The following is a 225,159-nucleotide window of genomic DNA, read 5'->3' as shown; positions in this document are numbered from 1 at the left end:
CCTGGTGGCGGCAGGCACTTCGCTGCCCGAGGTCGTGACCTCGATCGTTGCGGCCCTGCGCGGCCAGCGCGACATCGCCGTGGGTAACGTGGTGGGCAGCAACATCTTCAACCTGCTCGGCGTGCTGGGCATCACCGCCCTGATCGCCCCTGCCGGCATCGCCGTCACCCAGGCCATGCTCAGCCTCGACCTGCCGGTGATGGTCGCGGTAGCCGTCGCCTGTCTGCCGATCTGCTTCACCGCCAGCGCCATCGATCGCTGGGAAGGGGCCGTGCTGCTGGGTTACTACGTGGCCTATACCGCCTATCTGGTACTGGCCGCCACCCACCACGACGCGCTGGCCGGTTTCAGTGCCCTGATGCTCTATTTCGTGCTGCCGATCACCGCTCTGACCCTGGCCGTGCTGGTCGTGCCCGAGCTGCGCCGAAGAGCCAACGAGTAACGCCTGACACTCAGCCCAGCATGTCCATGGCCGGTTTGGGGGAGACGCCCTGGGCCAGGGCCGCCTCACGCTCGACGGCCTTGGCCCGCTGGAAGGCCTCCCGTGCCTGCAGGCGCTGCCAATAGGCCGCCACGGCGGGTTTGAAGCGCTCGTCCAGGCCGATGTAGCTGGCCAGCAGCAGCGCATAACCCACCGACACGTCGGCCGCGGTGAAGCGCCCGGCGCAGACGAACGCCTCACGCTCCAGGCGCGACTCCAGGGTACGCAGGCGGGAGAGGAACCAGCGTGAGTAGTCCTCCACCACCTGGGGCGAACGGCGCTCCTCGGGCTCGAACCGGCCATAGCGCAGCATCAGGGTCTGGGGAAAGGTCAGCGTCGCTTCGCCGAAGTGCAGGAAGTTGAGGTAGTCGCCGTAGGCTGGGTCGTCCGGCGTTACCGCGAGGCCCGCCTGGGGATGGCGACCGGCGAGATACTGGCAGATGGCCGCCGATTCGGTCATCGCCACCCTGTCGTCGAACAGCGCCGGCACCGTTCCCAGCGGATTGATTTCGAGAAAGGCTTCGTCGCGTACCCGGGGCGGGAAATCGTGCATCACCAGTTCATAGGGCACTCCGATCTCCTCGAGCAACCAAAGGGGACGAAACGAACGAGCGCTGACGCAGTGATGGAGTGTGATCATGGCGGCCTCCGGTCTGTCCTTGAACGTATTGGCTTTACAGGCACGAAGCGGCTGCGCGATGCTGAGCCGCCACTGCCAGGGAGCCCTTCAGATTGACACGCCAGACGCTCGAGAAGTATCAGGTCTTGGTCTATCTGGCGTTCATCGCCATGGGCCTGGCGCTGGGTAGCGCTTTGCCGCAGCGGGTCGGCGTGCTGGAAGCGTTGCTGTGGCCGTTGCTGGGGGCGCTGCTCTACGTGACCTTCACCCAGGTGCCGCTCACGCAGCTGCGCGCCGCCTGGCGCGATACGCGCTTTCTGGCCGCGGCGGTGGTCGGCAATTTCGTCCTGCTGCCGCTCATCGCCTGGGGGTTGGCGAACCTGTTCGTCACCGAGCCGGCGGTACGCCTGGGCCTGCTGCTGGTGCTGTTGGTGCCATGTACCGACTGGTTCATCACTTTCTCTCACTTGGGTGGCGGCAAGGCGCAGTACGCCATCGCCTTCGCCCCGGTGAGCCTGCTGTTGCAGCTTGCCCTGCTACCCCTCTACCTCTGGCTGTTCCTGGACGAAAGCCTGCGCCTCGCCCTGGTTCAGCGTGAGCTGTTGCTGGCCTTTGCCGGGCTGATTCTGCTGCCCTTGCTGCTGGCCTTCATCACCGAGAAGTGGGCCCAGGGACACCTCAAGCGCGCAGCCGGCATCGAGCGACTGGGATGGCTGCCGGTACCGCTGCTGGCCCTGGTGGTGTTCAGCATTGCCGCCACCCAGGTGAATGTCGTCGCCGGTTCCTTGCCGCTGCTCGGCGGGCTGTTGCTGGCCTTCATCGGCTTTCTGTTGCTGGCAGCTGGCTTGGCCCGGCTGCTGGCATCCATGTGGAAACTCCCCACCGCCCAGGGGCGGGTACTCGCCTTCAGCCTGGGCACACGCAACTCCTTCGTTGTGCTTCCCTTGGCCCTTTCCTTGCCCACCTCCTACGAGCTGGCCGTGGTCGTCATCGTGTTCCAGTCGCTGGTTGAGCTGATCGGCATGGCATTCTTCCTGTGGTGGGTGCCACGCCGCCTGTTCCCTGCCGTAGGATGAAAACCATGCGGTGGCGTCGGGGGGGGCAGTACATCCGGACCGCTATACTCGTTACGTAATCTCTTCACTTCGCGAACCACAACGACACGACAAAGGTTCCGCCATGCGCCTTCCGCTGCTGGCCGGCTGGCTTTTCCTGGGGCTGCCCATTGCAACCGTGCTGGCCGACACTGCGGTGCAGGCAGAAGAAGCCGTACGCAAGGCCGAGGTGCTGGAGCAGGTCGTGGCGCCGGATATTGAGGTCCGCGAGCCGGTGGAACCGCTCGAGGAGCAGGAGGCGCAGGTCATCGATCCGGAGGGCAGCGACCCGCTGGAAGAGCCACTTACCTGCCTGGCCCGCAGCATCTATTGGGAAGCCAAGGGAGTACAGGGCCGCGACATGGAGTCGGTCGCCAACGTGGTGATCAACCGCCTTGCCAGCGAGGAGTTTCCCAACACAGTCTGCGAGGTGGTAAAGCAGGGCTCGGAGCAGAGCCCGTGCCAGTTCTCATGGTGGTGCGATGGGCGCCCCGATGAGGTGGTAGAGGGCGATGCCTATGAAGTGGCCAGGGAGGTGGCGCGCCAGGCGCTGAACCGGGAGCTGCCCGACCACACCGACGGCGCGCTCTATTTTCACGACCGCACGGTGCGGCCCCACTCGGCCAACGAGTTTCTGCTAACCATCGAAACCGAGGCGTTTTTCTTCTATCGCCCCAACGACATGGCGCAGTGAACCGCGCCGCTCAGAGCTTCTGAAAAGCCGCCATGACCTGCCCTGCCAGTGTTTCGCATGCCTGATCGGCGCCGGGCCGTCTTACCATCGCCAGCTGATATTCACCCAGTGGCGGCAACAGGCCGGGATCGATACGCTTCAGTGGCGGTCGCACCAGGCTCAGCGGGAAAGGTGCCACCGCCAGGTCGGCGAGCATGGCCGCCTCCTGGCCGGCACAGTGCTCGCAGGAGTAGGCGATGCGGTAACTCAAGCCGGCCCGGTCCAGGGCTTCGAGGGCCATGCCCCGCCAGGCGCAGCCGGCGTGCGCCAGCGCTACCGGCAACGGCGAGCGCTGTGCGGCAAGCCCGCCTTCCCGTCCCGCCCACACCAGCGGTTCGCTGTGAACGATCTCGCCGCGTATCTCCTGCCCCGGGTTGCCGGCGGTCACCAGAATCAGATCGAGCTCTCCGGCTTCCAGTCGAGCCAGCATCTCGCGGCTGCTGCCCACCACCACGTCGACCTGAACCGCCGGGTGCGAGCGGGCAAATTGCGCCAGCACACCGGGCAGGATGCGCGTGCCCACGTCATCGGTGGTACCGAAGCCCAGCCGCCCCGACACGCTGGGTGCCAGGAACTGCGTCACCGCCTCCTCGTTGAGCTTGAGCAGGCGCCGCCCATAGCCGAGCAGCGTTTCTCCCTCGGGCGTGAGGCGTACCTGGCGGGCCTCGCGAACGAACAGGGCGTGGCCAAGCGTCTCCTCCAGGCGCTTGATCTGCATGCTGAGCGCCGAGGGCGTGCGAAACACCTGGCGCGCGGCCCGGGTGAAGCTGCCGCATTCGGCAATTGCCACGAAGGTACGCAGCACATCGGTATCGAGCAGCGGCAGTGGCGAATGCAGGGTGGTGGGGGGCAGTTGGGTCATGGTTCCACCTTTCAATTTCTCTTAAAGGAGACTCTAGTCTTTTTCGTTGGATTGATCCAATTGCAAGCGCGACACTGTCCTGCAAGAGGTCGCGACCCTCCACTCACTTTCAAGCGAGATCACGGCAGCCAGCCTGTGGCGGCCCGTGAGGAGGTGCGACATGAGTCAGTACGAACCGCTGCATCATCATCAGCCCCAGCCGACGCAAGCCAAGCATTCCACGCCGCCGCCCCAGCCGGACTTCTATATGCCGGCCATGCCGCCCCTGGAGCTTATCCATGCCATCGAAACCCTGCTGCACCGCTACCTGCGCCGACGGCGGTTCCGCCAGCGCTATCTGCCGCTGCTGGCCCACGACGACCATATGCTCGACGACATGAACCATCGGCGCGACGACATCCTATGGGCCTCGCGTCTGCCGCTGAAGGCGGACGCCGAGCAGGCCCTTGCCGAGCGTCGCGCACAGCGCAAGGCAGCACGGGGAAAGCTTTGCTGAGTCCAGCGCTTGACCTCAGCTGCGCTTGAGGTCGTACGGTGCGGGCAACGTCAGCACAGCAAGGAGCAACATCATGAACGTGATGATCGTGGGCGCAAGCCAGGGCGTGGGCCGGGCTTTCATCGAAGGGCTTGGCGATAACGGCGACCGCTTGATCGGCGTATCGCGTCGCATGCCGGAACCGTTGCCCGTACGCGCCGGACTCGAGATCGACTGGATCGAGGCCGATCTGGCCTCACCCGAGCGGGCGTCCGCCACGCTGGCCGAAGCCGTGGAAGCGCGGGGGATCGACGTGCTGATCTACAACCTGGGGCTGTGGGAAAGTCGGGCCTTCGAGCCGGACTACCGCTTCCTGGACGACAGCCCGGCGGAGATCCAGCGTATCGTTACGGTCAACGTCAGCGGTGCCATTCTGCTGATTCAGGCGCTGCTCCCCGTGCTGCTGCGCTCCCGTGCGCCGCGTATCGTGCTCACCGGTTCGACCTCCGCCCTGCCCGGCCACGGCCGGCCGGAGGTCGCTTTCGGTGCCACCAAGCACGCCCTGCGCGGCATCGCCGAGGCGCTGCGTGAGGGCTTTCGCGAACAGCGCCTGGCGGTGACCTGCCTGCAGCTCGGCTATCTCAACACCGAGAACGACCTGAGCGTGCCGCTCGAACGCGCAGCCCGCCGCGGCGACGGCGAGCTCATTCCCCTGCACGACGTAGTGCAGCTGGTGCGCACTCTGCTGGCGCTGTCGCCCAGCGCCTATGTCAGGGAGGTGGTGATGCCGGCAATTGCCGATAAACGTTTCTAGCGATCCCTCAGGTTCCGAGCTGCTCCCCCTCGGAGGTGGTCTCGGCGAGCGTCTGGGCTCGTTGCAGCAGCGCGCGCTCCTGCTCCGGGGTCAATGCCAGGCCGAAGCGTTGGCGCAGCACGTCGGGCAGCGCATCGGCTTCAATCCGCTGCAGCTCCGGCGCCTGGCCCGGGCGGAAGATCTTCAGCTCGAGATCGGTAAGCGCCAGCCGAATCTCGGCGCCGTTGTGCTGAGCCACGATGCGCCGCACGAAGGGCGATCCGGGGTGGCGAGAGGCCAGATAGTTGTATTCGCCAGAGTCGGCGCGATAGCAAGGTTCGTCACTGAACTGGTAGATGTTGAACCATTCACCGAGGCGCTTATGACGCAGCAGCCAATACCCCAGCGGCGAGCGCTCCAGGCGATACTCCCAAGGGCCATGACTCGCCTCACGGTCCGCCTCGAGCCGGATCGGCTCACGCGGCCCGACATTGCCGACGCCGACATCGACCATCCAATCATGGCCCGCGACTTTCACCACCAGCAGGGTATGCCCGAGAGGAGTGACGACACTCGCATCCTCGCCCATCAGCATTCTCGCGTTGCGCCCCGCAACCTCGAAGCCGAGCCGGTCCAGCACCGTGGCGAACAGCGTGTTCTGCTCATGGCAGTAACCGCCGCGCCGACGTCGTACCAGCTTGTCCTGGAGGCTTTCCAGGTCGATGCGGATCTCACCACCGGTGACGATCTCGAGATTCTCGAACGGCACCGCGGCGAGATGCGCCTGCTGGAGCGCCGTCAATGTCTCCAGGCTGGGGGCCAAGGGGCCACGGTAGTCGATACGTGCCAAATAAGCGTCGAGATCGAGCGCCGACGTCTCCCACTGGGTCGATTCATGAAGGGGTTGGGCATTCCGTACAGCCTGCATGGTGTTCTCCTGTTCCTTCGCTCGTAGAGCAACCTTGTTGCGCAGGCTAATACCTCAAGTTTGCTTCAGGTAAAGCGGAGACGTTTCTATCGCTCTGATAGCTTCAACTCATTCAACCAAGAGGTCTACTATCTCGCTCACCAAGGCTATATCAACCATATGGTTGAATATGACGAAACGCATCTGGATCGGGTCTTCCATGCCCTGGCCGACCCAACCCGCCGCCTGCTGCTCGAGCGGCTGGCGGCGGGTGAGCGCAAGGTCGGCGAGCTGGCCGAACCGTTCCCCATCTCGCTGGCGGCCGTTTCCAAACACGTTCGCGTACTGGAGCAGGCGGGGCTGGTGGAACGCCGTATCGAAGGGCGCTCCCACTACTGCCGGCTACGACCGGAGCCGCTGGCAGCGGCGGAGCAGTGGCTGAGCTTCTACGAAGGCTTCTGGAGCCAGCGGCTGAACGCGCTGGAAACGGCGCTCAAGGCCGCCCCCGATGGCCAGTCGACGAAGGAGGAGAAGCAAGATGAGTGACACCGACTACGGCGAGCGGATCGCCGAGGAGAGCGTCCGCTTCGAGCGTCTGCTGCCGGGGCCCATCGAACGGGTCTGGGCCTTCCTCACCGAATCGGACAAACGTGCCCAATGGCTCGCGCCCGGTACCATGGAGCCGCGGGTGGGCAGCACCTTTGCTCTACACTTTCACAATACCGAGCTGACACCCGACAGAACTCTGCCCAGCGAGCGCTTTCGTCAGTACGACGGCAGCTTCACGACACAACACCAGGTGCGGCGCTGCGAACCGCCTCATCTGCTTGCCTGGACCTGGGGCGGCGGCAACGAAGCCCCTTCGGAGGTGACCTTCGAACTCAGCGAGGCCGGCGAGCAGGTGCGCCTGGTCGTGACCCACCGCCGCCTCGCCGATGACGGCACCATGGTCAACGTGGCCAGCGGCTGGCACACCCACCTGGGCATCCTGGCCGAGGTGCTGCACGGTCAACCGCCCGCCCCGTTCTGGCCCACCTTCGAACGCCTTGAGGAGGAGTACCGTCAGCGTATTACCTCTTCCAGCAACGGAGTGGAAGGAGCCGTGCCATGACCTTGCCTATGCCCCCTGTCGTCTCCGAAGCGGAGTGGCGCAGCGCGCTGGCGGAACAGATCGCTCGCGAAAAGGCCCATACGCGTGAGCGCGACAGGCTCAATGCCGCGCGGCGCCGTTTGCCGATGACCGAGGTGCGCGCCGATTACGTCTTCGAAGGGCCACAGGGAGAGGTCACCCTGCTCGACCTGTTCGAGGGGCGTCGTCAGCTGATCGTCTACCATTTCATGTTCGGGCCCGACTGGGAGGCCGGCTGCGACGGCTGCTCCTGGGTGGTGGATGCCATGACCCACCCCGCCCATCTCAACGCCCGCGACACCAGCCTGGTGCTGGTCTCCCGGGCGCCACTGGAGAAGCTCCAGCGTTACCAGGCGCGCATGGGCTGGCAGCATCCGACGTGGTTCTCGTCGCTGAACCGCAGCTTCAATCAGGACATGGGCGTGACCAGTTGCAACTGCCATGCGCCGGATACCGACCGCGGCGAGCGGCACGGCATCAGCGTCTTCCTGCGCGACGGCGAGCGGGTCTTTCGCACCTACTTCAGCGGCAAGCGAGGCGTGGAGTACCTGGGCAGCCTGTGGACCTACCTGGACCTGACGCCCTACGGCCGTCAGGAAACCTGGGAAGAGTCACCGCCCGGCTGGCCTCAGACGCCACCCTACGTATGGAATCGGCGTCACGACGAATACGAGACATAGCGGCACGGCAAGTAATACTGGAATAACGACAACCAGAGGGAACGCAAAACATGAAGACCATCGGCCTGCTCGGCGGCATGAGCTGGGAATCCACCGTCAGCTACTACCGTGCGCTCAACGAAGGGGTGAAGGCCGCCCTGGGCGGGTTTCACTCGGCCAAGCTGTGTCTCTGCAGCGTCGACTTCGCCGAGATCGAACGGCTGCAGCATGCCGGCGACTGGGACGCCACCGCCGAGATCCTGAGCCGGGCCGCGCGCAGCGTGGAAGCCGCCGGGGCGGATTTTCTGCTGATCGGCACCAACACCATGCACAAGGTCGCGCCGGAGATCGAGGCCTCGATCACGATTCCGCTGCTGCATATCGCCGATGCCACGGCACAGCGCCTGGCCGCCGACGGCATTCGCCGCGTCGGCCTGCTCGGTACTCGCTTCACCATGGAGCAGGATTTCTACAAGGGGCGCATCGCCGAAGGCTTCGGCATCGAGGTACTGGTGCCCGACGCAGCGCAGCGCGACCTCGTGCATGAGGTGATCTACCACGAGCTGTGTCTGGGGCAGGTGAAGGAGACCTCGCGCCAGCGCTACCTGGAGATCATCGAATCGCTACGCGAGCAGGGGGCCGAAGCGGTGATCCTCGGCTGCACCGAAATCGCCCTGCTGGTGCAGCAGAGCGATACCGCGGTGCCGCTCTACGACACCACGGCCATTCACGCCGAAGAGGCAGTGAAGTGGGCGCTACAGAAATAGGCTTGAGCTGAAAAATCTTCGAGCGAAGGCCAGACAAGGCAAAAATCAGCGAAAAGACGGAGTTTACCGGTTGTAAATGAGTACTTTGAGCTGATTTTTAACGCTGTATGGCCAAGCGCAGAAATTTTTCGGCCAAGACTAGGCGTAGGTATTGATCTGCGTACCCACCATCCCATCATTGGCCAACTGCGGCTCCACCGAAGCCGAGGCCATCAGCGCCTGGACCTGATCCTTCTGCATGTCCAGCGCTTCCTTGTAGACCTCGAGCTGCACCTGCTGGGCGGCTTGGGCCTGCTGCATGACCAGCGACTGGCCGACGATGGTGTTGACGGCAGAATCCATGTCATTTGCTCCGTTGTTGGTTCTTCTGTCACCTACGCTAACAGCTGAAGGAAGCGAAGGCAAAAACGCAGCCCGCCGAAGCGGGCTGCGCACCACAACCAGGCAACGTTCAGGTCGAGGCGCTTGCCAGAGGTCGTGTCCTCACCCCCATCAGGATCATCAGTGCGGCCAGCAGCAGCACCGCGGCGCTGGCGGCGAATACGTTCAGCGCTCCGCCCAGATCGAAGATCAGCCCACCCGCCGCAGCACCGGTGGCGATCGCCAGGTTGATGGCAGCCACCAGCAGCCCGCTGGCGCTCTCGGCCTCGTCGGGCACCGTGCGGGTGAGCCAGGTCGACCACGCTACCGGGATGGCGCCGAAGGCCAGCCCCCACACTGCCACCAGCGCGGCATCGGTGACCGGCGTGCTTTCCAGCAGCACCAGGGATAGGCCGAGCGTCCCCATCAGCAGCGGCATCAATATCATGGTCAGCCGCAGGCTGCGTTCGACCATCCAGCCACCCAGGTAGTTGCCGAGGAAGTTGGCCACACCGAAGCCGAGCAGGATGGTGGCCACACCGCTCACACCGACGCCGGTCACCGTTTCGAGGAACGGACGAATGTAGGTGAAGAAGGCGAAGTGGCCGGTAAAGACCAGAGCCGCAGCCAGCATGCCCAGGCCGACTCGTGGCCGCATCAGCACGTCGAACAGTGTACGCAGGCGGGTCATGCCGCTGGGTGCCATCCGCGGCAGGGTGAGGAATTGCACGATCAGCGCCAGCACGCCCAACAGCGCCGCCATGCGGAACACGTCGCGCCAGCCGAACAGATCGCCGAAGTAGCTACCCAGCGGCGCCGCGGCGATAGTCGCGGCGGAAACGCCGCTGAACATGATCGACAGCCCCCGCGGCACCAGATCCTCAGGCACCAGGCGCATCATGGTGGCGATCGACATGGTCCAGAAGCCGCCCAGCGCCATCCCCAGCAGCACGCGCCCGATCAGCAGTACCGTCAGATTGGGGGCAAACGCCACCATCAGGTTCGAGGCCACCAGCAGCATGGAGAATCCCAGCAGCACATGGCGCCGGTCGATGCGGCGGGTCGCGGTGGAGATCAGCAGGCTGGTCAGCAGCGCCACCGCCGCGGTAACCGTCACCGCCTGACCCGCCATGCCTTCGGTAATGCCCAGGTCCGCCGCCATGGGCGTCAGCAGACTGGCGGGCAGAAATTCCGCCGTCACCAGCCCGAACACACCGAGGGCCATCGAGATTACCGCCCCCCAGGCGGGCCGTGCCCGCGCTGCCAACTCGTTCATGCTCGTTCTCCTTTCCTAGAGAAGCATTCGTCAGGAACGAGAAGACTAGAGCGACCGGGCCGGACGATCTATGCTAGAAGCTCTCGAATAATTGATCGTTGATCCGAAAACTTGTGAACGGTACGCTGAAGGCGGCTGCGCAAATACGAATGAGGGGGCGTGAGATGCCGAAACCGGAACTGCCCAACGACCTGGTCAGCGAGCTGCTGCTCGGCATGCGCCTGCGCGGTATCGCCTATCGCCGCATTCAGCTCTCGCCGCCCTTGGGGGTCGAGTTCGGACAGGTGGAGGGCTGGGCGCAGTTCCACTTCGTGGCCCGCGGCCCCGTCTACCTGCGCAGCCCCAGCGGCAGCGTGCATACCCTGGCCACCGGCGATGCGCTACTGCTGCCACGCGGCGGTTTGCATGCCCTGCTCTCGACACCCGACCAGCCGGCACAGGACGTTGCCGCCTTCGAAAGTGCCAGGCTGTGCGAGGCGGTCAGCGCGATTCGCGCCTGTCCGAAGGACTGCACCCTCGACGGCGCTCTGACCTTCAGTGGCTGCATGGAATTCGACCTGGGCAGCATGCACGCCCTGGTCTCGCTGATGCCCGAAGTGATGTACGTCGGCACTCTGCTGGAGCGCCAGCCCGAGATCCTGCCCATGCTCGAGGCGATGGAGCGCGAGGCGAAGAGCGAGCGTGCGGGTTATGCCGCCATTCTGGCGCGACTCGCCGACGTGATGGCCGCCTTCATCGTGCGCGGCTGGGTGGAGTGCGGCTGCGGCGATGCCACCGGCTGGATCGAGGCCCTGCGCGATCCGCGCCTGGGGCGCGTCATCGCCGCCCTGCACCGCGAGCCGGGGCGCAACTGGACGGTGGCGGAGCTTGCCGCCGAGATGGGCAGCTCGCGCTCGGTGTTTGCCGAACGCTTCTTGGCGGTCACGGGCATGACGCCGCATCGCTACGTGACCGAGCTGCGTATGCGCCTGGCGGCCCAGTGGATCGGCCGCGAGCGCCAACCCATCGAGACCGTCGCCTATCGCCTGGGCTACGGCAGTACAGCCGCCTTCAGCCGCGCCTTCAAGCGCATTCACGGCCACCCGCCCGGCGCCCTGCGTCATCGGCTCGAGCCCGCTGCCATCCTGCAATCCTCCGCTTCCGGGAGCCCCCATGAACGAAGCCCAGTCGCTGCAGCAGGCCATTGACGAGCCGGTACGCCTGGTGGAATACGACCCCGCCTGGCCGGCACGCTTCGACGCCGAGCGCAGCCGCCTGCGGGAGCGTTTCCCCGCCGAGCTGATCGAGGTGCAGCATATCGGCAGCACCGCCATTCCCGGCATGCCGGCCAAGCCCACCATCGACGTCATGGCCGGGGTCGCCTCCATGGCCGTGGCCGATGCCCTGTTCCAACCGCTGCTCGAACACGGCTACGTGACTTCGATGGAATTCAACGCCAGCCTGACCGACCGGCGCTGGTTCATGCGCCATGCCAACGGCCGCCGTACCCACCATCTGCATGTGGTGGTATACGATGGCGAACTATGGCGCCAGCGGCTCGCCTTTCGCGATGCGCTGCGCGCCGACCCGGCGCAGGCCGAGCGCTACGCCGCTCTCAAGCGCGAGCTGGCTTCACGCCACGGCACGGATCGCGAAGCCTATACCCGGGCCAAGGGTGAGTTCGTGCGCTCGATCATTGCCTTACCTGACTGGAGTTGAGGGCACTCTCCATGCACTCTCCAGCCCCGAAGGCAGTGGCTGATCAGTTGAGATGCACCGCCTCGAAGTGCGCCAAGGCAGTGCCAGACGCATCGCGCAGGGTCAGCGTCTGGCCTTCGATCTGCCAGGTCGCCGTCGCCTCCAGCGCGGCCAGGAAGGCCTGCTCGGTCTCGCCGCCCTGCAGGCAGGCCATGCGCGTGGTGATCAGGGGGCCGAAGTGGAGGGCGTCGTTGTCCAGCCGATAGTTGCCCGCCAGGTGGTTGCATCCGGTGGAGCCCGCTATACGGTTCTCCTCGGTGTGCAGCACGAAATGCGCCTCGCGCTGGTTGTCCACCGCCTCGGGCGTCGCATCGCCGACCTGGGTCAGCTTCCAGTAGGTGTTCACCAGTGGCTCGTCGTGCGTCATCGCTCCCTCCATGGCGGTACACCCCATCAGCACGATGGCCAGCGATCCCAACAAGATGGCAAAGCGCCTTTTCATTCTCGTTCCCTCATCCAGCTTCCTCCACTCCCGCCGCTAACGCAGCGGGCTCCATGTGCCGTAATGTCGGAAAAGCCGCGGCGAATAGCCAGCCTGAATTACGCAGATACCGGGGATTTCGCGCCCTCGGTCACAAGGCCAGGCTGACACCGCCTGGAGTATCTAACCAAGAATGTCGATGCCGCGGTGCCCTTCCTCGACGCCCTCCACCAGGATCACGTCGCCCATCGCATTGGCGGTGCGCAGCGGCAAGATGCGCCGGTAGGCCTCGGAGCGATACCAGGCCCGGGCCTGCTCCAGGCTGGGGAAGCCGAGCATGATCGTATCGCCCTGCCAGTTTCCCTCCAGCACCTCGGTGGGGCCGCCGTGGATCAGGTAGCGGCCGCCGTAGGGCGTGAGGGTGGCATCGATCTTCTCCAGGTACTCGACGATCTCGGGGCCCATGGTGACGTCCTGCAGGCGGGCGATGGCGTAGGCGGTCATGGCGTTGCTCCGGTGGTGGGTTTGCCTCGACAGCTTCGCCCCGCTGGTGCGGCCTGGCGATTACCTGCAAGGTAATAGCCACGCATATCGCTTGGCGCTAATCTGGCTTTATGGCAATGAATTCCCCTACCCCCGGGCAGCTGTTGAAGGAGTGGCGTCAGCGGCGGCGACTGAGCCAGCTCGCGCTCGCCGCAGAGGCCGAGATCTCCCAGCGCCACCTCAGCTTCGTCGAGTCCGGAAGGGCCATGCCCAGCCGGGAGATGCTGCTGCGCCTGGCGGAGCAGTTGGGCGTGCCCCTGCGCGAGCGCAACCGGCTGCTGCTCGCCGCCGGTTTCGCCCCCGCCTTCGGCGAGCGCGGCATCGACGCTCCCGAGCTGGGTGCGGTTCGCGGCGTGATCGAACGGCTGCTGGCGAGCCACGCCCCCTACCCGGCGCTGGCCGTCGACCGCCACTGGCACCTGCTGCTGGCCAACCGCCCGCTCGAGGCGCTGCTCGACGGCATCGACGCCGAACTGCTGAAGCCGCCGGTCAACGTGCTGCGGCTCACGCTGCATTCCCGGGGGCTCGCGCCGCGCATCGGCAACTTCCGCGAATGGCGCGGCCATATCCTCGAGCGCCTGGCGCGCCAGGTCGAGACGACCGCCGACCCGGTGCTGGCCTCGCTCGGCGACGAGCTGAAGGGGTATCCGATACCGGCCGGCGCCCGCCCTCACCTGGCCAGCGCCTCATCGCGCCACGGCGGCATCGTCGTGCCGCTGGAGCTGGTCATGCCGGATGGCAGCGTGCTGTCGCTACTGAGTACCACCACGGTGTTCGGCACCCCGCTCGACGTCACCCTGGAGGAGCTCGCCATCGAGTCGTTCTTTCCGGCGGACGCGGCCACCCAGGAAGCGCTGCAGCAGTTGGCGGCCGCCTCAGCGGATTAGAACGACAGGCAGATCTTTCCAAAGTGACGTCCCGACTCCTCGTGGCGGAAGGCGTCGGCGATCTCCTCGAGCTTGAAGGTGCTGTCGATGATCGGGCGTACACCGCAGGCCTCGATGCCGCGCACCATCTCCTGCTGATGGATGCGGCTGCCGACGATCAGTCCCTGCAGGCGTGCCTGCTTGGCCATCAGCTTGACGGTGGGCACCTCGCCGCCGCGCCCGGTCAGGATGCCGATCAGCGCGATATGGCCGCCGATGCGCACGGCGTCGATGGATTGCGGCAGGGTGCCCGGCCCACCGACCTCGATCACGTGGTCGACGCCCTGACCGTCGGTCAGCGCCTGAACCTTCTTGCCCCACTCCGGCTCGGCCTTGTAGTTGATGGTGTGGTCGGCGCCGAGCTTCTTGAGCGTCTCGATCTTCTCGTCGGAGGAGGAGGTGGAGATCACTCGCGCCCCCATGGCCTTGGCGAACTGTAGAGCGAAGATGGAAACGCCGCCGGTGCCCAGGGTGAGCACCGTATCGCCAGCCTTGAGGTTGCCGTCCACCACCAGCGCGCGCCAGGCAGTGAGCCCCGCCGTGGTCAGGGTGGCGGCCTCTTCGTGGCGGTAGCCCTTGGGCGCGTGGGTGAACCAGGTGGCCGGGCGAATGACCTGCTCGCGGGCGTAGCCGTCGATACCGTCGCCGGGCGTGGTCTTGAAGTCGGCGACCCGCGCCGGGCCGTCGAGCCAGTAGGGGAAGAAGGTGGAGACCACCGCATCGCCAACGACGAACTCCTCGACGCCCTCGCCCACCGCCTCGACCACGCCCGCCCCATCGGACATGGGAATGCGGCCATCCTCGGTAGGGATCATCCCGGCGACCACGGCATAGTCGTGGAAGTTGAGCGAGCTGGCATGCACCCGCACGCGGATCTCACCCGGCCCCGGCACGCCCGGCGCATCGCGTTCGACGACCTGCAGTTGATCCAACCCACCGCCGCTGCCCAGGGTAACGACCTTCATGGCATACTCCTTAGCAATTCGAGCTAGCAATTCGAAAAAATGAGCGTGCCAAGAGACTAGCCTAATGGGCCCGCCTTCGGTCAAGCGATGGCGCGCTGCAGATAGGCCGCCAGCGCTTCCACCTGCCGCTTGCGCCGTGCCCATTCGTCGCCGCCTTCAGGACGTTCCCCTTCGAGACGTTCCCCTTCAGAACCATCCCCTTGGAGATAGCTGCGCCGCGCCACCGACATGGTGGCCCGATGCTCGGGCGGCAGGCGCTCCAGCGCCCAGGCGGCGGCAACGTCCTTGGGAGCGATCTCTCCCGTCTCCAGGGTCATCCACATGCGCGCCAGGGTCAGCAGAACGTTGCGCTCATCGCCCTGCAACCCCGCCACCAGGCCAGGCAGTGAATCGAGGATGGCCCGGCGCAGGTCCGCCTCGGGAATCGGCGCCACAAGCTCAGCGAGCTCCGGCCCGTACAAGGCAAGGCTGCACTGCCTGGCGGTGGTCAGCACCACGGCCAGATCGGGATCGACAGCCGCCGGCGGTATACGGCCCTGCTCGAACTCGTCCCGCAGCCACTCGCCGTAGACCAGCTCGCTCCTCGGCGGGTAGTGCCACGGCATCAGCCCCTGACGGCACAGCAGCGTCACTTCCAATGGCCTGGGTGAGCCGTCGTTCACGGGGCTGCCGGAGACCCGCATCAGCGCCTCGACCAGCCGCCGGCGTATCGCCTCCTCGGGTGGCTGGCCGACGATCACCAGCACGTCCACGTCGCTGTGGGGTCGCAGGCCGCCGGCAAGTGCCGAGCCGAACAGATAGACGCCAACCACGCTCTCGCCCAACTCGCGGGCGACGATGTCGAAGGCGTCCATGGCCTCCTGCGGTAGCGACTGGCCGGCCGCTTGGGAAGAGAGCTTCATCGTGTTCTCCGTTCTTGCTCCCACACTTTCTCCAACGCCTCGGCCACGTAGGCCATGAAGGCGCGGATGCGCGCCACCCGGCGCAGGTCGGGATGGGTCAGCAGCCACAGATCGGTGGCCAGCTCGGGGATCGGCTCGCCGAGTCGCATCAGGGCCGCTTCGGCATCGGCGAGATAGCAGGGCAGCACGGCGCGGCCGAGCCCGTCGCGGACGGCAGCCAGCATGCCGAGCATGGTGTCGACGCGATAGCGGCAGCGCTCGTTGGCCTCCTGGTCGGCCATCCAGGCGTCGAGTGCGGCATAGCCCAGGTGACGGTCCGGCCCGACCCAGGCATCGGCGGCGTCATCGGCACGGGCGTAAACGGCCTGAGCGACGGTGCCGACCCGCCGTCCCACCAGATGCTCGGGTGGCGAGGGCGAGGGCCGCACCGCCACGTCGGCGTCGCGCTGGGAGAGGTTGAATAGCTGGTTGGAGACCGCCACTTCGAGCACGATTTCGGGATGCGCACGCTGGAAGCCGGCGAAGATCGGCGACAGCAGCCCCATCAGCAGCGTGTCGGTGGTGGTCACGCGGATGCTGCCGGAGAGGCGCAGGTCACGCCCCACCACGCGCCGCTCGGCGCCCAGCACCTCGGTTTCCACACGGGCGGCGGTTGCCGCCAGGTCCTCCCCCGCCGGGGTCGGTGCGTAACCCGTGCGCGAGCGCTCGAACAGCGCCACGCCCAGACGCCGCTCGATGGCGTTCAGGCGGCGGAACACCGTGGCGTGGCTGGCTCCCAGCCGCCGCCCGGCGCCGGAGAGCGAACCCGCCTCGGCGATGGCCTGCACCACGCGCAGGTCGTCCCAGTGCAGCGACTGCTCAGTCACGATTCACTCCCCCCAACCCCGGCATGGCGCGGCTCAGCTGCTGCTCAGAACTCGGTCACCACGGTCACGCCGACGCCTTGGAACTCATCCATGCTCGTCAGCGCCTCGATCGACCGTTCCAGGCTGATCCTCTGGCCGACCAGCTTCTCGGGCGAGAGCTTGCCGGTCTGGATCATGTCGAGCATGGCGCCGTAGCGATGGGCCTGCATGCCGTGGCTGCCGAGGATCTCCAGCTCGTGGGCAATCACCTTGCTCATCGGAATGGCCGGCGTGCTGTGATCGGCCAGCATGAGCCCGACCTGAACGTGCTTGCCGCGCTTGCGCAGATTGCTGATCGAATTGAAGCAGGTGGTGGGGTGCCCCAGGGCATCCAACGACACGTGGGCACCGCCCCGCGTCACCTCGATGACCGCCTCGGCAACATCCGCCACCTCGGTTGCGTTCACGGTGGCCACCGCACCCAACTCACGGGCCAACTGGAGCTTCTCGGCCGAGATGTCGACGGCCACCACGTTGGCGCCCACGGCATTGGCGATCATGATCGCAGAGAGGCCGACACCGCCGCAGCCGTGCACCGCCACCCACTGGCCCGCGGATGCCTTGCCCTGGTCGACCACGGCGCGAAACGAGGTCACGAAGCGGCAGCCCAGGCTGGCCGCCGTGGCGAAATCCAACGTCTCTGGCAAGGCCACCAGGTTGATGTCCGCCTGGTGGATGCCGACGTATTGGGCAAAGGAGCCCCAGTGAGTGAAGCCGGGCTGGAACTGGCTGTCGCAGACCTGGTGGTTCCCCGAGTAGCACTCGGGGCAGCTGCCGCAGCCGCCGACGAAGGGCACCGTGACGCGATCGCCCACGCGCCATTGCGTCACGTCCTTGCCCACCGCCTCGACGATGCCCGCCAGCTCGTGCCCCGGCACGTGGGGGAGCCGAATGTCGGGATCGTGCCCCATCCAGCCGTGCCAGTCGCTGCGGCACACCCCCGTCGCCATCACCTTGACCACCACGCCGTGCGCTTCCGGCGTCGGATCGGGCAGTTGCTGGATTTGCGGCGGAGCGGCAAAGGCCTCGTAGACCACGGCTTTCATGCAAGACCCTCTCTGGCGGGCTGTTCAATCATGCAAAGTCGGCTGTCATGTTTTGGGAATGTCGGTTCGTCAGCGTACAGCATAGCCTGAAAGCACGCATCACGTAGGCCAGCAAAGCGGAGATCCAAGATGCATGCCCTGATCGTGTTCTGCCACCCCGAACCGCGCTCGTTCAATGGCGCCCTGAAGGAGGTCGCCGTCGAGACCCTGCAGCGGCAAGGCTACCGTGTCGAGGTCTCGGATCTCTACGCCGAAGGCTTCGATCCGCTGGAGCGGCCTGGCCACTACGTCGAACGGGTCGAGCCCGAGACATTCTTCCCCCTCACCGAACAGCGCCACGCCTATGAGGGCGGCACCCTGCCCGTCGACGTGAAGCGCGAGATCGAACGCCTGGAGCGTGCCGACCTGGTGATCCTGCAGTTTCCGCTGTGGTGGCATGCCCAGCCGGCCATGCTCAAGGGCTGGTTCGACCGGGTGTTCGTCTACGGCGGGCTCTACAGCGGTCGCATGCGCTACGACCGCGGCCGTTTTCCCGGGAAGCGGGCCATGCTCTCGGTGACCACCGGCGCCCCGGCGCCGACCTTCAGCCGGCACGGGCGCAGCGGCCATATCGTGGCGTTGCTGTGGCCGATCCACTACTCGCTCTACTATCTGGGCGTCAGCGTGCTGCCGCCCCAGGTCACCTACGGGGTGCAGGGCGGCGGGCTGAGCTATCAGGACGAGGCGGCGTTCCGTGAACGCCTGGAAGCGGAGAAAGCCGCCTGGGCACGGCGGCTGGAAGGGCTAGACGGCGAGGCAGCGATCCCCTTCGCCGGCTGGGACGACTGGAACGAACAAGGGGTGCTCAAGACCGAGCACCCCCGAGCCTGGCAGCCGTAGGCTCCGCGATGGTGAGAAAGAAGTGGCCGCTAGGGCGCGAAGCGCTCTCTCAGCGGCGCAATCGCCACGTCGCGCGGCTCGCCGTCGAAGTCGTCCTGGATCAGCTCCGCGGCGCGTTGTTCGAGGTAGCGCCCTGAGCCTTCCACCTCGGCGATACGCTGCATGTCGGCCAGCGCTTCGATCAGCTGTGGCGTCAGGCGGTCGAGCACCGGTCGCACCTCCTCGGCGAGATCGGGCGGATCGGCGAAGGGGGAACGCCCCTCCTGCAGCCATTGATGGTGCAGGCGCCGCTGGATCTGCTTGCTGGCCTCGAACTGCTTGTCGAAGAAGCGCCGGGCGAAGGCATCGTCGACGCCAGCCGCCTCGGCATCTTCTGCCACCTGATCGAGAATCTGCGCCTCGCGCTCCGGCGCCTCGATGGGCGCGCCGCTGTTCCATTTTGACTGCGCCACCAGCGGCGCCACGTCGAGCCGCTCGTCGATCAAGACCAGCATGCGGTCGATGGCCGCCTTGTCCTCGTCGGGCGGCTCCGGCGGCTGGGTCTGACACCCTGCCAGCAGCAGGACCAAGGCAATGGCCAGCCAGCGTCCGGAATGGATGGGCAGCGCTCTATGCAACGACATGGCGATCCTCGCTCGGTTATTTATTGGAGATGATTCGAAAGGGTACTCCAATTCGGCTCAACGCTCCCGCTGGGATTCCTGCCACTCCTCCGCGGCCTCCTCCACGCCGGGCTCGTCGCTGCGGTTGCGCCTCCCCTGGCGGTAGGCCTCCTCCTCGCGCACGTCGTCGATCACGCTCATCAGCTCGTTCACGTCCACGGTGCCGGTGTCATGCTCGAAGCAGCCGGTCAGTCGGCTCTCGGGATGCAGCTCGCCGGCTTCGTAGAGCGCCCAGATCTCCTTGCCGTAGTCGGTGCCGAGCAGCTCCGGGGCGAAGCGCCCGAAGTAGCGGCGCATGTTGTCCACGTCGCGCTCGAACATCCACTCGGCGCTGTTGTTGCCGGCGGCATCCACCGCCTGGGGCAGGTCGATGATCACCGGGCCATCGGTGGCCAGCAGCACGTTGAACTCGGAGAGATCGCCGTGCACCAGGCCGGCGCACAGCATCTTGACCACATCGCGCAGGATCTTGGCGTAGTACTCGCGGGCCTGCTCGGCGCTCAGGGTCACGTCGTCCAGTCGCGGGGCGGTCAGGCCCTCGGCATCGCTGATCATCTCCATCAGCAGCACGCCATCGATGAAGCCGTAGGGCTGCGGTACCCGCACGTCCGCCGCCGCCAACCGGTAGAGGGCATCGACCTCGGCGTTGAGCCAGGCCTGCTCCTGCTCCTTCTGGCCGTAGCGGGTCTTCTTGGCCATGGCCCGCGAGCGGCGGCTGTTGCGTTCGCGACGCCCCTCCTGATACTGCACCGCCTGCTTGAAGCTGCGCTGCTTGGCCTCCTTGAAGACCTTGGCGCAGCGCCGCTCGCCGTGGGAAATCACCACGAAGACCTGGGCTTCCTTGCCGCTCATCAGCTGGCTCTCGACTGTGTCGATCAAGCCGTCGTCGATCAGCGGCTGCAATCGTTTAGGTACCTTCACCTATCCTCCTACTGTTCTAAAGCGGCCATCAGCGGCTGACACGCCGGGCGCGAAACGAGCGCCCCTTGAGCTTGCCCGTGCCGAGCTGGGCAAGCGCCGCCTTGGCGACCTCGCGCTGCACCGCCACGTAGGCGCTGCGCTCCAGCACTTTGATCTTGCCTACCTGAGCCCCCTCGATGCCACCCTCGCCGGTCAAGGCGCCGAGAATATCGCCGGGGCGTACCTTCTGCTTCTTGCCGCCGTCGAGCTGCAACGTGGCCATCTGCGGCAGGAAGGGCTCCCGCGTCAGCACGCTGCGCGGCGGCAGCGGTGCCTCCTCCAGCGGCTCACCGAGGAATTCGTTCAGCCGCTCGAGGCGATAGGCCTCGCTCTCGCTGACCAGGGTACAGGCGATGCCGGAGCCGCCGGCACGGCCGGTACGCCCGACGCGATGTACGTGGACCTCCAGGTCGCGGGCGATCTGGTAGTTGAATACCGCATCCAGCGCGGCGATATCCAGCCCGCGGGCCGCCACGTCGGTGGCCACCAGGATGGAGACGCTGTGATTGGCGAACAGCACCAGGATGCGGTCGCGATCGCGCTGCTCCAGGTCGCCGTGCAGCGCCAGGGCGCTGAAGCCCGCCTCAGCGAGGGCGTCGGCGAGCTCCTGGGCCTCACGCCGGGTGTTGCAGAACACCACGCTGGAGCGCGGCCGGTGCTGCAGCAGCAGCCCACGCAGCGCGGCGAAACGCTGCGTCTCGTCGGCCACCCGGTAGACGCGCTGGCGGATGGTGCTCTCGTCATGGGCCTCGGCCACCGCCACCTCGGCCGGGTCACGCATCAGCCCCTGGGCGATGCCCCTGACCTCGTCGCTGTAGGTGGCGCTGAACAGCAGGGTCTGGCGGCTGGCGGGCGTCGCGCCGACGATCGCCTCCAGGCTGGGCTGAAAGCCCATGTCGAGCATGCGGTCGGCCTCGTCCAGCACCAGCACGTCGAGCGAGGCGAGATCGAGCGCGCCCTTGCGCAGATGCTCTTCGATACGACCGGGCGTGCCCACCACCACATGCGCGCCATGCGCCAGCGAGGCCAGCTGCGGACCGAAGGGAGCGCCACCGCACAGGGTCAGCACCTTGACGTTGGGCAGCGTGCGCGCTAGCCGCCGGAGTTCGCCGGCCACCTGATCGGCCAGCTCGCGAGTGGGGCAGAGCACCAGCGCCTGAACCTGAAAGCGCGAGACATCGAGACGCGAGAGCAGCCCCAGGCCGAACGCCGCGGTCTTGCCCGAGCCGGTCCTGGCCTGGGCGATCACGTCGCGGCCCGCCAGCACCGGCGGCAGGCTGGCGGCCTGCACCGGCGTCATGGCCAGGTAGCCAAGCGAATCGAGATTGGCCAGCAGCGGTGGCGCCAGCGGCAGCGAGGCAAAGGCCCCGTCGTTGGGAGAGTCGGACACGGAAATGAACCTGCGAGACTGAGCGATTGCCGAAGCGGCAAGCAAGCGAGGGTGGATGCGAAGGCACGAGCCGAGGTCGCGCTTCGTCTAAAGGCAGGCGAGCAGCATAGCAGATAATCGCGGGCAATACGCCCTACCGGCGCAGCGAGGTCAGCGAGTGCTTACTGGGGGACGTAGCGGGGAACGTGGGACAGGTTGAGCCGGCACGGCGCATGGCGCCATGCCGGCTCGTCGTCATGCAGGCGAGCCGGGCTCGCCCTCATCAGGTGGAGCTCAGCGCCGGTTCGGCATTCGCCTGGCGCGGCGCGTCCATGCGCTCCTCCCAGCCGCCGGCCAGCGCCCGGTAGACGCTCACCAGGGCGGTGGCGGCACGCACGCTGCTCTGGGCCAGGCCGTCCTCGGCCTCGAGCCGTGAACGCTCGCTGTCGATCACTTCGAGGAAGTCGATCACGCCGACCTCGAAGCGCACCCGCGCCTGGCGGGCCGCCTCGGCGCTGGCCGCGGCGGCCGCCGCCAGATGCTCGCGCTCGCGCAGCGACTGGGCGTAGCGGGCGAGCGCCGTCTCGGCCTCCTCCAGCGCCTGCAGCACGGTCTGCTCGTAGCGCGCCAGGTTGGCTTCGGCGTCGGCATCGGCGGCGGCCATGCGCGCCCGCACCCGACCGCTGTCGAGGAACGACCAGTCCACCCCCAGCGCCACCAGCCGGGTCTGGCTGTCGCGACCGAACAGGTCGCCGGTGCTGGCGGCCTGGGTACCGAGCAACCCGCTCAGGGTGAAGCGCGGGTAGAGATCGGCGGTGGCCACGCCGATGCTGGCGGTGGCGGCGTGCAGGCGCCGCTCGGCGGCGGCGATATCGGGGCGGCGGCGCAGCAGCTCGCCGGGCAGGCCCACCGCCACCTTGTCGTGCAGCGCCGGCAGCGGCGCGGGCGTCTCCAGCCGGGCGATCAGCGCGCCGGGCTCGCACCCGGTCAGCACCGCCAGGCGATGGATGATGGCGGCGATCTCGCCTTCCAGCGCCGGTATCCGCGAGAGCGTGCTCTCGAGCTGGGCCCGGGCGCGCACGCTGTCGAACTCGGTGCCGCGCCCCGCCTCCAGCCGGGCCTCGACCAGCGCCAACGACTCACGCTGGTTGTCGGCGTTGGCTCGCGCCACGCGCAGTTGCTCCTGCAGGCCGCGCAGGCGCACGTACTGATCGACCAGCTCGCCGACCACTACCACCTGCATGGCGCGCACATCGGCGGCCGAGGCCTCCGCTTCGGCCTGCTGAGCCTCCACGGCACGCCGCACGCGGCCGAAGAAGTCGAGCTCCCACAGCGCGGCGACGCCGGCATCATAGCTCTCGAAGTCGCGCTGGGAGCGCGTCGCCTGGGGCATCTGGTCGGCGCTGGCTCGCTGGTGCGAGGCGCCGCCCTGGGCGGTGACGCTGGGCGCCAGGTCGCGGCGCGACTGGCGCAGCAGTGCCAGGCTGCGGTCGTGACGCGCCAGGGCGATGCGCAGGTCGTGGTTGGCGTCGAAGGCCTCCTCGACCAGCTCGCTCAGCAGCGGGTCGTCGAAGCCGCGCCAGAACTCGCGCTCGACCGCCTCGGGAGTGACGAGCTCAGCCTCGGCGCGCGCCAGGGCGGCGGGCTCGGCCAGCGTCGGCGCGCGGTAGTCGGGCCCCACCGCACAGGCGGCCAGCGCCAGGGCGAGCGGCAACGGCATCAGGTTGCGCAGGGCTCTCATCGGTTTGGCCAGATCAGGCATGGTAGGCGCCCTCCACGGGCTGTGCGTCACGGGGTTCGGCCTGCCCGCGCGAGACCAGCTTGCGCAGGGCGACGTAGAACACCGGGGTCAGGAACAGGCCGAACAGGGTCACGCCGAGCATGCCGGCGAACACCGCCGTGCCCAGCGCCTGGCGCACCTCGGCGCCGGCACCACCGGCCAGCATCAGCGGCACCACCGCCGCGGTGAAGGTGATCGAGGTCATGATGATCGGGCGCAGGCGCAGGCGGCACGCCTCCAGCGCCGCCTCGACGATGCCGCGGCCCTGCATCTCCAGCTCACGAGCGAACTCGACGATCAGGATGGCGTTCTTGCACGCCAGGCCGATCAGCACCACCAGCCCCACCTGGACGAAGATGTTGTTGTCGCCGCCGGTGAGCTTCACGCCGATCAGCGCCGAGAGCATGCACATCGGCACGATCAGGATCACCGCCAGCGGCAGCGTCCAGCTCTCGTAGAGCGCGGCCAGCGCCAGGAACACCAGCAGGATGGCCAGCGGGAACACGATCAGCGCCGCCCCGCCCTGGTTGACCTGCTGATAGCTCAGGTCGGTCCACTCGAACGCCATGCCGGCCGGCAGCACTCCCGCGGCGAGCTGCTCCACCACCTGGATGGCCTGACTCGACGACAGCACGCGCGGATCGGCCTCGCCCATCAGGTCCGCCGCCGGGTAGCCGTTGTAGCGGATCACCGGGTCGGGGCCGAAGGTGCGGTCGACGCGGATCATGCTGCCGATGGGCACCATCTCGCCATGCTCGTTGCGGGTGCGCAGGCGCTCGATGTTGGCCACGTCCATACGGAAGTCGCCGTCGGCCTGGGCCATCACCTGCCAGGTGCGTCCGAAACGGTTGAAGTCGTTGACGTAGACCGAACCGAGATAGACCTGCAGGGTCTCGAACAGGTCGGTCAGCGCCACGCCCTGGGTCTTGGCCTTGACGCGGTCGACGTGCAGGTCGAGCTGCGGCACGTTGGACTGGTAGGAGGTGATCGGATAGCCCATGCCCGGCGCCTGCATCAGCGCCCCGCTGAAGCCGTCCACCGCCTGCTGCAGCTCGCCGTAGCCGAGCCCGGCGCGGTCCTGCACGAACAGCGAGAAGCCCGAGCCCGAACCGATGCCGAGGATCGCCGGCGGAGTGAAGGCGAAGCTGAACGCCTCCTGCATGGCACCGAACTTGCCGTTGAGCTCGGCGACGATCTCGTTGGCGCTGCGCGAGCGCGACTCGAACGGGTCGAGGCCGAAGAACACCGTGCCGGTGTTGGGCGTGTTGGTGAACTGCAGCGGGTTGAGCCCGGGGAAGGCCACCGCCGAGGTCACGCCCTCGGTCTCCAGCGCCAGCTCGGTCATGCGCCGGATCACCGCCTCGGTGCGGTCGAGGGAAGCGCCTTCGGGCAGCTTGGCGCCGCCGATCAGGTACATCTTGTCCTGGGTGGGAATGAAACCGCCCGGCACCACCTGGAACATCACTCCGGTACCCGCCAGCAGCAGCGCGTAGACGGCGAATACCGCGCCGCGTCGGTGCAGGCTGCGCGCCACGCCGCCCTGGTAGCCCTTGGAGCTGGCGTTGAAGAAGCGGTTGAAGGGGCGGAACACCCAGCCGAACAGGAAGTCGATCAGCCGTGACAGGCGGTCCTTGGGTGCGTCGTGGGGCTTGAGCAGCAGCGCCGCCAGCGCCGGCGATAGCGTCAACGAGTTGATCGCCGAGATCACCGTGGAGATGGCGATGGTCACCGCGAACTGGCGATAGAACTGCCCCGTCACGCCCTCGAGGAAGGCCATCGGGATGAACACCGCGCACAGCACTACCGAGATGGCGATGATCGGCCCGCTCACCTCGCGCATGGCCTGGTGGGCCGCCGCCAGCGGCGCGAGCCCCTCCTCGATGTTGCGCTCGACGTTCTCCACCACCACGATGGCGTCGTCGACCACGATGCCGATGGCCAGCACCAGGCCGAACAGGGTCAGGGTATTGATCGAGAAGCCGAGCAGATAGAGCACAGCGAAGGTACCCACGATCGACACCGGCACCGCCAGCAGCGGGATCACCGAAGCACGCCAGGTCTGCAGGAACAGCGTCACCACCAATACCACCAGCAGCACCGCCTCGAGCAGGGTCTTGATCACCGACTTGATCGAATCGCGCACGAACACCGTGGGGTCGTAGACGATGGTGTACTCCACCCCTTCGGGGAAGCGCTGGGAGAGCTCCTCCATCTTGTCGCGCACCGCATCGGAGAGCGCGATGGCATTGGAGCCGGGCGCCTGGAAGATACCGATGGCCACCGCCTGCTGGTTGTCGAGCAGCGCTCGCAGCGAGTACTCGGCGGCGCCGAGTTCGATGCGCGCCACGTCGGAGAGGTAGGTGATCTGGCCACCGCTGCCGGCCCTGACCACGATGTTGCCGAACTCCTCCTCGGTGGTCAGGCGCCCCTGGGCGTTGATCGAGACCAGGAAGTCGGACGACTGCGGCGTCGGCGGCGCGCCGAGCTGGCCGGCCGAGACCTGCACGTTCTGCTCGCGGATCGCGGCGATGATGTCGCCGGCGGTGAGCCCGCGCGCAGCGGCGCGGTCGGGATCGATCCACACCCGCATGGCGTAGTCGCCGGCGCCGAACAGCATCGCCTGGCCCACCCCCTCGAGCCGCGCCAGCTCATCCCGCACATGCAGCGCCGCGTAGTTGCGCAGGTAGGTGCTGTCGTAGCGCCCGTCGGGCGAGATCAGCTGCGGCACCATGGTCAGGTCGGGCGACTGCTTGTCGGTGGTCACGCCTTGGCGGCGCACCGCCTCGGGCAGCCGCGCCAGGGCCTGGCTGACCCGGTTCTGCACCTGCACCTGGGCCTCGTCCGGGTCGGTACCGGGGCGGAAGGTCAGCGTCAGCGCCAACACCCCGTCGGAGCCGGCCACCGACTTCATGTACATCAGATTCTCGACCCCGGTGATGGCCTCCTCCAGCGGCGTGGCCACCGTGTCGGCGATCTCGCTGGGGTTGGCGCCCGGATAGACGGCGCGCACCTGCACGGTGGGCGGCACCACGTCGGGGTATTCGCTGACCGGCAGCAGCGGAATGGTGATCGCGCCGGCAATGAAGATCAGGATCGACAGCACCGCGGCAAAGATCGGCCGGTCGACGAAGAACTTGGCAAAATTCATGACGAGACTCCCTTACGGGACGGACGCGTGGTCCGCCCCGTGAACGTCATTCAGGGGTTATGGTTAACTGGAGTCGTGCTGGGCGGTGCTCGGCTCAGCGCACGGCGGCGTACTCGCCGGCCGCCGCCCCCGAGCCGCGCATGTCGACGCTCTCCGCCGCCACCGGCATGCCCGGGAAGAAGATCCGCTGGGCGCCGTTCACCACCACCTGATCGCTGGGCTCGAGGCCCGCCGTCACCACCCGCAGGCCGTCGACCATGCGCCCAAGCTCCACGTCGCGACGCATGGCTCGACCCTCGTCGACCACATACACGTACTTGCGGTCCTGATCGGTGAGCACCGCCTTGTCGTCGATCAGCAGGGTGCCCTCGGCGCTGCCCGCCAGCAGTTGAACCCGGGCATACATGCCGGGCGCGAAGCGACCCTCGCCGTTGTCGAGCACGGCACGGGTCAGGATGGTGCCGGTGTCGGCATCGAGACGGTTGTCGATGAAGTCGACCACGCCGCGGTAGGGGTAGTCCTCGTCGCTGGCCAGGCCCACACGCACCGGAACGCCGCCGTCGCGCAGGCTGAACTGACCGCCGTTGCGCGCCAGGGCGTCGTAGTGCAGGTAGGCCCGCTCGTCGCTGTGGAAGTGCACGTGGACCCGGTCCAGGGCGACGATGCTGGTCAGCGGCGTGGCCTCGGAAACGAGGTTGCCCGCGGTCACCATGGCCCTGCCGGCACGTCCGGCGATGGGCGCGCGCACTTCGGTGAACTCCATGTTGAGCCGGGCCGTCTCGGCAATGGCCTGAGCGGCGAGGATGTCGGCCGCGGCGGTAGCCGCCGCTGAACGACGCTGGTCCAGCTCTTCACGCGAGATCGAGCGGCTCTGACCCAGCGCCTCGGCCCGGGCGGCTTCGCTGCGTGCCAGTTCGGCACGGGCTCGGGCTCGCTGCAGTTCGGCCTCGGCCCGTTCCAGCTCGGCGCGGTAAGGGCGCGGGTCGATGACGAACAGCACGTCGCCCTTCTCGACCTTCTCACCCTCGGTATAGTTGACGCTCTCGATGTAGCCGGACACGCGGGGACGCAGGTCGACCGTTTCCACCGCCTCGATACGGCCGGTGAAGGCGTCCCACAGCTCCACGTCCTCGACCAGCACCTGAGCCACGCTGACCTGCGGTGGCGGCGGCCCCTGTTCGGCGCCGGCCTGAGTATCGGCCTGGCTCTCGCATCCTGTCAGCACGACGATTCCGGCAAGCATGGCGGTAGCCATCAGCAGGCGCCGGCTCCCTCGACTCTCGAACATCTTGTGGACGTTCATTGATATTCCCTCTCCCATTGACCAACGCGAAGTTCGCCTTGCTGGTTACTCAGCCTGGCTTCTTTTCTTTGCCGCTAGTTCTTTGCCGCTAGTTCTCGGCAGCTCGTTCTTGGCCGCGAGTTGATTGCCTCTATCCTTTCTAACTTATTAATGTCGTTCGGCGGCGTGATTAATCGACGGCAAACTTCGCAGACCGCCACCTTATAGTGTTACCGGGCACTTGATTAGTCGGGCCAGCAGGGAAATACTGTCCCTTTGGCGGGACAGTCTCCGTGCAACCGTTCTTGCCCTCTGCAGTATTTCCCCTGACACGGTGCTTACCCTGAAACGGGGTTCTCCTGGCACCGCTCCCCAGGCACTGCGCACGGCACAGGAATACGACCATGCTGCAAGACCTCAACGACGCCCTGATCTTTGCCAAGGTCGTGGAACAGGGCAGCTTCAGCGCCGCCGCCAAACAGCTTCGCCTCGGCAAGACCACGGTGAGTCGCAAGGTGCAGGACCTGGAGCGGCGCCTCGGCGCGCGGCTGCTGCACCGCACCACCCGCAACCTGAGCCTGACCGAGGCGGGTGCCATCTACTTCGATTACTGCAACCGCATCGCCCGCGACCTGGGCGAGGCGGAAAAGGCGGTGCACCATCTCGAAGAGAGCCCCCGTGGCTGGCTCAGGGTCACCGCGCCCTTCACCATGTGCACCGAGTTCACCTCGATCCTGGTGCGCGACTTCCATCAGCTCTACCCCCAGGTGCGCATCGAGCTGGTGCTCTCCAACGAGCGCCTGGATCTGGTCGCCAACCAGATCGACGTCGCGCTACGGGTCGGTTCCCTGCCCGACTCCAGCCTGGTGGCACGTCCCTTGGCCCGCTTTCGCTCCTACGTTTATACCAGCGAGGCCTACCTGGCCCGGCACGGCGAACCGCGCGAGCCGGCGGAACTGGCCGCCCACCTCGTGCTGGCCAAGGCCATGGAGCAGCGCGGCCAGCGCTACGTCTGGCAACTGCACCACAGCGAGAGCCAGCAAGCCGTGGAGGTGGAAGTCGACCCCATCGCCATCGCTAACGACCCCTTCGCCCTGCGCGGCATGCTCGAGAACGGTCAGGGCATCATGCTGGCCAACGAGTTCGTCACCTGCATGAGCCCCGAAGCACGCCGCCCGCGGCGTATTCTCGAAGGCTGGGAAGGCCCCGAGGTCGAGCTCAACGCCGTCTTCCCCGGCGGCAGCCTGGTCTCGCCCAAGGTGCGCACCTTCGTCGACTTCGTGGTCGAGCGCATGCGCATCACCATGGAGCCCGCCGGAGATACCTGGCAGCCGCCTGCCCACGCCGCACCGGCGGAAGTGGAACAGGCGCTGGCATAGTGTCTGGCTTCTGACAGAGGCTTCAGGGCAGCTCGGGCAGCACCGCCTCGGCTTCTATCTCGATCAGCCATTCCGGTTCGGAAAGGCCGCTGACGATCACCCAGGAAGAGGCCGGTGGCGACTTGGGAAAGCGCGAGCGCAGTGCCTCCACCACCCCTTCCTGGTCGTAGCGGGCGGGCTCGGCGATATAGATGCGCAGCATCACCACGTGGGACAGGTCGCCGCCCAGCGTGCCGAGAATCGCCTCGATGTTGTCCAACGCGGCAAAGGTCTGCCCCTCCAGGTCGGGGCCGACCAGGCACTCGTGGGCATCCACCCCCACCTGCCCCGAGAGATGCACACGGTAGCCGCCCTTGACCATCACCGCCTGGCTGAAGCCGTACTGCAGGGTATTGGGCACGCCCCGCGGGTTGATGACTTCTCGTTCCACGCCTTGCATGTTCACCCCCTCCTTCGTTGCCTATGGGTTGTGCCCGACTCACGACTCCGCGTTCAACGGGCTTTCCTGCCGCTCGCTCTCCTCGGTGTCCAGCCCCAGGAAACCGCCGGACTGACGCCGCCACAGCGAGGCGTAGAGGCCATCGAGCGCCAGCAGCTCGCGGTGGGTACCGCTCTCGACGATGTGTCCCTCGTCGATGACGATGAGTCGATCGAGCATGGCGATGGTCGACAGCCGGTGTGCGATGGCGATGACCGTCTTGCCCACCATCAGGGTGTCGAGCTGCTCCTGAATGGCCGCTTCGACCTCGGAATCGAGCGCCGAGGTGGCCTCGTCGAGTACTAGGATCGGCGCATTCTTGAGCAGTACCCGGGCGATGGCGATGCGCTGGCGCTGGCCGCCGGAGAGCTTGACGCCACGTTCGCCGACATGGGCGTCGAGGCCGCGCCGCCCCTTGTGATCGACCAGCTCGAAGATGAACTCGGCATGGGCCCGACGTACCGCTTCCAGCACCTGCTCGTCGGTGGCCTCGGGGCTGCCGTAGCGAATGTTGTCGCGCACCGAGCGGTGCAGCAGCGAGGTGTCCTGGGTCACCATGCCGATCTTGCGCCGCAGCGACTCCTGGCTGACCTCGGCGATGTTCTGCCCGTCGATCAGGATGCGGCCGCCTTCCAGGTCGTAGAAACGCAGCAGCAGGTTGGCCAGGGTCGACTTGCCGGCGCCGGAGCGGCCGATCAAGCCGACCTTCTCGCCTGGCGCCACGGTCAGGCTCATGCCGTCGAAGACGCGGGCCTGCGCACCGTCGGGCCGGTCGTAGCCGAAACGCAGCGACTCGAAGCGGATCTCGCCGCGGGGCACGCTGAGCATCGCCGCACCGGGCAGATCCTTGACCGTGGGCTCACGGGCGATGGTATTAATGCCGTCCTGCACCGTACCGATGTTCTCGAACAGCCCCGCCACCTCCCACATGATCCAGTCGGACATGAAGCGAATGCGCATGACCAGGGCGATGGCCACGGCGATGGCGCCGAGTGACATGGCCTGGAAATACCAGGCCCCGATGGCAATGGCGGCCACGCTGGCCAGCAGCAGAGAGTTAAGTACCGTCAACGAGACCGAGAGCAGCGTGGCCAGGCGCATCTGCCGGTGCACCGTGACCATGAACTGCTCCATGGCGTCGCGGGCGTAGGCCTGCTCGCGCTGGGTATCGGCGAACAGCTTGATGGTCTGGATGTTGCTGTAGCTGTCGACGATGCGTCCGGTCATGCGTGCACGGGCGTTGGCCTGCTCCATGGAGACCCGGCGCAGCCGCGGCACGAAGACCCACATGATCGTGCCGTAGCCCCCCAGCCATGCCACCAGCGGCAGCATCAGCCAGGGCTCGGCACCGCCCATCAGCCACATGGCACCGATAAAGTAGACCAGCACATAGACCATCAGGCCCAGCAGCTTGGTGACCGTCTCGCGGATCGCCAGCGCCGTCTGCATCACCTTCTGCGATACGCGACCAGCGAATTCGTCCTGGTAGAAGGCCAGGCTCTGGCTCAGCATGTGACGGTGCGCCAGCCAGCGTCCGAGCATTGGGTAGTTGCCGAAGATGCCCTGGTGCGAGAGCAGCGACTGCAGCAGCACCAGCAGCGGCAGGCCCACCACCACCAACGCCGCCATGCCCGCCAGGCGCCAGCCGTACTCGGCGAAGAACCCTTCGCGTTCGGCATTGGCCAACCAGTCCACCAGCTCACCCATGTAGCCGAAGAACACCACCTCGGCCGCCGAGACCATGGCGGTAACCAGCGACATGGCCAGCAGCAGCGGCAGCACCGGACGCGAGAAGTGCAGGATGAACTTGAACAGTCCCTTGGGTGGCGTACCGGCCTGCCCCGAAGGGTAGGGGTTCACCAATCTCTCGAAGTAACGAAACATGACAACTCCATCGTCAAGAATACTTAAGAAAACTTGGCATCAAGCAGGGTTTTATCCAATGACAGGAAGCAGGCTAAAACCTAAACTTAAATTGAGGTCAAGAGGTTCATGAACTCTTCATGGAACAACACGGCGAAAAAGGAAGCGAAAACCATACGAGCATTGCGGAAGAATGCACAATCAAACTTCATGATCGTTTATATCAATGAAACTGATAAATTATTTTAAAAAGAATTAACTGACGAGGCACAGCAACGATGACCGACTCCACCCCCTACGATGTTTCGAGCACACCTGCCCGAAAGCCTTCAGGCAAGCGCAAGGGTGCCGCGCTGCTGCACCGCGAACTCAGCGTGGGAGAGGTCGCTCGGCGCAGCGGGCTGGCCGTCTCCGCCATTCACTTCTACGAAGCCAAGGGGTTGATCAGGAGTCGACGCAACGCCGGCAACCAGCGACGCTTCTCGCGCGACGTATTGCGCCGCGTGGCGATCATCAAGGTCGCTCAGCGCACCGGCATCACCCTGGGCGAAATTCGCGCCGCCTTCGAGGCACTGCCGGAATCCCACGCGCCGACTGCCGCCGACTGGCAGAGGCTCTCGGCGAGCTGGCGTCAGGCGCTCGACGACAGGATCGTGCGTCTCACCCAACTGCGCGACCAGCTCGACCACTGCATCGGCTGCGGCTGCCTGTCGATGGATGAGTGTCCGCTGCGCAATCCCGAGGACGAACTGGCCGAGGAGGGCGCCGGGCCGCGCCTGCTCGACCCCGCCTGAGCTTGCGTTTAACAGTCCGATTACATCAACTCGACTAACTGCTATCTTGGGGAGAGCCCAAGGAGAGCGCTGTCATGCCAGATTCCCTTATTCTCTATACCAACCCCGTGTCGCGGGGGCGCATCGTTCGCTGGATGCTCGAAGAGATCGGTGCGCCTTATCGTACGGAAGTGGTGGAATTCGGCCCTGCCATGAAGTCGCCCGCCTTTCTGGCCATCAATCCCATGGGCAAGGTGCCGACCATACGTCACGGCGAGACGATCGTCACCGAGTGCGCCGCCATCTGCGCCTACCTGGCCGATGCTTTCCCGGAAGCGGGCCTGGCACCGCCACTGGCGGAGCGCGGCCCCTATTACCGCTGGCTGTTCTTCTCTGCCGGCCCGCTCGAAGCCGCCATGACGGATCGCGACCTGGGCATGGAGCCCAACGTCGACCAGCAGGGCCGGGTCGGCTACGGCAGTATCGAAGCCGTGCTGGATACGCTGGAGATCGCCATCAGCGCACACGAATACATCGCCGGCCCCCAGTTCACCGCTGCTGACGTCTACCTCGGCGCGCATATCGGCTGGGGGCTGAAATACGGTGGCCTGGGCCCCTGCCCTGCCTTTTCCGACTACTGGGCGCGTGTCAGCAGCCGCCCCGCGTATCGTCGGGCCAGCGAGTTGGATGACCAAGCCAAGGACCAGGCCCTCCGCTGAGGGTCGCCTGGCTGGCCCGGTGCACCCAGCACCAGAGTTCAATGGGTCTCGTAGGGGCGGGCCCAGAGGTCGTCCGGCTGATGGCGGCTGAGAATCTTTTCCGCTTCGGGCTTGGAGTCGTCCGGCACGATCACCTTGATCTGGCTGGCCTCCTTGTCGAAATAGAGCTTCTCACGCGGGAAGCCCTCCGCAATCAACTCGTCGTAGGCGTTCGCTGCCCTCATCAGGTCATGATAGGTCGCCGTTACGGTCTGAGTCATGGCGTCCTCCTCCACTCGGTTGAGGCGTTCACCGGCGCAGCGCCGAGCAACTGGCGTGCCGTGAGCCTCTCTGAGTATAGCGCTCGTACGGCGCCTCTCCCGTTCAGAGCACGACGCTCTCGAGCTGCCAGTCGTTGTCGGTCAAGGGCTCGGCACCCTGCGGCGTGACGCGAACGGTATCGCTGAGGCCGATGCCCCACTGGCCGGGTATGCGTAGGCACAGCGGCAGATGGAAGACCATGTCGGCCTCGAACACGCGCTGCTGGCCGCGCGCAATAAAGCCGCTGCCCTCCACCCAACTGGGTGGAAACTGCGCCCCCACGGCGTAGCCGAAAACTCCCGAGAAGAAGATCCGTTCGGCATGAGGCGTCAGCACCTCCGCGGCGGCCCGCGCGGCATCGTCGAACGTATTGCCGGGGCGCATCTTCACCTTGAGCGCCTCGAACAGGTCGCGACAGAGCTCCGCCGTCATCAGCATCTCCTGACTTGGCGTGCCCGCCACGAGCGTCTTCATCATCGGCGCGGTATAGCGCCGGTAGGCAGCACCGAACTCCATGAAGACCGGCTCGCCGGGGGCGATGCGATGGCGCTGATGGTTCAGGTGAATCACGCTGCTGCGAGGCCCGACGGTGACGATGGGCTGCATGCTCATGAACTCGCTGCCGCCGGCCAGCATGGCGCGTGCGCCTTCGGCCGCCACGTCGCCATCCAACATGCCGACGGCGGCGACCCGGGCAGCCGCCTTCAGCCCCAGCGAGGTGATCCGAGCGCTTTCACGCAGGCAGCCGAGCTCCGCTTCGCTCTTGACGATACGAATGCGGTCGAGCAGCTCACCGCCGTCGTCGCGGAAACTCTCGGCGCCCAGCCGCGCCTGGAGTTCACGCAGCACGCCGTGTCGCAGCCCTGCACCGTAAAGGTCCAGGCCAATGGCGCGAAACGGCGCCAGGGTGTCGACCAGCGGTTCGATCACCTCGCCGATGCCCTCCCAGCGGTAGCCCAGCAGTTCGTCGACCTGCGCGGTAACCACCGCCGGTCCGGTCTCGATGGAGGGCACCTGCAGCGTCAGCCGCTCGGGCGAACAGACGAGGCAGGCGTGCACCGACACCTCGAAGGTGTTGTAGCCGGTCAGGTAGTAGATGTCGGCCGGATCCGTCAGCAGCAGCGCATCCAGACCGGCCTCGCCCATGGCGTTGCGCACACGGGTCAGCCGGGCCTCGAACTCGCTGTCGGCAAAGGCCAGTTCGCTGGCCTCGCGCTGTGCAGCCAGGGCATGACGGTACTGAAGATGGTCCATGGAGACGCCTCCGCCAAGGTGCAATGCCGACAGTGTAGACATGATCCGCATCACACCCGAGCCACGAAGGCCAAATAGGGCTGTTCCCTGCCGGGCCGGTTTCGTAAAATCCAGCCTCGTACCCGATTCGACAGGATAACGCTATGGGCAGGGCCTTTCAGAACCGCAAGGAATCCATGGCCAAGACGGCCGCCGCCAAGACCAAGGTGTACAGCAAGTACGGACGCGAGATCTACGTCTGCGCCAAGCAGGGCGGCACCGACCCCAACGGTAACCTGACGCTGCGCGGGCTGATGGAACGCGCCAAGAAGGACCAGGTGCCCAGCCACGTGATCGAGAAGGCGCTGGACAAGGCCAGCGGCGTGGGCGGTGAAGATTACTCACCGGCCCGCTACGAGGGCTTCGGCCCGGGCAACTGCATGGTCATCGTCGATTGCCTGACCGACAACCCCAACCGCACCTTCGGCGACGTGCGCGCCTGCTTCAACAAGGCCAAGAGCAAGCTCGGCACGCCGGGCAGCGTCAGCCACATGTTCGATCACTGCGCCATCCTCGCCTACCCCAGCGACGACGAAGAAGCGGCGCTGGAGGCCCTGATGGAAGCCGATGTCGACGTTACCGACATCGAGAACGAAGAAGGCCACATCACCGTCTTCGCCCCGCATACCGAGTACGCCAAGGCCAAGCAGGCGCTGATCGATGCCTTCGGTGAGCTGGAGTTCGAGACCGACGAGATCCAGTTCGTGCCGCAGACCACCACCACCCTCTCAGGCGACGACGTGGTCATGTTCGAGAAGCTGCTCGACGCGCTCAACGACCTGGACGACGTGCAGAACGTATTCCACAACGCCGAGATCGACGACTAGGCATGAAAAAAAGCCGCGCTACCCCTGGGTGTAGCGCGGCAAGGCACTGTCTGTCTGCCTGACTGCTCTGCTGCGTAGAATGGAGGAGCTTCAGCTCCCCTTGACGGGAGGAGTACTTCCGCCCTTCTGCACGGCTTCGTCATGACGGTTGGCCGAGCTATCCTGCGCCGCCGAGCCCGCCTTGGCGAAACGCTCTTCGCTGGAAGGGTTCTCCACGTGGCTGGCTGCGTTCGAGGAGTGGCTTGCCCGATCCTGGAACGCATCCTGCGCGCGCTCACGAATCTCCTGCTTCACCCGATCCACGCCTTCGTGCAGCTTCTCCTGGGCCCGCTCGGCCTGCTCATGACCGGTCTCTTCGGCACGGTACACCGCCCGGTCGCGTAGTTCGCCCAGGTGGCGGTTCTCGGCCCGTGTCGGTGCGAACAGGCTGCCCAGCACCGCCCCGACGGCAACGCCCAGGGCTCCCGCCACCAGCGGATGCTCCTGCACGAAGTGGATGGTCTGGCTACCGGCCTCGCGCGCACGGTACGAGGCGGCGTCCATGGCCGCGTGACGCTGCTCGTCGAGATGAGCGGCGCGCTCACGCATCTGGTCGTTCATGTGATGCATGTGCTCCTTGACCCGGCCGCCAGTGTGCTCGGCACGTTCACGCATGCTCTCGGCCATCTGCTGCGCTTTGCGTGTCATGCCGCTGCCGCTGTCATCGGCCGCGGTACCATGCTGAGGTGTGGCGCCCAGCGCTGCCGGGTCGTGTCCCAGGGTGGTGGTGCCGGCCCCGCTGACGCTCTTGCGGTCCTGGTAGGACGCCATCGAGGCACTCGGTAAGGTGGCGCCCGGGTAATCGCCCTGCCGCGGTAACGCCTCGTGGTGATGCGCGTGTGACTTGCGCTGGGCCAGTACCAGCCAGCCAAGGCCGATACCGGTCACCATCACCGGCAGCGGGGTCTCCTTGAGGCGGTGTCCCAGACTGGTGACGATCCGCTCGGCTCCGCCTTGACGGAGATAGTCGTAGGTCATGTTCATAAGCTGCTCGGGACAAAGTCTCGCTTCGAGTTGATGAAGGGTCTCATCCAGGCGCGCCCGCGTCTGGTGGATCTCGCTCTCGATATCGTCGGCACGGCGTCGACCGTCCTGGCTCATTTCAGCTCCTCCTTGACCGTCTCTTCGTGCTGCTGAGCCAGTGCCTTGTCACGCCGCAGACTGGCCAGCGTACGGTTCGGCATCAGGCTTTCACGCTGGAGCTTCTTGCGCCCCGCCTGAAGCATGATGAGCCCGATCACCACCACGACTCCGCCCACGATGAGCGCAGAGAGCCACGGGGTGGTCTCAGGGGGAAGCACGGTATTGAGCCCGAACACCGCGGCGGCCAGCAGGACCAGAAAGCCGCATAGCAGCACCGCCCCGGCAATGGCGATGGATGCGATGGCACCCATCGCCTGATGGGTCTTCTCGCTCATCTCCACCTTGGCCAGCTCGGACTCCTTGCGCACGAGCGCAGTCACTTCTCGCGCCAGACTGGAGAAGAGAACGCCAATCGAGGACTGCTCCGTGCGTACCCTATTTTTTGCATCGATGGGGTTTTCCACATCCATGAGGTGTCGCCTCCCTTGATCACTCGGCTGAAGTGAGGGCAGCCCGGGGAACTAGTGGCTGCGCATGTCATCCTGACTAGAGCTACGCAGGAAACGCGAGAGCACGAAGCCGGCCGCGACCGCACCGCCCAGCAGCAGGGCGGGGTGCTGGCGGCCGTAATCCCGGGCCTGCTCCATCAGGGTCGCCAGGTCACGCTCGCGCAGATTGCGGGTAAGGACGTCGGAACGTTTGGCCAGCTCGCTGACACAGTCCGAAAAGTAGGGTTGTTCCTGGCGCTCGAACTCGTCGGCCATCTTGTGCAGTACTGTCGTGAATCTCTCGGCCTGATCGACCGCCGCTTCCTTCTGGCGGTCGAGCAGACTCTCCGCCTGCTGCTGGGCGGCGTCGCGCAGCTCATCGCCGACTTCTGCTGCCTGCTGACGAAGCTCCTCACGGTCAAGGCCGGGATGACCGCTTCCATTGTTCACGCTTGCCTGCGAGCTTGCGCGGCCGTCCGAACTCCCACGGCTATGGGTATCGCTCATTCGCCACCTCCCTGTTTTGTCAGAATATGACCAGCCCGCAAATCGGGCTTTGAGCCAACAATCCGGTGCAGGCTCATTGCTTGGCTGACATTCGAAAAATAGTACCCGTGGAAGGCCTGTCAATCCGCACTGCCGAGCGCAGAGAAAAGACACTTACTCGGAGCAATGAGCGGACAAGAAGCGTTACTCTTCATGACGCTACTTTAATGTCACTACAGTTACGCAGGACGATATATGCCGCTGTTTACACTCGTCTTATGTCGACTTCCGCGCTCCTGATCCAGAGCAACGAGTCAGCGTGACAGACCGGCATGATGCTCGAGAAAAGCATCGATGCCTGTGGAATAATCCGGCTCACTATCGATAAAACCGGTATTGTGGCCACCGCGAATGGTGAGCAGTTCCTTGGGCTCGTTAGCCGCTAGGTAGACCGCTTCACCTTCGGAAAAGGGGATGATTTCGTCATCGCGGCTGTGGATGACCAGCAGCGGCGACTCGATACGGGTGACATGACGCTCGGTGGGATAATCCAGCGTGGCCAGCCAGCGCACCGGCAGGAAGGGGTAGAGCTGTTGGCCCAATGCCGGTACCGAGCGAAACGGCGATTCGAGAATCACCGCCGCCGGCTGCGGCGCCAGCGAGGCCGCCAGCTCAGCCGCCACCGCCGCTCCCAGTGAGCGGCCGAACAGCACGATCTCATCGGCGGTTGCCCCCTGCTGCTCGGTCAGCCAGCGCCAGCCGGCCCTGGCATCCTGCGCCGTGCCCTCTTCGGATGGGCGCCCTTCGCTACGCCCGTAGCCGCGATAGTCGAGAATCAGCACCGATAGGCCCAGGCGGTGGAACTGCTGGATCGAGTCGAGGCGGTGCGAGATGTTGCCCGCGTTGCCGTGGAAGAACAGCAGCTTGCCGCGAGCATCCTCGACGGGGATCCACCAAGCATCCAGCAGCAGGCCATCGGCGGTTTGCAGCTCGACCTGCTCCCACCCCAAGCCGCGCTCGGCCGGCGTGGCGACATGCTCGCGCCCCACGTGGGGCAGGTAGAGCAGGCGCTCCTGAAAGAACCAGGCCATCAGCACCACGAGGCCATAGATGCCGACCAGGGTGGACGCCACGCGCAGCATATCGACTCTCACTCCCGACCGCTGAACGTCCGGTAGGCCTCCCATACATCGTCCACGCTGGCTTCGAAGAAACGCTTGCCGTGTTCGATACTGGCCAGGCTCGGGTCCGAGCCCATGCGGCCGTCGGGAAATCGACGACGGAACTCGTCGGCGTCGCACTGGGCGCTGCCGCGGGGGGCGATACGTGGCGACATCTCGACCTGCTTCACCGCCTCGGGCCGGGCGAACCAGGAGAGCGCGACCTCCGAAGCGGTGGCATGGGTACCCTCCGCATCACCGTAAAGCGACTCGGCCAGCTCCCGCACGCGCGGTCCGATGAACCAGTTGCAGGTGGTGAGATGCAGCTCACTGCCAGGTGCCTGTTGCAGGCTCCGTTCGGCATAGACCTCGGCAAAGGCCGCGCTCATGGTGGCAATGTTGCCGCCGTGGCCGTTGAGGAAGAAGACGTGGGTGAAGCCATGGCGCGACAACGAAAGCACGGTGTCACGCAGCACGGCGATCAGCGTGCTGGGGCGCAGGCTGATGGTGCCGGGAAAGGCCAGGTGATGCTGGGCCATGCCCAGGTTCTGGGTCGGCGCCACCAGCACGCCGTGACGCTCGCCGACCTCCCAGGCGACGGTTTCCGGGCAGATGGCGTCGGTCCCCACCAGGCCATTGGGACCGTGCTGTTCGGTGGAGCCGATCGGTACGATGATGCCGGTCTCGCGAGTCAGGTAGGCCTCGACCTCCTGCCAGGTAGCGTGCTGCAGTCGCATGTTTGCCTCCTTGGCCTCAGCCTTGTCCCTGTTGACGATCGCAGCCCATCTTGCCCGCCTTGGCCCAGTTCTCGCCGTCCACTTCTTGGTAGAAGACCTGCACGCTGTCCTCCGCGACGCCATAAACCTCGACGAACGCCTGGGTGATGCGCTGGGCCAACTCGCGCTTCTGGGTCAGGTCGCGGGAAAATTGCTGGATGGTCACGATGGGCATGTCGGCTCCTGTCAGGGCTGGCTCGGTGAACGAGATGTCATCGTCGGTCGAAAGCGACTTTCCCGCAACTCGCCGTTGCCTCACCGCTGCCAGGCCAATCCTTCACTATGGCTATATCAGGTCATGGCTAGACCGGATCGCTGTACTCCATGCGCGACCATAGACTCCCCTGCAGCAGGTCGCAGCCCTGATCGCGCAGGAAATCCACCTGCTGGCGTGAGCTGACCCCACTCGCCGCCACACGAATCCCCAGCTCGTGAGCCATGCCGATGACAGAACGAATGATTGCCTGATGCCGCGGGTTGTCGAGGCAGTCGTTGATGAACAGTGCGTCGAGCTTGAGCGTATCGAGCGGAAACAGGCCGAGATGCCCCAGCACGGAATGGCCGCTGCCGAAGCCGTCGATGGCAAGGCGAACGCCCATGGTCTGGAGCCTTCCCAGCACTCTGCTGGCGTAGTGAGGGTCGCGCATCAAACCGCCCTCGGTCAGCTCGATCTCCAGCAGCCCAGGGGGCAGGCAGCTTTCGGACAAGGCCAACTCGATACGCTCTACCAGACCCTCGTCTGCCATGCCTTCGGCCGGCACACCTACCAATACCCGCAGCCCCGAACCGGCTTCGTACCAGGAGCGGGCATGGCGACAGGCGTGTTTCAGCACCCAATGACAGATATCGGTCAGCTGGCCATTGTCGCGGGCTGCCGGCGTCCACTTGGACATCTCCAGCACGCCGAAGCGCGGCGAATTCCACTGTGGTTGGGCCGAGATCGCCACGACCTGGCCGCTACGCGCACACAGCAGGGGGCGGTAGACCAGCGCCATTTCGCCACGCTCCAAGGCATGGCGAAGGTCACAGCGCAGTTGTATACGGTCCGTGTCGTCTTCGAGCAGGCTCGGCGAGAAGACACAGTACTGAGAAGCGCCTCTGGATTGCGCCTTGCGTCTGGCCAGGTTGGCGTGGCGCATCAGCTCGGTGACGGTAACGCCGTGGTCGGGATAGAGGGCAATACCGATACAACAGCTGGATAAAAGCGCCTGACCGGAAATCTCGAGCGGCCGGCGGATATGTTCAAGCAGCCTCTCCACCAGCGGTATCACGTCATCCAGACTCGCGATACCCGGAAGCTCGATCATCATCTCGTCGCTGTCCATCCGGCTCACGCTACCGCGGTTGTCGACGGTATCAACGATGCGCTGCGCCATGAGTCTCAGGCAGGCATCGCCCACGGGGCGCCCCAACGAGTGGTTGATCTCCTTCAGGCGATCGACATCGACGTGCAGGACGGCCACGCCAGCATCTCGCTCGGCGGCCTGCACCAGCGCAGCGGCCAGTTGGCGCTCAGCGCAGCGGCGAGTGACCAGGCCGGTGACGTCATCGTGACAGACCTGGCTGACCGCCTCCGGGGGGCGGCCATGAAAAACGAGCTGGCGCATGCAATATCCTTCCCTGCAGGAATAGGACGGGCTGTCCCGTCACGTTTCCAACGGTGGTCCCTTAATTACGACTTCACTCACGCCAGGTCGCTGTCATTATTATTCTTGAGATTCAGATACCATGCCGACCACTACCAGTCAAAGGAGTTTTGCAACTTCAAGTATCCATATTTTAGTTATTAACGGCTTTGATATCAGTTGTTCGGCTCAGTGCTAGCGAGTGGCGAGATTAGCGAACGCCGTATTCGGATACTGATGGCAATCTCCAGGTAACAGCTTGAAACGGAAGGCTTCTCAAATACCGACTAAGTTCAGTGAAAAGCGCACCATTGGATCAGGTCGCTTGTTTTGACGATAAGGTTGAGGACAAGGAGCAACCCCATGCCAGCCAAGTCACAGGCCCAGCAAATGGCTGCCGGCGCCGCACTTGCCGCCAAGCGTGGCGAGAAGAAGGTGAGTGAGCTCGAAGGGGCCTCGAAGCAGATGTACGAGTCCATGGACGAGGCGGAACTCGAGAAAATGGCTTCTACCAGCCAGAAGAACAAGCCCAGCCATAACCGCAAGTCGTGAGATAGGGAAGCACCTGCTTTGACCCGTACCTGCACGCACCGACTAGGCTTGAGGTAGCCAATTCGAGTGAATACCGTGCCAGGGAGTAAAGGTCATGCAGGAGCGCAACGTCGAGATCGCCATCATCGGGGCCGGCACCGCTGGCCTGAGCGCTTGGCAAGCGGCCCGGCAGTATCATGACGAGGTGGTGCTGATAGAAGGCGGTAAGCCCGGCACCACCTGTGCCCGAGTGGGCTGCATGCCTTCGAAGCTGCTCATCGCGGCGGCGGAGAGCGCCCATCGAGCCGAGGACGCAGCCGGCTTCGGCATCCGGATCGGCAACGTCGACATCGACGACCGTGCCGTCATGGCACGAGTCAGACGCGAGCGCGATGCATTCGTCGACAGCGTGCTCAACTCGATGCGTCAGATCGACCCCGCCAACCTGCTAGAAGGCAACGCCCGCTTCGAGGACGCTCACACGCTGTGTGTGGGAGACGACCTTCGCGTGCGGGCACGTACAATCGTCATCGCGACCGGTTCGCGCCCCCATGCTCCTCGCAGCTTCGAAGCGGCCGGCGATCGATTGATCGACAGCGATGCAGTGTTCGAATGGCAAACGCTGCCCGAGTCGCTCGCCGTGTTCGGCGCCGGCATCGTCGGCCTGGAGCTGGGCCAGGCGCTGAACCGTCTGGGCGTGCGGCTGCGCCTGTTCGGCAAGAGCGGCTCGCTCGGCCCGTTCCAGGATCCGGCCATCCGCGACTACGCCGAGCGAACCTTCAATCATGAGTTCTATCTCGACCCGGCGGCCGAGGTCAACGCCATCGAGCGCGACGGGGAGCAGGTGGCGATCACCTTCAGTGAGCGCGGCAGCGACCGGCGCCTGACCGAACGCTTCGACTTCCTGCTGGCAGCCACCGGGCGACGCCCCAACCTCGATACCTTGGCACTGGAGAACGCCGGTCTGGCGCTCAACGACGAGGGCGTGCCTCTCTACAATCGCTTCACCATGCAGTGCCAACGCGCCGACGGCGAGGCCAGCCATGTGTTCATTGCCGGCGACGCCAGCCAGGAGCTGCCGCTGCTGCACGAGGCCAATCAACAGGGACGCATTGCCGGCCACAATGCCGGGCGCTATCCCGAGCGGCGCGCAGGCCGGCGCAGCACCGCGCTGTCGATCGCCTTCACCGATCCACAGATGGCCACGGTGGGCCTGAGTCTCGACGAGGCGCGGCAGCGCTTCGGCTGTAACGGCATTGCCGAGGGCGGTGCCACCTTCGAGGACCAGGGGCGAGCCGTGGTGATGCGCCAGAACCGCGGCATGATGCGCCTGTATGCCGAACACGGTTCGGGGCAGTTTCTCGGTGCCGAGCTGTTCGGCCCACGCGTGGAGCACCTCGCCCATCTGCTCGCCTGGGCGCTGGAGCAGAAGATGGGGGTCGTACGCATGCTAGAGATGCCCTATTACCATCCAGTGCTGGAGGAGGGGCTGCGTAGCGCGCTGCGCGATCTCAGCAGAGCGCTGTTGCAGGGACCGCCGATGGGTGAGCGGTGTCTAGAGTACGGACCAGGCGGCTAACGAATGGCTACGCGAGCGAATCGCTGCGTTGCGCGGGCGAGTTTCTCGGCACGCCATGCCATATCGGCAAGTCCGGGTTATGCTGAAGGAACAGCGCACCGATGCAGGTGATTTCGATGGTGGCCATGGCCTCACGACGGAGAGCGGCAACGAGCAGTATCGATCAGCGTCTGGCCGGATTTTCTGCCTGGCTGGCGCTGGCCGCTCTCCTGCTGACGCTCCTGGCGGCGCCACCCGAACGGGCCGCTGCCGAGCCAATTCCGCCCCCAGACGAAGCGAGCCGTCCGACCATCGGCCTGGCACTGGGTTCGGGTGGTGCCAATGGTCTGGCGCATATCGCCATGCTGCAGGTGTTTGATGAGCTCGGCATCGTGCCGGACCGGATTGCCGGCACCAGCATCGGTGCGATCATCGGCGGCCTCTATGCCGCAGGCTTGAGTGCCGATGAGATCCTCGACCTTTTCGATGACGTTGCCGGCTCACCGCTGGACGCCCTTACGGGGCTGGCCAGCTCGGATCTGGACCTGGTCGACCTGCTGCAGATCGGCATCGGGGATGGCGGCTTGTTCAGCTCCATGGGTTTTCTCCGTTACCTGGCGCTACATACCGAGGCGCGTGACTTCAGCGAACTGCGCATCCCAATGCAGGTGGTGGCGACCAACTACTGGACGGGTGACAGCGTGGTGCTGGAGGAGGGCCCGCTGTTCCCTGCCCTCGAAGGCAGCATGGCCGTCCCGGGACTGTTCGCTCCCGTGCCTCATCTCGACATGCTGTTGATTGATGGCGGTACCTCCAATCCGCTGCCATTCGATTTGCTGCAGGACGAGGTGGACATGGTGATTGCCGTCGATGTGTCGGGCAACCGGGACCCTTTCACCGGTCACTCGCCAGGCCTCACCGAGATGCTCCTACAGAGCTTCAAGATCATGCAGCAGTCCATCGCGCGACAGCGGCTGAATCATCACCCGCCGGACCTCTACCTCAAACCTGAGTCGCACGGCATCCGATTGCTGCATTTCAACCGTATCCACGAGATCCTTCAGCAGGCCGAGCCGACCGCCGCAGAGCTCCGTCAGCAGTTGATGACTTGGCAAGCGTCACATGCCATATCGGCAAGTCCGGGTTATGCTGATTGAACAGAAACAGAATCGCGACGCAGGAGATTCCGATGGCCGATATCGCCTCACGGCTGGACTCTGTCCGGAAGAGCATCGAGCGCTTGGCCGAGCTGGCCGCTCCCGCGCAGGCGGAAGAGGCCCGACGATTGGCGGATACGTTGGAGGCCCAGCTCGACAATCTCGTGCGCGAAGTAGCTGCCCACCCTGCAGACCAGGCGCTGAACGACCTTCCCCGCAGCCCTCGTCACGAGGAGATCCGCTGTCCGGTCTGTTCGCTGCGCTCGTTCACCTACCAGAAAGGCACGCTGCGCCGTTCGGCGGATAGCCGCAGCGGCTTGGAAGCGCTCTACCACTGCCTGAGCTGCGGTCACGAGGCCTGGCACGAGGCGCAGTGAACCGACGCACGCCCCGTTACGCTACTCTTCGAACTCCGCCAGCGCCTGCTCACAACCAATTCCGACTTGTTCGCCGCCGCCAGGGTCGACCCATGGCAGGATCGCCAGGGGCGGCGCGACGATGGCCCCCAGCAACGATAGCGCACCACGGGCAATCAGCTCCTGGGTGATCACGTTCACCTCGGGGTCACGCAGTGAACCCTGCAGTTCTACCGGGGAATTGCCGGTGAACAGGGTCGGGTCGATGTTGTGCCCCTGGAAGGCCAGGTCCATGCGCTCCGTCGCCAGATTGATGGCGCCCGCCCCCTCGAAGTGGGCGATTTCGGTGGCCATGAAGAATTCGTCCAGGTTGGCTAGGCCGTGCTCGGCGACGAAGCGCACGTAGGTGCACTCCAGCTGCACCTGATCCTCCCCCGTCAGTGCCGCCACCAGCGCATTGGCGACATTGAGCGGCAGCAACTCGGCGGCAATGATATCGAGCCAGCCCTGAGACATGGCCAGTTCGAGTTCACCGTCGAGCCCGGCCATGGCCTCATGCATGGAGCGCCCGCGGTAGTGAAATTCACCCCGTCCGCCGATCACGCCCAGGGTGTCGCGGGCTACCTCGGGCAGGCCAGCTTCGTCCAGCAGGGCACTCAGATTGACCTGATCCATCGCCAGTTGCAGATTCCCCTCGATGGCGGCCTGACGCGCATCCATCACCCAGGAAGCCGCGACCTGACCGCCGCCAAGGCCGACTTGCAGCGGCTCTACCGTCATTACGCCCTGGTCCAGCTCCATGGCCAGTGCCAGTTGCTCGAACGGTATGTGCTCCGCCTGCACGTCGAGGGCCTCGTAGTCGAGCACGATGTCGGTATTGCGCAGCGCTTCGAGATCCCACTCGCGATCGGGAAACACCACCTCGGCGCGCTCCTCTTCCGCGGCCCATTGCTCCTGCTCGGGGGTGGCGGTTTCCCCGGGGCCCGTTTCCGGCGAGATGCCGAGCATCGGTAGCAGATCGTCCGCCTCCAGCCGCTGGGAAACCAACGCGGCCCACAGCTGGGGGCGCTCGCCGAAGCGCAGGCGAACGTCACCGGCCACGTCGCTGTCACCGAAGCCACCCTCGAGCCCGTCGATGGTGAGCAGGTCATCCTGATAGTGAACATGGCCACTCACCTGGTATGGCGGCAGCTCCGGCAGGTTGATCCCGGTAAGATCCGTGATGTCCGCCGGGCTGGGCCCCTCCAGCCGGGCACTGCCTTCCACCGATTCCAGTGCGAAGGGCTGCACGGCACTGCCATCGATCCACAGCCGGGTGTCGCCGCTGGCCAGCTCGCCGGCGACGGGATAGGGCGTACCAGGATCGGTGAGATCCAGCAGCGGCCCGATCAGCAGGTCGAAGGCAAACGGCTCCTCTTCGTAGCTGCCCTCGCCGACCAGATGCACCCGCTGCCCCTCGACCCCTTCCGTGCGGGTATCGGCTTCGAGCGAGAGCGCCAGCCCCCACTGCGGGGCCTGATAATCCAGGGCCGTGTTCTCGAGCAGCAGCCCGCCGTCGACGACCCGGGTGTTGAGGTTCCCGTCGAGCGTGCCCACCTCGCCGATACCGAACGGGGCAAGCGCCGCAGTCAGGTCGATTTGCTCCAGTTGGGCCTGTAGATCCGCCACCAGGCGCTGCTCGTCGGCCTCGAGCCACCCCTGCACGTTGAGCGAGCGCGGCTGCCCGTCGCCAAGCTGTTGCTGCGTCTGCAGCCGGGCAATGGTGAGCCGCCCGTCTTCCAACGCCGCCTCGGCGGCCAGATCGTGCAGGGTCTGGCCGGCGTAGTGCAACTGCCCCAGAGCCAGATCGAGTTCGGCTTCGTACTTGTCCAGCCCCGCCAGGGCTCGAACGAGGCCTTGATCCCACTCGCCCTCTTCTGGCGGTGCCACCTCTCGAGGCGCCTCTGCTGGTGGACGCTGCTCAATCAGGCCCCAGCGATCCAGATCGAGCGCATCTCCTTCCAGCTCGACCATCAACCATGGCGTCTCGCGTCCTACATCGAATGCCAAGCTCCCCGCCAGACGACTCTCGGCGATGCTCGCTTCCAGGCTTTCGACCCCGCCGCGACGCTCCTCGAGCTCTATATGGGTACGTCCTTGAAAAGTGAGGGGTTCACCCTGTGCCTGGCCTTCACCGCGAACGTCCAAGCTCAGTTCTTCGAAACTCTCACCGGGCGTATCGAACGCAACGTCGAGATCGATCCGCTGGACCTCATCGCGATAGACCAAGCGGCCCTGGTCGATGCTGAACGTCTCGGGCCAGAGCGCGATCTCCTGCTCCTCGGTCGGCTCTTCGACCATCAGGTCGTCGATGTTGGTGGTGCCATCTTCACGGCGCAGCAGCCGCACCTCTGGCCGCACCACGGCGACCCGCTCCAGCACGAGCTCGCCGCTCAGCAAGGCGCCCACGTCGAGGGTCACCGACAGTTCGTCGAGACGTGCCATGGGATCCTCGGCCCAAGGCACATTGGCAACGCGCACGTCATCAAGCCGCAGAGTCAGCGGCAGCCCCCAGTCGATGCCATGACCACCGATTTCTACATCGCGCTCCAACTGTTCGCTGGCCTGGCTCTCTAGCCAGCCACGAAACCAGGCGGATTCGAGGTACAGGACTGCCCCCAACAGAACCAGCAGCACCGCCCCAGTCGTGATGGCGACACGCCGAGCTAACTTGTTCACGTTTCCATCCATGAAGTGTGAATTGGCCGAGACTCTAACCATGGACAGAGAGAGGCCATTGGTCCAATGCCCGTCGCAACCGGAAAGGACGGGGCATTGCCGCGTACACTCGCTTACCTGCCCCAAGCGCACATAGCTTCTATGCTGAAGGTACGGGCGTCCCGACCGTCACGGACGGAAACAGGGAGAAACGACGGGATGTTCCCAGCCGGAACGGGAGGTTCTCATGAAAATCTACAAGCCGGAGTGGCACTGCAACTTCACCGTGAACGAAGCACCTGGCGCGACCTCGAGCTGGCGCGAGCGGCTCGCTTGGCGTCTACGTCGTTGGGCCGACAGGTTCGACGGCAAGAGCCGTACGGTCACAATCGAATGCCATATCGAGCCTGAAGTGACAGCCGAGGAGATCGACACCTGCCTGGTCAAGGGCTTCGAAGTCACACACTCCCTGCTCAACCAGTTGGCCCAGCAGGCTGCCTGCGAGGACGTGATGCGGGATGCCAAGGCCGAGTTGTTCGATGGAGTGCGACAGCAACGCTGAGTACGCCCGAAGGCATGACCCGACTTCGATAGCCAGGTGCGCGAAATCGCTCCTGTCCTTGGTGCGTGCCACCCGCCCCCACCTCGACCAGCCACTTCCACTCAAGTTTCCGCACGTGCCGCCGATAGCTATTGAGCGTGCTGAGGAGCTGATTCGCCATGAAACCAGCATGCGATTGAGTTAGCATGACAAGCGTAGCGAAACGGCACAGCCCGTGAAAGACGAGTACAAGTTTGTTATGCTCGTAGCGTAGTTTTCGTCAAAGAAGCGTTTTAGACAAAGCAGAGTTTTAGACAGAGAAGCGGAGCGAACATCACGATCGATCATTCCTAATCAAGCCAGTACAGGAGGTACTCATGCGAGTCTACAAACCTGAATGGCGGTGCACGTTCAGCGTCAATGAAGGGGCGACGGAGACAACGGGCTGGCGTGAGCGCCTTGCTTGGCTCATTCGTCACATGGCCGACAAACTGGACGGTAGCGGTAGAACGATCAAGATCGAGTATGACGTCACTCCAGCAGTCAGTCGCGAAGAGGTGGATACCTGCCTGGGCAAGGGATTTGCGGTGACCCAGAGCCTGCTCACTCAGCTCGCTCACCAGGCCGCATGCGAGAACGTCATGCGTGAGGCCAAGGCAGAGCTGTTCGAGGAAAACACCCAGCGCTGAAGCACGTGCGGCAACGAACTCACCCCATTCGGCTAGTCCGGATGGGGTGTCTTGCTTTTTGGTGACGCTTGTTTTCGCAACCGAACAGATCCAGTTACAATATTAATGCTGCATCGCAGCAAAACTTGACTATGCTTGAGGCGTGGGAAGCCATAGGGAGGAACGCCTCATGCAGCACACCACCCACTCCCCCGCCACTTGCGACGCCGAAGTCCTGCGTGCCTGGGCCGATCAGGCCACATGCGCCAAAGCAGCCTGCGATGCGCTGTGGCATTACCTCGACGATCACCCCACAATACCAAGCACGAGCGAAGAGCACTGACGCCCCGTATCGGGCACGGTAAGCGTCTCGTCGCTCCGACTTCCGACGGTTTTGTATCGCAGCGGACCTCGAGACTCGAGGCCCAGGAGGAAGCGTGGCCGAAGTTCACGCTGTTCTTCCTGGCCTTCCTGCCCCAATTCGTCGCTGCCGACGAGGCGGCTCTGCCCCAAATGCTCGAACTCAGCGTGCTGTTCATGCTGATGACATTTGCCGTCTTTACGCTATATGGCGCCAGTGCCGCCACTGCGCGCCAGCAGGTCATCACACGCCCGAGCGTGCTCATCTGGCTGCGACGGGGTTTCGCTGCGGGCTTTCTCGCACTGGCGGCGCGCCTGGTATTCACCGAGCGCTAGCGGCCTGCGTTGCGTCTGGCTACGCTCAATACTCGCCGCGGCGCCTGCCGTGGCCCACGCCAACAAGGAAGATAGCGAGATACGTCATGCACAAGACACTCCCCACCCTGGCCTGCCTGGGCCTGCTGGCCGCCGCTCCGGCGATGGCTCAGGACACTGACGACAACGCTCCCGAATGGAGCGACGCGCTACTGGAAGCCGCCAGCCAGGTGACGCTCGGCCCACGGCCGTTGTTCCTGGTCAACGACATGAGCGAGGAGACCGAACGCGAGCGCGAGCTCAAGGCCGAACTGCTGGAGTGCGCCGCCCAGCACACCGACTGGCAGCCGGACGACCTGGTCATTTCCCATCGCGGCGCACCGCTGCAGTTTCCCGAGCACACGCTCGAATCCTACCTGGCCGGCGTTCAGGGCGGCGCCGGTATCGTCGAATGCGACGTGACCTTTACCGGCGACAACGAACTCGTGTGCCGCCATGCCCAGTGCGACCTGCACTACACCACCAACATCGTCGAGACCGAGCTGGCCGAGAAATGCAGCGTTCCACCTGAGATCGATCCCGACAGCGGCGAACTGACTAACGCCGCCGAGATTCGCTGCTGCACCAGCGACATCACCCTGGCCGAGTTCCGCACCCTGCATGGCACCATGGAAGGCGCCAACCGGGAAGCGCGCAGCATCGAGGAGTATCTGGCTGGCACGCCCGCCTGGCGCACCGATCTCTACGCCACGCGCGGTACCCTGATGAGCCACGCCGATACCGTCGCGCTGTTCAAGGACCTGGGAGTGAAGATGACCCCCGAGCTCAAGGAGCCCGAGGTGGAGATGCCTTTCAACGGCATGAGTCAGGAAGACTACGCCCAGAAGCTGATCGACGAATACAAGGCGGCGGATGTGCCGCCAAGCGATGTCTTCGCCCAATCCTTCAACCTCGATGACGTGCTCTACTGGATCGAGCACGAGCCCGAGTTCGGTGAGCAGGCGGTCTACCTCGACGGTCGTTATGGCGATGATGATTTCGACCACACCGATCCCGAGAGCTGGTCGCCGAACATGGAAGAGCTGGCCGAAAAGGGCGTGCGCATTCTGGCACCGCCGACCTGGATGCTGCTGGCGGCCAACCCGGAGTTCAACGAAAACGACAACCGCATCGTGCCCTCAACGTATGCCGAGCACGCCCAGGAAGCGGGGTTGCAGCTGATCACCTGGACGCTGGAACGCTCCGGTCCGCTGGCGGAAGGTGGGCAGTGGTATCACCAGACCACGGAAGAGGTCATCCGGCGCGAAGGCGACAAATTGATCACCCTCGACACCCTGGTACAGGACGTCGGCATCATCGGTATCTTCACCGACTGGCCCGCCACCGTGAGCTTCTATGCCAACTGCATTCGGCGCGATTGAACGAGCGGGAACGCCGACGGCGGGGCCGTCGGCGTTGTCATGCCGGGTGAGCCTCAGGGCAACTGCGTGGCTACCCGCGTGAAGTGCAATGACAGCACGCGCCACTGTCCATCCAGCTTCTGCCACAGCTCACTGAAAAAGAGGCTCGGGCGGGCTCGCGCATCACCCACGACTCGTCCTTGCCCGTAGATGGACACCAGCTCGCCGAACGGCATCAACTTGAGGATGTCATCCTGCGCCCGACTACCGCGAGCGAACCACTTGTCTCCTGCCACCGCCTCGGCAATGCTGCCGAGCTGATCCAGCTTCCCCAGCAGCCCCACCTCACTGATCAGCACGAAATCATCGCTCTCGATATGATCCAGCAGACCGACGTTGCCGTCGATGTAAGCGGCGTACCACTGGCGACGAGCCTCCAGCAGCTGTATCTCTTGCACCCTGTCCTCCATAAGCCTGGCTCTTGGACCGGCAAAGACCCACCGTAGGCACGGCGGGCTTAGGCAAAGGATTCATGATAGAGCAGTGGCCAGGGAGCGGTATCAGACATTGACGCAGCCGCGTGTAAGCCAATGCTTACACGCACGATGTAAACCGAGGCGTAGCTCAGGCCAGGGCCCCACGAATCCGATCGGCATTCTCGGCCAGCTCTTCGGCACTTGCCTGGGGCAGACCTTCGACTCGGATATCCTGCATGGCATCGATAGGCACCAAATGCAGATGCACATGGGGCACCTCGAGGCCGACGATCATCATGCCCACCCGCTCGCAGGGAAAGGCTCGCTTCAGCGCCTTGGCCAGCTTCTGCGAAACCGCCATGAGATGGGCGCTTAAGTCTATCGGCATGTCATCCCAGTGATCGATCTCCTCGCGCGGAATGACCAGCAGATGCCCTGGTTTCATGGGGTTCAGGGTCATGATCGCCACGCAGCGCTCGTCGGACCAGACGAACTCCGCCGGCAGTTCACCGTGAATGATGCGGGAAAAGACACTCGCCATTTCGCTACTCCCTCTTCGAAAACCTCAAGATGCCACAAGCTAGAAGACCCGTCTCCTGCCTGCGGAGCCGGCACCCTCGATCAGCGACTGCTGAAAGTCTCCCGACCAGCTTCCAAGATAACCACAAGCGCATGCCATGGACACAACCACGCGGCAAATGTCGCCAAAAGGCGACACGCAAAATATTGATTTAATTGCTTTTTATAAAATAAGATAATTTGTGTTGCCATATGCCTACACATCAAGGGGAAAAACTGCCCCCAGACGCCCCGCCTCTTGTGACATGACTGCTTATAACATAATTTAAGTCATTGTTTTAAAGCACAAATAAAAGTAATGGCACCATTTTCGCACTCTTACTTTCCAGAGCGGTACGACGGCCCGAATGCAATCTGGGGCCACGTATCCGGAGGCTCCTTGCCCAGGAAGGGCAGATTGCGGGATGGAATCCGCCGAGCCTCTTTTCGATTCCACCGGTCGAAGGCACGCTTTGCGATTGAGTTAGCACTATCCTTTAGTTCCCTGCGTACTTGGGCCGCCCTGCGGCCCTTTTTTTTCGCGGCGAAGCAGTAACGGAGCCCTGTTCACAGACACCTTCATCAGCAGTCAGGGATGACGAACATGCGCACGAAGCCACAGTCTCCGCTGATCAACACCCCCAGCCTCGCCGGCCTGGCCTTGGTCGTCGCCATGCTGTTCGATGCCGCACTTTCCATTCAGGGCCTGGTGCCGGATCAAGCCAGCCTCTTCCCCGCGCTTGCCCACTTCCTCGACACCCAACAGATTGCAGAACGACTCCATACCGGCACGGCACTCATCGCCTTCACCAGCGGCATGATACTGGCAGTCTCGCTGATCCTGATTCCCATGCAGCGGGTCTATCGTGCCCGGGAAGCTCGGTTGCTACGCGAGCGCGAACGTCTCGAGGCCTACAACGCAAAACTCGCTCATCAGGCTGCCAACGATGGGCTGCTGGGCATTGCCAATCGGCGTGAATTCGAGCGGGTGCTGGAGCTGGAGTGGCGCCGAGCGGCACGCGAACGGCAGCCACTCGGCTTGCTGATGATCGACATCGATTGCTTCAAGCGTTTCAATGACAGTTACGGCCACCAGCATGGCGACACCTGCCTGCGCGAAGTAGCTGGCGTACTGAAGGCCGCCGCCGCACGGCCTGGCGATCTGGTGGCCCGCTATGGCGGTGAGGAGATGGTCATACTGATGCCGCACACGTCGCTCGAAGGTGCCAACCTCATCGCCGAACGCATCCATACCATGCTGGCGGAGCGTGCCCTGCCTTTCCCCGACTCCCCCGTGGCAGCCCATGTCACTGTCAGTATCGGTGTCTCCTCCTTGCTCCCCGTGCGTGATGCCAACCGTGCCACTCTCGTTCAACAGGCCGACGAGGGGCTCTACCTGGCCAAGGACACGGGACGCAATCGCACGGCAAGCGTCCCCCATCTGCGCCTGCTGCATGCGGCGGACGGCAGCGCAACCTGGGCCAGCCAGGGGCAAAGAGCCTGAGCGCCTCAGTCGCCAACTGTCTCTTACAGCCAACATCGCCAAACAACGCCCATCACGCAGCCTTCTTCTGCAAACATGCAACAGTGGGAATTTCGTGGCTTGCCTCGCGCAGCAACGGCGGGTACTATCCATAACGCTCACCAGCACCTCATCGATGAAAGCGATAACCGCCAACACGATCAACCCGAGGTAAAATCATGGGAGCTCGACTGAAGAAGTTGCTCGCTTGTGGCCTGGTAGGGATGTTCGCGATAGTCGCCGCCCATGCTTCCGCCCACGATCCTGACGTTCAGGAAGAAGGCATCGCCTCCTTCTACAGCGACCGCTTCCAGGGCGCCACCACGGCCAGCGGCGAACCCTTCGACCAGCAAGCATTGACCGCAGCCCACCCCAGCCTTCCTCTCGGTACCAAGGTGATCGTCACCCGGGCCGACACCGGGCAAGAGGTGGAAGTCCTGATCAACGATCGCGGCCCCTTCGTCGAAGGACGGATCATCGACCTCTCCAAGCGCGCGGCACGCGAACTCGGCATGCTGAACCGCGGCTTGGCACCGGTCATGGTCACCACCATCCAGTAATCCTACCCTCTGCTTCTCAGCTAACCGGGCCTGTCGGGCCCGTCGGTCCGGTGGCTGTCGTGCATGCGTGCCGAGACTACAGTTTTTCCGAATTTGGACGATATTCATATCAAGCGACGACCGGCCGTAAGAGCCGAAGCGCTTTTTGCTATCGCATGACGTAGGGAAAAACATGAACAGTCTCAATGCACAGATCGAGCTGTCGGAAGCGCGGGGAGAGACGTCAAGCAATGCAGCCCTCTGCAAGCGTCTGGTTCTGGCCAAGATTCAGCTCGACCGGCTCGAGCAAGACGGCACCTGCAAAGACCTGAGCGCACTGAGCGCTGCTCGCGTGGAGTTCGCGCTCGCCTCACGGGCACTGGCGGATGCGCTGATCGCTCAGGAAACGCTGGGCGACCCTTATCAATCCTGACCGGCCGTCATAACAAAGCGGAGCCGGGTATACCCGGCCCCGCTTTGGCCTGTTTTCGATTTCAGCTCGGCTCAATGCCGGACAAGCACCCGCCGCGCACCGCCACCGGCTGCCAACGCCAGGCCGGCGATGGCAAGAAAAAACAGGCTGCCCGAGAAGAAGTGGCCCCAGTAGGTCGGCTCCAGCCCGGTGAAGGCTGTCATCAACAGCGCCGTGACCAACGGGAAGATCATCACGATCGCTACGCCGAGGCCAAGCAGAAACAGTACCGTTCCGAAGCGAGTCATCATAACGCCACTCCTTGCAAGTCAGGGGGGGATACGGCTGGCAGCAACAGGTTGCCGCAGCCGGATTTGTCTCTCTTCGACCGACAGACTCGGTTGGCCGTTCCCTTTCGGCCTCGCCTCTCCGAACGCCTCTCTCAGCCGCCTACCCCCTTCATCTTTACGCTTCCCCCACCCGCCGCCACGTTGCCGGTGGGGTGCCAAAGGTGCGCTTGAACGCCTTGGAGAAGGAGGCTTCCGATTCGTATCCGACTTGCTCGGCAATCAGCACGATGGGATCCTGCGACTCCCGCAGGCGTCGCGCCGCCACCTGCATGCGCAGCCCCGCCAGGTAGCGCATGGGCGGCGCGCCCACCAGTTCGGTGAAGCGCTCGGCAAAGGCGGAACGGGAAAGCCCCACCTCTCGCGCCAATGCCTCGGTCGTCCAGTGGTGGGAAGGTCGGTCATGCAGCAGGGCCAGACCGCGGCTGACGAATGGATTGCGCAACCCGCCCAACCAACCGAGCTGCTCCGGCGGCAGGCTGGCCAAGTAGCAGTGCACAGCTTCGATGAACAGCAGCTCCGCCAGCCGAGAGAGCAGCGCCGGGGAGCGCACCTCACCGGTGGCAAGCTCATGGGTTGCCAAGCGGAAGGAGCTCTCGATCCAGGCTCCCGCAGCGCCTTGCGCCACGTCGAGCGTCATCACGCTCGGCAGCAGGCCGACCAAAGGATCGGTCGTCGTGTCGCTGAGCAGGAAACCGCACCAGATGCGTGTCGTTTCCCCCTGCCCCCCGTAGACGATCCGTGCGATGCCGCTCTCGACGGTCGCCTGCATCAACCCTTCGGCACTCACCGGCGGGCAATCCAGATGGCTGCCGAGCACGTGCGGATCGTTGCGTGGCAGCACCACCAGGTGCCCCGCCGGCACTTCCAGCGGCAGCCCGTCGCCCACGCGCAGCAGCAGCCGCCCGGCACTTACGTAGTGGTAAGCAATGATGCCCTTGGGCAGAGGCGTGAACGGGTGGCAGTCTTCCGGGGTAACCTGGGCGGCCACGCACCAGGGTGCCGTGAACTCGGCGTCGAGGAAGATGCCTCCGGTCAGGTGGATCGTGCGCAGCACATCGAGGGAAGCCTCCATTGGTCAGCGCTCACGTGATGGCGGCGGCTCGAACAATAAGTCCGGCGTCTCGCCCATTATCGCCCGCCGCGCCTCCTCGTAGTTTAGCAGCATGTCACCAGGCACAGCCGACGCCATGCCCCGACGAAACGACGACATATGGAGCGACAATGACAATGCTGACCGACCGTCAAGGCAATACCCTCTCCGGAGCCAGCGCCGAAGCCCTGGATCTCTATTCTCGCGCGGTAGTGGCCTTCAATCTCTACCGCGGCGATCCCGTGACGCTGCTGAACCAGGCCATCAAGGCGGCTCCCGATTTCGCCATGGCGCGCATCCTGCGAGCCTACCTGTTCGCGCTGGCCACCGAGCCCGAGGCCGCACAAGCGGCCAGGGACGACGTCGCGGCGGTGAAGGCCTATCGCCTGAATGAGCGAGAGGCCTCCCATGTCGCCGCCCTCGACCAGCTGTTGGCTGGGGAGTGGAGTGCGGCAGCGCTTACCCTGGACCGACACAACATGCGCTATCCCCACGACCTGGTGGCATTACAGGTCGGCCACCTGGCCGACTTCTACCGCGCCAACGCCCGCGACCTGCGAGACCGTATTGCCCGGGTGCTGCCCAAGTGGCCGGCCGATATCCCGGGCTACTCGATCGTCCTTGGCTTCTACGCTTTCGGCCTGGAGGAGACGGGCGCCTATGCCCAGGCCGAGGCGACCGGTCGCGACGCCCTGGACAGAGAGCCGCTGGACTGCTGGGCGCACCACGCCGTTGCCCACGTCATGGAGATGCAGGGCCGCGCCGAGGATGGCATCGGCTGGATGATCGCCCGTGAACCGCACTGGTCGGGCGACGACAATTTCTTCCAAGTGCACAACTGGTGGCACCGTGCGCTGTGCCACCTCGACCTGGGCCAGACCGAAGCGGCGCTGGCGCTCTACGACGGCCCGATCCGCCAGGGCACCAGTGCCATGGCGCTGGACATGGTCGACGCCTCCGCCCTGCTCTGGCGGCTGCAGCTCACCGGCCAGGACGTCGGCAACCGCTGGCACGAACTGGCGCGTGCCTGGGACAGCCATGCCGACGGCAGGCTCTACCCGTTCAACGACTGGCATGCCGTCATGGCCTATCTGGGAGCGGGTCGCGGCGATCAGGTGGAGCGCCTGCTGGCCACACTGCGAAGCGGCGAGACAAGCCGCGAGGCAAGCGTCTGGGCCAAGCAGATAGGCCTGCCGCTGGTGGAAGGGTTCCAGGCCTTCTGGCAGGGCGACTACGGCACGACCGTCGAGCGTCTGCATCCGGCACGCTTCATCGCCAACGCCTTCGGCGGCAGCCACGCCCAGCGCGACATCATCGACTGGACCCTGACCGAGGCTGCTCTGCGCGGTGGCTATCGCGACCTGGCCGAGGGCTTGGCCCATGAACGCCTGGCCGCCAAGCCGCACAGCCCGGTCAACCGCGCGTTCCTCAACCGCGCTAGCGCCCTTGGCGACAGGCCGCGGCAGGTCGCATGAGCTTACCGGGCGCCCCCCTCAGGACGGGCGCCCGGCTTCATGCACGGGGAGAGCTCGTGTCGCATTCCCAGGGCTTCACGCCTTCTTGACGAACTCCGACTTCAGCTTCATCGGCCCAAAGCCGTCGATCTTGCAGTCGATGTCGTGGTCGCCCTCCACCAGGCGGATGCCCTTCACCTTGGTGCCCACCTTGACCACCGACGAGGTTCCCTTGACCTTGAGATCCTTGATCACGGTGACGCTGTCGCCATCCTGCAGCACGTTGCCGTTGGCGTCGCGCACCACCTTGCCGTCGCCAGCCTCGCCCGCATCCGTCAGGCTCGACCACTCGTGACCGCACTCGGGACAAGCGTACATGCCGGCCACTTCGTAGGTGTACGCGGAGTGACAGGCGGGGCAGTTGGGCAAGGCGCTCATGGCGATCTCTCTGCAGGATTGGAAAGGCCACGCAGCATGCCAGAAGCCACCAGGGGAAGCCAATGCCCTCTCAGGCAAGAAGCGCCTCGCGCGGCGTGATGGCGAACCGCTCTTCCCATACCGTGGCCCCACCAATCGTGAACGATTGGCGGGATCCCGGTTCGAGCTGAAACCCCATCGCACGATAGAAGCGCATGGCGTTGTCATTGCCGACGATCACCCACAGCGTGACGCAAGTGAACCCCTCGGAGAAAAGCGTCGCCAAGGCCTCACTGCACAGCCTGCGCCCCACGCCAAGCCGCTGGGCGTCCGGCCGGACATAGAGCACCCAGATCTCGCCCAACTGCGACCCGGCGCCTTCATCTCGTGAAGCGTCGAAGCCTATGAAGCCCTGAACCCGGTCGCCCGAGCGAGCCACCAGCAGCCGTGGGCTCCCCGCTGCCAGGGAGCGGCGCCACATGGCTTCGTGCTCCGCCACCGAGAGGCCAGCCAGGTATTCAGCAGGAACGATGTCGCCGTAGGCATGCCGCCAAGCTTCGACGTGCACCTCGGCAATGCCACGGCACGCAGCAAGGTCTGCCGGCTCGAGCTCAAGGCTCGCCCGTGCTCGCTGCTGGCTTTGAGCTTCGCCCCGATTCATATGCGCTCAGTCTCCTCCCAAACCCTTGGCATAGAAAGCCATCCCTTCGCTGCAGCGAAAGCCGAGCTGCTGATAGAAGCGGGCCGCGGGTATGTCCCGCCCCGTGGCCAGGTACACCGCACGCACATCTCTGGTGGCCAACGCTTCCTCGAGCACCCCATAGAGCTGCGAGCCGATACCTTGCCCCTGGCGATGCGTGGCCACGCACATCTCCCGCAGGTAGAACAGTTTCCCATCCAGATACGGTTCGAGGTTGCCCAGCAGAAACCCCTCGAGCTCCTCACCCTCACCCAGCCCCACCACCCCCACGGCACCTGGCGATTCGAAGAAGTGCTCGAGCCGCGCCAGTGCGCCATCGGCATGCCAGGGCTCGTTCCAGGGGGCCGAGGAGAACACCTGGGCGAAGAGCGCCGCACAGGCTTGCAGGTTGCACCGTTCCAGGCGTCTTGGTTGCATGGTTTGCTCGATAGATAGGAAGGAAAAAGACCGCGGCTAGCGCTTGTCCTGGGTATTGGTCTCGAAATCGCTGGCATCGTGGCGCTCGTGCAGCTGCTGTTCAAGCGGGCCGAAAGTACGATTGACCATGCGCCCACGCTTCACCGCCGGCCGGGCATCGATCTCCCTGGCCCAGCGCTGTACGTGCTCGTACTCCTGCACCTGCAGGAACTCGCCGGCGTCGTAGACGCGGTCGAGCGCAAGCTGCCCGTACCAGGCCCAGTTGGCGATGTCGGCAATGGTGTAGTCATCGCCCCCGAGATAGCGACTCTCGGCCAGGCGTCGGTCCAGCACATCGAGCTGGCGTTTGGCCTCCATGGCGAAACGGTCGATGGCGTACTCGATCTTGGTCGGCGCGTAGGCGTAGAAGTGGCCGAAGCCGCCACCCAGGTAGGGCGCGCTGCCCATCTGCCAGAACAGCCAGTTCAGCGTCTCGCTGCGCCCGGCATGGTCGCGGGGTAAAAACTCACCGAACTTCTCGGCCAGGTAGAGCAGGATCGAGCCCGACTCGAACACCCGGGTGGGCGGCGTGGTGCTGTGGTCCCTCAGCGCCGGGATCTTGGAGTTGGGGTTGACCTCGACGAAGCCGCTGCCGAACTGCTCTCCCTCGCCGATGCGAATCGGCCAGGCGTCGTACTCTGCACCTGCGTGGCCGCGTGCCAGCAACTCCTCGAGCATGATCGTGACCTTCACCCCGTTGGGTGTGGCCAGCGAGTAGAGCTGCAGCGGATGCTTTCCCATCGGCAGTGGCTTGTCGTGGGTGGGGCCGGCGATAGGGCGATTGATGTTGGCGAACTCGCCGCCGCTGGCCTTTTCCCATTTCCACACCTTGGGCGGCAGGTACTCGTTGTCTTGGCTCATGGAAGCTCCAATACGCTAGGCTCAGGGCAGCAAAGGCACACAATAGCCACAAAGATAGCGTGTTAACGTTCGAGCTTCGAGTCGGACTCGCGCCAGTTGGGCGGCACCAGACCATGGCGGCGCATGCGCCGGTAGATGGTGGGACGTGAAACACCGAGTCGCCGCGCGGCGAGACTGACGTTCCAGCCGGTGGCACGCAGCAGTTCATGAAGCGCTTCGCCCCCGTCCTGCTCTCCTGCCTTCACCACGCCGAACGTCTGCGGTGCGGCGCCGAGGTGTCCCTGACACTCTTCCGGCAGGTCGTGAAGGGTAATCTCGTCGCCCTCGACCGTGGCCAGGGCGAAGGCCAGGGCGTTCTTGAGCTGGCGGATGTTACCCGGCCAGGCGTGAGCCAGCAGCGCGCTCATGGCATCGGCGCGCAGGCGCACCTCCCGCTCGCGCCCGGCAAGAAGCGCCTGGTAGACGCTGCGAATCACATAGTGCTTGTCGGCCCGCTCACGCAGCGCCGGCAGCCGCAGCTGGGCGCCGTTCAGGCGGTAGTAGAGGTCTTCGCGGAAGCCGCCCTGGGCGATCAGCTCGCTCATGTCACGGTGGGTGGCGGTGATCACGCGAATATCGATACGCAGCGCCTTTTCGGCCCCCAGCGGCATCACTTCACGCTCGGCCAGTACGCGCAGCAGTCGGGTCTGCAGCGTCAGCGGCATGTCGCCGATCTCATCCAGGAAAAGGGTGCCGCCGTCGGCCTGCTGGATCAGCCCGCGCATGCCCTTGCTGCGACCGCCGGTGAAGGCGCCGGGCAGGTAGCCGAACAGTTCGCTTTCGATCAGCGATTCGGGAATCGCGGCGCAGTTCACCGCCACAAAGGGCCCCTTGGCACGCGTACCGCTGTCGTGCAGCGCCCGAGCCAGCACCTCCTTGCCGGTACCGGTCTCGCCGGTGATCAACACGCTGACCTCCTCGTTGCGCAGCCTCCGCGCCAGCTTGAGCACCCGATGCATGGCGGGGTCGTCCGAGGCGAGCCTGTCTAGCGCCGGCACCGGCGTGGGCGAATGAGTCAGGTCACACGCGGTAGGGCGCCGGCCGCGCGGCTCAACCAAAGTGACGAAGCAGGTAGTGTCGTTGGCGCGCGCCCGGAAGGCGCGAATGCCATCGTCGCTGGCGGTCGGAATGCCCAGCAGCTCACCGAGTTCGCCGTCGAACAGCTGGGTGACCGAAGGCTGCCAGCCCGGCGACCAAGGCGGCCAGCGGCGCAGATGGGCGTCGATCAGCGCACGGCCGGCGCCATTGGCCGCGATCACACTGCCGTCCTCCTCGATGGCGATCAGCCCTCGGCCATTGAGATGCACGAACTCGCGGGCGGTATCGAAGCGCAGCATCAGGCAGTGGCGATAGCGATGCAGGAAATAGGCATCCTCGATCATCCTTGCATAGAGCGTGACCAGCGGCAGGCCGAAGTTCTGGCTCTCCTGGGCGCGCGGCGACTGCAGCGCGGAGATGTCCAGCACCGCAATGACCTGCCCCTGCGGGTCGGTGATTGGCGCCGCCGTGCAGGTCAGGCTGATGTGGGTGGCATCGAAGTGCTCGCTCTGGTGGCAGATAATGGCTTGGGCGTCGTGCACGCAGGTGCCCACCGCACAGGTGCCCGCATAGCGCTCGTCCCAATCGGCACCGAGGTAGAGACCCGCCCGGCGCAGCGCCGGCTCCCGCTCGCGCTGGCCGCGGAAATCGACAGTGATGCCCTGCCGGTCGGTGAGCAGGAGCACATAGCCCAGCGGGGCGATCTGGGTGAAAAGTTGATCGACGCCGGCCCGCGCGACATGCAGCAGTTCGTCGACCGGCTCGCGGTGCTCCTTGAGCGCCTGTTGAGTCAGCACCCGCACGGGACGGGGGCGTCCGGGGTCGAGCCGGTACTCGCCGACGCAGCGCTCCCAGGAGCGCCGGATCACTTCCCGACAGCCGACCAGGTCGGCCGGCTGGCCTTCGCTGAGCCGGATCAGGGTCTCGATGTGCTGGCGTTGCTCGTTACGCAATGGCATCGCTGCCTCCGGTGCCGCCGTGCCGCTCTCCGGCGGTGGTGGCCTTGTTGTTGTAGGGCAGGCCTGCTTCCAGCCTATGCCGTGCCGAGCAGGAGTCAATCGGCTTCGCCTGCGCCCTTGGTCGGGGGGGTTACAGGTGTAACGCCCGCATTGCTCCCGTCACGTGACAGCTGTCACAAGCGTTACAGGTCACTTCACGCTACCCCTCGCTTGACACCCGCTCGTAACACCAAGCTTTTCAATCGTCTGGAAGCGTTTCTCGCACACACTCAGCGGCTGGCACGGATTCTGCCAGGACCAGGGCGTCCCCTAACAACAAGCGGAGAACAACGATGACGACACCCACGCCGACTCAACACGCCCAGCAGTGGCTGCGCGACTTCGAGAGCGCACTGGAGCAACGCGACATCCAACGGGTCATAGCCCTGTTCAATGACGAGTGCTACTGGCGCGACCTGGTCGCCTTCACCTGGAATCTCAAGACGCTGGAAGGCAAGGACGCCATCCAGTCGATGCTCAACGCCACCCTGAGCGAGGCACGTCCCACCAACTGGCAGCTCGATGGCGAGGCCACCGAAGCCAACGGCGTGACCGAAGGCTGGTTGACCTTCGAGACCGGTGTCGCCCTTGGCAAGGGCTACCTGCGCCTGAAAAACGGCAAATGCTGGACCCTGCTGACCACCATGCAGGAGCTCAAGGACCACCCCGAGCCACGCGGTGCCAGGCGCCCCCTGGGGGCCGAACACGGTGCCAGCAAGACCCGCGAGACCTGGCTCGAGTCGCGCCAGCGGGAAGCCCAGGAACTCGGCTACATACGCCAACCCTACTGCGTGATCATCGGCGGCGGACAGGGCGGTATCGGGCTCGCCGCGCGGCTGCGCCAGCTCAACGTGCCCACCATCGTGCTCGACAAGCACCCTCGCCCTGGCGACGCCTGGCGCAACCGCTACAAGTCGCTGTGCCTGCACGACCCGGTATGGTACGACCACCTGCCCTACATCCCCTTCCCCGAGAACTGGCCGGTATTCGCACCCAAGGACAAGATCGGCGACTGGCTGGAGATGTACACCAAGGTGATGGAACTCAACTACTGGAGTTCCACCGAGTGCGAGGGCGCCAGCTACGACGAGGCCAGCGGCGAGTGGACAGTGCGCGTCAACCGCGACGGCGAGCAAGTCACGCTCAAGCCCAAGCAGCTGATCCTGGCCACCGGCATGTCGGGCATGCCCAACGTGCCCCACTTTCCCGGTGCCGAGACCTTCGAAGGCGAGCAGCAGCACTCCAGCCAGCACCCCGGGCCGGATGCCTACCGTGGCAAGAAGGTGGTCGTGGTGGGTTCCAACAACTCGGCCCACGACATCTGCGCCGCGCTGTGGGAGAACGACGCCGACGTGACCATGATCCAGCGCTCCTCGACCCACATCGTCAAGTCCGACTCACTGATGGAACACGCCCTCGGCCCGCTCTACTCCGAGGAGGCGGTAAAGAACGGCATCACCCACGACAAGGCCGACCTGATCTTCGCCTCGATCCCCTACAAGCTGTTGCCCGACTTCCAGCGCCCCGCCTTCGACCAGATCCGCGAACGCGATGCCGAGTTCTACAAGAAGCTGGAGGACGCCGGCTTCATGCTCGACTTCGGCGACGACGACTCCGGGCTGTTCCTCAAGTACCTACGCCGCGGCTCCGGCTACTACATCGACGTGGGTGCCTGCGACCTGGTGGCCAACGGCGACATCAAGCTGCGCAGCGGCGTGGGCATCGAGCGCATCAACCCGCGCTCGGTGACGCTCAGCGACGGCTCCGAGCTACCCGCCGACCTGATCGTCTACGCCACCGGCTACGGCTCCATGAACGGCTGGGCGGCGCGCATCATCTCCCAGGAGGTGGCCGACAAGGTCGGCAAGTGCTGGGGGCTCGGCTCCGACACGACCAAGGACCCCGGCCCCTGGGAGGGCGAACTGCGCAACATGTGGAAGCCCACCCAGCAGCAGGCGCTGTGGTTCCACGGCGGCAACCTGCACCAGTCGCGCCACTACTCCCACTACCTGGCGCTGCAGCTCAAGGCGCGCATGGTGGGCATCCCCACGCCGGTGTACGGCCAGCAGGAAGTGCATCACCTCGCCTGATTCGTACCTGGCATCGCAGGTCGGCGCATGACGCCGGCCTGCATTACGACATACCCGAGGTCATCCCATGAACGACGACAAGCACCACGAGTCCCACCTGGATGACATCGTCGAGAAAGGCTTCGATACGCTGCTCAACGACAAGTGGCAGATGAAGAACGCAAGGCCTCGACATCCCCCGCCACGATAAGAGGCAGATGCCGGGTGATCTCTTCCACCGGCCAGTCCCACCAGGCAATGGTCTGCAAGGTTTCGACCTGCTCCGGCGTAAAGCGCTGCTTGATCGGGCGTGCAGGGTTGCCGCCCACCACCGTATAGGGCGGCACATTGCTCACCACCACCGAACGAGATGAGACGATGGCACCGTTGCCGATCTGTACGCCGGGCATGATGAGCGCGTCATAGCCGATCCACACGTCATGGCCGATGACCGTATCGCCCTTGTAGGGCAGCTCGCTCGGTTCCGGCATCACCTTCTCCCAGCCATTGCCGAAAATCTGGAACGGATAGGTGGAGACACCGGAGAGCTTGTGGTTTGCCCCGTTCATGATGAACTTGACGCCTCGGGCGATGGCGCAGAACTTGCCGATGACGAGTTTGTCGCCAATGAACGGATAGTGGTAAAGCACGTTGCGTTCGAAGTTCTCCGAGTCTTCCGGGTCGTCGTAATAGGTGTAGTCGCCGACGATGATATTCGGACTCTTCACCACGTTCTTGATGAAGCACACCTGAGGAAACCCCTCCATGGGGTGCGGGTTCGCGGGGTTCGGGCCGTGCATGCTTACCCTCCTTCGCTGGGATTTTCATTCGAGACGGTGCGGCTCGCCCGCATCACTCTTCAGGCGCATCCTTCTTCTGGAAAGCGTCGCTGAACGCCGCGGCCAGAATGCCGGTGGGCATGGCGATGAGGCCGATCCTGGCGACTGCGGTAATGCCGGCAAACAATTTTCCCAGTGCCGTGATGGGAGTGACGTCACCGTAGCCTACCGTCGTCAGCGTGGCGATGCTCCACCACAATGCGCGCGGTACGCTGCCGAACTCCTCAGGCTGCGCAGCGGCTTCGACCGCATAGAGAAAAGCCGAGGAGAGCAGTAGCAGCAAGCTGGCCACCCCCACGCTCAACAGCAGCTCGTACATTCGGGCGCTCAGCGCTTCGGCCAAGGCGGACCAAGCACGGCTGAAGCGTCCCAAGCGTGAGAGCCGCAGCAAGCGACACACCTTGAGCAGCCGTATCAAGAAGGTGTTGTGGGTAATGAAGCCGAGGAAGAACGGCAGAATGGCGATCAAGTCGACGAGCGCCCACCAGGTGAACACATAGCGAGCTCGCCCCCGCCAGCCGCGATAGCGAGGATCCTCGCCTGCCGCGTATAGCCTGGCCAGGTACTCTACGGAAAACAGCGCCACGAACAGCACTTCCAAGCCATTGAAGGCCCAGGGCAGGGAGTCGCGTATGCTGTCTTCGGTTTCGAGAATGGCAACGAACGACGCCACCAGAATCAACACGCAGACCAGCTTGTTGACCGGCGACAAGCCATACGCCTGCCAGCCCTCCGGAGCCAATTGACGATACAGAGTCTGTTGCAGCAAGCAGAACCCTCCTATCTTTCCATAGCTCCCAACAGCTCCAGCTCGGCACCGTGCAGTGAGACCAGCAGCGGTTCGCCGCGCTCGTTCACACGGAACTGGCCGTAACGGGCGGGCTCGTAGCGTTCGGCATGGCCTTCCTGGAAGAAGAAGGCATCGGTGGCGAAGCGTACCTGGCCGTTGCGCAGCCGATAGCGCAGGCGCCGCTCGTCGGCATTCAACGTCTCCTCCGCCGACCCCAAGCGCTGAAAGTGAGCCACGCCACGGTCGTCGAGACGCACGATGACGTAGCCGTCGGCGGCATGCCGCTCGTCCACCTCGGAGCGCCGCTGTTACAGCGCTTCGCGGATACGGTTGGCGATCTCGAAGTTGAGCGCCATGTAGTCGCCCTGCATCAACGAGCGTGGGTCCACCGGCGCCAGCTCGAGAAATACCGCCTCGCCCTGCGCCAGATGGCGCTCCTTGCCCCAAATGGCCAGGTTGACCACGGCCAGGCTCAAGGCCGTGGCGGCAATCACCACGATCAGGTTGCGTCTGGTAGCCGGCTTCATGGCTCCACGCCTCCCTCCTCTGCCGCGACACCTGCCCCGGCGTGCCAGCGGCGTTGCAGCGCCCAGCGTATCGCCAGCAGCAGCAGGCCGAGCGCGAACAGCGTCATGGCCTTGGCCAGCAGGGTGACATCGAGCCAGTAGTAATAGCTGGTGATGGAGAGCAACAGCAGCAGCCCACCGAACCCCATGACCCCGCGATGGCCGATGGCAAAGCCCAGCGCGACCACCACGGCGCCATGACTCAGGCCACGCGCCTGCAGCGAGAGCAGCGCCAGCAGCAGCACTGCGGTATAAGCGGCAACCCGCATGCCCGGTTGGACACCATGGACATGACGCCGAAAGAGATGCCGAAGCAGCAGCAATAGCGCCAGCAGGCCCAGAGCATCTCCGGCCCAGGGTTCCAGCCAGTCGAGCCCACTGACCACGAAGTAGCGCCCGAGCAATAGCGACTGGCCGAAATAGCCGACCGACTGAATCACCAACAACCCCAACAGCAAGCCATAGCCCAGCGCCTCCAACTGGCGCACATGGGCCGGCCAACGAAACTCGTTCAGCCACAGGACGGTCAGCCCCAGCAGCACCAGCCCGCCTGCCGTCGTAGGAGCAGCAGCGGTTTCGACCAGGGCCAGATAGAACGCCAGGCACGCGGCGAAAGCGGAAAAGGTACGGTGAGTGAGGCTCGGCATGACCAGGGCCAGCACGACCTGTAGTACCAGCAGCGCCCACCACAGCCCGGCGCTATCCCACCCCAGCGCAGAGCCCAGCACTGAGGCCAGCGCCCAGGCCACCAGCATCTGCCCCGCCAGGCTCGCGGCCAGGGCCAGATGTTCGAGAAAGTCGCTGTGCGCTTGTCGCAGCAGCGCATAGGCGCCGCCGATCAGTACCAGGCCCAGCGTGGCCGAGGCGACGCTGCTGTCGAGCAGGAACACCGCGCCCATGCCGATGAAGCCGAGCAGGAACAGTGCGGCCAACCAACCCGAGAACGCCTGAATGGCACGCACGAACCAGGGCGTTTCGATTGGCGCTGCGCCGTCGACCTGGGAGATGACAATCCCGCTCTCGATGAGCTTTTGCTCGAGCGAACGGCTCATGACGACATCTCCCGGTGCAGCCGCTTGAGCCAGTACACTGCCGCGGCTCCCATCGCCAGCACCGCCATAGAGAGCACCAAAAAGCTCTCCGCGCCGCCCTGCCACAGCAGATGCCGGCCAAGCAGCAGCGTGACCACGACGATGACCGACAGGCAGCCGCCCGCCAGCATGAACAAATCAGGCCGCCAGTGGCGATAGACGACGTAGAGCGCCACCAGCCACAGCAGATGGACCGGCAGCACCGGGGAAAACGTCATTCGCTCAGCGACGACCCAACTCATCATCAGCAGCGTGAGCGGCACGCCGCCGCCCAACGCCAGCAGTTGCGCAGGCCATCCCAGCGACAGCCAACGCCAGCGTCGTGCGCCCAGCTCCCATACCGCGAGCGCCGCCGTATTGAGAATGAAAAGCCCCCAGAGGGCCCCCGTATCGCCGCTGAACAGGCCAAAGAGCCCGCCCCAGGTGCGGAAATAGAGCGCAAGCGAGAGGTTGAGCAGCCCCAGCCACAGGATCCACAGCGCATCGAAACGCGCCACCAGTGCCCAGGGCAACATCAAAACGGCCCAGACGAAGAACAGCTGCCAGGGATCGGCGCCGGTCTGGTACACCTGGCCGACCAGCGCCAGCAGCACCCCCAGCAGCAGCGCAGCCGCCATCAGCGCGACCCGAGGCACCAGGTCGCTGGCGGCACCGCGCACCTCTGCCCACACGTACACCGCGATGGCCCCCAACAGCGCCGCCTGCACCAGCCCAAAGCGCATCAAACGGCCCATCTCGGCCCAGTTGTACGCCACCAGGAACAGCACGCCGAAGACCAGTGCCAGTGCACCCAGCCACAGCAGCAGCCGGTCCAGGAACACCCCCCAGGCCCGCCCGGAAGGATGCAGCCCCGAAAGCGCAACTGCCCTCGCCACCTGCTCACGCGGTATCGCGCCGCGCTCGATCAACGCCACCAGCTCACGGCGAATGGAGGCCATGTCGTTTCCCTGCGATGTTTTCGTATCCTGCCGAGCCCTATTCTTGTCCCAAATAGCGCGGCTTGGCGATACCTTCGAGTTCAACTAAGGGAAGGCTCAGTTCCGGCTGGCCAAGGGCGTAGGGAGTGATCTCATAGACGTTGTATCTCACCACCCAGGCGGTTTCGAGCGGCGCCACGTTCTGGCTTGGGTAAAATGGCCAGCCGGCGGCGAATTCCTCGTCCAGTTCCTGATCTCTCAGCCAACGCTCATGGGCCCGGGCGAGAGCCTCCTGGAAGGCCGGAGCCTGGCCGTCGAGCAGCATGTCGTCGAGCGTTATCTCTCGCCCCAAACGCTCGTCGATGACCATGAACTCGGTTAGCGGCATGCCGTGGGCCTGCCCGGCGTGGTAGACATAGCTGCCGAGTTCGATGACCAGCAGATCGTGATGCCGGGCCAGCACCTTCGCTTCGAGCGAGGCCTGACTGGAAGCGTGTGGCGGAGCATAGCGGCGCTCCTCTCCGGCCAGCGCGAAGAAAGCCTCGGCATAGGCTTCCCATGAGTCCCGCGGCCACTCGGTCTCGCCATCGGTAATGCCCTGCCCCATCGCCAGCAGCCGTGTGCGCAGCGTTTCACTCAGCTCAGGCGAATCGGGAAAGTACAGTGCCCTCACCTCGACCTCGGCGCACTGCGCCGCCGGGCAGTCGCTCTCCACGAAATGCGCCTCGACGGGTTCATACGTCATCCCGGCCATATCGGCCGGCTCCTGCTGTGCCTGACAACCGGCCAAGAGAGACAGGGGCAGGGCCATTACCCACACATTGCGACACGACATCCTGCTCCCTCCCTGAGAGACGACAGCTTGCTGCCATGAATCAGCAACTCTCTGCTTACTTTAGCGGAAGCCAAAGAAGAAAAAACCCGCCGTCAGGCGGGTTGGGAACAGTCGCTCATCATGTGGCTAAGCAGGAAAGCGCCGCTTCAGTTCAGCCACCTGCTCCTCATTGAGGGCGCGAGGGTTTTCCCCGCGCAGCAGCAGGAAGAGCTTGGCGGTCTCCTCCAGCTCCTCGGTGGCGTACACCGCCGCTTCCAGGTCCTTGCCCGCCACCACCGGCCCATGATTGGCCAGCAGCACGGCGCTGTACTGGCCCGCCAGGCCACGCACGGCATCGCCCAGCCTGGGGTCACCCGGTACGTGATAAGGCACCAGCGGCAGCTTGCCGACCCGCATCACGTAGTAGGCGGTGAGCGGCGGGATGCAGTCGCAGTGGTCGATCCCCGGAAGGCATGACACCGCCACCGAATGGGTGGAGTGCAGATGCACGATGGCGCCGGACTGGGGGCGCTCGGCGTACATCGCCATGTGCAGGAACTGCTCCTTGGTCGGCATATCGCCGTCGAGCCATTGGCCCTGGCCATCGAGCCGCGAGATACGCGCAGGGTCGAGACGCCCCAGACAGGCGTTGGTCGGCGTCATCAGCCAGCCGCCATCGTCCAGGCGCACGCTGATGTTGCCGCTGGAGCCCATGGTCAGGCCACGGTCGAACAACGACTTTCCCAAGGTGGATATCTGCTCGCGCAGCCTGTTTTCCTCTTGAGCGCTCATGGCAGCACCTCGAAGGCACGCGTGAAGAAGTCCACACCACCGAAGTTGCCCGACTTCAGCGCCAGCGACAGAGGGGCTTCGCGACTCTCGAGATGGGCCTGGGTCCAGGGTACGCCGGGATCGATCTGCTCACCGATGCGCAGGGTATTGAGCTTGAGTGCCGACACCACCGCCCCCGAGGTCTCGCCTCCGGCCACTACGAGCCGGCCCACGCCCTCATTGACCAGCGTGGCTGCCAGTTGGCCCAGCGCCCGCTCGACGAGCTGCCCCGCATGCTCCACGCCGAGCCTGGCCTGGGCAGCTTTGACCTTCTCCGGATCGGCAGAGGCGTAGACCAAGACCGGCCCGCCGCTCTTCAGGGCCTCGCGAGCGAAATCGAGCGCCGCTTCCAACTGCGCGCCCCCCTCGGCCAGTGCCAACGGGTCGAGAGCGAAGCCGGGATGTTGCGCCAGGAAGTGCGCCACCTGAGCGAGTGTCGCTCTGGAACAGCTGCCGGAGAGCACCAAGGCACTGCCGCTGGCCGGCTGCAACCGGCCCGGCTCGGCGATCTCGTCCAGCCAGCCCAAGCGGCGATAACGGTCAGGCAGTGCCTGGCCCAGGCCCGAGCCGCCGGTCACCAGCGGCATCGCCTCGCAGGCCTCTGCCAGCACGTCCAGGTCATGCTCGTCGAGGGTGTCACAGATCACGTGGCGCACGCCCTGCTCAGCCAATGCCGCCAGGTGCTGCCGGGTCGTTTCGGCCCCATGGTCGAGCACCGAGCGCGGCGCCAGTCCAACCGGATGAGGAGTCTGGGAGGCGAGTACACGCACCAGGTCGGCATCCGTCATGGGTGTGAGCGGATGGTGCTGCATGCCGCTGTCGTTGAGCAGTCGGTCGCCGACGAACAGATGCCCCTGATAGACGGTGCGGCCATTAACCGGGAATGCCGGCACCATGACCGTCTGCGTCACCCCCAAGCGCTCCATCAGCGCATCGGCCACCGGACCGATATTGCCACGCGCGGTGGAGTCGAAGGTGGAGCAGTACTTGAAGAAAAACTGCCGGGCACCTTGTGCCTGCAGCCACGCCAGTGCCGCCAGCGAATCTGCCACGGCCTCGTCGGCCGGGCAGGAGCGCGACTTCAGTGCCACCACCACGGCATCGACCTCGCTCACATCGAGTTCCGGGCCGGGTACACCGATCACTTGCAGGCAGCGCATGCCGCTGCGCACCAGATTGTTGGCAAGGTCCGTGGCACCGGTGAAGTCGTCGGCGATGGCGCCGAGTACGATGGTCATGAATGGCTCCGCTGTTCAGGTGACGAGTTGGAAGCGGCCCGGTTGCGCAGGCGCTTCATCACGGGGGCGATGATGGCCATAGCAAGCAGCAGGAAGGCGATGGCCAGCAGCGTGGCGCTGATCGGCCGCGTAAAGAGAATCGACAGGTCGCCCTGGGACATGGAGAGCGTGCGGCGCAGTTCGCTCTCGGCAATGGGCCCGAGCACCAGGCCCAGAATGATCGACACTAGCGGAAAGCGGAGTTTTTCCAACAGATAGCCGAGCACACCGAAGCCGAGCATCAGCCACACATCGAACATCGAGTTGCGCACCGAATAGGTTCCCACGATGCAGCACATGACGATCAGCGGGCCCAGCGCCGAATAGGGCACGTTGAGCAGCTTGGTAAACAGCGCGATGAACGGCTTGGAGAACAGCAGGATCATGAAGTTGACGATGAACAGCCCTGCAAATACGGCATAGATCAGGTCGCTGCTGGTGATCATGAACATCGGGCCGGGTTGCAACCCATGCATGATGAAGGCGCCGAGGATCACCGCCGTGGTGCCGCTGCCCGGAATGCCGAGGGCGAACAATGGCACCAGCGCTCCCATAGCGGCGGCATTGTTGGCCGACTCCGGCGCGGCCACCCCTTCAGGCGCCCCCTTGCCGAACTTCTCCGGGTGCTTGGACCAGCGCACCGCCTCGCTGTAACTGACCATGGCCGCGGTGCTGGCCCCGATACCGGGCAGAATGCCGGTGATCACGCCGATGAACGAAGAACGCGTCAGCGTACCGCCGATCTGGCGCAGAATGGGCAGATCGAAGATCTTCACCTTGACCTTCTTCAGCGGCTGATGGCTGTCCTGATCGAGGGCACGCTTCATTACCTCGGAGATGGCGAACAGCCCCACGATCATCGGGATCAGGCCGACACCCTCGGCAAGATTGAGATTGCCGAAGGTATAGCGGCTGGTACCGGTGAGCGGATCGGTGCCTACCGTGGCGATCAATAGGCCGAGAGTCGCCCCGATGAGTCCGTAGATCAGCCGGCCGCCCAATGAGGCCACCACCGTCAGGCCGAGGATGGCGAGGGCAAAATACTCCGGTGACGAGAAGCGCAGCGCCATGGTGGCCAGAATCGGCGTGAACACGATCAATGCCACGGTACCGACGAGACCGCCGATGGCAGAGCTCAGCACGCCGATACCCAGCGCCTTGCCGGCCTGCCCCTGCTGGGTCATCGGATAGCCGTCGAAGGCGGTCATCACCGATTCCGGCGTACCGGGAGCACGGTACAGAATCGCTGTGATCAGCCCCGAGAACACCGTAGCGCCATAGATTGCGGTCAACAGCATGAAGGCCGTGGTGGGCTCCATGCCATAGGTGACCGGCAGCAGGATAACCACCAGGATCACGCCACTGATGCCCGGCAGCGCACCGCCGATGAAGCCGATGAATACCGCAGAGGTCAGCAATAGCAGGTTGAGTGGCTGCAGCACCACGGCCAACCCGCCGAGAAAATGTTCCATCGTCAACTCCCGGAGCAAGTCGATAGAGGTGTCATCGGGACGGACTCACGGCAGGGGGATGCCGAGCAGGGTCACGAAGACTCCCTGCATGAGCGCCACCGCCACCACCACGGTGATGCCGATGACCAGCCACGAGCGCGCGCCCAGTAGCAGCGTGCATAACAAGGTGAAGATCGCACTGGCGGCGACGAAGCCGATGACTGACATCAGCAGGGTGTAACCCACGGTGGCCGCCATCAGCCACCAGTGCCGCGTGGCTGCGAGCGAGAGCGTCCACGCCGGTGCAGGGGCTTCCGCCGTATCGCTCACGCTTGACCCGGCCTGAGGGTCATCTGCCGAAACGGCGTACTGAGAGTTACCGTCCTGAAGCGGCTGCTGCGCTCGGCGGCGCCCATCGCGCCAGGTCATGACCAACAAGGCGCCACCAAAGAGCAGCAGCAGAACGGTAAGAAGAAGCGGCCAGACTCGCGGCCCGATAAAGGTAGAGACCTGCGCCGAGCTGGGGAACTGAAGCGTGAGCGGCAGGCTGGCCAGGGCGAGCAGAATGACCGCCACCGCAAAAATATAGATCCTGGCTTGCATAATGGCCCCCGCAGGGAACGTCGCGTGACCGGCCTAAGGCCGGCCCAAGCGGTGAATGAAAATGGGAGCGGGTCACGCCCCCACTGGTGCCTTTTGGGAACGTATCAGTTGCCGTTCTGCAGCAGGCGCGAATAGAGCTCGTAGTTGTTCTCGAGCCGCTGGCGGTACTCTTCGCCGCCCATCCAACCCTCACGATAATCGAGGTTCACACGCTCGGCATAAGCCTGGTATTCCTCTGAAGCGAAGATCTCCTGGAACACCCCTTCGAGGTGCTGGACGAGCTCAGCCGGGGTGTCTGCATGGACGAAAACCGCCCGGTCGTTGCCATCGGTCAGGTCCCAGCCGTGTTCCACGGTGGTGGGTACGTCCGGGTAGTGGTCCAGGCGCTCCTCGCTGAAGATCAGGATCGGCATCATCTGGCCCGCCTCGATATAACTCAGCAGCGGGCTGAGCGAGGTGGTGGTGGCGTCGATGTTGCCGCCCAGCACGTTGGCCGTGGCGTTGCCGGTGCTGTCATAGGGAATGAAGTTCATGTCCAGGCCGGATGCGTCACGCAGCGACAGGAAAGCCACATGATCCGGGCTGGCCGTGTGCGTGCCACCGACCGTCACCTTGCCCGGGTTCTCTTGGGCGTACTCCAGGAACGACTCGAAATCGGGATAGCGCTCCGGATTGACGAACAGCGCCATGACATCCGACTGCATGCGTGCGACGGGCGTGAGCTGATCCAGGCCGATCGGATTCTGCCCGGCCGCCAGAGAGGTCACGTAGGTGGTCGAAGCAAAGTCCAGGGTGTGACCGTCCGGTGCCCCGTTGGCAGTCCGCTGGTGAGCCAGGGCTCCCGAGGCCGAGGGCAGGTTGACGACGGTGATGCGCGCCCCGCCTACCGCCTCCTCGAACATCGGCCGTACCACGCGTGCGAAGTTGTCGACGCCACCGCCGGCGCCGGCCGCCACCAGGAACTGGATCGGTTTGCTGGGATAGTCGGCCACTTCATTGGCGCTGGCGCCCATGGCCACGCCAACCAGGGCCAGGCCCAGGGTAGCGGTTTTCAGTGTTTTCTTGGTGAGCATGTCGTTCTCCTTTACATAATTGTTATGCGTGCGGTTCCGGTCGGATGAGCGAGTTCAGTCAAGCGTGCTGTCGACGCTTTCACGCAACGTTGAGGTGGCATCCTGCCCATGGAACAACCGATCCTGCTCCTGGCGCAGTTGGTGGAGTCGCGAATCGGGCAAGGCGACGTCCGCCAGCGTGATCGGCTGGTTGGGGGCGATGTCGCGAACGACCTCCGCCCCGGGAAGCAGATAGAAAGGGACCTTGGCCTCAGGCGAGAGCGGCGCGGCTGGATGAATCTCGGGCCGCAGGCCCTCGATATGGCGATGATGGCCGCGCATCTCCAACCGCTGGCCGGCAGGGATCGCCTGGGTAGCACGGGCGGTCAGATCGAACTTTGGCGTGGTCGCCTGGCCGCCGCCGGAGGTCCTGCCGTTGAGCACCGCATCGAGCAGCGAGATCGGCGCTTCCAGGCCAAGCAAATGGCGCGGCAGGTAGATCATCGCGCAGTTGCCGCTGCGGCTGAGAATGTGCCCCTTGTCACGCAACAGCGACCACACGTGAGGATCCTCGCAGCGCACGACGATGAACACACCGCCGGCAAAGCTGATCTCGTCCGGACGGCGCAGGCAGTTGAAGACCTCGAGGCGCTCGTTGCCACGTAGCACTCCGCCGTGCGCCTCGAGATCCAGCAGGGTCGGCACCTCACCGGTTCTCAGCACCATGGCATGGAACTCCGGGAGATCGGGACCGAGCCCGGTGGCATTGGCCACGTTGACCATCTCGCACAGGTCGGGCACGGATATCTGCGGGATGGCGGCCAGGACCTTGCCACGGGCCTCGACAGCCTCGCGCTCTGCGCCCTCGGGCAGCTCCCACAGCTCGGCCAGACCGGGCGCCGGGTAGGAAACGCCATTGCAAAGTACGTTGCCGGCTGCCTCGTCCCAGACGAAGTCGTACTCACTGCTCTTGCCCGCGGCAATGATCTCGAAGCCCAGCGTACGAGCCCAGGTGACGAGCCCGATCAGCAGGCTTGGCTGGTCCCCATCCATCGGCGTGAAGAGGCGATCATGGCGTTGCGCCAGGCGAGTCAGGTAGGGACCCACAACGGACTCGGTCTCCTTCGTGGCGATGCCCACATGCTTGCCCGCCAACAGCGCGGCTTCGGCATAGCGCCCCCCCACTTCGGGAATGCCCGTCGATTCCACCAGAATGTCAAAAGGCAGCGCCTGCACGTGCTCGAAGCTGCCTGCAGCGACGTACCCGCCTGATTGCCAAGCCTTTGCTGCCTCCTCGGAAGAATGGCATACCATTATTTCGGCGTCGGGCACCCCGGAGAAGCGCAAGGCTTCAGCGGCTCTCTCCGGCGTGACATCAATGGCAACCCTCGCTGCAAGCCCTTCCATACCCCGCGCCTGTCGCAAGACACCTCTTCCAAAGTCGCCGGCGCCAGCCACGCAAGCCTCAACAACTTTTTTTATTTCAAAATGTTGCAGATAATTCATGAGCGATTTGTTTTCCCGTTCCGGTCATCGTTGAGGGGCTTCGCCTTGGCGGTGCGGGTCCGGTTTCCTCCTCTGCCTGAGAACACGTTGCCTGGCAGTGGACGCTGCTCGGGCAGCGCCGGATCTGATCAAAATGTAATGGTATGCCATTTTGAGGGTCAACAACGGGCAGATACGACTTTAGTCAATAGCTCTCTTTCCATGCCACTAACTATCTGAAAAATATGAATGATAAATGGAGGGCCTAAGGCGCGTTACGATTTGAAAGGACCAAAATGGTATGCCATTCTTGGCACTCGACTCCGGAGTAAGCAATCCTATGGAAGAAGCCGTTCAGTCAAGCCATGCAGGTCTTGTCGAGAAAGTGGCCAACTACCTGCGTGAACACATCGTGATGGATCACTTCCAGCCCGGCCAGCGCCTGCCCGAGCGCACCCTGGCCGTGGAGCTTCAGGTATCGCGCACCCCGTTGCGGGAAGCGCTCAAGATCCTGGCCACCGAAGGGCTCGTGGTCATATCTCCCCATCGGGGCGCAGTAGTAGCGGAAGTAAGTCCAACCGACATCAAGGAAAAGGCCTACGTCTTGAGCGTGCTGGAACAAGCCGCGGCAGAGCTCACCTGCCTCAATGCCAGCGACGACGACATCGCCGAGCTGCAGGCGCTCCATTATGAGATGAAGGCCTGCTTTCTGCGCCGCGATCGCCAGAGCTACTTCCGCTTGAATCAGGAGATTCACAACCGCATCGTCGCGCTGTCGGGCAACACCGCGCTGATCGACATGCACACCAACCTGAGCCGGCAGCTATATCGCGTGCGCTATCTATCGAACCAGAAGAACGAGAAGTGGGCGACCGCCATGGAGGAGCACGAAGCCATCATGGCGGCGCTGGAATCGAGAGACCCGGAGCAGGCCGGGCGCGAGTTGCGCAATCATCTGGGCAAGACCTGGATCAAGTATGCCAACGGCGAGCCCATCGCATAATCGCGAATAGAGTAGGCGTCATGGACGATACCCTGCTTCGCCTCACTCAGCCGTACGTTCACCACCACTCTCACCCTCGGCCGGTACCCGTACGCGCGGCTTCTCATGCTTTTCTTCCGTTGCGATATCGTGCTGGCTGAGCACCACGATATCCCGCGGCCACCATTCGGGATGATATGTACGGATGAAGTTCATCAGCCGCTCGCGAATCTGCATCTCCGCTACCCAGCCGGCGAAGGGGTCGGTCGCCATCAGGTAGCAGGTGATGGTCTGCGACTTCTCGGTTTGCCCAGTCACATAGCAGCATAGCTTGTGGTGCTCGACGACATTCTCCTCTTCCTCGGCGAATTCCAAGAACTTATGACGGATGAGCTCGACATCGGCACTCAGGTGCAATATCAGCTCCAGCTTGCGATACATCTTGGCGTTCTTGACGGATAGGTTCTCGAACGGCTGAGAGACGAAGTAGGTCACCGGCACGATCAGGCGTCGCTCGTCCCACGAGCGCAGGCGAATGAAGGTGTAGAAGATGCCTTCCACGTAACACCATTGCCCTTCGAACATCACCAGGTCGCCGATACGGATGGGCTTGGCCAACGAGACCTGGAACGAGGAGAGAATGTTGCCCAGCACCGCCTGACCGGCAATGCCCACCAGCACTGCCAGCACGCTGGCCGAGGCAAGAAGCGACAGGCCCAGCGTCTCGAACAGCTCGATCTGGCTCAGCACATAGACAGACACGGCGATGACCGCGACCAGGATGATGACCCGGCGCAGCGCATAGAGCGTCGTCAGCAGTTGGCGTTCGTCCTTGGGTTTGGTGTCGTCGATCTCCCCCACGAAGCGCCGCGTCACCTTGAGCAGGATGGTGTCCACCAGGCGCAGCGCTATCGTGCCCACCCCCCAGGCAATCAGGATAATCAACAGGGTACGAATGAAAGTGGTAGCGACGGCGGTGAAGGAGACCACGTAGTCGAGCAGCATCTGGGCGGCGAAGGCCATGACCAGCATCGCCACGGGCACTCCGATCCGGCCGGCGAAGATACTGGGCACGCCATGGGGGAACCAGTGGGCCAGCAGGCCGACCAGCGCGTATACGCCCCACCCCACCAGACCGATCAGCAGCAGAAAGAGGGGAATGGCGATCCACTCCCAGAGCTGGAGCATGCCGAGGGTCGTCTTGAAGCGTTCCGGTATGAAGGCCTCGATCGGCGACGGCCCGAACTCTTCGTAGAGCCGCGGGATGACGGAAACGCTCTCCGCGGAGACCAGCCATACCGGTTGCTCGTCGTCCACCCGGTATCGGTCCAGGCGTACTTCGTAGTCTTCGCCATCCACCGTCATCGAGGCCAGCTCGAGACTCCGGCGCGGCTCACCCACCAGCGGATGCTGGCCGGAAGGATCCTCGATGGCGGCGTCCTGGCGACTAGGCAGGTTGGAAACGCTGAACCACTCACCGCGCCTGAGCACCGAGGCGAGCTGCCGGGCCAGCTCGGGTCCTTGTTGCTGCTGTTCCGCCTCATCCAGCTCGGAAAGATTGAGCAGATGGGCCGCGGCGGCGTACTCCTCGTTCTCGGTGAGCTCCACGAAACTGCGGATTGCTCCTTGAGGCGTCAGCCGCTCGACCTCGTCGGGGAGCTCGCCCAGGCCGGCGTTCAGCGAGTCGAGGGGAAACCACTCCCGCTCCTCGCTATCGTCGTCCTCTGTCTCGCTGCCGTTCTCGCCTACCCCCTCGGGTAGCTGCGCCGCACTGGGCACGGCCACGAAGAGTGCAGCCATCAACAGGGCCAACAGGGCCGGCAGCCGCCATGCGTCGATTCCTTTCATACGCGTATTCCTGATCGAAGCGGATCCGCTGTCCCTCCTTCAGACAGCGCTGTTCGAATCGGTCCAGCCTAAGGCAGTAGACCCATCGGACCGATGACTGCTTGCAGTACAGCTCACCGGCCACCGCTTCGTCCAGACTGGCTCGATCAGGCGTCGGGGTTGCCCAGCGCTTTCAGCCGGTCAGCGCTCAGCGCGAGATCGGCGTTCTTGTTCACCCCAACGCCGCGCTCGATGATGCTCCGCGCGATCTCCTGGGCTTCTTCCAGGGAGTGCATCACGAAGGTACCGCACTGGTACTCGTTCAGCTCCGGGATGTCTTCCATGCGCTTGACGTCGAGAACGTCCTGCATCGCCGCCAGCCAGGCCTCGCTGACGCGCTCCTCGCTGGGGCTACCGAGCAGGCTCATGTAGAAACCGGTGCGACAGCCCATCGGAGAGATATCGATGATCTCCACGTCCTTGCCATTCAGGTGATTGCGCATGAAGCCGGCGAACAGGTGCTCCAGGGTGTGGATGCCCTTCTCACCCATCATGTCCTCGTTCGGCTTGTTGAAGCGCAGATCGAACACCGTGATGGTATCGCCGGACGGCGACTGCATGGTCTTGGCGACACGCACGGCCGGGGCGGCCATGATGGTGTGGTCAACGGTAAAGCTATCGAGTAAAGGCATGCTCAATCCTTCTTGCCGGTCAGGTTCGCCGAAACCCCCATAGTAGCATGGGATGCCCGCTGGCCCGGAATCGACGTTGACCGCCTACCGTCATGAGCATGGGCTGTCGCCACCGTCCCAGTTCCACTCGCTGCGCGCCACGGCGTCGTGGGCATGCAGGCTTTCGGCATGCACCACGCGTAGCTGAAAACCGCTGATGCCGGGCTGCTCGCGCAGGGCATGGTGCAGGCGACGCGCAGCGTCCTCGCAGAACATCAGATTCTGGCCGTTGGCCAGGGCGAAGGCCTGCTCGTCGATGCGCTTCACCGCCGTTTGCAGCGCCGTGCCCAGAGCCCGCTCGGCGCGATTCACCAAGCTGATCAGCGGCAGCTCGTCCGGTTCGCCGGCCAGTCGCACCGTGAGATGCGCCTGGCTACGTTGGCTGTGGGGCGTGGCCAGAATGCCCTGCTCACTGCCGAGCCAAGCCCGCACCGCCTCGCGGCTGACCGGAATATCGGTGAAGTCCTCGTCGAAGGCCTGCTGGATCAACTGACGTGCCAGCGCCGCCGAACACGGGCAGGTGGAGGAGTAACCCACCGTGAGCTCCAGGGTGGTGTGAAAGCCCTGACCATCGCGCCGGCAGCGCAGGGTGAAGGGATAGCGCTTCCATCCCGCCAGCGGGCTGATCAGCGCCGGACGCTTGAGCATCGCCTCGCCACTGAGATCGAGAAAGGCGCAGTGCGAGAGCCCCTGGTGAGTGTCGAGAAAGCTCTCCAGTACCGCCGCCACGCGCGCCAAAGAAAGCTCACGCTGCTCGAGCTCGGCCAGCGCCAGGTAGAGTCGCGACATGTGAATGCCGCGTGCCGTGGGGTCATCCAGGCTGACACCGGCCGAGGCCTGGCCCGTCACCCCTTGGCCGGCAACCTGAAACGGCAGGGCGATACCCTCCATGCCCACCCAGCTCAGGGTGCCCAGGCGGGTGGCGGGAGCAGCGGCGATGTCTTCCAGCGGTAACCTGTTCATCTAATCGGGACCTTTACGCTTGTCGATTCAAATATGTTATAACATAACATATTAAATTTTCCGATTCGCTGGAGCCGGCATGACACAGCACTTCGACACGCCGCAACCTTCGTTTGACACTAGAGCCTCTGGCACGCCCGCATCGGCAGCGAAACCACGCCAGGCTCTGCATCGACGCCGCTGGGCAATGGCGGCATTACTGCTCGCCGCCGGTGGCATCCTGCTGCTCGTTCAACAGCACCTATGGCAAGACCCGACCCTGCAGCTGCTGGCCTGGCAACGCGACCTCCATCGCGCCCTGACCCTGGCAATCACCGAATGGTCGGCCGCCCCCTCCTGGGCAAGCGGCTGGTGGCTGATGGCGCTCAGCTTCGGCTACGGCATCTTTCATGCCGCCGGGCCCGGCCACGGCAAGGCAGTGCTCTCCACCTATCTGCTTTCCCAAGGCGGTGGAGTGAAGCGTGCCCTCGGGCTCTCATTCAGCGCCGCCATGCTGCAAGGCCTGACGGCCATCGCCCTGGTGCTGGTACTGGTCAAGGGGCTGGGGTGGCTAACCCGCCAGGCCATGGGCAGCGTAGCCGGGCTGGAGCTGGCGAGCTTCTTGATGGTCGCCATCCTGGGAGTCTGGCTGTGCCTGCGCGCCAGGCGCATGCTGAAGCAGCCGGCTGGTGGCGATTCCGGTTTATCCGCCGTCAACGCCTCTCACGACCATACAATCGAACATGCCAACCCCGCCTCTCCATTGACGGCCCCCACATTCAGCCCTGTGGCAACGTCTCACACAGGCCAGCCATTCCACGCGTTTCACATCGCCCACGACAACGCGCAGCATCACGGCCACGACCCGGCCGGTCATGGCTGCAGCTGCGGCGCACGCCATCACGTGGCCCCGGATGAAGCCGGCGACTGGCGCACGGCACTGGCCACCGTAGCGGCCATCGGCATGCGCCCCTGCAGCGGCGCCGTATTGATCATGGGGGCGGCCAGCCTGCTCGGCCATATGGCGCTGGGTGCGGCCGCCGTCATGACCATGGCACTAGGCACCGCCATGACCGTTTCCGCTCTGGCGCTGGCCAGCGTATTGGCACGGGACTGGGTCACGCGGTTCTATCTCAAGTACAGGCTCAAGTACAGGCTCAAGTACAGGCTCAAGTACGAACCCAAGCACGGCACTAGCCGTCTGGTACAGGTAAACCGCCTTGGCGGCTGGCTGGCCATGGCCGGGGGCATCGCGCTGGTATGGCTGGGCCTGTCGCTGGCCTGGTACGCCACCACGATGCCGGCCGCCGGCCCGAGCCTGTTTTCGTGAGTGACAGCTGCCTGCCTAGTCGTTTCACGTCGCCTGGGCAGGCTGAAAATAGTCGAACAGCCGGGTGACGGCCTCGGGCTCGACGCCGTTGGTGATGAACACGAAGCGCGAGATACCATCGCGGCACGCCTCCACCGGCAGCGGCTCAGGCGGGTGAAAGATGTGCTGCACGCCGTGCAGTGCCAGCGGCTGCTCGCGCCCGGCCACGTTCACGATGGCCTTTACTCGCAGGATCTTCTCCCCCAGCAGCGACATCAGCAGATCGAGCCAGTCTTCCAGCAGCTCCGCAGCGATGGGCTGCTCGACGGTGAAACAGAAGGAGCGGATCTGCTCGCCGTGGCGGGTCAGCGAAGGATTGGATGCCGGCGCCACCATCGAGACCAAGCTGCCGGCATTCGTCGGCGCCATGCCGCCAGCGGGCGATACCTGCGCATAGGAGGCGGCGCTCAGCCACTGATCCGCACGGCGCTGCTGCACCGGTAAACTGCCACCCAACAGCTGCTCGGCCGCTACCTGACCGTGGCGTACCAGCAGCTGCTCGGCGGCGGGGTTGATCTGGGCAAGGTGCTCGCCAAGCCGAGCCAGCCGCGATGCATCGACCAGGTCCCCCTTGGTGATGACCAGGCGGTCGGCGACGGCGGCCTGACGCTGCGACTCCCGGTGGGCGTTGAGCGTCGAGACACCGCTGGCGGCGTCCACCAGGCAGATCACACCGTCCAGCACCAGGCGATGGGCCAGCCAGTAATCGGTCATCAGGGTGTGCAGAATGGGCGCCGGGTCGGCAAGCCCGGTGGTCTCGATGATCACCCGCGAGAAAGGCTCGCCGCCCGCCCGCTCGATGGCATCGAAGGTCTTCTGTATGGTGCGGCTCAAGTCGCCGCGGATGGTGCAGCACAGGCAACCGCTACTCATCTCCACCACGCTGTTCTCGTCGCTCTGGGTGACCAGGCGATGGTCCAGGCCGATATCGCCGAACTCGTTGATCACCACCAGTGCATTGCTCATCGCCGGTTGGCGCACCAGATGGTTGAGTAGCGTCGTCTTGCCGCTGCCGAGGAAGCCGGTCAGCACGGTCACGGGGATCAGGTCCTGGGCATCAAAGCTCATACGAAGCACCGTTGTGAGGTAGGTTCGCCGCGGCGAGCATCGCAATACCCGCGGTTTTGTTATATCATAACACAATCATGGCACCGTAAGCCCGATCCGCGAAGATCAGCCGCAGAGACCACCCCTTTCTGTTTTTGTTTTTTTATTATCTTCAACGAAAACATGTGCTTTACGCCGATAGTGAAAAACAATAGCGAAAGCCTTTGACCCAAGCAGGTCAAGCGTGACACTGTGGCTCCAGTTGGTAAGCAAGTGACATAGTTTCAGTAGCGTTCGGATTCATTCGGCAGCCTGTGATTTAATCTTGTTTTACCCGCTAATCATCTGGGTAACACCAGGAATTATTGTAAGGCGCAGTGCGCGAAGGAATACGATTATGACGACTGGAACAGTCAAGTGGTTCAACGACTCCAAAGGCTTCGGCTTCATTACTCCGGCCGACGGCGGTGACGACGTTTTTGCCCACTTCTCCGAAATCCAGGAAGAAGGCTTCAAATCCCTGCAGGAAGGTCAAACCGTCTCTTTTGACGTGACCCAGGGCAAGAAAGGCCTTCAGGCTTCTAACATCAAGCAAATCGCATAACCTGACGGTTAAACGATTTGTCGAACCTCTGGGTTCGATGACAAGGCCCGCCTAGGCGGGCCTTGTCGTGTTGCGAGACTGTCGAACGAAATCGGGAATGCGAAAGCGGCGACGGTAGGCGCTTGGAGCTAAACCTGTGGTGCGCTTGAACAGACGCCGAAAAAATGCCGAATCCTCATATCCAACCCGCCAACTGATCTCCTCGACCGAGGCCTCGGTGCGCTCGAGCCGGCGCTTGGCATCTTCGATGCGCAGGCGCTGAACGTAGGCAATCGGAGTCAGACCGGTGGCACTGACGAAGCGCCGCTTGAAGGTACGCTCGGCCAGCCTCGAACGCTCGATCATCGCCTCCACCGGGTGGGCCAAGGCGAAATGCTCATCCAACCACTGCTGCGCGTACTGAATCTCGCCATCGCCATGATCCGTCTTGGCGGCAAATACCAGATAGGGCGTCAACCCATCCTGATGCCACTGCAGCGCAAACCGCCGTGCAATCTCCTGCGCCGTGGTCGCACCGGCATAACGCGCAGTGAGATAGAGCGCCAGGTCATGCCAGCTCATCCCGGCCCCCGAACTCACCAGCTCCTCATGCTGTCCGGCGATCACCAGCACCCGTTCAGGGTGAGTCGACACCGAGGGGTAGCTGGTCATGAACGCCTCCGCGTAGCCGAAGTGCACCGTCGCCTCCATCCCGTCGAACAGGCCCGTTTCGGCCAACAGAAACACGCCTGAGCACGCCGAGCAGAGCACGGCACCACGCTCATGCATGGTGTAGAGCCATTTCACCAGTTGGGGATAGCGGCCTTTCTCCCAGCCTTGGGCAGGGAGCAAAACCGAAGGCACGATCACGATATCGCTCCTCTCGACGGTATCGACGGCGCGTTGGACATCGACCGGTACGCCGCTAGCCAGCTTGAGCGCTCCCACCGCCTCCCCCACGATCTCGATTTCAAACGGGGCCGGAACGTCGGGCGTCACCAAACCCATCAGCGACACCCCGTTCATTACGTCGAAGAGACCGGCGAGCGTGGAGACAGTGGCATCGGGGAGTGCCACGAGGCTGACATGCCGGGGGGGCGACCCGGCAGGAGCGGCAGATCCTGTCATGGCCGTGGCGCTTCGCAGAGAAGGGAGATTCAGTGTGGCACAAACGAACCGATTACGGGTCATTTCCGCTCTTCAGCAGGTAGCACCTGCCCGGTGATGATGAACGGGACGTTAGCCCCCAATACAACAAGACAGGAGCTTCAGTAATGACCTTCCCCGCAATCGATCAAACCAAGCTCGAAGCCTTCGTCGCCCAGGCCGTTGGCGATCTCTCATCCGCCTACGGTGGCATCATGATCAGCCTGGGCAACAAGCTCGGCCTGTACAAGGCCATGGCGTACGCCGGCCCGCTCAGCGCCAAGGAACTCGCCACCCGTACCGGCTGTGCCGAGCGCTACGTATCCGAGTGGCTGAATGCCCAGGCCGCCGGCGGCTACGTGGGCTACCACGCCGCCAGCGACACCTACGAACTCTCCCCGGAGCAAGCCTTGGTGCTCGCCAACGAAGAGAGCCCGGTGTTCATCCCCCCTGCCTGGCAAGTGCCGGCCTCGATGTGGTTCGACGAGGAACGCACTCTGGAAGCATTTCGCACCGGTAAAGGCGTGGCCTGGGGCGACCACGATAGTCGCCTGCAGTGCGGGGTGGCGGCGTTCTACCGCAACGGCTACCGCGCCAGCCTGGTGCCGGAATGGCTGCCCGCCCTCGAGGGAATCGTCGAACAGCTCGAAGCCGGCATTACCGTGGCCGACGTAGGCTGCGGCCATGGACACTCCACGGTGTTGATGGCGCAGGCCTTCCCCCGCTCGCGCTTTCATGGATTCGATGCCCACCCGGCCTCGATCGAAGCCGCCAGGCGCAACGCGACCGCCGCGGGCGTGGCCGACCGCGTGAGTTTCAGCATCGCCCGCGCAACGGACTACCCCAACCAGCAGTACGGGCTCATCTGCTTCTTCGACTGCCTGCACGACATGGGCGATCCCATCGCCGCCGCGCGGTACGCCGAGCAGGTGCTGGCCCCCGATGGCACGGTGATGCTGGTAGAGCCCTACGCTCAGGACAAGGTAGAGAACAACCTCTCGGTCGTCTCGCGTATGTACTACTCCGCCTCTACCACCATCTGCTGCGCCCATGCCATCTCGGAGGGTGGCCAGCTCGTGCTCGGCGCCCAGGCCGGCGAAGCTCGCCTGGCCGACGTATTCCACAAGGCCGGCTTCAGCCACTTCCGGCGTGCTGCCGAAACACCCTTCAATCTGATCCTCGAAGCGAGGCGCTGACAGGCTGGCGTGAACCCTTGCACCAAGCTTTTCAGCTCAACGACAAGGCCCGCTCAGGCGGGCCACATCGGCTCGTGCTGCTTACCCTGCGCCCCGGTACCCGCCGCTTCAATGAGCTGATGCGTGAGATCGGCGACATCTCCAAGCAGATGCTCTCGCGTACACTCAAACGCCTGGAGCAGGACGGCTTCATCACCCGCACCGTCTACCCCGAAGTGCCACCGCGAGTGGAGTACAGCCTCACCGAACTTGGCCACTCCTTTCTCGAACCGATGCGTGCACTGGTCGCCTGGGCCGACCAGAATCACCGCACCATCGCCGAGGCAAGAGAGCGCTACCGGGGTGGGAATTAAGGAAGCAGCGCCGTGCGCTGCGAATGGCACAGATAGCGAAGGTGAAGAAAGGGGATGAGCAACGGGCTGGCGAAGATGCCCAAGGCAACGATGATCACCCACTCCTCTGGCTCCCAGCCCAGCGCCAGCAGCCCGACCAGCACCAGCGAGACGAGCGTCAACCCCGCCCCGGCGCAGGCCGCCCGCCACCACCACAGGGAGCGCTCGCGCCTAAGCAGGAATGCGACCGCCACGCACCACAAGCCAGCGATGCCCAGGGTACCGACGAACACGAAGAGGATGATCGCCACCTCCTGCATGCCCCAGGGAAAGCCCACCGTAAGCAGCAGCCCCAGGCCGAACACGAGGCAGAACGCACTGACCGGTAGCGCCAGCAGGAGCATCTCGGCCACCACGAGGCCACGCTGCAGGCGGTCCCGGTTCATAAAGCCTCCAACCGACAGCTCAGCGAGACGCTACGTGCTGGCCTCGGGCTCGGCGCCACCGTCTCATTTGCTCGCACTGCCTCATTTGCTCGCACTGGTGGCAATCAGCGTGCCCCCGGCGCCCAGAAAGAGCCCGCCCGTGGTGCGATGAAACGCCCGCAGCCTGCCGGGGCTATCGAACCAACGACCCAACCCCGCGCCGGCGGTGGCATAGAGCGTCATCAGCGTAGTGTCGATGACCAGCCAGGTCAGCGCCAGAATGGCGAACTGCAGCACCTGGGGCTCTCCAACGGTGATGAAGTTGGGAAACAGCGCCGCAAAGAACAGCAGATCCTTGGGATTGCCGATGCCCACCAGAAACCCCTGGCGGAACAAGCCGCTGGCAGGTCGCACGCTGACCGGTGCCGGCTCGCTGGCCGCGGCAACCGGTGAACTGGGCGCAACGAGCCAGGCCTGCAGCCCCAGATAGACCAGATACGCCCCGCCCAACAGCTTCAGCACGAAGAAAGCCGTCTCCGAAGTGGCCAGCACCGCCCCGAGGCCCAGCGCGGAGAGCGTCATCAACACCAGGGACGCCACACCGCCGCCGAGCACGGTGGCGAAGGCTCGGTGGCGGCCGAAGCGCAGGCCATGGGTGGTGCACAGTAGCGCTACCGGTCCCGGGAAGATGATCAGGGCCGTGATCACACCCACGTAGGTTATCCAGGTCCACCACTCCATCACCAAGCCTCCTTGGCTCGTTCATTTGTTCGCCGCGCCGGCGGTATATCAGCTTATCGTATCGGTTGACTCAAGGACGATTCAAAAGGCGAAATCGCAGCCCCGGCTCGGCCGGCTCCGCCGTGAGTTGCCAACCATGTGTCATGGCGATCTCCTGACAAATCGCCAGGCCTAGGCCTGCCCCATGGTCGCGCCGATGCGCAGCGCGCCAGAAGCGTTCGAATAGCAAAGGGAGTTGTTCTGCCTCGACACCGGGGCCTGTGTCCCGTACGGTCAGCGTATCACCTTTGATCTCCACACAAACTGCCGCCTTGGCAGGTGAATGCTGAATGGCGTTTTCCAGCAAGTTCTTCAGCAGGGTGAAGAAGGCGACACGATCGGCCTGCCATGTCATATCGCCCTCTCCTACGAGTATTGTCACGTGCACGTCGGCTGCTTCCGCCATGCGCTGCAAGTAGGAGGCGACTTCATGGGCGAGTTCCTGAGGCCGCACGGTGGTGAAGTGGTAATTGTGCGCCTCGCTGGCTTCCGCCAGGAGCAAAAGTTGCTGCACTTGGCGCGTCATGTACTCGATGTCGCTCAATAGTGAGTCGTTGTCATTCTTGCCATCCTCTCTCAATTCTATTTGAGCGCGGATCAGGGCCAGGGGCGTCTTGAGCTCGTGTGCCGCATTACCGAGAAACTCCTGCTGCACGCGATAGCCCCGCTCGAGACGTTCCAGAGCTCGGTTGAAGCTACCCACGAGAGGGACTATCTCCGCCGGCACCGCCGCGGTCCTCAACCTGGCGTTGAGGGAGCGCGGAGAGATGGCGGCAGCGGTTTCCGAAACGTCACGCAGCGGCTTGAGGGTATAGCGCAAGGTGATGAAGGCACACAGGCCGAAGGCGATGAAGAGGACGAGACCGAATACCGTGATCCCAACGATCATTCGCGGCAAGGCAACCTTATCGAGGATGCTCATGAACCTCGCACTGGCGGCAAACTGCAGAAACCACCGGCGCCCCTCATGTTGCAGGGGCTGCGTGGCGCCGTAGAAGGTATTGCCCTCATGCTCGAAGGTAAAATGTCTGCTCGTCATGCGGAGCAGATCATCGCCGGGTGGCCAGAACGCCTCGCTGGCGCTCGAGGAAACCGCCACGTTTCCGGCGTCATCCAGGATCCGATAAGCCGTTTCACGTTGCGGACCCTCGTATAGCCAGGCGCGGTCGTCCAGGCGCGAGTCGAAGCCGATGGGGCTGCCATCGCTGTCGAAGACGACGTTATCCTTCAGCGCCTCCACGGCATTGACCATATCCATCCGGGCCAGGAGGTTGGTTTGGAGCACCACCACCGCAGCGATCACCAGCAGTGCCATGCTGAGCGCCATGCCCGCCACATAAGCCAGCAGAATTTTGAGGCTCAGGCTATTCAGCGCCATCGGCTTCATGAAGCGCATAGCCCAGCCCCCTGACGCTAATGACGATCACACGCAGTGCGGCACCCCGGGGGAGTCGTGGTCGACGGAGGCGGTGTGGCATAGGAGGCGACTCGAGTTGAGTAGCAGTCGGATTAACTATCACCGGTCACCTCCCGGATACTGTCTAGGAGATCGAGAAAATAGGGGTTCCAGGTCAGGCGGGCATGGTATTTTTCCGCTGCAACCTGACCCCATGCCCCGAACCACAAGGTGTCGGTATTCTCAGGGATGGGAATGCCATCTTGGCCATTATCAAATATGATGTGGCTGCCCTTTTCACCGTAATAGAAGTTCTCGGGAGCAAATAGCACGTTCATATGGGAAAAGGTGCTGATGCGCCGGTCGGGCAAGCTGCTGGCCAGGACGGTGACACGTGGATCGTCAACGTGCTGTGGGGTGTCGCCGTACCAGACGAAGCGTGATTTTTGGTTGGGAAAGCGGTCTTGAAAGGTAGCGAGTGTCGCATTGGGATCAAGAACGCTGTCATGCTGGCTCATCGTGATCAGAACGGGCTTGTCAAAACGAGCGGTCTTGAGATCTTTTTGCACGGCTTTGACTGAACGGTAATAAAGTGCGGCCCCACGAGTAGGAAGGGACTGGTAAGTGGCGATATTGTTCTCGTCATCGATATCGATCCAGTCCCACAGATAGGAAATGACTGGGGCGATGAATAAATAACCGTTATCGGGATAAAATCCAGGGGAAAACAGTAGCAGCCCGGCGACATTCTCGTCTCTTAGCGCATGGGTGGTGACCAGGTTTCCGCCAGTAGAGAAGCCGCCCAACCAAAGCTCTTCTACCTCAGCTGCCAATAGACTGGCATGATGGGCAACTACGTTTTGCCAATCATCAAAGTCGGGCAGCATCAGATCGGCGGGACGGCTACCGTGTCCAGGAAGCAGGATCGAGCGAACAAGCCAGCCATCATTCGCCAAGGCATCGGCCATGTCAGTGAAGTACCAAGGGCTTGCACCCAGCCCGTGGACGAACAGAATGCCTCGTTTTGCCGGCTCATCGGGCCGTCGTTCGAAAGGCGTATTGAACTCTATCTCAAGGTTGCGATCTTCATGAAGAAAGACGCGGTTATCGGCAATCCATGCGCGAGAATCGCTCACATACTGTTCGAAGCTTTCCTGATCGTAGGACGACAAGCTCTCTGAAGGCTGAAAAAGAGGGGAGTCCGGCGGCAACGCGCAGGATGCCAGAACCACAAGGGGAAATAGCAGAAGACAAAGACGAGGCAGCATAATCCCTCCATCAAAGTGTAATTATCATCAATGCCGCCTAGGTCAGCAGAATCTTGAAGCTCGGGCTATTCAACTCCGCCATCCTCCCGAAGCGCATAGCCCAGCCCCCTGACGTTGACGATGCGCTGGCGCGAGCCGATGGCCAGTAGCTTGCGGCGCAGCCGGTGCAGGGCCACGTCCAGGGCATTGGGGGTCACCGCTTCGCTGAGCCCCCACGCAGCCGCTTCCAGCGCGCTACGCCGCACGACCTCTTTCGGCTTGTTCAATAGCAGCTGCATGATGTGTCGCTCCGCCTGGGAGAGCGCTACGCTTCCATCGCCGCTGCACAGCACGCCGCTTTCGGAACTCAGGGTCAGATCTCCATGGCAGGCGTCGAGCGAGCGGAACTCCACGGGACGGCGCAGCAGTGCCCGAACACGCGCCACCATCTCATCCATGGCGAACGGCTTGGGCAGGTAGTCGTCGGCGCCGGCTTCGAGCCCCTGTACGCGGTCGTGAAGCGCATCGCGTGCCGTCAACACGAGGCAAGGCACACCAAGCCCGGCCTTCCGCAGTTTGTGCAGCAAACTCAGGCCATCACCATCCGGCAACCCCCGATCGAGGACCAGGGCTTGGTAGGAGATCTGCTGAATCGCCGTCCAGGCGCTGTCGATGCGGCCAGCCACGTCCACGGCAATGCCGGCGGCCTCCAGCCCCTGACACATCAGCCGGGCCAGGCGGTCGTGGTCCTCGACCAGGAGTATGCGGCTCATCAGAAGCGGTACATGTAGCCAAGGTAGACGCTGTTGACGGTCGAGCGATCTACCAGCGGGCTGTTCTTTATCTCATCCGCCAAGCTCGTTACACCGCCACCCACGAGCACGGAGTGGTGCCGATCGAACATGTAGACGCCACGCACCCCCGCCTCGATGTTGACGCCCGCTTCCCCAACATAGGCAGGACGGTCGAGTCGAGCTTCGCTTTCACGAACTCCGAAATAGTAGTCGACCGTCTTCTCGTCCTGCCAGCTCGCCCCTACGTGTGGGTTGAATAGCACATGGTTGCCGAAACGCCAGGTTCTCTCCAGGCCGAGACTGGCGATCTGGCCGTTGCTGTTGCCTGACACGTCGGCCAGCCATTCGGCGCTCAAATCGACGAAACTGCTGCTCCACTGGACCGCGCCACCCGCCCAGAATCCACCCCTGCGATTTTCCATGGCGTTGAGGATCGGAGCGTCACCCTCTTCATAGCCGCTTCCGTCGTACTGGCCGACAATACCGAAGTTGAGCTGCTGGGAGTGGCCGATATCGAGACGCGGCAGCTTGAACTCGATCCGCGGGCCGAACAGATTCACGTATTGGTTCTCGAACTGGAGCAGCGGTAGTGCCGTATTGTCTCGTCCGACCCCGGCGTAAGGCTCCTGCGCGCTCATGACGCCTAGCCCCAGCGCCCAGGTCGTTGACGGCTCGGTATCGGCCAACGCTTGGGCCATCGCCGCTGCCGGAGCACCCAGGCCAACAGCAAGCAATACAGCGGCCGCCACCCGTACGGTGGAAACATGAGCGATCGGGATAGGCGGATACGATGAAGGCATGTAGGTTTCTCACGCAATGCTGAAGGAACGCCAGTTATTTTAACTCTCGCTGCTGTCCTCTTACTGAAAACTTACCGAAAGGCCTTATTCGTTCCGCTGCACCGGTAAGTGTTCTGAAAGATGCATAGGCGGTGAGGCTCGTCTCAGAAGAGACGAGGACACGGCATGCTCCCACTCATCGATGTCATTCTCGTTGACTTCATGTTCCGCCACCGTGCGGCAGGCCATCAGCCGTCATTGTTTCGGGGGGGCATGATGCCAGAAACACGCTCATTCACGGCTGCTGCGGCCGGTTGAAATACCTGCTTGCCTGGCGCATGGCGTTAGCCAAGGATTTGCTGCGCAGAGAGAAAGCCAGCATCTCATGGTGGCGATTCTCTCCCTCGCTCCCCGGTAGGTGATCCTCGCCCTCGTAATAATGGACTTCAGGCTGTCGCCCATGCCGACCAAGCCGCTGTTCGAGTCGCTTCGTCATTTCCACCGACCACAGCCTAATGGCGCTCGCCCTCCTCCCACCTTGTAAGCCTTGGCTGAAACTCATGTAAGCCATATCTCAACCTTTCACCCACCCGTAGCCAATGTCGCAAAGCGGGTAATAATCATCTTTCGCACCATGGGCATGGGGAAAGGGATAGACCATGGATCTTGCGAAAATAGGCGACAAGGTATCCTGCTCCTGCCGGGGCGGGCCGCATCACATCGTTTCGGGTGCACCCACCTCCAGGGTGGACGGCATACCCATCGCCCGGGTCGGCGACAAGAGTTCCTGCGGTGCCACCATCACGGCGGGGGTGTCCTGGTACAACGTCGATGGCTCGCCCGCGGCCATACATGGCAGCGCCACCTCCTGCGGCGGACAGGTCATTACCGGCTGCAGCACCGAGGTCGGCTCACCGCGCGCATCCGCTGCCAGCCTGCTCACCGAGCTGCCCAAGCGCTACAACGAGCGCTTTCGGCTCGTCAACGCCGCCGGCGAGCCCGTGGCCGGCGTGGAATACCTCATCGTGCGGCCTAGCGGCGAACAGATCCGTGGCGTGAGCGACCCCCAGGGCCTCACACGTCTGGTGCCCGAGCACGACAATCCCGAAACGCTGAAGGTCTACATCAAGGGAGGGCAGCCGGCATGAGCGAAGCACCCACGCGTCCGGAAATCGATGGCTTCACCCTGTTAGGCGACTTTCTCTCCACGCTGAACACCGACACCGTGCCAAAGGACCTCGTGGTTCCCGAGCTGAAGTATCGCGAGTTCTCGGAGCCCTTCAATCAGCCCCGTCCCGCCTACCTGCTGGCGGAAGGCGTCGGCGTACACGCCACCTACCAGCTGCGCGGCCATGTCGTGCTGCGCGGTAACACCCTGATCGTGAGCGCCATGGGCACCACCGCCGCCAGCCGCCTGGGTACCGTGAGCTGGTTCGCGACTGCCCGGCTGTATGACGGCATTCTCGATATCGCCGCGCAAAACCTGGGGAATGAAGGTGACTCCCTCTGGCCCAAGGATCACTTTGACCCCATCGGTCACACCACTTTCACCTTGCCCATGCCGCCCAGGCCACTCAGGCTGGTACTCACCGCCGGTTACTTCTACTCGAGCGGATCGGGACAGCTGGCACCCGGCACCACGGAAGTCACCTTCGATATCGAGGTAGAATCCCAGTGATCAGAATTGCATTCGCCTTGTTCACCGCCCTGCTGCTTGCCGCCTGCTCGCCGGCCAGCGGCGAGCCACCGGCGTATTACCAGGAGCGTGCCGGTGCGGCGGTCATGGAAGCCCAAGGAGATGCGGAGCAGCTCGAAGCCGCGCTGGCGATCTACGACGAGGGGCTGGAACGACACCCCGACGACACCGAACTTCGCAGCAGCCGAGCCAACCTGCTCGCCGGCATGGGCCGCTACGAAGAAGCCAAGCGCGACCTGGATGTGCTGCATGAAACGGGATTGCACAAGGAAGGAATGCTGCTGCGCTGCATGGTGCTCGAGCGTTTGGATGGCGCCTCGGATGATGCACTGGCCTGCTATGCAGAGGTAGAGGCCGCCTATGTCACGGCCGGTGAATCCAACCCACAGCCGGACGCCAACCATCTGCTGGCAGCCCGCCTGGCCGACTCACCCGAGTTCGAGGTGCTGTTGCTGGAGTGGCAGTCGAGCGGCAGCGCCGCGCAGGAGCCGATGCTGGCGGAGATGCTGGAGATGGAGCGGGAGGAGCTGATACGGCAACTGCTGCCCTGAGTACCAGCACTGACTAAAGCGACACCCCCTGCAAGTGCTGCCTGGCGGCATCGATGAAGGCGCGCACGTTCGGATGGTCCCGGCGGCCGCTTTGGAACAGCAGTGAGATGGGTAGCGCGGGAGCGGTGTCGTCGCAGAGGAGGGTCTCGAGCCGGCCCGCCGCGACATCCTCGGCGATCTGATAAGAGAGCGTGCGCACCACGCCGAGCCCGGCGACCGCAGCGGCAATGGCGGCGTCCACATGGTTGACCGACAGCCTGGCAGGACGCCCGCCACGCCGGGCCTCGTCGAAGCCCAGCCCACGCTGCGACACGGCCTCGTCCTCGATCAAAATCAGATCATGCTCGCGCAGCTCGGCCAGCGAGGTCGGCCTGCCGCGTTCAGTAAGATAGGCCGGGCTCGCGCTCAGCACCCGCCGCACCTGGCCGATTCTCAGCATGTGCAGCGAGCTGTCCGGTAGCTCGGCGATGCGCACGGCAACGTCGATGCCCTCCTCCACCAGGCGCACCACCCGATCCAGCAGCAGCAGTCGGACCTGCAGCTCGGGATACTGCCGCAGCAGCTCCACCACCACCGGCAGCACATGCAGCCGGCCGAACATCACCGGCGCCGTCACCGTCAGGGTGCCGCGGGGCGCCGAGCGATTGCCGCGCACACTGTCAAACGCCCCATCGATCTCGGCCAGCCCCGCCCGGCATCGCTCCAGGAACAGCGCCCCCTCCTCGGTCAGCCGAACGCTGCGCGTGGTGCGCCTCAACAGCTGAACCCCAAGGCTCGCCTCCAGCGCCGCGATGGTCCGCGTCACGGTGGTGGGCGACATCTTCAACCGCCGCCCCGCCTCGGCAAAGCTCGACTGCTCCGCCACGCAGATGAAGGTCCTCAGCGTACGCAGCCTGTCCATTGCGCCTCCTCGCCCTCGCCAGCCCGCCACCGAGCATTATCGTCAAAAACCGCAATGATGAAGTGCGATTTTGACGGATTCTCTCAACTAAAGGCGAGAGACAGAATGCAAAAGACACAAGAACCCCGAGGACAATCCCCATGAAGCTTTACCATTTCCCACTCTCAGGCCACGCGCATCGCGCCGCGCTGTTCCTCTCCCTCGCCGGAGTCGAGCATGAGCTGATCGAGGTCGATCTCGCTGCCGGCGCCCACAAGCAGCCGGAATTTCTTGCCCTCAACACCTTCGGCGAAGTGCCGGTGCTCGACGACGACGGCACCGTCATCGCCGATTCGCTGGCGATTCTCGTCTACGTGGCCAGGAAGATCGGCCCCTCCCACTGGCTGCCGACCGATCCCGCCGACGAGGCGCGGGTGCAACGCTGGCTCTCGGTGGCGGCCGGCAAGATCGCCTACGGCGCCTGCGCCGCCCGGCTAATCACCGTATTCAGCGCCCCCTTTCGTGCCGAAGAGGTGATCGGGCGAGCCCACGCCACCCTCGCCGTGATGGAGCAGACGCTGGAAGGCCAGCGCTGGATCGCCGGTACGGCCCAGCCCTCCATCGCCGACGTCGCGCTCTACAGCTACGTGGAACGCGCCCCCGAAGGCAACGTGGACCTCTCCGGCTACCCCAGCGTGCGGGCCTGGCTGCGCCAGATCGAACGCTTGCCCGGTTTCGTCCCCTTCCAGCGCACCCGCGCCGGGCTCGAAGCCTGACCCATCCCTTTTCTCCAGGAGCCATTCCCATGCGTTTCGATACCCTACGCCTCGACCATATCGGCATTCGCGTCACCGATCTCGCCATCGCCGAAGCCTTCTACGCCAAGCTGGGTTTCCTGCGCGATCCCGAAGAGTTCGCCCCCGAAGCCAAAGCCTGCGGGCTCGTGCACCCCACCGGCCTGCGCATCCACCTGATCTACAACGGCGAGCCCGCCGACGTGGGCAACGTGCTGCTGGACGCCCCGATCAAGCGGCCCGGCTACACCCACGCCGCCTTCATCGTCGAGAGCATGGACGAACTGGTGGCGTGGCTGGCACGCGAAGAGATCGAGATCACCGAAGGGCCGGTCACCATGGGCCACGGACGCCGTAGCGTCTGCTTCATCCGCGACCCCGACCGGAATGTGCTGGAGTTCAACGAGATCCTGGCGCACTAGAAAACCAGCAAGCCATGATGCACTCCATGGGGCCACGGATGGCCCCGTATCTCCAACCCTGCCCATGCTATCGGGATGTAGGGCATGAACTGTGTGGCTCAGCCCGCTAAAGTGGGCATCATGGTCGCCAATGGGTCCTGGCTGGCCGGCCAAACGTTTTGGAGATGCAATGATTGCCAAGAAAGAGCGCGGCAAGATGGAGCGACGGCTGAGCGCTGCGCTGACTTACGCCTGCGAGCAGGCCAAACCCCTGCTACCTGGCTTCTGCTGGCTGACCCACGAGGTCGATTACCAGCGCTTTCCCGAGAGCCTGGTGGTGACCTGGGTGTTCGACACCCACCCCAATCTGGCGAATGCGCTCAAGGGCGATGCCCGGCGCCACATCGCCGACCTCACCGCCGAGGCACTGGCCGAGGCCGGCCTCGATGTCGGCGACGCCTCTCGGTATCTCGATTTCGACAGTGAAGAAGCGTGCGAGCGAGAACACGGCGGCGACTGGCAGCGCAGGCTACGCAGCAAGCCAACGAGGCATTGAATGGCGAAGAAGATCGAAAGCCCGTGCGTCTCGATATGCCAACTGAACGGCGATCTCTGCATCGGCTGCGGCCGCACGATCGAAGAGATACGCCACTGGAAAGCCATGAAGCGGCCGGAAAAGATGAAAACGGTGAAGCGCGCCGATGAGCGCATGAAGAAGATCGGATCGTAACGAGCAGGCACGTCAGTCGGCGAAGTCGCCGGTAACGATTAGGGCCCGCGTTGCGGGCCCTAAGTCGTCTGATCTCAGTGTATTTCTTGATCGCCTGCGCTGTTATGCCAGCGCTTTTACGCCAGAGCTATGGCATCAGCGCCAGCCGGGAAGCGCAGTTGGTCCGACATGTCGTTGGCGGCTCGCCAGATACCTTCCGCCACGTCAGCCGGCTTGGTCACCTCTGTTACCTTGGCGAAGCCAGAGAATACGCGGTGAGCGAAAGTCTCGTAAGCCGGAGGGATCAACCCCTGCATGCGCTGCTGCCCGTTGGCGGCAAAGCTGGTCGAAGGGCCGTAACCGGGCTCCACCAGCTTGGCTCGCACGTCGAAGGCCTTGAGTTCTTGTTCCAAGGAGGCCGTGAACCCCTCGATGGCCGCCTTGCTGGCCGTATAGGCTGCCACCAGCGGGAACGGTGCCAGCGTCGTGCTCGAGGTAACGTTCACAATGGTGCCTGCCCGGCGAGCACGGAATTGTGGGATGACGGCCTGGCACATGGCCATGACGCCAAAAGTATTGGTTTCGAAGATCTCGCGCACGGTAGCCATGGGCGTGGCTTCGAACGCACCGAACAAGCCGATTCCCGCGTTGTTCACCAACACGTCGATAGGCCCGGCGGCTTCCACGGCATGCATGATGCTGCCAGGCCGAGTGACATCCAGCACCAGAACGCGAAGATTGTCAGCGGCGGGAAACAGCTCCTTCCGCGGCGTGCGCATCGTGGCGATGACCTTCCAGCCCTGTGCGAGGAAGTAGCGAGCGGTTTCCAGGCCGTAGCCAGAGGAGCAGCCAGTGATCAATACCGTCTTCATTTTTGATCTCCAAGAGGGTGAGTTGACTCGGAGAGAACGATAGATGAGCATCACTGGATGATCGATAAGATATGGTCCGCCTTTATTTAGTGAGAGTCCTTATGATCGATCCGCTTTCCGAGGTAGTTCGGCTCCTGCATCCTCGTGCGGTCTTTGCCAATATCATCAGCGGCAAAGGAAGCTGGGCTGTGCACTATTCCGACTACGGACACCCCAGCTTTTGTATCGTGCTGGAAGGAAGCGCCCTGCTGACCGTCGACGGGCACGTGCCGATTACCATCAGTGCCGGCGACTTCGTCCTGCTACCCACGACGCCAGCCTTCACGATCTCCAGCTTCACGCCGGCGCCGCCGGTGCATCTGGACCCTCGTCAGGTTGCGGGCAGCACTGCCGAGCTACGTTACGGTGACCCGGATGGCCAGCCGGACATGCGCTCCCTGGGGGGATCGTTCCTGTTCTACTGCGCCAATCCGGGGCTGCTGGTCTCCCTGCTACCGATCGTCGTGCATGTTCAGGGTTCGAAGCGACTGTCGCAGCTAGTACAGTTGGTGGGCGAGGAATCCCGCGACCAGAAGCCGGGCTGCGAGTTCATGCTCTCCCGCTTGGTAGAGCTGCTGCTTGTCGAAGCGATGCGCTCGGCTTCGGCCGGAAGCGCCCCGCCGGGGCTATTGCGAGGGCTGGGAGATGAGCGGCTGGCACGCGCCCTTGAGCAGATGCATGAACACATCGAGCGCTCCTGGAGCGTTGTTCAGCTTGCAGAGATTGCTGCCCTTTCCCGCTCTGCGTTCTTCGAGCGCTTCACGCGACTGGTCGGGATGGCGCCGATGGAATATCTGCTAGCCTGGCGCATGGCGGTCGCGAAGGAACTACTTCGCAACAGCGCTCTGGCGGTTTCCGAGGTGGCCGAACGCGTTGGGTACGGTTCCAGCAGTGCGTTCAGCGTTGCCTTCAGCCGGCACGTGGGGCAGCCGCCGAGCCTGTTCGCGCAGAGGAGAAGCGGAGGGGGTGACTAGAATGGAGGACATCGCCGAACGGGCGGCGCTGTTTAGCCGGGCCGCCCATCAGGCCGTGGGGCAGCGGCGCAAGTACACCGGCGAGCCCTACTGGCAACACCCGGCGACTGTCGCCGAGATGGTGTCGGCCGTGGAGGCGGCGACAGCGGAGATGATCGCCGCCGCCCACCTGCACGACGTGCTCGAGGATACCGCCGTGACGGCGCTGGACATCGAGGAGTGCTTCGGCCAGCGCGTCGCCGTCCTGGTGCAGGAGCTGACGGATCAATTCATCGATCCGGAAATCGGCAACCGCGCACACCGCAAGGCGCTGGAGCGCGACAGGCTGGCGCAGGTCTCCCCGGAGGCGCAGACCATCAAGTACGCCGACCTGATCGACAACACCGTCAGCATCGTCGCGCGAGACCGCGGCTTCGCCCGGGTCTACCTGGCCGAGAAGCGCCGGCTGCTGGAAGTGATGACAGCGGGTGACCAGGCGCTGAGGCGTCAGGCATGGAGCGTACTGACGGAAGGCGAAGCGAAGATTCGCGGCATTGCGCGATGAACAACGCAGCCGCTCGGGCCTCATCAGCTCGAGCCCCATCGCTACCGTTCACGAAAGACTGGCAAGAGCGACCGTACAAAAGTTACCGAGCGGTAATTTTCCCGCGAACCGAGCCTTGATCACCATGGGAGATTACCGAGCGGTAATTTTCCCGTTGCGAGCCGCCGGAATCAGCACCCGTCCCACCCGTCCTTGATCAGAGCCTAGCCAGATCATGCCAGACCATGGCGGCCCTCAGTGCAGCACCTACACTATCGGTAATGGCGCAAGCAGGCACAACAGCCAGTCACAAACAAAAATCCCATTCAGCCCCATGGCCACGGGCAAATATTCTGCCATGACATGCAGATATGGTGTCTTTATCTTAATTTTCAGCAGGTAGCCGATTTTCTGGGAAGTACTGATAAACTCCGCGCAATGACAGGCTCTGCCCCGGCGGAGCTTCCATATTCCATCGGCAGGGAGTCCTTCATGGCCCGCAAAATCATCGTTCTTGGTGCCGGCATGGTCGGCGTATCCGTAGCCTGGCATCTGGTGCGTCGCGGTCATGACGTCACGCTGGTGGACCGCCGCGAACCGGGCCTTGAGACCTCCTTCGGCAATGCCGGCATCATCCAGCGCGAGGCGGTGCGCCCCTACGCCTTCCCCCGCGATGTCGCCACCCTGCTGCGAGTGGTGCCCAACCGCCAGGTGGACATCCGCTACCGCCCCACCGGCATGCTCAGCGCGGCGGGCCCGCTAATGAACTACTGGCTGAACTCGAGCGGTAAGCGCTACGAGCGCATCGTGACCGAGTGGGCATCGCTGATCATGCGCTGCCAGGATGCCCACGCCCCGATGATCGAAGCCGCCGGCGCCGAGGCGCTGGTACGCAAGGGCGGCTGGCTGGAGCTTTACCGCACCCAAAAAGAGTTCGAGGAGCGCCAGAAAGAAGCCCAGGAAAACCACGAGCGCTTCGGTGTCGAGTATGAAGCGCTGGACGCCGAGGCGCTCTACGCCAAGGAGCCGCATCTGGCCAAGGGGCTGGTCGGGGCGATCCACTGGACCCAGCCCTGGATGGTCTCGGACCCGGGCGGCCTGGTGCAGGCCTACGCCCGCAGCTTTGCCGCACAGGGCGGCCACATAAAGCAGGCCAGCGTCGAAGACGTGCTCCAGGTCGAGGGCGGCTGGCGGGTCAATACCAGCGAAGGCCCCATGGAAGCAGATGAGGTCGTGGTGGCCCTGGGACCCTGGGCCGGAGAACTGCTGGCAAGGCTAGGCATGAAAGTGCCGCTGTTCGTGAAGCGCGGCTACCACATGCACTACTCCGCCGAAGGGGAAGCCAAGCTCAACCACTGGGTGATGGACGCCGAGAAAGGCTTTCTGCTCGAACCGATGCGCGCCGGCATTCGCCTGACCACCGGCGCCGAGCTGGCCGATCTGGATTCACCGCCCCAGTACAAGCAGCTGGCCGCCGCCGAGAAGGTGGCACGCAAGCTGTTCCCGCTGGGCAAGCGTCGCGACAGCCAGCCCTGGAAAGGCGCCCGCCCCTGCCTGCCCGACATGAAGCCGGTGATCGGCCCCGCCCCCAACAAGGCAGGCCTTTGGCTCGCCTTCGGCCACGGCCACCAAGGCTTCACCCTCGGCCCGGCCACCGGCGAACTGCTCGCCCAGATGATGGATGGCGAAGAGCCCGCGGTGGATATGGCCCCGTTCCGGGTTGATCGCTTCTGAAGCTGAGGCCATAACGAAAGCGGGCGCCCTTGAGGCGCCCGTTTTATGAAGCCTCACACCTTCACGGCCTATGGTACCCCTCGTTACGGTGAAGAGCTCAAACAGCTGAGGCGGCTTGAATCTTGATTTTCTTACAAACCAACACAAATAGGAAAAATTAAATGGCTACTACACCACAATACCTAGTTGTTAGACTGAACAAAGTCAGCGCATGATTTTATGCCCGGCATGAACAAATTTCACCTCAATTTTAGACGACGAAAAAAACTACCTATATAAGCCAAATGCAAAGGCACTGTAACCACAAGAAGAACAAAGAATGCAACGAAAACAAATGCATGGAGCCATAAAAAAGCATAGTTTATGGCAAGAAAAAGGAAGAATCTAAGAATCATCATTCCTTGCTACTCTTGACTTAGACATTTCTTCAACACTCCAACAACTGTTTTAAAGTTGTTAGACCGATAAAATGTATCAGCAGGCTGACCTTCTACAGCATGAAGGGACCTATCATCTATCTCATGATCGTAAGCATATACCAATATCTCTCCTTGACTGTCATAAAGATATATTTTTCCGTCAGACTCTCTGCCCAAATAATACAAGCAAGCTAGCTCCACTTTTTCTTCAGTTTTAACCGCTTTTTTCTCATAGTCATCCCTTATTAAAGAAAAAACTTCTTCAAGCCGATCATCACAAGAAAATAGTTCGAATAAATTCTCGAATTCTTTCTTTCCTAAGACCTCTATGAACTCGCCAAAAGTCTCAACCATTTCTTTATGAGTAGAATTAAGTATTTTCGTTGGCTCGTTTGGCGGCGGCCTACAGATAGCCAACACCACTCCATTCTCCTCTAACAACCAAAGAGTCTCCTTTCCTTTCTCAAACTCTTTTATGGAGATGCTGCTTGTTTTTTGTGGACCAACACCTATTTTTTTTAGAAAACCACTAGAGTCGACGCTCTTCACAAGCGTCAGCTCCTCGCCATCGTAAAAAATACTTTCTATCATTTTATCACCCATATATTTTCTTTATCTCTCGCAACAGAGCCGCTCCTGAGTACTGAAGAGAAAGCTGGTCTATTTTCGCCCTTTTGGCGTTATTACATGGAGCACACATCGCCTGCAAATTAGTTACGGCGTTGCTTCCACCATGTTTTTGAGGAATGATGTGATCCACTTGAATACGGGAAGTGGGAAAAATGCTTTTGCATCCAGCACAGATATGCTCGTCCTGCGGGTATCGACTTAAATAAATTTGGCGATACCCACTGCCTGTTTTTGCGTTAATTGTATTTTGCGCAATCTTCAACATGGACTTAAGCATTTCACATATCTCCTAGCTAGGAAGGTTATTAACTAAAACCATCACATCAACAATTTTTTAAAAGTCTTTAAAGAAAGTCCTTTTCTTTCCATAACTAACCTTGCAATGTCCTCTAACTTCTACGCATCCTACACAGCCAGCTACCACCGGGGTGACGTCCTTACCCAGGGACAGCCTTGTCTGCGTTGTACCTACCTGTCCTATCGGCAATAGTCTCAGCGACCTTAAGCCGAGTTAACGGAATCTTGTAACGAAATGCAAAGAAAAGGGCCTATCCTTTGGTAAGACCTTGACCTTGGTCAAGCTTTAGCCGTGTCAGGCGTTCTGCCTAGGCGTACCTTACTCCCACTCTGTCGTCGCAAGCGGCTTGCTGCTGACGTCGTAGTCACGCGGGAGACGCAACGGATCTCGTTGATGATGCGGTTGAAATCCTCCAGCAGCTCTTACGGTAGGTGCGCCCTGCGTGCGGCCATGTAGTTGGTTTCCACGGCGCGCAGGGCGATGACCCATTCGTAGCGGTGGCCGTCGCCGACCATACCGACGGATTTGACCGGCAGGAACACGGCGAAGGCTTGGCTGGTCTTGTGGTACCAATCGGCGTTGTGCAGTTCCTCGGGCTTCGCTCAGGATGTCGAGGTACTTCTTCTTCACTTGCCGAGAGTGCATACGCCCAGACCCGCCCCCAACAAGGAAGGGCTATGGCTCGCCTTCGGCCACGGCCACCAGGGCTTCACCCTGGGCCCGGCCACCGGCGAACTGCTCGCCCAGATGATGGATGGCGAAGAGCCCGCGGTGGATATGGCACCGTTCCGCGTCGACCGCTTCTGAAGCTGAGCTCAGAACGAAAGCGGGCGCCCTTGAGGCGCCCGTTTTATTGATGCCTACCCCCACTACCCCCACTCTCCCCCCGCCACCATTCATCACAGTAACGGCTTCGGCAAGCGTGTACGCCAGCTGCGCACCGAGTAGGAGTTTTCGCAGACCGACCTAGCCGGCCTCAACAGTAATCGCTTTATCGTCGAGCTGAGCGTGAAAGCCAAAAAGCATGTCCTAATTACTTGAAAAACATAGAGTTTTAACGAAGAAAAACTCGAATACATTCTTTCAGCATTGCATCATAGACAAGAAAAGCGGAATTCAATATAGTTTATTCTTTACCAAGTCATTTCTCATTAGAGATACAGCAGGGGAAAAAATGGCAACACTCAGTTCTGAGCCAACTTCCGTCCAAAGCATTTACACATGGTACAGGGAAGGGCGTCTTTACGTAAACCGCCGGTACCAAAGAAAGCTCGTATGGACACTAGAAGAAAAGCAAAAACTGATAGATTCAATTTTAAGAGACTACCCAATCCCAGCAATATTACTTGCCGAAAAGGAAGGGCATTACGAGATTATTGATGGCCTTCAACGACTACATGCCATTCTGTCATTTATCGAAGTCTCTTATTGCACGACCAATGACAAGATATTTAATCTCGATTTTTTTCCAACAGCTAAAAGCCACTATGAGAGCGGAGACTTTGCAACCAACGCCGAAGGTGAGCTTTTAGACAACAAACAATGCTCCGCCATTCTAGATTACACATTAGCTGCTTCAATAATGAGGAACGCAGCAGACGAAGAAGTTAATGATGTATTTGACCGAATAAACACCTATGGACATAGACTTTCTGATCAAGAAAGGCGCCAATCTGGAATACAAAGTAAATTTTCTGACCTTGTCAGAGATTTAGCTTGCAGCTATAGAGGCGATGTATCTCGACTTACGCTTCCGCTGTACGAAATGCCCGCCATTAGCATTGACCTACCCATGACTCGTCATGGCTATGATATAAAATCCTCTGAAGTTTTCTGGGTAGCACATGGAATACTGAGAGCTACCGACCTTAGAGACAGCTTAGATGAGCAGTGCATTGCTGATATAGTGGCTTGTATTGCTGGACAAAAACTCATAAGTCGATCAAAGGCGGCTTTAGATGCTCTTTACGAACCCTCAAGCCCAGAATATTCACGTATACATGCTGCCTTAGAAACTTACGGTGTAGAAAAGCTAACGGACGAATTAAACTATTGCATAGAACAAATTTTGACAGCTTGTGAACAACCTCAGCAAACCAAGCTTAGAAGCTTGATTTTTTCTACGCCTACTACAAATGCCTTCCCTTCTGTTTTTGCAGTATTACTAATAGCTTTTCATGAGATAATTGTTAGCGAGAAAAAAATTGTATCAGACTGGGCCTGCCTCCGCCAAGCTCTCGATAATATTTATGATCGAATGAGGCCAGGACAGGGTGGCAGTACACCTGACCTTCGCCGTCAAAATATCGACGTGGTAAAGGGATTGATCTCACGAAGCTTTACTTCTGACCCTAAGATATCGGAAAAGGTTTACGCGGACCACAAAGTTACTGACATAGACGCTGATATACGCCGTTCAGAGGTCGAAACTTCAAGCTATGAATTAAAACAAGGCATACTACCCATTAGTGAAGATAGTAGAGATCCAGGCCCTATGCTGCAAAAGATCCCTACTCATATTTGCGCCATCGCAAATAATGGAAAGGGCATTGGCGGAAAAATAATATTAGGCGTATGCGACAAGGAAAGGGATGCTCAACGTGCAGAAAAAATTTATGGCATAACTTCAAGGCAAGTCGGCCAGAAACATGTAGTAGGAATAATTAGAGAAGCCATAGCCATGGGCATTTCTACAGAGCAATACTTTCAAGAAATTAGAGAATGCATATCCAAATCCGAATTATCAGAACCGCTTAAATCAAGCGTGCTATCGTCCATCGACTACAATACATACTATGGCCTAGGAATAATAGTAATTTCCATCAGACCACAGAATGAAATGTCGTACCTTGGCGAAGATATTTTTTACCGACATGGAGATGAAACGCGCAAAGCCAAAAACTTCAAAGAAGCAGGCAACATTGCCAAAAGATTTCATTAACTAGTTTAACGGACGAAAGCCTGCACTTGCGGCTGGCTTTCGTCCAAACGAAGAATTAGAAGTCACTACTTTTTATTATTCCCACTCGATCGTCGCGGGTGGCTTGCTGCTGACGTCGTACGTCACGCGGGAGACGCCGCGGATCTCGTTATTGATGCGGTTGGAGACTTTCTCCAGCAACTCATACGGCAGTGGGCCCAGCGTGCGGTCGTGAAGTCGGTGATTTCCACGGCGCACAGGGCAATGACCCATTCGTCGCGGCGGCCGTCGCCGACCATGCCGGCTGACTTCACCGGCAGGAACACGGCGAAGGACTGGCTGGTCTTGTGGTACCAGTCGGCGTTGTGCAGTTCCTCAATGAAAATAGCGTCGGCTTCGTGCAGGATGGCGACTACTCCTAATAACCTTACCTTAGGGTTCAGCTTTGTCGTTCTGCAAGAGCCTCTTTAGATTCGACAAAATCTTAGTGCGCACCGCCTCAACCGGCAACTCCACAAAGGAGGCAATCATTTCAACGGCCCGACCCACGTCGCCGGGTTCGAGCGGTTTACCACCACGAGCGAGGAACGGTCCATCCGTTTCGGTCAGCACACGGTCGATCGGTATCTCGCGCATTACGCGACTGCCGGTCGTGGAGACGAGCATGCCCTCGTTCACTGAGAAGTAGCAGCCGCGATCAACAGCCCTGCGCACATCAGCCTTGCTACCAGAAAACCAATGCAAGACGACGTCGCCCCTATCTGGTGGCAGGTGCTCGTCAAGCATATCCAAGACCGGCTTCGCCGCTCTGACGCTGTGTATACTTAGAATCTTATTTCCTTGCTTCGCACAGGCTCGAAGAATTCTGCCAAAGACCTCCTTTTGCAAATCAAATGAGCGGTAGTGAGCAGGACCGCGATCAAGCCCGACCTCCCCAATGTAACGCGTCCGCGCCAAGAGACTCTCGAACAGGTCGATTTCTAGATACCGGTCTGCGACGAGCTGCGGATGTAGACCGAGTCCAGCCCTTACGTAGTCACTTTTTGCGGACAATTCGATGTTTCTCTCAAACGCCTTGGGGGTGGTAGTCACCGCCAAGGTAGCCACGCGCTTGTGATCACAAGTCGCAATCGCCTGCTCAAGATCAGGATAGAGGTCGAGATGTGCGTGGAAATCCACGTAATCGGGGCGCATTGTCATCCTCTCGGCTGCGCCCGAACACCTTGCAGGAGTTCGGCAACTTCAAGAACGCCGCGTCGAAACACATCGGCGTACTCCGGTATTAAGCTCGGCTCATCATGAAGCGGGCCTGGCTTGTGGACCAAAATTTTCGCAAGCCCCGGCTTCGCTTTGATTCGCTTGGCCATCAATTGGAACGAACGGACGTGCTCCCCTTCAGGCCGGTCGGAGGCCAAAACATGTCCTTTCAGATTCTCAACCATGTAGAGCGTCTCATCATATCCGTCGAGGCCAACCTCAAGCGAGGCTCTACGGATCAGGCAGGGAACACAGTAACCGCAGTGCCGGGGAGATAGCTTCTTGTAGCGTGCCTTCGCCGGCGACGAGCACGACATGGAGTTCGCCACTATCTTTTCTAGGAAAACCTTGTCCTCACAGTTCGCGACCATCTCGCCCTTCGTCCTGTGCCTGTATGGGTTGTTCAGTTCAACATTGAGGTTGAGAGCATCGATAAGCCGCTGCATGCTCACGATGAAATGCGGATGCGCCGTTCGCGTGCTCAGCGCCCCAAAGCGCAAGGGGTCGAGGGGGACGTTGAGCGCAATGAGACCATTTTCCGGTATGTCGACGGTAGTTCGTTCATCGAACGCCGATGCAGCCAACGTCGCCAGCGAGTAGAAGAGAAAAGACCGCCCCCGCTGCGTATTTTCCGTCTCCCCAGTGGGGAGATGGTATTTGTCGAACCCCAGTCGCACCCTGAGACTTTTAAAAGCCTCTTTGCCGAACCGGTTCTCCAACCGGTCGAGGATGTAGGCTTGGGCTTTCGCCGTCTCACTGTCCCAATAATGGCTGACGAATAGAGGGCTCTGCTCACCAACGCTCAGAAGATCGATTGCACCGACGAGACTATCCAAACCACCGGACAGCAAGCTTACCTTCGTCAGCCCGTCAATTGCCAAGCACTTCGGAGCAACAGCGAGGGTCTTGGTCATGCTCGTCCGATCACGGAAGAAGACACGCCACCGATCGCCGGTAAGGAAGCGAAGCATTGCCCCGATCGATTGCGCACTCGCAATCCAGGCCGAGGGGGAGGACACGGGAACGTAGAGATCGATCTCCCTTGTCCAGCCGTCCTGTGCGTTCAGCTTACGAGAGATTCTTGTATCGCCGGCGTTGACGAGCGCTGCGAGGACGACAAGGTCGATACCCTTCTCGGAAGGTTGCAATCCGAGGGTGGCGAGTTGGTCCAGTGCGTGGCCGATGCCGAAGCCCACACGCAAATCACTATCCAGGAAATCTATCTCGAATGACTCAGCGTCGGGCTGAACAGTTTCGACTCTACACGTGTCGTCGGGACCAAGCCGGCCGATTAGACTGAACCTTCTCATCCGTTATCTCCCAAGGCCTCGATCAAATCGAATGCGGCGCCATAGAGATCATCAACGAAGCTATCGATGTCAGTCGCATCAAGATCGCTCAGATCGGTTCTGCGCGCGTCGAACTCGTCGCGAACACAGCCTTCAATGAAGTCATGCAGCATGGCCTGCGCGCGTTCGACTCCGGTGATATTGGAAGGCGCTGCGATAGCGTTTGTCCCGACCTCGTTCAATATCTTGCCCTCGATTGAGCGGCTTACCACTCCGATAAAAAACTCACGCAGATCTTCCGCAGAGAGTTCATCAAAGTTGCCGACGCCGGAGGCAGCAAGGTCAGCAACCGTCTCAAGCATCGCGTCCCTCGCAATCGCCTCGTCAATTGTTCCGCCCGCGGGACATAACATATCAGTCAACGCGACGAACACATCCTCGGCGGGGGCGCCCGCCATGCCCACAAGGTTGAACCGCCTAAGCGCTTCTACCGGTCCTTGGTTAGCGAAACTCCTTGCGAGACCGGCCACGCCGCCGGCCACAGCGCGAGAGTTGGGCATACGACTTGCCGCAGCCCGTCCGCCTCCGCTCGCTCGCACATATCGGCCGGCGCCCCGTCGCAGAGCTCGCTCATCGGACGCTCGCGCCCCCCTGGTTATATTCCCGCGTGCACCGCTGAGAGCAGAACTTACAGGAATTTCAGGTATAGGTGGGTATGACTGCGCCGGTGACGCGCCGGGTGGGGCGAACGGTGCCTCACGTTCTGAGGAGTCCGGCTCGGTGCTATCGGACGTGGCCACAGGCGACGACGCAGGTTCATCGACCCAGCTCGGAACCAGCCCATTCTTTGAGCCACCAAATATTCCCGAGGTTCCCATCAGTGACGCTTCCTCTTACTGGAGAGTTTCATTGCCGCCGCAGCCGCCGCCTTCAGCTGTTTGTTATCATCTTGGTCGGCCCACCCCTTGAGGGTCGTCGCAAAGTCCGAGGCGACATCGGCTTCACTGAACACCGAAGCCCAACCGCTGACGATCCAAGGACCAAGCTTCGAGACAGGCAGGTCCTGCACTAAGGAAAGCAGTGGTCGCTGCAGGAAAGGATGCTGGCGAGCCATCTCGGCCAAGCCCTTTACCCCCAAAGGCTCTTGTGTCAAGTCCACCGTGTCCCGAACTTTAGCCCGCAACGCGTCAAAGACCTGCTCAGCTTCAATGGACTGGAGGCGAGCGATTTCCGCTGCGGCCTGCTTCACCTGTAAGGGCGAGCCTTGGAGCTTTGCGACAAGTTCGTCCAGTTCCCCAAGAGACGTTACCGCGCCGAACACATTCCGCCGGTCGCGGGTTACGAAAACGTATGGCCTGAGGTCGTTCTCGGCGAGGGGTGGATCGATGGCGGCCCATTGCTTTGCCCATTCAAGGTTCGGCCAATCAGGCAAGGATATCTCGGTGGGAGGAGTCTTTTTCTTATCGTCCGCCGATTTCATCTCCAATTCGGCGAATGAGGCCGCGACCACGGCTTCGAGAGCTGCGAGTTCCTCCGATGCCCCAGTGTTAGCGGAGCCGCGCGCCATCACATCGTAGAGCTCCGGGGCGAAACGCTCCGCGAGCATTATCTTGGCAAGCACCGAGATATTCAGCTCGTCACGAAAGCCACGTTCCTCGGCGATGGCCAAACGCAGCATCATCGTATTGATGAAGCGCTTTATCTGCCTTGGGTTACCCCGCGCGCCGTCCGCCAGAATCGGGGCGATCCTCCCGGCCAATTCCATCGCCCGCTCGATCTCGGTCGGGACGCCGCCTAAGGCCTCCTCGACCGTCCTCCGGTCGAGGCCAGGGCCCTTCCATGGACGGCGCAGAACCTCCCGCGCCAATGTCATTAATTTCTGGAAGTCGTCATTTTTCTCGCCGCAGGTATTCAGTACCAAAAGCAGCGTCACATAGATCCGAGTCTCGGCATATCCAAGCGAGGGCAGGCGAAACGGAACCTGAATCAATTTTTCGAGGTAATTACGGGCATAGGTAGCCGGCCCTGTAGCCACAGGCAGATCCGGGAAATGCTGCCGCACGGCGTATTCGATCATCCCTTCGTCCGCTGCAATGACGAAAGCGGCACGCGGCACAAACAGAAATAACCTGATCGCTTCCAGAGTCTCGATTGCAGTGTTTGGGAGGCACCGGTCAAGGTCATCAACGAGAACGATCAAGCGATCTATTTCGGCATTCTCCAAGAGCTCCGCGAATTCTTCCCGAAACGCATGCATCTGCTCAGGCGCGTTGTCCACGGCAACCTCACGGAGGAACTCGTCCGAACCCTCAATGAGGGCTGTAACAGTTGACGGTGATATTTCCTTGGGGTCCTTACCGATGAGGCTCCGCGCAACTGTCCCCAGCTCCTTGATCGTCTCGGGATGTGGGATTCCCGTAGCCAACGTCAAGCCGTACGCCCCCGCCTTACGTGCAAGCTTCATCCAGTCGACGCGTCTCAGGACTTTTCTCGCCTGCTCAGCAACTTTCTGTGACGTGGGGCGTTTGCGTCGCAGTTCCTCGACAATCGTCTCGATCAAGACTGTCTTTGCATCCTCGAACCCCTGGAAAAGCCAACCATTAAACCGCACGCATAGCACGCGCTCATTGTTGGAAAATGTTTCCTCCACCATCATTAGAATGCTTGATTTGCCGGCGCCCCAATCCCCGTGAATGCCGACGCTGAGAGGCTCGTGTGATTTTTCACCTACAAGGCGGACCACGGTCCGTGCGATAGCCTCGTAGTATAGTAGGTCGACTGCGGTCTCATTGTCGGCGACTATCATCTTTCGATGCCTCGCAAGGAATGGTATAGGGTCAATACTTGTGATTTAGGTGCGGCACGAATCTTGTCATGCCCATTCGTTATTTTTTTAACATACTCTCCGTCACTTTCTACCCAAAATAGCTAAAGTGCTCAAACACAGCGTCCCCTATAAACGATAAGCAAAAAAAATCCGCTGTAAAAACAGCGGATTATAGAGCTAACCGATTAGTAGCAAAGCTACTCCCACTCAATCGTCGCGGGCGGCTTGCTGCTGACGTCGTAGGTCACGCGAGAGACGCCGCGGATCTCGTTGATGATGCGGTTGGAGACTTTCTCCAGCAGCTCATACGGCAGGTGGGCCCAGCGTGCGGTCATGAAGTCGATGGTTTCCACGGCGCGCAGGGCGATGACCCACTCGTAGCGGCGGCCGTCGCCGACCACGCCGACGGACTTCACCGGCAGGAACACGGCGAAGGCCTGGCTGGTCTTGTGGTACCAATCGGCGTTGTGCAGTTCCTCGATGAAGATGGCGTCGGCTTCGCGCAGGATGTCGGCGTACTCCTTCTTCACTTCGCCGAGAATGCGCACGCCCAGGCCCGGCCCCGGGAAGGGGTGGCGGTACACCATGTCGTAGGGCAGGCCGAGCTCCAGGCCGAGCTTGCGCACTTCGTCCTTGAACAGTTCGCGCAGCGGTTCGACCAGCTGCAGCTTCATGGTTTCGGGCAGGCCGCCGACGTTGTGGTGCGACTTGATCACGTGGGCCTTGCCGGTCTTGCTGGCGGCGGATTCGATCACGTCGGGGTAGATGGTGCCTTGGGCCAGGAAGTCGACGCCTTCGATCTTGCTGGCCTCTTCATCGAACACGTCGATGAAGGTGTTGCCGATGATCTTGCGCTTGGCTTCCGGGTCGTTCTCGCCTTTGAGCTTGGAGAGGAACAGTTCTTCGGCGTCCACGCGGATCACCTTGACGCCCATGTGGCGGGCGAAGGTTTCCATTACCTGGTCGCCTTCGTTCTTGCGCAGCAGGCCGTTGTCGACGAATACGCAGGTGAGCTGGTCGCCGATGGCCTTGTGCAGCAGTGCCGCCACCACCGAGGAGTCCACGCCGCCGGAGAGACCGAGCAGCACGTGGCGGTCGCCCACCTGGTCGCGCACGCGGGCGATCTGGTCTTCGATGATGCGCGCCGGGGTCCACAGCTTTTCGGCGCCGCACACGCCCACCACGAAGTGCTCGAGGATGCGCATGCCTTGCAGGGTGTGGGTCACCTCGGGGTGGAACTGCACGGCGTAGAAGCGCTTCTCGGGCCAGGTCATGGCGGCGATGGGGCAGCTGGGGGTGGAGGCGGTCACGGTGAACTGTTCAGGGGCGCGGGCCACCTTGTCGCCGTGGCTCATCCACACGTCGAGCAGCGCCTTGCCGTCGTGGTCCACGTGGTCCTTGATGTCGCGGAACAGGTCGTCGTCGCTGTCGATCTTGACCTGGGCGTAGCCGAACTCCTGCTTGTCGGAGCCTTCCACGGCGCCGCCGAGCTGCACCGCCATGGTCTGCATGCCGTAGCAGATGCCCAGCACCGGCAGGCCCATCTCGAACACGCACTCAGGCGCGCGGGGCGAGCCGGAGGCCACGGTGGATTCCGGGCCGCCGGAGAGGATGATGCCGTTGGGGGCGTATTCGCGGATCTCTTCCTCGGTGATGTCGTAGGCACGCACTTCGGAGTACACGCCGATCTCGCGCACGCGGCGGGCGATCAGCTGGGTGTACTGGGAGCCGAAGTCGAGGATGAGGATCTTGTGGGCGTGAATGTCGGTCATCGGGTCGTCTCTACTGGCAGCGTATGGCGGCGGGCCGGATGCAAAAAGCGTGCGGCGGGATGAGTCCCGCCGCGTTTGTCTCTTACGAGCTGGCGGTTAACCGGCTCGGTAGTTCGGGGCTTCTTTCGTGATCTGCACATCATGCACGTGCGATTCGGCGAAGCCGGCACCGGTGATCTGCACGAACTCCGGCTTGGTGCGCATCTCCTGGATGTTGCTGCAGCCGGTGTAGCCCATGGAGGCACGCAGGCCGCCCATCAGCTGGTGCACGATGGCGCTCATCACGCCCTTGTAGGGCACGCGGCCTTCGATACCTTCCGGCACCAGCTTCTCGGCACCGGCGTCCTTGTCCTGGAAGTAGCGGTCGGCGCTGCCCTGGCTCTGGGCCATGGCGCCCATCGAGCCCATGCCGCGGTAGGCCTTGTAGGTACGGCCCTGGAACAGCTCGACCTCGCCCGGGGCTTCCTCGGTGCCGGCCAGCAGGCCGCCCACCATCACCGCGCTGGCGCCGGCGGCAATCGCCTTGGCCAGGTCGCCGGAGTAGCGTACGCCGCCGTCGGCGATCAGCGGGATGTCGAACTCCTTAAGCGCTTCGGCGACGTTGGAAACCGCGGTGATCTGCGGCACGCCTACGCCGGCCACCACGCGGGTGGTGCAGATGGAACCGGGGCCGATGCCCACCTTGACGCCATCGGCGCCGGCTTCGGCCAGGGCACGGGCGGCGGCGGCGGTGGCGATGTTGCCGCCGATCACCTGGATCTGCGGGAAGTGTTCCTTGACCCAGGCCACGCGGTCGATCACGCCCTTGGAGTGGCCGTGGGCGGTATCGACGATGATCACGTCGACCCCGGCTTCCACCAGCGCGGCGACGCGGTCGGGGGTTTCCGGGCCGGTGCCCACGGCGGCGCCCACCAGCAGGCGGCCGTCGGCGTCCTTGGCGGCGTTGGGGAAGGTACGCGCCTTCTCGATGTCCTGGAAGGTGACCAGGCCGCGCAGGTGGAAGGCGTCGTCCACCACCAGCATCTTCTCGACCCGGTGCTCCTGCATCTTGGCCTTGATCACGTCGAGGCCGGTGTTCTCGGCCACCGTCACCAGCCGCTCACGCGGGGTCATGATGTCGGAAACGCTGTCGCCGTGGTTGGGCTGGAAGCGCATGTCGCGCTCGGTCACGATCCCCACCAGGGTTTCGCCCTCTACCACCGGGAAGCCGGAGAAGCCGTATTCCTGCGCCATGGCCAGCAGGTCTTCGAGCTTGGCCTTGGGCCCGACGGTGACCGGGTCCTTGACGATCACGCTCTCGTGCTTCTTGACCTTGCGCACCTCGGCGGCCTGGGCGGAAACGCTCATGTTCTTGTGGATGATGCCGATGCCACCTTCCTGAGCCATGGCGATGGCCAGGCGGGCTTCGGTCACGGTATCCATGGCGGCGGAGACGAGGGGGATGTTGAGGTAGAGGTCGCGGGTCAGGCGGGTTCGCAGGCTGACGTCCTTGGGCAGGACTTCCGAGTAGCCGGGTACGAGTAATACGTCGTCGAACGTAAGAGCTTCTTGGGCCATACGTAGCATAGTCGGCAACACCCAGTGCTGGTGGGGGAGTGGGGAAAAGTTAATCGACCATTATAGCGCTCGGGCCAAGGCACGGGCAATGCGAGTCCGGGCTTCGGCTGGCTGTCACCCAGCCCTCATCGTACCGCCCGTCGCCCTTCCCTAATTACTCTTCGAAACAGTCCGAAACCTACTTTGACTTACAGCGGCAATAACGTGATCTAGTTTGAGAAGGGCACGACGGGTCCACTCAAGGAAAGGAGTGACGGAAAATGAACTGGGATCAGATCGAAGGCAAGTGGAAAGAGATGAAAGGTAAGGCCCGCACCAGTTGGGGCGAGCTTACCGACGATGAGCTGGATCAGGTCGGCGGCAAGAAAGATGAACTGATCGGCAAGATCCAGCAACGGTATGGCCTGGAGCGCGAGGAAGCGGAACGCCAGGTCGACGACTGGGCCAACAAGCTCTGAGCAAAGCTCAGGCACTTACCCAGCGAAGCAAAGCAAATCCAAGGTCTAAGGACAGGTCAAGGAGAGTGAAAATGCAGAAGCGTGCACTGACTATCGCAGTAGCGGCCATCGCCGGTGGCCTCGCCTTCGGAAACCAAGCCGTTGCACAGGACGACCCGCAAGCGGCGCAGGGCCTCTATTCCGCGAATGACATCATCGGTGCCGATGTCTATCACGCCGATGACCCCGATGAGGAAGTCGGCAACGTCGAGAACATCCTGCTGGATGACGAAGGTCAGGTCAGCGCCGTGATCGTCAACGCCGGCGGCCTGTGGGGCATGGGCGGCGATGACGTGGTGGTCGGCATCGAGCACTTCACCATGGAAACCGATCGCAACGACGACGGTATCTTCGGTCAGGATCAGGTGACCCACCGCATCCTGGTCGACGCCACCGAGGACGAGCTCGAGAACTTCCCCGAGTACGACGAGCAGTGGTTCGACGATGAGCGCGACCGCCGTGCCGACGAGCGTGGTGACCAGGAAGGCGCATGGCAGACCACCGGTACTGCCGGCACCGGCGCCGTAGGCGACGATGGCGACACTGCCTTCCGTGATGGTGAAGCTGACGGCGACACCGTAGGCGCCACCGATGGTGTAGACGACAACGGCGACGATGCCGAATACACCGACGAGGATATCGAAGACGATTTCGATTGATACGTCGCTGCTAGATCACGTCTTGTTTGAACGAAATACCCCTCCCATGACGCAACTTGCGCCGGGCTCGCCCGGCGCTTTTTTGTGTGCCCACGACTCGTTTGCCGGCCATGCCAACGTGGCAGCCCCGTGCTAGCCTTGGTGGCTCATCCCTTGGCTCAGGAAACGCCGGCTCATGACCCCGCCTACCGATAACGCCCTTTCCGTCAGCGAAGTGAATCGACGCGCTCGCGCGCTGCTCGAGCAGGGTATTGGCGAAGTGTGGGTCGAGGGCGAGCTTTCCGGCGTGTCGCGCCCGGCTTCGGGGCATGTCTACTTCACCCTCAAGGACAGCTCGGCCCAGCTGCGCTGCGCGCTGTTCCGCAACCGCGCCCGATTCGTCGCCGCCCCCATGCGCGACGGCGACCGGGTACGGGTGCGCGGCCGGGTGTCGCTGTTCGAGCCCCGCGGCGACTATCAGCTGATTGCCGAAGCGGTGCAGCAGGCCGGCGAAGGCGAGCTGCTGCTGGCCCTGGAGCGGCTCAAGCAGCGTCTGGCCGCCGAGGGGGTGTTCGCCAACGCCCGCCCCCTGCCCTGCCCGCCGCGGCATCTGCTGGTGCTGACCTCACCCACCGGCGCCGCCATCCGCGACGTGCTGGCGGTACTCCAGGCGCGCTGGCCGCAGGCCAAGGTCACCTTGATCGCGGTGCCGGTGCAGGGTCGCGAGGCGGCGCCAGCACTGATCGCCGCTCTGGGGCTGCTCAACCGCCAGCAGGCGCTCGATCCGAACCAGGACGTTATCCTGATCACCCGAGGTGGCGGCAGCCTGGAGGATCTTTGGGCGTTCAACGACGAACATCTGGCGCGGGCGATCTTCCACTCGCGCCTGCCGGTGATGTCGGCGGTGGGTCACGAGGTCGATACCACCCTTTCGGATCTTGCCGCCGACGTGCGCGCCCCCACCCCTTCCGCCGCCGCCGAGATGCTGGTGCCGGACCGCCGTGAGCTGGCACGCCGCCTGACCGGGCTGGAGCGCCAGCTGCAACGCGCCATGCAGGCGCGACTGGAGCGGGAAGGCCAGCGCCTCGATCATCTACGTGCGCGCCTGCGCCACCCCGGCGAGGTGCTGGGCCAGAAGCGGCGCACCCTGATGGAGCTGGATGCCCGCCTGCGGCGTGCGCTGCAGGTTCGCCTGGCCACCGAGCGGCGCCAGTTGGCCCATCTGCAGCGACGGCTCAGCGCCTGCCACCCCCAGCGTGAGCTGGCACGCGGCGAGCAGCGCCTCAATCGTGCCCAGAGCCGTCTCGAACAGGCCATGCAGCGCGAAGTGGCGCGCCAGCGCGAGCGGCTGGCCGGCCTGGCGCGTCAGTTACAGGCAGTGAGCCCACTGGCGGTGCTGGGGCGTGGCTACGCCATTTTGCAGGACGAACAGGGTCAGGTGGTACGGCGGGCCGGCGATACCCAGCCCGGCCAGGCGCTGACCGCACGCCTGGGCGAAGGCCGCTTGCAGGTGGAAGTGAAGCGGCGCCTGAAGTAAAGAAGAGAGCTGAAGAAGAGAGCTGACGAAAGCTGACTGCCGAAAAACTGACGAAAGCGCCCGACGCGGCAGGCGTCGGGCGCTTTCATTCAAGTATCGAAGTCAGGTTTCGAGACCGGCTTCACTCGGGCTTGAAGGTGCTCGGTTCGAGCTCGTGGCGTGCCAGCAGTTTGTAGAAGTCGGTGCGGTTGCGCCCGGCGATGCGTGCCGCCTGGGTCACGTTGCCCTCGGTGATCTTGAGTACCTTGACCAGGTAGCTGCGCTCGAACCCGGCGCGGGCGTCGTTGAAAGTCGGCAGCGCGCTGTCTTCGGCGGCCAGCGCCTGGGCGACCAGGGCCTCAGGGATCATCGGTGAGCGGGTCAGCGCCACGCACTGCTCCACCACGTTGACCAGTTGGCGCACGTTGCCCGGCCAGGCACTGGTGGCCAGCAGGTTGAGCGCTTCCGGCGAAAACCCCTTGACGAACGGCTTGTGCCGCTCGGCCGCCAGGGCCACCAGATGACGCGCCAGCAGCGGCACGTCTTCGGCACGATCCTTCAGCGCCGGCAGCTTGAGGTTGACCACGTTGAGGCGATAGAAGAAGTCCTCGCGGAACTCGCCCTGATGCATGGCCTGGCTCAGATCGCGGTGGGTGGCGGAGAGAATGCGCACGTTTACCGGGATCGACTGGGTCGAGCCCAGCGGGCGAATCTGGCGCTCCTGCAGTGCGCGCAGCAGCTTGACCTGCAGCGGCAGCGGCATGTCGCCGATCTCGTCGAGGAACAGGGTGCCGCCCTCGGCGGCCTGGAACAGGCCCTTGTGGTCGCTCACCGCGCCGGTGAAGGCGCCCTTGGCGTGGCCGAACAGCTCGCTCTCCAGCAGCTGCTCGGGCAGCGCGCCGCAGTTGATCGCCACGAACGGCTTGCTGGCCCGCGGGCTGGCGTCGTGAATGGCCCGCGCCAGCAGCTCCTTGCCCGAACCGGAAGGCCCGGTGATCAGCACGCTGACGTCGGAAGAGGCCACCATGCGCGCCTGCTCCAGCACCCGCTCCATCTCCGGGCTGCGGGTGATGATGCTGGCTCGCCAGTTCTCGCTTTCCGCACTGCTGCCGGCCGGGGTGTGGGCCAGGGCCTCTTCGATGGCGCTGAACAGCTGGTCGCGGTCCACCGGCTTGGTGAGGAAGCTGAACACTCCCTGCTGGGTGGCGTTCACGGCGTCGGGGATGGAGCCATGGGCGGTCAGGATGATCACCGGCAGTCCCGGCACCTCACGCTGGATCGCCTGGAACAGCGCCATGCCGTCCATCTCGTCCATGCGCAGGTCGGAGAGCACGATGTCGGGACGCTCGGCTTCCAGCTTGCGCAACGCCTCGGGCCCACTCTCCGCCGTGGTAACCCGATAGCCACGGCTTTCCAGGCGCATCCCCAGCAGACGCAACAGGCTAATGTCGTCATCGACCAGCAGTACGTGGGCAGTGGATGCCTTCGCACCCGAGGTACGTGCCGCTGACCTGCGAGCCTCACTCTTGCGCGTATCGGACAATCGAGCCGCTTCCATCACGTCTGTTCTCCCTTATCGCCCAAAAAAAGCGCTCAGGGCGATTGTTGTCTCAAGTTCATGTTCTGCTCGATGGCAGTGAGCGCCTCGAGCTTTTCGGAGAGCTCGGCATTCTCGCGCTGCAGGTTCGCCAGTTGCCCCCGGGCGTTGTCCCGGTGGCCGGCCAGCGAACGCCGACCCTCGAGCTCGTTGCGCCAGTAGCGCAGCAGCGGTTGCAGTTCTTCCGGTGCGGCAGCGGTGTATTCCTGATAGATCGTTGCCGCCTCGCGCCACTCGCGCTCGCTGCCCCAAGCCAGGGTCACGGCACGCGCCAACTCGCGTTCGGCTTCGCTTCTGCCGGCTGCGGATTCGATCTCCGTCATGGCCTGATTGCGCCATGCGTTGTCGCCCCGCTGCGAGGCCAAGCCGAAGGCCACCCAGTTGTGCAGCAGGCAGGCCTCGTCGGCAAAAGTGGGCTGTGCGGTGCAGGCCGTCGCTTCCGCTGGCTCTTCGGGTTCCGTACCCAGCATGGCGTGCTCCGGCAACAGTTCGCAGCCGCTCAGCAGAGCTGCCAAACCACCCACCACAACACCTTTTCTCATCTGTCCGGTTCTTGCACTTGCGCGTCTGGTTATTGCACCTGGTACTCTCGTACCGAAGGTTTCAATGCCCTTCATCGTTCCTCGCTCCTTGCGTGTATGCCCACTGCTACGGGCTCCGTTTTTTCTTGTGTCAGGGGTATTGCCTGCCACGGCAGGGTCAGGCGAAAACATACGTCAAACTCACGGTCCTCGACCAGTGCCAGACCGCCGCTCTGGATGCGCGCGCAGTCAGCCGCCACCGAGAGCCCGATGCCGGAACCCTTGAGCGGCCCCTTGCGCCGCGAGCGCCCCTGGTAGAAGGGCTCGAACAGCCGCGGGCGGTCCTGCTCGGATATCGGCTCGCCGGTATTGGCCACATCGAGGAACAGGTGGTCGCGCCCGGCATGAGCCCGGATCATCAGCTCACCGCCATCCTCGCCGTAGGCGATGGCGTTGGAAACCAGGTTGTCGAGAATACGCCCCATGGCGGTACGATCCACCACCCAGTCCATGGGGCCATCGAAGGCGGTCACCCGCATGGCCTTGTGTTCGAGCGCCAGGCGGTGCTTGGCCAGTACGGTCTTGACCAAGGTGGCCAGATCCACCCGTTCGAGGGTGATGCGCTGGTTGTGCTGCAGCAGGTTGTAGTCGAGCAGCTGCTCGATCAGCCGCTGCAGTTCACGGCCGCTGGAATCGATCAGTGTGAGGATCTCGCGCTGGCGCGGCGTGACCTCGCCGGCCACGCCGTCGGCCAGCAGCGCCGAACCTTCACGTACGCTGGCCAGCGGTGTCTTGAGCTCATGGGACATGTGGCGCAGGAACTGCTGTTTCTGAGCCTCGAGATCGCTGAGCCGGGTCGACAGCCAGTCGAGCCGGTCGCCGAGCTGAACCAGCTCGGCTGGGCCCTGGATGTTGTCGCGGTCGTTGGTCTCCACGCCGCTGCCGATACTGAGAATGCGACGCTCGAGCTGGCGCACCGGACGAATGATCAGCCAGCTGAACAGCAGGATGAGCAGCAGGCTGACGGATACCAGCGCCGTGGTCTGCAGCCACAGGCGCGACTGCACCGCCTCGGCCCGGGCGCTGATGATTTCGATGCTGGCATCGATCTGCTGGCTGGTGGCCCGACGCATTGCCTCGGTGTGCTCGGCAAAAGGTACGAACAGTGCCAGCCATACCTCCAGCGCCTCGGGTTCCAGCTCGGGCAACTGCGAGAGAAGCACCAATTGCTCGTCCAGCGCCTGGACATCATGATCGTCGGGCAGGAAGCGGCGCTGCTGGGCCAGCAGTTCGGTGAATTCGGCATGACGCTCGGCATAGAGATCGAGCAGGCTCTCCTGCTCCAGCACCGCATACTGACGGGCACTGCGCTCCATTTCCACGGCGAGGTTGCTCAGCACGCGGGCACGACGGCTCTCCTCGACGGCCTGACGCGCGCTCACGTCGGCCAGATGGGAAAGCTCGGAAAGTGCCTGGCCAGCCTGGTACATCAGCACTCCCAGCGGCAGCATCACCACGAGAAATGCCAGCAGTACGAGCTGCAGCAATGAGCGAGGACGCCAGCGGCGCGAGACCCGTTTGGTCATGACCAATGTTCTATTCAGGAGAGGGTAAGAAACCACCATGGTACGTTCCTGAAAGAGGATAACAGAGTTACGCGCCTGACTTCCGCCCCAGACCAAGTCGCTGCGAAAAAAAAGAGGCCGGCAAGTGCCGGCCCAAGTACGCAGGGAACTGAAGGGGTTGAAAATATGGGCATCGATCGCCTGGTCGAACCATGACCCATACTTTCAGCGGACCCGAGGGTCCCGAAGCTCCGCACCGGCCCTAATGCCACCAGGAGCTGCCGGAGTGGGCGAGCGGCGAACCGCTCTGCTTCGATCCTTGGCGCCACCGCCGCGAGATCTCTCGCTGGCGCTGGCCCGAAATTCGATCCCCCGAGGGGGATGAGGCATCCTTGCCGGGGCATCCTTGCCCTTCTGGTACCTTTCCTTGCCTATCGGCGGTACCCGTCTCATCGCAACCTAAGTTACACATCGCGGAGCGAACGCTGAGCGTCTCGATGCCCGGGTAGCACAGGGCATGGGGGGGTGGTGGTTCCCCGAGCCTCTCGACGATCCGAAGTGATTCGAGCCGTTTGAATCACTTCTTCGTTGCTCACCCTAAGTATTGCCAGTAGCGTGCCAAAAAACACGTTACTTCATATTTTTCATAAACTTAGGAATCTTAAAAAGTTGGCACGCTGCCACTCGACGGGAAAAACAGGGAAAACCCGGCCCGGCAGGCCTGCATTTCGTCACCATTTGGCGACATCAATTCACACGACACTACTAAAATAATTTAAAAACATGGGGTTATAGCGTAGCCTTTTTGAGACAAGATTCTCGATGACGTTGCCACAAAGCGACAGCCGCCGCCCGGAAGGCTGAATCCAGGCGGCGGCAGGGGCTGTTTCAGGGCTTTCGCAGAGTGTGCCGAAAAACTCACACCAACGGCTTGACGAGTATCTTCGACTTACGCGCGTGGTTGTAGGTATCGCGCTTGAGCGGCGGCAGCGACTCGATGTCCGAGGGCCTGAAGCCGTGCTCGACGAACCAGTGGGCAGTGTGGGTAGTGAGCACGAACAGCGACGCCAACCCCAGCCGGCGCGCTCGCCGCTCGATACCCGACAGCAGCAGCGAGCCGCGCGCACCGCCGCGGTAGCCGACATGGATCGCCAGGCAGGCCAGCTCGCCCATATCGGCCTCGGCGAAGCGGTGCAGCGCCGCGCAGCCGATGACCATGCCGTCGCGCTCGATCACCAGATAGTCGTCGATCTCGTGTTCGAGGCGCTCCCGCGAACGCGGTACCAGCATGCCCCGCCGCTCCAGCGGCTCGAGCAGTTCCAACAGGCCGCCGATGTCGCCCAGCTCCGCCGGCCGCAGCTGCTCGTAGCGGTGCCGGGTGATCATGGTGCCCACCCCGTCGCGGGTGAACAGCTCGCCGAGCAGGGCGTCATGGTCGTGCCATGAGAGCAAGTGCGTACGTGCCACGCCGTGGCGTGCCGCGGCACAGGCAGCGGCGATATGGCGCGCCTGCTCGCTACCCGGCTCGGAATGGCTCAGCAGCGGCTCGGCCTCGTCGGGGCTGAGCTGACGTTGCAGGGCGCCGTTCTCGTCATACAGCCCGGGTGCCTCGCCCATCAGGATCAGCTTGTCGGCAGCCAGCGCCATGGCCGCATGCTGGGCCACTTCGGCGGCATCCAGATCGAACACTTCACCGGTGCTGGAAAAGCCCAGCGGCGGCAGCAGCACCAGCGAGCCGCGGTCGAGCAACCCCTGTACCGCCGAGACCCGCACCCGGCGCACCTCGCCGCTGTGGTCGTAATCGATGCCTTCGCGCACGCCCAGCGGCTTGGCCATCACCAGATTGCCCGAGACGGCGGTAAGCTCGACCCCGTGCAGCGGCGTATTGGGCAGGCCCAGCGACAGCCGCGCCTCCAGCCACAGCCGCTGCTCGGCGGCAACCCGTTCGACACAGGCCATGATGGATTCGTCGGCGACCCAGCGTCCGTCATGGCGGCGCGGCACGATACCCGCCTCGTTTAGCGCCTGCTCCACCTGGGGGCGAATGCCGAACACCACCACCAGCCGCACGCCGAGGGTGTGCAGCAGCGCCAGGTCCTGGATCAGTTGCTCGCCTCGGCCTCGCGCCATGGCCTCGCCCTCGATCAGGATCACGAAGGTTCGGCCCCGATGCGCATTGATATAGGGGGAGGAATTGCGGAACCAGTCGACGAAGGGGAAACGAGTGTCCAAGGCCGCTCTCCGGCAGCAGGTGAAAAGAGGGGTGTATCGTCATTGACTATATCAGAGCGACGAAAACGGCGGCACCACTGCGGTGCCGCCGTCTTAGGGACCTTACCGCATCCGTATTTAGCCGAAAATACCCTTGAACATGAAGAAGAACATGATCGCCAGGCCCGCCCCGGCCGGCAGGGTGATCAGCCACGACATCACGATGGTGCCGATTACGCGCAGGTTGAGCGCCGCCATGCCGCGGGCCAGCCCCACGCCGAGCACCGCTCCGACCAGGGTGTGAGTGGTGGAGATCGGCAGCCCCGTGCCCGAGGCCAGCACCACGGTGGTGGCAGCGGCCAGGGTGGCGGCGAAGCCGCGGCTGGGAGTCAGCTCGGTGATGCCGGTGCCCACGGTGGCGATCACCTTGTGGCCGTAGGTGACCAACCCCGCGACGATGCCGCCGCCGCCGAGGATGAGCACCCACCAGGGCACCAGCGCGGCGGTGTCGATCACGCCGTCGCTGCGTACCACGCTGATCACCGCCGCCAGTGGGCCGACGGCGTTGGCCACGTCGTTGGAGCCGTGGGCGAAGGCCATGGCACAGGCGGTGAAGATCATCAGCACGCCGAATACACGCTCGACGTTGCCGTAGCCGAACTGATCGCCGATGCGCCGCTCATGCTTCACGCGGTTCTCCATGACGATGCCGATGCCCATGATGCCGATACCCAGCAGCACCGAGAGCATGAAGCTCTGGCCGAAGGTGAAATCGAGACCCACATGGGTCAGGCCCTTGGTCAGGGTGACCATGGAGACGATGAAGCCGACCAGGAAGATGTAGAACGGCACGGTGCGCTTGGCCGCGGCGAAGGGATCCTTGGCCTCGAAGATCAGGTGCTGCACCGACTTGAACAGCAGGAAGGCAATGGCGCCCGCCAGCAGCGGCGAGACGACCCAGCTCGAGGCGATGGTACCGACCCGATTCCAGGCCACGGCTTCCATGCCCAGCCCCACCGCGCCGAAGCCGACGATGGCACCGACGATGGAGTGGGTGGTGGAGACCGGCCAGCCCTTGGCCGAGGCGATCAGCAGCCACAGCGCGGCGGCCAGCAGCGCCGAGAGCATGCCGTAGACGAGCAGCTCCGGGTTGGCCTGCAGCAGTACCGGGTCGACGATGCCGCCGCGAATGGTCGCGGTGACCTCGCCGCCGGCCAGCCAGGCACCGAGGAATTCGAAGATGACGGCGATGACGATCGCCTGACGGATGGTGATGGCCTTGGAGCCCACCGAGGTACCCATGGCGTTGGCGACGTCGTTGGCGCCGACGCCCCAGGCCATGAAGAAGCCGAAGAGGCAGGCCAGGATGATGAAGATTTCACCGTGCTGCGCAATGATCGACATAGGGGTTGGTTCCTATGTGGCTGTCGGGTTAGGGGCACACCGTGCCGGGATCGCCGGGCGGTGTCCTACCGGGCAGTGAGAATCTGCAGGCGGCTGCCGACGCGTTCGGCACGGTCGGAGAGCTCCCCGACCCAATCGATGATCTTGTAGAGGAAGACCACATCCACCGGCTTGAGTCGATCCTCGAGGTCGAACAGCAACCGGCGAATGGAGATCTGCTGGTTGTCGGCCTGCTGCTCGAGAATGTGCAGCTCGCGGATCATGTTGAGCATCACGTCGGAAGCATGGCGGCCGAAGCCCGACTCGAGCAGATCCTGGAGCTCCTCGAGGGCCTGGCGTGCCTGAGCGACGCAGGCGACCGCCGTCTGCATGTAGTCGCGCATGGGCTGGGCCAGTTCGGCGGGTACCTGCATGCGGCGCCCCAGCATGATGCCGGTGATGTCGCGCACCTTGTTGGCGATCTTGTCCTGTACGGTGATCAGATCGAGCAGGTCGGTGCGGGAAACGGGCAGGAACATGGTGTTGGGCAGGTTGAGCCGCAGCTCGGTCTTGAGGCGGTCGGCCTCGTGCTCCAGCTCGGTGATGGTCTCGCGGATCTTGGCGGCCTCTTCCCAGTCGCCCGTGAGCGAGGCCTCGAAGAACGGCAGCAACTGGTCGGCACACTCGTTGGCCTTGCCGATATGAGCCAGCAGGGGCTGGAACGGCGAACGGCCGAACATCGCCGAAAACGGGTTGGGTTTGACCATGTCTAGGATGCGCTTGTGAAATGGCGGCGCCAGTATAAAGAATGGCACCCTGTCACGTCATGGAAATATTTCCGACACACGATATGCCCGTCGCATACGGGCCACGCTGCGCACCCAAGAGCAGGAAAACGCATGAGTCACGAGATCGAGATGAAGCTGGCACTGGGCGAGACAGGGCCGCAGCTGCTGCTGACGCACCCGCTGTTGCGCAACGGCGTGGACGGCGCCCAGCGCCTGGCCAACACCTACTACGATACCCCGGCGGGTGAGCTGGAGGCGGCGCGGGTGGCGCTGCGCCTGCGCCGGTGTAACGACAGCTGGGTGCAGACCCTGAAGACCAGCGGCGAAGGCAGCGGAGGGTTCAGCCGGCGCCGGGAGTGGGAGTGGCCGGTAGCGGGTGACGCGCTCGATCTGGTCGGGCTGGCCGGGCTGCCGCCCTTCGCCGAGCTGGGCGGCGATATCTTGGAGCGGCTCGAGCCGCGCTTCACCACCGACTTCGAGCGTCGCCTGTGGCGCCTGGAGCTGGCCGAGGCCACCATCGAGGTGGCGCTGGACCAGGGCGAGATACGTGCCGCCGGGCGGCGGGTGCCGATCCGCGAGCTGGAACTGGAACTCAAGGACGGCGACCCTCAGGCGCTGTGGCGCCTGGCGCAGGCCCTGGCCGAGAGCGTACCGCTGCGCCCCGCCGATGCCAGCAAGGCGGTACGCGGCAGCGCGCTGCTGTCGGGCCGCTGGACGCTGCCGACCGGCACCGCTCCCGACGAGCGGCTGCATCGCGCCCTGCTGGCATTGGACGCCTACGACGACACCGGCGAGGATGAGTGGAAGCACACGGCCACAGAGGCGCTCCAGGCACTGGCCGACACCGGCGAGAACGAAGCCGGGCAGCTGGCCACCCTGCTGGAGCGCCCCGACTGGCTCGAGCGGGGCTTTGGCCGCGTGGCACTGCGGCTGGCACACCGGCTCGCGGCCTGACCGCAGCCCGGGGACCGCAGCGACTGGTACGGCGCAACATAGGAAGGCCATGAAAGAGAAAAAGGAAGAGAAAAGGGAGCGAGAACAGGGAGAGCGCGCATGAGCGAACCGTTCCGGCCGGCCGCGGAGGGCGTGCGAACTCGCCTGTTTCAGATCATCTTCGAATCGGATACGCCGTTGGGCAAGGGCTTCGATATTGCCCTGATCGTGATGATCCTGGCCAGCGTGCTGGTGGTGATGCTGGACAGCGTCGAGCGCTTCGGGGCGGTATATGGCGGGCTCTTCTATTGGCTGGAGTGGGGCTTCACCCTCATCTTCACCATCGAGTTGCTGGTGCGCATCTACATCCTCGACAAGCCTCTGCGCTATCTGCGCAGCTTCTACGGCATCATCGATGTGGTGGCCATCCTGCCGACCTGGCTGATGCTGCTGATTCCCGGTACCCAGACCCTGGTGATCGTGCGCCTGCTGCGCGTGCTGCGCATCTTCCGCGTGCTGCGCCTGATGCAGTTCGTCGGCGAGGGGCGCCTGCTGGTGGAGGCGCTGAAGAACAGCGTGCACCAGATCTTCCTGTTCCTGTTCACGGTGTTTCTGCTGGTCACCCTGTTCGCCGCGCTGGTCTACATGATCGAACCCGACGAGGCCGGCTTCACCAGCATTCCCATGTCGATCTACTGGGCCATCGTCACCTTGACCACGGTGGGCTATGGCGACATCGTGCCGGTAACGCCGCTCGGTCAGGCGATCTCCACCCTGGTGATGCTGATCGGCTACTCGATCATCGCCGTACCCACGGGGGTGTTCTCCGCCGAGGTGATCCGCTCGATCCGCGCCGACCGCTACTCCGACCAGGCCTGCCCCGGCTGCGGCCACGACCGCCACGAGAAACGCGCACGCTACTGCCTCAAGTGCGGCACCTGGCTGGACGAGGAAACGGCCGACCCCAACCGGGCATCTGAGAAATGATGGTTCGAACCGCCGAGGCTCAACCTTCAAACGGCGCCAGGTCGCCGCGGCCTTCGCGCAGGATGGTGGGCGGCAGCTCGCGCAGGTCGATCACGCTGGTGGGCTCGAGATGACAGGCGCCGCCGTCGATGATCAGGTCGAGCTGGTTCATGTAGCGGTCGCGGATCTCCTCCGGGTCGGTCATCGGCAGCTCCTCGCCCACCGGGATCAGCGTCACGCTCATCAGCGGCTCGCCCAGGGCTTCCAGCAGCGCATGGGTGATACGGTGATCGGGTACGCGCACGCCGATGGAGCGCCGCTTGGGGTGGAGCAACAAACGCGGCACCTCGGAGGTGGCATTGAGGATGAAGGTGTAGGCCCCCGGGGTGTTGGCCTTGAGCAGGCGGAACACGCTGTTGTCGACCTTGGCGTAGGTGCCGATGTCGGAGAGGTCGGAGCACACCAGGGTGAAGTTGTGCTTGTCGTCCAGCGAGCGCAGCCGCTTGATCCTCTCGACCGCTTTCTTGTCGCCCAGGTGACAGCCCAGGGCGTAACCGGAGTCGGTGGGATAGGCGACCACCCCGCCCTGGCGAACGATCTCTACCGCCTGATCGATCAGGCGCTTCTGCGGGTTCTCGGGGTGAATCTGGAAGAACTGGCTCATGGAAGATTCCCTGCTGTGGTCGGTTCTTGCTGCCCACTATAGCGCGCTGGCGGTCGGCTCGTCGCAGTTCGCAATGAAGCCGACCAGCCGCGGATGCGTCCATACCGGCGGCACGGCGGTGCGCGGCACCGGGCTCATGCTGCCCGGCGCCAGGTGCCCGCCGGGGAAATGGAAATCGCTGCCCAGCGAGGCGTAGAGCTCCCGCTCGGCCAACTGGCGTGCCAGATCGCGGGTAACGTCGGCATTCTGAAAGCCGCTGATCAGCTCCGCCGCCTGCCCGCCCGCCGCGGCAAAGTCGTCCAGCAGCTGGCCGCGCTTGCGCCGGGTCAGCCCGTAGCGCAACGGATGCGCCAGCACCGCCACGCCGTTCGCGGCCACCACCCAGCCCACCACCTCATCCAGCGCCGGCCAGTGTGCCTTGACGTCACCCGCCTTGCCGCTGCCCAGGTGCTTGCGAAAGGCCGTGGCCACGTCGGGCACCAGGCCCGCCGCCACCAGCGCGCGGGCAAAGTCGGGTCGCCCCAGCGGCCGGTGGGGGCCGGCCTGTTCGCGGGCGCGGGCCAAGGCGTTGTCGAGCCCCAGCTTCTCCATGCGCTGCGCGATGACCGCCGCGCGGATATCGCGGGCCTCGGCCTGAGCATCGAGCCCTGCGGCCAGCGCGCCGTGGGCACCCTGGGGCAGTAGCGCCACCACGTGAATGCCGATTCCCTGCCAGCGGGTGGAGAGCTCGACCGCCGGCAGCAGACATACGCCGAGGCGTTTGGCCGCCGTGGCGGCCTCGCCCACTCCGGCCACGGTGTCGTGATCGGTCAGCGCCATCAGCATCACGCCGCGTTCGGCGCACAGGGCGACCACGTCGGCGGGGGCCAGGGCGCCGTCCGAGGCAGTGGAGTGCATGTGCAGATCGACCCCGAGCGGACCGGGGTCGCCAGCAAAATGCTCGGGCAGGTGGGGCATTGGCATGACGCAGGCAGGCAACTTTGTCAAAATGATGGCCCATGGTGCGCGTCCGACGACGGTCGGTCAACGCACGGTTGGAGTCCGCGGTGATACCGCTCGACCGAGGAAACGCTGCGATGCTGTACGCAATCATCAGTGAAGACGTGAAGAACAGCCTGGAGCGACGCCTGGCTGCCCGCCCCGACCACCTGGCCCGGCTGGAAAAGCTGCGCGACGAAGGCCGCCTGGTACTGGTCGGCCCGCACCCCGCCGTGGACGCCGAGGACCCCGGCGAAGCCGGTTTCACCGGCAGCCTGGTGGTGGCCGAGTTCGACAGCCTCGAGACCGCTCAGGCCTGGGCCGACGCCGACCCCTACATGATTGCCGGGGTCTACGCCAAGGTGACCGTCAAGCCATTCAAGAAGGTGCTCCCCTAACCCGCCCTCGACCTGCCGGTTATCCACAGAGACTTTGCTCACAGCTTCTGTGGATAACGCTGTTGAAACGCCGCGGATGGCTTTCCGGATACGCCATGCCACGCCGCCGCGGCGACAACGGTCAATTTTTGAGCAGCCCTGTTCGTGTAGAGTTCCTGCTTTCGTTCCGAGAGCCGCGCTGGAGAAGTCCGTGTCCCTGCCCCATGCCTCGCTGCCGCCGCTGGCCGCGCTCGAGCCTGCCAGTCTCGACTGGCAGCATGACGAGAACGGCGAGAGCACCCCGCTCTCGACCTGCTTCGACGACGTCTACTTCTCGCGCCACGACGGCCGAGCGGAGACCGAGCATGTCTTCATTCAGGGTAATAACCTGCCGCGGCGCCTGGCCGCCTGGCAGGAGCGGCGCCCCTTCACCATCGGCGAGACCGGCTTCGGCACCGGGCTCAACATGCTCTGCGCCTGGGCCTGCTTCGACGCCCATGCCCCGGCCGGGGCTCGCCTGCACCTGATTTCCACCGAACGCTTCCCGCTGCGCCGCGACGACCTGGCACGTGCGCTTGCCGCCTGGCCGGACCTGGCGGAGCGCGCCGAGCGGCTGGTACGCCAGTGGCCCGAAGCGGTGTCCGGCGTGCATCGGCTGTGGCTCGACGAACGGGTGACGCTGGACCTGCACTTCGGCGATGCCAGCGAACGCCTGGCCCTGCTCGAGGGCAAGGTCGATGCCTGGCTCCTGGACGGCTTCGCGCCGGCCAAGAACCCGGAGATGTGGCGCCCCGAGCTGTTCGCCGCCATGGCTGCCCGCTCACGTCCGGGGGCGAGCTTCGCCACCTTCACCTGCGCCGGTGTGGTCAAGCGAGGGCTGGCCGCCGCCGGCTTCGCCTGGCGCAAGGTGCCGGGGTTCGGTCGCAAGCGCGAGATGCTCGCCGGTGAGATCGCCGCACCGCCCGCCGACGAGCGTCGTGCCCACACGCCCTGGTTCAGCCCGCCGCCTGCCCGCCCGCCGCGCCATGTGGCGGTGATCGGCGCCGGCATTGCCGGGGCCAGCACTGCTGCCGCCCTGGCCCGGCGTGGCATCGAGGTCACCCTGATCGACCGCTTCGACCGCGCCGAGCTGGGCACCACGCACCTGCAGGGGGCGCTCTACGTCAAGCTCGCGGTGGAGACCAATCTGCAGAGTCGCGCCTACCTCGCCGGCCTGCTGCACAGCCGCCGCTGGCTGGCCGAGCTCGACCCGGAACAGACCCTCTGGCAGCCCAGCGGCGTGCTGCAGCTGGCGCTGAATGACAAGGAGCGCGCGCGTCAGGCGCGCTTTCTGGCCAACCACCCGCTGCCGCCAAGCGTGGTGCGCGGGCTCGACGCCGAAGGGGCCAGCGCCGTCGCCGGCATCCGCCTCGAGGCAGCGGCGCTGGACTATCCCGACGCCGCCTGGGTCAAGCCCCTGGAGCTATGCGTGAGGCTGGCCGCCACGCCCGGCAACAGCTTCCGGCGCGGTGAAGTGACCGCGCTGCATGGCAACGAGAGCGGCTGGACCCTGACCCTGGCCGATGGCGAGCGCATCGACGCCGATCAGGTGGTAATCGCCACCGCCAGCGAGGCGGCCAGGTTCGCCCAGAGCTCGGCGCTGCCGCTGCAGCCGGTGCGCGGCCAGGTCAGCCAGCTGACACTGCCCGAAGGCGCTCCGGCGCTGGGGCGGGTGGTATGCGCCGGCGGCTACGTGCCACCGGCGGCCGATGGGGTGCTCAACTTCGGCGCCACCTTTGGCCCCGGCGACACCGACATGGCCGAGCGCGAGTCCGACCACGCCGCCAACCTGGCGGAGCTCGAGCGGGGGCTGCCGCACTTCGTGGCGGCGCTGCGCGAGGCCGGCGCCGAGCTTTCGCCCGAGCGCCTCACCGGCCGCGTGGGCGTGCGCGCAGCCAGCCCCGACAAGTCGCCCTACTGCGGCCCGCTGCCCGACGCCGCGGCGTGGCGCGAGGATTACGCCACCCTGGCCAAGGACGCCACCCGGGTGCCCGACGTGCCCGGCCGCCACCATGCGGGGCTATGGATCAGCGCCGCCCACGGCTCCCGCGGCATGGCCAGCGCCCCGCTGTGCGCCGAACTGCTCGCCTCGCGCATGTGCGACGAGCCGCTGCCGCTGGAGTGGCCGCTGGTGGATCACCTGCACCCGGGACGGCGGATCATCCGCGATCTGGTCCAGGGCAAGTAGCCGCCGGCTCGCCGGGCCGGGCGCAAGTCTACTCCGCGGCCAGCAGCGCCTGCCGGCGGCGCACGAAGTGCGGCCCCGGCCGCCCCAGGTGGTAGCCCTGGCCGAAGTCGATGCCCAGCGCCTCGACGGCGGCCAGCACCTCTTCGTCCTCGATGTACTCGGCAATGGTGCTCACGCCAAGGCTCTGGGCCAGGGTCACGATGCTCTTGACGAAGGCCATGTACTTCTCGTCGTTGAGCATGTTGCGGATGAATTCGCCTTCGATCTTGATCACGTCGATGGGGAACTGCTTGAGATAGCGGAACGAGGAGTAGCCCGAGCCGAAGTCGTCGATGGCGAAGTTGAAGCCCTCCATCTTGAGATCGAGCACGAACTTCTCCAGCAGCTTGAGGTTGCTCACCGTCTCGCGCTCGGTGAGCTCGAAGACGATGCGCTCCGGCAGGATGTCGTAGTCGATGGCCAGTTGATGGATATGGCCGATGAACTCGCCGATGATCAACGACTTGGGCGATAGATTGATGAACAGCATGCCCTCGTAGCCCTGCTCGCGGACCTGGGCGAAAGCCTTCTCGATCAGTTGGTAGTCCATCTTGTGGATCACGCCGATGCTCTCGGCGATGTCGATGAACTCACCGGCCGGTACCAGGCGGTCGTCGAGCTGTATGCGCATCAGCAGCTCGTGGATGTTCACCTCGCCGCTGCGCACGTCGGCGATGGGCTGGAAGTACGGCACGATGCGCTGCTCTTCCAGCGCGCTGAGCACCATCTGGTTCTTCTCGCCGACCTCCTTGAACACCGCTGCCACCTCCTCCTGCTCCGGCAGGGCCACGCAGTTCTTACCCTTGCGCTTGGCCTTGTACATCATGTTATCGGCCATCAGGAAGAGGTCGTGGGGGTTGCCGGCGTGGTGGGGGTAGCAGGCGATGCCGATCGAGGTGGTGGCCCGCACCGTGCTGCCGTCGGGAGCGGTGAGGACCTGGGAGGAGAGGTTGCCGGCAATGCGCAGCGCCACCGAGTAGGCCTGCTCCTCCTCGGTTTGCGGCAGGATCACGGTGAACTCGTCGCCTCCGTAGCGGGCCAGGAAATCCCCCGGCCGAATGGAGTGACTCAGGGTATCGGCCACGGCGTGGAGGAACTGATCGCCGAAGGCGTGACCGTGCCGGTCGTTGACCGTCTTGAAGTTGTCCAGGTCGAGCATCAGCAGGCTGAAGTGATCCTGGTGGCGTGTCGCCCGCCCCACCTCGTAGGTCAGCATGTCCTTGAAGATGCGCTGATTGTGCAGGTTGGTCAGCGGATCGCGGGTCGCGTAGAACTCCAGGTCCTGGGTGTACTTGTAGATCGCCTTGACCGAGCCCACCAGGTTGAGCAGCGTCGACAGGATGCCGTCGATGACGATGTGGCGAATCGGATCCTGGGCCAGGTCCGACTGCACGCCGATGCCGACGATACCGCCGATCTTGGGCGCCTCGAGCAGCAGCGACTTGGTCTGCAGGCGAATGTCCTCCGGCGTGAGATCGGCCAGTGCCTCGTTTTCGCCCGCGCTCACCACCGTGTGGTGGGAGACCTTGAGGATGCTGCAGGCGAGCTGCCCCTCGTGCTTGCGCTCGAGCAGCTGGGTCAGCAGCGCTTCGAAGGTCGCCCGGGTTTCCGGCGCCACCTCGCGGTACCAGAACACCTCCAGCTCGTAGCCCTCGTCCTCCACCTGGAAGATGGTCACCAGGGTGTGGGCCTGGATGATGGTGTTGATGTCCGCCAGCAGTTCCTTGATGAACTCGCGCCAGTCGCGCACCACTTCGGAGGTGATGATGAACTTGCTCAGCAGACGAATCTCGAACTCGAGAATGTCCTTATCCACCGCCACGTTGCGTAGCCGGCCCACCAGGGCGTTCACCTGCTGCATGGCGTCGTTGAGCTCCTGGAAGCCAACGTCGCTATCGCCGAGGTTGAGGTTGCGGAAGTCGGCCACGGAGTTGACCGCCGCCAGGCGCTGACGAAACTGCCGGAGAGTGGCCTCGATACGCTCGGCGAACAGCTTCGAGATGCCCAGCGCCAGCATCAGGACCATCAGTGCGGCGACGATGAACATGGCCAGGTAGTTGAAGCGCATCTCGCGGCTGATCGGTGCCAGATCGTGCTGAATGTCGATCACGCCGAGCACGTCGCCGGCTTCCGCGTACTGCTCGCAGGCCAGGCACTCGGCGCGGGACACCAACGGCATGATGCGCCGCACGGTGCCGTTCTCGCGCCACACCCGCTCGCCACCAGCGGCCAGCGCTGAGCGAATGACGACGTCCATCTCCGGCTGGTCGATGTCGCCGTGGCGCTTTGCCACCCCTTCACCCCAGTAGAACGTGAAGCGATAACCGGAGGCTTCGTGAGCCAACCGGGTCTCCTCGATGAAGGTTTCCATCTGCTCCCGGTTCCAACCCTGGCGCATCACCTGCTGCATGGCGCTATAGCTTTGCCGCGCCAGGGTTTCCGAGGTCTGCTCGGCCTGGCGCACCAGGATGTTCTCGTAGAGCAGCGAGGAGGCCAGGGTGACCCCGATGAAGACCGTCAACGAGGCGGAGAGAAGCGCCACCAGCACGAACCCTTGCAGGGTCTTGAGGTAGGCAGACAGGGTGCGGGCACGAGTCAGCATTTCGATCTCTATTAACAGGACAGACCATGCCGAGCCTCGACCCTGAGTCGCCGGCGGATACGAACGAATAGAAGGAGTATTTTCTGCTTAATCGGGCATGGGACAGTTTGACGCACGTCAAGCTTCCCCTGATTGTCCTGACCTGGCGATGGTCGAACCCTGCCGCCCACGGGGGGAACGGCGCCAGCAAAAGGCCCGCCGATTTTGGCGGGCCAGTTAGGGGCGAGCGGTATCACCGCAGGAGCGCTTGTTGGGCTAGCCCTCTTCCTCGTCGTCGGCTAGGTCGCGGCCGAAGGCGCGCCACTGGGCCAGCGTCATCACCTCGGTGGTTTCGGTCTGCAGATCGTGGGCGATGAGCAGCTCGCCGCGCTCCAGCTGGCGCTTGAGCTCGGCAACCCAGCCGCGCATGCCCTCGCCGGTGTCGGTGGTGTCGTATCCCTGGCGGGTGACGAAGGCCTCCAGCAGGGCATCGAGGGTCTCCCCCGGCAGCATGCGGTAGGGCACTTCGATGAAGCGGCCGCTCATGACGGCTCTCCTTCACTGCCCGGCTCTCCCTTACTGCCCGGCGCTTCCTCGCCGCGCTCCCAAGCCGCCAGCCGCTCGAGGAAGGCGGCCTCATCGAGCACCTCGACGCCCAGCTCCTGCGCCTTGGCCAGCTTGCTGCCGGCGGCCTCACCGGCCACCACCCCGGTGGTCTTCTTGGACACGCTGCCAGCCACCTTGGCCCCCAGCGCCTGCAGGCGCTCCTTGCCTTCGTCGCGGGTCATGCTTTCCAGGCTGCCGGTGAGTACCCAGGTCTGCCCGGCCAGCGGCTGGGGCCGCTCGCCAACGCTTTCCTCGGCCCAGGTCACGCCCAGCTCGCGCAGGGCCTCGATGGTCTCGCAGTTGTGCTCCTGACGAAAGAAGGTGTGCACATGAGCGGCCACCACCGGGCCGACGTCCTCCACCGCTTCGAGGTCGGCCTGCTCGGCGGCCATCAGCGCATCCAGGGTGCCTAAGTGACGCGCCAGGTTGGCCGCCGTGGCCTCGCCCACCTCGCGGATGCCCAGGGCGAAGATGAAGCGCGGCAGAGTGGTGCTCTTAGCCTTCTCCAGCGCCGCCACCAGGTTCTCGGAGGACTTCTGCGCCATGCGCGGCAGGCTGGCCAGACGCTCGGCATCGAGGCGGAACAGGTCGGCAGGCGTCTTGACCCAGTCGCGCTCGACCAGCGCCTCGATCAGCTTTTCGCCCAGGCCGTCGATGTCCATGGCCCGGCGCGAGGCGAAGTGCTTGAGCGCCTCCTTGCGCTGGGCAGCGCAGTAGAGCCCGCCGGAGCAGCGCGCCACCACCTCGCCCTCAAGCCGCTCGATCTCGGAGTCGCACACCGGACAGCGCTCGGGGAAGACGATCTCGCGGGCGTCGGCGGGGCGCCGCTCGGGCAGCACGCGTACCACCTGAGGGATCACATCGCCGGCACGGCGGATCACCACGCTGTCGCCGATCTTGACGTCGAGCCGGGCGATCTCATCGGCGTTGTGCAGGCTGGCATTGGAGACGGTGACCCCGGCCACCGAGACCGGCTCTAGCCGCGCTACCGGCGTGATCGCGCCGGTGCGGCCGACCTGGAACTCGACGTCGTTGAGCCGGGTGGTCTCCTCCTGGGCGGGGAACTTGAACGCCGTGGCCCAGCGCGGTGCCCGGGCGACGAAGCCCAGCTCGCGCTGCAAGCGTAGGTCGTCGACCTTGATCACCGCCCCGTCGATGTCGTAGCCGAGGCCGTCACGCTGCTCACCCAGCCGGCGGCAGTAGTCGATCACCCCCTGGCTGCCGCTGACCACTTCCAGCAGGCTGCTGGTGCGAAAGCCGAATGCCTTGAGGTGCGCCATCAGCTCGCTGTGGCTGGCATCGCCCGGCGTCGGCTCGATGCGTGCCACCTGGTAGGCGCTGAACTCCAACGGTCGCTTGGCGGTGAGTTCGGGGTCGAGCTGACGCAGGCTGCCCGCCGCGGCGTTGCGCGGGTTGGCGAACACCTTGCCGTCCTCTTCCCGGGCGCGCTCGTTGAGTCGCTCGAAGCCCGCATGGCTCATGATCACCTCGCCGCGCACCTCGAGCAGCTCGGGAGCGTCGCCGCGCAGCTTGAGCGGGATCGAGCGCAGCGTGCGCAGGTTGGAGGTGATGCCCTCACCGGTGCGTCCGTCACCCCGGGTCGCACCGCTGATCAGCACGCCGCGCTCGTAGACCAGCGACACGGCGGCGCCGTCGAGCTTGGGCTCGCAGCAGAAGCAGATCGTCTCGGGATCGGTCTCCAGCCGCTCGGCCACTCGCTTGACGAAGGCGGCGAGCTCCTCTTCGTTCAAGGCGTTGTCCAGCGACAGCATGGGCACGGCGTGCTCGACCTCGGGGAAGCCGGCGTCCGGCGGCGCCCCCACCCGCTGGGTCGGCGAGTCCGGCGTCACCAGTTCGGGGTGCGCCTGCTCCAGTTCCTGCAGGCGGCGCAGCTTGCGGTCGTACTCGGCGTCGGTGAGGTGCGGCTCGTCTAGCACGTAGTAGCGATAGTTGGCGTCATCGAGCTCGGCGCGCAGCTTGGCGACTTCGCCGAGGATCTTCTGGTCGGGCTGGCTCATGCGTCTCTTGGGTCTCGAAAGGTGGCTCGCCGCCCCTGAACACGACAACCCCGTGATCGCTCACGGGGTTGTCGGCGGGTGCGGCATGGCACGCGAACAGGCGTCAGTTCACCTGATAGCGATTGAGTCGATTGCGGCGCTCGAACTCCTGCACGCGCTGGCGGGCGAACTCCACGGTCTGCGCGGTCATCACGCTGTGGTTCTCGTCCTTCAGCTCGCCGCCTAGGTTGCGCACGATGACCATGGCGGTCTCGACCATCGCTTCGAAGGCGGCGGCGGTATCCAGCGCACCGGGCAGCGGCATCAGCAGCGTGATGCCCGGGGTGCGGAACTCATCCATCGCCTCGATGGGGAAGGTGCCCGGCTTGAGCACGTTGACCATCGAGAACTGCAGCTCGCTGTCGGGGTCCTCGGTCTCGAAGCGGTGGAAGATGCCCATGTCGCTGCTGTAGCGCAGACCGCAGGCCAGCATGAGGTTGAGCAGCGCCTCGCCGGAGAAGCCCTCTTCGTCCCGCGACAGCACGCTGATGACGATGATCTCGTCGGCGTGGCTCAAGGTCTCGCGGGCGCGTTCGGCGTTGACGTTGTGACGCAGCGCCCGGGCCAGGGTCGGGTGGGCGCGTACCACGTCGTCATCGTCGTTGATGGAAGCGCCCGACAGGCTGGGTTCGGCCCGCTCGGCGTAATCGACCGGCTCGGCATACGGCTCATGGTCAGCCGGCGCGGCATAGGCCGCCTCGGCATGCCGCTCGCCCCGCGCACGCGGCGGTGCAAACAGCGGGTCGTCGTCGTCGGCCAGGTCGATGGCCTCGGCTTCCAGGCGGCGCAGCTCGGCCTCCCGGGCGGCCTGGGCCTCGGCGGCCTCGCGGCGTTGCTGAGCCTCGCGAGCGGCCTTTTCGGCACGCTCCTGCTCGCGGCGTGCCCGCTCCTCGCGCTTCTGCTCCCGGCGTTTGGCAAGCCGTTGCTGCATGGAAACGCCGAAGCGGTGCATCGACTCGCCCACGCGGCGAGAGCCGCTCTTGATCGAGTTGCCCATGCCTTCGAGATCGACCAGGCGATAGCGCTCGTCCTCGTCGTGATGAAGGTCGTGATCCTCAGGGTCGGCGGCGAGCGGTTCGGCCTCGGCGCTGACCGCAGCCGACTCGAGAGCGGGCTCGTCGTCATCCAGGGCGGAAAGCGTCGGCTCCCGGCGCTCCTCACTCTCCTCAACGGCAGGCTTGGCAGCGACGGCTTCGGATGCACGGGGTTCAGAAGCCGGAGATTCGGCAGCCTTGGGTTCTGTGACGCCAGGTTCTGAAACGATAGGTTCTGAAACGACAGGCTCAGAAACGCCAGGTTTAGATACGGCAGGTTCGGAGATGGCAGGTTCAGTGACGGAAGGTTCAAAGGAGAGAGGTTTGGCGGCGACCGGCTCGGTCGCGGGGGCTTTCGCCGCCGACGCCGCAGCGGGTGCCTCTTCGGTTCGGCTGGACGCGGGGGCAACCGATGGCTCCTCCGCCCGCTTCCGCTCGGCCTGACCCAGGTCGAGCTTGGGCTCGGCCTGCTTGGCACTCACCTCCGGCTGAGGCACGCGATCGGCTGTCTGTGTCGTGGATGAACGCGTGTCGGCAGCCACCGAGTCGGACGCCTGAATGGCAGAAGCCACCGGGCGCAAGGCGTCGGTGGCACTGGCAGCGGGGCGGGCCAGGTTGGGCGTACCTGCCTTGAGATCGACAGGAGCCTCCTTGAAGCCGGCCAGCACCCTAGAGGGCCCAGGATGCTCCTGGCGCTCCAGCTTGGGCTTCGACTTGACCTCCGAATAGCTCGCAGGCCTGACGACCCGGGCGCCGCCATTGGGCAGCTCCCAGTTGCCGTCGTCATCGGCTTCTGCCTGGCTGTCGACGTGGTTGTTGTTACCCCCTGCCTGGTCCAGGCGGGGCACTCGGCGCTGGCGCTTGAGGCGACGCACACCATCTATCACGATGAGTGTCACCAGGGCCAGCCCCAGAATGATCAGCCATTCTCTAAGTTCCATGGGTCGTCTTGCCTATCACTAGGGCGCCATGCCGGATGGATGTTCGTCAACAGCATAGCGCGATTGCCGAAAAAAAGGCCACTTTTTTGTTTGTCAAGCCCTGGCATTATCGCTCGGGAGTCAAATCCTCCCCGCGCCTTTCCCTGTGAATTCGCCATTCTATTATGCGATATGACCATGTCGTGTCTTCTGATATCGCGTTTATCGCTCGCTTTCAAGTCCTTTCAAGCCTCGGCCAAGGCCGCAGCTTCCTCCACCCCAACGGCCACCAGGCGTGAGACACCGGGTTCCTGCATGGTCACACCCATCAATCTTTCGGCTGCTTCCATGGCAATCTTGTTGTGGGTGATATAAATGAACTGTACCGACTCGGACATGTCTTTCACCAGTTTGGCATAGCGTCCTACATTGGCGTCATCGAGTGGAGCATCGACTTCGTCGAGCATACAGAAGGGTGCCGGATTGAGTTGGAAGATGGCAAAGACAAGCGATAAAGCAGTCAGCGCCTTTTCCCCACCCGAGAGAAGATGAATGGTGCTGTTCTTCTTGCCCGGTGGTCGAGCCATGATCGCCACCCCGGTATCGAGCAAATCCTCGCCGGTCAGCGTCAACCATGCGGTTCCACCACCGAAGACTCGCGGAAAAAGCGACTGCAGCCCCTGATTGACTCGCTCGAAGGTATCGCGGAAGCGCGTTCGGGTCTCCTGGTCGATGCGTCGAATCGCCCGCTCCAGGGTCTCCAGGGCCTCGTTCAGCTCGGCCTGCTGCGCCTCGAGATAGTTGCGCCGTTCGGCCTGCTGGTCGTACTCCTCGATGGCTGCCAGGTTGATCGCGCCGAGGCGACGGATGCGCTCGCCAACCTCTTCCAGGCGGGACTGCCAAGCCGATTCGGTGGCATTGGGGTCGAGCTCCTCTTCGAGTGCAGCGGCCTGGTGGCCCAGCTCGGCGAGCTGCTCGTCCTGGGTCTCGGCCTTCAGCGCCAGAGCCTGAACCTGCATGCGCGCCTCCTGCAGGCGCTCGCGGATGCCCTCCAGATTGCGCTCGTGGCCCTGTCGCGCCAGCTCGCCCTCGCGCAGGCGCTCCACCAATTCGGCGGCCTGTGCCTTGGCCTCGTTGAGGGAACGTTCGTCGCCCTCGCGGCGGTGCAGCAGTTCGTCGAGCTTCTCGCGCTGCTCCTCGTCGGGCTCACGCAGCTCTTCCAGGCTCTCGCTGAGCTCCTCGCAGCGCGCCAGCAGGCGTTCACGGGCATCGCCGCTGCGCCCCTGCTGTTCGTTGAGGCCGGCGCGCTCGGTCGAGAGCCGCTGATGCTCCAGCGCCAACTGCTGGGCACGCTCCTGCAAGGGGCGCTGCCGGGCACGCAGGGCTGCCAGCCGCTCGCGAGCCTCGCTGCGCACCCGCTCCAGTCGCTCGCGCTGCTCGGCGCCCTCTTCCAGCCGGGCCATGGCCTGCTGCCAGCGCTCGCGGGCTTCCTCGATGCTCAGCCTCGTCTCTTCACGGGTCTCGTCGAGGCTCGCCAGCTCTTCGGCCAGTTCCCCGGCACGGCCTTGCAGATGCTCCAGCCGACTGGCGAGACCGCTGTCCTGTACCGCCAGCTGCTGCTGCTCGCCGGCCAGGCGGCGCTCCTCCTGGCGAATGGCATCGAGATCGCGTTCGGCCTGCTCGGCGCGCTCGCGCTCCCCCTCAATGGCCTGATCGCGGGCGGCCAGACGGGTCTCGAGCTCGTCCAGCTCGGCCGCGGCCTCCTCGAAACGGCGTCGGCTGACCAGCAGCGCATCGGGGCCGGCACCCTGGCCGCGGTGGCGCACCCAGTCACGCCCCAGCCACAGCCCCTGGGGGGTGATCAGGCTTTCTCCGGCACCGAGACCTTCACGCTCGGCCCAGGCCTGGGCGTCGCTCTCCACGCAGCGAATCGGAGCCAGCCAGGCCGCGGCGGCACCGGCACCGCGCACCCGCGTGGCGAGGCTGTCAGTGGCGAACTCGAGCGCCACCTGGGGCGCCAAGGCGCTCAACTCGGCGGGCGGCTCGGCACTCGCGGCGCGGAACGCCTCAGGGGCGGCCAGGCGCGCCTTGAGCCAGGGCGCCAGCACCCAGGAGACGCTGGCCTCCCAGCCGGGGTCGACTTCGAGCGATTCGCCCAGGCGCGGCAGCTCGCCCAGCTCGTGGTCGGCCAGGTGTGTGGTCAGAGTCTCGTCGGGATCGGTGAGCGCGGCCTGGATCAGGGCATCGAGGGAGGCCAGCTCGCCCTGCAGCGCACTGCGCCTGGCACGTTCAGCCTCGCGTTCGCGCTCGAGGGTCGCCGCCGCTTCGCGGGCGGCGTCACGGCCGGCCTGGAGCTGCTCGCGGCGGGCTTCGATCTCCTCCTGAGCCAGATCGAACTCCGCCAGCCGCTCCTTCAGCTCGTCGCGTCGGGCCGTCAGCTCGGCCAGGTCGGGCAGCTCCTGCTGCTGCTGACGCCGCCGCTGAACGTCGGCTTCGAGGCGTGTCAGGCGGCTCTCCAGTTCACGCAGGCGGTCCTGGCTGCGTTCGGCCTCGCGGCTGGCCTCGCGCCAGCTCTCACTGAAGGTTTCGAAGGCCTGCTCGGCCTCCTCGGACGCAGGTTCGGCTTCCTCGAGCATCGCCTCCAGCTCGGCGAGCTGCTCGGCCACCTCCTCCTGCTCCGGCACCAGGGTTTCGAGACGCTCGTCGAGACGCATCAGACGCTCGCGGTCGTGCTCGCCCAGGCGATCGAGTTCGGTGAGCTCCTGACGAGCGCTCTCCAGATCGCGGGCCAGTTGCCCTTCACGGCTGCGGGCGTGCTCCAGATTCTGTTCCAGGCGGGCGATGGCACCGCTGGTCTCGAAGAAGCGCGCCTGGCGCGCCTCGAGGGTCTCGGCCAGGGCATCGTGGCCGGCACGCGCCTCCTCCAGGCGGGTCTCGCACTGGCGCAGACCGAGCACCTCCCGCTCCACGGCGGTTTCCAGCTCGCCTACCCGGCGCTCCTCCTCCGACTGACGGGCACGCAAGGCGCGACCACGCAGCAGCGCCAGCTCGCCCTTGAGGCGGAACTCCTCGTCCTTCAGGGATTGATAGCGACGCGCCGCCTCGGCCTGACGCCGGAGACGTTCGAGCTGCTTGTCGAGCTCGTCGCGAATATCCTCGAGTCGCTCGAGGTTCTCGCGGGTGCGGCGCATGCGGTTCTCGGTCTCGCGGCGGCGCTCCTTGTACTTGGAGATGCCGGCGGCCTCTTCGAGGGTGGCGCGCAGCTCCTCCGGGCGCGCCTCGATCAGCCGCGAGATCATGCCCTGGCCGATGATGGCGTAGGAGCGCGGACCGAGGCCGGTGCCGAGAAACAGGTCGGCGATGTCGCGGCGGCGGCACTTCTGGCCGTTGAAGAAGTAGCTGGACTGGCCGTCACGGGTGACCAGGCGCTTCACCGCGATCTCGGCGTACTGGGCGTAGAGGCCGCCCATGGTGCCGTCGCTGTTGTCGAAGCGCAGCTCGATGGCGGCCTGCCCCACCGGCTTGCGCGCGGTGGAGCCGTTGAAGATGACGTCGGTCATCGATTCGCCGCGCAGGGTCTTGGCCGAGGACTCGCCCATGACCCAGCGCACGGCGTCGATGATGTTCGACTTGCCGCAGCCGTTGGGGCCGACGATGGCCGTCATGTTGCCATCGAAGGGCACCGTGACCGGGTCGACGAAGGATTTGAAACCGCTCAGGCGGATCGAGGTGAGTCGCATCCCGCTATTCTATGACACGGTCGATCACGACCTCCACGGGTTCTCCTTCAACGTCACCCACTCTGACCCCTTCCAGGTCGCCGTACATGTCGCCGGTCTCCGGTTGGGCTCCACCGCTCTTGCTGACGCGCACCAGCAGACGCACTTCGTTGACCTGAGACAGCGTGGCCTCGGGCGACATGGCATGGCGGTCGTCGATGATCAGCGTGGCCGGCAGCTCGCCAAGGGTGACCCGGGCCACGGCCAGCGGCGGCAGCTCGCCCTCCATGTCGCGGGCGATGATGAACACCCGGGTATCGTCGTCGAGCAGCCCCTGCAGTCGCTCCTCGAGGCTGACGCTGACGTGGATGCCAGGACCCTGCGCCACGGCCTCCTGTTCATCCGGCGCCACCCCCATGCGCTGCTGGGCGATCTGGATGCCCTCGCGCAGGGCCTGGGCAGAGCTGGAGTCGGACATGCCGGCGATGGCCCGGCGCCAATGGTCCACGGCCTGCTCGTAGTCGCCGCGGTCGAAGGCGTGCACGCCCAGCATGCCGAAGATGGTCGGTTCGCTGGGGTTGAGCTGCTGGGTCTCTTCGATCAGTTCCTGCACCTCATCGGTGAGGGTGCGATCGGCCATGAAGAACTTGAGCTGCGCCTTCTGCGCCAGCAGCGAGGCGGCACGCCCCTCGATGGCGATGAGGTTTTCCAGCGCGTACAGAGCCGCCTCGCCTTGTCCCGAGTCGCGATAGATCGGGTAGAGCGTGGCCCAAACGTTGGGATTGCCCGGCTGGCTCTCGGCCTGCTTCTCGAGCCGCGCCAGCAGCGTGGGCAGCGAGTCGCTCTCCTGGAAGGCGTTGAACAGGGCAAGATCGCCCTCGGCGCCGTGCTGCTGGTACCACAGCACGCTGCCCACTGCCACGGCCATCGCCACCAGCGGCACCACGAGACGACCTGCGGCCGGCGCATGCAGCGGCCGGCGCACCAGCCCTTCGGTGTCCTCGAGCAGGCTGCGGTCGAGGTCGAGACGGTCCTCTTCGTAACGTGCCTGATCGATGTCGCCACGCTCGAGCGCGGCTTCCAGCGACGCCAGGCGACGCTGATAGATCGCCACGTTCTGCTCGGTGGACTTGTCGCTGGCTTCGAAGTCGCGCTGTGCGTCATGCACCAGGCGCGCCCGACGCAGCGGCGCCACCAGCAGCCACAGCGCGGGCAGCAGCAGGAGGGCAAAGGCTAGCCATAACTCGATCATTCGGTCCTCCCGCGGTTGATCAGAGACTCGAGGCGGGCGCGCTCTTCGGCGCTCAGCTCACGGGCAGAGGCGTTGCGCCGGGCGCGTACCACCAGCGCCACGAGTACACCGCCGGCCAGCACCAGCCCGGCAGGCAGGCCCCAGAGCAGGAAGGTGCGCCCTTCCAGACGGGGGTTGTAGAGCACGTAGTTGCCGAAGCGCTCGACCATGTGATCGCGGATCTCCATGTCGGCGCGGCCATCCATGAGCATCATGTAGACGCGGTCGCGCATGTCGCGGGAGACCGGGGCATCGGAGTCGTTGATGGCCTGGTTCTCGCAGGTGGGACAGCGCAGCGATGCGGTCAGGCTGCGGTAGCGCTGCTCCATCACCGGATCATCGAATTCACGCACCTCGATGGCGCCGGCCTGAAGGGTGCTCGCCATCAGCAGCGTCAGCATGCCGATGAGAGCCAGTCGAATCACTGCCATTTCTGCACCTCCGGCAGGATGTGTTCACGAACGTCACGGGCCGAGATGTAGCCGGTGTGGTGATAGCGGATGATGCCGTCACGGTCGACCAGGAAGGTCTCGGGGGCACCGTAGACGCCCAGCTCGAAGCCCAGCTCGCCGTCCGGATCGAAGATGTTGACCTCGAAGGGGTTGCCGAAGTCCTGCAGGAAGCCAAGCCCCTTCTCGCGGGTATCCTTGTAGCTGATGCCCACCATGCGGATGCCGCGGTCGGCCAGATCGAGCAGCTGCGGCATCTCGCGCTTGCACTCCGGGCACCACTCGCCCCATACGTTGACCAGGGTGACCTCGCCGTTGGCCAGCAGCGAGCGGTCGACGCGGCGCTCCGGGTCTTCCAGAGTGACCATGTCGAACTCCGGGAAGTCCCGCGCCATCAGCGCCGAATCGCGATGGAAGGGGTTCAGCGACAGGCCCTGATAGAGGAACACCGAGAGCCCCAGGAAGCCGATCAGCGGCAGCAACAGAAGCAGACGCCGGGTCATGCAGTCGCCTCCTGACGGTCGCCTTCCGGCTTGGTGCCTGAGGTGGCGGCGGCATCTTCCGGGTCCGGCGCGGTGGCCAGGCGGCGGTAGCGCTTGTCGGCCACGGCCAGCACGCCGCCGGCGGCCATCAGCAGACCACCCAGCCACAGCCAGCGCACGAACGGCTTGTACTGCACGCGCATGGCCCAGCTGTTGTCGCCGAGATCCTCACCCATGGCCACGTAGAGGTCACGGAAGAAGCCCGGCCGCAGCGCCACCTGGGTCATGGGCATGCCACGGGCAATGTAGAGTCGCTTCTCCGGGTTCATGGTGAAGCTGCGCCGGCTACCGTCGCGCTGCACCTCGATCACCGCCCGGTCGGCCAGGAAGTTGGGCCCGCGGCGGCTGGTGAGTTCGGTCATGGTGAAGGTGTAGCCGGCCACGCTGACGCTGTCGCCCACGCTCATGCGCACGTTGCGTTCGATGTTGTAGTTCGACACCACGGCCACGCCGACGATGGTCACCGCCACGCCGAGATGGCCGAGCTGCATGCCCCAGTAGGCCAGCGACAGCTTCTTGAGCCCCGCGCCCACTGAGCTTGCGTGGCGGGTCTTGTCGTAGAGGTCGCGCAGCATCGGCAGCACGATCCACAGCGCAGCGATGATACCGATCGCCACCGGAGCGCTCCAGCGCTCGGCGAAGATCAGCGGCAGCGTCATGCCCAGCACCACGGCCACGGCGGCAGCGAGCCACAGCCGCTGGATCAGCAGCTTGCTGCTGGTGTCCTTCCAGCGCGAGATCGGCCCCATGCCCATGAACACGCACATGAGCAGCGTCAGCGGTACGAACAGGGCGTTGAAGTAGGGCGGGCCCACGCTGATCTTGCCCAGATTGAGGGCATCGAGCAGCAGCGGATAGACGGTGCCCAGCAGCACGGTGACGGTCAGGATCACCAGCATGATGTTGTTGATCAGCAGCATGGCGTCGCGAGACAGCCAGCCGAAACCCACCTTGTGGCTGACCCGCGGCGCACGCAGGGCGAAGATCAGCAGCGACAGGCCCACCGTGATGCCCAGCAGCATCAGGATGAAGAAGCCACGCGAAGGATCGTTGGCGAAGGCGTGCACCGAGGTCAATACGCCGGAACGTACCAGGAAGGTGCCCAGCAGCGACAGCGAGAAGGTAGTGATCGCCAGCAGCAGGGTCCAGCTCTTGAACGAGCCGCGCTTCTCGGTCACCGCCAGCGAGTGCATCAGTGCGGTGCCGGTCAGCCAGGGCAGCAGCGAGGCGTTCTCGACCGGATCCCAGAACCACCAGCCGCCCCAGCCCAGCTCGTAGTAGGCCCACCAGCTGCCCAGCGCGATGCCAACGGTGAGGAAGGCCCAGGCCAGGTTGGTCCAGGGCCGTGCCCAGCGCGCCCAGGCGGCATCCAGGCGACCGCCGATCAGCGCGGCGATGGCGAAGGCGAAGACCACCGAGAAGCCGACGTAGCCCATGTAGAGCATCGGCGGATGCAGGATCAGGCCGATGTCCTGCAGCAGCGGGTTGAGGTCGGCGCCGTCCTGGGGCATCTGCGGCAGCAGGCGCTCGAAGGGGTTGGAGGTGACCAGGATGAACAGCAGGAAGCCGACGCAGACCATGCCCAGCACGCTGATGACCCGTGCCACCATGTCCCGCGGCAGTTCGCGGGAGTAGCGCACGGCGAAGTAGCCCCAGCCGGCCAGCATCAGGCTCCACAGCAGCACCGAGCCTTCATGGTTGCCCCATACGGCGCTGAACTTGTAGTACCAGGGCAGCATGGAGTTGGAATTGTTGGCCACGTTGAGCACGCTGAAGTCGTCCAGCATGTAGCTGGCGGTCAGCGCGGCATAGGCGATGGCGACGAACAGGAACTGCCCGGCCGCCATGGGCCGGGCATAGGCCATCCACAGCGGCCGGCGCAGGGCGGCACCGGCCAGCGGCACTGCCGATTGCACCACCGCGAACAGCAGTGCAATCACCAGGGCGAAGTGGCCGATTTCGGGAATCATCTGAATCTGCATGGAAACTCCGGCTCAGTACTGGCTCGCGCCTTCTTGCGCCTCGCGTTCTTCGACGCGCTCGGCCACCTTGGCGGCCTTCTGCTGGAAGTCGGCGGGGGAATAGCCGGCGGCTTCGAGCGCCTCGGCGACCTCGGGGGGCATGTAGTTCTCGTCGTGACGCGCCAGCACTTGATCGGCCTTGATGTAGCCGTCGTGCTGAAGCTGACCGACCACCACCACGCCCTGCCCTTCGCGGAACAGGTCGGGCAGGATGCCGCTGTAGTGAACGCGCACGTCCTCCACATAGTCGGTGACGGTGAACTCCACGTCCAGGCTATCCGGGTTCCGCGACACGCTGCCCTCTTTCACCATGCCGCCGGCGCGGATCTGGCGTTCGTAGGGAGCGTCGCCGGCGGCGATCTGGATAGGACTGAAGAACAGGTTGATGTTGGCCCGCAGGGCATAGAGCGTCAGCCCCACGGCGATGGCCGCTAGCGACACCAGGCCGAGGAACATGAACAGCTTCTGTTTGCGTTTAGGCGTCATTGGTGCATCCACCCTTGCTAGTTTGAATCGGTTGTGCCGCGGCGGCGGGTGCGCTCTGGCGCGCCTCGCGGCGAACGCGGCGCTGCAGCTGTCGCAGCAGCTGGCGGCGCTCGGCGCGAGCATGAAAGACGATGCCCAGCAGCAGGGCGGCGGTCAGGCCCCAGGCCGACCAGACGTAGGGCGCGTGCCCGCCCATGGCGAGCAGCTCCTGGAAGGTGTCGAATGCCATCAGTTCGCCTCCTCGGCCAGCTCTCGCACCCAGCGCTTGTTGGATTCACGGCGCAGGATCTCGCTGCGCGTGCGCGTCAACACCAGCGCGATGAAGAAACTGTAGAACCCCAGCACCATGATCAGCAGCGGCAGCCACATTTCCATCGGCATGCCGACTCGCCCGGTGACGGTGAAGGTGGCCGGCTGGTGCAGGGTGTACCACCACTCCACCGAGTACTTGATGATCGGAATGTTGATGACGCCGACCATGGCCAGCACCGAAGCGGCGCGGGAGGCGCTGTCGCGGCTGGCGAAGGCGCCACGCAGGGCGATCACGCCGAGGTACAGGAACAGCAGGATCAGCATCGAGGTGAGGCGTGCGTCCCACATCCACCAGGTGCCCCAGGTGGGTACGCCCCACACCGCGCCGGAGAACAGCGCGATGAAGGTCATGGCGGCGCCCAGAGGCGCCATCACGGTGGCGGCCATGTCGGCGATCTTGATCTTCCAGACCATGAACACCAGCCCCGTGACTGCCATGGAGACGAAGATTGACTGAGCGAGGAAGGCCGCCGGCACGTGCACGTAGATGATGCGGAAGCTGTTGCCCTGCTGGTAGTCGGCCGGGGCGAAGGCCAGCCCCCAGATGGTACCAGTGACGATGAGGATCAGCGCCGCCGCCCAGAACCAGGGCTGCAGCTTCGCGCTGATGGCATAGAACCACTTGGGGGAACGCAGCTTGTTAATGAAGGCCCACATGCCTCTCAACCTCTCAACCGTTGATACTGATGCGCAGCGACGCCGCGATTGCCAGCGGCGCAAGACTCAGGGCCAGCGCCAGCAGCGCGCCGAGAATCGCCAGATGCGCCAGTACGCCATCGCCGAGGATGGCCGCCTGGACGGCTCCGGCGCCGAAGATCAGCACCGGGATGTAAAGGGGCAGCACCAGCAGCGACAGCAGTACGCCGCCGCGGGAAAGCCCCACCGTCAGCGCCGCTCCGATGGCACCGATCAGACTGAGACTGGCGCTTCCCAGCGCCAGGGAAATGGCCAATACCGCATAGCTGCCCGCCGGCAGCGACAGCATGATACCAAGCACCGGCGCCATCAGCGCCAGGGGCAGACCGGTCAGCAGCCAGTGCACGGCGACCTTGGCCAGCGCCAGCAGCGCCAGCGGCTGGGGGGTCAGCAGCAGTTGCTCCAGCGAGCCGTCGTCGTAATCGGCGCGGAACAGACTGTCCAGCGACAGCAGGGCCGCCAATAGCGCCGCCACCCACAGCAGGCCGGGCGCAATGGCCGCCAGCAATGCCGGATCGGGGGAAATGCCGATCGGAAACAGGGTGATGACGAGGGCGAAGAACACCAGCGGGTTGAGCACTTCGCTGCGCCGGCGCAGCATCAGCAGCAGGTCACGCTTGAGCGTTGCCCATACTGCGACAGCGAGGCCGCCGCCAGGTTCCTCGCGCAGCGCGGCAGGCGCCCTGCTCAACGAGTTTTCAGATGCCGTCATCGACCCCTCCCCCGCCGAGGCGGATACGGCGCAGCTCGGCGCACGGCGTCAACTCATGATGCGTGGTGACCAGCACGCAGCCACCGCTGCGGGCGTGCTCCACCAGGCGCCGCTCCAGCGCCGCCACGCCATCGCGGTCGATGGCGGTAAAAGGTTCGTCGAGCACCCATAGCGCACGCGGTGTCAGAGTCAGCCTGGCAAGAGCCACGCGTCGCTGCTGTCCGGCAGAGAGCTGTCCGGCCGGCACGTCCTCGAAGCCGACCAGGCCGACCTCTTCCAGCGCCCTGAAGCGTGCCGTCTCGCTCGGCGCCTCGCCGCTGAGGGCTTGGTACCAGGCCAGATTCTCCAGCGGCGTCAGCGCTGCCTTCACCCCCGGGGCATGGCCCAGATAGAGCAGGTTGGCGAGGAAGGACTCGCGGGTCTCGCGCATCGGCCGCTCGCTCCAGAACAGCTCGCCCTCGTAGTCGGCCAACTGGCCCGAGAGAATCTTGAGCAAGGTAGTCTTGCCGCTGCCGTTCGGCCCCTCCACCCGTACGATCTCGCCGGCACGGATATCCAGGTCCAGATCCCGGAACAGCCAACGGTCGTCGCGTTCGCAGGCCAGGCTTTGCGCTTGTAGACGCAGGCTCAACAGCACTCTCCAGGAATGGGTGATTACGCCGGAAATGCTACACGGAAAGGCCTTTTGCCGCTACCGAGCGGGGTGCGTCATGGCGCCACCCTTGCCCCAGATCAAGGCAGCTTCCTGGCGGAGAAACTTGCCAGGAACGTAACGCCTGATATGATTCGATGTACCTGTACATTTCAACAGGGTCGCACAGAGGGGGAAACGCCAATGCCAACGCCTTCCATGCACTACCTGTACCGACGTCCCAATCTGCCCATCGCCACCTCCTGGGCCAGCGTCGACGCCACCGACCTCGTCGAGGTGCCCTTGTTGGGAGATGTCTCGGCGGGACTGCCCATCGAAGCCTGCCCCAGCGGCGGCGCCATTCGCGCCCCTGCCTGCATGGTGCGACGCAACACCTACGCCCTGCGCGTGCGCGGCGACTCGATGGTCGACTGCAACATCTTCGATGGCGACGTGATCATCATCGAACGTCAGGAGAGCGCCGAGAACGGCGAGACCGCCGTGGTCCTGATCAACCAGCAGGAGGTCACGCTGAAGAAGCTGTATATAGAGAAGAACGGCGTGCGCCTGCAGCCGGCCAACGAGAACATGGCACCTATCTACCTCAAGAACAGCGACATTCAGGTACTGGGCATGGTGATGGGCGTGGTACGCCGGCAGGACGGCCCCGAGCTGACCCACTGATGCGCTATCCGGTACCCGATCTCGCTCCCGGCACCTGGCACGAGAGCGTCATCGAAATCGAGCGCAGCCGCTTCATCGCCTGGCTCTGCCACGCGCCCGACGTGGCGGCTTTCGATGCTCTACTGGCGACAGCGAGACGCACCCACCCCAACGCCAGCCACCACTGCAGCGCCTATGTCGCCGGCCCGCCCGGCGAACAGCAGGCCATCGGTTTTTCCGACGACGGCGAACCCGGCGGCACCGCGGGCCGCCCCATGTTCCAGGTGCTGGAAGGCGCCGGGCTGGGCCAGGTAGGCTGTGTGGTGACCCGCTACTTCGGCGGCACCAAGCTCGGTACCGGCGGCCTGGCCCGCGCCTATGCCCAGGCCGTGGCGCGGGGGCTCGAGGGGCTGCCACAGCGGCAAGCGGTGGAACGCACCACGCTGAAGCTTGGCGTCGACTTCGCCGGCGAGGCGGAGGCCCGCGCCTGGCTGGAGAGCCATGACGCACCGGTGGAACAGGCCGAGTACGCCAGTGACGGGGTACGCCTCACCGCAGCCTGGCCCAGCGACGTCGAAGTGGACCTGTCACCGCTGGAAGCCCGGCTGCGCGGTCGCCTGACCCGCCTCGACGCTCCCTGACACCCGCCCGCTGCTATTTCTTGTTGTTTATCTATCTGATTACCCTAGCCTCCTGATTACACCCTACCCGATGCCCCTGCCTGAAGCAGGGCGATGCCGACCCACTGGCGGCCAAGCCTCTGCTACCTTGGTATACCAAGCAACATGGTATACCGTGAACAAATCAAGTCCCTCCCACCCCTCCAGCTCGAACCGGCTTTTCCTAGCCCCCATAAAAATCATTAATTTTCAAACATATAATTTAAATTTCATATGCTTTTCACGGCATGAAGCCTGGCTGAAAGAGAAAAATTGACCCAGGTCATAAAAAGGCTTGACAGGAATATCGGCGGCAATCTAGGCTGCATTCATGGCCTTTGGTATACCAAGAGCCATTCGAGAGAACCGGCCACCGCCGGAACCACGACGGCAAACAACAAGAGCGTGGCCTGGCAGATCAGGCGGCGCACCGGCAACGAAACAGGAGTCCTCCCCATGGCACAGTTGATGAACCGCGACGAATTCCGTACCGCTCTGGAAGACGCCATCAAAGGCAAGAGCGCCAACAAGGCACCGTTCAGCGTGGCCTGGGCCAGCGGCAAGCTGTCTCGCGAGCACCTGGCCAAGTGGGCAGAGAACCATTACCACTATGTCGGGCCGTTCGCTGATTACCTGGCCTACATCTATGCAAACACCCCGGAAAACTTCAAAGAGGCCAAGGACTTCCTGCTGCAGAACATGTACGAGGAAGAGCTCGGCGGCGATCGTCATACCGATCTGTTGATCCGTTTCGCCGAGGCCTGCGGCACCACTCGCGAGCGCGTCGAAGATCCAGACAACATGTCGCCCACCACCCGCGGCCTGCAGAGCTGGTGTTACGCCGTGGCCATGCGTGAGCACCCGGTCGTCGCCGTAGCGGCGCTGGTCGTCGGCCTGGAATCCCAGGTGCCGTCGATCTACCGCAAGCAGACCCCGACCCTGCGCGACAAGTACGGTTTCACCGATGAGGAAGTCGAGTTCTTCGATCTGCATATCGTCTCCGACGAGATCCACGGCGAGCGTGGCTACCAGATCGTGCTGGAGCACGCCGACACCGTCGAGCTGCAACAGCGTTGCCTGAAGATCTGCGAGATCGGCGCGCAGATGCGTCTGCTTTATACCACTGCGCTCTACTACGACTACGTCGCCAGCGACCTGCCCATCACCGAGCTCGACATGGCCGCCTGATAGGCCCCGCCATGCCACCTGCCGGCTTGTGGCCGGCAGGTGTTTGGCCCCCTTTCGAGTGGACGCAGTCAAGCGACGACAGCCAGCGACGACAAAGAGGTAAGCGTCTTGGATAACGCAACCCAGTTTCTCAACTATATCGACGGTCAGTGGATCGCGGGGACTTCGGGGGAGACCTTCGAAAACCGCAACCCGGCCGACCAGGACGACCTGCTCGGGCGGTTCCAGGCCTCGACGGTGGAAGACGCACGTCAGGCCATCGCCGCCGCCGACCGTGCCTTCGCCACCTGGCGCGAGACACCCATCTCTCAGCGCGCCAAGATTCTCAATCTCGCCGCCGACTACCTGATGGAAAACGTCGAGCAGTTCGCCGAGGAGCTCACACGCGAAGAAGGCAAGCTGCTTGCCAATAGCCGCGACGAAGTGACCCGTTCGGCTCAGACCCTGCGCTTCTATGCCGTGGAAGGCCAGACCATCACCGGCGAGACCTTCCCCCAGGACGACGCCAAGATGACGGTCTTCACCCAGCGCGAACCGCTCGGTGTAGCCACCATCATCACGCCATGGAACTTCCCGATCTCGATTCCGGCGCGCAAGATCGCCCCGGCGCTGATCACCGGCAACACCGTGGTGTTCAAACCCTCTTCCGATGCTCCGCTGATCGGCTATCGCCTGGCCGAAGCCCTGCATCACGCCGGTGTGCCGGCAGGCGTGTTCAACTTCATCACCGGCGCCGCTTCGGCCATCGGCGAGGAGATCACCGCCAACCCCATCGTCAAGGCGATCTCCTTCACCGGCTCCACCGCCGCCGGCGAACGCATTCACCGCGCCGCGGCCATGGCCACCCGCACCCAGATGGAACTCGGCGGCAAGAACCCGCTGATCGTGCTGGAAGATGCCGACATCGACACCGCCGTGGATCTGACCGTGAAGGGCGGCTTCTCGCTCACCGGCCAGGCCTGCACCGGCACCAGCCGGGTACTGATCGCCCGTAGCCGCAAGCAGGAGTACCTCACGCGGCTGGTGGAGAAGGTCAAGACCCTGAAGATCGGCAACGGCATGACCGAGGGCACCCAGATCGGCCCGCTGGCGACCCGTCAGCAGCTCGACACCGTGCTCGGCTACGTCGAGGCGGGCAAGAAGGAAGCCACTCACGTGCACGGCGGCGAGCACCTCACCGAAGGCGACTACGCCAAGGGCTTCTACGTGGCGCCGGCGATCTTCAGCGACGTGACCCAGGAAATGCGCATCGCCCGCGAGGAGATCTTCGGCCCGGTGGTCGCAGTGATCGAGGTGGAAGGCTACGAGGACGCCATCGCCAAGGCCAACGACACGCCCTACGGCCTCGCCGCCGCTCTGGTGACGAAGAACTTCGATTACATCCAGCGCTTCCCGCTCGATATCCAAGCCGGCACGGTGAAGATCAACCGCACCACCACCGGCAATCTGGTCAACGCCCCCTTCGGCGGGCTGAAGCAGTCGAGCACCTCGACCTTCCGCGAATCGGGACGCGCCGGGCTGGATTTCTTCACCCAGACCAAGACCGTCTATCTCGGCCGCTGAACGCGACACACACAACGACAACCTGACGATATAGGTGACTCATGAAACAGGTATTCCGACTGGAACTGGAAGAAGCGAAGCTGATGGTGGAAGCCGCCAAAAAGCGCTCCGAGGAGATCGGCGTGCTGGAAACCATCTGCGTGGTGGATGACGGCGGCTATCCGCTGGCCCTGGAGCGCATGAACGGCGCCCGCGTCACCGGCCCGCAGATCGCCTGGAACAAAGCCTTCACCGCCGCCGGCCACAAGCGTTCTACGCATCTGTTCAATACCGCCCCCAACGGCCCCGCCCTGCCCGGCAACGAGGCCTTCGGCATCCAGTGGAGCTTCGAGGGCAAGTTTGCCGTGTTCGTCGGCGGCTTCCCCATCGTGGTCGACGGCGAAGTGATCGGCGGGGTTGGCCTGAGCGGCGGCAACGGCGAGCAGGATACCCAGGCCGGCCTGGCCGCGCTGCAGGCCCTGCAGGACCATCTGCGCGAATCCGGCCACGAGGTCGTGGTCGAGGCCGATATCAAGAAATAAGCGAGCGACACCGGCAGGCGGCTTCCGCGCCTGCCGACGCCCCAGACGACCGGCCGAGCACAGATACCCGCTGACGACGACAAGGCCCCGGCCTTAGGCGGGTACGCTCGAGGAGGCTGCCATGAGCTACCGTATTACCCTCTCCAACACTTCAGCCAACACTTCAGCCGACACGCCAGAAAGCTTCGAGGCCCAGCCGGGAGAGCCGCTGCTCGAGGCCGCTGAGCGAGCCGGTTTCCCCCTGGCTCATGATTGCCGCTTCGGTGGCTGCGGCGCCTGCCGCGTCAAGCTGATCGAGGGCAGCGTCGAGTATGACGAGTTCCCCTTCGGCCTGACCGAAGAGGAAGCCGAGGCGGGCTACGCCCTGGCCTGTCAGGCCTGCGCCCAGAGCGACCTGACCATCAGTGCCAAGCTGCTGCCGGCGGGCCACATACCGGCCGATTTCCACGTCGCCACCATCGAGCGGCTGGAAAAGTTGAGCCATGACGTGACCCACCTGGTGCTGCGTATCCCCAGCGCCAGCGAGGTGGTCTTCCATCCCGGCCAGTATCTCAACGTGATGCTGGACGACGGCAGCCCGCGCAGCTTCTCGATGGCCTCGCCTCACCGCGGCGAGCTGTTCGACTTTCACATCCGGCGCGTGCCCGGCGGCCATTTCACCGGTCGCCTGGAAACGCACTACCAGGCCGGCGACACCCTCGACGTGGAGCTGCCGCTGGGCAATTTCCGGCACGACGCCGAGAGCCCCCGCGACCTGCTGATGGTCGGCGGCGGCACCGGCCTGGCGCCGCTCAAGAGCATCATCGAATCGCTGCTGGACGAGCCGAGCCGGCCGAGCATCACGCTCTACTGGGGCGTGCGTCGCGCCGAGGATCTCTATCTCGACGAGCAGCTCAACGACTGGGCCAGAACGCTGCCCGACTTCCGCTACGTGCCGGTGCTCTCGGACCCCGATCCCGAATGGGGCGGGCGCCGTGGCTTCGTGCACGAGGCCGTGTGCCAGGACTTCGACAACCTGAGCTCCTTCGATGCCTACCTGTGCGGCCCGCCGCCGATGATCGCCGCCGCCAAGACGAGCTTTGCCCAGCGCGGCCTCGACGTCGAGCGGATCTACGCCGACAGCTTCAACTTCACCCATGAGCTCGAAGGCAGCGTCGCCTGACGCTTCACCGGATCTAGCGAGGTAATCGACATGCCGGATATCACTTTCATCACCAACGGCGGCAAGGTCATCAGCGCTCCCGAGGACTCCAACCTGCTACGCATCTCGCTGCGCGAGAAAGGCGGCATTCCGTTCAAGTGCGGCGGCGGCCTGTGCGGCACCTGCAAGTGCCTGGTCGAGGAGGGCCGCGAGAACACCGACGCGGTGAAGAAGAAGGAAGAGAAGCTGCTCTCGGCCGAAGAGCTCGAGCAGGGCTATCGTCTGGCCTGCCAGACCTTCCTCAAGGGCGACGTCAAGGTCTCCTGGGAGGAAACTCCCAAGGACGGCACCGCCGGCGCAAGGCAGGTTCAGCCCAAGGCGGAAGCATGAGCAGCGCCATGACCAGCAGCGAGAATACGACACGGGTCGGCCTCATCGGCTATGGCACCGCCGGCAAGGACGTCGCCGAGGCCATCCTCGGCGGCCAGGCGGGCAACAGCCGCCTGGTCGCCGTGCTGGTGCGCGACGTGGCCAAGTATGCCGACGCCGACCTGGACGGCTGTCACATCACTGACAGCGAGGAGAGCTTCTTCGCCTGCACGCCCGACGTGGTAGTGGAGACTGCAGGCCACGCGGCCGTGGTCCGCTATGCCGAGGCCTCGCTCGCCCACGGCTGCGACTTCATGGTGGTGTCGGTAGGTGCCTTCTGCGACCAAACGCTGTACGACCGGGTCATGGCCAGCGCCGAGCGGCATGGCCAGCGAGTGCTGGTGCCTTCGGCGGCCATTGCCGGCCTCGACCGCATCGCCGCCGCCGCCCAGGGGCCGCTGGAGCGCGTCACTCTGACCACCCGCAAGCCGGTGAAGGCGTGGCGCGGCACCTTCGCCGAAGAGGTGGTGGATCTCGACACGATCACGCAGCCGACGGTGATCTTCGAGGGCAACGCCCGCGAATCGTCCCGTGTGTTCCCGGAGAGCGTCAACGTCTCGGCGGCGCTGAGCCTGGCAGGAGTGGGCTTCGAGGCGACCCAGGTGCGCGTGCTGGTCGACCCCACCATCGACAAGAACGTGCACGAGGTATCGGCCAAGGGGCTGTTCGGCGAGGTGCGCATCGAGGTGCGCAATACTCCTTCACCCAGCAACCCCAAGACCGGCTACATCGTCGCCATGAGCGTCGCCCGGGCGCTGAAGAATCTCTCCTCGCCGCTGGTTATCGGCTAGTGACTGCGACTCATGGGCAAGGAGTTTAAAGATGAGCAAAGCATATTGGGTCTCTTGCTACCGTGAAATAACGGATTCGACGAAATATGCCAACTACATAAAGCTTGCCGTTCCCGCTATTGCTGCGGGCGGCGGCATCTTCCTGGCTCGAGATGTGGCAGCCTTTGCCTATGAAGATGGTCAGCAAGACCGCACCATCATCATCGAGTTTCCCGACTTGGAAAGCGCCCGAGCAACCCACGATGGCGAAGCTTACGGTGCAGCGCTTGATGCACTCGGCGATGGCGCCATCAGAGATATTCGGCTGGTCGTAGGCGTGTAATGGGGAAAACGAAAACCGGGCGCTCGAAGGCGCCCGGTTTGCGGTGCAATTCTGCCCAGCCGCTCAGACCTGGGAGTGGCTCATGTAGGCCTTTCGCGACTTCTCGAGGTGAATGCGGGTGAAGCTCTCGGCCAGATCCTCTTCGCCACTGCGGATCGCGCTCAGCACGTCCTGGTGCTCGCGCAGCGCCTCCTTGGTGCGCCCCGGCAGGGCACTGCTGAGGTTGGAGAAGGCGCGCACGTAATCCTTGAGATCGACCAGCATCTCATGAAGCTTGGGATTGCCGGCGGCACGACCGATCAGGTCGTTGTACTTGACGTTGAGCTCGACTTCGTCGCCACCGCCATTGCCCAGTGCCTCTTCGATCTCGGCCATGAGCTGGTCGATCTCGGCCACGATCTCGTCGCTGACCTTCTGAGCCGCCAGGCGCGCCGCCAGCGACTCCAGCGATGCGAGAATCATGAAGACTTCGAGAATCTCGGACTGGGTGATCTCGTTGACCACCACCCCCTTGCGCGGCACCGTGCGCACGAAGCGCTGGGTCTCGAGGCGAAACAGCGCCTCGCGAATGGGAGTGCGGCTGATGTTGAGCTTTTCCGCCAGCACCCTTTCGACCAGCCGATCCCCTGCCTTGTACTCGCCGCGCAGAATGGCGTCCTTGAGGTGGGCGTACACCTTGTCGCGGATCGGGGAAAGGTCTTCCTGGGTCCAGGTCTCGGCCATCATTGGCTACCTTCGGCTGTCTAGAAGCGGTGAATGATCAGCTTCTATTTTACCACAGCTGGGCTGCTCGACGGTATCTGGTGCACGAAAGGCCAGGAAGGGGGAGCATGGCCGCCCGCACCGGACGGTACGGGCGGCCTGTGATGGCTGGTCTGGTGTCACACTCGCCCTATCGTGTCACTCTTTCCAGCCGCGCATCGATATTGCCGAAGGTCACCAATTGCTTGAGCTCGTCGCGGGCCGCTTCGACCGTGTCGAAGCGCTCGAAGAATTTCAGCGGCACGCTGTTGGTCGCACCGCCTTCGCCGGTTTCGACGATGCTGACACGGCCCTGATCACCGTCGACCTCGGCGATGGTGAAGTCGGCCTTCTTCTTGCCGTAGAAGAAGTACTCGTAGGCTTCGACGGGGGAGATGCCCTGCCCCGGCCTGGCATCGTATTCGCCCAGCTTGCTCGTCAGGATGATGTACATGTCGGTGCCTCTCAATCGTGGTCTTGTGCTTGTCATGGTCTTGTCATGGCCTTGCGTTCGGCATGCTCCAGCGTCTGCCGCAGGCTAGCCTAGTAGCGGACTTCAGGTGGCGAGTTCCCTTTCCGCCCGTGCCGGTTGCACGCCGGCTGGCTCGACCAGCAGCGGGTGCAGCGCCGCCGACAGCTCTGCCAACGCCTCCTCGACGATGGCCTTGCCGATCTCGAGACTGGCCTGGGTGGCATCGCCGATGCAGCCGTTGCGAGTCATCTCCTCGTAGCGGTAGAACCCCTGGATGGGATTGCCCGGACGCATCCGCTCCCAGCGCCCACCGTGCACGATGTCACCCTTCTCCAGGCGCTCGGGGCGCACCAGGTGCGGGGCCAGGTAGTAGGCCTCGGAGACCTCGCGCTCGCAGCTGTGGCCGAACAGTGTCGACCCGATGTGCTCCTTCATGGCCTGCTTGGCGGAAGCCGTGGTCTTGGCGTAGTAGCAATCGACCTCCAGCTCTTGGGCGAAGCTGGCGCAGGCCAGACCCAGGGTGCCCTGGTTGCCACCGTGACTGTTGAGGAACAACACCTTGTCGATGCCGTGGCGCTTGAGCGAGACGACCATGTCGCGCAGTACGGCCAGCAGGGTTTCCGGACGCAGGCTGATGGTGCCGGGGAAGTTCAGGTGGTGCGGGGAGACACCCATGTTCACGGTGGGCGTGACGAGAACCTGCGGATACAGCACCGCGGCAAGCCGCTTGGCCATCTCGGTGGCCAATACCGCATCACAGCTCTCGTTCATGTGCGGCCCGTGCTGCTCATGGGCCCCGACCGGCACGATGGCCATCTTGACGCTCTTCAGCGCCTCCTCGACCTCGGGCCAGGTCATTTCCGTCAGCACGTAGCTTTTCATGTGAGCTGCCATCTGACCTGCCATCTGACTTTCCTGACCTGCTAACCGACTTTCCATCCCGCTCTCCTCGCCGCCTGCGCGACGAAACCTCGACGGCAGGCAGCCTGTTGTCATCAGGGTAAGGGTGTCATCGAGACACCTGGTATACCATATACCAACACTAGCCGAATCCAGCCATTCATGCAAAGCCTTTGAGTACTCTCTTTCGAGCTACCGGCAGCTGCACTTGGCTACCTCGCTGGAAAGGGTGATGTGCTCCTCGATCAGCGCGCGGGCCTGGCGGGCATTGCGCGCCAGCGCCAGGTCGACCAGCTCCTGATGCTGGGAGTCGAGCTGATGGCGCAGCTCCTGGGCGCGCGGCGCCACGCGCCGGTAGCGGTCGAACTGGTCGTGGAGCTGCGAGATGAAACGCAGCAGCCAGGCCGAACCGCACGGCTCCACCAGGGCACTGTGGAAGCGCGAATGCAGGCCCTCCCATTCCACCACCGGGGTGTGCTCACCGGCCCGGGCCAGGCGGTGATTGGCCGCCAGCAGCTGGGATTCCCACTCCTCGTCGCCATGACGTATGGCGAGTTCGAGCGCCATGCCTTCCAGCTGGCGACGCATTTCGGTGATGTCTGCCAGCTCCTCCCGAGTCAGCTCCAGCACGCGAAAGCCGCGCTGGTTCTCCTGACGCAGCAGACCGTAGGCGGCCAGACGATTCAGTGCCTCGCGCAGCGGGCTCAGGCCCACTTCGTAGGTCTCCCGCAGCAGCGTGATCGACAGGCGCTCGCCTGCGCGGTAGCGACCGTTGAGCAGATCCTGACGCAGCGTCTCGTAGATCCTGCTGGCGGCAGTGGCGCTGCCCTGCTTGAGGGTTTCGGTCATGGCGTGGCTCCATTCTTTTTTGGAATTTGGTATACCTGGCTTGACGAATCGCCAGGCTTCAATCTAATCTGAGTCAAATAATCGATTATTTCCAGAAAAAATACAACTTAGAGTTATGCAGCAAGTTGTTTTTCAATGGAAATATGGTCAATCCCTTTTGAGGACTTCCGCTGACATGACGGCATCGCAACAGGGAAAGCTGTTCTTCTCCTTCCTTCGCATCGGCCTGCTGGGCTTCGGTGGCGGCCCTTCGATGATACCTTTGGTACACCAAGAGGTGGTCAAGCGGCACGCCTGGATGAAGGACGAGGAGTTCGCTGACGTGCTGGCCATCGCCAATACGCTGCCGGGCCCCATCGCCACCAAGATGCCGGGCTACATCGGCTTCCGGGTCGGCGGCACGCTCGGCTGCATCAATGCCGTGGTTGCGGTGATTCTGCCGATGATCGTGGCCATGATCCTGCTGCTCGGTCTGTTCAGTCGCCATCGGGACGTGGCCTGGATCCATGGCATGAGCCAGGGAATGGTGCCGGTGGTGATGGTGATGATGGGCCAGCTTGCCTGGGACTTCCTGAACAAGTCGCGCCTGGCGCTGGGCTGGGCCGTCAGCCTGGTCATGGCCGCGGTGGCCGCCGTATTGATCTACTGGCTGGGGGTCCATCCCGGTCTGGTGATCGGCACCCTGCTGGTCGCCGCCATGTTGCCGCCCCTCACGAAGCGCAAGTCGGTCGAGGAGGCAGCGCAATGACCTACGTACAGCTCTTTCTGGCCTTCTTCATTCCCAACATCGTCGGCTATGGCGGCGGCCCCGCCATCATCCCGCTGATCGAAGCGGAAGTGGTGGGTCGCTACGGCTGGATGAACGCCCAGGAGTTCGCCGAAGTGCTGGGACTGGGTAACGCCCTGCCGAGCCCGATCGCCACCAAGATGGCGGGCTACGTGGGCTATGAAGTGGCCGGTGTCGGCGGTGCCGTCGTCGCCGTGCTGGCGACGGTGGTGCCCACCCTGCTGCTGATGCTGGGCGCTTTGGGCCTGCTCTATCGCTATCGCGAATCACCGCGGGTCAAGCGCATGAGCCAGTGGGTGCGCCCCGTCATCGCCATCATGATGGCCGGCATGGTGCTGAGTTTCTTCAGTGAAGGCATGGCCGGCGCCGGGCTCATGCATACCGCGATCATTGCAGCAGTGGCGGCCATCGCGCTGCTCCGTTTCAAGGCTCACCCCGCCTTGGTGGTAGTGGGCGCATTGGCCTACGGAGGCTTGTTGCTGGGCTGACCCCCGGCCACCGAATCTTCACGGATAGCCATACTCGAAAAGAGGAGAGAACGATGCGACGACCACCGAGCTGAGCGCCCCCATGTGCGAAAGACGTCAGCACCGCTTTCGTGACATGCAAGGCAACACGCAACCGTGACTGTGCAAGAGCCGACAAATACAAGTAGACGATGGACCTCTCGACGCTACCGGAGCCGCCATCGCCAAGTCTGACGACACGACAGGTGCAAAAATGGAACAACTCGAGCAAATACAACTCACCGCCTCGCACTGGGTCTTCCTGCTGGTGATCCTGGCGATCTTCGTTTCCATCGGCTTTCGCAAGGGGGTCATCGTACCCTCCATCGCCGGTATCTTCTTGCTTGGCCTACTGGCCGACGCCCCCCATGAGGGCGGGTTGAATCAATTGATCTTCGCCGTACAGGTGGTCTTCCGTGCCCTGCTCAATGCCGGCACCGAGCTCTTCGATATCATGCTGGTCATCGCCCTGATGGTGGCCATGCTCAAGTCGCTACAGAGCCAGGGCGCCGACAGGTTGATGGTGGCGCCGATGAAGAAGCTGATGATCGGCCCCTGGACCGCCTTCTTCGTGGTCGGCATCACCATGTACATTGCCGCTGCCTTCTTCTGGCCGACCCCGGCCGTGGCACTCGTCGGCACGGTGCTGATCCCGGTGGCCATGCAGGTCGGCCTGCCGGCCATCGGCGCGGCCATGGCGGTCAATCTGTTCGGCCACGGCATGGCGCTTTCCGCCGATCCGGTCATCCAGGGGGCGAGCCGCCTGACGGCCGGCGCCGCGGGCATCGACACTACCGTTCTGGTGCCCTATACCCTGCTGTTCTCCCTGGTCGTGGGCGGTGTTGCCATCACCATGGCCTGCCTCGCCCTGCGTCGTGACATGCGCTCGGGCGTGCTCGAGGCCCCCAAGGGCGACGAGGTCTTCTCTCCGCGCTCGGCAGGTGCCGCCGCGGTGGAAGCGAACACCGTGAAGGTAGAAGAGGAGCCCGAGGCCGGCCCCTACGCGCGCATTTTCGCCATCGCCGTGCCAGCCATCCTGCTCGGCATCGCGGGGCTGATGATCTATCGCGCCGTGTTCATGCCCGACCAGGCGATTCGCGGCGGCGGTGCCACGGCGCTGCTGGGCGGCACGGCAACGATCCTGCTGGTGCTTTCATCGTTCGCCTCCCACGGACACCACGCCCTTGATGGCATCAGCACCTATACCCGCGAAGGCTTCTTCTTCGCCATCAAGATCTTCGCCCCCATCATCCCCATCGCCGGCTTCTTCTTCCTCGGCCACCCCGGCCACTCCGCCGAGGTGATCGGTGCCGGCGCGTCAGGCTTCCTGTTCGACATCGGCCACAACATCGGCCACTACATCGACGGCAACGTCTTCCTGCTGACCTTCGGCATGGCCTTCATCGGCCTGCTCTCCGGCATGGACGGATCGGGCTTCTCCGGCCTGCCGCTGGTGGGTTCGCTGTCCGGCGCCCTGGGCACCGCAGCCAATGTCGATATCCACGTGCTGGCGGCACTCGGCCAGGTAGCGGCGATCTTCGCCGGCGGCGGCACCCTGGCGGCCTGGGCCTTCGGCGTGGCAGCCGATGCGGGTATCGCCGGCGTCAGCCCTGCCGCTCTGGTGCGACGCAACTTCGTCCCGGTCATCACAGGCATCATCGTGGCCTCGCTGCTTGCCGTGTTCCTGCTGATATAGCGACCAAGGAGCCTGTCCAGACAGTAGCCATCTCACCCGGCGTCCACGACGCCGGGTGAGTTTTTTCGAGCAGCGAAAAATAGCGCAAGGTAGGGTTGACGAAACCCGACAAGTGGCACATGGTATACCATATGCCATAAGGCAATGCAGACGACACGCATCGCGCGTTATGCCAGAACGACACGACAGAACGACAGAACGACAGAGCAACACGACAGGACGATGCGCAATCTGACGACAACGACTAGGTGACCCACATGCCCCTGATCACGATCCACAAGAACGGCGAGGTCTTCGAAGGCGAAGTCCAGCCCAACACCAATCTGGTGGTGCGCGCCGGCATCCGCCAGTTCCCCTACCCCCACCTGAGCTACGGCTGCGGCATGGGCAAGTGCGCCAAGTGCATGTGCAAGGTACTCAAGGGGGCGGAAGCATTGCCTGAGCCCAACTGGAAGGAGAAGAAGATGCTGGGAGAGCGCCTTGAACAAGGCTACCGGCTCGCCTGCCAGCTGTGGGTGGAAGAGGATCTCGAGCTGGCTCAGGACAGCGCGGCCGGGAGCAGTCAGCCGAGCCGAGCCGGTGGCGTTACGGCTTCATGAGCGGCGACAGGCGGCCAGGTGAGCCAACACCGATTCGTTGGCAACCTGCGCCGCCATCGGTTTTGCCGATGGCGGACCGAAAGACACCACGAGTCCATCTGCGCAGTACGTTCGGTCTGCCTGCTGCGAATCAGGCCGATGACAGCACGCCTTGCAGCGCCACCTGGTACGAACGCTGAATGTGATCGTCCATCAGCGCTCGCGCCGATTTGATATCACGCTCCAGCGCCAGCTCCACCAGCTCGCCGTGCTGAGCATCCAGCACACGGCGCACCTCGGGTGCCTCCGGCGCCATGCGTCGATAGCGGTCGAATTGATCATGCAGCTGCGCGATGAAGCGCAGTAACCAAGCCGAGCCGCAGGGTGCCACCAGGGTGCGGTGGAAACAGGCATGAAAATGCTCCCACTCCTCGACCTTGTCCGGCGCCATGTCGGCCCGCTTCAAGCGGTGCGCCGCGGCCAGCAGTTCGGATTCCCATTCGGCATCCCCCAGACGAATAGCACGCTCCAGCGCCATGCCTTCGAGTTCGCGACGCATCTCGGCGATATCGTCGAGCTCGCTGCGCTCCAGGCTGGGCACGCGGAAGCCGCGCTGGTTCTCCTGAATCAGCAACCCGTGAGCCGCCAGGCGATTGAGCGCCTCACGTAGCGGACTCAGGCCTATCGCATAGCGCTCCTTGAGCGCGCTGATCGCGACCTTTTCGCCAGCAGTAAAGCGACCGTTGATCAGGTCTTGTCGCAGGGTGTCGTAGATGCGGCTGGACGCCGTCGACGACACCTGGCGTTCGGGTATCCCCATGCTCCCTCCTCAGCTCGTAGTGGAACCGAAAGTTGACGCGGCTTTTGGGCACAATCTATATTCTAGCCGAAACAATCGATTATTATTAATTAAGCTGACATATGAATCCTAAATCAATCATCAGCCCCACTACCGATGCATCAAAGAGGGTGGCATGACCGGCAACGCGCCCCTCGGCGCCTTGTTCTGGGCGTTCATACGCATCGGCCTACTTGGCTTCGGCGGCGGCCCCGCCATGATACCCCTGGTACGACAAGAGGTAGTCAAACGCCATGCCTGGCTCAGCGACGAGGAGTTCGCTGACATCCTGGCCATCGGCAATACCCTACCCGGCCCCATCGCCACCAAGATGCCGGGCTACATCGGCTACCGCGTCGCCGGCACGCTCGGCTGCATCGTCGCCGTGGGTGCCGTCATCCTTCCCATGATCGTGGCCATGATTGCGCTGCTCACGGCATTCAGCCGCTACCGCGACGTCGCCTGGATCCGCGGCATGGGCCAAGCAGTGGTACCGGTGGTGATGGTGATGATGGGACAATTGGCCTGGGACTTCCTCGACAAGTCGAAATTGGTGCTCGGCTGGCTGGTCAGTCTCACGATGGCGGCGGCGGCCGGCGTGCTGATCTATCTGCTCGGCGTGCATCCCGGCCTGGTGATCGGCGCCATCCTGGCGGCGGCGCTGCTGCGGCCAGTGCCCCGTAAGGCGCGCGCCTCATGATCTATTGGGAGCTGTTCCTAGCCTTCTTCATTCCCAACATCATCGGCTATGGCGGTGGGCCAGCGATCATTCCCCTGATCGAAGCCGAGGTGGTGGGTCGCTACGGCTGGATGAACGCCCAACAATTTGCCGAAACCCTGGCGCTGGGCAACGCCTTGCCCAGCCCCATCGCCACCAAGATGGCCGGGTACGTAGGCTATGACGTCGCCGGTATCAGCGGCGCCATGGTGGCGGTACTGGCGACAGTGGCCCCCTCGCTGTTGCTGATGCTGTGTGCGCTGGGGCTGCTTCATCGTCACCGCAACTCGCCGCGCGTTCAGCGCATGAGCCAGTGGGTGCGCCCCGTCATTGCCATGATGATGGCCTGGCTGACCTGGAGCTTCTTCAGTGAGGGCATCCGCAACGCCGGCGTGCTCCACACGCTACTGATCGGTGCGGTGGCCGCGGTCGCCTTGCTGCGTTTTCGTGCCCACCCGGCCTTCGTGGTACTCGGCGCCCTGGTTTATGGTGGTCTGTTCCTGGGCTGAGACGCCGCCGCCTACCAACAACATGCCCCACAAGGATCCCTTATGCATCACGATGCGCTTTATTATCCCTGCTCCTCGCGTCGCATGACCGCCTTCGGCACCCGTGGCATGGTCGCCACCTCCCAGCCGGTGGCCGCCCAGGTGGGCATGCAGATCCTTCAGCAGGGGGGCAATGCCGTGGATGCCGCCATCGCCAGCGCCGCTGCGCTGAGCGTGGTCGAGCCAACCTCCAACGGCATCGGCAGCGACGCCTTTGCCATCGTCTGGATCGACGGCAAGCTGCACGGTTTGAATGCCAGCGGACCGGCCCCTCAGGCCGCCACCATCGAGGCCGTGAAGGCACGGGGCCATGCCAGCATGCCGCTCCATGGCCTGCTGCCGATCACCGTGCCCGGCGCGCCGGCGGCGTGGGCGGCACTCTCCGAGCGCTTCGGCAAGCTGCCCTTCGCCGACCTGCTCGCCCCCGCGGTGGCACTGGCCGAGCAGGGTTATGCGGTCACCCCGGTGGCCCACCAGATGTGGGACGAGGCCTTCCACACTTACTCGGCCTATGACGATGTTGCCTTCAAGCCGTGGTTCGATACCTTCGCCGCCAAGGGTCGCGCGCCCAAGCCCGGCGAGCGCTGGTCGTCGACAGGCCACGCCAGTTCGCTGCGCGCCATCGCCGAGACCAAGGGCCGCGCCTTCTACGAGGGCGAGCTGGGCGACAAGATCGATGCCTTCTTCCGCGAGCACGGCGGTCTGCTGCGCAAGGCAGACCTAGCCGCCTTCCAGCCGGAATGGGTCGAGCCCATTTCCACGCGCTACCGCGGCCACGATATCTGGGAGATCCCCCCCAACGGCTCCGGCATGATCGCGTTACAGGCCCTCGGCATGCTCGAGCAGATGGGGACGGAGGGGCGCGACCCGGTAGAGACACTGCATCGGCGTATCGAGGCCACCAAACTGGCCTATGTGGATGGACTGAACTACATCACAGAGCGCGACGCCATGAAGCCGAGCGTCGAGCAGATGCTCGCCGGCGATTACCTGGCACAGCGCGCCGGACTGATCGGGGAGAAAGCCGTCGACCCGGTCCACGGCAACCCGATCATGGGCGGCACCGTCTATCTGGCCACCGCCGATGGCGAGGGCAACATGGTGTCGTTCATCCAGAGCAACTTCCATGGCTTCGGCTCGGGCATCGTGATTCCGGGTACCGGCATCAGCCTGCAGAACCGCGGCGCCTCCTTTTCCCTCGATGCCAGCCACGCCAACGCCCTGGCACCGGGCAAGCGTACCTATCACACCATCATCCCCGGCTTCATCACCCGGGATGGTCAGGCGGTGGGGCCGTTCGGGGTGATGGGGGGCTACATGCAGCCCCAAGGCCACGTGCAGGTGATCACCGCCATGCTCGAGGACCGCCTCAATCCTCAAGCGGCCCTGGACATGCCGCGCTGGAAGTGGACCAAGGGCAAGACCGTCGAGGTGGAACCACATTTTCCAGACCACCTGGCGCAAGCCCTGGCGAGGCGCGGCCACCATATCGTCAAGCTCGCCGACACGATCAGCTTCGGCCGCGGCCAGATCATCCTGCGCGACCCGGAATCCGGCGTGCTGTGCGGCGGCACCGAACCACGCACCGATGGCGCCGTGCTGCCCTGGTAGCGTGCCCGGCTGCACTTCGTAGGCAGACACCTATCCGCATCAACGACTACGGCACCCGAGGGTGCCGTAGTCGTCGGGTATCGAGGCCCCGCTAGCCCAGGTACTTGATCATCACCCCGGCGGCCACCGCCGAGCCGATGACGCCGGCCACGTTGGGCCCCATGGCGTGCATGAGCAGGAAGTTGTGCGGATTGGACTCGAGCCCCACCTTGTTGGCGACCCGTGCCGCCATCGGCACCGCCGACACCCCGGCGGCACCGATCAGCGGATTGATCGGCATGCGGCTCACCAGGTTCATCAGCTTGGCCATCAGCACGCCGGCCGCGGTCCCGATGGCGAAGGCCACCATGCCCAGCGTCATGATGCCCAGGGTTTCCAGTGCCAGGAAGCTCTCGGCCATCAGCCGCGAGCCCACGGCCAGCCCCAGCACGATGGTGACAATGTTGATCAGGGCGTTCTGCGCGGTGTCGGTCAGTCGCTCGACTACGCCGCACTCGCGCATCAGGTTGCCGAAGCAGAACATGCCCAGCAGCGGTGCGGCATCGGGCAGGAACAGCGCCACCAGCAGCAGCAGCAGCAGGGGGAAGGCGATCTTCTCCAGCTTGGAGACCGGACGCAGCTGCGTCATCGCTATCGCCCGCTCCTTGCGCGTGGTCAGCAGCCGCATGATCGGCGGCTGCAGCATTGGCACAAGCGCCATGTAGGCGTAGGCCGCCACGGCGATGGCACCCAGCAGCTCCGGCGCCAGCACGCTCGATACGTAGATCGAGGTCGGCCCGTCGGCACCGCCGATGATGCCGATGGCCGCGGCCTGCTCGATGGAGAAGTCCATCCAGCCCAGGGCCGACATGCCGACCGCGCCGAACAGGGTGGCGAAGATACCGAACTGCGCCGCCGCTCCCAGGAACAGCGTGCGCGGGTTGGCCAGCAGCGGGCCGAAGTCGGTCATCGCCCCTACGCCCATGAAGATCAGCAGCGGTGCGATACCCGAGGCCACGGCCAGGGAGTAGAAGACGTAGAGCAGCCCGTCGCCGTAGCCGACGTTCATGGCAATGTCCCGGGCAGCGCGGATCTGATCCGGTGCGGCGCCGTTGTCGACCAGTGCCTTGAGCGTGGCGCGCCACGCCTCCTCGCCGGCCAGCGGATCGAGCGTCGCACCGAGCGCCGCCGCCATCTGCTGCAGCACCGCCGGGCGCGCCACTTCGATGGCCTGGTCCAGCGCCGAGATCGCCAGGCCCGCCTCGGGAATGTTGGCGAGTATCCCGCCGAAACCGATCGGCACCAGCAGCAGCGGCTCGAACTTCTTGGCAATGGCCAGATAGAGCAGCCCCAGGCCCACCAGGATCATGACTGCCTGGCCGGGCGTCAGGTTGTAGAGGCCGGAGCCCTCCCACAGGGTCAACAGCTTTTCCATGACAGAGACCCTTACAGCACGATCAGGGTGTCGCCGACGGCGACGCTGTCGCCCTCACCGACCTTGACCTCGGACACGGTACCGCTGCTGGCAGCCCGCACTTCGGTTTCCATCTTCATCGCCTCGAGGATGATCACCACGTCGCCTTCCTGCACGCTGTCACCGGGGCGCACGTTGACCTTGAAGATGTTGCCGGCCAGCGGGGCGGTGATGGTCGCACCGCTCGATGCCGCGGGTGCGGCGGCCTGCGGCTGGGCCTGCTCCTGCACCGCACCGATCTCGCCGCCCTCGGCCACCTCCACCACGTACTGCTTGCCGTTCACCTTGACCGTGTAAGTCTCGGGGCCGGCGGGCGCCGCCGCACGCGTCGCCGGCAGCTTGCCCTCGGCCTTCTGAGCGGCAACCGGCAGGCTGGCCTCCTGACCCGGCGCCTGGGGGGCTGGCTCGAAGGCATCGGGGTTGTCGCGGTTCTTGAGGAACTTCAGCCCGATCTGCGGGAACAGTGCGTAGGTCAGCACGTCGTCGATCTCGCGCTCACCTTCGGCGAGGCGAATGCCGTCGGTCTTGGCCTTCTCCTTGAGCTCGGCGGCCAGCCGGTCCATTTCGGCTTCGAGCAGGTCGGCGGGGCGACAGGTGATCGGCTCGCCACCCTCCAGCACGCGACTCTGCAGCGCCTTGTCGAAGGGCGCCGGCGCGGCGCCGTACTCGCCCTTGAGTAGCGCCTGGACCTCCTTGGAGATCGACTTGTAGCGCTCGCCCATCATCACGTTCATCACCGCCTGGGTGCCGACGATCTGCGAGGTGGGGGTAACCAGCGGGATGAAGCCCAGGTCCTCGCGCACGCGGGGAATCTCGGACAGCACGTCGTCGAGCTTGTCGCCGGCGCCCTGCTCCTTGAGCTGGCTCTCCATGTTGGTGAGCATGCCGCCGGGCACCTGGGCCACCAGGATGCGCGAGTCGATGCCCTTGAGCGAGCCCTCGAAGGCGGCGTACTTCTTGCGTACCTCGCGGAAGTAACCGGCGATGTCCTCGAGCAGCTCGAGGTCGAGGTTGGTGTCGCGCTCGGTGCCCTTGAGGATCGCCACCACCGACTCGGTAGGGCTGTGGCCGTAGGTCATCGACATCGAGGAGATGGCCGTGTCGACGTTGTCGATACCGGCCTCCACCGCCTTGAGGATGGCAGCAGTGGACATGCCGGTGGTGGCATGGCACTGCATGTGGATCGGGATCGACAGGGCCTTCTTCAGCCGCGTGACCAGCTCATAGGCGTCATAGGGGGCCAGCAGGCCGGCCATATCCTTGATTGCCAGCGAGTCGGCGCCCATGTCGGCGATGGTCTCGGCCAGCTCGACCCAGCTGTCGAGGGTGTGCACCGGGCTCACGGTGTAGGAGATGGTGCCCTGAGCGTGGCCGCCCACCTTGCGTACGGCCTTGATGGCCCGCTCCAGGTTGCGCGGATCGTTCATGGCATCGAACACGCGGAACACATCGACGCCGTTGGTCTTGGCCCGCTCGACGAAGCGGTCGACCACGTCGTCGGCGTAGTGGCGGTAGCCAAGCAGGTTCTGGCCGCGCAGCAGCATCTGCTGCGGCGTGTTGGGCATGGCCTCCTTCAACGCGCGTATCCGCTCCCACGGATCCTCACCGAGGTAGCGGATACAGGCGTCGAAGGTGGCACCGCCCCAGGACTCCAGCGACCAGAAGCCGACCCGGTCGAGCTTCTCGGCGATCGGCAGCATGTCGTCGAGCCGCATGCGGGTGGCAAATAGCGACTGGTGGGCGTCGCGCAGGACGACGTCGGTGATGCCCAGCGGGCGATTGGTCTCGCTCATGACAATGACCCCGTGAATGGCGTGTTGTGTAGTAGTATTGCGTTCGCTGGCAGCCGTCAGCGACGCTGACGATAGCGATGGATGGCGGTGCTGATGACGGCCATGATTTCGGCGTCATCCTTGGTGGATGGCGTGGTCGAGGTCGGCGCAGCGGCCGGGGCAACGGGGGACGGCGCGAGGCGGCGAACCACCAACGACATCAGGGTGGTGGCCAGCACCAGAATGGTAAGAAAAACAAAAACGAACCCCATGCCGACCCCCATCAGGGCCAGACCATCGAGTAGCAACTGCTCATCCTGCATGCCTACTCCCCTTGTTCTTGAGCCGAGTTCGTGAGCCAAATTGCCGCAAACATGACGCCAAGCATTTAAAGTTGGCCATCTAAACTGCCACACTCCGGATGAATTGCAAGCACCCCATGGTGGAAGCCAGCGTTGTTGTTTTACTACAAGGAAGGATCGGACTCGCCCCCATGGAGGGCGTGATCGATGCCCATGCCCGCGATCTCCTCACCCGTCGGCCCGGTTTCGACTGGGCGGTGACGGAGTTCGTCCGCGTCGTCGATGCACGGTTGCCGCCCAAGGTCTTCCTACGCCACTGCCCTGAGCTCGACACCGGTGTAGTCACGCCGGCGGGGGTTCCCGTCGCGTTGCAGCTGCTCGGCAGCGATCCCGCAGCGCTGGCGGCCAACGCCGAGCAGGCGCGAGACCTCGGCGCCAGCGCCATCGATCTCAACTTCGGCTGTCCGGCCAAGCTGGTCAACCGTCATGATGGCGGCGCCTCACTGCTGCGCGACCCACGTCGGGTGCAGGCCGCCGTGGCTGCGGTTCACGACGCCGTAGGTGACACGATACCGGTGACGGCCAAGATCCGCCTCGGCTTCTCGCATCGCCGCCTGGCGCTGGCCTGCGCCCAGGCCGCCGCCGACGGCGGTGCCAAGCAGCTCGTGGTACATGCACGCACCCGCGACGAAGGCTATCGCCCACCGGCCCACTGGGAGTGGATCGGTCGCATTCGTCGTCATCTCCAGATTCCGGTGGTCGCCAACGGCGATATCTGGAGCCTGGAGGACTACTGGAAGGCACGCACTCTGTCCGGCTGCCACGACGTCATGCTGGGCCGAGGCGCGCTTGCCGACCCACTGCTGGCGCCCCGCATCCGCCACTGGCTGAGTACCGGCGAACGGCTGCCCGATACGCAGTGGCAGGAGCGGGCTGCCATCCTGGCCCAATATGCTGCATTGCAGCGTAGCACACTTCCCGAACGCATTGTCACTTCCCTGGTAAAACAGTGGCTGAACCATATGCGCTATCGAAACGACGAAGCGGAGCGGCGCTTCCAGGCAGTGAAGCGCATCAACGATCTCGAAGGGCTGCTCGAAGGGCTGCTGGCCGGGCTCGGGCACGCGCCGCAGGAACCCGGACACACGCCTTCAGGAGCGCCTGCAGGCACACTCTGTCACGTCTGAAGCGATTGCCATGGTAGAGCCCCACACCCAACCGCAAACGGCCTGGCAAGGGGTCCCAGGGAGCAACCTCGGGAATCAAGAGCGGGCGGTAGCCCCAGGCCATGAAGAAGAGGCGATAAAAAAGGTGCCGTCGAATCTCGAAGGCACCCAAACGATCGCGCGATTGATATGACTTTCTCCGTCTCGACTGGCCGAGACGCATGCCCAGGTTCCAAAGGAGCTGAGCAGAAGTAAAAAACCCGCCCTCACAGGAGGACGGGTTCTGAATCTGGCGCGCCCGGGAGGATTCGAACCTCCGACCACCTGATTCGTAGTCAGGTACTCTATCCAGCTGAGCTACGGGCGCGGATAGCAAGACCGAGGTCCTGCCGATAGTCACCACTGCTTCGAAATTTGCGCTTTCCGAGACAGGATCAAACGCCCATGCTCATGACCGTTTCATCTTGTTTCTTGGCGCGCCCGGGAGGATTCGAACCTCCGACCACCTGATTCGTAGTCAGGTACTCTATCCAGCTGAGCTACGGGCGCATCTTCACGCTTCGAACCATCATGCATCTAACAATGGCTTCATGTCGCATGGCGGAGAGGGAGGGATTCGAACCCTCGATGGGGCTATAAACCCCATACTCCCTTAGCAGGGGAGCGCCTTCAGCCACTCGGCCACCTCTCCCTCAACGACACGGCGCATATCCTATCTTTTCTACCGCGCTTTGTCCAGCGTATTCAGACATTTGTTTCCTGTTGCCGAAACCGGCGGAGACAGTGTCGTCTACTAAGCCTGACCGCTTCCACCCTCTTCGTCTGACTTTTCACGCTGGATGCGCTGATAGATTTCCTCACGATGTACGGCGACATCCTTGGGGGCATTGACGCCAATACGTACCTGATTGCCCTTGACGCCAAGGACGGTCACGGTGATGTCATCACCGATCATCAGCGTTTCACCGACTCGGCGGGTCAGGATGAGCATGACTGATCTCCTTCTCAGACGACTTGCAACGGGATAGGCGTCGATCCCATCGACGCTAGGTTGCTCTCATTATGTAACACATTAGTACCACAGTGCACCAAGGTGCATCACCACCACCCAACCCCACCATGACACGATGACAGCGTTGAAGGGAAGCCGGGCCGCTCATCGCGGCAGGCCTCCCCAGAGTAGAAGAGACACCCGCTGAAGTCGTCATACCTCGTTAATGTTCTTGTTACGTTCTTATTCGCTCTCGATATCGCTCTTGTCGAGGCCGAATGCGGTGTGCAGGGCGCGAACGGCGAGCTCCATCTGCTTCTCGTCGATGACGACCGAGATCTTGATCTCGGAAGTGGACACCATGCGGATGTTGATGTTCTCGTCGGCCAGCACGCGGAACATCTTGGAGGCCACCCCGGCATGCGAGCGCATGCCCACGCCGACCAGAGAGACCTTGGCGATGTTGTCGTCGCCGTTGACCTCACCGCCCCCCAGGTCGGGAATCACCTGCTCCTCGAGGATCTTGAGCGTCTTCTTATAGTCGCCCTTGGCCACGGTGAAGGTGAAGTCGGTGTAGTCGCCGGCCGGCGCCACGTTCTGCACGATCATGTCGACTTCGATGTTGGCGTCGGCGATCGGGCCCAGAATGCGCGAGGCAACGCCCGGCACGTCCGGCGTATGGAGCAGGGTCAGCTTGGCCTCGTTGGCGGTGAAGGCGATGCCTGAGATCAGCGGTTCTTCCATGGAGTCCTCGTCTTGGTCGGATTCAGCAACGATCAGTGTGCCGGGGCCATCCTGGAAACTGGACAGCACGCGCAGCGGGACATTGTACTTGCCGGCGAATTCCACCGAGCGGATCTGTAGCACCTTGGAGCCGAGGCTCGCCAGTTCCAGCATCTCCTCGACGGTGATGGTGTCGAGGCGCTGAGCCTTCGAGCAGACCCGTGGGTCGGTGGTATAGACGCCGTCGACGTCGGTATAGATCTGACACTCATCGGCGCCCAGCGCTGCCGCCAGCGCTACGCCGGTGGTGTCGGAGCCGCCGCGACCGAGGGTGGTGATGTTGCCCTCTTCGTCGACGCCCTGGAAGCCGGCCACCACGACCACCTTGCCCTCGTCGAGGTCTTCGCGCATCTCGTCGGTCTCGATGCGCTGAATGCGGGCCTTGGTGTGAGCGCTGTCGGTGAGGATGCCCACCTGGGAGCCGGTATAGGAGGTGGCCGGCACACCCAGCTTGTGCAGGGCGAGTGCCAGCAGCGAGATGGTCACCTGCTCGCCGGTGGAGACCAGCATGTCCATTTCGCGCGGCGTGGGCTCGTCGTTGATCTCGTTGGCCATACCGATCAGACGGTTGGTCTCGCCGCTCATGGCGGAGACCACGACCACCACCTGATGGCCGTCGTCACGAAAGCCCTTGACCTTCTCGGCCACGGCCTTGATGCGCTCCACGGAGCCCACCGAGGTACCACCGAATTTCTGTACGTAAAGTGCCATCTACGGTTTTCCCTCGCTTGTCGAGCGATGCACGCTCGGATGAGTGAAAGTCGTCAACGTAAAAGGGCCGTAACGCAGCGTCACGGCCCCGACCGTCCTCAATGCAACTGCTGTTCGACCCAGGCGGATACGCTCTCCAGGGCCGCCGGCAGGGCCGCCACGTCGCTGCCCCCGGCCTGGGCCATGTCGGCGCGACCGCCGCCCTTGCCGCCCACCTGGGTGGCCACGTGATTGACCAGCTCGCCGGCCTTGACCCTGCCGGTGAGATCGTCGGTGACACCGGCGATCAGGCTCACCTTGCCCGCTTCGCGGTCGGCCACGCCGAGCACCACGATGCCCGAGCCCAGCTTGTTCTTGAGCTGGTCGAGCACGCCGCGCAGCTCCTTGGCCGAAACGCCTTCGAGCTGGGTAGCCAGCAGCTTGATCCCGGCGATTTCCTGCGCCTGCGCCAGCATGTCGCTGCCCGCGGCGCTGGCCAGCTTGGCCTTGAGCCGCTCGAGTTCCTTCTCCAGGCTGCGGTTACGCTCTACCAGCGACTCGACGCGCTCCTCGACCTGCTCCGGCTTGGCCTTGAGACGTTCGCCGATGCGCGCCAGCCGCATTTCCTGCTCGCGGAAGTAGGCCAGCGCCCCTTCGCCGGTGATCGCCTCGATGCGGCGCACGCCCGCCGCGATGCCCTGCTCACTGACAATGTGGAAGCAGCCGATGTCGCCGCTGCGGGCCACGTGGGTGCCGCCGCACAGCTCGATTGAGAAGTCGTCGGCACCAATGGTCAGTACCCGCACGTTGTCGGCGTACTTGGCCTCGAACAGCGCCGCCGCGCCCCTGGCCTTGGCCTGGTCCAGGGTCATCTGCTCGATGCGGGTCGGAGCGTTGGCCAGTATCTGCTCGTTGACCAGACGCTCCACCTCGGCCAGCTGTTCGGCGGTCATGGCCTCGAAATGGCTGAAGTCGAAGCGCAGCCGCTCCGGCGTCACCAGCGAGCCCTTCTGCTGCACGTGGTCGCCCAGCACCAGGCGCAGCGCCTTGTGCATCAGGTGAGTGGCGGAGTGGTTGCGGATGGTGGCACCGCGCAGCTCGGCATCGACCTGGGGGCTCACTTCGGCACCGACGCTCAGGCTGCCCTCGAGCAGCACGCCGTGGTGCAGGTGGTGACCGCCCTGCTTCTGGGTGTCGTTGACCAGGAAACGGCCTCCGTCCAAGTGCAGGTAGCCGGTATCGCCCACCTGGCCGCCCGACTCGCCGTAGAACGGCGTACGGTCGAGTACCACGATGCCGCGCTGATCGGGCTCGAGCGACGCCAGGGCGTTGCCTTCACGGTCGACGATGGCCATCACCGTGGCGCGATCCTCGAGCCGGTCGTAGCCGGTAAAGGCAGTCTCGCCTTCCAGCTCCAGCGACGCATGGTAGTCCGCGCCGAACTGGCTGGCCGCCCGGGCGCGCTCGCGCTGCGCCTCGAGCGCACGCTTGAAGCCGATTTCATCGAGGGTCACGCCGCGCTCGCGGCAGACGTCGGCGGTGAGGTCGTAGGGGAAGCCGTAAGTGTCGTAGAGCTTGAACACCGTCTCGCCCGGCAGCACCTCGCCATCGAGCTCTGCCAGCGCCTCCTCGAGCAGGCCCATGCCGTGCTCGAGGGTGCGCGCGAACTGTTCCTCCTCCTTGAGCAGGATGCGCTCGATCTGGTGACGCCCCTCACGCAGCTCGGGGTAGGCGTCGCCCATCTCGACGTCCAGCGCCCCCACCAGCTTGTGGAAGAAATTATCCTTGGCGCCCAGCTTGTGGCCATGGCGAATGGCACGCCGGATGATCCGGCGCAGCACGTAGCCGCGCCCCTCGTTGGAGGGCAGCACGCCATCGGCGATCAGGAAGGCGCAGGAGCGGATATGGTCGGCAATCACCCGCAGCGAGGGGTGGCGCGTATCCGCATGGCCGGTGCGCTGTGCAGCCGCCTTGAGCAGGTTCTGGAACAGGTCGATCTCGTAGTTGGAGTGCACGCCCTGCAGCACCGCCGCTACCCGCTCGAGGCCCATGCCGGTATCGATGGACGGCTTGGGCAGCGGATTGAGGTTGCCGGCCGCGTCGCGATCGAACTGCATGAACACCAGATTCCAGATCTCGATGTAGCGGTCGCCGTCCTCTTCTGGGCTTCCTGGGGGGCCACCCCACACTTCGGGGCCGTGGTCGTAGAAGATCTCCGAGCTCGGGCCGCAGGGACCGGTGTCGCCCATCTGCCAGAAGTTGTCCTCGTCGAGCTTGGAGAAGCGCCGCGGATCGACGCCGATCTCTTCCTTCCAGATCTTCTCCGCCTCGTCGTCGCTGATGTGCACCGTGACCCACAGTTTTTCGGCGGGCAGCCCCAGGCGCTGGGTCAGGAACTCCCAGGCAAAGCGGATGGCATCGCGCTTGAAGTAGTCGCCGAAGCTGAAGTTGCCCAGCATCTCGAAGAAGGTGTGATGCCGCGCGGTGTAGCCGACGTTGTCGAGGTCGTTGTGCTTGCCGCCGGCGCGTACGCAGCGCTGAGCCGAGGTGGCACGCACGTAGGGGCGCGGGTCGCGGCCGAGGAAGACGTCCTTGAACGGCACCATGCCGGCATTGGTGAACAGCAGCGTCGGGTCGTTGTCCGGCACCAGGGAGCTGGATGGCACAACGGTATGCCCGTGCTCCTCGAAATAATTCAGAAAGGCCTGTCTGATGTCTGCGCTTTTCATGGCATATCCGTGGCGATGAGCGTGGTGACCCGACGGGCAGGCGCGCTCGGCACCGCTTCACACGGCCGAATTCGCACGCCTTGGCGTGTCAGGAGCGCCACCGAGGGCGTTCACAAAGGGAGGCATTATAGCGCAGTTGTCAAGCGACTGAAGGGGGCGGCGCTCATACGGCAGGGTCATTCGGCGGCATTGCACCGCTCGAGAGCATAGCGTACCTGTTCGAATTCGAAACCGCGAGACGCCAGGAAACGCTCGCGCCGGGCCCGCTCGCGGGGGGTACTGTCAGGCTGGGAGTAGCGCCGCGCCAGCGTCGCGGCGGCAAGCTCGAACCAATCGACCTCGCCCTCCCGCTCGGCCTCGGCCAGTGCGGCCGCGATCAGGGCGCGTTCGACGCCGCGCCGCTCCAGCTCGGCCCGCACCTTCAGCGGGCCCTGGCCGCGCGCGATGCGCGAGCGCACGAAACTCTCGACGAAGCGGGTGTCGGACTGCAGGCCTTCGTCGGCCAGGGTATCGAGGCAGGCGGCTATCGCCTCGGCCGAGTGGGCTCGCGCCGCTAGCCGCTGGGCCAGCTCGGCGCGAGCGTACTCGCGCCGGGCCAGCAGGCGGATGGCGTCGTCCCGCGGGGACGACGCACGCTCGGAACCGGACTGCAATGGCATGGTTTAACGCAACATGGTTTAACGCAACATGGTTTTAGAGCGGCATGCTTAGAGCAGGTCGTCCTCGCGCTCGGCCTCGGCGGCCAGCGGCTCGGCGACCTCCTCCTTGGGCGCCGCCGTGGCCAGCAGTTGGCCGCGGATCTGGCTCTCGATCTCCTCCATCACCGCCGGGTTGTCCTCGAGGAACTGCGCGGCGTTGGCCTTGCCCTGGCCGATCTTGTTGCCCTTGTAGCTGTACCAGGCGCCGGCCTTGTCGACCAGGTTGCACTGTACGCCAAGGTCGATCACCTCACCGGCGTGGTAGATGCCCTTGCCGTAGAGAATCTGGAACTCGGCCTGACGGAACGGCGGTGCCACCTTGTTCTTCACCACCTTGACGCGGGTCTCGTTGCCGGTCACCTCGTCGCCCTGCTTGACCGAACCGGTGCGGCGGATGTCGAGGCGCACGCTGGCGTAGAACTTCAGTGCGTTGCCGCCGGTGGTGGTCTCGGGGCTGCCGAACATCACGCCGATCTTCATGCGGATCTGGTTGATGAACACCACCAGACAGTTGGCGTTCTTGATGTGGCCGGTGATCTTACGCAGCGCCTGGGACATCAGGCGCGCCTGCAGGCCGACGTGGGAGTCGCCCATCTCGCCCTCGATCTCGGCCCGCGGGGTGAGCGCCGCCACCGAGTCAATGATGATCACGTCGACGCCGCCGGAGCGCACCAGCATGTCGCAGATCTCCAGCGCCTGCTCGCCGGTGTCCGGCTGCGATACCAGCAGGTCGTCGAGGTTGACGCCGAGCTTCTCGGCGTAGCTCGGGTCGAGGGCGTGCTCGGCATCGATGAAGGCGCAGGTCTTGCCCTGCTTCTGGGCCTGGGCGATCACCGACAGGGTCAGGGTGGTCTTGCCCGAGGACTCCGGACCGAAGATCTCCACCACGCGGCCAAAGGGCAGGCCGCCGATGCCCAGGGCGATGTCCAGCCCCAGCGAACCGGTGGACACCGAGGGCATCGCCACCCGCGGCGCATCGCCCAGGCGCATCACGGTACCCTTGCCGAACTGCCGCTCGATCTGGGAAAGGGCGGCATTCAATGCCTTGGAACGATTTTCATCCTGTGCCATGAGGCTCTCCTCGCAGAACTCGCAGACGCTGCAAATGCAATGCTGCAAATACAATGATGAATGGTGGGCCGCCAAGGGGAGCACACCCGGACACTGTATGGTTGGACAGTAGTATGACGAAAAAAACGCCGCGCGCCTAGTCACTCGTTCAACGTGCCTGCCCCGGCGGGTTCTCCAGGTAGCGAATCAGCCCGACGATGGCCTCGCGCACCGCCCGCTCGCGCACCGCCCGGCGGTCGCCGGGAAAGTGGAAGCGCTCGGCGCGCTGCTCGTGTTTGCTGCCCCAGGCCAGCCAGACGGTGCCCACCGGCTTTTCCGGCGTACCTCCATCGGGACCGGCCACGCCGCTGATCGCCACCCCCAGCTTGGCGCCGCTGTCGCGGCAGGCGCCCGCCACCATGGCCTCCACCACCTCACGGCTGACGGCGCCGTGCTCGGCAATCAACGCCTCGGCAACGCCCAGCAGGCGGGCCTTGGCCGCATTGGAATAGGTCACGTAGCCGGTCTCGAAGTAGTCCGAGCTGCCCGCCACCGAGGTGATGGCACTGGCCACTCCACCGCCGGTGCACGATTCGGCCGCGGTCACGCTGACGCCCTGCTCGCGGCAGCGCCGCCCGAGGCGCTCGGCCAGCGTGGTGAGATCGAGGTTGGCGAGGCTGGAAGCACTATGCGGCATGGTATCGCTCCTGATCGAGTGGACTGCCTGCCACCATAGCGCATCCTTTCTGCGGCGGCAGGCCATCCTCTGCGCAGATTCGCGCCGGCCCCGAGCGTGTCGGCTCCGGGCCGTGCATGTTAACCTTGCCCTCCCACGCCCCACACAATCGACGAGCCAGCCGAGAACGCATGAACGACGCGGTCAAGACGGCCATGCCGGCCCACACCCCGATGATGGTCCAGTACCTGAAGATCAAGCGCGAGCATCCCGACGTGCTGCTCTTCTATCGCATGGGCGATTTCTACGAGCTGTTTTTCGACGACGCCAGGCGCGCCGCCGCTCTGCTCGACATCACCCTGACCCAGCGCGGCCAGTCCGGCGGCAAGCCGATCCCCATGGCCGGCGTGCCCTACCACAGCGCCGAGGGCTACCTGGCGCGCCTGGTCAAGGCCGGCGAGTCGGTGGCGATCTGCGAGCAGACCGGCGACCCGGCGACGAGCAAGGGACCGGTGGAGCGCCGCGTGGTGCGCATCGTCACCCCCGGCACGCTGCACGACGAAGCGCTGCTCGACGCCCGCCGCGACAACCTGCTGGTCGCCGTGCACCCGGCCGGCGACTGCTGGGGCATCGCCTGGCTGGAGCTCTCCAGCGGACGCTTCAGCGTGCTCGAGGTGGAGGGCGAGGGAGACATGCTCGCCGAGCTTCAGCGTCTCGATCCCGCCGAGCTGCTCATCGCCGAGAGCCTGTCGCTACCGCCCGCCCTGGAAGGGCGACCGGGCCTGCGCCGCCAGAGCGACTGGCTGTTCGATCTCGAATCGGCCACGCGCCTGCTGTGCGACCAGTTCCAGGTGCAGGACCTGCGCGGCTTCGGCTGCGCCCATCTCGAGGCCGCGCTGACCGCCGCCGGGGTGCTGGTCGAATACGCCCGCGACACCCAGCGCTCGCCGCTGCCCCACGTCACCGCGCTGGGGGTGGAGAACCGCGACGACGCGGTGGTGATCGACGCCGCCAGCCGGCGCAATCTGGAGATCGACATCAATCTTGGCGGCAGTAGCGACAATACGCTGGCCAGCGTACTCGACACCACCGCCACTGCCATGGGCTCGCGGCTGCTCAAGCGCTGGCTCAACCGTCCGCTGCGCGACCGCGACCAGGTGCAGGGGCGTCAGGCCGCAGTCGCCCTGCTGCTGGAGCAGGAGGGCTTCGTCGCCCTGCGCGAGCTGCTCAAGGCGATCGGCGACGTGGAGCGCATTCTGGCACGGGTGGCGCTCTACAGCGCCCGGCCGCGGGATCTGGCCCGCCTGCGCGACGCCCTGCTCGCCCTGCCGGAGCTCCAGGGCGAACTGCAGGGTTACGGCGAAGGCACCGCCCTGGACGAACTGGCCCACCATATCCGTCCCTATCCCGAGCTTGCCGACATGCTCGCCCGGGGGCTGTTCGACAATCCCCCGGTGGTGATACGCGACGGCGGCGTGATCCGCGACGGCTTCGACGCCGAGCTCGACGACTACCGCGGCCTGGCCGAGCACGCCGGCGACTATCTGGTGAAGCTCGAAGCCCGCGAGCGCGAGCGCACCGGCCTGGCCGGGCTCAAGGTGGGCTACAACCGCGTACACGGCTACTACATCGAGATTCCCCGCGCCCAGGCCCGTGAGGTGCCGGTGGACTACGTGCGCCGCCAGACCCTGAAGAACGCCGAGCGCTTCATCATTCCCGAACTCAAGGAGTTCGAGGACAAGGCGCTGTCGGCCAAGTCGCGCGCCCTGGCCCGGGAAAAGCTGCTCTACGACGGCCTGCTCGACTCGCTCAACGCCGAGCTTGCCCCCCTGCAGGGCACCGGCCGCGCGCTGGCCGCGCTGGATGTGCTCTGCGCCTTCGCCGAGCGTGCCCTGGCGCTGGGCTTCTCGCGGCCCCGGCTCGACGAGGCGCCGGGCATCGAGATTCGCGGCGGACGCCACCCGGTGGTGGAGCACGTCAGCGACGCCCCTTTCGTGCCCAACGACCTGGTGCTCGACGACAACCGCCGCATGCTGGTGATCACCGGACCCAACATGGGCGGTAAGTCGACCTACATGCGCCAGGCGGCGTTGATCACCCTGCTCGCTCACACCGGCAGCTTCGTGCCGGCCGACGAGGCCTGCATCGGCCCGGTGGATCGCATCTACACCCGCATCGGCTCGTCGGACGACCTGGCCGGCGGGCGCTCCACCTTCATGGTGGAGATGACCGAGACCGCCAGCATCCTGCACAACGCCACCGACCACAGCCTGGTGCTGATGGACGAGATCGGCCGCGGCACCAGCACCTTCGACGGGCTGTCGCTGGCCTGGGCCAGCGCCGAGCACCTGACCCGCACCCGCGCCTTCACCCTGTTCGCCACCCACTACTTCGAGATGACCGCGCTGGCCGAACAGGCCGAAGGGGTGGCCAACGTGCACCTCACGGCCGCCGAGCATCGCGACGGCATCGTCTTCATGCATCGGGTGGAAGAGGGCCCCGCCAGCCAGAGCTACGGCCTGCAGGTGGCACAGCTGGCCGGCGTGCCGCAGTCGGTCATCGCGCGGGCGCGGGACAAGCTGGCCCAACTCGAGCAGCAGGAGGTCGACCAGAGCAGTCGCGGCGGCGGCATGCCTCGGGGCGACGATGCCAAGCCGATGCAGAGCGACCTGTTCGCCAGCGCACCGCACCCGCTACTCGACGCCCTGGCCGAGCTGGACCCGGATGAGCTGACGCCGCGCCGGGCGCTGGAGTTGATCTATACCTGGCGAGAGCAGCTGTAGGGAAGCGCTGAACAAATCGGCGAGCGAGATGAAGCGCAAGGCGCACGGAGCACAGGAACCGGAGCATATGGGGTATATGTGAGGGTTTCGAGCACCGCGCAACGAAGCGATTCGCTCGCGCAGGCATTTGCGCAGTGTTTCCCTAGGTGCCGTGTCGCTTGCTCAGGCAGGCCACCATGACTAGAATGAAGCGTCCAATTTTATCGCCATTATAAGAAGTTGGTTTTTTATAACTTTTAGGCTTAAACAAGTTATCGACATCACCCCGGGCAAGGCACCCGGCCGTGAAGAGGGAGACAGGCATGACCTTTGTCGTCACCGAAAACTGCATCAAGTGCAAGTACACCGATTGCGTCGAGGTCTGCCCGGTGGACTGCTTCTATGAGGGGCCCAACTTCCTGGTGATCCATCCGGACGAGTGCATCGACTGCGCCCTGTGCGAGCCGGAATGCCCCGCCGAAGCGATCTTCTCGGAGGATGAGCTACCGGAAGGCCAGGAGGAGTTCATTGCGCTCAACGCCGAACTCTCCGAGGTGTGGCCGAACATCGCCGAGAAGAAGGATCCGCCGGCCGACGCCGAGGAGTGGGATGGCAAGCCGGGCAAGCTGCAGTACCTGGAGCGCTGAGCCCCGCTTCCCGAGCCGGACGCTTTCGAACGAGAGACGAATCGGACCGAAGGAGTCCGACTGGGCGTAAGTGACTGAGCCTGTCCGACCTGAGCCGAGGGCCAAGCGGCCTTCGGCATTTGCACATGGGCCATAGCTCTTGGGCAAAAAAAAGGCGACCCTAAGGTCGCCCGGCTCCCAGCATTTCCTTGGGCGGTTCCTTCCGCCCTCTCTCCAGTGGCAGCTTCCCTGCCCGGAGGCGACTTCCTGTCACACCGGGCGTGCCACGAATCAAGCATCCCGTTGCATCCTGCTGGAGAGCCTCCCGCTCTGCCTTGTCCCACACGCATTCTGGCATTTCCGCCAAAAGACGCAAACGCGCTCCTGCGCGCCCCTGGCAACCTCGCCAAATCTGGCCGGTTGACAGCGAAAACATCAAATTCTTTAAAAACAATGAGATAAAGAAAAACCGACACCCAAGGCATCGGTTTTTCCTAGTAGGATTAGGCTTGAATCGTCGCCTCTTTGTAGGCAATTTCCTACAAAAATGTCAGCGATATCGTCGGTTCAGCGCCCAATCACGACCCATTTACTGCCCTTTGATGGCTGTTCGTCCGGGGTAGCTCACGCGCTCGCCGAGCTGCTGCTCGATCACCAGCAGACGGTTGTACTTGGCCACGCGATCGGAGCGGCACAGCGAACCGGTCTTGATCTGACCCGCCGAGGTGCCCACCGCCAGATCGGCGATGGTGGTGTCCTCGGTCTCGCCGCTGCGATGGGAGATCACTGCGGTGAAGCCGGCGTCCTGGGCCATTTTGATGGCGTCCAGCGTCTCGGAGAGGGAGCCGATCTGGTTGAACTTGATCAGGATGGAATTGCCGATCTTCTCGTCGATGCCACGCTTGAGGATCTTGGTGTTGGTGACGAACAGATCGTCGCCCACCAGCTGCACCTTGTCGCCGAGCTTGTCGGTCAGCGTCTTCCAGCCGTCCCAGTCGGACTCGTCCATGCCATCTTCGATGGAGACGATGGGGTACTGGTCGCACAGCTCGGCCAGGTAGTCGACGAAGCCATTGGCATCGAAGGCCTTGCCCTCGCCGGAGAGGTCGTACTGACCGTCCTTGTAGAACTCGGAGGAAGCGCAGTCCAGCGCAAGGGTCACGTCGCGGCCGAGTTCGTAGCCGGCATCGGCAACGGCCTGCTTGATCACGGCGAGCGCCTCGGCGTTGGACTCCAGGTTGGGCGCGAAGCCGCCCTCGTCGCCCACGGCGGTGGAGAGGCCCTTGGCCGAAAGTACCTTCTTCAGCGCATGGAAGATCTCGGCGCCGACCCGCAGGGCCTCGCGGAAGTTCGGGGCGCCCACCGGCTGCACCATGAACTCCTGGATATCGACGTTGTTGTCGGCATGCTCGCCGCCGTTGAGGATGTTCATCATCGGCACCGGCATGCTGTACTGGCCCGGCTGGCCGTAGAGTTCGGCGATGTGGGCATACAGCGGCATGCCCTTGGCGTTGGCTGCCGCCTTGGCCGCCGCCAGCGACACGGCGAGGATGGCATTGGCGCCCAGCTTGGCCTTGTTGTCGGTGCCGTCGAGCTCGAGCATGGCATTGTCGAGACCGCGCTGGTCGCGGGCATCCATCCCCACGAGCCGCTCGCGGATGGCGCCGTTGACGGCTTCCACCGCCTTGAGCACGCCCTTGCCCAGGTAACGCGACTTGTCACCGTCGCGCAGCTCCAGCGCCTCGCGGGAGCCAGTGGAGGCGCCGCTCGGGGCGCAGGCCACGCCCACGGCGCCGCTCTCCAGGCGCACCTCGGCCTGCACGGTGGGGTTGCCGCGGGAGTCGAGCACCTCGAGGGCCTGGATATCGACAATCTTGGTCATCTCTATCGTCCTTTCATTCAGTCAGCGTTGATTGAGTCGTGGGAATCGCTTTTTCTCTCTCGGCTTTATTCGATTTTCAGCGCCGGGAAGCCCTTGACCAGATCGTCGAGCGCTTTCGCCTGGGTCAGGAAGGGTTCGAGCTGGTCCAGCGGCAGTGCGCAGGGGCCGTCGCACAGAGCATTGTCGGGGTCCGGATGCGCTTCGAGGAAGAGCCCGGCCAGCCCCACGGCAATGCCGGCGCGTGCCAGCTCGGCCACCTGCTGGCGACGTCCGCCGGCGCTGTCGGCGCGCCCGCCGGGGCGCTGCAGGGAGTGGGTGACGTCGAAGAATACCGGGCAGCCGGTCTGCTTCATGTCACCGAAACCGAGCATGTCGACGATCAGATTATTGTATCCGAAGCTCGATCCGCGCTCGCAAAGCAGTACACGGTCGTTGCCCGCCTCTTCGCACTTGCGAATGATGTGGCGCATTTCGTGGGGCGCCAGGAACTGCGGCTTCTTGATGTTGAGCACCGCACCGGTCCGCGCCATGGCCACCACCAGGTCGGTTTGGCGCGCCAGGAAGGCCGGCAGCTGAATGATGTCGGCCACCTCGGCCACCGGCTCGGCCTGCCACGGCTCGTGCACGTCGGTGATCACCGGTACGCCGAAGCGCTGCTTGATCTCGGCCAGGATCTCCAGCCCCTTCTCCAGGCCGGGGCCTCGGAAGGAGTGGATGGAGCTGCGGTTGGCCTTGTCGAAGCTGGCCTTGAACACATAGGGCATGCCGAGCCGACCGGTTACCTCGACATAGGTCTTGGCCACCTCGAGGGCCAGCTCGCGGGACTCCAGCACGTTCATGCCGCCGAGCAGCATCAGCGGCAAAGAATTGCCGGCGGTGAGGCCGGCAAAGGAGATATGACGTTCGGGTGTGGACGGGGTCATGGCAGACATGGTCTCACTCCTGATGCGAGGAGAGCGCGCGAGCGCGCGCCGCCTTGTGCTCCAGCGCCGCGTTGACGAAGCCGGTGAACAGCGGATGGCCGTCGCGCGGCGTGGAGGTGAACTCGGGATGGAACTGGCAGGCCACGAACCAGGGGTGGTCGGGCAGCTCGATCATCTCCACCAGCGAGTTGTCGACGCTCTTGCCGGAGACCACCAGGCCGGCCTTCTCCAGCTGCTCTATGAACTGGTTGTTGACCTCGAACCGGTGGCGATGGCGCTCGACGATCTCGTCGCTGCCGTAGGCTTCGCGCGCCTTGGTGCCCGCCGCGAGGTGGCATACCTGGCCGCCCAGACGCATGGTGCCGCCCAGGTCGGAGGCCTCGTCACGCAGCTCGATCTTGCCCTCGGCGTTGATCCACTCGGTGATCAGGCCCACCACCGGATGCTGGGTGTCGTGGGTGAACTCGGTGGAGTTGGCATCTTCCCAGCCGGCCACGTGACGGGCGAACTCGATCACCGCGACCTGCATGCCGAGGCAGATACCGAGATAGGGAATGCCGTTCTCGCGTGCGTAGCGGGCGGTGGCGATCTTGCCCTCCACGCCACGCTCGCCGAAGCCGCCGGGCACCAGGATAGCGTCCTTGCCGGCCAGGCGTTCGGTGCCCTGACGCTCGATGATCTCGGAGTCGATGTAGTCGACGTTGACCTTGACCCGGGTCTGAATGCCGGCGTGGATCAGCGCCTCGTTGAGCGACTTGTAGGCGTCGAGCAGCTCCATGTACTTGCCGACCATGGCGATGTTGATCGACTTCAACGGATTGAGCTTGGCGTCGAGCACCCGGACCCACTCATCGAGATCGGCCGGTGCCGCTTCGAGGCGCAGCTTGTCGCAGACGATCTCGTCGAGGCCGTGCTCATGGAGCATCAGCGGGATACGGTAGATGGTGTCGGCGTCCTGCAGCGGCACCACGGCACGCTCTTCGACGTTGGTGAACAGCGCAATCTTGCGCCGCTCGGTCTCTTCCAGTTCGACTTCGCTGCGACAGATCAGGATGTCGGGCTGGATACCGATGGAGCGCAGCTCCTTGACGCTGTGCTGGGTCGGCTTGGTCTTGGTCTCGCCGGCTGTCTTGATGTAGGGCACCAGGGTGAGGTGCATGAAGATCGCCCGGCTCGCCCCCAGCTCACTGCGGATCTGGCGGATCGACTCGAGGAACGGCAGCGACTCGATGTCGCCCACGGTACCGCCGATCTCCACCAGGGCCACGTCGAAGCCCTCGCCGCCGGCATACACACGACGCTTGATCTCGTCGGTGATGTGGGGGATCACCTGCACGGTGCCACCCAGGTAGTCGCCACGGCGCTCACGACGCAGCACGTGCTCGTAGACGCGGCCGGTGGTGAAGTTGTTGCCCTGGGTCATCTTGGTGCGGATGAAGCGCTCGTAGTGGCCCAGGTCGAGGTCGGTCTCGGCGCCATCTTCGGTGACGAACACCTCGCCGTGCTGGAAGGGGCTCATGGTGCCCGGATCCACGTTGATATAGGGATCGAGCTTGAGCATGGTGACCTTGAGGCCGCGCGCCTCGAGAATCGCCGCCAGCGAGGCCGACGCGATGCCCTTGCCAAGAGAGGACACAACGCCGCCGGTCACGAAGATATATCGTGTCATGGAGAACCTGTCGAAACGTGATCGGTAGGCCCGGCAGAAAGCCGCGCCAGGATGGGACGACAGCGTAGCAGATTACGACCAATGGCTCAATTTCAGCCGACTTAGTGACTTTGAGTGGTCTTGGCGGCCTCGAATGCGGCTGTACCGGGGGCAGGCCGTCGAGGAGGCGCTGTGAACCCATCCCTGGGCGCTACTTTTGCCTTCCCTGGCAAAAGACCTCCTCTTTGGCCTGCCCCCCCGGCGCCGCTCACCGTAGCGGTACGACAGACTGTTTTCACAGCGCCTCCGCCTAGCCCTGTCGACGGGAGAGCCTCGGGAACGGGCCTCTACAGGCCCGCCCCACATCAGCAGAGCCTCAGACCTTCAGGTAGTCGAGGATACCCTCGGCGGCCTGACGGCCCTCGAACACGGCGGTGACCACCAGATCGGAGCCGCGCACCATGTCGCCGCCAGCGAAGATCTTCTCGTTGGTGGTCTGGAAGGCGTAGGCGGCCTTCTCGGGTGCCAGCACACGGTCACGCTCGTCGAGTTCGATACCGAACTTCTCGAACCAGGGCGCCGGGCTCGGCTGGAAGCCGAAGGCGATGACCACGGCGTCGGCCGGCAGGATCTCCTCGGAGCCGGGCACCACCTCGGGGCGACGACGACCGTTCTCGTCGGGCTCGCCCAGGCGCGTACGCACTACCTTCACACCCTCGACCTTGCCTTCGCCGACCACCGCCACCGGCTGGCGGTTGAACAGGAACTCCACCCCCTCCTCGCGGGCGTTGGCCACCTCGCGCTTGGAACCGGGCATGTTCTCCTCGTCGCGGCGGTAGGCGCAGGTCACCGTGGCCGCACCCTGGCGAATCGCCGTGCGGTTACAGTCCATGGCGGTGTCGCCGCCGCCCAGCACCACCACCTTCTGTCCTTCCAGCGAGACGTAATCGGCCGGATCCTTCTCGAAGCCGAGGCAGTGGTTGACGTTGGCGATCAGATAGTCGAGTGCCTTGTGCACGCCGGGCAGGTCCTCACCCGGGAAGCCGCCGGTCATGTACTTGTAGGTGCCCATGCCGAGGAACACCGCGTCGTACTCCTCGAGCAGCGACTCGAAGGGGATGTCCTTGCCGATCTCGACGTTGAGACGGAACTCGATGCCCATCTCCTCGAACACCGCCCGGCGGCGCTCCATCACCGTCTTGTCGAGCTTGAACTCGGGGATGCCGAAGGTCAGCAGGCCGCCGATCTCGGGGTACTTGTCGAACACCACCGGCTTGACGCCGTTGCGCACCAAGATGTCGGCACAGCCCAGCCCCGCCGGCCCGGCACCGACGATGGCAACCTTCTTGTCGGTCCAGGTGACCTGGGACATGTCGGGGCGCCAGCCCATGGCGAAGGCAGTATCGGTGATGTACTTCTCCACCGAGCCGATGGTCACCGCGCCGAAGCCGTCGTTGAGGGTACAGGCGCCCTCGCACAGCCGGTCCTGCGGACACACCCGGCCGCACACCTCGGGCAGCGAGTTGGTCTTGTGCGATAGCTCGGCGGCCTCGATGATGTTGCCCTCGGCCACCAGCTGCAGCCAGTTGGGAATGTAGTTATGCACCGGGCACTTCCACTCGCAGTACGGGTTGCCGCAGTGCAGGCAGCGGTGCGACTGGCTGGCCGCCTCCTGGGGCTTGTACGGCTCGTAGATCTCGGCGAACTCGCGCGAGCGGGTCCGAGCATCCTTCTTCTGCGGGTCCTGGCGGCCCACGTCGAGGAACTGAAAGTCGTTTCTGGTCAATCGGTTGGCCATTTGCGTATCTCCTGAAATCCGGCTCACTCGGGACGTCTGCGCGATTCGTCGAGCAGGCTGCCAAGGCTTGCCGCCTTGGGCTTGACCAGCCAGAAATGACGCACGTGTTCGCTGAAGTCGTCGAGAATCTCACGCCCGCGGGCAGAGTTCGTCTCGCTCACAAACTCCTCGATGATCTCCCGCAGGTGACGCCGGTAGGCCTCCATGGCCTCGGTGTTGATCCGGTGGATCTCCACCAGCTCATGGTTGTAGCGATCGACGAAGGAGCGATCCTCGTCGAGCACGTAGGCAAAGCCACCGGTCATGCCGGCACCGAAGTTGACACCGGTCTCGCCGAGTACGCAGACCAACCCGCCGGTCATGTACTCGCAGCAGTGGTCGCCGGCCCCCTCGATCACCGCATGGGCGCCGGAGTTGCGCACGGCGAAGCGCTCGCCGGCGGTGCCGGCGGCAAACAGCTTGCCGCCGGTGGCGCCGTACAGGCAGGTGTTGCCGATGATCGCCGTCTTGTGGCTCTCGAAGCGGCTGCCGCGGGGCGGTACCAGCACCACCTTGCCGCCGTTCATGCCCTTGCCGACATAGTCGTTGGCATCGCCCTCCAGATAGAGGTTGAGGCCGCGAGCGTTCCACACGCCGAAGCTCTGCCCGGCCACGCCGGTGAAGCGCAGCGTGATGGTGGCGTCCTCGAGGCCGGCTTCGCCGTAGTGCTTGGCCACCGCACCCGAGGAGAGCGCCGGCACCGAGCGGTCGCAGTTGGTGATGGTGAAGGCGAACTCACCGCCGCTCTTGTCGGCAATGGCCTGCTCGATGGCGGCCAGCACCTCCTGATTCTTGGCACCCGGGTCGTGGGGTACGTTGCGGCTGACCTGACAGAACTGCGGCGCATCGGCGGGCACGAAATCGTTGGCCAGCAGCGGCGTCAGGTCGAGCTTGCGCTGGGAAGCAGTGTCGCCTTCCAGCACCTCGAGCAGATCGGTGCGGCCGATCAGGTCGGTCAACTGACGTACGCCCATCATTGCCATCAGCTCGCGCACTTCTTCGGCGATGAAGCGGAAGTAGTTCTTGACCATGTCCACGGTGCCGCGGAAATGCTCGTCGCGCAGGTACTGATGCTGGGTGGCCACGCCGGTGGCACAGTTGTTGAGGTGACAGATACGCAGGTACTTGCAGCCCAGCGCCACCATCGGCGCGGTGCCGAAGCCGAAGCTCTCGGCGCCGAGGATCGCGGCCTTGACCACGTCGAGGCCGGTCTTCAGGCCGCCGTCGGTCTGCAGACGGATCTTGTCGCGCAGGCCGTTGATGCGCAGCGCCTGATGCACCTCAGGCAGACCCAGCTCCCACGGCGAGCCGGCGTGCTTGATCGAGGTCAGCGGGCTGGCCGCGGTGCCGCCGTCGTAGCCGGACACGGTGATCAGGTCGGCGTAGGCCTTGGCCACGCCGGTGGCGATGGTGCCGATGCCGGGCTCGGAGACCAGCTTCACCGACACCTGCGCCTCCGGGTTGACCTGCTTGAGGTCGAAGATCAGCTGCGCCAGGTCCTCGATGGAATAGATGTCGTGGTGCGGCGGCGGCGAAATAAGCGTCACGCCGGGCACCGAGTAGCGCAGCCGCGCGATCAGCTCATTGACCTTGCCGCCGGGCAGCTGACCGCCCTCGCCAGGCTTGGCACCCTGGGCCACCTTGATCTGAAGCACCTCGGCGTTGACCAGGTAGGTCGGGGTGACACCGAAGCGCCCGGAGGCGACCTGCTTGATCTTGGAGCTGCGGATGGTGCCGTAGCGGGCCGGATCCTCACCGCCCTCGCCGGAGTTGGAGCGTCCGCCGGCCTCATTCATGGCCTGGGCCAACGCCTCGTGAGCCTCGGGGGAGAGCGCGCCCAGCGACATGCCGGCGCTGTCGAAACGCGGAATCAGCTCGTCGATCGATTCCACCTCCTCGAGCGGCAGCGTCGTCTCGGCGGCCTTGAGCCCCAGCAGGTCGCGGATGGTCGCGGCCGGGCGCTCGTTGACCAGTTGAGCGAATTTCTTCCACTTGGCGTAGTCGCCTTCCTGCACGGCCTCTTGCAACGCCTTCACCACGTCGGGGTTGTAGGCGTGATACTCGTGGTCGTGCACGTATTTGAGCAGGCCGCCCTGGGCGATGCCCTTGCGCGGCGTCCAGGCGTCGCGGGCCAGCAGCTCCTGCTGCAGCTGCAGCTCGCTGAAGCCGGTACCCTCGATGCGTGAGGCCATGCCGGTGAAGCACAGCTCGACCACCTCAGAGGAGAGTCCCACCGCCTCGAACAGCTGCGAGCCGCGGTAGGAGGCCAGCGTCGAGATGCCCATCTTGGAGAGGATCTTGTAGAGCCCCTTCTGCATGCCCTTGCGGTAGTTCTCGCGGGCATCGGCCGGGTTGCCGGTGAGCTCGCCGGTGCGGTGCATGTCGGCCATCACTTGATAGGCCAGCCACGGGAACACCGCGGTGGCGCCGACACCGAACAGCACCGCCATCTGGTGAGCGTCACGGGCGTAGCCGGTCTCGACCACGATGTTGGCGCGCGGGCGCAGGGCCAGCCTGCCCAGATGGTGGTGCACTGCCCCCACCGCCAGTGCGGCGTGGATGGGCAGCTGGCCCTTCTCCAGGTTGGCGTCCGACAGTACCAGGATCACCTTGCCTTCGTGCACTGCGGCCTCGGCCTGACGGCACAGTTCGACGATGGCCGCCTTGAGCCCCATCCGTTCCGGATCGTAGCCCAGGCAGAGGCGCTGATGAGAGAAGGCCGGGTCGTCCTGCTCGAGCAGCGCGGTGAACTTGCGCGGCGACAGCACCGGGGTGGTCAGGATGATCCGGTGGGCGTGCTCAGGCGTGGCCTTGAACACGTTGAGCTCGGCACCGATACAGGTCTCCAGCGACATCACGATCGCTTCGCGCAGCGGGTCGATGGGCGGATTGGTGACTTGGGCGAACTTCTGGCGGAAGTAGTCGGTGAGCAGCCGGCTGCGACGCGACAGCACCGCCATGGGGGTGTCGTCGCCCATGGAGCCCACCGCCTCTTGACCGCTCTCGGCCAGCGGCCGCAACACCTGATCACGCTCCTCGAAGCTGACCTGGAACATTTTCTGCCAGGTATTGACCGCATCGGAGTCCATGTTCTGGAAGCTGGCCAGCTCGGTCAGCGCCGATTCCAGATAGTGCGCCTCTTCCTTGAGCCAGCGCTTGTAGGGATAGGCGGACTTCAGCCGCTCGTCGATGTCCCCGGTATGCAGCACTTCGCCGGTGTGGGTGTCCACGGCGAGGATCTGACCCGGGCCGACGCGCCCCTTGGCCACCACATCGTCGGGCTTGTAATCGTAGGTGCCGATCTCCGAGGCCAGGGTGATGTAGCCATTCTTGGTGATCACCCAGCGCGCCGGACGCAGGCCGTTGCGGTCGAGCATGCAGACCGCCTGGCGGCCGTCGGTCATGACCAGGCCGGCGGGGCCGTCCCACGGCTCCATGTGCATGGAGTTGTATTCGTAGAAGGCACGCAGCTCTGCGCCCATGGTCTCGACGTTCTGCCAGGCTGGCGGCACCATCATGCGCACGGCGCGATGCAGTTCCATGCCGCCCATCAGCAGCACTTCGAGCATGTTGTCCATGCTCGAGGAGTCGGAACCCACGGTATTGACGATCTCGTCGAGCTCGGCGATGTCGGGCAACCGCTCGTTGACGAAGTTCTCCTTGCGCGAGTTGGCCCAGCCGCGGTTGGCTTCGATGGTGTTGATCTCGCCGTTGTGGGCGAGGAAACGGAACGGTTGCGCCAGCGGCCAGCGCGGCTCGGTATTGGTGGAGAAGCGCTGGTGGAACACGCAGATCGAAGTCTGCAGTCGCTCGTCGCCCAGATCCTGATAGAAGGTGGGGAGATCCACCGGCATCATCAGGCCCTTGTAGGAGATCACCTGAGACGACAGCGAGCTGACGTAGAAGTCTTCTTCGTCGCGCAGCATCTGCTCGGCGCGACGACGCGCCATGAACAGGTCGACGTCGAAGCGCTCGGGGTCGCCGAGCTTGCCCGGCTCGACGAACAGATGACGAATGCGCGGCAGGCAGGCGCGGGCGATGGGCCCGCAGTAAGTGGGATCCACCGGCACGTTGCGCCAGCCGCGGATCACCAGACCGCAGGCACGCAGCTCACCCTCCAGAATGCCGCGTGCGCGGGCTTCCTTGGCGTCGTCGTCGGGCAGGAACACCGCGCCCACGGCGAACAGCTCGCCCAGCTCGACGTCGAGCGCCTCGGCGGCGGCCTCGCGCATGAAGGCCTCGGGCATCTTCAGCAGCAGGCCGCAGCCATCACCGGTCTTGCCATCGGCGGCGATACCGCCGCGATGGGTCATGCAGGTGAGGGACTCGATGGCGGTACGCAGCAGATCATGGCTGGCCTGCCCTTCCATATGTGCGATCAGGCCGAATCCGCAGTTGTCACGGAACTCGCCTGGTTGATGAAGGCCTCGGTTCATGGGCGTGCCTCAGAAAATGACTATTGACCAAACAACAGCAGTTATGTATTCTAATCAGTTTTCTTCTTATTTTGGCCGCCAAGAGCAGCCTGCCGCTGTCGCGAGAAAAGGACGCCCAGCATAGACACTTACTGCCCCGCCGCGCAATCTCCCGCCCACCACGCCACCTCCAAAACTCTCGCCAAATCCGCAACTTGCTGAATGACTCAAAGCAAAAAAAACCACCAGTTCAACGACTTGCGAAACCCATAAACGGATTTCAAACGATTAGAATCAGGCATGCGCCTTTAGTCTAAAAATACCCGTTTTCCCCATGCCGATACGGCATGAGGCATACGGATTTGATGCCTGAAGCGCAACATGTGTCGCTCTGATCAGTTCAGAACAGCATTCGCGGAACAGCAAGAAGGCCGCACGAATCGCTTCGTGCGGCCTTCTTGCTAAAGAGAGGAAAAGTCGGCGAAACGCCAGCGCCGAGGAAACCTCAACGCCGGGGGAACGTGGCCAGCAACTCCTCGAGCAACTCTCGGGGGGTCTGGTCATGGATCACCGCCCGGCCCAGCGTCTCGAGCAGAATCAGGCGCAGGCGCTCATCGACGTTCTTCTTGTCCAGACGCATGCGGGTGAGGAAGTCCTCCACGCCCATGTCGGCGGGAGCCACCAGCGGCAGGCCGGCGGCGGCGATGATGGCGGCGGTGCGCTCGACGTCGCCGGCATCGAGCCAGCCGAGCCGATGCGAGAGTTCAGCCGCCATCAGCATGCCGACGCCCACCGCCTCGCCGTGCAGCCACTGGCCGTAACCCTGGTGCGACTCGATGGCATGACCGAAGGTATGCCCCAGGTTGAGCAGTGCCCGTACGCCCTGCTCGGTTTCATCCTCGGCCACGATCTCTGCCTTGAGTCGGCAGCTACGCTCGATGGCCCAGGCCAGCGCCTGCGGCTGCAGGGCTCTCAGCGCGGCCATTTCGTCTTCCAGCCAGGCGAGGAACTCGGCATCGCGAATCAGACCGTACTTGATCACCTCGGCCAGCCCCGCCGAGAGCTCCTTGGCCGGCAGCGTGCGCAGGGTATCGGTGTCGATCAGCACTGCCCGCGGCTGCCAGAAGGCACCGATCATGTTCTTGCCCAGCGGATGATTGACGCCGGTCTTGCCGCCCACCGAAGAGTCCACCTGGGAGAGCAGCGTGGTGGGCACCTGGATGAACGCCACGCCGCGCTGATAGCAGGCGGCAGCGAAGCCGACCATGTCGCCGATCACCCCGCCTCCCAGAGCCACCAGGGTGCAGCGGCGGTTGAAGCCGGCCTCCAGCAGCGCATCCCAGATGAGACCGACGCTGGCCAGGGTCTTGGTCGCCTCGCCGTCGGGCAGCACCAGCTCGCGCACCACTGCGTCACTCGGCAGCCCCGCCTTGAGGCGCGCCAGGTAATGGGGAGCGACCGCTTGGTTGGTCACGACCATGACCTGGCGCCCGGCCAGGTAGGGTGCCAACCAGGCGGGCTCGCCGAGCAGGCCGGTACCGATGTGAATGGGATAGCTGCGCTCACCCAGCGCCACCTGAAGCGTGCGCGGGACGGTAGAGGTTTCGCTCTCGGTCATGGTTCAGGCCTTGGCTTGTAGAGGGTCGACCAGCCGCTGCACGCGGCGCACGATCTCGTTGACCACCGCACGAGGGCTGCGCCGGTCGGTGCGCACCACGATATCGGCCGTGGCGCGGTAGAGCGGGTCGCGCACAGCGAACATCTCACGCAGCACCTGCTCGCGGTCGGGGCGCTGCAGCAGGGGGCGGTTGCGATCCTTGGCCACACGCTTGAGCTGCTGTTCGACGGTGGTGAACAGATAGATGACGGTGCCTCGCTCGCGCAGCCGCCGACGGTTCTCCTCGCGCAGCACCGCCCCGCCGCCAGTGGCGATGACCACCCCCTCGAGCTCGGTCAGCTCTTCGATCATCTGCACTTCGCGATGGCGAAAACCCGCCTCGCCCTCGACGTCGAAGATCCAAGGAATATCGGCCCCGCAGCGGGCCTGGATCTCATGATCGCTGTCGAGGAACTGACGCGAAAGTTCGGCCGCCAGAAGGCGGCCGATGGTGCTCTTTCCCGCCCCCATGGGGCCGATCAATATCAGATTGGGCAAATCCTGCATCAGCGAATCGCCAGGCCGTCCTCGAGTATGCGTGGAGTGATGAAGACCAGCAGCTCCACCTTCTGATTGCTCGACTCATTGTACCGGAAAAGCCTGCCCAGCACAGGCAGGTCGCCAAAGAAGGGCGTCTTGGCCAGACGGCTGAGCTGCTCGGTGGTGAGAATGCCACCAAGTACCACCGTCTCGCCGTTGTCGACCAGCACCTGGGTCTCGATGCGATTGGTATCGATGGGCGGCGCCTGGCCCGGCAGGGCCTCTCGGAAGCTGTCGTTGGTGATCACCAGGTCCATGATGATGCGGTTGTCGGGGGTGATCTGCGGCGTCACCTCCAGCGACAGCAGCGCCTCCTTGAAGTCGGTTTCGGTACCCCGATCGCTGACGGTCTGGAAGGCCCGCTCCTCGCCCTGCTGAATGAGGGCGGTACGCTGGTTGGCGGTGATCACCCGTGGCTGCGAGATGGTCTGACTCTTGTTCTCGCTCTCCAGCGCTCTCAGCTCGAGGTCGAGCAGGATGTCGCCAGAGAGGTAGCCGAAGCCGAAGCTGGTCATGGGGTTGGCACTGCCCAGATCGACGGCCAGGCCGCCGCGCTGGAAGCGGCTACCGGACGGAGTCTCGAACTCGCCGGTGAACTGGCCGCGCGGGTCGCGCTGCCCGGTGAAGCCGTCGCCCGTCACGGCAGTGGGTACGCCGGTGGAGGCGCCACCCAGGTTTAGGCGGCTGCTGCCGCGCGACGACGCGCCCCAGTTGACGCCAAGCTCCTGGGTCACGCCATCGCGGGCGATGACGATGCGCGCCTCGATCTGTACCTGACGCACCGCCACGTCGAGCTGGTCCAGGGTGCGCAGGATATCCTGGATCTGGTCGGCAGTGTCCTGGATCAGCAGGGTGTTGGTGCGCTGATCCACCGCCACGCGGCCACGCTCCGTGAGCAGGCCGAAGCCGTCGCCACCGCGCAGCAGCTGGGCCAGGTCCTCGGCGCGGGCATAGCGCACCTGCACGTACTCCGAGACCAGCGGCGCCAGGGTCTCGACCTGGGCCCGCGCCTCGAGTTCCTGACGCTCGATGTTGGCCAGCTCACTGGCCGGCGCCACCATGATGACGCTGCCCTCCTGGCGACTGGCCAGGCCATGGCTCTTGAGCACCAGGTCGAGCGCCTGGTCCCAGGGCACGTCCTGCAGATTGAGGGTGACCTGACCGGTCACGCTGTCGCTGGCCACCAGGTTGAGCCCGGTGAAGTCAGCGATGATCGCCAGCACCGAGCGTACCTCGATGTCCTGGAAGTTGAGCGTGATGCGCTCGCCGGTATAGGGGAACTGCTGGCGCACGCGCTGCTCACGCTCCTGCTGGGTGACGGGCTGCGCCTCGATGGTCAGCTGACGCCCGCTCTGGGTGGAAAGCATGGCGAACTCGCCGCTGCCTTCGATCTCGAGGGTCACTCCGTCGCGTCCGACCCGCGGCGTGATGCGCCGCAGCGGCGTGCCGAAGTCGCTGACATCGAGGACCTGATTGTGCGCTTCCGGCAGGTCGACACCGCTGAGCTCGGCGACGATGCGGTTACGGCCCGATTCGCGCACCCTGGCGTCGACCCCGCTCCGATCGAAGGTGACGATCAGCCGCCCCGCGCCGCCTTCGCCGCGGCGAAAGTCGATGTCGGAGATACTCGGCATGCCACCGGGGGCAGCCGATGCCGGCGCCGAGGCCTGAGGCGACGCCGCCGGCTGGGCGGGCACCGTGCCCGGCGCAGCCGCCGGGCCACCGATGGTCAGCCGCAGCTGATCGCCCTGCTGCTGGGTGTCGTAGGGCAGCGGGCGGTCCATATGAAAGACCAGCCGCGTACGAGAACCGGCCTCGAGCGCCGTCACCTGTTCGACGCCGCCGATGCCCAGGTCGAGACGGCGACGCTCCAGGGCGTTGGCCGTATCGACGAGATCGATGGTCAGCCGCGCGGGCTCATCCAGCCGATAGCCGCGCACTTCGGGCACCCCGCCACGAAAGCTCAGGTCGACCAGCAGCTCGCCGCGCTCGCCCTGACGAAAGTCGAGGTCGGTCAGCGTGGATGCCGCCAGCACCGGTGCCGCCAACAATGCCAGGCAGAGTAGCGCCAATGTGCCAATCAGATGTCTCATCGTTCCCCTTCCCCTCTGCCCATTCCGACTGCTTCTGCTGCCACGACTAGCACTTTGCTCTAGCGACGCTCTTCGAGCGCCAGGCGAGCCGTTCGCTCCATCCACCCGCCGCCGCCGGTGGGCACCAGCTCCACCAACTGCACCGACGAGTCGGTGACGCTGACCACCCGGCCGTGATTGCGCCCCAGATGGTTGCCGGTGCGCAGGCGATGCACTTCTCCCCCCGGCGCCCTCACCAGGGCATTCGTCTGGCCGCCCATGGTCAAGATGCCCACCAGCCTGAGCGCTTCCAGGTCGTATGCCTCGAGCGACTCCCGGGCGCGTTCGGGGTCGGGCGCCAGGTCGCTGCTGCCCCGCGGCACCGCGTCCGGCTCCGGCAGCTGCGGCCTGAACGGGCTGCGGCGATCGCTGGCCTGGTAGGGTACCGACTGGTAGTCGGGCACCTCCGGCATTTCCAGCGGGCGCGGCGTACCGGGATCGTTGCGAATGTCGGTCAATCGGCGGTCCAGCTCGCCCAGCTGCGGATCGGCGCAGCCGGCCACCAGCAGGGTTGCCACTACCAGTAGCCAGCGCACTTTCATCGCGCCTCCTCCCCGCCCTGCGGCCGATAGCTGTAGGTTCTGGCCAGCATGGAGAGACGCAGACGATCGCCACCCTCCACCGGCGCCAGCACGAAGTCGTGCAGCGTGACGATACGTGGCAATGCCGCAACGCCGGCAAGGAAGCCGGCAATGTGGTGGTATTCGCCCTCTACCTGGATGTCGAAAGGTCGCTCGATATAGAAGTCACGCTCCACGGTGCTGCGCAGACGAATGAAGTCGATCGTCAGGTGGTGGTCGAGGGCGGTTTCGCTGACGCTGTCGATCAGCGAGGGAATCTCGGCACCGGAAGGCAGCATGGCCATGAGCTCGCTCATGCGCGTTTCGAGCCGGGCCATCTGCTCGAGCATCTCCGGCAACTGGGCGGCCTGAGCGGCACGGTTGCGGTAGTCCGCCAGCAGGCGCACCTCCTCGGCCTGTGCACGCTGGAGCTCATCGCCCTTGGGGCCGGCCAGGTACCAGTGTGTCGCGGCAAAGGTCAGGCCCAGCACGAGCAGGCAGCAGAACCACTGCAGCAGCAGCGGCCAGGTGCCGGACTCCTTGAGGTCCAGTTCGCGCCAGTCGAGTTCGCGAAGACGACGAATCTCTGCTTGCAGGTTCATGACTCGTCTCCCGCCTCACCGCTTTCCGCCACCTGGGCACCTTCTATCAGCTGCACCACGCCAAGACTGAAGCGACGGCGCTCACCGCCGCCGTCGGCTTCGACCTCCGACAGCACCGGCTCTGAGAACGAAGGCGCGACGGCCAGGGCACGCATCTGCTCGGAGACGCGATGGTTGCTCTCGGCCCGGCCCGACAGCCGCAGCTGATCGCCCTGCCGGCTCAGTTGGGTGTAGTGAACGCCATCGACCAGGCTCAGGGTCAGATCGCGAAAGACACGCACGGTCTGGGAGCGACCCTGCTGCAGGTCACTGAAGACCTGGACCTGACCGATCATGCGCTCACGTATCGCTTCATATTCGCGAATCGAACGGATGTCGCCGTCGAGCTGCTGCATGCGAGCCTGTACATGAGCGTTGCGCTGCTGCTGTGCGCTCACTGCCATGTCGTAATAGTGCATCATGCCCAGCCCACCGGCGCCGCCGAACACCGCCATCGCCGCCAGAGCCAGATAGAAGCGCCGGCTGCGGCGGGCGCGTTGCTGCTCCCGCCAGGGCAGGAGATTGATTTCGATGCTCATGAGACCGACCTCATCGCCAGGCCGCAAGCGGTCACCATGGCCGGCGCATCGCTGGCCAGGGTCTGCACGTCGATACGTGAATTGATCTTCATGCGCAGGAAAGGATTGGCGATCACCACCTGCATGGCGCTCTCCTGGGCGAGCCGCTCGGCCAGCCCCGGAATCACGCTGGAGCCGCCGGCGAGGACCATGCGCTTCACCTCATGCTTGCGCCCCGCGGTGTAGTAGAGCTGCAGCGAGCGTCCGACCTGCTGAACGATGGTTTCGATGAAAGGGCTCAGTACGCTGGCGTGGTAATCCTCGGGCAGGCCGCCGCGCTTCTTGGCCAGCCCTGCCTCCTCCAGGGTCAAGCCATAGCGTGCACGAATCTCCTCGGTGAGCTGACGACCGCCGAAGACGGTGTCGCGGCTGTAGACGATGCGACCACCGCGCAGCACGTGAAAAGCGTTCATGGTGGCGCCGATGTCGACCAGCGCCACGCAGTCGTCCTCGCCCGCCGCGGGCGGCAGCTGCTGGCGTAGCTCACCGAAGGCGCGTTCCATGGCAAAGGCTTCCACATCCACCGCCGCCGGTATCAGGCCAGCCTGGCTCAGCGCATCGGTAAGCTGGTGCACGTCCTGCTGTCGGCAGGCGACCAGCAGCACGTCTTGCTGATCGCCGTAGCGGGCGTTCAGTCCGAGGCGCTGAAAATCGAACGCCACCTCACTGAACGGAAACGGAATGTGCTTGTCAGATTCGAGTTGAATGCGCGCCTCGATCTCGTCATCGTTGAGCGAGGCGGGAAGCGTGAGGGTCTTGGTGATGGCGGCACTGGCCGGGACGGCTGCCACGGCCTGGCGTGACGTTGGCCGGGCGCTCTCCACGGCTCGCCGCAGCACGTCGGCCACTTCGCCCATGTCGCGAATGCGCCGTTCGACCACGGCACCTTCACGCAGTGGTCTGACGGCATAGCTTTCGATCTGGTAGCGGGCACCCATCCGCCTGAGTTCGATCAGCTTGACCGTTGCCGAGGTAATGTCGACACCGATCAACCCTTTACCGGAGGGTCTGAGTCGCATCAATCGTTGCCCTTGCGTATACGCTGCGATGAGCGCCTGTCCTACATTATGATTATGCGCCTCAGGGTATCTGGTACGCCAAGGCTGGCAGAAATCATACTCGCTCTCTGTGGCCGAGGTTACCTGAAATTTGGCCAGCTCACACAAAGTTGGACGGACACTCCCTCAACGCTGGTGGTAGCAGGTCCGGATTCCTTATAATGTGCAGGCCAGCGAAGGCTTCCTTTCATCGCCCTTTCTTCATGCTCTCACCACGGACAACGCCTTTTCATGAAGTGGATCAAGACTTTGGTTTTCTCGGCCTTCTGGCTATTGGTATCCTTGACCGCCGCTGCTCTACTCAGCGTGGCCGGGGCGGCCCTCTACTTCTCACCCGGCCTGCCCGACGTGCGCCAGTTGCAGGACTTCGAGCTGCACACGCCGCTGCGCGTCTTCACCCGTGACGGCAAGCTGATCGGCGAGTTCGGCGAAGAGCGCCGCATGGCGGTCTCCTTCGACGAGATACCCGAGGACTTCATCCAGGCACTGCTGGCCGCCGAGGACGCCTCCTTCTTCGAGCATCGCGGCGTCGATCCCCGCGGCCTGGCGCGAGCCGCCGTGGAACTGGTCTCCAGCGGTGGCGACATCCAGTCGGGCGGCTCCACCATCACCATGCAGGTGGCGCGCAACTACCTGCTCACGCTCGACCGCACCTTCACCCGCAAGATTCGAGAAATCCTGCTGGCACTGCAGATGGAGCGCATCCTTACCAAGGAGGAGATCCTCGAGCTCTACGTCAACAAGATCTTCCTGGGCAACCGCGCCTACGGCATCGCCGCCGCCGCGGAGGTCTACTACAACAAGCCGCTGGAAGAGCTGACCCTGGCAGAGAAGGCGATGATCGCCGGCCTGCCCAAGGCACCTTCGTCGTTCAACCCGCTGGCCAATCCCGAGCGCTCGCTGATCCGCCGCAACTGGATCCTCTACCGCATGCGCCAGCTCGGCAACATCGACCAGGCGACCTACGAAGCCGCCGTGCAGGAGCCGGTCACGGCCCGCCGCCACGTGGCCCAGATCGAGGTCGACGCCGATTACGTGGCAGAGATGGCACGTCAGTACGCCGTGGAGCGCTTCGGCGAGGAAGCCTATACCGGCGGCTATCGCATCCACACCACGCTGGACAGCGAGCTGCAGCCCTACGCCCGCCAGGCTCTGGCCCGCGGCCTGATCGATTACGACACCCGCCATGGCTGGCGCGGCCCGGAGGAGCGTGAAATTCCCTCGAGTCTGGCCGAGGCTCAGGCCCGCACCGAGCGCCGCGGCCTGGAGGAAGAGCTGGCCGAGTCGCCGGAGATCATGCAGACCGCCCGCCAGGCCGCCGAGCGCAGCCAGACCCGCGTGGAAGGCATCGAAGGCGACGTCAGCAACTGGCTGCGGGTACTCGAGCGGACCCCCGGCTTCGGCCCGCTACAGCCGGCCATCGTGGTGGCCAGCGAAGGGCGCGAGATGCGCGTACTGACCCGTGGCGGCGAGCTCGTCACACTGAACTGGGACGGCCTGTCCTGGGCCCGCGCCTACCGTAGCCCCAGGGCCCGTGGGCCGGAGCCGAGCTCGGCGAGCGAGATCGCCGCGCGCGGTGACCTGGTACGCATCCTGCAGCGCAACGATGGCAGCTGGCGGCTCTCCCAGCGCCCCGACGCCGAAGGCTCGATCGTGGTGATGGAGCCTGACACCGGCGCCATTCTCGCCCTTCAGGGCGGCTTCAGCTTCAACGCCAGCAAGTTCAATCGCGCGGTGCAGGCCCAGCGCCAGTCCGGCTCGATCTTCAAGCCGTTCGTCTTCCTCGCCGCGTTGGATACCGGCCTGATGACCGCCTCCACCGTGGTCAACGACGCCCCCGTGGTCATGCACGACGGCAGCAGCCTGTGGCGTCCGGTGAATGCCAGCGGCGATTTCCTCGGCCCGACCCGGCTGCGCGAAGCCCTGGCCCGCTCCCGCAACCTGGTGACCATCCGCATACTGCAGACCCTGGGCCTCGACAGCACCATCGAGTACCTGGAAGGCTTCGGCTTCAGCCGCAGCCGCTTGCCCCACGGCCTGTCGCTGGCGCTGGGCAGCGCCGACCTGACGCCGCTGGAGATGACCAATGCCTATGCCGTACTGGCCAACGGCGGTCTTCGGGTGTCGCCGTGGTTCATCGAGCGCGTCTCCCGCGGCAGCGACGACAACGTGCTCGACGAGGCCCGCCCGGCCATCGCCTGCCGTAGCTGCGACGAGGGTCAGACCGAGGTCGTCATCGATGGCCGGACCTATGACGTGGCCCCCCGGGTCGCCGACCCCACCGCCGTCTACATTCTGCGCGACATGCTGCGCGACGTGATCGAGAGCGGCACCGGGCGCTCCGCGCTTTCGCTCAATCGCAACGACGTGGTGGGCAAGACCGGCACCACCAACAACCAGCGTGACGGCTGGTTCGCCGGCTACAACGACGACTTGGTGGTCACCGTCTGGATCGGCAAGGACAACAACGAGACCATCGCCGAATACGGCGGTAACGCCGCCCTGCCGATCTGGATCGACTTCATGGGCAATGCGCTCAACGGCCGCCCGGAAGCCAGGCCCGAACCGCCTGCCGGCCTCGTCACTGCCCGCGTCGACGCCCAGACCGGCCGTCGTCTGGCCGACGGCCAGTCCGGTGGGATCAGCGAGATCTTCCATCCGGACTATCTGCCCGACATGGAACCTCGCCGCGTCGAGCAGGAGATCGAGCAGCGCAGCGGCTCCCAGGGCACCGGTAGCTATGAGGCGATCTTCTAGAGGACTCGCCACTCCCGGCGGCAAGGATGCCGCCATCGTCTTGTCGACTGACGAAACGCCGCCCCTCGAGGCGGCTTGACCTTGGACAACAGGACAGGTTCGTTGCCATGCCACAACTCAGGCCACGACTCAGGCCATGGAGTGCCTCGGGACTCACACTTCTGCTTCTGCTTTTTCCGGGCCTCGCCCTTGCCGCCAGCGTCTTTTATGCACCGCCGCAACCCGAGGATGACGCCCCTGGCTTCAGCGGTGAAGCCGAGCTCGGCTACACCCACCTCGCCGGCAATACCGATAGTCAGACCCTGATCGGCAAGAGCCGGCTCACCTGGCTGACGGGTCGCCTGAGCCACACCCTGCGTGGTGAAGTGCGCAACGTGACCCGAGACGGCACCACCAGCGCCGAGCAGTACCTGCTCTCGCTGCGTGAACGCTACGACTTCAACGGTCCCCACTACCTGTTCGGCTTCGGCCGCTGGGAGCGGGACCGCTTCAGCGGCTACGAGCATCAGCTCACTGCCATCGGCGGCTATGGACGCGACGTGATCGATACCCAGCGCCACCGTCTTTCGCTGGAAGCGGGGCCAGGCTATCGCTTCGACCAAATCAAGGATGAGGAGAACGACAATCTGGGGCTGCTGTACACCGCTCTCGATTACATGTGGACGCTCTCCCCCCACTCCTATGTACGCCAGGAAATGTCGGTGGAAGCCGCCAACGAGAACACCACGTCTCGCTCGGTGTCCGCGCTGACCGCCAGGCTCAACTCGCGCCTGTCGCTGCGTCTCTCTCACGAGGTTAGGCACAACTCGAGCCCGCCGGAGACGGCCGATGCCAACACCGACCATACCACCAGCGTGACGCTGCTCTACACCTGGTAATCGCTTCCTGACCACACCCATACAACGCACTGCGCCGGCCCCAGGGCCGGCGCAGTGGATTGGTGACGAAGCTTAGAACGCAGTCGATCAGCCGCCGTAGACGTCATCCACCGTCTTCAGCGGGTAGTGGGCGGGATAAGGACGCCGTGCCACGCCGGAGTCCACCGCTGCCTGGGCCACCGCCGCCGGGATCCGCTCCAGCAGGCGCACATCGACCGGCGTGGGGATGATGTACTCGGGACCGAATTCCATGTGCTCGCGCTCGTAGGCGTCCAGCACCTCCTGAGGCACCGGCTCCCGCGCCAGATCCTTGAGCGCATGCACCGCGGCCACTTTCATCTCCTCGTTGATGCGCGTAGCACGCACGTCCAGCGCTCCGCGGAAGATGAAGGGAAAGCCCAGCACGTTGTTGACCTGGTTGGGATAGTCGGAACGACCGGTGGCCATGATCACGTCGGGGCGCGCCTCGCGTGCCACGTCGGGATGAATCTCCGGATCGGGGTTGGTGCAGGCGAAGACGATGGGGGTCGGCGCCATCTTGCGGATGTGCTCGGCGGTCATCAGGTTGGGCCCAGAAAGGCCGATGAAGACATCGGCGCCGTCGATGGCATCGTCCAGGGTGCGCTTGTCGGTCTCCCGCGCGAACATCGCCTTGTAGGGGTTGAGTCCCTCGCGCCCGGCGTGGATCACGCCGCGACGATCGAGCATCACCAGATTCTCGGAGCGCGCCCCGCAGGCCAGCAGCAGCTTCATGCAGGCGATGGCTGCCGCGCCGGCGCCCAGGCAGACGATCTTGGCATCTTCCAGCCGCTTGCCGGCGATCTCAAGCGCGTTGAGCATGCCGGCCGCGGTAACGATGGCGGTGCCGTGCTGATCGTCATGGAAAACGGGAACACTACACTGCTCGATGAGAGCCTCTTCGATCTCGAAGCACTCCGGCGCCTTGATGTCCTCGAGATTGATGCCGCCCCAGGTATCGGCAATGCGCGCTACCGTGTCGATGAAGGCCTGGGGGCTCTCGGCATTGACCTCGACGTCCACCGAGTTGATGCCGGCGAAGCACTTGAACAGCACGCCCTTGCCTTCCATCACCGGCTTGCTGGCCAGCGGACCGAGATTGCCCAGGCCGAGGATGGCGCTGCCGTCGGAGATCACCGCGACCAGATTGCCCTTGCCGGTGTAGCGGTAAGCATTCTCCGGGTCACGGGCAATTTCCCGAACCGGCTCGGCGACACCTGGACTGTAGGCAAGGGAGAGATCACGAGCGGTCGCGGTGGGCTTGGTCAGCTCCACGGAGAGCTTTCCGGGAATCGGTTTGGCGTGATAGTCCAGCGCTGCCTGCTTCTTGGCGTCTGTCATGCTGAAAGTCCGGTATCCATCTTGGGGAAGGGCCACCTACCATATAGAAAAACCTTCCACATCTCAATGAAACACCCGTTCGCGCTTTTTATGCGCGCTTTCGCGAACGTTGCTGACCATTTGCTGCAACTTATACCTCCCAAAGCAACCATAACCGATACCTTATCGATCTCCCGTGACAAACGGCGGGCAAAAGAAAACCCGCCGTGACGGCGGGTTTTCTCGCACTGCGATCGTCGCCCTAGGCGAGCCGGATCAGCCGCGCTTGATGGCAGCTCCAAAACGCTTGTTGAAGCGCTCGACGCGACCACCGGTGGTCGCCTGCTTCTGCTTGCCGGTGTAGAAGGGGTGGCACTGAGAGCAGACGTCCAGTGACAGGTCATGGCCGACGGTGGTGCCGACCTCGAAGGTCGCGCCGCAGGAGCAAGTCGCAGTGACCTTCTTGTAATCCGGGTGAATACCTTGTTTCATCTTGAGCCTCATGGAGCGGTATGCCGCCACCTGATCCGTTGCCAGGCACCGCATACGGGTTGTCTATCGTCGCTACGCGTACAACGTTAAGTCGTTTCAACCAACCGGTAGCCGCCGGGCCCGAGCCTCAGAGCCAGATGCCACGACGGCCGGATATTCTAGCAGAGTCGACGACGGAGGCCAATTGCCAGAATCCCTCTCCCCGCCGCGCGTGCTGCGGGTGGCGGTGCCCACCCCACTGCGACGCCTGTTCGACTACCGCCCGTGCCGCGAAGCGCCTGCCGGCGGCTGGCAGCCCGGCATTCGCGTGCGCGTGCCGTTCGGGCGGCGCCAAGTGGTCGGCGTGGTAGTGGAGTGCAGCGAGCGCAGCGACTTCCCCCTAGAGCAGCTGAAGCCGGTGGAGAGCTGGCTGGACGCCGAGCCGCTGCCCGAGGACTGGCTGTGGCTGTGCCGCTTCACCGCGCGCTACTACCAGCATTCGCTGGGCGATACGCTGCATCAGGCGATGCCTGTGCTGCTACGCCAGGGCCGCCCCCTGGCCGGTCGCATGCGTGAGCGCTGGCAGGCCCTGATGGAGCCCGACCGCGACGACCCGCGCCTGAAACGAGCGCCGCGCCAGGCCGAGCTGCTGGCCATGCTGCACCAGCATCCCCACGGACTGCCTACCCAGGCGATAGTGGCTCAGGGCTATTCCCGCGACCAGTTGGCCACGCTGGTGGAAAAACGTCTCGCCGTGCGCGAAGAGATTCCCCTGACCGCCGCCGAGCCCGCCACCGAGCAACTGCTCGCCGAGCCGGCACTGCCGCTCAACCGCGAACAGGCCCAGGCGCTGGCGGCCATCCACGAGCGCCTCGACGCCTTTCACCCTTGCCTGCTGCACGGCGTGACCGGCAGCGGCAAGACCGAGGTCTACCTGCAGCTGATCGAGGCGGTGGTCGCCCGCGGCCGCCAGGCGCTGCTGCTGGTGCCGGAGATCGGCCTGACCCCGCAGACCCTGGCGCGTTTTCGCAGCCGCTTTCGGGTGCCGGTGGTGGCGCTGCACTCGGGACTTACCGACAACGAACGTCTGGACACCTGGGAGGCCGTCGCCAGCGGCCGCGCGCCCATCGTCATCGGCACCCGTTCGGCGATCTTCACACCACTGGCGCGGCCCGGCGCGATCATCGTCGACGAGGAGCACGACGGCTCGTTCAAGCAGCAGGAGGGCCTTCGCTACCACGCCCGCGATCTGGCCGTAGCCCGCGCCAAGCATCACGGTATTCCGCTGGTACTGGGCAGCGCCACGCCCTCGCTGGAGAGCCTCTATCACGCCGAGCGCGGCAACTATCGGCACCTGCGCCTGACCCGTCGCGCCAGCCGTCATGCCCCGGCCCGGCTGGAGCTCACCGACCTTCGCGGCCGGCCGCGCCAGGGCGGGCTCATCCCACCGGCCATCGAGGCGATTCGCACCACCCTCGCAGCCGGGCACCAAGTGCTGGTGTTCATCAACCGTCGCGGCTTCGCGCCGACCCTGGCCTGTCACGCCTGCGGCTGGCTGGCCGACTGCGACTCCTGCGACGCACGCATGACCCTGCATCGCCAGCCGCCGATGCTGGCCTGCCACCACTGCGACAAGCGCCGCCCGGTGCCGGATGCCTGCCCCGACTGCGGCAGCGCCGATCTGCGCCCCTTGGGCAGCGGCACCGAGCGCACCGAGGAGACCCTGGCCACGCTCTTCCCCAAGGTACCGGTGCACCGTATCGACCGTGACAGCACACGGCGCCGCGACGCCTTCGAGCGCACCCTCGCCGAGGTCAGACGCGGCGAGCCCTGCCTGCTGGTGGGCACGCAGATGCTGGCCAAGGGCCACCACCTGCCCCACGTCACCCTGGTGATCGTGGTCAACGCCGATGCCGGGCTCTATGCCAGCGACTTTCGCGCCCTGGAACACAGCGCCCAGTTGCTCACCCAGGTAGCCGGCCGTGCCGGCCGTGCCGCCCATCCCGGTCGCGTGCTGGTCCAGACCCTGCACACCGACGATCCGCACCTGCGGCTGCTCGCCGAGCACGGCTACGACGCCCTGGCCACCCAGTTGCTGGCCGAGCGTCGCGCCGCCGCCCTGCCCCCGTTTCGCTTTCTCGCCCTGCTGCGCCTGGAGAGCCCGCGGGAAGAGGCGGCAACGGCGCTCGGCCGCGAGGCGGCCGCGGTGCTGCGCGACTGGCTGGCAGCGCACGCCCCCGACGTGAGCTGCCTGGGGCCCGTGCCCGCCCCCATGGAACGTCGTCAGAACCGCTATCATATGCAATTGATGCTGAGCGGCAGTCGGCGCAGCCAGCTCCACGCCGCCTGCGCCCGGCTCACCGCCTGGCTGGAGGCTTCGCCTGAGGCCCGTCGGGTACGCTGGTCGCTGGACGTCGACCCGCAGACGCTTGCCTGAACGCACGACCTTTAAAGCCGCGGCACAATTGCCGATAATGGCCGACCAGCCAAACTTTCGTGGCCGCGCCTTTTTGCGAGTGCCTTGTCACCGTCACCATCTCGTGCGCCAGCCGCTACAGGACATAACCGCTTCATGAAAGAGACGATCATTTCCCTGCTCGAGAACGCCGTCGATACGCTCAAGCAGCAGGGCGCCCTGCCCGCCGACGTCACGCCGACCCTCAAGGTCGACCCGACCAAGGACAAGGCCCACGGCGACTACGCCACCAACCTGGCGCTGATGCTGGCCAAGCCCGCCGGCAAGAAGCCCCGCGAACTGGCCGAGGCGCTGATCGCCGCGCTGCCGCAGAGCGACGCCGTGGAGAAGGTGGAGATCGCCGGCCCCGGTTTCATCAACTTCTTTGCCGCCACCGATGCCGCCGCGCAGGTCGTGCGCCAGGTGCTCGAGGCCGGCGACACCTTCGGCCGCAGCCTGGCCGGGCGCGGCCGCAAGGTGCAGGTGGAGTTCGTCTCCGCCAACCCCACCGGCCCGCTGCACGTGGGCCACGGCCGCGGCGCCGCCATCGGCGACTGTATCAGCCGGCTGCTCGAGGCCACCGGCTATGACGTGACCCGCGAGTTCTACTACAACGACGCCGGCGCCCAGATCGCCAACCTGGCCCTCTCGGTACAGGCCCGCGCCAAGGGCCTGACGCCGGACGACGACGCCTGGCCCGCAGACGGCTACCGCGGCGACTACATCACCGAGGTGGCCAACGACTATCTGGCCGGCGAGACGGTGCATGCCGACGACCGTCACGTCACCGCCAAGCGCGACCCGGACGACCTCGATGCCATCCGCGACTTTGCCGTGGCCTGGCTGCGCCGCGAGCAGGATCTCGACCTCAAGGCCTTCGGCGTCTCCTTCGACGTCTACTTCCTGGAGTCCTCGCTCTATCGCGAAGGCAAGGTGGAAGAGGCGGTAGAACGCCTGATCGCCGGCGGTCACACCTACGAGCAGGACGGCGCCCTGTGGCTGCGCACCACCGACTTCGGCGACGACAAGGACCGGGTGATGCGCAAGTCCGACGGCAGCTACACCTATTTCCTGCCCGACGTGGCCTACCACCTGAACAAGTGGCAGCGCGGCTTCGAGACCGTGATCAACGAGCAGGGTGCCGACCACCACTCCACCGTGACCCGGGTGCGCGCCGGCCTGCAGGCGCTGGAAACCGGCATCCCCCAGGGCTGGCCCGACTACGTGCTGCACCAGATGGTGATGGTGACCCGCTCCGGGGTGGAGGTGAAGCTCTCCAAGCGCGCCGGCAGCTACGTCACCGTGCGCGACCTGATCGACGAGGTGGGCCGCGATGCCACGCGCTTCTTCCTCGCCGCACGCCGCGCCGACTCGCAGCTCACCTTCGACATCGACCTGGCCCGCTCGCAGTCCAACGACAACCCGGTCTACTACGTGCAGTATGCCCATGCCCGGGTGTGCAGCATGCTGCGCAAGGCCGAGGCCCAGGGGCTCGGCTTCGATCACGACCTGGCCATGGTCAGCCTCGGCCGTCTCGAGGAGGATCAGGAGAAGGCGGTGATGAACCGCCTGGCACGCTTCCCGGAAGTGGTCGCCCATGCCGCCGCCTCGCGGGAGCCGCAGCAGGTGGCCCAGTACCTGCTCGACCTCGCCGCCGAGTTCCACTCCTGCTACAACGCCGTGAAGGTGATGGTCGACGACGACGAGCTGCGCAACGCCCGCCTGGCCCTGGGCCTGGCCACGCGCCAGGTGCTGCGTAACGGTCTCGATCTGATGGGGGTCAGCGCCCCGGAGGAGATGTAAGCCATGGCCGCCCGTCGCACGCCCAAGAAACGCGGCGCCACTACCAGCCGCAAGCGAGCCCCCGCCAGAGGCCAGGGCTTCCGCCTGCCCGGCTGGCTATGGGCACTGGGCGGCGTCATTGCCGGCTTCCTGCTGGCCCAGCACCAGCACGGCACCGCGCCCTGGCAGGAGGGCAGCGACTCGCCGCTGGCCAGGCTGATGCCGCGTACGCCGACCGAGACCGTCGAGCCGGCGCCGAGCGTCGAGCCGCGGGAACCGCGCATGCCGACCTTCGAGTTCTACACCTTGCTGCCCGAAGAGGTGGTGGCACCGCGGGAGGTGGCCTCCACCGCCTCGCCGCCGGAGCCGACGGTCAACGTGCCGCCGCCACTCGAGCCCAGCGCCGCCGCCGAGCAGGCACCGGCCGACGACCCCATCGCGCAGGTCATCGCCGCCAACCTGCGCGATGAGGTCAACGCCACACCGGAGAGCGAAGCGGCGGCACCGGCAGGCACGCGCTACATGCTGCAGGCAGCCTCGTTCCGCGAACCGGGAGACGCCGAGCAGCTGCGCCAGCGGCTGCGCAACCTGAGCCTGATGGCCCAGGTCAGCCAGGTCCAGTCCGCCGATGGCCAGACCTGGCATCGGGTGATGGTGGGACCCTACGACGATACCCGTGAGCTGAATCGCGCCGAGGACCTGATGACGACTCAGGGCATCACGCCACTGCGCCACCGGGCCACCAACTGAGGAAGGCATTGCCACGGCCTGCTGGTATCCCGAGCAGCCGCAACGTCGCGAGGCGCTTGAATTCGTCCTCTACCGCCCACACCTACCCTGAACGCTCTTGTCCGGCCCCCGTTCTACGGGGGCCGAAAGTCACCGGGAGTCCCCGGCTCCCCGTTACGGAGTTATCTCCATGACCACGATCGTTTCCGTACGCCGCGGTGACCAGGTGGCCCTGGCCGGCGACGGCCAGGTATCGCTGGGCAATACCGTGATGAAGGGCAACGCCAGCAAGGTACGCCGCCTCTATCGCGGCCAGGTGCTGGCAGGCTTCGCCGGCGGCACCGCCGACGCCTTCACCCTGTTCGAGCGCTTCGAGGCGCAGCTCGAGAAGTACCAGGGCAATCTGGTCAAGGCCGCCGTGGAGCTGGCCAAGGACTGGCGCACTGACCGCGCCCTGCGCCGCCTCGAGGCGCTGCTGGCCGTGGCCGACAAGAACGCCTCGCTGATCATCACCGGCAACGGTGACGTGGTGGAGCCGGAGCGCGGCATCATCGCCATCGGTTCGGGCGGCAACTTCGCCCTGGCCGCGGCCCGCGCGCTGCTGGAGAACACCGACCTCTCGGCCAGGGAGATCACCGAGAAGTCGCTCTCCATCGCCGGCGACATCTGTGTGTTCACCAACCACCACGTCACTCTCGAAACGCTCTGAAGGCCGCCACCATGTCCCAGATGACACCCCGCGAGATCGTCCACGCCCTGGATCAGTACATCGTCGGTCAGCAGGACGCCAAGCGCGCCGTGGCCATCGCCCTGCGCAACCGCTGGCGGCGCATGCAGCTCGACGACGAGCTGCGCCCCGAGGTCACGCCCAAGAACATCCTGATGATCGGCCCCACCGGGGTGGGCAAGACCGAGATCGCCCGCCGCCTGGCCAAGCTCGCCCGCGCCCCGTTCATCAAGGTCGAGGCGACCAAGTTCACCGAAGTGGGCTATGTCGGCCGCGACGTGGAATCGATCATCCGCGACCTCACCGAAGCCGCCATCAAACTGGTACGCGAGCAGGCCAAGGACGAGGTGCGCCACCGCGCCGAGGACGCCGCTGAGGATCGCATCCTCGATGCCCTGCTGCCGCCGCCCCGCGGCCAGGAAGACAACGCACGCAGCGACAGCTCGACGCGCCAGATCTTCCGCAAGAAGCTGCGCGAGGGCGATCTCGACGACAAGGAGATCGACATCGAGATCACCCCCCAGGGCCCGGGCATCGACATCATGACCCCGCCGGGCATGGAGGAGATGACCAGCCAGCTGCAGAGCCTGTTCTCCAACATGGGCCGCCACAAGACCGAAACCCGCCGGGTCAAGGTCAAGGACGCCTTCGCCCTGCTGCGCGACGAGGAGGCCGCCAAGCTGGTCAACGAGGAGGAGATCAAGCACCGCGCCATCGACGCCGTGGAGCAGAACGGCATCGTCTTTCTCGACGAGATCGACAAGGTGGCCAAGGGCAGCGGCCAGTCCAGCGGCGGCGAGGTCTCCCGCGAGGGCGTGCAGCGCGACCTGCTGCCGCTGATCGAGGGCTCCACCGTCTCGACCAAGTACGGCATGGTCAAGACCGACCACATCCTGTTCATCGCCTCCGGCGCCTTCCACCTGTCGCGCCCCTCCGACCTGATCCCCGAGCTGCAGGGCCGCCTGCCGATCCGGGTCGAGCTCGAGGCGCTCACCCCCGACGACTTCAAGCGCATCCTCACCGAGCCCTCCGCTGCCCTGACCAAGCAGTACAAGGCGCTGCTGGCCACCGAGGGGCTCGAGATCGAGTTCACCGAGGACGGCATCGAGCGCATCGCCGAGATCGCCTGGAAGGTCAACGAGGGCACCGAGAACATCGGCGCACGGCGCCTGCATACGGTGATGGAACGGCTGCTCGAGGAGGCCTCGTTCAAGGGCGGCGATTTCGGCAGCCCGCTGTCGATCGATGCCGCCTACGTCGACTCCCAGCTCGGCGAGCTGGCCATGGACGAGGATCTGTCGCGGTATATCCTGTAGCGTGTGAGACGAGCCGTTGTGAACGGCACAGGGCGAGCGATCAAGCGACCTTAGCAAGAGCGCTGGCCCAAGCGTAGCAGCGCGCGGCGATCGACAGGGATGTCGATCGAGGACAGGCAAGAGGGACCTTGATCCTGTCCGACGCGCAAGCTGCAAGCGAAGGGCCAGGGTTTCGCTCTTGATTGTCGCGTATCGTGCGCCCTGTGCCTGCCGCCCATGCTGAGAAGGACATCGATATGCCAGCCTCCATCCCCAGCAAGATCCACTACCACAAGAAGGCCCGCGAGCTGGAACTCAGCTACGCCGACGGCGAGAGCCACCGCCTGCCGGTGGAGTACCTGCGGGTCTACTCGCCCTCCGCCGAGGTGCGCGGCCACCACCCCAGCCAGGCCGTGCTGCAGGTCGGCAAGAAGGACGTCGGCCTCAAGAACATCGAGCCGGTGGGCCGCTATGCCGTCAAGCTCGCCTTCGACGACGGCCACGACAGCGGCATCTACAGCTGGGAATACCTGCATGAGCTGATCGAGCATCGCGAGGCCTACTGGGCCGATTATCTCCAGCGCTTGGAAAAGGCCGGCGCGAGTCGCGAACCGCTGGGCATCGAGATCAAGCAGCTCTAATCAAGATCGGGCCGCTCTAATCGAGATCGAGCAGCTTCAGTAGCCCCAGCAGGTCAAAGACAAGGCAGCCGGGGGAAGGCTACAATGTGGCCCAGCATGAGGCCCAGCCTCACCTTTCGCAGCGATTCGGGAGCCTTTCACGCATGAGCCCTCACTCCACCCCCGGGGACCAGCGCACGACTCACTTCGGCTATCAGGAAGTGCCGATCGAGGAGAAGGCCTCGCGCGTGGCCGACGTCTTCCACTCCGTGGCGGCTCGCTACGACGTCATGAACGATCTCATGTCGTTCGGCATCCACCGGCTGTGGAAGCGGCTCACCATCGAGCGCAGCGGGGTGCGCCCCGGTCACAGCGTGCTCGACATCGCCGGCGGCACCGGCGATCTGACGCTCAAGTTCTCGCGCATGGTCGGCCCCCGCGGCCGGGTGGTACTGGCCGACATCAACGAGTCCATGTTGCGGGTCGGGCGCGACAAGCTGCTCGACAACGGCGTCGGCGGCAACGTCGAATACGTGCAGGCCAACGCCGAGTGCCTGCCGTTTCCCGACAACAGCTTCGACTGCATCACCATCGCCTTCGGCCTACGCAACGTCACCGACAAGGACGCCGCCCTGCGCTCCATGGCCCGGGTGCTCAAGCCCGGCGGCCGTCTGCTGGTGCTGGAGTTCTCCAAGCCCAACAACCCCGTGCTGAGCCGCGCCTACGACGAGTACTCCTTCCGCCTGTTGCCCAGCATGGGCCAAATGGTGGCGGGCGATGCCGACAGCTATCGCTACCTGGCCGAGTCGATCCGCATGCATCCCGACCAGGAGACGCTCAAGCAAATGATGGAAGCGGCCGGCCTCGAACGGGTCGAGTACACCAATCTCACCGGGGGCATCGTCGCCCTGCATCGCGGCATCAAGCTCTGAGGGCGCAATGACCTTGACTCCGACCCTGCTGCTGGCCGGCATCGAGCGCACCCTCAATGCCCTGCTCGCCCGCGACATGGCCGCCCCCACGCGTCTGTCACGGCTGGCCGGGAGCCGGCTGCTGCTGCGCCTGGAGCGCCCGGCGCTGACGCTGCTGATCGGCTTCCACCCGCACGGCGTAGACCTGATGCGTCAGGACGAGCCCGACGAGAGCGCCGTCGATACCGTGGTCGAACTCGATACCGAAACACTCGGTGAACTGCTGGGCGGCGAGTCGATGGAGCGCCTGATGTTCCGCGGCCGGCTGGCGGTACGCGGGCGCGTGCATCTGCTCGAGGAGGTGCGCGACCTGTTCTTCGATCTCGACATCGACTGGGAGGGCGAGCTGGCCCGCTGGCTGGGCGACGTGCCGGCCCATAGCCTGGCCGAGGGGCTCAAGCGCATGGCCCGCTGGGGCCTGCGCGCTCAGGAGGAGATGCGCGCCGATATCGCCGAATACGTGTTCGAGGAGGCCCGCCTGCTGCCCGGACGCCAGCAGTTCGATACCCTGCGCGATCACCTCACCGAGCTGGAAGTGGCTGCCGACCGTCTCGAGGCCCGCCTGAGCCGCCTGCGGCGCCGGCTGGAAAGTGAGGCCACGGCATGATGCTGTTTCGCCTGCTGCGCATCATCTGGGTGATCACCCGCTACCGGCTCGACACTCTACTGCCGCTGCAGCGCCTGCCCTGGTGGCTGCGGCTGGCCTTCCTGTTCTCACCGCTGCGCGTGGTGCCGGTGGGTCGACGCACGGGGGGCGAGCGCCTACGCCTGGCGCTGGAATCGCTCGGCCCGGTATTCGTAAAATTCGGTCAGCTGCTCTCCACCCGCCGCGACCTGCTGCCCGAGGAGATCGCAGACGAACTCCGCCGCCTGCAGGACCAGGTGCCGCCATTCCCCGGCGAGGAGGCACGGGCACTGGTGGAGAGCGAGCTGCGCATGCCGCTCGACGTCGCCTTCGCCCACTTCGAGCACGAGCCGCTGGCCTCGGCCTCCATCGCCCAGGTGCACGCCGCCCGCCTGCACAGCGGCGAGGACGTGGTGGTCAAGATCATCCGCCCCGCCATCGACCGGGTCATGCGCCAGGACATGGCGCTGATGTACCGCGTGGCCGGTCTGCTGACGCTGCTCCCCGAGGCGCGCCGCCTGCGTCCGGTGGAGGTGGTGCGCGATTACGAAGCGACCCTGTTCGACGAGCTCGACCTGCGCAAGGAGGCCGCCAACACTTCTCAGCTCAAGCGCAACTTCAACGGCTCGCCGCTGCTCTACGTGCCGGCGATCCACTGGTCGCTGACGCGCAAGCGGGTCATGGTCCAGGAGCGCATCCACGGCATCCCGGTGGCCGACATCGCTGCACTCAAGGCCCAGGGCACCGATCTCAAGCGCCTCGCCGAGCGCGGCGTGGAGATCTTCTTCACCCAGGTGTTTCGCGACAACTTCTTCCACGCCGACATGCACCCGGGAAACATCTTCGTCGCCCGCGAGAATCCACAGGACCCGCAATACATCGCCATCGACTGCGGTATCGTCGGCAGCCTGACGCGGGAAGACCAGGACTACCTGGCGCGCAACCTGCTGGCTTTCTTCCATCAGGACTACTATCAGGTCGCCGCCCTGCATATCGAGTCGGGCTGGGTCGGCGAGGAGACCCGGGCCAACGAGTTCGCCGCCGCCATCCGCACGGTATGCGAGCCGATCCTGGAAAAGCCGCTCAAGGACATCTCCTTCGGTCAGGTGCTGCTGGGGCTGTTCCAGACCGCGCGGCGATTCAACATGGAGGTCCAGCCGCAGCTGGTGCTGCTGCAGAAGACCCTGCTCAACATCGAGGGGCTGGGGCGCCAGCTCTATCCAGATCTCGACCTGTGGAGCACCGCCAAGCCCTACCTGGAGCGCTGGATGCAGGAACGTGCCGGCGCCGTGGGCCTGTGGGAGTCGCTCAAGCGCCAGGCGCCGGAACTGTCGCGTCAGCTACCCGAACTGCCCAGCGTGGCCCACCAGGCCCTGAGTCGCCTCGAACAGGAGCATCGTCAGCGTCGCCGCCAGGCCCTCGCTCTGAGCGGCATCCAGCGCCACCTGCACGCCGGCCGGCGCGGCGGCAGACGCCTGCGCCTGGGGCTGCTGCTGGCGGCGCTGGCGCTGGCCTGGCAGCCGCTCACCGAATGGGCCGCAAACCAACCCTGGCCGGTACTGGCGGCCGGGCTCATCGGGCTCGTGCTGCTGGCCTGGCAATGAACTTGACCCACCGCAAACGGAGCTGCCCGCATGCGTGATATTCTCGACGAACTCTTCGACGTGCTGGCCAGCCGCCGCAGCGCCGACCCCGCCGAATCCTATGTGGCCGCCTTGCATGCCAAGGGGCTTAACAAGATACTCGAAAAGGTCGGAGAGGAAGCCACGGAGACCCTGCTGGCAGCCAAGGATGCCGAGACAGGTGGCGACGACGAACGTAAAGCGTTGGTCGCCGAAACCGCCGACCTGTGGTTTCATAGCCTGGTGATGCTGTCGCATCTTGGACTCGACCACCGGGACGTGCTCGACGAGCTGGCCCGGCGTTTCGGAATATCCGGGCACGAAGAGAAGGCCGCAAGGTCAAAGTAAAAATGACTTCCGGATCCGCCGGAATCCCGACTCAGAGGTAACCTTCATGTTAGGTGGCATCAGTATCTGGCAACTGCTGATCGTACTCGGCATCATCATTCTGATCTTCGGCACCAAGAAGCTGCGCAACGTCGGCTCCGATCTGGGCGGCGCGGTCAAGGGCTTCAAGCAGGCCGTCAACGAAGGCGACGACAAGGACAAGCCGCAGGCCAAGGTGACCCACGAAGAGCAGCCCAACACCTATGACGTCCGCGCCGAAGAGAAGAAGAGCGCAGACGGCGTCGAGGAACGAGAAGAGCGCAAGTAAGTCTCCATGTTTGATATCGGCTTTCTCGAACTTCTGATCCTGGGCATTGTGGGCCTGCTGGTGCTCGGCCCCGAGCGCCTGCCCAAGGCTGCGCGCACGGCAGGGCTGTGGATCGGCAAGATCAAGCGCACCGTGTCGGGCATGCAGCGCGAGATCAACTCCCAGCTCGAGGCGGAGGAGCTGCGGCAGAAGCTCAAGGAGCAGCAGAGCAAGCTCGACGAGAGCCTGAACAAGGCCAAGCGCGACGTGGAGAGCATCGCCCAGCCCTACTCCACCTCGACCCCGCGAAGGGGCGACGACGACAAGCCGGCCACGCCCGAGCGCAAGCCCGACGCCGAGCCGCCGCCCGCCTCGGTGCGGCTCGACGAGGCGCTGGCCGAGGTCAGGCAAAGCGACGAAACGCCCTCCTCTACTCCCGACGATGACAAGGACGCCGCTTCCCGATGAGCGACTCCGACGACAAGCAGGAACTTGGCCAGGCCCCCCTGATCGAGCACCTGATCGAGCTGCGTTCGCGTCTGCTGCGGGCGGTGGTGGCGATCTTCGTGATCTTCCTCGGCCTGTACCCCTTCGCCAACGAGATCTACACCTTCGTGGCCCAGCCGCTGATGGGCATGCTGCCGGAAGGCTCGCAGATGATCGCCACCGAGGTGGCCTCGCCGTTCCTGGCCCCCTTCAAGCTGACCCTGGTGGTGGCGGTGTTCATCGCCATCCCCTACGTGCTGCACCAGGCCTGGGCCTTCGTCGCCCCCGGCCTGTACGACAACGAGAAGGCGCTGGCCCTGCCGCTGCTGGCCTCGAGTGTGGGCCTGTTCTATGCCGGTGCCGCCTTCGCCTACTACGCCGTCTTCCCGCTGCTGTTCCAGTTCTTCACCCAGACCGGGCCGGAGAACGTGGCAGTGATGACCGATATCAATCAATACCTGAACTTCGTTCTCAAGCTGTTCTTCGCCTTCGGCGTGGCCTTCGAGATTCCCATCGCCACCTTTCTGCTGATCGCCTCCGGCGCCACCACGGTGGAGAGCCTGTCGAAGAAGCGCCCTTACATCATCCTGGGCTGCTTTGTGGTCGGCATGCTGCTGACCCCGCCCGACGTGATCTCCCAGAGCCTGCTGGCCATCCCCATGTATCTGCTCTACGAAGTGGGCATTCTGTTCGGCCGCCTAGTACGTCGGCGGCGGCGCAAGTCGGCCGAGGCCAGCGAAGAGCGCGACGAGGCCTGAGTCCGAAACACATAAAGCCCGAAACATAAGAAAGCGCCCCGCTTCGAAGGAAGCGGGGCGCTTTCATTACCGCTTATCACACGGCCTCAGAGATCCATCAGCTCGTCGATACGCTCCACCAGTTTGAAGATGCCGGTAGCGGCCTCGCCGATGCGTGTGGCGAGCATGTAGGCCGGGGTGGTCACCACGCGGTTCTCGAAGTCGACCACGATGTCCTCCACGCCGCAGCTGCGGTGCAGCCCGCCCATGGAGCTGATGGCGCCAGAAACGCCGGGGTCGTGGCCGATGGTCACGGCAATGCCCGGCCCCAGCAGCTTGGGCACCAGGGCGGGAGCGATGCACATCAGGCCAATGGGCTTGCGCGCCTCATGGAAAGGAGCCAGCGCCTCGACCAGCTCGGGCAGCGGCTCCATGTCACTGCCGGCTTCGGCGAAGTTGGAGAGGTTCTTGGCCGCACCGAAGCCACCGGGCAGGATGACGGCATCGAACTCATCGACGTCCAGCTCGTCGAGCGATGCGATATTGCCCCGCGCCAGGCGCGCCGACTCGATCAATACGTTGCGCGCCTCACCCTCGACTACCTCACCGCTGAGGTGATCGATCACATGGTGCTGCATGATGTCCGGCGCGAAGCAACGATGGCCGATACCCAACTGATCCAGCCGCAGCAGGGTCAGCGTGGTCTCGTAGATTTCCGAGCCATCCTGGACACCGCAACCCGACAGGATGACCGCCACTTGTTTGCTCATGCCTTTCTCCTTGTTGTAAAGGCGCTTCGAATGAAGAGCTCAGCCTTTGTTCCCGAAGCCAACACTTTAGAGAGTCGCGCGGGGTGCGACAAGGCGCGACTTTCGGCTTGGGGTGGCACTGATATACTCGTTCCATACACTCGCTTGTCATTGCATCATCATTCTTTCCAGGCACACTACCGCCAGCTGACACCATGGCGGCAGTGGCCACAGCCGGAGTAGAGAGCCTTGAGTTTCCACACCATGCGCCAATTCCCCGCCACGCGTATGCGCCGCATGCGGCGTGACGACTTCTCGCGCCGCCTGATGCGGGAGTCGACCCTGACCGCCGCCGATCTGATCTGGCCGGTATTCGTGCTCGACGGTGAGCAGCGCCGCGAGGCCGTGCCTTCGATGCCGGGAGTGGAGCGCCTGTCGCTGGACCTGCTGATTCAGGAAGCACGCGAGGCGTACGAGCTGGGCATCCCGGCCCTGGCCCTGTTCCCGGTGGTAGATCAGGCGCTGAAGAGCGAACTGGCCGAGGAAGCCTACAACGCCAACGGCCTGGTGCAGCGCAGCGTGAGAGCGCTGAAGGACGCCGTGCCGGAGCTCGGCATCATGACCGACGTGGCGCTAGATCCCTACACCATTCACGGTCAGGACGGCATCATCGACGACACCGGCTACGTGCTCAACGACCGCACGGTGGAGACGCTGCTCAAGCAGGCCCTGTCCCACGCCGAGGCCGGTGCCGACGTGGTGGCCCCCTCCGACATGATGGATGGGCGCATCGGCGAGATTCGACAGGTGCTCGAGCAGGAGCATCTGCACAACGTGCGCATCATGGCCTACAGCGCCAAGTACGCCTCGCGCTACTACGGTCCCTTCCGCGACGCGGTGGGCTCCGCCGCCAACCTGGGCAAGGCCGACAAGCGCACCTACCAGATGGATCCGGCCAACAGCGACGAGGCGCTACACGAGGTGGCCCTGGATCTGGCCGAAGGCGCCGACATGGTGATGGTCAAGCCCGGCATGCCCTATTTGGACGTAGTGCGACGCATCAAGGATGAGCTCAAGGTGCCCACCTACGCCTACCAGGTCAGCGGGGAGTACGTCATGCACATGGCCGCCTTCGAGAATGGCTGGCTCGATGGCGACGAGGTGATGCTCGAGTCGTTGATCTGTTTCAAGCGCGCCGGGGCCGACGGCATCCTGACCTATTTCGCCAAGCGCGCCGCCCATTTGCTCGCCGTTTAGCCTCAACTGCGCTTGAAGGCTGCCAGATCGTTGGGGTCGAAGCCTTCGACTTGTTCGGGCAGCCCGCGCTCTTCGCGCAGCCGACGGATCCTGGCACGCTCGCCGAGCTGCTCGGCATCGTCGTCCAGGGTGCGCCCGTTGAGTTCGGCAAGCTGGACCATGCCCTGGTGGTAGGCGGTCATCAGGTGCAGAGCGACGTGATTGCCCTGGTCCATTTCCCGGCGCAGCGTGGCAAGGTAGCCGCTGAGCCGGGAGAGCTGGTGCTTGAGCTGCCAGACATAGCGCATCTCGGTCATCCAGGGGCGCTCACGCAGCACGGCAAAGGTCAGGCTGGTGGCCAATAGCCCCAGGAATACGCCCAGGGCGTTGAGCCACAGGCTGGAGCCGAAGGCCGCCACCAGCAGTTGGGAGAACACCAGGCCGAAGACGATGAGCTGACCGGCCATGGCCAGGCTGATCAGCCGGGCCTTGCGGCGGTAGGTCTCGGGGTCGTGGTATTCGAAGGAAAACGGCATGCCCAACTCCTGTTGCAACGAGAATGCCGGGAATTATCCCGGCATCTCTCGCTGAGGTACAGCCGTGTGCCGTTCTTCAGGTCGCACTGGTCAGCGCAACCGGGCAGCCGCTTCCAGCAACAGCGCCTCGGTGGCCTGCCAGCCCAGGCAGGGGTCGGTCACCGAAACGCCGTAGCGCAGGGCGCCGGGAGAGAGTTCCTGACGCCCCTCTTCCAGGTGGCTCTCGAGCATCAGCCCCATCAGAGCCGTCTCGCCGCTTACCCGCTGAGCTATCACGTCGCGCAGAACCTCGCCCTGACGGCGATGGTCCTTGCGCGCATTGGCATGGCTGCAGTCCACCATCAAGCGCGCGGGCAGCCCCGCCAGCTCCAGCGCCCGGCATGCCTCGGCGACCGAGCCGCTGTCATGGTTGGGCCCATCGCGACCGCCACGCAGCACCACATGGGCATAGGGATTGCCGGATGTCTCCCGCAGCGCGGGGTGGCCCTGCTCATCGAGGCCGAAATGCTGGTGCGGATGCGCGGCGGCGCGAATGGCATCCACCGCAACGCCCACGTCGCCACTGGTGGCGTTCTTGAACCCCACCGCCGCCTCCAGGCCGCTGGCAAGCTCGCGGTGCAGCTGCGATTCGGTGGTCCGTGCGCCGATGGCAACCCAGGCCAGCAGATCGTCCAAGTAGCTGGCCAGCATCGGCTGCAGCACCTCGGTGGCCACCGGCAGGCCCAGGGCGGCAATCTCGTGCATCATGTGGCGCGAAAGATGCAGCCCGCGCGCCATGTCGCCGCTACCGTCCAGATCGGGATCGTAGGCCAGCCCCTTCCACCCCACCGTGGTGCGCGGCTTCTCCACATAAACCCGCATCACGGCAAGCAGGCGGTCGGAGATTCGCGGGGCGAGTTCGGCAAGGCGCCGGGCATACTCCAGCGCGGCCAGCGGGTCGTGAATCGAGCAGGGGCCTACCACCACCAACATGCGATCGTCGCGTCCCGTCACGATGTCACGGATGGCGCGCCGCTGCGCGGCGAGGCGCTCGGCCACCGGCGGCGCCAGGGGCAAACGGCGCCTGAGCTCGCCAGGGGTGGGTAGGGTCATCTCGATCCGACTGGAGGTGGTGGGGGCCATGTCGGCATGGCCGTCGGTCAGGCGTTCAGCAAGTGTCGCGGGGGCATTCATGGTCAACTCCGTGAGGTCGGCAAACATCGTGTCGTCATGCCACCGGTCATCTCACGGTCGGAGGTGGCGCACTGGACCGACCGCGCGGCGCTAAATCGCCAGCCATAGCCCCAGCCATAATAGTCGTGGCGGGTACGGGCGGCGAAAGTGGCGCGGTATGCAGTCATGGTGCGTCTCCTCGAGTCGATTCCGTTTATGGGGTCTGCCCACATTATGGGCAAAACGTAAAACCCCCGGTCGGGTTGCCGACCAGGGGTTTCATGATGGAAGGCAACCCGGTTGGGTGTGCCCTTGCAGCTGTGTCCGATTCAGGACCCGGCCGCCGGCACACCGGCGCTAAACCAATACCAATACTGACCGCCGAAGCCAAACGACTGTCCATCGAAGCCAAACGACATTACCGCGCCAAAGGCACGGTTCGCATCGTTCGCGGTCGGTAGCATGGTCGTCTCCCACTGTTCTGGATTCATCGTGCCGCATCGCGGCAGGCTTGGCAAGCCCGTATTCAAGCCAGTATGGCGCGGCTCACGCCAAGGATCAGCGGCAGCAGATTCAGCGCCAGAACCGCCAACAGGGCCAGTAGCCACAGCGGGCCGCTTTCATCGTGATACTCCTTGAGCGGTGCCATGTTCGTCTCCTTTTGCCTCATGCCGGTGGCTAATAGTCTAGCGAAGATGGCGCCCGCCATCGACCGGCAGCGTGATCCCGGTGACATAACGGTTGTCGAGCAGGTAACGCAGGCTCTGGTAGATCACGCCCGGCCCCGGCACCATGGCCATGGCCGACTTGGCGCGGGCCTGCTCGGCATAGGCCTCGTCGTCATGCTCGCCCAGCATGATCAGCGCCGGCGCGATGGCGTTGACCTGGATTCGGGGGGCATACATGGCCGCGAACGACAGCGTCAGGTTCGCGAGGCCCGCCTTGGTGGCGGCGTAAGCGGCATGCTTTTTCGAGCCCTTCTGCGCCACGAAGTCGGTCATGTGCACGATGTCGCGCTGTGGCTCGCCGCAGGCCTCGAGCAACTCGCGGCAGTGCAGGTTGATCAGGTAGGGAGCGAGCATGTGCACGCGAAACAGCCGCTCGAAGGTGGCACCGGCCTGCTCGTCGTGGCAGTCCGGCGCCCAGTCGCTGGCGTTGTGCACGATGGCACGCAGCGAGGACGTCTGCTGTTTCAGGCGTGCGATGAAGTCGAGAATGCCTGCCTCGGTGGCGAAATCCGCCGCCAGGGTGACGACGCCGCGGCTGCGCAACGCCTCTAGCTCCGGCCGTTCGCGCCGGTAGCTGACGATCACCGGATGGCCGTCATCGACCAGCCGCTCGGCGCAGTGGCGCCCCAGGCGCTGGGCGCCTCCGGTGATCAGGATCGGCGAGGCACTCACCCCGCGCTCCCCCGGCGCAGCACCCCCGCAGTGGGCACCAGCGGCTGGCGCGGGGCATAGGCGAAGACGTCTGAGAAGACCCGCGACGGCTCGAGCCCCAGCGAGGCCAGCACGTCGACGCAGGCGTAGACCATGCCCGGCGAACCGGAGAGGTAGACGTCATGTCCGCTGACGTCGTCGAGCGCCGTGGCCAGCGCCTGGTCGATGCGCCCCAGATGGCCCTGTACACGCTCGCCGGCCACCGACGGCTGCGGCGCCACCTCGGTGACCACGTGGAAGTGCAGGTTCGTGTGACTCTCAGCCCATTCCCGCGCCAGGCTCTCGAGGTAGAGGTCGCGGCGCTCGCGGGCCGCCCACCACAGCTCGATGGGCCGCTCGGGCGTCTCGTGCAGGGAAGCCTCGACGATCGCCTTCATCTGGGCGAAGCCGGTCCCGGCAGCGACCAGCAGCAGCGGCCGCCGGCTGGTCGGATCGAGCACGCAGTCGCCACCGGGCAGGCGCACCGTCAGGTGGTGCGCCACCACCACCAGCTCGCGCAGCCGGGCGGAGTTCTCGCGCTCGGGCCAGTGCTGGATGTGCAACTCCAGGGTGCCGTCGCCGCTGTGGGCGCTGGCGATGGAGAACGGCACCCAAGTCTCGTCATCGAGCTTGAGTTCCAGATACTGGCCCGGATCGTGGGCCATGGCCTCGGCGCGCCCTTCCAGGCGCACGCGGAACACGTCGGGGGTCAGATCCTCCACTACCATTACCTGGCAGGTCAGGGTCCTAGGGGTCATGCAGGCCTCTTGTCGTCAGGGTGTAGGGGGCAGGCGGATACCCAATTCGTCCCAGCGTTCACTGACGCGGGCCTTGACGGCCTCGTCCATGACGATGGGCGTGCCCCATTCACGATCGGTCTCGCCGGGCCACTTGCTGGTGGCGTCGAGCCCCATCTTGGAGCCCAGCCCCGCCACCGGCGAGGCGAAATCGAGATAGTCGATCGGCGTGTTCTCGACCATGACGGTATCACGGGCCGGGTCCATACGGGTGGTGATGGCCCAGATCACGTCCTTCCAATCGCGGGCGTCGACGTCGTCGTCGAGCACCACCACGAACTTGGTGTACATGAACTGGCGCAGGAAGCTCCATACGCCCATCATCACGCGCTTGGCGTGGCCCGGATACTGCTTCTTCATGGTCACCACCGCCATGCGGTAGGAGCAACCCTCCGGCGGCAGGTAGAAGTCGACGATCTCGGGAAACTGCTTGCGCAGGATCGGCACGAACACTTCGTTGAGTGCAACGCCGAGGATCGCCGGCTCGTCGGGCGGGCGCCCGGTGTAGGTCGAGTGATAGATGGCGTCGCGGCGCATGGTCATGCGCGTCACGGTGAACACCGGGAACTCGTCGACCTCGTTGTAGTAGCCGGTATGGTCGCCATAGGGGCCTTCCGGCGCCGTGTCGTCGGGGTAGATGAAGCCTTCCAGAATGATTTCTGCAGACGCAGGCACTTCCAGATCGGCGTGGCCGCACTTGACCAGCTCGGTGCGCGAGCCTCTCAGCAGCCCGGCGAAGGCGTACTCGGAGAGCGAGTCCGGTACTGGCGTCACCGCGCCGAGAATCGTCGCCGGGTCGGCGCCCAGCGCCACTGCCACCGGGAAGGGCTCGCCGGGGTTCGTCTGCTGGTGCTCCAAGAAGTCGAGCGCGCCGCCGCGGTGCGACAGCCAGCGCATTATCAGCCGGTTCTTGCCCAGCTTCTGCTGGCGGTAGATACCCAGGTTCTGGCGCTTCTTGTGCGGTCCGCGAGTGACCACCAGCGGCCAGGTGACCAGCGGCGCGGCATCGCCGGGCCAACAGTGCTGGATCGGCAGGCGGTCGAGATCGACGTCGTCGCCCACCAGCACCACCTCCTGCACCGGGGCGCTGCGTACCGTCTTCGGCCCCATGCTCATCACCTGCTTGAAGATCGGCAGCTTTTCCCAGGCGTCGCGAAAGCCCTTGGGCGGCTCGGGCTCCTTGAGAAAGGCAAGCAGTTCTCCCACTTCGCGCAGCGCCTCGACGCTGTCCTGGCCCATGCCCATGGCGACCCGCTTCGGCGTACCGAAGAGGTTGCCCAGCAGCGGCATGTCATGCCCCTTGACGTTCTCGAACAGCAGCGCCGGGCCGCCGGCACGCAGGGTGCGGTCGCAGATCTCGGTGATCTCGAGGTAGGGATCCACCTCGGCTGAAACTCGTATCAGCTCGCCCTGAGCCTCCAGAGCGGCGATGAAGTCGCGCAGATCCTTGTACTTCATTGCAATTCCCGTTTCCGGAACGACGAAAGGGGCAGCATAGCATGCCGCCCCTTTCCGCACCGCCGATCCCGCTTAGCGGCGCTTCATGGCTTCGAAGAACTCGAGGTTCGTCTTCGTGTCCTTGAGGCGGTCGATGAGGAACTCGGTGGCCGCGGTATCGTCCATCGGATTGAGCAGCTTGCGCAGGATCCACATGCGTTGCATCTCGTCCTCGGAGGCGATCAGGTCCTCGCGGCGGGTGCCGGAGCGGCGGATGTTGATCGCCGGGTAGACACGGCGCTCGGCGAGCTTGCGGTCCAGGTGGGCTTCCATGTTGCCGGTGCCCTTGAACTCCTCGAAGATCACCTCGTCCATCTTCGAACCGGTATCGACCAGCGCGGTGGCGATGATGGTCAGGCTACCGCCCTCTTCGATATTACGCGCGGCACCGAAGAAGCGCTTGGGCTTCTCCAGGGCGTGGGCGTCGACCCCGCCGGTGAGCACCTTGCCGGAGCTTGGCACCACGGTGTTGTAGGCCCGCGCCAGACGGGTGATGGAGTCAAGCAGGATGACCACGTCCTTCTTGTGCTCGACCAAGCGCTTGGCCTTCTCAATCACCATCTCGGCGACCTGCACGTGGCGCGCCGGCGGCTCGTCGAAGGTGGAGGCGACCACCTCGCCGCGCACGGTGCGCG

The 225,159-nt window shown here is 64.4% G+C and carries 216 protein-coding genes, 3 tRNA genes and 4 pseudogenes (2 of these 223 cut by a window edge); 89 read left to right on the top strand and 134 right to left on the bottom strand.

Features of this window, described 5'->3' with window-relative positions:
* Window positions 1-442: the end of a calcium/sodium antiporter gene (locus tag HOP53_RS14620; RefSeq protein ID WP_234270710.1), read on the top strand. The gene continues 623 nt to the left of window position 1, outside the view; only the last 442 of its 1,065 coding nucleotides appear in the window; the start codon falls outside the window, past its left edge; the stop codon is at window positions 440-442.
* A 10-nt stretch (window positions 443-452) separates the two neighbouring features.
* Here the strand turns inward: HOP53_RS14620 and HOP53_RS14615 are convergent, their stop codons facing one another.
* Complete coding sequence (locus HOP53_RS14615) at window positions 453-1,121, bottom strand: glutathione S-transferase family protein (protein WP_234270709.1); 669 nt, start codon at window positions 1,119-1,121, stop codon at window positions 453-455.
* A gap of 92 nt (window positions 1,122-1,213) precedes the next feature.
* Between HOP53_RS14615 and HOP53_RS14610 the strand changes: the two genes are divergently transcribed.
* Both HOP53_RS14610 and HOP53_RS14605 read left to right on the top strand, forming a co-directional pair.
* Window positions 1,214-2,176, top strand: a complete 963-nt coding sequence (locus HOP53_RS14610) for an arsenic resistance protein (protein ID WP_234270708.1) — start codon at window positions 1,214-1,216, stop codon at window positions 2,174-2,176.
* Between the two features lie 103 nt (window positions 2,177-2,279).
* A complete protein-coding gene (locus tag HOP53_RS14605) occupies window positions 2,280-2,888 on the top strand; it encodes a cell wall hydrolase (RefSeq protein ID WP_234270707.1) in 609 nt (202 codons plus the stop codon).
* Between the two features lie 10 nt (window positions 2,889-2,898).
* Here the strand turns inward: HOP53_RS14605 and HOP53_RS14600 are convergent, their stop codons facing one another.
* Window positions 2,899-3,789, bottom strand: a complete 891-nt coding sequence (locus HOP53_RS14600; RefSeq protein ID WP_103969363.1) for a LysR substrate-binding domain-containing protein — start codon at window positions 3,787-3,789, stop codon at window positions 2,899-2,901.
* Window positions 3,790-3,949: 160 nt separating this feature from the next.
* Between HOP53_RS14600 and HOP53_RS14595 the strand changes: the two genes are divergently transcribed.
* Window positions 3,950-4,285: a hypothetical protein gene (locus tag HOP53_RS14595; RefSeq protein ID WP_234270706.1), complete on the top strand. Its 336-nt coding sequence runs from the start codon at window positions 3,950-3,952 to the stop codon at window positions 4,283-4,285.
* Between the two features lie 73 nt (window positions 4,286-4,358).
* The gene (locus tag HOP53_RS14590) at window positions 4,359-5,078 is read left to right on the top strand and encodes an SDR family oxidoreductase (protein WP_234270705.1); all 720 of its coding nucleotides are present in this window, start codon (window positions 4,359-4,361) and stop codon (window positions 5,076-5,078) included.
* 7 nt (window positions 5,079-5,085) lie between these two features.
* Here HOP53_RS14590 and HOP53_RS14585 read toward each other — a convergent pair whose 3' ends face one another.
* A complete protein-coding gene (locus HOP53_RS14585) occupies window positions 5,086-5,985 on the bottom strand; it encodes an arylamine N-acetyltransferase family protein (protein WP_234270704.1) in 900 nt (299 codons plus the stop codon).
* Window positions 5,986-6,144: 159 nt separating this feature from the next.
* Between HOP53_RS14585 and HOP53_RS14580 the strand changes: the two genes are divergently transcribed.
* From HOP53_RS14580 to HOP53_RS14565, 4 genes are read left to right on the top strand one after another with little or no spacing between them, the layout of a single operon-like run.
* Window positions 6,145-6,510, top strand: coding sequence for an ArsR/SmtB family transcription factor (locus HOP53_RS14580; RefSeq protein ID WP_103969367.1), 366 nt, complete (start codon window positions 6,145-6,147; stop codon window positions 6,508-6,510).
* Window positions 6,503-7,075: an SRPBCC family protein gene (locus HOP53_RS14575; RefSeq protein ID WP_234270703.1), complete on the top strand. Its 573-nt coding sequence runs from the start codon at window positions 6,503-6,505 to the stop codon at window positions 7,073-7,075. The genes HOP53_RS14580 and HOP53_RS14575 overlap by 8 nt, the downstream gene beginning before the upstream one ends.
* The gene (locus HOP53_RS14570; RefSeq protein WP_234270702.1) at window positions 7,072-7,773 is read left to right on the top strand and encodes a DUF899 domain-containing protein; all 702 of its coding nucleotides are present in this window, start codon (window positions 7,072-7,074) and stop codon (window positions 7,771-7,773) included. Before HOP53_RS14575 ends, HOP53_RS14570 begins: the two co-directional genes overlap by 4 nt.
* Before the next feature lie 50 nt (window positions 7,774-7,823).
* Entirely contained in the window at window positions 7,824-8,519 is a 696-nt protein-coding gene (locus HOP53_RS14565) for an aspartate/glutamate racemase family protein (protein WP_234270701.1), read from the top strand.
* Between the two features lie 138 nt (window positions 8,520-8,657).
* On the opposite strand, the gene HOP53_RS14560 is transcribed toward HOP53_RS14565, so the two are convergent.
* Window positions 8,658-8,861, bottom strand: coding sequence for a putative motility protein (locus HOP53_RS14560; protein WP_103969372.1), 204 nt, complete (start codon window positions 8,859-8,861; stop codon window positions 8,658-8,660).
* A gap of 109 nt (window positions 8,862-8,970) precedes the next feature.
* Window positions 8,971-10,155: an MFS transporter gene (locus HOP53_RS14555; RefSeq protein ID WP_234270700.1), complete on the bottom strand. Its 1,185-nt coding sequence runs from the start codon at window positions 10,153-10,155 to the stop codon at window positions 8,971-8,973.
* Between the two features lie 164 nt (window positions 10,156-10,319).
* On the opposite strand from HOP53_RS14555, the gene HOP53_RS14550 reads away from it, so the two are divergent.
* Together HOP53_RS14550 and HOP53_RS14545 are read left to right on the top strand one after the other, a co-directional pair.
* Complete coding sequence (locus tag HOP53_RS14550; protein ID WP_234270699.1) at window positions 10,320-11,342, top strand: AraC family transcriptional regulator; 1,023 nt, start codon at window positions 10,320-10,322, stop codon at window positions 11,340-11,342.
* Window positions 11,308-11,853 carry a GrpB family protein gene (locus tag HOP53_RS14545; RefSeq protein ID WP_234270698.1) on the top strand — a complete coding sequence of 182 codons (546 nt, stop codon included), beginning with the start codon at window positions 11,308-11,310 and terminating at the stop codon, window positions 11,851-11,853. Before HOP53_RS14550 ends, HOP53_RS14545 begins: the two co-directional genes overlap by 35 nt.
* A gap of 43 nt (window positions 11,854-11,896) precedes the next feature.
* On the opposite strand, the gene HOP53_RS14540 is transcribed toward HOP53_RS14545, so the two are convergent.
* Window positions 11,897-12,334, bottom strand: a complete 438-nt coding sequence (locus HOP53_RS14540; protein WP_234270697.1) for an META domain-containing protein — start codon at window positions 12,332-12,334, stop codon at window positions 11,897-11,899.
* Window positions 12,335-12,496: 162 nt separating this feature from the next.
* The gene (locus tag HOP53_RS14535; RefSeq protein WP_234270696.1) at window positions 12,497-12,817 is read right to left on the bottom strand and encodes a DUF1330 domain-containing protein; all 321 of its coding nucleotides are present in this window, start codon (window positions 12,815-12,817) and stop codon (window positions 12,497-12,499) included.
* Window positions 12,818-12,933: 116 nt separating this feature from the next.
* Between HOP53_RS14535 and HOP53_RS14530 the strand changes: the two genes are divergently transcribed.
* A complete protein-coding gene (locus HOP53_RS14530; protein WP_234270695.1) occupies window positions 12,934-13,743 on the top strand; it encodes a helix-turn-helix domain-containing protein in 810 nt (269 codons plus the stop codon).
* Here HOP53_RS14530 and HOP53_RS14525 read toward each other — a convergent pair.
* The 4 genes from HOP53_RS14525 to HOP53_RS14510 all read right to left on the bottom strand — a co-directional run bounded on the left by HOP53_RS14525 (window position 13,740) and on the right by HOP53_RS14510 (window position 17,600).
* Complete coding sequence (locus HOP53_RS14525; RefSeq protein WP_234270694.1) at window positions 13,740-14,747, bottom strand: zinc-dependent alcohol dehydrogenase family protein; 1,008 nt, start codon at window positions 14,745-14,747, stop codon at window positions 13,740-13,742. The two genes, HOP53_RS14530 and HOP53_RS14525, sit on opposite strands and share 4 nt — an antisense overlap.
* 80 nt (window positions 14,748-14,827) lie before the next feature.
* A complete protein-coding gene (locus HOP53_RS14520; RefSeq protein WP_234270693.1) occupies window positions 14,828-15,649 on the bottom strand; it encodes an aminoglycoside adenylyltransferase family protein in 822 nt (273 codons plus the stop codon).
* Window positions 15,646-16,515, bottom strand: a complete 870-nt coding sequence (locus tag HOP53_RS14515) for a LysR family transcriptional regulator (RefSeq protein WP_234270692.1) — start codon at window positions 16,513-16,515, stop codon at window positions 15,646-15,648. The genes HOP53_RS14520 and HOP53_RS14515 overlap by 4 nt, the downstream gene beginning before the upstream one ends.
* A 44-nt stretch (window positions 16,516-16,559) precedes the next feature.
* Complete coding sequence (locus HOP53_RS14510; RefSeq protein WP_234270691.1) at window positions 16,560-17,600, bottom strand: zinc-dependent alcohol dehydrogenase family protein; 1,041 nt, start codon at window positions 17,598-17,600, stop codon at window positions 16,560-16,562.
* A gap of 129 nt (window positions 17,601-17,729) precedes the next feature.
* On the opposite strand from HOP53_RS14510, the gene HOP53_RS14505 reads away from it, so the two are divergent.
* Window positions 17,730-18,479, top strand: a complete 750-nt coding sequence (locus HOP53_RS14505) for an NAD(P)H-dependent oxidoreductase (protein WP_234270690.1) — start codon at window positions 17,730-17,732, stop codon at window positions 18,477-18,479.
* Window positions 18,480-18,508: 29 nt separating this feature from the next.
* On the opposite strand, the gene aroQ is transcribed toward HOP53_RS14505, so the two are convergent.
* The 6 genes from aroQ to HOP53_RS14475 form a co-directional block, all read right to left on the bottom strand.
* Entirely contained in the window at window positions 18,509-19,102 is a 594-nt protein-coding gene (gene aroQ / locus HOP53_RS14500; RefSeq protein ID WP_086511287.1) for a gamma subclass chorismate mutase AroQ, read from the bottom strand.
* A gap of 57 nt (window positions 19,103-19,159) precedes the next feature.
* Window positions 19,160-20,062, bottom strand: coding sequence for a PA4780 family RIO1-like protein kinase (locus tag HOP53_RS14495; protein ID WP_234270689.1), 903 nt, complete (start codon window positions 20,060-20,062; stop codon window positions 19,160-19,162).
* Between the two features lie 28 nt (window positions 20,063-20,090).
* Window positions 20,091-21,491 carry an ATP-dependent RNA helicase DbpA gene (gene dbpA / locus HOP53_RS14490; RefSeq protein WP_086511285.1) on the bottom strand — a complete coding sequence of 467 codons (1,401 nt, stop codon included), beginning with the start codon at window positions 21,489-21,491 and terminating at the stop codon, window positions 20,091-20,093.
* A 262-nt stretch (window positions 21,492-21,753) separates the two neighbouring features.
* Window positions 21,754-23,232 (bottom strand): efflux transporter outer membrane subunit, encoded by a 1,479-nt coding sequence (locus tag HOP53_RS14485; RefSeq protein ID WP_234270688.1) that lies wholly within the window; start codon window positions 23,230-23,232, stop codon window positions 21,754-21,756.
* The gene (locus tag HOP53_RS14480; RefSeq protein WP_234270687.1) at window positions 23,225-26,398 is read right to left on the bottom strand and encodes an efflux RND transporter permease subunit; all 3,174 of its coding nucleotides are present in this window, start codon (window positions 26,396-26,398) and stop codon (window positions 23,225-23,227) included. The genes HOP53_RS14485 and HOP53_RS14480 overlap by 8 nt, the downstream gene beginning before the upstream one ends.
* Window positions 26,399-26,492: 94 nt before the next feature.
* Window positions 26,493-27,686, bottom strand: coding sequence for an efflux RND transporter periplasmic adaptor subunit (locus HOP53_RS14475; RefSeq protein WP_422677621.1), 1,194 nt, complete (start codon window positions 27,684-27,686; stop codon window positions 26,493-26,495).
* A 398-nt stretch (window positions 27,687-28,084) separates the two neighbouring features.
* On the opposite strand from HOP53_RS14475, the gene HOP53_RS14470 reads away from it, so the two are divergent.
* Window positions 28,085-29,059 (top strand): LysR family transcriptional regulator, encoded by a 975-nt coding sequence (locus HOP53_RS14470; RefSeq protein WP_234270685.1) that lies wholly within the window; start codon window positions 28,085-28,087, stop codon window positions 29,057-29,059.
* A 22-nt stretch (window positions 29,060-29,081) separates the two neighbouring features.
* On the opposite strand, the gene HOP53_RS14465 is transcribed toward HOP53_RS14470, so the two are convergent.
* Window positions 29,082-29,498: a RidA family protein gene (locus HOP53_RS14465; RefSeq protein WP_176342922.1), complete on the bottom strand. Its 417-nt coding sequence runs from the start codon at window positions 29,496-29,498 to the stop codon at window positions 29,082-29,084.
* Window positions 29,499-29,537: 39 nt separating this feature from the next.
* The gene (locus tag HOP53_RS14460; protein WP_234270684.1) at window positions 29,538-31,421 is read right to left on the bottom strand and encodes an ABC transporter ATP-binding protein; all 1,884 of its coding nucleotides are present in this window, start codon (window positions 31,419-31,421) and stop codon (window positions 29,538-29,540) included.
* Window positions 31,422-31,678: 257 nt separating this feature from the next.
* On the opposite strand from HOP53_RS14460, the gene soxR reads away from it, so the two are divergent.
* Window positions 31,679-32,194: a redox-sensitive transcriptional activator SoxR gene (soxR, locus tag HOP53_RS14455; RefSeq protein WP_234270683.1), complete on the top strand. Its 516-nt coding sequence runs from the start codon at window positions 31,679-31,681 to the stop codon at window positions 32,192-32,194.
* Window positions 32,195-32,268: 74 nt separating this feature from the next.
* Window positions 32,269-32,892: a glutathione S-transferase family protein gene (locus HOP53_RS14450; protein ID WP_234270682.1), complete on the top strand. Its 624-nt coding sequence runs from the start codon at window positions 32,269-32,271 to the stop codon at window positions 32,890-32,892.
* 38 nt (window positions 32,893-32,930) lie between these two features.
* Here the strand turns inward: HOP53_RS14450 and HOP53_RS14445 are convergent, their stop codons facing one another.
* Both HOP53_RS14445 and HOP53_RS14440 read right to left on the bottom strand, forming a co-directional pair.
* Window positions 32,931-33,152: a hypothetical protein gene (locus HOP53_RS14445; RefSeq protein WP_234270681.1), complete on the bottom strand. Its 222-nt coding sequence runs from the start codon at window positions 33,150-33,152 to the stop codon at window positions 32,931-32,933.
* Window positions 33,153-33,255: 103 nt separating this feature from the next.
* Entirely contained in the window at window positions 33,256-34,446 is a 1,191-nt protein-coding gene (locus tag HOP53_RS14440; protein ID WP_234270680.1) for a M24 family metallopeptidase, read from the bottom strand.
* A gap of 143 nt (window positions 34,447-34,589) precedes the next feature.
* Here HOP53_RS14440 and HOP53_RS14435 point away from each other — a divergent pair, with 143 nt between their 5' ends.
* Window positions 34,590-35,312 carry a YebC/PmpR family DNA-binding transcriptional regulator gene (locus HOP53_RS14435; protein WP_234270679.1) on the top strand — a complete coding sequence of 241 codons (723 nt, stop codon included), beginning with the start codon at window positions 34,590-34,592 and terminating at the stop codon, window positions 35,310-35,312.
* A gap of 90 nt (window positions 35,313-35,402) precedes the next feature.
* On the opposite strand, the gene HOP53_RS14430 is transcribed toward HOP53_RS14435, so the two are convergent.
* From HOP53_RS14430 to HOP53_RS14400, 7 genes are all read right to left on the bottom strand, one after another.
* On the bottom strand, window positions 35,403-36,452 hold the full coding sequence (locus HOP53_RS14430; protein WP_234270678.1) for a DUF3618 domain-containing protein: 1,050 nt from the start codon (window positions 36,450-36,452) through the stop codon (window positions 35,403-35,405).
* Window positions 36,449-36,904, bottom strand: coding sequence for a phage holin family protein (locus HOP53_RS14425; protein ID WP_234270677.1), 456 nt, complete (start codon window positions 36,902-36,904; stop codon window positions 36,449-36,451). The genes HOP53_RS14430 and HOP53_RS14425 overlap by 4 nt, the downstream gene beginning before the upstream one ends.
* A gap of 51 nt (window positions 36,905-36,955) precedes the next feature.
* On the bottom strand, window positions 36,956-37,429 hold the full coding sequence (locus tag HOP53_RS14420) for a hypothetical protein (RefSeq protein ID WP_234270676.1): 474 nt from the start codon (window positions 37,427-37,429) through the stop codon (window positions 36,956-36,958).
* Window positions 37,430-37,722: 293 nt separating this feature from the next.
* Complete coding sequence (locus HOP53_RS14415; protein ID WP_234270675.1) at window positions 37,723-38,550, bottom strand: alpha/beta hydrolase; 828 nt, start codon at window positions 38,548-38,550, stop codon at window positions 37,723-37,725.
* Between the two features lie 8 nt (window positions 38,551-38,558).
* Window positions 38,559-39,305: a creatininase family protein gene (locus HOP53_RS14410; protein WP_234270674.1), complete on the bottom strand. Its 747-nt coding sequence runs from the start codon at window positions 39,303-39,305 to the stop codon at window positions 38,559-38,561.
* A 16-nt stretch (window positions 39,306-39,321) separates the two neighbouring features.
* On the bottom strand, window positions 39,322-39,519 hold the full coding sequence (locus HOP53_RS14405; RefSeq protein WP_234270673.1) for a tautomerase family protein: 198 nt from the start codon (window positions 39,517-39,519) through the stop codon (window positions 39,322-39,324).
* 127 nt (window positions 39,520-39,646) lie between these two features.
* On the bottom strand, window positions 39,647-40,951 hold the full coding sequence (locus HOP53_RS14400) for a putative bifunctional diguanylate cyclase/phosphodiesterase (RefSeq protein ID WP_234270672.1): 1,305 nt from the start codon (window positions 40,949-40,951) through the stop codon (window positions 39,647-39,649).
* 381 nt (window positions 40,952-41,332) lie between these two features.
* Here HOP53_RS14400 and HOP53_RS14395 point away from each other — a divergent pair, with 381 nt between their 5' ends.
* The 4 genes from HOP53_RS14395 (at window position 41,333) to HOP53_RS14380 (ending at window position 44,592) form a co-directional block, all read left to right on the top strand.
* Window positions 41,333-41,521 (top strand): DUF3008 family protein, encoded by a 189-nt coding sequence (locus tag HOP53_RS14395; RefSeq protein ID WP_010629922.1) that lies wholly within the window; start codon window positions 41,333-41,335, stop codon window positions 41,519-41,521.
* 94 nt (window positions 41,522-41,615) lie between these two features.
* Window positions 41,616-43,079: a dihydrolipoyl dehydrogenase gene (locus HOP53_RS14390; RefSeq protein WP_234270671.1), complete on the top strand. Its 1,464-nt coding sequence runs from the start codon at window positions 41,616-41,618 to the stop codon at window positions 43,077-43,079.
* 101 nt (window positions 43,080-43,180) lie between these two features.
* Window positions 43,181-44,215, top strand: a complete 1,035-nt coding sequence (locus tag HOP53_RS14385) for a patatin-like phospholipase family protein (protein ID WP_234270670.1) — start codon at window positions 43,181-43,183, stop codon at window positions 44,213-44,215.
* A 32-nt stretch (window positions 44,216-44,247) separates the two neighbouring features.
* Entirely contained in the window at window positions 44,248-44,592 is a 345-nt protein-coding gene (locus HOP53_RS14380) for a hypothetical protein (RefSeq protein ID WP_234270669.1), read from the top strand.
* A 21-nt stretch (window positions 44,593-44,613) separates the two neighbouring features.
* On the opposite strand, the gene HOP53_RS14375 is transcribed toward HOP53_RS14380, so the two are convergent.
* A complete protein-coding gene (locus HOP53_RS14375) occupies window positions 44,614-47,289 on the bottom strand; it encodes an AsmA family protein (RefSeq protein ID WP_234270668.1) in 2,676 nt (891 codons plus the stop codon).
* Between the two features lie 226 nt (window positions 47,290-47,515).
* On the opposite strand from HOP53_RS14375, the gene HOP53_RS14370 reads away from it, so the two are divergent.
* The 4 genes from HOP53_RS14370 to HOP53_RS14355 all read left to right on the top strand — a co-directional run bounded on the left by HOP53_RS14370 (window position 47,516) and on the right by HOP53_RS14355 (window position 50,573).
* Window positions 47,516-47,830 carry a hypothetical protein gene (locus HOP53_RS14370; protein WP_234270667.1) on the top strand — a complete coding sequence of 105 codons (315 nt, stop codon included), beginning with the start codon at window positions 47,516-47,518 and terminating at the stop codon, window positions 47,828-47,830.
* Window positions 47,831-48,186: 356 nt separating this feature from the next.
* Window positions 48,187-48,498 (top strand): hypothetical protein, encoded by a 312-nt coding sequence (locus tag HOP53_RS14365; RefSeq protein WP_234270666.1) that lies wholly within the window; start codon window positions 48,187-48,189, stop codon window positions 48,496-48,498.
* A gap of 267 nt (window positions 48,499-48,765) precedes the next feature.
* A complete protein-coding gene (locus HOP53_RS14360) occupies window positions 48,766-49,173 on the top strand; it encodes a LysE family translocator (RefSeq protein WP_234270665.1) in 408 nt (135 codons plus the stop codon).
* Between the two features lie 86 nt (window positions 49,174-49,259).
* Window positions 49,260-50,573, top strand: a complete 1,314-nt coding sequence (locus tag HOP53_RS14355) for a glycerophosphodiester phosphodiesterase family protein (protein ID WP_234270664.1) — start codon at window positions 49,260-49,262, stop codon at window positions 50,571-50,573.
* A gap of 53 nt (window positions 50,574-50,626) precedes the next feature.
* Here HOP53_RS14355 and HOP53_RS14350 read toward each other — a convergent pair whose 3' ends face one another.
* Window positions 50,627-51,010 (bottom strand): nuclear transport factor 2 family protein, encoded by a 384-nt coding sequence (locus HOP53_RS14350; RefSeq protein ID WP_234270663.1) that lies wholly within the window; start codon window positions 51,008-51,010, stop codon window positions 50,627-50,629.
* A gap of 166 nt (window positions 51,011-51,176) precedes the next feature.
* On the bottom strand, window positions 51,177-51,569 hold the full coding sequence (locus tag HOP53_RS14345) for an HIT family protein (RefSeq protein WP_234270662.1): 393 nt from the start codon (window positions 51,567-51,569) through the stop codon (window positions 51,177-51,179).
* 621 nt (window positions 51,570-52,190) lie between these two features.
* On the opposite strand from HOP53_RS14345, the gene HOP53_RS14340 reads away from it, so the two are divergent.
* The 3 genes from HOP53_RS14340 to HOP53_RS14330 all read left to right on the top strand — a co-directional run bounded on the left by HOP53_RS14340 (window position 52,191) and on the right by HOP53_RS14330 (window position 54,080).
* Window positions 52,191-53,090 carry a diguanylate cyclase gene (locus tag HOP53_RS14340; protein ID WP_234270661.1) on the top strand — a complete coding sequence of 300 codons (900 nt, stop codon included), beginning with the start codon at window positions 52,191-52,193 and terminating at the stop codon, window positions 53,088-53,090.
* Between the two features lie 242 nt (window positions 53,091-53,332).
* A complete protein-coding gene (locus HOP53_RS14335) occupies window positions 53,333-53,668 on the top strand; it encodes a septal ring lytic transglycosylase RlpA family protein (RefSeq protein ID WP_422677620.1) in 336 nt (111 codons plus the stop codon).
* 172 nt (window positions 53,669-53,840) lie between these two features.
* Window positions 53,841-54,080 (top strand): hypothetical protein, encoded by a 240-nt coding sequence (locus tag HOP53_RS14330; RefSeq protein ID WP_234270659.1) that lies wholly within the window; start codon window positions 53,841-53,843, stop codon window positions 54,078-54,080.
* A gap of 71 nt (window positions 54,081-54,151) precedes the next feature.
* Here the strand turns inward: HOP53_RS14330 and HOP53_RS14325 are convergent, their stop codons facing one another.
* On the bottom strand, window positions 54,152-54,370 hold the full coding sequence (locus HOP53_RS14325; protein ID WP_234270658.1) for a hypothetical protein: 219 nt from the start codon (window positions 54,368-54,370) through the stop codon (window positions 54,152-54,154).
* A gap of 154 nt (window positions 54,371-54,524) precedes the next feature.
* A complete protein-coding gene (locus HOP53_RS14320) occupies window positions 54,525-55,481 on the bottom strand; it encodes an AraC family transcriptional regulator (protein ID WP_234270657.1) in 957 nt (318 codons plus the stop codon).
* A gap of 149 nt (window positions 55,482-55,630) precedes the next feature.
* Between HOP53_RS14320 and HOP53_RS14315 the strand changes: the two genes are divergently transcribed.
* Window positions 55,631-56,974 carry a tetratricopeptide repeat protein gene (locus HOP53_RS14315; protein WP_234270656.1) on the top strand — a complete coding sequence of 448 codons (1,344 nt, stop codon included), beginning with the start codon at window positions 55,631-55,633 and terminating at the stop codon, window positions 56,972-56,974.
* A gap of 75 nt (window positions 56,975-57,049) precedes the next feature.
* On the opposite strand, the gene HOP53_RS14310 is transcribed toward HOP53_RS14315, so the two are convergent.
* The 5 genes from HOP53_RS14310 to HOP53_RS14290 form a co-directional block, all read right to left on the bottom strand.
* Window positions 57,050-57,391: a zinc ribbon domain-containing protein YjdM gene (locus HOP53_RS14310; protein ID WP_234270655.1), complete on the bottom strand. Its 342-nt coding sequence runs from the start codon at window positions 57,389-57,391 to the stop codon at window positions 57,050-57,052.
* 70 nt (window positions 57,392-57,461) lie between these two features.
* Window positions 57,462-58,031, bottom strand: a complete 570-nt coding sequence (locus tag HOP53_RS14305; protein WP_234270654.1) for a GNAT family N-acetyltransferase — start codon at window positions 58,029-58,031, stop codon at window positions 57,462-57,464.
* Between the two features lie 6 nt (window positions 58,032-58,037).
* Window positions 58,038-58,487: a GNAT family N-acetyltransferase gene (locus HOP53_RS14300; protein WP_234270653.1), complete on the bottom strand. Its 450-nt coding sequence runs from the start codon at window positions 58,485-58,487 to the stop codon at window positions 58,038-58,040.
* A 36-nt stretch (window positions 58,488-58,523) separates the two neighbouring features.
* A complete protein-coding gene (yghU, locus tag HOP53_RS14295) occupies window positions 58,524-59,387 on the bottom strand; it encodes a glutathione-dependent disulfide-bond oxidoreductase (protein WP_234270652.1) in 864 nt (287 codons plus the stop codon).
* A gap of 62 nt (window positions 59,388-59,449) precedes the next feature.
* Complete coding sequence (locus HOP53_RS14290; RefSeq protein ID WP_234270651.1) at window positions 59,450-61,423, bottom strand: sigma-54-dependent Fis family transcriptional regulator; 1,974 nt, start codon at window positions 61,421-61,423, stop codon at window positions 59,450-59,452.
* A 332-nt stretch (window positions 61,424-61,755) separates the two neighbouring features.
* Between HOP53_RS14290 and HOP53_RS14285 the strand changes: the two genes are divergently transcribed.
* A complete protein-coding gene (locus HOP53_RS14285) occupies window positions 61,756-63,552 on the top strand; it encodes an NAD(P)/FAD-dependent oxidoreductase (protein ID WP_234270650.1) in 1,797 nt (598 codons plus the stop codon).
* A 134-nt stretch (window positions 63,553-63,686) separates the two neighbouring features.
* Here the strand turns inward: HOP53_RS14285 and HOP53_RS14280 are convergent, their stop codons facing one another.
* From HOP53_RS14280 to HOP53_RS14225, 12 genes and pseudogenes are all read right to left on the bottom strand, one after another.
* The gene (locus HOP53_RS14280; RefSeq protein ID WP_234270649.1) at window positions 63,687-64,331 is read right to left on the bottom strand and encodes a Vat family streptogramin A O-acetyltransferase; all 645 of its coding nucleotides are present in this window, start codon (window positions 64,329-64,331) and stop codon (window positions 63,687-63,689) included.
* Between the two features lie 52 nt (window positions 64,332-64,383).
* Window positions 64,384-65,139, bottom strand: coding sequence for an ion transporter (locus HOP53_RS14275; protein WP_234270648.1), 756 nt, complete (start codon window positions 65,137-65,139; stop codon window positions 64,384-64,386).
* A gap of 11 nt (window positions 65,140-65,150) precedes the next feature.
* Window positions 65,151-65,687, bottom strand: a pseudogene (locus tag HOP53_RS14270) (GDYXXLXY domain-containing protein).
* A complete protein-coding gene (locus tag HOP53_RS14265) occupies window positions 65,684-66,778 on the bottom strand; it encodes a DUF4401 domain-containing protein (protein WP_234270647.1) in 1,095 nt (364 codons plus the stop codon). Before HOP53_RS14265 ends, HOP53_RS14270 begins: the two are co-directional and overlap by 4 nt.
* On the bottom strand, window positions 66,775-67,755 hold the full coding sequence (locus HOP53_RS14260) for a DUF2157 domain-containing protein (RefSeq protein ID WP_234270646.1): 981 nt from the start codon (window positions 67,753-67,755) through the stop codon (window positions 66,775-66,777). The genes HOP53_RS14265 and HOP53_RS14260 overlap by 4 nt, the downstream gene beginning before the upstream one ends.
* Before the next feature lie 37 nt (window positions 67,756-67,792).
* Window positions 67,793-68,488 carry an RsiV family protein gene (locus HOP53_RS14255; protein WP_234270645.1) on the bottom strand — a complete coding sequence of 232 codons (696 nt, stop codon included), beginning with the start codon at window positions 68,486-68,488 and terminating at the stop codon, window positions 67,793-67,795.
* A gap of 207 nt (window positions 68,489-68,695) precedes the next feature.
* Window positions 68,696-69,340 carry a 3-oxo-tetronate 4-phosphate decarboxylase gene (otnC, locus tag HOP53_RS14250; protein ID WP_234270644.1) on the bottom strand — a complete coding sequence of 215 codons (645 nt, stop codon included), beginning with the start codon at window positions 69,338-69,340 and terminating at the stop codon, window positions 68,696-68,698.
* Window positions 69,337-70,617, bottom strand: a complete 1,281-nt coding sequence (otnK, locus tag HOP53_RS14245; RefSeq protein ID WP_234270643.1) for a 3-oxo-tetronate kinase — start codon at window positions 70,615-70,617, stop codon at window positions 69,337-69,339. The genes otnC and otnK overlap by 4 nt, the downstream gene beginning before the upstream one ends.
* On the bottom strand, window positions 70,614-72,128 hold the full coding sequence (locus tag HOP53_RS14240; protein WP_234270642.1) for a tripartite tricarboxylate transporter permease: 1,515 nt from the start codon (window positions 72,126-72,128) through the stop codon (window positions 70,614-70,616). The genes otnK and HOP53_RS14240 overlap by 4 nt, the downstream gene beginning before the upstream one ends.
* A 45-nt stretch (window positions 72,129-72,173) precedes the next feature.
* Window positions 72,174-72,710, bottom strand: a complete 537-nt coding sequence (locus HOP53_RS14235; RefSeq protein ID WP_234270641.1) for a tripartite tricarboxylate transporter TctB family protein — start codon at window positions 72,708-72,710, stop codon at window positions 72,174-72,176.
* A gap of 104 nt (window positions 72,711-72,814) precedes the next feature.
* Entirely contained in the window at window positions 72,815-73,783 is a 969-nt protein-coding gene (locus HOP53_RS14230; RefSeq protein ID WP_234238708.1) for a Bug family tripartite tricarboxylate transporter substrate binding protein, read from the bottom strand.
* 54 nt (window positions 73,784-73,837) lie between these two features.
* Entirely contained in the window at window positions 73,838-74,998 is a 1,161-nt protein-coding gene (locus HOP53_RS14225) for a flagellar biosynthesis protein FlgA (RefSeq protein ID WP_234270640.1), read from the bottom strand.
* Window positions 74,999-75,587: 589 nt separating this feature from the next.
* On the opposite strand from HOP53_RS14225, the gene HOP53_RS14220 reads away from it, so the two are divergent.
* Window positions 75,588-76,250, top strand: a complete 663-nt coding sequence (locus HOP53_RS14220; protein ID WP_234270639.1) for a GntR family transcriptional regulator — start codon at window positions 75,588-75,590, stop codon at window positions 76,248-76,250.
* Between the two features lie 42 nt (window positions 76,251-76,292).
* Here the strand turns inward: HOP53_RS14220 and HOP53_RS14215 are convergent, their stop codons facing one another.
* From HOP53_RS14215 to folE2, 3 genes are all read right to left on the bottom strand, one after another.
* Entirely contained in the window at window positions 76,293-78,077 is a 1,785-nt protein-coding gene (locus HOP53_RS14215; RefSeq protein ID WP_234270638.1) for a mechanosensitive ion channel family protein, read from the bottom strand.
* A gap of 146 nt (window positions 78,078-78,223) precedes the next feature.
* Entirely contained in the window at window positions 78,224-78,748 is a 525-nt protein-coding gene (luxS, locus tag HOP53_RS14210; protein ID WP_234270637.1) for an S-ribosylhomocysteine lyase, read from the bottom strand.
* A gap of 90 nt (window positions 78,749-78,838) precedes the next feature.
* A complete protein-coding gene (folE2, locus tag HOP53_RS14205) occupies window positions 78,839-79,750 on the bottom strand; it encodes a GTP cyclohydrolase FolE2 (RefSeq protein ID WP_234270636.1) in 912 nt (303 codons plus the stop codon).
* A 187-nt stretch (window positions 79,751-79,937) separates the two neighbouring features.
* Between folE2 and HOP53_RS14200 the strand changes: the two genes are divergently transcribed.
* Window positions 79,938-81,059 (top strand): nickel/cobalt transporter, encoded by a 1,122-nt coding sequence (locus tag HOP53_RS14200; protein ID WP_234270635.1) that lies wholly within the window; start codon window positions 79,938-79,940, stop codon window positions 81,057-81,059.
* 24 nt (window positions 81,060-81,083) lie between these two features.
* On the opposite strand, the gene HOP53_RS14195 is transcribed toward HOP53_RS14200, so the two are convergent.
* A complete protein-coding gene (locus HOP53_RS14195) occupies window positions 81,084-82,166 on the bottom strand; it encodes a CobW family GTP-binding protein (RefSeq protein WP_234270634.1) in 1,083 nt (360 codons plus the stop codon).
* A 376-nt stretch (window positions 82,167-82,542) separates the two neighbouring features.
* Between HOP53_RS14195 and HOP53_RS14190 the strand changes: the two genes are divergently transcribed.
* Complete coding sequence (locus tag HOP53_RS14190; RefSeq protein WP_234270633.1) at window positions 82,543-82,749, top strand: cold-shock protein; 207 nt, start codon at window positions 82,543-82,545, stop codon at window positions 82,747-82,749.
* Between the two features lie 51 nt (window positions 82,750-82,800).
* Here the strand turns inward: HOP53_RS14190 and HOP53_RS14185 are convergent, their stop codons facing one another.
* Window positions 82,801-83,805, bottom strand: a complete 1,005-nt coding sequence (locus HOP53_RS14185; protein WP_234270632.1) for a GlxA family transcriptional regulator — start codon at window positions 83,803-83,805, stop codon at window positions 82,801-82,803.
* 197 nt (window positions 83,806-84,002) lie between these two features.
* Here HOP53_RS14185 and HOP53_RS14180 point away from each other — a divergent pair, with 197 nt between their 5' ends.
* A complete protein-coding gene (locus HOP53_RS14180; protein ID WP_234270631.1) occupies window positions 84,003-85,070 on the top strand; it encodes a class I SAM-dependent methyltransferase in 1,068 nt (355 codons plus the stop codon).
* A 17-nt stretch (window positions 85,071-85,087) separates the two neighbouring features.
* Entirely contained in the window at window positions 85,088-85,423 is a 336-nt protein-coding gene (locus HOP53_RS14175) for a winged helix-turn-helix transcriptional regulator (RefSeq protein ID WP_234270630.1), read from the top strand.
* Here the strand turns inward: HOP53_RS14175 and HOP53_RS14170 are convergent.
* The 6 genes from HOP53_RS14170 to HOP53_RS14145 all read right to left on the bottom strand — a co-directional run bounded on the left by HOP53_RS14170 (window position 85,420) and on the right by HOP53_RS14145 (window position 90,844).
* Entirely contained in the window at window positions 85,420-85,848 is a 429-nt protein-coding gene (locus HOP53_RS14170; RefSeq protein ID WP_234270629.1) for a hypothetical protein, read from the bottom strand. The two genes, HOP53_RS14175 and HOP53_RS14170, sit on opposite strands and share 4 nt — an antisense overlap.
* Before the next feature lie 81 nt (window positions 85,849-85,929).
* A complete protein-coding gene (locus tag HOP53_RS14165) occupies window positions 85,930-86,568 on the bottom strand; it encodes a LysE family translocator (protein WP_234270628.1) in 639 nt (212 codons plus the stop codon).
* Window positions 86,569-86,638: 70 nt separating this feature from the next.
* Window positions 86,639-88,003, bottom strand: a complete 1,365-nt coding sequence (locus HOP53_RS14160; protein WP_234270627.1) for a sensor histidine kinase — start codon at window positions 88,001-88,003, stop codon at window positions 86,639-86,641.
* A 113-nt stretch (window positions 88,004-88,116) separates the two neighbouring features.
* Window positions 88,117-89,271, bottom strand: a complete 1,155-nt coding sequence (locus HOP53_RS14155) for an alpha/beta hydrolase (protein ID WP_234270626.1) — start codon at window positions 89,269-89,271, stop codon at window positions 88,117-88,119.
* Between the two features lie 65 nt (window positions 89,272-89,336).
* Complete coding sequence (locus HOP53_RS14150) at window positions 89,337-90,023, bottom strand: response regulator transcription factor (RefSeq protein ID WP_234270625.1); 687 nt, start codon at window positions 90,021-90,023, stop codon at window positions 89,337-89,339.
* Window positions 90,023-90,844, bottom strand: a complete 822-nt coding sequence (locus tag HOP53_RS14145; protein ID WP_234270624.1) for a MipA/OmpV family protein — start codon at window positions 90,842-90,844, stop codon at window positions 90,023-90,025. Before HOP53_RS14145 ends, HOP53_RS14150 begins: the two co-directional genes overlap by 1 nt.
* A 638-nt stretch (window positions 90,845-91,482) precedes the next feature.
* Here HOP53_RS14145 and HOP53_RS14140 point away from each other — a divergent pair.
* Genes HOP53_RS14140 through HOP53_RS14130 form a run of 3 tightly spaced genes read left to right on the top strand, consistent with a single transcriptional unit; the run spans window position 91,483 to window position 93,070 of the window.
* Window positions 91,483-91,971 carry a PAAR domain-containing protein gene (locus HOP53_RS14140; RefSeq protein WP_234270623.1) on the top strand — a complete coding sequence of 163 codons (489 nt, stop codon included), beginning with the start codon at window positions 91,483-91,485 and terminating at the stop codon, window positions 91,969-91,971.
* Window positions 91,968-92,501, top strand: coding sequence for a hypothetical protein (locus HOP53_RS14135; RefSeq protein ID WP_234270622.1), 534 nt, complete (start codon window positions 91,968-91,970; stop codon window positions 92,499-92,501). Before HOP53_RS14140 ends, HOP53_RS14135 begins: the two co-directional genes overlap by 4 nt.
* Complete coding sequence (locus HOP53_RS14130; RefSeq protein ID WP_234270621.1) at window positions 92,498-93,070, top strand: tetratricopeptide repeat protein; 573 nt, start codon at window positions 92,498-92,500, stop codon at window positions 93,068-93,070. The genes HOP53_RS14135 and HOP53_RS14130 overlap by 4 nt, the downstream gene beginning before the upstream one ends.
* Before the next feature lie 13 nt (window positions 93,071-93,083).
* Here HOP53_RS14130 and HOP53_RS14125 read toward each other — a convergent pair whose 3' ends face one another.
* Window positions 93,084-93,971 (bottom strand): LysR family transcriptional regulator, encoded by an 888-nt coding sequence (locus HOP53_RS14125; RefSeq protein ID WP_234270620.1) that lies wholly within the window; start codon window positions 93,969-93,971, stop codon window positions 93,084-93,086.
* Window positions 93,972-94,111: 140 nt separating this feature from the next.
* Between HOP53_RS14125 and HOP53_RS14120 the strand changes: the two genes are divergently transcribed.
* The 4 genes from HOP53_RS14120 to HOP53_RS14105 all read left to right on the top strand — a co-directional run bounded on the left by HOP53_RS14120 (window position 94,112) and on the right by HOP53_RS14105 (window position 95,875).
* On the top strand, window positions 94,112-94,726 hold the full coding sequence (locus HOP53_RS14120; protein ID WP_234270619.1) for a glutathione S-transferase family protein: 615 nt from the start codon (window positions 94,112-94,114) through the stop codon (window positions 94,724-94,726).
* 29 nt (window positions 94,727-94,755) lie between these two features.
* The gene (locus HOP53_RS14115) at window positions 94,756-95,166 is read left to right on the top strand and encodes a VOC family protein (RefSeq protein WP_234270618.1); all 411 of its coding nucleotides are present in this window, start codon (window positions 94,756-94,758) and stop codon (window positions 95,164-95,166) included.
* Between the two features lie 169 nt (window positions 95,167-95,335).
* On the top strand, window positions 95,336-95,701 hold the full coding sequence (locus tag HOP53_RS14110) for a hypothetical protein (RefSeq protein ID WP_234270617.1): 366 nt from the start codon (window positions 95,336-95,338) through the stop codon (window positions 95,699-95,701).
* Window positions 95,702-95,875 (top strand): DUF1289 domain-containing protein, encoded by a 174-nt coding sequence (locus HOP53_RS14105; RefSeq protein ID WP_234270616.1) that lies wholly within the window; start codon window positions 95,702-95,704, stop codon window positions 95,873-95,875.
* A gap of 116 nt (window positions 95,876-95,991) precedes the next feature.
* Here HOP53_RS14105 and HOP53_RS14100 read toward each other — a convergent pair whose 3' ends face one another.
* On the bottom strand, window positions 95,992-96,777 hold the full coding sequence (locus HOP53_RS14100; protein ID WP_234270615.1) for an SDR family oxidoreductase: 786 nt from the start codon (window positions 96,775-96,777) through the stop codon (window positions 95,992-95,994).
* Window positions 96,778-96,827: 50 nt separating this feature from the next.
* Between HOP53_RS14100 and HOP53_RS14095 the strand changes: the two genes are divergently transcribed.
* From HOP53_RS14095 to HOP53_RS14085, 3 genes are all read left to right on the top strand, one after another.
* A complete protein-coding gene (locus HOP53_RS14095; RefSeq protein ID WP_234270614.1) occupies window positions 96,828-97,739 on the top strand; it encodes an AraC family transcriptional regulator in 912 nt (303 codons plus the stop codon).
* Between the two features lies 1 nt (window position 97,740).
* Window positions 97,741-98,283, top strand: a complete 543-nt coding sequence (locus HOP53_RS14090) for an HD domain-containing protein (RefSeq protein ID WP_234271061.1) — start codon at window positions 97,741-97,743, stop codon at window positions 98,281-98,283.
* A gap of 471 nt (window positions 98,284-98,754) precedes the next feature.
* Window positions 98,755-99,996: an NAD(P)/FAD-dependent oxidoreductase gene (locus HOP53_RS14085; RefSeq protein WP_234270613.1), complete on the top strand. Its 1,242-nt coding sequence runs from the start codon at window positions 98,755-98,757 to the stop codon at window positions 99,994-99,996.
* A gap of 404 nt (window positions 99,997-100,400) precedes the next feature.
* Here the strand turns inward: HOP53_RS14085 and HOP53_RS14080 are convergent, their stop codons facing one another.
* From HOP53_RS14080 to HOP53_RS14070, 3 genes and pseudogenes are all read right to left on the bottom strand, one after another.
* Complete coding sequence (locus HOP53_RS14080) at window positions 100,401-101,018, bottom strand: hypothetical protein (protein WP_234270612.1); 618 nt, start codon at window positions 101,016-101,018, stop codon at window positions 100,401-100,403.
* The gene (locus HOP53_RS14075) at window positions 101,011-101,322 is read right to left on the bottom strand and encodes an HNH endonuclease (RefSeq protein ID WP_234270611.1); all 312 of its coding nucleotides are present in this window, start codon (window positions 101,320-101,322) and stop codon (window positions 101,011-101,013) included. The genes HOP53_RS14080 and HOP53_RS14075 overlap by 8 nt, the downstream gene beginning before the upstream one ends.
* A gap of 339 nt (window positions 101,323-101,661) precedes the next feature.
* Window positions 101,662-102,005 (bottom strand): annotated as a pseudogene (locus HOP53_RS14070) (GMP synthase (glutamine-hydrolyzing)); the annotation flags it as partial.
* Here HOP53_RS14070 and HOP53_RS14065 point away from each other — a divergent pair.
* Window positions 101,998-102,150: pseudogene (locus tag HOP53_RS14065) on the top strand (FAD-dependent oxidoreductase); the annotation flags it as partial. The pseudogenes HOP53_RS14070 and HOP53_RS14065 sit on opposite strands and share 8 nt — an antisense overlap.
* Before the next feature lie 367 nt (window positions 102,151-102,517).
* Window positions 102,518-104,284, top strand: a complete 1,767-nt coding sequence (locus HOP53_RS14060; RefSeq protein ID WP_234270610.1) for a GmrSD restriction endonuclease domain-containing protein — start codon at window positions 102,518-102,520, stop codon at window positions 104,282-104,284.
* Window positions 104,285-104,359: 75 nt separating this feature from the next.
* On the opposite strand, the pseudogene HOP53_RS14055 reads toward HOP53_RS14060, so the two are convergent.
* The 7 genes and pseudogenes from HOP53_RS14055 to guaB form a co-directional block, all read right to left on the bottom strand.
* A pseudogene (locus HOP53_RS14055) lies at window positions 104,360-104,694 on the bottom strand (GMP synthase (glutamine-hydrolyzing)); the annotation flags it as partial.
* 1 nt (window position 104,695) lies between these two features.
* Window positions 104,696-105,457: a Qat anti-phage system TatD family nuclease QatD gene (gene qatD, locus HOP53_RS14050; protein WP_234270609.1), complete on the bottom strand. Its 762-nt coding sequence runs from the start codon at window positions 105,455-105,457 to the stop codon at window positions 104,696-104,698.
* Between the two features lie 2 nt (window positions 105,458-105,459).
* Window positions 105,460-106,830: a Qat anti-phage system QueC-like protein QatC gene (gene qatC / locus HOP53_RS14045; RefSeq protein WP_234270608.1), complete on the bottom strand. Its 1,371-nt coding sequence runs from the start codon at window positions 106,828-106,830 to the stop codon at window positions 105,460-105,462.
* Complete coding sequence (gene qatB / locus HOP53_RS21675; protein ID WP_338073305.1) at window positions 106,827-107,687, bottom strand: Qat anti-phage system associated protein QatB; 861 nt, start codon at window positions 107,685-107,687, stop codon at window positions 106,827-106,829. Before qatB ends, qatC begins: the two co-directional genes overlap by 4 nt.
* Window positions 107,687-109,615: a Qat anti-phage system ATPase QatA gene (gene qatA / locus HOP53_RS14035; RefSeq protein ID WP_234270606.1), complete on the bottom strand. Its 1,929-nt coding sequence runs from the start codon at window positions 109,613-109,615 to the stop codon at window positions 107,687-107,689. Before qatA ends, qatB begins: the two co-directional genes overlap by 1 nt.
* A gap of 218 nt (window positions 109,616-109,833) precedes the next feature.
* Window positions 109,834-111,408, bottom strand: a complete 1,575-nt coding sequence (guaA, locus tag HOP53_RS14030; protein ID WP_234252467.1) for a glutamine-hydrolyzing GMP synthase — start codon at window positions 111,406-111,408, stop codon at window positions 109,834-109,836.
* A 96-nt stretch (window positions 111,409-111,504) separates the two neighbouring features.
* On the bottom strand, window positions 111,505-112,974 hold the full coding sequence (gene guaB, locus HOP53_RS14025; protein ID WP_234270605.1) for an IMP dehydrogenase: 1,470 nt from the start codon (window positions 112,972-112,974) through the stop codon (window positions 111,505-111,507).
* Between the two features lie 251 nt (window positions 112,975-113,225).
* Between guaB and HOP53_RS14020 the strand changes: the two genes are divergently transcribed.
* From HOP53_RS14020 to xseA, 3 genes are all read left to right on the top strand, one after another.
* The gene (locus HOP53_RS14020; protein ID WP_234270604.1) at window positions 113,226-113,423 is read left to right on the top strand and encodes a CsbD family protein; all 198 of its coding nucleotides are present in this window, start codon (window positions 113,226-113,228) and stop codon (window positions 113,421-113,423) included.
* A 71-nt stretch (window positions 113,424-113,494) separates the two neighbouring features.
* Window positions 113,495-114,121 carry a PRC-barrel domain-containing protein gene (locus HOP53_RS14015; RefSeq protein ID WP_234270603.1) on the top strand — a complete coding sequence of 209 codons (627 nt, stop codon included), beginning with the start codon at window positions 113,495-113,497 and terminating at the stop codon, window positions 114,119-114,121.
* A gap of 175 nt (window positions 114,122-114,296) precedes the next feature.
* Window positions 114,297-115,637: an exodeoxyribonuclease VII large subunit gene (xseA, locus tag HOP53_RS14010; RefSeq protein ID WP_234270602.1), complete on the top strand. Its 1,341-nt coding sequence runs from the start codon at window positions 114,297-114,299 to the stop codon at window positions 115,635-115,637.
* Between the two features lie 121 nt (window positions 115,638-115,758).
* Here xseA and glrR read toward each other — a convergent pair whose 3' ends face one another.
* From glrR to HOP53_RS13980, 6 genes are all read right to left on the bottom strand, one after another.
* Window positions 115,759-117,039 (bottom strand): two-component system response regulator GlrR, encoded by a 1,281-nt coding sequence (gene glrR / locus HOP53_RS14005; protein ID WP_234271060.1) that lies wholly within the window; start codon window positions 117,037-117,039, stop codon window positions 115,759-115,761.
* 170 nt (window positions 117,040-117,209) lie between these two features.
* Entirely contained in the window at window positions 117,210-117,755 is a 546-nt protein-coding gene (locus HOP53_RS14000) for a hypothetical protein (RefSeq protein WP_234270601.1), read from the bottom strand.
* A 71-nt stretch (window positions 117,756-117,826) separates the two neighbouring features.
* Window positions 117,827-119,320: a sensor histidine kinase gene (locus HOP53_RS13995; protein ID WP_234270600.1), complete on the bottom strand. Its 1,494-nt coding sequence runs from the start codon at window positions 119,318-119,320 to the stop codon at window positions 117,827-117,829.
* A gap of 897 nt (window positions 119,321-120,217) precedes the next feature.
* Window positions 120,218-121,531 carry an amino-acid N-acetyltransferase gene (argA, locus tag HOP53_RS13990; protein ID WP_234270599.1) on the bottom strand — a complete coding sequence of 438 codons (1,314 nt, stop codon included), beginning with the start codon at window positions 121,529-121,531 and terminating at the stop codon, window positions 120,218-120,220.
* 117 nt (window positions 121,532-121,648) lie between these two features.
* Window positions 121,649-122,914, bottom strand: a complete 1,266-nt coding sequence (locus tag HOP53_RS13985) for an inorganic phosphate transporter (RefSeq protein WP_234270598.1) — start codon at window positions 122,912-122,914, stop codon at window positions 121,649-121,651.
* A gap of 65 nt (window positions 122,915-122,979) precedes the next feature.
* Window positions 122,980-123,660 carry a TIGR00153 family protein gene (locus tag HOP53_RS13980; RefSeq protein ID WP_234270597.1) on the bottom strand — a complete coding sequence of 227 codons (681 nt, stop codon included), beginning with the start codon at window positions 123,658-123,660 and terminating at the stop codon, window positions 122,980-122,982.
* Between the two features lie 132 nt (window positions 123,661-123,792).
* Here HOP53_RS13980 and HOP53_RS13975 point away from each other — a divergent pair, with 132 nt between their 5' ends.
* A complete protein-coding gene (locus HOP53_RS13975) occupies window positions 123,793-124,635 on the top strand; it encodes a CYTH domain-containing protein (RefSeq protein ID WP_234270596.1) in 843 nt (280 codons plus the stop codon).
* Window positions 124,636-124,734: 99 nt separating this feature from the next.
* Window positions 124,735-125,601, top strand: coding sequence for an ion transporter (locus HOP53_RS13970; protein ID WP_026038314.1), 867 nt, complete (start codon window positions 124,735-124,737; stop codon window positions 125,599-125,601).
* A gap of 19 nt (window positions 125,602-125,620) precedes the next feature.
* Here the strand turns inward: HOP53_RS13970 and HOP53_RS13965 are convergent, their stop codons facing one another.
* The gene (locus HOP53_RS13965) at window positions 125,621-126,244 is read right to left on the bottom strand and encodes an L-threonylcarbamoyladenylate synthase (protein WP_010630046.1); all 624 of its coding nucleotides are present in this window, start codon (window positions 126,242-126,244) and stop codon (window positions 125,621-125,623) included.
* A 36-nt stretch (window positions 126,245-126,280) separates the two neighbouring features.
* Complete coding sequence (locus tag HOP53_RS13960) at window positions 126,281-127,207, bottom strand: PHP domain-containing protein (RefSeq protein ID WP_422677614.1); 927 nt, start codon at window positions 127,205-127,207, stop codon at window positions 126,281-126,283.
* A 113-nt stretch (window positions 127,208-127,320) separates the two neighbouring features.
* Here HOP53_RS13960 and HOP53_RS13955 point away from each other — a divergent pair, with 113 nt between their 5' ends.
* Window positions 127,321-127,620, top strand: coding sequence for a YciI family protein (locus HOP53_RS13955; protein WP_010630049.1), 300 nt, complete (start codon window positions 127,321-127,323; stop codon window positions 127,618-127,620).
* 196 nt (window positions 127,621-127,816) lie between these two features.
* Window positions 127,817-129,826 (top strand): bifunctional tRNA (5-methylaminomethyl-2-thiouridine)(34)-methyltransferase MnmC2/FAD-dependent 5-carboxymethylaminomethyl-2-thiouridine(34) oxidoreductase MnmC1, encoded by a 2,010-nt coding sequence (gene mnmC / locus HOP53_RS13950; RefSeq protein ID WP_267955377.1) that lies wholly within the window; start codon window positions 127,817-127,819, stop codon window positions 129,824-129,826.
* Window positions 129,827-129,854: 28 nt separating this feature from the next.
* Here mnmC and HOP53_RS13945 read toward each other — a convergent pair whose 3' ends face one another.
* The 14 genes from HOP53_RS13945 to ccmA all read right to left on the bottom strand — a co-directional run bounded on the left by HOP53_RS13945 (window position 129,855) and on the right by ccmA (window position 147,922).
* Window positions 129,855-132,467: a putative bifunctional diguanylate cyclase/phosphodiesterase gene (locus HOP53_RS13945; RefSeq protein ID WP_234270594.1), complete on the bottom strand. Its 2,613-nt coding sequence runs from the start codon at window positions 132,465-132,467 to the stop codon at window positions 129,855-129,857.
* A 255-nt stretch (window positions 132,468-132,722) separates the two neighbouring features.
* On the bottom strand, window positions 132,723-132,992 hold the full coding sequence (locus HOP53_RS13940; protein WP_010630056.1) for a YheU family protein: 270 nt from the start codon (window positions 132,990-132,992) through the stop codon (window positions 132,723-132,725).
* The gene (gene ligA / locus HOP53_RS13935; protein ID WP_234270593.1) at window positions 132,989-135,070 is read right to left on the bottom strand and encodes an NAD-dependent DNA ligase LigA; all 2,082 of its coding nucleotides are present in this window, start codon (window positions 135,068-135,070) and stop codon (window positions 132,989-132,991) included. The genes HOP53_RS13940 and ligA overlap by 4 nt, the downstream gene beginning before the upstream one ends.
* A 103-nt stretch (window positions 135,071-135,173) precedes the next feature.
* On the bottom strand, window positions 135,174-137,084 hold the full coding sequence (gene zipA, locus HOP53_RS13930; protein ID WP_234270592.1) for a cell division protein ZipA: 1,911 nt from the start codon (window positions 137,082-137,084) through the stop codon (window positions 135,174-135,176).
* Between the two features lie 224 nt (window positions 137,085-137,308).
* Window positions 137,309-140,803, bottom strand: coding sequence for a chromosome segregation protein SMC (gene smc, locus HOP53_RS13925; protein ID WP_234270591.1), 3,495 nt, complete (start codon window positions 140,801-140,803; stop codon window positions 137,309-137,311).
* Window positions 140,804-140,807: 4 nt separating this feature from the next.
* Complete coding sequence (gene ccmI, locus HOP53_RS13920; RefSeq protein ID WP_234270590.1) at window positions 140,808-142,034, bottom strand: c-type cytochrome biogenesis protein CcmI; 1,227 nt, start codon at window positions 142,032-142,034, stop codon at window positions 140,808-140,810.
* Window positions 142,031-142,504 carry a cytochrome c-type biogenesis protein gene (locus tag HOP53_RS13915; RefSeq protein WP_234270589.1) on the bottom strand — a complete coding sequence of 158 codons (474 nt, stop codon included), beginning with the start codon at window positions 142,502-142,504 and terminating at the stop codon, window positions 142,031-142,033. Before HOP53_RS13915 ends, ccmI begins: the two co-directional genes overlap by 4 nt.
* Window positions 142,495-143,025: a DsbE family thiol:disulfide interchange protein gene (locus HOP53_RS13910; RefSeq protein ID WP_234270588.1), complete on the bottom strand. Its 531-nt coding sequence runs from the start codon at window positions 143,023-143,025 to the stop codon at window positions 142,495-142,497. The genes HOP53_RS13915 and HOP53_RS13910 overlap by 10 nt, the downstream gene beginning before the upstream one ends.
* Window positions 143,022-145,046 carry a heme lyase CcmF/NrfE family subunit gene (locus HOP53_RS13905; RefSeq protein ID WP_276574624.1) on the bottom strand — a complete coding sequence of 675 codons (2,025 nt, stop codon included), beginning with the start codon at window positions 145,044-145,046 and terminating at the stop codon, window positions 143,022-143,024. The genes HOP53_RS13910 and HOP53_RS13905 overlap by 4 nt, the downstream gene beginning before the upstream one ends.
* 12 nt (window positions 145,047-145,058) lie before the next feature.
* On the bottom strand, window positions 145,059-145,571 hold the full coding sequence (ccmE, locus tag HOP53_RS13900) for a cytochrome c maturation protein CcmE (protein WP_234270587.1): 513 nt from the start codon (window positions 145,569-145,571) through the stop codon (window positions 145,059-145,061).
* On the bottom strand, window positions 145,561-145,800 hold the full coding sequence (gene ccmD, locus HOP53_RS13895) for a heme exporter protein CcmD (protein ID WP_234270586.1): 240 nt from the start codon (window positions 145,798-145,800) through the stop codon (window positions 145,561-145,563). Before ccmD ends, ccmE begins: the two co-directional genes overlap by 11 nt.
* On the bottom strand, window positions 145,800-146,540 hold the full coding sequence (locus tag HOP53_RS13890; protein WP_234270585.1) for a heme ABC transporter permease: 741 nt from the start codon (window positions 146,538-146,540) through the stop codon (window positions 145,800-145,802). Before HOP53_RS13890 ends, ccmD begins: the two co-directional genes overlap by 1 nt.
* Before the next feature lie 13 nt (window positions 146,541-146,553).
* A complete protein-coding gene (gene ccmB, locus HOP53_RS13885) occupies window positions 146,554-147,291 on the bottom strand; it encodes a heme exporter protein CcmB (RefSeq protein ID WP_234270584.1) in 738 nt (245 codons plus the stop codon).
* Window positions 147,278-147,922 carry a cytochrome c biogenesis heme-transporting ATPase CcmA gene (gene ccmA, locus HOP53_RS13880; protein ID WP_234270583.1) on the bottom strand — a complete coding sequence of 215 codons (645 nt, stop codon included), beginning with the start codon at window positions 147,920-147,922 and terminating at the stop codon, window positions 147,278-147,280. The genes ccmB and ccmA overlap by 14 nt, the downstream gene beginning before the upstream one ends.
* A gap of 204 nt (window positions 147,923-148,126) precedes the next feature.
* On the opposite strand from ccmA, the gene HOP53_RS13875 reads away from it, so the two are divergent.
* The 9 genes from HOP53_RS13875 (at window position 148,127) to HOP53_RS13835 (ending at window position 155,199) form a co-directional block, all read left to right on the top strand.
* Window positions 148,127-148,606 (top strand): LexA family protein, encoded by a 480-nt coding sequence (locus tag HOP53_RS13875; protein ID WP_234270582.1) that lies wholly within the window; start codon window positions 148,127-148,129, stop codon window positions 148,604-148,606.
* Entirely contained in the window at window positions 148,606-149,226 is a 621-nt protein-coding gene (locus HOP53_RS13870) for an IMPACT family protein (protein WP_234270581.1), read from the top strand. The genes HOP53_RS13875 and HOP53_RS13870 overlap by 1 nt, the downstream gene beginning before the upstream one ends.
* A gap of 474 nt (window positions 149,227-149,700) precedes the next feature.
* Window positions 149,701-150,432 (top strand): iron-containing redox enzyme family protein, encoded by a 732-nt coding sequence (locus tag HOP53_RS13865; protein WP_228573937.1) that lies wholly within the window; start codon window positions 149,701-149,703, stop codon window positions 150,430-150,432.
* Window positions 150,433-150,540: 108 nt separating this feature from the next.
* Window positions 150,541-151,995 carry an aldehyde dehydrogenase family protein gene (locus tag HOP53_RS13860; protein WP_234270580.1) on the top strand — a complete coding sequence of 485 codons (1,455 nt, stop codon included), beginning with the start codon at window positions 150,541-150,543 and terminating at the stop codon, window positions 151,993-151,995.
* A 41-nt stretch (window positions 151,996-152,036) separates the two neighbouring features.
* Window positions 152,037-152,516, top strand: a complete 480-nt coding sequence (locus tag HOP53_RS13855; protein ID WP_010630074.1) for a GlcG/HbpS family heme-binding protein — start codon at window positions 152,037-152,039, stop codon at window positions 152,514-152,516.
* 121 nt (window positions 152,517-152,637) lie between these two features.
* Window positions 152,638-153,678 carry a 2Fe-2S iron-sulfur cluster-binding protein gene (locus HOP53_RS13850; RefSeq protein ID WP_234270579.1) on the top strand — a complete coding sequence of 347 codons (1,041 nt, stop codon included), beginning with the start codon at window positions 152,638-152,640 and terminating at the stop codon, window positions 153,676-153,678.
* 30 nt (window positions 153,679-153,708) lie between these two features.
* Window positions 153,709-154,047 carry a 2Fe-2S iron-sulfur cluster-binding protein gene (locus HOP53_RS13845; RefSeq protein ID WP_234270578.1) on the top strand — a complete coding sequence of 113 codons (339 nt, stop codon included), beginning with the start codon at window positions 153,709-153,711 and terminating at the stop codon, window positions 154,045-154,047.
* The gene (nadX, locus tag HOP53_RS13840) at window positions 154,044-154,877 is read left to right on the top strand and encodes an aspartate dehydrogenase (protein ID WP_234270577.1); all 834 of its coding nucleotides are present in this window, start codon (window positions 154,044-154,046) and stop codon (window positions 154,875-154,877) included. Before HOP53_RS13845 ends, nadX begins: the two co-directional genes overlap by 4 nt.
* Window positions 154,878-154,908: 31 nt before the next feature.
* Window positions 154,909-155,199, top strand: a complete 291-nt coding sequence (locus HOP53_RS13835; protein ID WP_234270576.1) for a DUF1330 domain-containing protein — start codon at window positions 154,909-154,911, stop codon at window positions 155,197-155,199.
* 63 nt (window positions 155,200-155,262) lie between these two features.
* On the opposite strand, the gene HOP53_RS13830 is transcribed toward HOP53_RS13835, so the two are convergent.
* The 4 genes from HOP53_RS13830 to HOP53_RS13815 all read right to left on the bottom strand — a co-directional run bounded on the left by HOP53_RS13830 (window position 155,263) and on the right by HOP53_RS13815 (window position 158,161).
* The gene (locus HOP53_RS13830; protein WP_234270575.1) at window positions 155,263-155,922 is read right to left on the bottom strand and encodes a GntR family transcriptional regulator; all 660 of its coding nucleotides are present in this window, start codon (window positions 155,920-155,922) and stop codon (window positions 155,263-155,265) included.
* A 169-nt stretch (window positions 155,923-156,091) separates the two neighbouring features.
* Window positions 156,092-156,430: a ferredoxin gene (locus HOP53_RS13825; protein WP_234270574.1), complete on the bottom strand. Its 339-nt coding sequence runs from the start codon at window positions 156,428-156,430 to the stop codon at window positions 156,092-156,094.
* A 66-nt stretch (window positions 156,431-156,496) separates the two neighbouring features.
* Entirely contained in the window at window positions 156,497-157,294 is a 798-nt protein-coding gene (locus tag HOP53_RS13820; protein ID WP_234270573.1) for a creatininase family protein, read from the bottom strand.
* A 210-nt stretch (window positions 157,295-157,504) separates the two neighbouring features.
* A complete protein-coding gene (locus HOP53_RS13815; protein ID WP_234270572.1) occupies window positions 157,505-158,161 on the bottom strand; it encodes a GntR family transcriptional regulator in 657 nt (218 codons plus the stop codon).
* Between the two features lie 175 nt (window positions 158,162-158,336).
* On the opposite strand from HOP53_RS13815, the gene HOP53_RS13810 reads away from it, so the two are divergent.
* The 4 genes from HOP53_RS13810 (at window position 158,337) to HOP53_RS13795 (ending at window position 161,749) form a co-directional block, all read left to right on the top strand.
* Window positions 158,337-158,909 (top strand): chromate transporter, encoded by a 573-nt coding sequence (locus HOP53_RS13810; protein WP_234270571.1) that lies wholly within the window; start codon window positions 158,337-158,339, stop codon window positions 158,907-158,909.
* Window positions 158,906-159,436 (top strand): chromate transporter, encoded by a 531-nt coding sequence (locus HOP53_RS13805; RefSeq protein ID WP_234270570.1) that lies wholly within the window; start codon window positions 158,906-158,908, stop codon window positions 159,434-159,436. The genes HOP53_RS13810 and HOP53_RS13805 overlap by 4 nt, the downstream gene beginning before the upstream one ends.
* A 232-nt stretch (window positions 159,437-159,668) precedes the next feature.
* Window positions 159,669-161,150 (top strand): hypothetical protein, encoded by a 1,482-nt coding sequence (locus HOP53_RS13800; RefSeq protein WP_234270569.1) that lies wholly within the window; start codon window positions 159,669-159,671, stop codon window positions 161,148-161,150.
* Window positions 161,151-161,407: 257 nt separating this feature from the next.
* Window positions 161,408-161,749, top strand: coding sequence for a 2Fe-2S iron-sulfur cluster-binding protein (locus tag HOP53_RS13795; protein ID WP_234270568.1), 342 nt, complete (start codon window positions 161,408-161,410; stop codon window positions 161,747-161,749).
* A 130-nt stretch (window positions 161,750-161,879) separates the two neighbouring features.
* On the opposite strand, the gene HOP53_RS13790 is transcribed toward HOP53_RS13795, so the two are convergent.
* Window positions 161,880-162,548, bottom strand: coding sequence for a GntR family transcriptional regulator (locus tag HOP53_RS13790; RefSeq protein ID WP_234270567.1), 669 nt, complete (start codon window positions 162,546-162,548; stop codon window positions 161,880-161,882).
* Window positions 162,549-162,702: 154 nt separating this feature from the next.
* Here HOP53_RS13790 and HOP53_RS13785 point away from each other — a divergent pair, with 154 nt between their 5' ends.
* From HOP53_RS13785 to HOP53_RS13775, 3 genes are read left to right on the top strand one after another with little or no spacing between them, the layout of a single operon-like run.
* Window positions 162,703-163,266: a chromate transporter gene (locus HOP53_RS13785; protein WP_234270566.1), complete on the top strand. Its 564-nt coding sequence runs from the start codon at window positions 162,703-162,705 to the stop codon at window positions 163,264-163,266.
* Window positions 163,263-163,793 (top strand): chromate transporter, encoded by a 531-nt coding sequence (locus tag HOP53_RS13780; protein ID WP_234270565.1) that lies wholly within the window; start codon window positions 163,263-163,265, stop codon window positions 163,791-163,793. Before HOP53_RS13785 ends, HOP53_RS13780 begins: the two co-directional genes overlap by 4 nt.
* A 42-nt stretch (window positions 163,794-163,835) precedes the next feature.
* Window positions 163,836-165,443, top strand: coding sequence for a gamma-glutamyltransferase family protein (locus HOP53_RS13775; RefSeq protein WP_234270564.1), 1,608 nt, complete (start codon window positions 163,836-163,838; stop codon window positions 165,441-165,443).
* Window positions 165,444-165,534: 91 nt separating this feature from the next.
* Here HOP53_RS13775 and HOP53_RS13770 read toward each other — a convergent pair whose 3' ends face one another.
* From HOP53_RS13770 to HOP53_RS13760, 3 genes are read right to left on the bottom strand one after another with little or no spacing between them, the layout of a single operon-like run.
* On the bottom strand, window positions 165,535-166,857 hold the full coding sequence (locus tag HOP53_RS13770) for a sodium ion-translocating decarboxylase subunit beta (protein WP_234270563.1): 1,323 nt from the start codon (window positions 166,855-166,857) through the stop codon (window positions 165,535-165,537).
* 11 nt (window positions 166,858-166,868) lie between these two features.
* Entirely contained in the window at window positions 166,869-168,689 is a 1,821-nt protein-coding gene (gene oadA, locus HOP53_RS13765) for a sodium-extruding oxaloacetate decarboxylase subunit alpha (RefSeq protein WP_234270562.1), read from the bottom strand.
* A gap of 56 nt (window positions 168,690-168,745) precedes the next feature.
* A complete protein-coding gene (locus HOP53_RS13760) occupies window positions 168,746-168,991 on the bottom strand; it encodes an OadG family protein (protein WP_234260171.1) in 246 nt (81 codons plus the stop codon).
* 170 nt (window positions 168,992-169,161) lie between these two features.
* On the opposite strand from HOP53_RS13760, the gene HOP53_RS13755 reads away from it, so the two are divergent.
* Window positions 169,162-170,157, top strand: coding sequence for a tRNA dihydrouridine synthase (locus HOP53_RS13755; RefSeq protein WP_234270561.1), 996 nt, complete (start codon window positions 169,162-169,164; stop codon window positions 170,155-170,157).
* A gap of 269 nt (window positions 170,158-170,426) precedes the next feature.
* Here the strand turns inward: HOP53_RS13755 and HOP53_RS13750 are convergent.
* The 9 genes from HOP53_RS13750 to HOP53_RS13710 form a co-directional block, all read right to left on the bottom strand.
* Window positions 170,427-170,503: transfer RNA gene (locus HOP53_RS13750), tRNA-Arg, on the bottom strand.
* Window positions 170,504-170,608: 105 nt separating this feature from the next.
* Window positions 170,609-170,685 (bottom strand) — tRNA-Arg (locus tag HOP53_RS13745).
* Between the two features lie 49 nt (window positions 170,686-170,734).
* Window positions 170,735-170,827, bottom strand: a tRNA-Ser gene (locus HOP53_RS13740).
* 102 nt (window positions 170,828-170,929) lie between these two features.
* Window positions 170,930-171,127: a carbon storage regulator CsrA gene (gene csrA / locus HOP53_RS13735; protein WP_010630095.1), complete on the bottom strand. Its 198-nt coding sequence runs from the start codon at window positions 171,125-171,127 to the stop codon at window positions 170,930-170,932.
* Between the two features lie 243 nt (window positions 171,128-171,370).
* Entirely contained in the window at window positions 171,371-172,621 is a 1,251-nt protein-coding gene (locus HOP53_RS13730; RefSeq protein ID WP_234270560.1) for an aspartate kinase, read from the bottom strand.
* 98 nt (window positions 172,622-172,719) lie between these two features.
* Window positions 172,720-175,329, bottom strand: a complete 2,610-nt coding sequence (gene alaS, locus HOP53_RS13725; protein ID WP_234270559.1) for an alanine--tRNA ligase — start codon at window positions 175,327-175,329, stop codon at window positions 172,720-172,722.
* 176 nt (window positions 175,330-175,505) lie between these two features.
* Window positions 175,506-175,988, bottom strand: a complete 483-nt coding sequence (locus HOP53_RS13720) for a regulatory protein RecX (RefSeq protein WP_234270558.1) — start codon at window positions 175,986-175,988, stop codon at window positions 175,506-175,508.
* Between the two features lie 48 nt (window positions 175,989-176,036).
* Window positions 176,037-177,098 (bottom strand): recombinase RecA, encoded by a 1,062-nt coding sequence (recA, locus tag HOP53_RS13715; protein WP_234270557.1) that lies wholly within the window; start codon window positions 177,096-177,098, stop codon window positions 176,037-176,039.
* Between the two features lie 148 nt (window positions 177,099-177,246).
* Complete coding sequence (locus HOP53_RS13710; protein WP_234270556.1) at window positions 177,247-177,774, bottom strand: CinA family protein; 528 nt, start codon at window positions 177,772-177,774, stop codon at window positions 177,247-177,249.
* A 170-nt stretch (window positions 177,775-177,944) separates the two neighbouring features.
* Here HOP53_RS13710 and mutS point away from each other — a divergent pair, with 170 nt between their 5' ends.
* Both mutS and fdxA read left to right on the top strand, forming a co-directional pair.
* On the top strand, window positions 177,945-180,536 hold the full coding sequence (mutS, locus tag HOP53_RS13705; RefSeq protein ID WP_234270555.1) for a DNA mismatch repair protein MutS: 2,592 nt from the start codon (window positions 177,945-177,947) through the stop codon (window positions 180,534-180,536).
* A 302-nt stretch (window positions 180,537-180,838) separates the two neighbouring features.
* The gene (gene fdxA, locus HOP53_RS13700) at window positions 180,839-181,162 is read left to right on the top strand and encodes a ferredoxin FdxA (protein ID WP_010630102.1); all 324 of its coding nucleotides are present in this window, start codon (window positions 180,839-180,841) and stop codon (window positions 181,160-181,162) included.
* A gap of 568 nt (window positions 181,163-181,730) precedes the next feature.
* Here fdxA and eno read toward each other — a convergent pair.
* The 12 genes from eno to pilM form a co-directional block, all read right to left on the bottom strand.
* The gene (gene eno, locus HOP53_RS13695; RefSeq protein WP_234270554.1) at window positions 181,731-183,023 is read right to left on the bottom strand and encodes a phosphopyruvate hydratase; all 1,293 of its coding nucleotides are present in this window, start codon (window positions 183,021-183,023) and stop codon (window positions 181,731-181,733) included.
* Window positions 183,024-183,088: 65 nt separating this feature from the next.
* Complete coding sequence (kdsA, locus tag HOP53_RS13690) at window positions 183,089-183,946, bottom strand: 3-deoxy-8-phosphooctulonate synthase (protein WP_422677619.1); 858 nt, start codon at window positions 183,944-183,946, stop codon at window positions 183,089-183,091.
* 13 nt (window positions 183,947-183,959) lie between these two features.
* The gene (locus tag HOP53_RS13685; RefSeq protein ID WP_234270552.1) at window positions 183,960-185,615 is read right to left on the bottom strand and encodes a CTP synthase; all 1,656 of its coding nucleotides are present in this window, start codon (window positions 185,613-185,615) and stop codon (window positions 183,960-183,962) included.
* A gap of 355 nt (window positions 185,616-185,970) precedes the next feature.
* A complete protein-coding gene (locus HOP53_RS13680) occupies window positions 185,971-187,392 on the bottom strand; it encodes an FAD-dependent oxidoreductase (RefSeq protein ID WP_234270551.1) in 1,422 nt (473 codons plus the stop codon).
* Window positions 187,393-187,415: 23 nt separating this feature from the next.
* Complete coding sequence (gltB, locus tag HOP53_RS13675) at window positions 187,416-191,867, bottom strand: glutamate synthase large subunit (protein WP_234270550.1); 4,452 nt, start codon at window positions 191,865-191,867, stop codon at window positions 187,416-187,418.
* A 484-nt stretch (window positions 191,868-192,351) separates the two neighbouring features.
* Complete coding sequence (gene aroB / locus HOP53_RS13670; RefSeq protein WP_234270549.1) at window positions 192,352-193,464, bottom strand: 3-dehydroquinate synthase; 1,113 nt, start codon at window positions 193,462-193,464, stop codon at window positions 192,352-192,354.
* A 3-nt stretch (window positions 193,465-193,467) separates the two neighbouring features.
* Window positions 193,468-194,010 (bottom strand): shikimate kinase AroK, encoded by a 543-nt coding sequence (gene aroK / locus HOP53_RS13665; RefSeq protein WP_234270548.1) that lies wholly within the window; start codon window positions 194,008-194,010, stop codon window positions 193,468-193,470.
* On the bottom strand, window positions 194,010-196,136 hold the full coding sequence (locus HOP53_RS13660) for a type IV pilus secretin PilQ (protein ID WP_234270547.1): 2,127 nt from the start codon (window positions 196,134-196,136) through the stop codon (window positions 194,010-194,012). Before HOP53_RS13660 ends, aroK begins: the two co-directional genes overlap by 1 nt.
* Window positions 196,137-196,195: 59 nt before the next feature.
* A complete protein-coding gene (locus tag HOP53_RS13655; RefSeq protein WP_234270546.1) occupies window positions 196,196-196,717 on the bottom strand; it encodes a pilus assembly protein PilP in 522 nt (173 codons plus the stop codon).
* Window positions 196,714-197,337, bottom strand: coding sequence for a type IV pilus inner membrane component PilO (locus HOP53_RS13650; RefSeq protein WP_234270545.1), 624 nt, complete (start codon window positions 197,335-197,337; stop codon window positions 196,714-196,716). Before HOP53_RS13650 ends, HOP53_RS13655 begins: the two co-directional genes overlap by 4 nt.
* Window positions 197,334-197,915 carry a PilN domain-containing protein gene (locus HOP53_RS13645; RefSeq protein ID WP_234270544.1) on the bottom strand — a complete coding sequence of 194 codons (582 nt, stop codon included), beginning with the start codon at window positions 197,913-197,915 and terminating at the stop codon, window positions 197,334-197,336. Before HOP53_RS13645 ends, HOP53_RS13650 begins: the two co-directional genes overlap by 4 nt.
* Window positions 197,912-198,973, bottom strand: a complete 1,062-nt coding sequence (gene pilM, locus HOP53_RS13640; RefSeq protein WP_234270543.1) for a type IV pilus assembly protein PilM — start codon at window positions 198,971-198,973, stop codon at window positions 197,912-197,914. Before pilM ends, HOP53_RS13645 begins: the two co-directional genes overlap by 4 nt.
* Before the next feature lie 270 nt (window positions 198,974-199,243).
* Here pilM and HOP53_RS13635 point away from each other — a divergent pair, with 270 nt between their 5' ends.
* A complete protein-coding gene (locus HOP53_RS13635; protein WP_234270542.1) occupies window positions 199,244-201,769 on the top strand; it encodes a penicillin-binding protein 1A in 2,526 nt (841 codons plus the stop codon).
* Window positions 201,770-201,876: 107 nt separating this feature from the next.
* Window positions 201,877-202,647: a DUF481 domain-containing protein gene (locus tag HOP53_RS13630; RefSeq protein WP_234270541.1), complete on the top strand. Its 771-nt coding sequence runs from the start codon at window positions 201,877-201,879 to the stop codon at window positions 202,645-202,647.
* 87 nt (window positions 202,648-202,734) lie between these two features.
* On the opposite strand, the gene HOP53_RS13625 is transcribed toward HOP53_RS13630, so the two are convergent.
* Complete coding sequence (locus tag HOP53_RS13625) at window positions 202,735-204,006, bottom strand: malic enzyme-like NAD(P)-binding protein (RefSeq protein ID WP_234270540.1); 1,272 nt, start codon at window positions 204,004-204,006, stop codon at window positions 202,735-202,737.
* 255 nt (window positions 204,007-204,261) lie between these two features.
* Window positions 204,262-204,477, bottom strand: a complete 216-nt coding sequence (rpmE, locus tag HOP53_RS13620) for a 50S ribosomal protein L31 (RefSeq protein ID WP_026038326.1) — start codon at window positions 204,475-204,477, stop codon at window positions 204,262-204,264.
* A 184-nt stretch (window positions 204,478-204,661) separates the two neighbouring features.
* Here rpmE and HOP53_RS13615 point away from each other — a divergent pair, with 184 nt between their 5' ends.
* From HOP53_RS13615 to tatC, 13 genes are all read left to right on the top strand, one after another.
* Window positions 204,662-206,893, top strand: coding sequence for a primosomal protein N' (locus tag HOP53_RS13615; protein ID WP_234270539.1), 2,232 nt, complete (start codon window positions 204,662-204,664; stop codon window positions 206,891-206,893).
* A gap of 135 nt (window positions 206,894-207,028) precedes the next feature.
* Window positions 207,029-208,714, top strand: coding sequence for an arginine--tRNA ligase (gene argS, locus HOP53_RS13610; RefSeq protein ID WP_234270538.1), 1,686 nt, complete (start codon window positions 207,029-207,031; stop codon window positions 208,712-208,714).
* 3 nt (window positions 208,715-208,717) lie between these two features.
* Window positions 208,718-209,443: an SPOR domain-containing protein gene (locus tag HOP53_RS13605; protein ID WP_103970093.1), complete on the top strand. Its 726-nt coding sequence runs from the start codon at window positions 208,718-208,720 to the stop codon at window positions 209,441-209,443.
* Between the two features lie 169 nt (window positions 209,444-209,612).
* Window positions 209,613-210,131: an ATP-dependent protease subunit HslV gene (gene hslV / locus HOP53_RS13600; RefSeq protein ID WP_234270537.1), complete on the top strand. Its 519-nt coding sequence runs from the start codon at window positions 209,613-209,615 to the stop codon at window positions 210,129-210,131.
* A gap of 11 nt (window positions 210,132-210,142) precedes the next feature.
* A complete protein-coding gene (hslU, locus tag HOP53_RS13595; protein ID WP_234270536.1) occupies window positions 210,143-211,465 on the top strand; it encodes an ATP-dependent protease ATPase subunit HslU in 1,323 nt (440 codons plus the stop codon).
* 236 nt (window positions 211,466-211,701) lie between these two features.
* Window positions 211,702-212,085: a gamma-butyrobetaine hydroxylase family protein gene (locus HOP53_RS13590; protein WP_234270535.1), complete on the top strand. Its 384-nt coding sequence runs from the start codon at window positions 211,702-211,704 to the stop codon at window positions 212,083-212,085.
* 143 nt (window positions 212,086-212,228) lie between these two features.
* On the top strand, window positions 212,229-212,996 hold the full coding sequence (gene ubiE, locus HOP53_RS13585) for a bifunctional demethylmenaquinone methyltransferase/2-methoxy-6-polyprenyl-1,4-benzoquinol methylase UbiE (RefSeq protein WP_234270534.1): 768 nt from the start codon (window positions 212,229-212,231) through the stop codon (window positions 212,994-212,996).
* Window positions 212,997-213,003: 7 nt separating this feature from the next.
* The gene (locus tag HOP53_RS13580; RefSeq protein ID WP_234270533.1) at window positions 213,004-213,642 is read left to right on the top strand and encodes a ubiquinone biosynthesis accessory factor UbiJ; all 639 of its coding nucleotides are present in this window, start codon (window positions 213,004-213,006) and stop codon (window positions 213,640-213,642) included.
* Entirely contained in the window at window positions 213,642-215,264 is a 1,623-nt protein-coding gene (ubiB, locus tag HOP53_RS13575) for a ubiquinone biosynthesis regulatory protein kinase UbiB (RefSeq protein ID WP_234271057.1), read from the top strand. Before HOP53_RS13580 ends, ubiB begins: the two co-directional genes overlap by 1 nt.
* 30 nt (window positions 215,265-215,294) lie before the next feature.
* Entirely contained in the window at window positions 215,295-215,630 is a 336-nt protein-coding gene (locus HOP53_RS13570) for a phosphoribosyl-ATP diphosphatase (protein WP_234270532.1), read from the top strand.
* 46 nt (window positions 215,631-215,676) lie between these two features.
* Complete coding sequence (gene tatA, locus HOP53_RS13565) at window positions 215,677-215,937, top strand: Sec-independent protein translocase subunit TatA (RefSeq protein WP_103970092.1); 261 nt, start codon at window positions 215,677-215,679, stop codon at window positions 215,935-215,937.
* A gap of 6 nt (window positions 215,938-215,943) precedes the next feature.
* Entirely contained in the window at window positions 215,944-216,384 is a 441-nt protein-coding gene (tatB, locus tag HOP53_RS13560) for a Sec-independent protein translocase protein TatB (protein WP_234270531.1), read from the top strand.
* Entirely contained in the window at window positions 216,381-217,160 is a 780-nt protein-coding gene (gene tatC, locus HOP53_RS13555; RefSeq protein ID WP_234270530.1) for a twin-arginine translocase subunit TatC, read from the top strand. Before tatB ends, tatC begins: the two co-directional genes overlap by 4 nt.
* An 86-nt stretch (window positions 217,161-217,246) precedes the next feature.
* Here tatC and elbB read toward each other — a convergent pair whose 3' ends face one another.
* Window positions 217,247-217,909 carry an isoprenoid biosynthesis glyoxalase ElbB gene (gene elbB / locus HOP53_RS13550; RefSeq protein WP_234270529.1) on the bottom strand — a complete coding sequence of 221 codons (663 nt, stop codon included), beginning with the start codon at window positions 217,907-217,909 and terminating at the stop codon, window positions 217,247-217,249.
* A 243-nt stretch (window positions 217,910-218,152) separates the two neighbouring features.
* Between elbB and hemB the strand changes: the two genes are divergently transcribed.
* Entirely contained in the window at window positions 218,153-219,145 is a 993-nt protein-coding gene (hemB, locus tag HOP53_RS13545; RefSeq protein WP_422677618.1) for a porphobilinogen synthase, read from the top strand.
* 2 nt (window positions 219,146-219,147) lie between these two features.
* On the opposite strand, the gene HOP53_RS13540 is transcribed toward hemB, so the two are convergent.
* From HOP53_RS13540 to rho, 7 genes are all read right to left on the bottom strand, one after another.
* Window positions 219,148-219,660: a DUF3087 family protein gene (locus tag HOP53_RS13540; protein WP_234270527.1), complete on the bottom strand. Its 513-nt coding sequence runs from the start codon at window positions 219,658-219,660 to the stop codon at window positions 219,148-219,150.
* A gap of 90 nt (window positions 219,661-219,750) precedes the next feature.
* Complete coding sequence (locus tag HOP53_RS13535; protein WP_276574623.1) at window positions 219,751-220,833, bottom strand: 3-deoxy-7-phosphoheptulonate synthase; 1,083 nt, start codon at window positions 220,831-220,833, stop codon at window positions 219,751-219,753.
* A 505-nt stretch (window positions 220,834-221,338) separates the two neighbouring features.
* Window positions 221,339-221,461, bottom strand: a complete 123-nt coding sequence (locus HOP53_RS21585) for a hypothetical protein (RefSeq protein WP_267955364.1) — start codon at window positions 221,459-221,461, stop codon at window positions 221,339-221,341.
* 37 nt (window positions 221,462-221,498) lie between these two features.
* Window positions 221,499-222,212, bottom strand: a complete 714-nt coding sequence (folM, locus tag HOP53_RS13530) for a dihydromonapterin reductase (RefSeq protein WP_234270526.1) — start codon at window positions 222,210-222,212, stop codon at window positions 221,499-221,501.
* Window positions 222,209-222,988, bottom strand: coding sequence for an NAD(P)H-flavin reductase (locus HOP53_RS13525; RefSeq protein WP_234270525.1), 780 nt, complete (start codon window positions 222,986-222,988; stop codon window positions 222,209-222,211). Before HOP53_RS13525 ends, folM begins: the two co-directional genes overlap by 4 nt.
* A gap of 15 nt (window positions 222,989-223,003) precedes the next feature.
* The gene (gene ubiD, locus HOP53_RS13520) at window positions 223,004-224,485 is read right to left on the bottom strand and encodes a 4-hydroxy-3-polyprenylbenzoate decarboxylase (protein WP_234270524.1); all 1,482 of its coding nucleotides are present in this window, start codon (window positions 224,483-224,485) and stop codon (window positions 223,004-223,006) included.
* A gap of 72 nt (window positions 224,486-224,557) precedes the next feature.
* Window positions 224,558-225,159, bottom strand: the final stretch of a protein-coding gene (rho, locus tag HOP53_RS13515) for a transcription termination factor Rho (RefSeq protein ID WP_234270523.1). Its footprint extends 658 nt past the window's final position; 602 of the gene's 1,260 nt are visible here — the last part of the coding sequence; its start codon lies off the right edge, out of view; the stop codon is at window positions 224,558-224,560.

The sequence above is a fragment of the Billgrantia ethanolica genome (assembly GCF_021404305.1).
Lineage (GTDB): Bacteria > Pseudomonadota > Gammaproteobacteria > Pseudomonadales > Halomonadaceae > Halomonas > Halomonas ethanolica.
Note: the sequence above shows the minus strand (reverse complement) of the source record. Positions and strands in the feature narration are given on the sequence as shown.

Bases quoted from the DNA above. Each gene is read 5' to 3' on its own strand.
- HOP53_RS14615 (WP_234270709.1), bottom strand. From the start codon at position 1,121: ATGATCACACTCCATCACTGCGTCAGCGCTCGTTCGTTTCGTCCCCTT.
- HOP53_RS14605 (WP_234270707.1), top strand. From the start codon at position 2,280: ATGCGCCTTCCGCTGCTGGCCGGCTGGCTTTTCCTGGGGCTGCCCATT.
- HOP53_RS14600 (WP_103969363.1), bottom strand. From the start codon at position 3,789: ATGACCCAACTGCCCCCCACCACCCTGCATTCGCCACTGCCGCTGCTC.
- HOP53_RS14595 (WP_234270706.1), top strand. From the start codon at position 3,950: ATGAGTCAGTACGAACCGCTGCATCATCATCAGCCCCAGCCGACGCAA.
- HOP53_RS14590 (WP_234270705.1), top strand. From the start codon at position 4,359: ATGAACGTGATGATCGTGGGCGCAAGCCAGGGCGTGGGCCGGGCTTTC.
- HOP53_RS14585 (WP_234270704.1), bottom strand. From the start codon at position 5,985: ATGCAGGCTGTACGGAATGCCCAACCCCTTCATGAATCGACCCAGTGG.
- HOP53_RS14580 (WP_103969367.1), top strand. From the start codon at position 6,145: ATGGTTGAATATGACGAAACGCATCTGGATCGGGTCTTCCATGCCCTG.
- HOP53_RS14575 (WP_234270703.1), top strand. From the start codon at position 6,503: ATGAGTGACACCGACTACGGCGAGCGGATCGCCGAGGAGAGCGTCCGC.
- HOP53_RS14570 (WP_234270702.1), top strand. From the start codon at position 7,072: ATGACCTTGCCTATGCCCCCTGTCGTCTCCGAAGCGGAGTGGCGCAGC.
- HOP53_RS14565 (WP_234270701.1), top strand. From the start codon at position 7,824: ATGAAGACCATCGGCCTGCTCGGCGGCATGAGCTGGGAATCCACCGTC.
- HOP53_RS14560 (WP_103969372.1), bottom strand. From the start codon at position 8,861: ATGGATTCTGCCGTCAACACCATCGTCGGCCAGTCGCTGGTCATGCAG.
- HOP53_RS14555 (WP_234270700.1), bottom strand. From the start codon at position 10,155: ATGAACGAGTTGGCAGCGCGGGCACGGCCCGCCTGGGGGGCGGTAATC.
- HOP53_RS14550 (WP_234270699.1), top strand. From the start codon at position 10,320: ATGCCGAAACCGGAACTGCCCAACGACCTGGTCAGCGAGCTGCTGCTC.
- HOP53_RS14545 (WP_234270698.1), top strand. From the start codon at position 11,308: ATGAACGAAGCCCAGTCGCTGCAGCAGGCCATTGACGAGCCGGTACGC.
- HOP53_RS14540 (WP_234270697.1), bottom strand. From the start codon at position 12,334: ATGAAAAGGCGCTTTGCCATCTTGTTGGGATCGCTGGCCATCGTGCTG.
- HOP53_RS14535 (WP_234270696.1), bottom strand. From the start codon at position 12,817: ATGACCGCCTACGCCATCGCCCGCCTGCAGGACGTCACCATGGGCCCC.
- HOP53_RS14530 (WP_234270695.1), top strand. From the start codon at position 12,934: ATGAATTCCCCTACCCCCGGGCAGCTGTTGAAGGAGTGGCGTCAGCGG.
- HOP53_RS14525 (WP_234270694.1), bottom strand. From the start codon at position 14,747: ATGAAGGTCGTTACCCTGGGCAGCGGCGGTGGGTTGGATCAACTGCAG.
- HOP53_RS14520 (WP_234270693.1), bottom strand. From the start codon at position 15,649: ATGAAGCTCTCTTCCCAAGCGGCCGGCCAGTCGCTACCGCAGGAGGCC.
- HOP53_RS14510 (WP_234270691.1), bottom strand. From the start codon at position 17,600: ATGAAAGCCGTGGTCTACGAGGCCTTTGCCGCTCCGCCGCAAATCCAG.
- HOP53_RS14505 (WP_234270690.1), top strand. From the start codon at position 17,730: ATGCATGCCCTGATCGTGTTCTGCCACCCCGAACCGCGCTCGTTCAAT.
- aroQ (WP_086511287.1), bottom strand. From the start codon at position 19,102: ATGTCGTTGCATAGAGCGCTGCCCATCCATTCCGGACGCTGGCTGGCC.
- HOP53_RS14485 (WP_234270688.1), bottom strand. From the start codon at position 23,232: ATGCCTGATCTGGCCAAACCGATGAGAGCCCTGCGCAACCTGATGCCG.
- HOP53_RS14480 (WP_234270687.1), bottom strand. From the start codon at position 26,398: ATGAATTTTGCCAAGTTCTTCGTCGACCGGCCGATCTTTGCCGCGGTG.
- HOP53_RS14475 (WP_422677621.1), bottom strand. From the start codon at position 27,686: ATGTTCGAGAGTCGAGGGAGCCGGCGCCTGCTGATGGCTACCGCCATG.
- HOP53_RS14470 (WP_234270685.1), top strand. From the start codon at position 28,085: ATGCTGCAAGACCTCAACGACGCCCTGATCTTTGCCAAGGTCGTGGAA.
- HOP53_RS14465 (WP_176342922.1), bottom strand. From the start codon at position 29,498: ATGCAAGGCGTGGAACGAGAAGTCATCAACCCGCGGGGCGTGCCCAAT.
- HOP53_RS14460 (WP_234270684.1), bottom strand. From the start codon at position 31,421: ATGTTTCGTTACTTCGAGAGATTGGTGAACCCCTACCCTTCGGGGCAG.
- soxR (WP_234270683.1), top strand. From the start codon at position 31,679: ATGACCGACTCCACCCCCTACGATGTTTCGAGCACACCTGCCCGAAAG.
- HOP53_RS14450 (WP_234270682.1), top strand. From the start codon at position 32,269: ATGCCAGATTCCCTTATTCTCTATACCAACCCCGTGTCGCGGGGGCGC.
- HOP53_RS14445 (WP_234270681.1), bottom strand. From the start codon at position 33,152: ATGACTCAGACCGTAACGGCGACCTATCATGACCTGATGAGGGCAGCG.
- HOP53_RS14440 (WP_234270680.1), bottom strand. From the start codon at position 34,446: ATGGACCATCTTCAGTACCGTCATGCCCTGGCTGCACAGCGCGAGGCC.
- HOP53_RS14435 (WP_234270679.1), top strand. From the start codon at position 34,590: ATGGGCAGGGCCTTTCAGAACCGCAAGGAATCCATGGCCAAGACGGCC.
- HOP53_RS14430 (WP_234270678.1), bottom strand. From the start codon at position 36,452: ATGAGCCAGGACGGTCGACGCCGTGCCGACGATATCGAGAGCGAGATC.
- HOP53_RS14425 (WP_234270677.1), bottom strand. From the start codon at position 36,904: ATGGATGTGGAAAACCCCATCGATGCAAAAAATAGGGTACGCACGGAG.
- HOP53_RS14420 (WP_234270676.1), bottom strand. From the start codon at position 37,429: ATGAGCGATACCCATAGCCGTGGGAGTTCGGACGGCCGCGCAAGCTCG.
- HOP53_RS14415 (WP_234270675.1), bottom strand. From the start codon at position 38,550: ATGCTGCGCGTGGCGTCCACCCTGGTCGGCATCTATGGCCTCGTGGTG.
- HOP53_RS14410 (WP_234270674.1), bottom strand. From the start codon at position 39,305: ATGCGACTGCAGCACGCTACCTGGCAGGAGGTCGAGGCCTACCTGACT.
- HOP53_RS14405 (WP_234270673.1), bottom strand. From the start codon at position 39,519: ATGCCCATCGTGACCATCCAGCAATTTTCCCGCGACCTGACCCAGAAG.
- HOP53_RS14400 (WP_234270672.1), bottom strand. From the start codon at position 40,951: ATGCGCCAGCTCGTTTTTCATGGCCGCCCCCCGGAGGCGGTCAGCCAG.
- HOP53_RS14395 (WP_010629922.1), top strand. From the start codon at position 41,333: ATGCCAGCCAAGTCACAGGCCCAGCAAATGGCTGCCGGCGCCGCACTT.
- HOP53_RS14390 (WP_234270671.1), top strand. From the start codon at position 41,616: ATGCAGGAGCGCAACGTCGAGATCGCCATCATCGGGGCCGGCACCGCT.
- HOP53_RS14385 (WP_234270670.1), top strand. From the start codon at position 43,181: ATGCAGGTGATTTCGATGGTGGCCATGGCCTCACGACGGAGAGCGGCA.
- HOP53_RS14380 (WP_234270669.1), top strand. From the start codon at position 44,248: ATGGCCGATATCGCCTCACGGCTGGACTCTGTCCGGAAGAGCATCGAG.
- HOP53_RS14370 (WP_234270667.1), top strand. From the start codon at position 47,516: ATGAAAATCTACAAGCCGGAGTGGCACTGCAACTTCACCGTGAACGAA.
- HOP53_RS14365 (WP_234270666.1), top strand. From the start codon at position 48,187: ATGCGAGTCTACAAACCTGAATGGCGGTGCACGTTCAGCGTCAATGAA.
- HOP53_RS14355 (WP_234270664.1), top strand. From the start codon at position 49,260: ATGCACAAGACACTCCCCACCCTGGCCTGCCTGGGCCTGCTGGCCGCC.
- HOP53_RS14345 (WP_234270662.1), bottom strand. From the start codon at position 51,569: ATGGCGAGTGTCTTTTCCCGCATCATTCACGGTGAACTGCCGGCGGAG.
- HOP53_RS14340 (WP_234270661.1), top strand. From the start codon at position 52,191: ATGCGCACGAAGCCACAGTCTCCGCTGATCAACACCCCCAGCCTCGCC.
- HOP53_RS14335 (WP_422677620.1), top strand. From the start codon at position 53,333: ATGTTCGCGATAGTCGCCGCCCATGCTTCCGCCCACGATCCTGACGTT.
- HOP53_RS14330 (WP_234270659.1), top strand. From the start codon at position 53,841: ATGAACAGTCTCAATGCACAGATCGAGCTGTCGGAAGCGCGGGGAGAG.
- HOP53_RS14325 (WP_234270658.1), bottom strand. From the start codon at position 54,370: ATGATGACTCGCTTCGGAACGGTACTGTTTCTGCTTGGCCTCGGCGTA.
- HOP53_RS14320 (WP_234270657.1), bottom strand. From the start codon at position 55,481: ATGGAGGCTTCCCTCGATGTGCTGCGCACGATCCACCTGACCGGAGGC.
- HOP53_RS14315 (WP_234270656.1), top strand. From the start codon at position 55,631: ATGACAATGCTGACCGACCGTCAAGGCAATACCCTCTCCGGAGCCAGC.
- HOP53_RS14310 (WP_234270655.1), bottom strand. From the start codon at position 57,391: ATGAGCGCCTTGCCCAACTGCCCCGCCTGTCACTCCGCGTACACCTAC.
- HOP53_RS14305 (WP_234270654.1), bottom strand. From the start codon at position 58,031: ATGAATCGGGGCGAAGCTCAAAGCCAGCAGCGAGCACGGGCGAGCCTT.
- HOP53_RS14300 (WP_234270653.1), bottom strand. From the start codon at position 58,487: ATGCAACCAAGACGCCTGGAACGGTGCAACCTGCAAGCCTGTGCGGCG.
- yghU (WP_234270652.1), bottom strand. From the start codon at position 59,387: ATGAGCCAAGACAACGAGTACCTGCCGCCCAAGGTGTGGAAATGGGAA.
- HOP53_RS14290 (WP_234270651.1), bottom strand. From the start codon at position 61,423: ATGCCATTGCGTAACGAGCAACGCCAGCACATCGAGACCCTGATCCGG.
- HOP53_RS14285 (WP_234270650.1), top strand. From the start codon at position 61,756: ATGACGACACCCACGCCGACTCAACACGCCCAGCAGTGGCTGCGCGAC.
- HOP53_RS14280 (WP_234270649.1), bottom strand. From the start codon at position 64,331: ATGCACGGCCCGAACCCCGCGAACCCGCACCCCATGGAGGGGTTTCCT.
- HOP53_RS14265 (WP_234270647.1), bottom strand. From the start codon at position 66,778: ATGAGCCGTTCGCTCGAGCAAAAGCTCATCGAGAGCGGGATTGTCATC.
- HOP53_RS14260 (WP_234270646.1), bottom strand. From the start codon at position 67,755: ATGGCCTCCATTCGCCGTGAGCTGGTGGCGTTGATCGAGCGCGGCGCG.
- HOP53_RS14255 (WP_234270645.1), bottom strand. From the start codon at position 68,488: ATGGCCGGGATGACGTATGAACCCGTCGAGGCGCATTTCGTGGAGAGC.
- otnC (WP_234270644.1), bottom strand. From the start codon at position 69,340: ATGAGCGCTCAAGAGGAAAACAGGCTGCGCGAGCAGATATCCACCTTG.
- otnK (WP_234270643.1), bottom strand. From the start codon at position 70,617: ATGACCATCGTACTCGGCGCCATCGCCGACGACTTCACCGGTGCCACG.
- HOP53_RS14240 (WP_234270642.1), bottom strand. From the start codon at position 72,128: ATGGAACATTTTCTCGGCGGGTTGGCCGTGGTGCTGCAGCCACTCAAC.
- HOP53_RS14235 (WP_234270641.1), bottom strand. From the start codon at position 72,710: ATGCAAGCCAGGATCTATATTTTTGCGGTGGCGGTCATTCTGCTCGCC.
- HOP53_RS14230 (WP_234238708.1), bottom strand. From the start codon at position 73,783: ATGCTCACCAAGAAAACACTGAAAACCGCTACCCTGGGCCTGGCCCTG.
- HOP53_RS14220 (WP_234270639.1), top strand. From the start codon at position 75,588: ATGGAAGAAGCCGTTCAGTCAAGCCATGCAGGTCTTGTCGAGAAAGTG.
- HOP53_RS14215 (WP_234270638.1), bottom strand. From the start codon at position 78,077: ATGAAAGGAATCGACGCATGGCGGCTGCCGGCCCTGTTGGCCCTGTTG.
- luxS (WP_234270637.1), bottom strand. From the start codon at position 78,748: ATGCCTTTACTCGATAGCTTTACCGTTGACCACACCATCATGGCCGCC.
- folE2 (WP_234270636.1), bottom strand. From the start codon at position 79,750: ATGAACAGGTTACCGCTGGAAGACATCGCCGCTGCTCCCGCCACCCGC.
- HOP53_RS14200 (WP_234270635.1), top strand. From the start codon at position 79,938: ATGGCGGCATTACTGCTCGCCGCCGGTGGCATCCTGCTGCTCGTTCAA.
- HOP53_RS14195 (WP_234270634.1), bottom strand. From the start codon at position 82,166: ATGAGCTTTGATGCCCAGGACCTGATCCCCGTGACCGTGCTGACCGGC.
- HOP53_RS14190 (WP_234270633.1), top strand. From the start codon at position 82,543: ATGACGACTGGAACAGTCAAGTGGTTCAACGACTCCAAAGGCTTCGGC.
- HOP53_RS14180 (WP_234270631.1), top strand. From the start codon at position 84,003: ATGACCTTCCCCGCAATCGATCAAACCAAGCTCGAAGCCTTCGTCGCC.
- HOP53_RS14170 (WP_234270629.1), bottom strand. From the start codon at position 85,848: ATGAACCGGGACCGCCTGCAGCGTGGCCTCGTGGTGGCCGAGATGCTC.
- HOP53_RS14165 (WP_234270628.1), bottom strand. From the start codon at position 86,568: ATGGAGTGGTGGACCTGGATAACCTACGTGGGTGTGATCACGGCCCTG.
- HOP53_RS14160 (WP_234270627.1), bottom strand. From the start codon at position 88,003: ATGCGCTTCATGAAGCCGATGGCGCTGAATAGCCTGAGCCTCAAAATT.
- HOP53_RS14155 (WP_234270626.1), bottom strand. From the start codon at position 89,271: ATGCTGCCTCGTCTTTGTCTTCTGCTATTTCCCCTTGTGGTTCTGGCA.
- HOP53_RS14150 (WP_234270625.1), bottom strand. From the start codon at position 90,023: ATGAGCCGCATACTCCTGGTCGAGGACCACGACCGCCTGGCCCGGCTG.
- HOP53_RS14145 (WP_234270624.1), bottom strand. From the start codon at position 90,844: ATGCCTTCATCGTATCCGCCTATCCCGATCGCTCATGTTTCCACCGTA.
- HOP53_RS14140 (WP_234270623.1), top strand. From the start codon at position 91,483: ATGGATCTTGCGAAAATAGGCGACAAGGTATCCTGCTCCTGCCGGGGC.
- HOP53_RS14135 (WP_234270622.1), top strand. From the start codon at position 91,968: ATGAGCGAAGCACCCACGCGTCCGGAAATCGATGGCTTCACCCTGTTA.
- HOP53_RS14125 (WP_234270620.1), bottom strand. From the start codon at position 93,971: ATGGACAGGCTGCGTACGCTGAGGACCTTCATCTGCGTGGCGGAGCAG.
- HOP53_RS14120 (WP_234270619.1), top strand. From the start codon at position 94,112: ATGAAGCTTTACCATTTCCCACTCTCAGGCCACGCGCATCGCGCCGCG.
- HOP53_RS14115 (WP_234270618.1), top strand. From the start codon at position 94,756: ATGCGTTTCGATACCCTACGCCTCGACCATATCGGCATTCGCGTCACC.
- HOP53_RS14110 (WP_234270617.1), top strand. From the start codon at position 95,336: ATGATTGCCAAGAAAGAGCGCGGCAAGATGGAGCGACGGCTGAGCGCT.
- HOP53_RS14105 (WP_234270616.1), top strand. From the start codon at position 95,702: ATGGCGAAGAAGATCGAAAGCCCGTGCGTCTCGATATGCCAACTGAAC.
- HOP53_RS14100 (WP_234270615.1), bottom strand. From the start codon at position 96,777: ATGCTCATCTATCGTTCTCTCCGAGTCAACTCACCCTCTTGGAGATCA.
- HOP53_RS14095 (WP_234270614.1), top strand. From the start codon at position 96,828: ATGATCGATCCGCTTTCCGAGGTAGTTCGGCTCCTGCATCCTCGTGCG.
- HOP53_RS14090 (WP_234271061.1), top strand. From the start codon at position 97,741: ATGGAGGACATCGCCGAACGGGCGGCGCTGTTTAGCCGGGCCGCCCAT.
- HOP53_RS14085 (WP_234270613.1), top strand. From the start codon at position 98,755: ATGGCCCGCAAAATCATCGTTCTTGGTGCCGGCATGGTCGGCGTATCC.
- HOP53_RS14080 (WP_234270612.1), bottom strand. From the start codon at position 101,018: ATGGGTGATAAAATGATAGAAAGTATTTTTTACGATGGCGAGGAGCTG.
- HOP53_RS14075 (WP_234270611.1), bottom strand. From the start codon at position 101,322: ATGCTTAAGTCCATGTTGAAGATTGCGCAAAATACAATTAACGCAAAA.
- HOP53_RS14060 (WP_234270610.1), top strand. From the start codon at position 102,518: ATGGCAACACTCAGTTCTGAGCCAACTTCCGTCCAAAGCATTTACACA.
- qatD (WP_234270609.1), bottom strand. From the start codon at position 105,457: ATGCGCCCCGATTACGTGGATTTCCACGCACATCTCGACCTCTATCCT.
- qatC (WP_234270608.1), bottom strand. From the start codon at position 106,830: ATGAGAAGGTTCAGTCTAATCGGCCGGCTTGGTCCCGACGACACGTGT.
- qatB (WP_338073305.1), bottom strand. From the start codon at position 107,687: ATGGGAACCTCGGGAATATTTGGTGGCTCAAAGAATGGGCTGGTTCCG.
- qatA (WP_234270606.1), bottom strand. From the start codon at position 109,615: ATGATAGTCGCCGACAATGAGACCGCAGTCGACCTACTATACTACGAG.
- guaA (WP_234252467.1), bottom strand. From the start codon at position 111,408: ATGACCGACATTCACGCCCACAAGATCCTCATCCTCGACTTCGGCTCC.
- guaB (WP_234270605.1), bottom strand. From the start codon at position 112,974: ATGCTACGTATGGCCCAAGAAGCTCTTACGTTCGACGACGTATTACTC.
- HOP53_RS14020 (WP_234270604.1), top strand. From the start codon at position 113,226: ATGAACTGGGATCAGATCGAAGGCAAGTGGAAAGAGATGAAAGGTAAG.
- HOP53_RS14015 (WP_234270603.1), top strand. From the start codon at position 113,495: ATGCAGAAGCGTGCACTGACTATCGCAGTAGCGGCCATCGCCGGTGGC.
- xseA (WP_234270602.1), top strand. From the start codon at position 114,297: ATGACCCCGCCTACCGATAACGCCCTTTCCGTCAGCGAAGTGAATCGA.
- glrR (WP_234271060.1), bottom strand. From the start codon at position 117,039: ATGCGCCTGGAAAGCCGTGGCTATCGGGTTACCACGGCGGAGAGTGGG.
- HOP53_RS14000 (WP_234270601.1), bottom strand. From the start codon at position 117,755: ATGAGAAAAGGTGTTGTGGTGGGTGGTTTGGCAGCTCTGCTGAGCGGC.
- HOP53_RS13995 (WP_234270600.1), bottom strand. From the start codon at position 119,320: ATGACCAAACGGGTCTCGCGCCGCTGGCGTCCTCGCTCATTGCTGCAG.
- HOP53_RS13985 (WP_234270598.1), bottom strand. From the start codon at position 122,914: ATGTCGATCATTGCGCAGCACGGTGAAATCTTCATCATCCTGGCCTGC.
- HOP53_RS13980 (WP_234270597.1), bottom strand. From the start codon at position 123,660: ATGGTCAAACCCAACCCGTTTTCGGCGATGTTCGGCCGTTCGCCGTTC.
- HOP53_RS13975 (WP_234270596.1), top strand. From the start codon at position 123,793: ATGAGTCACGAGATCGAGATGAAGCTGGCACTGGGCGAGACAGGGCCG.
- HOP53_RS13970 (WP_026038314.1), top strand. From the start codon at position 124,735: ATGAGCGAACCGTTCCGGCCGGCCGCGGAGGGCGTGCGAACTCGCCTG.
- HOP53_RS13965 (WP_010630046.1), bottom strand. From the start codon at position 126,244: ATGAGCCAGTTCTTCCAGATTCACCCCGAGAACCCGCAGAAGCGCCTG.
- HOP53_RS13960 (WP_422677614.1), bottom strand. From the start codon at position 127,207: ATGCCAATGCCCCACCTGCCCGAGCATTTTGCTGGCGACCCCGGTCCG.
- HOP53_RS13955 (WP_010630049.1), top strand. From the start codon at position 127,321: ATGCTGTACGCAATCATCAGTGAAGACGTGAAGAACAGCCTGGAGCGA.
- HOP53_RS13945 (WP_234270594.1), bottom strand. From the start codon at position 132,467: ATGCTGACTCGTGCCCGCACCCTGTCTGCCTACCTCAAGACCCTGCAA.
- HOP53_RS13940 (WP_010630056.1), bottom strand. From the start codon at position 132,992: ATGAGCGGCCGCTTCATCGAAGTGCCCTACCGCATGCTGCCGGGGGAG.
- ligA (WP_234270593.1), bottom strand. From the start codon at position 135,070: ATGAGCCAGCCCGACCAGAAGATCCTCGGCGAAGTCGCCAAGCTGCGC.
- zipA (WP_234270592.1), bottom strand. From the start codon at position 137,084: ATGGAACTTAGAGAATGGCTGATCATTCTGGGGCTGGCCCTGGTGACA.
- smc (WP_234270591.1), bottom strand. From the start codon at position 140,803: ATGCGACTCACCTCGATCCGCCTGAGCGGTTTCAAATCCTTCGTCGAC.
- ccmI (WP_234270590.1), bottom strand. From the start codon at position 142,034: ATGATCGAGTTATGGCTAGCCTTTGCCCTCCTGCTGCTGCCCGCGCTG.
- HOP53_RS13915 (WP_234270589.1), bottom strand. From the start codon at position 142,504: ATGGCAGTGATTCGACTGGCTCTCATCGGCATGCTGACGCTGCTGATG.
- HOP53_RS13910 (WP_234270588.1), bottom strand. From the start codon at position 143,025: ATGACCCGGCGTCTGCTTCTGTTGCTGCCGCTGATCGGCTTCCTGGGG.
- HOP53_RS13905 (WP_276574624.1), bottom strand. From the start codon at position 145,046: ATGCAGATTCAGATGATTCCCGAAATCGGCCACTTCGCCCTGGTGATT.
- ccmE (WP_234270587.1), bottom strand. From the start codon at position 145,571: ATGACGCCTAAACGCAAACAGAAGCTGTTCATGTTCCTCGGCCTGGTG.
- ccmD (WP_234270586.1), bottom strand. From the start codon at position 145,800: ATGGCATTCGACACCTTCCAGGAGCTGCTCGCCATGGGCGGGCACGCG.
- HOP53_RS13890 (WP_234270585.1), bottom strand. From the start codon at position 146,540: ATGTGGGCCTTCATTAACAAGCTGCGTTCCCCCAAGTGGTTCTATGCC.
- ccmB (WP_234270584.1), bottom strand. From the start codon at position 147,291: ATGACGGCATCTGAAAACTCGTTGAGCAGGGCGCCTGCCGCGCTGCGC.
- HOP53_RS13875 (WP_234270582.1), top strand. From the start codon at position 148,127: ATGCCAACGCCTTCCATGCACTACCTGTACCGACGTCCCAATCTGCCC.
- HOP53_RS13870 (WP_234270581.1), top strand. From the start codon at position 148,606: ATGCGCTATCCGGTACCCGATCTCGCTCCCGGCACCTGGCACGAGAGC.
- HOP53_RS13865 (WP_228573937.1), top strand. From the start codon at position 149,701: ATGGCACAGTTGATGAACCGCGACGAATTCCGTACCGCTCTGGAAGAC.
- HOP53_RS13855 (WP_010630074.1), top strand. From the start codon at position 152,037: ATGAAACAGGTATTCCGACTGGAACTGGAAGAAGCGAAGCTGATGGTG.
- HOP53_RS13850 (WP_234270579.1), top strand. From the start codon at position 152,638: ATGAGCTACCGTATTACCCTCTCCAACACTTCAGCCAACACTTCAGCC.
- HOP53_RS13845 (WP_234270578.1), top strand. From the start codon at position 153,709: ATGCCGGATATCACTTTCATCACCAACGGCGGCAAGGTCATCAGCGCT.
- nadX (WP_234270577.1), top strand. From the start codon at position 154,044: ATGAGCAGCGCCATGACCAGCAGCGAGAATACGACACGGGTCGGCCTC.
- HOP53_RS13835 (WP_234270576.1), top strand. From the start codon at position 154,909: ATGAGCAAAGCATATTGGGTCTCTTGCTACCGTGAAATAACGGATTCG.
- HOP53_RS13830 (WP_234270575.1), bottom strand. From the start codon at position 155,922: ATGGCCGAGACCTGGACCCAGGAAGACCTTTCCCCGATCCGCGACAAG.
- HOP53_RS13825 (WP_234270574.1), bottom strand. From the start codon at position 156,430: ATGACAAGCACAAGACCACGATTGAGAGGCACCGACATGTACATCATC.
- HOP53_RS13820 (WP_234270573.1), bottom strand. From the start codon at position 157,294: ATGAAAAGCTACGTGCTGACGGAAATGACCTGGCCCGAGGTCGAGGAG.
- HOP53_RS13815 (WP_234270572.1), bottom strand. From the start codon at position 158,161: ATGACCGAAACCCTCAAGCAGGGCAGCGCCACTGCCGCCAGCAGGATC.
- HOP53_RS13810 (WP_234270571.1), top strand. From the start codon at position 158,337: ATGACGGCATCGCAACAGGGAAAGCTGTTCTTCTCCTTCCTTCGCATC.
- HOP53_RS13805 (WP_234270570.1), top strand. From the start codon at position 158,906: ATGACCTACGTACAGCTCTTTCTGGCCTTCTTCATTCCCAACATCGTC.
- HOP53_RS13800 (WP_234270569.1), top strand. From the start codon at position 159,669: ATGGAACAACTCGAGCAAATACAACTCACCGCCTCGCACTGGGTCTTC.
- HOP53_RS13795 (WP_234270568.1), top strand. From the start codon at position 161,408: ATGCCCCTGATCACGATCCACAAGAACGGCGAGGTCTTCGAAGGCGAA.
- HOP53_RS13790 (WP_234270567.1), bottom strand. From the start codon at position 162,548: ATGGGGATACCCGAACGCCAGGTGTCGTCGACGGCGTCCAGCCGCATC.
- HOP53_RS13785 (WP_234270566.1), top strand. From the start codon at position 162,703: ATGACCGGCAACGCGCCCCTCGGCGCCTTGTTCTGGGCGTTCATACGC.
- HOP53_RS13780 (WP_234270565.1), top strand. From the start codon at position 163,263: ATGATCTATTGGGAGCTGTTCCTAGCCTTCTTCATTCCCAACATCATC.
- HOP53_RS13775 (WP_234270564.1), top strand. From the start codon at position 163,836: ATGCATCACGATGCGCTTTATTATCCCTGCTCCTCGCGTCGCATGACC.
- HOP53_RS13770 (WP_234270563.1), bottom strand. From the start codon at position 166,857: ATGGAAAAGCTGTTGACCCTGTGGGAGGGCTCCGGCCTCTACAACCTG.
- oadA (WP_234270562.1), bottom strand. From the start codon at position 168,689: ATGAGCGAGACCAATCGCCCGCTGGGCATCACCGACGTCGTCCTGCGC.
- HOP53_RS13760 (WP_234260171.1), bottom strand. From the start codon at position 168,991: ATGCAGGATGAGCAGTTGCTACTCGATGGTCTGGCCCTGATGGGGGTC.
- HOP53_RS13755 (WP_234270561.1), top strand. From the start codon at position 169,162: ATGGAGGGCGTGATCGATGCCCATGCCCGCGATCTCCTCACCCGTCGG.
- csrA (WP_010630095.1), bottom strand. From the start codon at position 171,127: ATGCTCATCCTGACCCGCCGAGTCGGTGAAACGCTGATGATCGGTGAT.
- HOP53_RS13730 (WP_234270560.1), bottom strand. From the start codon at position 172,621: ATGGCACTTTACGTACAGAAATTCGGTGGTACCTCGGTGGGCTCCGTG.
- alaS (WP_234270559.1), bottom strand. From the start codon at position 175,329: ATGAAAAGCGCAGACATCAGACAGGCCTTTCTGAATTATTTCGAGGAG.
- HOP53_RS13720 (WP_234270558.1), bottom strand. From the start codon at position 175,988: ATGCCATTGCAGTCCGGTTCCGAGCGTGCGTCGTCCCCGCGGGACGAC.
- recA (WP_234270557.1), bottom strand. From the start codon at position 177,098: ATGGCACAGGATGAAAATCGTTCCAAGGCATTGAATGCCGCCCTTTCC.
- HOP53_RS13710 (WP_234270556.1), bottom strand. From the start codon at position 177,774: ATGCCGCATAGTGCTTCCAGCCTCGCCAACCTCGATCTCACCACGCTG.
- mutS (WP_234270555.1), top strand. From the start codon at position 177,945: ATGAACGACGCGGTCAAGACGGCCATGCCGGCCCACACCCCGATGATG.
- fdxA (WP_010630102.1), top strand. From the start codon at position 180,839: ATGACCTTTGTCGTCACCGAAAACTGCATCAAGTGCAAGTACACCGAT.
- eno (WP_234270554.1), bottom strand. From the start codon at position 183,023: ATGACCAAGATTGTCGATATCCAGGCCCTCGAGGTGCTCGACTCCCGC.
- kdsA (WP_422677619.1), bottom strand. From the start codon at position 183,946: ATGACCCCGTCCACACCCGAACGTCATATCTCCTTTGCCGGCCTCACC.
- HOP53_RS13685 (WP_234270552.1), bottom strand. From the start codon at position 185,615: ATGACACGATATATCTTCGTGACCGGCGGCGTTGTGTCCTCTCTTGGC.
- HOP53_RS13680 (WP_234270551.1), bottom strand. From the start codon at position 187,392: ATGGCCAACCGATTGACCAGAAACGACTTTCAGTTCCTCGACGTGGGC.
- gltB (WP_234270550.1), bottom strand. From the start codon at position 191,867: ATGAACCGAGGCCTTCATCAACCAGGCGAGTTCCGTGACAACTGCGGA.
- aroB (WP_234270549.1), bottom strand. From the start codon at position 193,464: ATGACCGAGAGCGAAACCTCTACCGTCCCGCGCACGCTTCAGGTGGCG.
- aroK (WP_234270548.1), bottom strand. From the start codon at position 194,010: ATGCAGGATTTGCCCAATCTGATATTGATCGGCCCCATGGGGGCGGGA.
- HOP53_RS13660 (WP_234270547.1), bottom strand. From the start codon at position 196,136: ATGAGACATCTGATTGGCACATTGGCGCTACTCTGCCTGGCATTGTTG.
- HOP53_RS13655 (WP_234270546.1), bottom strand. From the start codon at position 196,717: ATGAAAGTGCGCTGGCTACTGGTAGTGGCAACCCTGCTGGTGGCCGGC.
- HOP53_RS13650 (WP_234270545.1), bottom strand. From the start codon at position 197,337: ATGAACCTGCAAGCAGAGATTCGTCGTCTTCGCGAACTCGACTGGCGC.
- HOP53_RS13645 (WP_234270544.1), bottom strand. From the start codon at position 197,915: ATGAGCATCGAAATCAATCTCCTGCCCTGGCGGGAGCAGCAACGCGCC.
- pilM (WP_234270543.1), bottom strand. From the start codon at position 198,973: ATGCGACTCAGACCCTCCGGTAAAGGGTTGATCGGTGTCGACATTACC.
- HOP53_RS13635 (WP_234270542.1), top strand. From the start codon at position 199,244: ATGAAGTGGATCAAGACTTTGGTTTTCTCGGCCTTCTGGCTATTGGTA.
- HOP53_RS13630 (WP_234270541.1), top strand. From the start codon at position 201,877: ATGCCACAACTCAGGCCACGACTCAGGCCATGGAGTGCCTCGGGACTC.
- HOP53_RS13625 (WP_234270540.1), bottom strand. From the start codon at position 204,006: ATGACAGACGCCAAGAAGCAGGCAGCGCTGGACTATCACGCCAAACCG.
- rpmE (WP_026038326.1), bottom strand. From the start codon at position 204,477: ATGAAACAAGGTATTCACCCGGATTACAAGAAGGTCACTGCGACTTGC.
- argS (WP_234270538.1), top strand. From the start codon at position 207,029: ATGAAAGAGACGATCATTTCCCTGCTCGAGAACGCCGTCGATACGCTC.
- HOP53_RS13605 (WP_103970093.1), top strand. From the start codon at position 208,718: ATGGCCGCCCGTCGCACGCCCAAGAAACGCGGCGCCACTACCAGCCGC.
- hslV (WP_234270537.1), top strand. From the start codon at position 209,613: ATGACCACGATCGTTTCCGTACGCCGCGGTGACCAGGTGGCCCTGGCC.
- hslU (WP_234270536.1), top strand. From the start codon at position 210,143: ATGTCCCAGATGACACCCCGCGAGATCGTCCACGCCCTGGATCAGTAC.
- HOP53_RS13590 (WP_234270535.1), top strand. From the start codon at position 211,702: ATGCCAGCCTCCATCCCCAGCAAGATCCACTACCACAAGAAGGCCCGC.
- ubiE (WP_234270534.1), top strand. From the start codon at position 212,229: ATGAGCCCTCACTCCACCCCCGGGGACCAGCGCACGACTCACTTCGGC.
- HOP53_RS13580 (WP_234270533.1), top strand. From the start codon at position 213,004: ATGACCTTGACTCCGACCCTGCTGCTGGCCGGCATCGAGCGCACCCTC.
- ubiB (WP_234271057.1), top strand. From the start codon at position 213,642: ATGCTGTTTCGCCTGCTGCGCATCATCTGGGTGATCACCCGCTACCGG.
- HOP53_RS13570 (WP_234270532.1), top strand. From the start codon at position 215,295: ATGCGTGATATTCTCGACGAACTCTTCGACGTGCTGGCCAGCCGCCGC.
- tatA (WP_103970092.1), top strand. From the start codon at position 215,677: ATGTTAGGTGGCATCAGTATCTGGCAACTGCTGATCGTACTCGGCATC.
- tatB (WP_234270531.1), top strand. From the start codon at position 215,944: ATGTTTGATATCGGCTTTCTCGAACTTCTGATCCTGGGCATTGTGGGC.
- tatC (WP_234270530.1), top strand. From the start codon at position 216,381: ATGAGCGACTCCGACGACAAGCAGGAACTTGGCCAGGCCCCCCTGATC.
- elbB (WP_234270529.1), bottom strand. From the start codon at position 217,909: ATGAGCAAACAAGTGGCGGTCATCCTGTCGGGTTGCGGTGTCCAGGAT.
- hemB (WP_422677618.1), top strand. From the start codon at position 218,153: ATGCGCCAATTCCCCGCCACGCGTATGCGCCGCATGCGGCGTGACGAC.
- HOP53_RS13540 (WP_234270527.1), bottom strand. From the start codon at position 219,660: ATGCCGTTTTCCTTCGAATACCACGACCCCGAGACCTACCGCCGCAAG.
- HOP53_RS13535 (WP_276574623.1), bottom strand. From the start codon at position 220,833: ATGAATGCCCCCGCGACACTTGCTGAACGCCTGACCGACGGCCATGCC.
- HOP53_RS21585 (WP_267955364.1), bottom strand. From the start codon at position 221,461: ATGGCACCGCTCAAGGAGTATCACGATGAAAGCGGCCCGCTGTGGCTA.
- HOP53_RS13525 (WP_234270525.1), bottom strand. From the start codon at position 222,988: ATGACCCCTAGGACCCTGACCTGCCAGGTAATGGTAGTGGAGGATCTG.
- ubiD (WP_234270524.1), bottom strand. From the start codon at position 224,485: ATGAAGTACAAGGATCTGCGCGACTTCATCGCCGCTCTGGAGGCTCAG.